The 230686-nt window shown below is 48.7% G+C and carries 207 protein-coding genes (1 of these 207 running past the window's edge); 146 read left to right on the plus strand and 61 right to left on the minus strand.

Going from position 1 to position 230686, the window contains the following annotated elements:
• The 4 genes in view from AC0L4K_RS06360 to AC0L4K_RS06375 are tightly spaced (at most 25 nt apart) and all read left to right on the plus strand, a layout consistent with a single transcriptional unit that may run on beyond the window.
• Window positions 1-439 carry the 3' portion of a 2Fe-2S iron-sulfur cluster-binding protein gene (locus tag AC0L4K_RS06360; protein ID WP_417227233.1) on the plus strand. 263 nt of this gene lie to the left of the window's left edge, so only the last 439 of its 702 coding nucleotides appear in the window; its start codon lies off the left edge, out of view; the stop codon is at window positions 437-439.
• Window positions 439-1068 carry an NADH-quinone oxidoreductase subunit B family protein gene (locus tag AC0L4K_RS06365; protein WP_417227235.1) on the plus strand — a complete coding sequence of 210 codons (630 nt, stop codon included), beginning with the start codon at window positions 439-441 and terminating at the stop codon, window positions 1066-1068. The genes AC0L4K_RS06360 and AC0L4K_RS06365 overlap by 1 nt, the downstream gene beginning before the upstream one ends.
• 25 nt (window positions 1069-1093) lie before the next feature.
• On the plus strand, window positions 1094-2560 hold the full coding sequence (locus AC0L4K_RS06370) for a Ni/Fe hydrogenase subunit alpha (RefSeq protein WP_473268629.1): 1467 nt from the start codon (window positions 1094-1096) through the stop codon (window positions 2558-2560).
• Complete coding sequence (locus AC0L4K_RS06375; protein ID WP_473268631.1) at window positions 2544-3029, plus strand: hydrogenase maturation protease; 486 nt, start codon at window positions 2544-2546, stop codon at window positions 3027-3029. Before AC0L4K_RS06370 ends, AC0L4K_RS06375 begins: the two co-directional genes overlap by 17 nt.
• A 29-nt stretch (window positions 3030-3058) precedes the next feature.
• On the opposite strand, the gene AC0L4K_RS06380 is transcribed toward AC0L4K_RS06375, so the two are convergent.
• Window positions 3059-5578, minus strand: coding sequence for an EAL domain-containing protein (locus tag AC0L4K_RS06380; protein ID WP_417227241.1), 2520 nt, complete (start codon window positions 5576-5578; stop codon window positions 3059-3061).
• Window positions 5579-5811: 233 nt separating this feature from the next.
• Here AC0L4K_RS06380 and AC0L4K_RS06385 point away from each other — a divergent pair, with 233 nt between their 5' ends.
• The 5 genes from AC0L4K_RS06385 (at window position 5812) to AC0L4K_RS06405 (ending at window position 8892) form a co-directional block, all read left to right on the plus strand.
• The gene (locus tag AC0L4K_RS06385; RefSeq protein WP_473268633.1) at window positions 5812-6330 is read left to right on the plus strand and encodes a DUF2878 domain-containing protein; all 519 of its coding nucleotides are present in this window, start codon (window positions 5812-5814) and stop codon (window positions 6328-6330) included.
• Window positions 6320-6826: a chalcone isomerase family protein gene (locus AC0L4K_RS06390; protein ID WP_473268635.1), complete on the plus strand. Its 507-nt coding sequence runs from the start codon at window positions 6320-6322 to the stop codon at window positions 6824-6826. The genes AC0L4K_RS06385 and AC0L4K_RS06390 overlap by 11 nt, the downstream gene beginning before the upstream one ends.
• 28 nt (window positions 6827-6854) lie before the next feature.
• On the plus strand, window positions 6855-7454 hold the full coding sequence (locus tag AC0L4K_RS06395; RefSeq protein ID WP_417227247.1) for a DUF3833 domain-containing protein: 600 nt from the start codon (window positions 6855-6857) through the stop codon (window positions 7452-7454).
• A gap of 96 nt (window positions 7455-7550) precedes the next feature.
• Entirely contained in the window at window positions 7551-8390 is an 840-nt protein-coding gene (locus tag AC0L4K_RS06400) for an SDR family NAD(P)-dependent oxidoreductase (protein WP_473268637.1), read from the plus strand.
• Between the two features lie 4 nt (window positions 8391-8394).
• Entirely contained in the window at window positions 8395-8892 is a 498-nt protein-coding gene (locus AC0L4K_RS06405) for a nuclear transport factor 2 family protein (protein WP_473268639.1), read from the plus strand.
• A gap of 181 nt (window positions 8893-9073) precedes the next feature.
• Here AC0L4K_RS06405 and AC0L4K_RS06410 read toward each other — a convergent pair whose 3' ends face one another.
• Genes AC0L4K_RS06410 through AC0L4K_RS06420 form a run of 3 tightly spaced genes read right to left on the minus strand, consistent with a single transcriptional unit; the run spans window position 9074 to window position 12549 of the window.
• Window positions 9074-10387: a class I SAM-dependent methyltransferase gene (locus tag AC0L4K_RS06410; RefSeq protein WP_473268641.1), complete on the minus strand. Its 1314-nt coding sequence runs from the start codon at window positions 10385-10387 to the stop codon at window positions 9074-9076.
• A complete protein-coding gene (locus AC0L4K_RS06415) occupies window positions 10368-11180 on the minus strand; it encodes a DUF1365 domain-containing protein (protein ID WP_473268643.1) in 813 nt (270 codons plus the stop codon). The genes AC0L4K_RS06410 and AC0L4K_RS06415 overlap by 20 nt, the downstream gene beginning before the upstream one ends.
• Window positions 11173-12549: an NAD(P)/FAD-dependent oxidoreductase gene (locus tag AC0L4K_RS06420; RefSeq protein ID WP_473268645.1), complete on the minus strand. Its 1377-nt coding sequence runs from the start codon at window positions 12547-12549 to the stop codon at window positions 11173-11175. Before AC0L4K_RS06420 ends, AC0L4K_RS06415 begins: the two co-directional genes overlap by 8 nt.
• A gap of 150 nt (window positions 12550-12699) precedes the next feature.
• On the opposite strand from AC0L4K_RS06420, the gene AC0L4K_RS06425 reads away from it, so the two are divergent.
• From AC0L4K_RS06425 to AC0L4K_RS06440, 4 genes are all read left to right on the plus strand, one after another.
• The gene (locus AC0L4K_RS06425; RefSeq protein WP_473268647.1) at window positions 12700-13305 is read left to right on the plus strand and encodes a sigma-70 family RNA polymerase sigma factor; all 606 of its coding nucleotides are present in this window, start codon (window positions 12700-12702) and stop codon (window positions 13303-13305) included.
• Complete coding sequence (locus AC0L4K_RS06430) at window positions 13295-13951, plus strand: ChrR family anti-sigma-E factor (protein WP_473268650.1); 657 nt, start codon at window positions 13295-13297, stop codon at window positions 13949-13951. Before AC0L4K_RS06425 ends, AC0L4K_RS06430 begins: the two co-directional genes overlap by 11 nt.
• A 1-nt stretch (window position 13952) precedes the next feature.
• A complete protein-coding gene (locus AC0L4K_RS06435) occupies window positions 13953-14168 on the plus strand; it encodes a TIGR02450 family Trp-rich protein (RefSeq protein WP_417227261.1) in 216 nt (71 codons plus the stop codon).
• A 386-nt stretch (window positions 14169-14554) separates the two neighbouring features.
• Complete coding sequence (locus AC0L4K_RS06440) at window positions 14555-15934, plus strand: short-chain fatty acid transporter (RefSeq protein WP_473268652.1); 1380 nt, start codon at window positions 14555-14557, stop codon at window positions 15932-15934.
• Between the two features lie 110 nt (window positions 15935-16044).
• On the opposite strand, the gene AC0L4K_RS06445 is transcribed toward AC0L4K_RS06440, so the two are convergent.
• The 3 genes from AC0L4K_RS06445 to pta all read right to left on the minus strand — a co-directional run bounded on the left by AC0L4K_RS06445 (window position 16045) and on the right by pta (window position 21031).
• Window positions 16045-17547 (minus strand): cryptochrome/photolyase family protein, encoded by a 1503-nt coding sequence (locus AC0L4K_RS06445; RefSeq protein WP_473268654.1) that lies wholly within the window; start codon window positions 17545-17547, stop codon window positions 16045-16047.
• 11 nt (window positions 17548-17558) lie between these two features.
• Window positions 17559-18536, minus strand: coding sequence for a YbgA family protein (locus tag AC0L4K_RS06450; RefSeq protein ID WP_473268656.1), 978 nt, complete (start codon window positions 18534-18536; stop codon window positions 17559-17561).
• A gap of 353 nt (window positions 18537-18889) precedes the next feature.
• Complete coding sequence (pta, locus tag AC0L4K_RS06455) at window positions 18890-21031, minus strand: phosphate acetyltransferase (RefSeq protein WP_473268658.1); 2142 nt, start codon at window positions 21029-21031, stop codon at window positions 18890-18892.
• A 727-nt stretch (window positions 21032-21758) separates the two neighbouring features.
• Here pta and dctP point away from each other — a divergent pair.
• The 3 genes from dctP (at window position 21759) to AC0L4K_RS06470 (ending at window position 24722) form a co-directional block, all read left to right on the plus strand.
• A complete protein-coding gene (dctP, locus tag AC0L4K_RS06460) occupies window positions 21759-22775 on the plus strand; it encodes a TRAP transporter substrate-binding protein DctP (RefSeq protein ID WP_473268660.1) in 1017 nt (338 codons plus the stop codon).
• Window positions 22775-23296, plus strand: a complete 522-nt coding sequence (locus AC0L4K_RS06465) for a TRAP transporter small permease subunit (RefSeq protein WP_417227273.1) — start codon at window positions 22775-22777, stop codon at window positions 23294-23296. Before dctP ends, AC0L4K_RS06465 begins: the two co-directional genes overlap by 1 nt.
• A gap of 100 nt (window positions 23297-23396) precedes the next feature.
• Entirely contained in the window at window positions 23397-24722 is a 1326-nt protein-coding gene (locus AC0L4K_RS06470; RefSeq protein WP_417227275.1) for a TRAP transporter large permease, read from the plus strand.
• Window positions 24723-24782: 60 nt separating this feature from the next.
• Here AC0L4K_RS06470 and AC0L4K_RS06475 read toward each other — a convergent pair whose 3' ends face one another.
• Both AC0L4K_RS06475 and AC0L4K_RS06480 read right to left on the minus strand, forming a co-directional pair.
• Window positions 24783-25178 (minus strand): hypothetical protein, encoded by a 396-nt coding sequence (locus AC0L4K_RS06475; protein WP_473268662.1) that lies wholly within the window; start codon window positions 25176-25178, stop codon window positions 24783-24785.
• A 353-nt stretch (window positions 25179-25531) separates the two neighbouring features.
• Entirely contained in the window at window positions 25532-26392 is an 861-nt protein-coding gene (locus tag AC0L4K_RS06480) for a response regulator transcription factor (RefSeq protein ID WP_417227279.1), read from the minus strand.
• Between the two features lie 356 nt (window positions 26393-26748).
• Here AC0L4K_RS06480 and AC0L4K_RS06485 point away from each other — a divergent pair, with 356 nt between their 5' ends.
• Complete coding sequence (locus AC0L4K_RS06485) at window positions 26749-27081, plus strand: DMT family transporter (protein WP_417227312.1); 333 nt, start codon at window positions 26749-26751, stop codon at window positions 27079-27081.
• A gap of 28 nt (window positions 27082-27109) precedes the next feature.
• Here the strand turns inward: AC0L4K_RS06485 and AC0L4K_RS06490 are convergent, their stop codons facing one another.
• Together AC0L4K_RS06490 and AC0L4K_RS06495 are read right to left on the minus strand one after the other, a co-directional pair.
• Window positions 27110-27775: a LysR substrate-binding domain-containing protein gene (locus tag AC0L4K_RS06490; RefSeq protein ID WP_473268664.1), complete on the minus strand. Its 666-nt coding sequence runs from the start codon at window positions 27773-27775 to the stop codon at window positions 27110-27112.
• Window positions 27772-28011: a helix-turn-helix domain-containing protein gene (locus tag AC0L4K_RS06495; protein WP_473268666.1), complete on the minus strand. Its 240-nt coding sequence runs from the start codon at window positions 28009-28011 to the stop codon at window positions 27772-27774. Before AC0L4K_RS06495 ends, AC0L4K_RS06490 begins: the two co-directional genes overlap by 4 nt.
• Window positions 28012-28130: 119 nt before the next feature.
• Here AC0L4K_RS06495 and speB point away from each other — a divergent pair, with 119 nt between their 5' ends.
• On the plus strand, window positions 28131-29072 hold the full coding sequence (speB, locus tag AC0L4K_RS06500) for an agmatinase (RefSeq protein ID WP_417227283.1): 942 nt from the start codon (window positions 28131-28133) through the stop codon (window positions 29070-29072).
• Between the two features lie 137 nt (window positions 29073-29209).
• The gene (locus AC0L4K_RS06505) at window positions 29210-30226 is read left to right on the plus strand and encodes an IS110 family RNA-guided transposase (protein ID WP_473268184.1); all 1017 of its coding nucleotides are present in this window, start codon (window positions 29210-29212) and stop codon (window positions 30224-30226) included.
• 239 nt (window positions 30227-30465) lie between these two features.
• Here AC0L4K_RS06505 and pdxR read toward each other — a convergent pair whose 3' ends face one another.
• Complete coding sequence (gene pdxR, locus AC0L4K_RS06510) at window positions 30466-31953, minus strand: MocR-like pyridoxine biosynthesis transcription factor PdxR (protein WP_473268667.1); 1488 nt, start codon at window positions 31951-31953, stop codon at window positions 30466-30468.
• A gap of 99 nt (window positions 31954-32052) precedes the next feature.
• On the opposite strand from pdxR, the gene AC0L4K_RS06515 reads away from it, so the two are divergent.
• The gene (locus AC0L4K_RS06515) at window positions 32053-32649 is read left to right on the plus strand and encodes a pyridoxamine 5'-phosphate oxidase family protein (protein ID WP_473268668.1); all 597 of its coding nucleotides are present in this window, start codon (window positions 32053-32055) and stop codon (window positions 32647-32649) included.
• Between the two features lie 75 nt (window positions 32650-32724).
• On the opposite strand, the gene AC0L4K_RS06520 is transcribed toward AC0L4K_RS06515, so the two are convergent.
• Complete coding sequence (locus AC0L4K_RS06520) at window positions 32725-33330, minus strand: HD-GYP domain-containing protein (protein ID WP_473268669.1); 606 nt, start codon at window positions 33328-33330, stop codon at window positions 32725-32727.
• A 163-nt stretch (window positions 33331-33493) separates the two neighbouring features.
• Between AC0L4K_RS06520 and AC0L4K_RS06525 the strand changes: the two genes are divergently transcribed.
• Window positions 33494-33934: a hypothetical protein gene (locus AC0L4K_RS06525; RefSeq protein WP_473268670.1), complete on the plus strand. Its 441-nt coding sequence runs from the start codon at window positions 33494-33496 to the stop codon at window positions 33932-33934.
• A gap of 58 nt (window positions 33935-33992) precedes the next feature.
• On the opposite strand, the gene AC0L4K_RS06530 is transcribed toward AC0L4K_RS06525, so the two are convergent.
• Window positions 33993-34613 (minus strand): LysE family translocator, encoded by a 621-nt coding sequence (locus AC0L4K_RS06530; protein WP_473268671.1) that lies wholly within the window; start codon window positions 34611-34613, stop codon window positions 33993-33995.
• A 148-nt stretch (window positions 34614-34761) separates the two neighbouring features.
• Complete coding sequence (locus AC0L4K_RS06535) at window positions 34762-35427, minus strand: TorF family putative porin (protein WP_473268673.1); 666 nt, start codon at window positions 35425-35427, stop codon at window positions 34762-34764.
• A 447-nt stretch (window positions 35428-35874) separates the two neighbouring features.
• On the opposite strand from AC0L4K_RS06535, the gene AC0L4K_RS06540 reads away from it, so the two are divergent.
• The 7 genes from AC0L4K_RS06540 (at window position 35875) to AC0L4K_RS06570 (ending at window position 44661) form a co-directional block, all read left to right on the plus strand.
• On the plus strand, window positions 35875-37359 hold the full coding sequence (locus AC0L4K_RS06540) for an aldehyde dehydrogenase (protein ID WP_473268674.1): 1485 nt from the start codon (window positions 35875-35877) through the stop codon (window positions 37357-37359).
• Window positions 37360-37804: 445 nt separating this feature from the next.
• Window positions 37805-39193: a sigma-54 interaction domain-containing protein gene (locus AC0L4K_RS06545; protein WP_417227298.1), complete on the plus strand. Its 1389-nt coding sequence runs from the start codon at window positions 37805-37807 to the stop codon at window positions 39191-39193.
• Window positions 39194-39749: 556 nt separating this feature from the next.
• Window positions 39750-40790 (plus strand): TRAP transporter substrate-binding protein, encoded by a 1041-nt coding sequence (locus AC0L4K_RS06550; protein WP_417227300.1) that lies wholly within the window; start codon window positions 39750-39752, stop codon window positions 40788-40790.
• A complete protein-coding gene (locus AC0L4K_RS06555) occupies window positions 40790-41401 on the plus strand; it encodes a TRAP transporter small permease subunit (protein ID WP_417227302.1) in 612 nt (203 codons plus the stop codon). The genes AC0L4K_RS06550 and AC0L4K_RS06555 overlap by 1 nt, the downstream gene beginning before the upstream one ends.
• Complete coding sequence (locus tag AC0L4K_RS06560) at window positions 41391-42731, plus strand: TRAP transporter large permease (RefSeq protein WP_417227304.1); 1341 nt, start codon at window positions 41391-41393, stop codon at window positions 42729-42731. Before AC0L4K_RS06555 ends, AC0L4K_RS06560 begins: the two co-directional genes overlap by 11 nt.
• A gap of 36 nt (window positions 42732-42767) precedes the next feature.
• Window positions 42768-43541 carry a 3-hydroxybutyrate dehydrogenase gene (locus tag AC0L4K_RS06565; protein WP_473268676.1) on the plus strand — a complete coding sequence of 258 codons (774 nt, stop codon included), beginning with the start codon at window positions 42768-42770 and terminating at the stop codon, window positions 43539-43541.
• A gap of 460 nt (window positions 43542-44001) precedes the next feature.
• A complete protein-coding gene (locus AC0L4K_RS06570; RefSeq protein ID WP_473268677.1) occupies window positions 44002-44661 on the plus strand; it encodes an NADPH-dependent FMN reductase in 660 nt (219 codons plus the stop codon).
• 498 nt (window positions 44662-45159) lie between these two features.
• Here the strand turns inward: AC0L4K_RS06570 and AC0L4K_RS06575 are convergent, their stop codons facing one another.
• A complete protein-coding gene (locus tag AC0L4K_RS06575) occupies window positions 45160-46140 on the minus strand; it encodes a transposase (RefSeq protein WP_473268678.1) in 981 nt (326 codons plus the stop codon).
• 184 nt (window positions 46141-46324) lie between these two features.
• Window positions 46325-47092: an SDR family NAD(P)-dependent oxidoreductase gene (locus AC0L4K_RS06580; RefSeq protein ID WP_417228543.1), complete on the minus strand. Its 768-nt coding sequence runs from the start codon at window positions 47090-47092 to the stop codon at window positions 46325-46327.
• A 108-nt stretch (window positions 47093-47200) separates the two neighbouring features.
• Between AC0L4K_RS06580 and AC0L4K_RS06585 the strand changes: the two genes are divergently transcribed.
• Both AC0L4K_RS06585 and AC0L4K_RS06590 read left to right on the plus strand, forming a co-directional pair.
• The gene (locus AC0L4K_RS06585) at window positions 47201-47536 is read left to right on the plus strand and encodes a winged helix-turn-helix transcriptional regulator (RefSeq protein WP_417228541.1); all 336 of its coding nucleotides are present in this window, start codon (window positions 47201-47203) and stop codon (window positions 47534-47536) included.
• A gap of 108 nt (window positions 47537-47644) precedes the next feature.
• A complete protein-coding gene (locus AC0L4K_RS06590) occupies window positions 47645-47980 on the plus strand; it encodes a 5-carboxymethyl-2-hydroxymuconate Delta-isomerase (RefSeq protein ID WP_473268679.1) in 336 nt (111 codons plus the stop codon).
• 148 nt (window positions 47981-48128) lie between these two features.
• Here AC0L4K_RS06590 and AC0L4K_RS06595 read toward each other — a convergent pair whose 3' ends face one another.
• From AC0L4K_RS06595 to AC0L4K_RS06605, 3 genes are all read right to left on the minus strand, one after another.
• The gene (locus tag AC0L4K_RS06595) at window positions 48129-48950 is read right to left on the minus strand and encodes a response regulator transcription factor (RefSeq protein WP_417228537.1); all 822 of its coding nucleotides are present in this window, start codon (window positions 48948-48950) and stop codon (window positions 48129-48131) included.
• Between the two features lie 192 nt (window positions 48951-49142).
• Entirely contained in the window at window positions 49143-50522 is a 1380-nt protein-coding gene (locus AC0L4K_RS06600; RefSeq protein WP_473268680.1) for an aspartate aminotransferase family protein, read from the minus strand.
• Between the two features lie 233 nt (window positions 50523-50755).
• A complete protein-coding gene (locus AC0L4K_RS06605) occupies window positions 50756-51466 on the minus strand; it encodes a GntR family transcriptional regulator (protein WP_473268682.1) in 711 nt (236 codons plus the stop codon).
• Between the two features lie 296 nt (window positions 51467-51762).
• Here AC0L4K_RS06605 and AC0L4K_RS06610 point away from each other — a divergent pair, with 296 nt between their 5' ends.
• From AC0L4K_RS06610 to AC0L4K_RS06645, 8 genes are all read left to right on the plus strand, one after another.
• A complete protein-coding gene (locus AC0L4K_RS06610; RefSeq protein WP_417228531.1) occupies window positions 51763-53103 on the plus strand; it encodes a glutamine synthetase family protein in 1341 nt (446 codons plus the stop codon).
• A gap of 271 nt (window positions 53104-53374) precedes the next feature.
• Window positions 53375-54466, plus strand: a complete 1092-nt coding sequence (locus AC0L4K_RS06615; protein WP_417228529.1) for a polyamine ABC transporter substrate-binding protein — start codon at window positions 53375-53377, stop codon at window positions 54464-54466.
• A 182-nt stretch (window positions 54467-54648) separates the two neighbouring features.
• On the plus strand, window positions 54649-55815 hold the full coding sequence (locus AC0L4K_RS06620; protein WP_473269213.1) for an ABC transporter ATP-binding protein: 1167 nt from the start codon (window positions 54649-54651) through the stop codon (window positions 55813-55815).
• Window positions 55812-56768 (plus strand): ABC transporter permease subunit, encoded by a 957-nt coding sequence (locus AC0L4K_RS06625; protein ID WP_473268683.1) that lies wholly within the window; start codon window positions 55812-55814, stop codon window positions 56766-56768. Before AC0L4K_RS06620 ends, AC0L4K_RS06625 begins: the two co-directional genes overlap by 4 nt.
• Entirely contained in the window at window positions 56768-57583 is an 816-nt protein-coding gene (locus AC0L4K_RS06630; RefSeq protein WP_417228525.1) for an ABC transporter permease subunit, read from the plus strand. Before AC0L4K_RS06625 ends, AC0L4K_RS06630 begins: the two co-directional genes overlap by 1 nt.
• A gap of 85 nt (window positions 57584-57668) precedes the next feature.
• Window positions 57669-58385, plus strand: coding sequence for a glutamine amidotransferase-related protein (locus tag AC0L4K_RS06635; protein ID WP_473268684.1), 717 nt, complete (start codon window positions 57669-57671; stop codon window positions 58383-58385).
• A 111-nt stretch (window positions 58386-58496) separates the two neighbouring features.
• Window positions 58497-59513, plus strand: coding sequence for an IS110 family RNA-guided transposase (locus AC0L4K_RS06640; RefSeq protein WP_473268685.1), 1017 nt, complete (start codon window positions 58497-58499; stop codon window positions 59511-59513).
• Between the two features lie 248 nt (window positions 59514-59761).
• Window positions 59762-60460, plus strand: a complete 699-nt coding sequence (locus tag AC0L4K_RS06645) for a type 1 glutamine amidotransferase (protein WP_473268686.1) — start codon at window positions 59762-59764, stop codon at window positions 60458-60460.
• Window positions 60461-60788: 328 nt separating this feature from the next.
• On the opposite strand, the gene cspE is transcribed toward AC0L4K_RS06645, so the two are convergent.
• The 4 genes from cspE to AC0L4K_RS06665 all read right to left on the minus strand — a co-directional run bounded on the left by cspE (window position 60789) and on the right by AC0L4K_RS06665 (window position 65437).
• Window positions 60789-60995, minus strand: a complete 207-nt coding sequence (gene cspE / locus AC0L4K_RS06650; protein WP_091353016.1) for a transcription antiterminator/RNA stability regulator CspE — start codon at window positions 60993-60995, stop codon at window positions 60789-60791.
• 215 nt (window positions 60996-61210) lie between these two features.
• Window positions 61211-62674 carry a sensor domain-containing diguanylate cyclase gene (locus AC0L4K_RS06655; RefSeq protein ID WP_417228494.1) on the minus strand — a complete coding sequence of 488 codons (1464 nt, stop codon included), beginning with the start codon at window positions 62672-62674 and terminating at the stop codon, window positions 61211-61213.
• A 202-nt stretch (window positions 62675-62876) separates the two neighbouring features.
• Window positions 62877-63998, minus strand: a complete 1122-nt coding sequence (locus AC0L4K_RS06660) for a polyamine ABC transporter substrate-binding protein (protein ID WP_473268688.1) — start codon at window positions 63996-63998, stop codon at window positions 62877-62879.
• 92 nt (window positions 63999-64090) lie between these two features.
• The gene (locus AC0L4K_RS06665; RefSeq protein WP_473268689.1) at window positions 64091-65437 is read right to left on the minus strand and encodes a glutamine synthetase family protein; all 1347 of its coding nucleotides are present in this window, start codon (window positions 65435-65437) and stop codon (window positions 64091-64093) included.
• 363 nt (window positions 65438-65800) lie between these two features.
• On the opposite strand from AC0L4K_RS06665, the gene AC0L4K_RS06670 reads away from it, so the two are divergent.
• The 3 genes from AC0L4K_RS06670 (at window position 65801) to AC0L4K_RS06680 (ending at window position 68331) form a co-directional block, all read left to right on the plus strand.
• Window positions 65801-67084: an NAD(P)/FAD-dependent oxidoreductase gene (locus tag AC0L4K_RS06670; RefSeq protein WP_473268690.1), complete on the plus strand. Its 1284-nt coding sequence runs from the start codon at window positions 65801-65803 to the stop codon at window positions 67082-67084.
• A gap of 114 nt (window positions 67085-67198) precedes the next feature.
• The gene (locus tag AC0L4K_RS06675) at window positions 67199-67849 is read left to right on the plus strand and encodes a TetR/AcrR family transcriptional regulator (protein ID WP_473268691.1); all 651 of its coding nucleotides are present in this window, start codon (window positions 67199-67201) and stop codon (window positions 67847-67849) included.
• 173 nt (window positions 67850-68022) lie between these two features.
• On the plus strand, window positions 68023-68331 hold the full coding sequence (locus AC0L4K_RS06680) for a YciI family protein (protein ID WP_417228484.1): 309 nt from the start codon (window positions 68023-68025) through the stop codon (window positions 68329-68331).
• 173 nt (window positions 68332-68504) lie between these two features.
• Here AC0L4K_RS06680 and AC0L4K_RS06685 read toward each other — a convergent pair whose 3' ends face one another.
• Together AC0L4K_RS06685 and AC0L4K_RS06690 are read right to left on the minus strand one after the other, a co-directional pair.
• Window positions 68505-68978 (minus strand): NYN domain-containing protein, encoded by a 474-nt coding sequence (locus tag AC0L4K_RS06685; RefSeq protein WP_473268692.1) that lies wholly within the window; start codon window positions 68976-68978, stop codon window positions 68505-68507.
• A gap of 25 nt (window positions 68979-69003) precedes the next feature.
• On the minus strand, window positions 69004-69936 hold the full coding sequence (locus AC0L4K_RS06690; protein WP_473268693.1) for a LysR family transcriptional regulator: 933 nt from the start codon (window positions 69934-69936) through the stop codon (window positions 69004-69006).
• A gap of 105 nt (window positions 69937-70041) precedes the next feature.
• On the opposite strand from AC0L4K_RS06690, the gene aptA reads away from it, so the two are divergent.
• From aptA to tnpC, 7 genes are all read left to right on the plus strand, one after another.
• On the plus strand, window positions 70042-71379 hold the full coding sequence (gene aptA, locus AC0L4K_RS06695) for an omega-aminotransferase AptA (protein WP_473268694.1): 1338 nt from the start codon (window positions 70042-70044) through the stop codon (window positions 71377-71379).
• Window positions 71380-71446: 67 nt separating this feature from the next.
• Window positions 71447-72937 (plus strand): CoA-acylating methylmalonate-semialdehyde dehydrogenase, encoded by a 1491-nt coding sequence (locus AC0L4K_RS06700; protein WP_473268696.1) that lies wholly within the window; start codon window positions 71447-71449, stop codon window positions 72935-72937.
• 540 nt (window positions 72938-73477) lie between these two features.
• The gene (locus tag AC0L4K_RS06705) at window positions 73478-74452 is read left to right on the plus strand and encodes a DUF1852 domain-containing protein (protein WP_473268697.1); all 975 of its coding nucleotides are present in this window, start codon (window positions 73478-73480) and stop codon (window positions 74450-74452) included.
• A 44-nt stretch (window positions 74453-74496) separates the two neighbouring features.
• Window positions 74497-75525 carry a methionine synthase gene (locus AC0L4K_RS06710; protein WP_473268698.1) on the plus strand — a complete coding sequence of 343 codons (1029 nt, stop codon included), beginning with the start codon at window positions 74497-74499 and terminating at the stop codon, window positions 75523-75525.
• Window positions 75526-75867: 342 nt separating this feature from the next.
• Window positions 75868-76254, plus strand: a complete 387-nt coding sequence (gene tnpA / locus AC0L4K_RS06715) for an IS66-like element accessory protein TnpA (RefSeq protein ID WP_473266831.1) — start codon at window positions 75868-75870, stop codon at window positions 76252-76254.
• Window positions 76251-76598 (plus strand): IS66 family insertion sequence element accessory protein TnpB, encoded by a 348-nt coding sequence (gene tnpB, locus AC0L4K_RS06720; protein WP_473266830.1) that lies wholly within the window; start codon window positions 76251-76253, stop codon window positions 76596-76598. Before tnpA ends, tnpB begins: the two co-directional genes overlap by 4 nt.
• Before the next feature lie 51 nt (window positions 76599-76649).
• The gene (gene tnpC, locus AC0L4K_RS06725) at window positions 76650-78182 is read left to right on the plus strand and encodes an IS66 family transposase (protein WP_473266828.1); all 1533 of its coding nucleotides are present in this window, start codon (window positions 76650-76652) and stop codon (window positions 78180-78182) included.
• Window positions 78183-78342: 160 nt separating this feature from the next.
• Here tnpC and AC0L4K_RS06730 read toward each other — a convergent pair whose 3' ends face one another.
• Window positions 78343-80157, minus strand: coding sequence for an NAD(P)-binding domain-containing protein (locus AC0L4K_RS06730; protein ID WP_417225305.1), 1815 nt, complete (start codon window positions 80155-80157; stop codon window positions 78343-78345).
• Between the two features lie 418 nt (window positions 80158-80575).
• On the opposite strand from AC0L4K_RS06730, the gene AC0L4K_RS06735 reads away from it, so the two are divergent.
• The 4 genes from AC0L4K_RS06735 to AC0L4K_RS06750 all read left to right on the plus strand — a co-directional run bounded on the left by AC0L4K_RS06735 (window position 80576) and on the right by AC0L4K_RS06750 (window position 85035).
• Entirely contained in the window at window positions 80576-82579 is a 2004-nt protein-coding gene (locus AC0L4K_RS06735) for a sigma-54-dependent Fis family transcriptional regulator (protein ID WP_473268699.1), read from the plus strand.
• A gap of 183 nt (window positions 82580-82762) precedes the next feature.
• Window positions 82763-83623: a DNA ligase gene (locus tag AC0L4K_RS06740; RefSeq protein WP_473268700.1), complete on the plus strand. Its 861-nt coding sequence runs from the start codon at window positions 82763-82765 to the stop codon at window positions 83621-83623.
• A 187-nt stretch (window positions 83624-83810) separates the two neighbouring features.
• Entirely contained in the window at window positions 83811-84320 is a 510-nt protein-coding gene (locus AC0L4K_RS06745) for a Crp/Fnr family transcriptional regulator (protein WP_473268701.1), read from the plus strand.
• Between the two features lie 256 nt (window positions 84321-84576).
• A complete protein-coding gene (locus AC0L4K_RS06750; protein WP_473268702.1) occupies window positions 84577-85035 on the plus strand; it encodes an SLATT domain-containing protein in 459 nt (152 codons plus the stop codon).
• A 38-nt stretch (window positions 85036-85073) separates the two neighbouring features.
• Here AC0L4K_RS06750 and AC0L4K_RS06755 read toward each other — a convergent pair whose 3' ends face one another.
• From AC0L4K_RS06755 to AC0L4K_RS06775, 5 genes are all read right to left on the minus strand, one after another.
• The gene (locus tag AC0L4K_RS06755; RefSeq protein ID WP_473268703.1) at window positions 85074-85400 is read right to left on the minus strand and encodes an EamA family transporter; all 327 of its coding nucleotides are present in this window, start codon (window positions 85398-85400) and stop codon (window positions 85074-85076) included.
• On the minus strand, window positions 85397-86038 hold the full coding sequence (locus AC0L4K_RS06760) for a DMT family transporter (RefSeq protein ID WP_473268704.1): 642 nt from the start codon (window positions 86036-86038) through the stop codon (window positions 85397-85399). The genes AC0L4K_RS06755 and AC0L4K_RS06760 overlap by 4 nt, the downstream gene beginning before the upstream one ends.
• 127 nt (window positions 86039-86165) lie before the next feature.
• Window positions 86166-87593 (minus strand): Na+/H+ antiporter NhaC family protein, encoded by a 1428-nt coding sequence (locus AC0L4K_RS06765; RefSeq protein WP_473268705.1) that lies wholly within the window; start codon window positions 87591-87593, stop codon window positions 86166-86168.
• 285 nt (window positions 87594-87878) lie between these two features.
• Window positions 87879-89162 carry an NAD(P)/FAD-dependent oxidoreductase gene (locus AC0L4K_RS06770; protein WP_417225316.1) on the minus strand — a complete coding sequence of 428 codons (1284 nt, stop codon included), beginning with the start codon at window positions 89160-89162 and terminating at the stop codon, window positions 87879-87881.
• A 145-nt stretch (window positions 89163-89307) separates the two neighbouring features.
• Entirely contained in the window at window positions 89308-90246 is a 939-nt protein-coding gene (locus AC0L4K_RS06775) for a LysR family transcriptional regulator (protein WP_417225318.1), read from the minus strand.
• A gap of 199 nt (window positions 90247-90445) precedes the next feature.
• On the opposite strand from AC0L4K_RS06775, the gene AC0L4K_RS06780 reads away from it, so the two are divergent.
• The 4 genes from AC0L4K_RS06780 to AC0L4K_RS06795 are packed head-to-tail and all read left to right on the plus strand — an operon-like array spanning window position 90446 to window position 93849.
• Window positions 90446-91462, plus strand: coding sequence for a TRAP transporter substrate-binding protein (locus AC0L4K_RS06780; RefSeq protein ID WP_417225320.1), 1017 nt, complete (start codon window positions 90446-90448; stop codon window positions 91460-91462).
• Window positions 91463-91522: 60 nt separating this feature from the next.
• Window positions 91523-92062 (plus strand): TRAP transporter small permease subunit, encoded by a 540-nt coding sequence (locus tag AC0L4K_RS06785; protein ID WP_473268707.1) that lies wholly within the window; start codon window positions 91523-91525, stop codon window positions 92060-92062.
• A complete protein-coding gene (locus AC0L4K_RS06790; RefSeq protein ID WP_417225323.1) occupies window positions 92052-93374 on the plus strand; it encodes a TRAP transporter large permease in 1323 nt (440 codons plus the stop codon). The genes AC0L4K_RS06785 and AC0L4K_RS06790 overlap by 11 nt, the downstream gene beginning before the upstream one ends.
• A 10-nt stretch (window positions 93375-93384) precedes the next feature.
• Window positions 93385-93849, plus strand: coding sequence for a universal stress protein (locus AC0L4K_RS06795; RefSeq protein WP_473268708.1), 465 nt, complete (start codon window positions 93385-93387; stop codon window positions 93847-93849).
• Here AC0L4K_RS06795 and AC0L4K_RS06800 read toward each other — a convergent pair.
• Window positions 93814-94737, minus strand: a complete 924-nt coding sequence (locus AC0L4K_RS06800) for a LysR family transcriptional regulator (RefSeq protein ID WP_473268709.1) — start codon at window positions 94735-94737, stop codon at window positions 93814-93816. The genes AC0L4K_RS06795 and AC0L4K_RS06800 overlap by 36 nt on opposite strands.
• A 148-nt stretch (window positions 94738-94885) precedes the next feature.
• On the opposite strand from AC0L4K_RS06800, the gene AC0L4K_RS06805 reads away from it, so the two are divergent.
• From AC0L4K_RS06805 to AC0L4K_RS06815, 3 genes are all read left to right on the plus strand, one after another.
• Window positions 94886-96349 carry an NAD-dependent succinate-semialdehyde dehydrogenase gene (locus AC0L4K_RS06805; RefSeq protein WP_473268710.1) on the plus strand — a complete coding sequence of 488 codons (1464 nt, stop codon included), beginning with the start codon at window positions 94886-94888 and terminating at the stop codon, window positions 96347-96349.
• A 23-nt stretch (window positions 96350-96372) separates the two neighbouring features.
• Window positions 96373-97725 (plus strand): aminotransferase, encoded by a 1353-nt coding sequence (locus tag AC0L4K_RS06810; protein ID WP_473268711.1) that lies wholly within the window; start codon window positions 96373-96375, stop codon window positions 97723-97725.
• Window positions 97726-98234: 509 nt separating this feature from the next.
• Window positions 98235-100163: a RecQ family ATP-dependent DNA helicase gene (locus AC0L4K_RS06815; protein WP_417225332.1), complete on the plus strand. Its 1929-nt coding sequence runs from the start codon at window positions 98235-98237 to the stop codon at window positions 100161-100163.
• Here AC0L4K_RS06815 and AC0L4K_RS06820 read toward each other — a convergent pair.
• Complete coding sequence (locus tag AC0L4K_RS06820) at window positions 100152-100388, minus strand: DUF1289 domain-containing protein (RefSeq protein WP_473268712.1); 237 nt, start codon at window positions 100386-100388, stop codon at window positions 100152-100154. The genes AC0L4K_RS06815 and AC0L4K_RS06820 overlap by 12 nt on opposite strands.
• Window positions 100389-100659: 271 nt before the next feature.
• Here AC0L4K_RS06820 and AC0L4K_RS06825 point away from each other — a divergent pair, with 271 nt between their 5' ends.
• Both AC0L4K_RS06825 and AC0L4K_RS06830 read left to right on the plus strand, forming a co-directional pair.
• On the plus strand, window positions 100660-101964 hold the full coding sequence (locus AC0L4K_RS06825) for a surface lipoprotein assembly modifier (RefSeq protein ID WP_473268713.1): 1305 nt from the start codon (window positions 100660-100662) through the stop codon (window positions 101962-101964).
• Window positions 101965-101972: 8 nt separating this feature from the next.
• A complete protein-coding gene (locus AC0L4K_RS06830) occupies window positions 101973-103598 on the plus strand; it encodes a FecR family protein (RefSeq protein WP_473268714.1) in 1626 nt (541 codons plus the stop codon).
• 84 nt (window positions 103599-103682) lie between these two features.
• Here AC0L4K_RS06830 and AC0L4K_RS06835 read toward each other — a convergent pair whose 3' ends face one another.
• Window positions 103683-104444: an MBL fold metallo-hydrolase gene (locus AC0L4K_RS06835; RefSeq protein WP_417225340.1), complete on the minus strand. Its 762-nt coding sequence runs from the start codon at window positions 104442-104444 to the stop codon at window positions 103683-103685.
• A 234-nt stretch (window positions 104445-104678) separates the two neighbouring features.
• Between AC0L4K_RS06835 and AC0L4K_RS06840 the strand changes: the two genes are divergently transcribed.
• Window positions 104679-106874: a CHASE2 domain-containing protein gene (locus tag AC0L4K_RS06840; RefSeq protein WP_473268715.1), complete on the plus strand. Its 2196-nt coding sequence runs from the start codon at window positions 104679-104681 to the stop codon at window positions 106872-106874.
• Between the two features lie 29 nt (window positions 106875-106903).
• Here the strand turns inward: AC0L4K_RS06840 and AC0L4K_RS06845 are convergent, their stop codons facing one another.
• Entirely contained in the window at window positions 106904-108499 is a 1596-nt protein-coding gene (locus AC0L4K_RS06845) for an HD domain-containing phosphohydrolase (protein ID WP_473268717.1), read from the minus strand.
• Window positions 108500-108756: 257 nt separating this feature from the next.
• Here AC0L4K_RS06845 and AC0L4K_RS06850 point away from each other — a divergent pair, with 257 nt between their 5' ends.
• The gene (locus AC0L4K_RS06850; RefSeq protein ID WP_417225345.1) at window positions 108757-109398 is read left to right on the plus strand and encodes a cupin domain-containing protein; all 642 of its coding nucleotides are present in this window, start codon (window positions 108757-108759) and stop codon (window positions 109396-109398) included.
• Here AC0L4K_RS06850 and AC0L4K_RS06855 read toward each other — a convergent pair.
• Window positions 109395-110207, minus strand: coding sequence for an AraC family transcriptional regulator (locus AC0L4K_RS06855; protein ID WP_473268719.1), 813 nt, complete (start codon window positions 110205-110207; stop codon window positions 109395-109397). The genes AC0L4K_RS06850 and AC0L4K_RS06855 overlap by 4 nt on opposite strands.
• 126 nt (window positions 110208-110333) lie before the next feature.
• Here AC0L4K_RS06855 and lhpI point away from each other — a divergent pair, with 126 nt between their 5' ends.
• The 17 genes from lhpI to AC0L4K_RS06940 all read left to right on the plus strand — a co-directional run bounded on the left by lhpI (window position 110334) and on the right by AC0L4K_RS06940 (window position 124019).
• Window positions 110334-111296 (plus strand): bifunctional Delta(1)-pyrroline-2-carboxylate/Delta(1)-piperideine-2-carboxylate reductase, encoded by a 963-nt coding sequence (lhpI, locus tag AC0L4K_RS06860; RefSeq protein WP_473268721.1) that lies wholly within the window; start codon window positions 110334-110336, stop codon window positions 111294-111296.
• A gap of 160 nt (window positions 111297-111456) precedes the next feature.
• On the plus strand, window positions 111457-112695 hold the full coding sequence (locus AC0L4K_RS06865) for an NAD(P)/FAD-dependent oxidoreductase (protein WP_473268722.1): 1239 nt from the start codon (window positions 111457-111459) through the stop codon (window positions 112693-112695).
• Window positions 112696-112759: 64 nt separating this feature from the next.
• Window positions 112760-113221, plus strand: a complete 462-nt coding sequence (locus AC0L4K_RS06870; RefSeq protein ID WP_417225352.1) for a flavodoxin family protein — start codon at window positions 112760-112762, stop codon at window positions 113219-113221.
• 105 nt (window positions 113222-113326) lie between these two features.
• Entirely contained in the window at window positions 113327-113563 is a 237-nt protein-coding gene (locus tag AC0L4K_RS06875) for a hypothetical protein (protein ID WP_417225354.1), read from the plus strand.
• Between the two features lie 266 nt (window positions 113564-113829).
• Window positions 113830-114957 carry a hypothetical protein gene (locus AC0L4K_RS06880; RefSeq protein WP_473268723.1) on the plus strand — a complete coding sequence of 376 codons (1128 nt, stop codon included), beginning with the start codon at window positions 113830-113832 and terminating at the stop codon, window positions 114955-114957.
• On the plus strand, window positions 114950-115480 hold the full coding sequence (locus tag AC0L4K_RS06885; RefSeq protein ID WP_417225358.1) for a hypothetical protein: 531 nt from the start codon (window positions 114950-114952) through the stop codon (window positions 115478-115480). The genes AC0L4K_RS06880 and AC0L4K_RS06885 overlap by 8 nt, the downstream gene beginning before the upstream one ends.
• An 18-nt stretch (window positions 115481-115498) precedes the next feature.
• On the plus strand, window positions 115499-116158 hold the full coding sequence (locus AC0L4K_RS06890; RefSeq protein ID WP_473268724.1) for a hypothetical protein: 660 nt from the start codon (window positions 115499-115501) through the stop codon (window positions 116156-116158).
• Window positions 116159-116172: 14 nt separating this feature from the next.
• Entirely contained in the window at window positions 116173-116661 is a 489-nt protein-coding gene (locus AC0L4K_RS06895) for a hypothetical protein (protein ID WP_417225362.1), read from the plus strand.
• A gap of 42 nt (window positions 116662-116703) precedes the next feature.
• Entirely contained in the window at window positions 116704-117264 is a 561-nt protein-coding gene (locus tag AC0L4K_RS06900; RefSeq protein WP_417225364.1) for a hypothetical protein, read from the plus strand.
• 25 nt (window positions 117265-117289) lie between these two features.
• Complete coding sequence (locus AC0L4K_RS06905) at window positions 117290-117847, plus strand: hypothetical protein (RefSeq protein WP_417225366.1); 558 nt, start codon at window positions 117290-117292, stop codon at window positions 117845-117847.
• 49 nt (window positions 117848-117896) lie between these two features.
• Window positions 117897-118820 carry a hypothetical protein gene (locus tag AC0L4K_RS06910; protein WP_473268726.1) on the plus strand — a complete coding sequence of 308 codons (924 nt, stop codon included), beginning with the start codon at window positions 117897-117899 and terminating at the stop codon, window positions 118818-118820.
• A gap of 25 nt (window positions 118821-118845) precedes the next feature.
• Window positions 118846-119511: a hypothetical protein gene (locus AC0L4K_RS06915; protein WP_473268727.1), complete on the plus strand. Its 666-nt coding sequence runs from the start codon at window positions 118846-118848 to the stop codon at window positions 119509-119511.
• A 3-nt stretch (window positions 119512-119514) separates the two neighbouring features.
• On the plus strand, window positions 119515-120447 hold the full coding sequence (locus AC0L4K_RS06920) for a hypothetical protein (protein WP_473268728.1): 933 nt from the start codon (window positions 119515-119517) through the stop codon (window positions 120445-120447).
• Window positions 120448-120479: 32 nt separating this feature from the next.
• On the plus strand, window positions 120480-120797 hold the full coding sequence (locus tag AC0L4K_RS06925) for a PASTA domain-containing protein (protein ID WP_473268729.1): 318 nt from the start codon (window positions 120480-120482) through the stop codon (window positions 120795-120797).
• A gap of 17 nt (window positions 120798-120814) precedes the next feature.
• Window positions 120815-121390 (plus strand): PASTA domain-containing protein, encoded by a 576-nt coding sequence (locus AC0L4K_RS06930; protein ID WP_473268730.1) that lies wholly within the window; start codon window positions 120815-120817, stop codon window positions 121388-121390.
• 18 nt (window positions 121391-121408) lie between these two features.
• Window positions 121409-121759 (plus strand): hypothetical protein, encoded by a 351-nt coding sequence (locus AC0L4K_RS06935; RefSeq protein WP_417225376.1) that lies wholly within the window; start codon window positions 121409-121411, stop codon window positions 121757-121759.
• A gap of 97 nt (window positions 121760-121856) precedes the next feature.
• A complete protein-coding gene (locus tag AC0L4K_RS06940; RefSeq protein ID WP_473268731.1) occupies window positions 121857-124019 on the plus strand; it encodes a hypothetical protein in 2163 nt (720 codons plus the stop codon).
• Here the strand turns inward: AC0L4K_RS06940 and AC0L4K_RS06945 are convergent.
• Both AC0L4K_RS06945 and AC0L4K_RS06950 read right to left on the minus strand, forming a co-directional pair.
• On the minus strand, window positions 124016-124903 hold the full coding sequence (locus AC0L4K_RS06945) for a DMT family transporter (protein WP_473268732.1): 888 nt from the start codon (window positions 124901-124903) through the stop codon (window positions 124016-124018). The two genes, AC0L4K_RS06940 and AC0L4K_RS06945, sit on opposite strands and share 4 nt — an antisense overlap.
• A gap of 107 nt (window positions 124904-125010) precedes the next feature.
• Complete coding sequence (locus AC0L4K_RS06950) at window positions 125011-125472, minus strand: Lrp/AsnC family transcriptional regulator (protein ID WP_417225382.1); 462 nt, start codon at window positions 125470-125472, stop codon at window positions 125011-125013.
• Between the two features lie 285 nt (window positions 125473-125757).
• Between AC0L4K_RS06950 and AC0L4K_RS06955 the strand changes: the two genes are divergently transcribed.
• From AC0L4K_RS06955 to AC0L4K_RS06970, 4 genes are all read left to right on the plus strand, one after another.
• Window positions 125758-130551, plus strand: a complete 4794-nt coding sequence (locus tag AC0L4K_RS06955; protein ID WP_473268734.1) for an NAD-glutamate dehydrogenase — start codon at window positions 125758-125760, stop codon at window positions 130549-130551.
• 419 nt (window positions 130552-130970) lie between these two features.
• Window positions 130971-132440 (plus strand): sodium/proline symporter PutP, encoded by a 1470-nt coding sequence (putP, locus tag AC0L4K_RS06960; protein WP_417225386.1) that lies wholly within the window; start codon window positions 130971-130973, stop codon window positions 132438-132440.
• Between the two features lie 325 nt (window positions 132441-132765).
• On the plus strand, window positions 132766-136389 hold the full coding sequence (gene putA / locus AC0L4K_RS06965; RefSeq protein ID WP_473268735.1) for a bifunctional proline dehydrogenase/L-glutamate gamma-semialdehyde dehydrogenase PutA: 3624 nt from the start codon (window positions 132766-132768) through the stop codon (window positions 136387-136389).
• Between the two features lie 386 nt (window positions 136390-136775).
• Entirely contained in the window at window positions 136776-138416 is a 1641-nt protein-coding gene (locus AC0L4K_RS06970; RefSeq protein WP_417225390.1) for a putative bifunctional diguanylate cyclase/phosphodiesterase, read from the plus strand.
• Between the two features lie 21 nt (window positions 138417-138437).
• Here the strand turns inward: AC0L4K_RS06970 and AC0L4K_RS06975 are convergent, their stop codons facing one another.
• Window positions 138438-139199, minus strand: a complete 762-nt coding sequence (locus AC0L4K_RS06975) for a TatD family nuclease-associated radical SAM protein (RefSeq protein ID WP_473268736.1) — start codon at window positions 139197-139199, stop codon at window positions 138438-138440.
• 168 nt (window positions 139200-139367) lie between these two features.
• Here AC0L4K_RS06975 and AC0L4K_RS06980 point away from each other — a divergent pair, with 168 nt between their 5' ends.
• The 5 genes from AC0L4K_RS06980 (at window position 139368) to arsJ (ending at window position 143283) form a co-directional block, all read left to right on the plus strand.
• Window positions 139368-139712 (plus strand): metalloregulator ArsR/SmtB family transcription factor, encoded by a 345-nt coding sequence (locus AC0L4K_RS06980; protein WP_417225394.1) that lies wholly within the window; start codon window positions 139368-139370, stop codon window positions 139710-139712.
• Window positions 139713-139728: 16 nt separating this feature from the next.
• Window positions 139729-140718: a permease gene (locus AC0L4K_RS06985; RefSeq protein WP_417225396.1), complete on the plus strand. Its 990-nt coding sequence runs from the start codon at window positions 139729-139731 to the stop codon at window positions 140716-140718.
• A gap of 15 nt (window positions 140719-140733) precedes the next feature.
• Entirely contained in the window at window positions 140734-140970 is a 237-nt protein-coding gene (locus AC0L4K_RS06990; protein WP_473268738.1) for a thioredoxin family protein, read from the plus strand.
• A 77-nt stretch (window positions 140971-141047) separates the two neighbouring features.
• Window positions 141048-142061, plus strand: a complete 1014-nt coding sequence (locus AC0L4K_RS06995) for an ArsJ-associated glyceraldehyde-3-phosphate dehydrogenase (protein WP_417225400.1) — start codon at window positions 141048-141050, stop codon at window positions 142059-142061.
• Between the two features lie 7 nt (window positions 142062-142068).
• On the plus strand, window positions 142069-143283 hold the full coding sequence (arsJ, locus tag AC0L4K_RS07000; protein WP_417225402.1) for an organoarsenical effux MFS transporter ArsJ: 1215 nt from the start codon (window positions 142069-142071) through the stop codon (window positions 143281-143283).
• An 18-nt stretch (window positions 143284-143301) separates the two neighbouring features.
• On the opposite strand, the gene AC0L4K_RS07005 is transcribed toward arsJ, so the two are convergent.
• Entirely contained in the window at window positions 143302-144246 is a 945-nt protein-coding gene (locus AC0L4K_RS07005) for a cupin-like domain-containing protein (protein WP_473268739.1), read from the minus strand.
• Window positions 144247-144510: 264 nt separating this feature from the next.
• On the opposite strand from AC0L4K_RS07005, the gene AC0L4K_RS07010 reads away from it, so the two are divergent.
• The 4 genes from AC0L4K_RS07010 (at window position 144511) to AC0L4K_RS07025 (ending at window position 147450) form a co-directional block, all read left to right on the plus strand.
• A complete protein-coding gene (locus tag AC0L4K_RS07010) occupies window positions 144511-145032 on the plus strand; it encodes a dimethylamine monooxygenase subunit DmmA family protein (RefSeq protein ID WP_473268740.1) in 522 nt (173 codons plus the stop codon).
• Window positions 145032-145982, plus strand: a complete 951-nt coding sequence (locus AC0L4K_RS07015; RefSeq protein ID WP_473268741.1) for a PDR/VanB family oxidoreductase — start codon at window positions 145032-145034, stop codon at window positions 145980-145982. Before AC0L4K_RS07010 ends, AC0L4K_RS07015 begins: the two co-directional genes overlap by 1 nt.
• 12 nt (window positions 145983-145994) lie before the next feature.
• Window positions 145995-147014, plus strand: coding sequence for a heme-dependent oxidative N-demethylase family protein (locus AC0L4K_RS07020; protein WP_473268742.1), 1020 nt, complete (start codon window positions 145995-145997; stop codon window positions 147012-147014).
• Window positions 147015-147135: 121 nt separating this feature from the next.
• Window positions 147136-147450, plus strand: a complete 315-nt coding sequence (locus tag AC0L4K_RS07025; protein ID WP_473268745.1) for a DMT family transporter — start codon at window positions 147136-147138, stop codon at window positions 147448-147450.
• A gap of 89 nt (window positions 147451-147539) precedes the next feature.
• On the opposite strand, the gene AC0L4K_RS07030 is transcribed toward AC0L4K_RS07025, so the two are convergent.
• From AC0L4K_RS07030 to AC0L4K_RS07065, 8 genes are all read right to left on the minus strand, one after another.
• A complete protein-coding gene (locus AC0L4K_RS07030; protein WP_417225414.1) occupies window positions 147540-148025 on the minus strand; it encodes an FAD synthase family protein in 486 nt (161 codons plus the stop codon).
• 59 nt (window positions 148026-148084) lie between these two features.
• Entirely contained in the window at window positions 148085-148729 is a 645-nt protein-coding gene (locus tag AC0L4K_RS07035; protein ID WP_473268747.1) for a CDP-alcohol phosphatidyltransferase family protein, read from the minus strand.
• A 455-nt stretch (window positions 148730-149184) separates the two neighbouring features.
• Window positions 149185-149727: a DUF6515 family protein gene (locus AC0L4K_RS07040; protein WP_473268749.1), complete on the minus strand. Its 543-nt coding sequence runs from the start codon at window positions 149725-149727 to the stop codon at window positions 149185-149187.
• Window positions 149728-150180: 453 nt separating this feature from the next.
• Window positions 150181-150531: a cupin domain-containing protein gene (locus AC0L4K_RS07045; protein WP_417225419.1), complete on the minus strand. Its 351-nt coding sequence runs from the start codon at window positions 150529-150531 to the stop codon at window positions 150181-150183.
• 72 nt (window positions 150532-150603) lie between these two features.
• On the minus strand, window positions 150604-151971 hold the full coding sequence (locus AC0L4K_RS07050; RefSeq protein WP_473268750.1) for a flavin-containing monooxygenase: 1368 nt from the start codon (window positions 151969-151971) through the stop codon (window positions 150604-150606).
• A gap of 102 nt (window positions 151972-152073) precedes the next feature.
• The gene (locus AC0L4K_RS07055; protein ID WP_473268751.1) at window positions 152074-152868 is read right to left on the minus strand and encodes a PAS domain-containing protein; all 795 of its coding nucleotides are present in this window, start codon (window positions 152866-152868) and stop codon (window positions 152074-152076) included.
• The gene (locus AC0L4K_RS07060) at window positions 152865-153542 is read right to left on the minus strand and encodes a response regulator (RefSeq protein ID WP_473268752.1); all 678 of its coding nucleotides are present in this window, start codon (window positions 153540-153542) and stop codon (window positions 152865-152867) included. Before AC0L4K_RS07060 ends, AC0L4K_RS07055 begins: the two co-directional genes overlap by 4 nt.
• 70 nt (window positions 153543-153612) lie before the next feature.
• Window positions 153613-154773: a sensor histidine kinase gene (locus tag AC0L4K_RS07065; protein WP_473268753.1), complete on the minus strand. Its 1161-nt coding sequence runs from the start codon at window positions 154771-154773 to the stop codon at window positions 153613-153615.
• A 309-nt stretch (window positions 154774-155082) separates the two neighbouring features.
• On the opposite strand from AC0L4K_RS07065, the gene AC0L4K_RS07070 reads away from it, so the two are divergent.
• The 13 genes from AC0L4K_RS07070 (at window position 155083) to AC0L4K_RS07130 (ending at window position 171089) form a co-directional block, all read left to right on the plus strand.
• Window positions 155083-157389, plus strand: a complete 2307-nt coding sequence (locus AC0L4K_RS07070) for a DUF1989 domain-containing protein (RefSeq protein WP_473268754.1) — start codon at window positions 155083-155085, stop codon at window positions 157387-157389.
• 483 nt (window positions 157390-157872) lie between these two features.
• Window positions 157873-159225, plus strand: a complete 1353-nt coding sequence (locus AC0L4K_RS07075; protein WP_417225431.1) for an ammonium transporter — start codon at window positions 157873-157875, stop codon at window positions 159223-159225.
• Window positions 159226-159236: 11 nt separating this feature from the next.
• Window positions 159237-159404: a hypothetical protein gene (locus tag AC0L4K_RS07080; protein WP_417225433.1), complete on the plus strand. Its 168-nt coding sequence runs from the start codon at window positions 159237-159239 to the stop codon at window positions 159402-159404.
• A 131-nt stretch (window positions 159405-159535) separates the two neighbouring features.
• On the plus strand, window positions 159536-160918 hold the full coding sequence (locus tag AC0L4K_RS07085) for an ethanolamine ammonia-lyase subunit EutB (protein ID WP_473268756.1): 1383 nt from the start codon (window positions 159536-159538) through the stop codon (window positions 160916-160918).
• A 72-nt stretch (window positions 160919-160990) separates the two neighbouring features.
• On the plus strand, window positions 160991-161818 hold the full coding sequence (gene eutC, locus AC0L4K_RS07090; RefSeq protein WP_473268757.1) for an ethanolamine ammonia-lyase subunit EutC: 828 nt from the start codon (window positions 160991-160993) through the stop codon (window positions 161816-161818).
• A 292-nt stretch (window positions 161819-162110) separates the two neighbouring features.
• Window positions 162111-162449 (plus strand): P-II family nitrogen regulator, encoded by a 339-nt coding sequence (locus AC0L4K_RS07095; protein WP_417225439.1) that lies wholly within the window; start codon window positions 162111-162113, stop codon window positions 162447-162449.
• A gap of 9 nt (window positions 162450-162458) precedes the next feature.
• On the plus strand, window positions 162459-163712 hold the full coding sequence (locus tag AC0L4K_RS07100; protein WP_417225440.1) for an ammonium transporter: 1254 nt from the start codon (window positions 162459-162461) through the stop codon (window positions 163710-163712).
• A gap of 510 nt (window positions 163713-164222) precedes the next feature.
• Window positions 164223-165299 carry a TRAP transporter substrate-binding protein gene (locus tag AC0L4K_RS07105; protein ID WP_417225442.1) on the plus strand — a complete coding sequence of 359 codons (1077 nt, stop codon included), beginning with the start codon at window positions 164223-164225 and terminating at the stop codon, window positions 165297-165299.
• 139 nt (window positions 165300-165438) lie between these two features.
• Window positions 165439-166044 (plus strand): TRAP transporter small permease subunit, encoded by a 606-nt coding sequence (locus AC0L4K_RS07110; RefSeq protein WP_473268759.1) that lies wholly within the window; start codon window positions 165439-165441, stop codon window positions 166042-166044.
• A gap of 9 nt (window positions 166045-166053) precedes the next feature.
• Window positions 166054-167406, plus strand: a complete 1353-nt coding sequence (locus AC0L4K_RS07115; RefSeq protein WP_473268760.1) for a TRAP transporter large permease — start codon at window positions 166054-166056, stop codon at window positions 167404-167406.
• 81 nt (window positions 167407-167487) lie between these two features.
• Window positions 167488-168645, plus strand: coding sequence for an iron-containing alcohol dehydrogenase (locus AC0L4K_RS07120; protein ID WP_473268761.1), 1158 nt, complete (start codon window positions 167488-167490; stop codon window positions 168643-168645).
• Window positions 168646-168707: 62 nt separating this feature from the next.
• A complete protein-coding gene (locus tag AC0L4K_RS07125) occupies window positions 168708-170198 on the plus strand; it encodes a CoA-acylating methylmalonate-semialdehyde dehydrogenase (protein ID WP_417225449.1) in 1491 nt (496 codons plus the stop codon).
• A gap of 123 nt (window positions 170199-170321) precedes the next feature.
• On the plus strand, window positions 170322-171089 hold the full coding sequence (locus AC0L4K_RS07130) for an IclR family transcriptional regulator (protein ID WP_417225451.1): 768 nt from the start codon (window positions 170322-170324) through the stop codon (window positions 171087-171089).
• Between the two features lie 168 nt (window positions 171090-171257).
• Here the strand turns inward: AC0L4K_RS07130 and AC0L4K_RS07135 are convergent, their stop codons facing one another.
• Entirely contained in the window at window positions 171258-171854 is a 597-nt protein-coding gene (locus tag AC0L4K_RS07135) for a helix-turn-helix domain-containing protein (protein WP_473268762.1), read from the minus strand.
• Window positions 171855-172125: 271 nt separating this feature from the next.
• Here AC0L4K_RS07135 and glnT point away from each other — a divergent pair, with 271 nt between their 5' ends.
• The 17 genes from glnT (at window position 172126) to AC0L4K_RS07220 (ending at window position 188613) form a co-directional block, all read left to right on the plus strand.
• Complete coding sequence (gene glnT / locus AC0L4K_RS07140; protein WP_417225455.1) at window positions 172126-173457, plus strand: type III glutamate--ammonia ligase; 1332 nt, start codon at window positions 172126-172128, stop codon at window positions 173455-173457.
• A 40-nt stretch (window positions 173458-173497) separates the two neighbouring features.
• Window positions 173498-174415, plus strand: coding sequence for a class II glutamine amidotransferase (locus AC0L4K_RS07145; RefSeq protein ID WP_473268763.1), 918 nt, complete (start codon window positions 173498-173500; stop codon window positions 174413-174415).
• Window positions 174412-175098 carry a GltB/FmdC/FwdC-like GXGXG domain-containing protein gene (locus tag AC0L4K_RS07150; RefSeq protein ID WP_473268764.1) on the plus strand — a complete coding sequence of 229 codons (687 nt, stop codon included), beginning with the start codon at window positions 174412-174414 and terminating at the stop codon, window positions 175096-175098. The genes AC0L4K_RS07145 and AC0L4K_RS07150 overlap by 4 nt, the downstream gene beginning before the upstream one ends.
• A gap of 22 nt (window positions 175099-175120) precedes the next feature.
• Window positions 175121-176449: an FMN-binding glutamate synthase family protein gene (locus AC0L4K_RS07155; RefSeq protein WP_417225461.1), complete on the plus strand. Its 1329-nt coding sequence runs from the start codon at window positions 175121-175123 to the stop codon at window positions 176447-176449.
• 111 nt (window positions 176450-176560) lie between these two features.
• Complete coding sequence (purU, locus tag AC0L4K_RS07160; RefSeq protein ID WP_417225463.1) at window positions 176561-177430, plus strand: formyltetrahydrofolate deformylase; 870 nt, start codon at window positions 176561-176563, stop codon at window positions 177428-177430.
• Between the two features lie 9 nt (window positions 177431-177439).
• A complete protein-coding gene (gene folD / locus AC0L4K_RS07165) occupies window positions 177440-178303 on the plus strand; it encodes a bifunctional methylenetetrahydrofolate dehydrogenase/methenyltetrahydrofolate cyclohydrolase FolD (protein WP_473268765.1) in 864 nt (287 codons plus the stop codon).
• A gap of 59 nt (window positions 178304-178362) precedes the next feature.
• Entirely contained in the window at window positions 178363-179607 is a 1245-nt protein-coding gene (locus tag AC0L4K_RS07170; protein ID WP_473268766.1) for an FAD-dependent oxidoreductase, read from the plus strand.
• Between the two features lie 10 nt (window positions 179608-179617).
• A complete protein-coding gene (locus AC0L4K_RS07175; protein ID WP_473268767.1) occupies window positions 179618-179935 on the plus strand; it encodes a sarcosine oxidase subunit delta in 318 nt (105 codons plus the stop codon).
• Window positions 179932-182832 (plus strand): 2Fe-2S iron-sulfur cluster-binding protein, encoded by a 2901-nt coding sequence (locus AC0L4K_RS07180; RefSeq protein WP_473268768.1) that lies wholly within the window; start codon window positions 179932-179934, stop codon window positions 182830-182832. The genes AC0L4K_RS07175 and AC0L4K_RS07180 overlap by 4 nt, the downstream gene beginning before the upstream one ends.
• A gap of 2 nt (window positions 182833-182834) precedes the next feature.
• Window positions 182835-183527, plus strand: coding sequence for a sarcosine oxidase subunit gamma (locus tag AC0L4K_RS07185; RefSeq protein WP_473268769.1), 693 nt, complete (start codon window positions 182835-182837; stop codon window positions 183525-183527).
• A 197-nt stretch (window positions 183528-183724) separates the two neighbouring features.
• The gene (locus AC0L4K_RS07190; protein ID WP_473268770.1) at window positions 183725-184516 is read left to right on the plus strand and encodes a 2-keto-4-pentenoate hydratase; all 792 of its coding nucleotides are present in this window, start codon (window positions 183725-183727) and stop codon (window positions 184514-184516) included.
• 102 nt (window positions 184517-184618) lie between these two features.
• The gene (locus AC0L4K_RS07195) at window positions 184619-184864 is read left to right on the plus strand and encodes a GlsB/YeaQ/YmgE family stress response membrane protein (RefSeq protein WP_417225477.1); all 246 of its coding nucleotides are present in this window, start codon (window positions 184619-184621) and stop codon (window positions 184862-184864) included.
• Window positions 184865-184896: 32 nt separating this feature from the next.
• Entirely contained in the window at window positions 184897-185841 is a 945-nt protein-coding gene (locus tag AC0L4K_RS07200; protein WP_473268771.1) for a 2-hydroxyacid dehydrogenase, read from the plus strand.
• 169 nt (window positions 185842-186010) lie between these two features.
• Entirely contained in the window at window positions 186011-186727 is a 717-nt protein-coding gene (locus AC0L4K_RS07205) for a DUF1456 family protein (RefSeq protein WP_417225481.1), read from the plus strand.
• 6 nt (window positions 186728-186733) lie between these two features.
• The gene (locus AC0L4K_RS07210) at window positions 186734-187366 is read left to right on the plus strand and encodes a 3'-5' exonuclease (RefSeq protein WP_473268772.1); all 633 of its coding nucleotides are present in this window, start codon (window positions 186734-186736) and stop codon (window positions 187364-187366) included.
• 55 nt (window positions 187367-187421) lie between these two features.
• On the plus strand, window positions 187422-187838 hold the full coding sequence (locus AC0L4K_RS07215) for a hypothetical protein (RefSeq protein WP_473268773.1): 417 nt from the start codon (window positions 187422-187424) through the stop codon (window positions 187836-187838).
• Between the two features lie 532 nt (window positions 187839-188370).
• Window positions 188371-188613 (plus strand): hypothetical protein, encoded by a 243-nt coding sequence (locus AC0L4K_RS07220; protein ID WP_417225486.1) that lies wholly within the window; start codon window positions 188371-188373, stop codon window positions 188611-188613.
• Window positions 188614-188704: 91 nt separating this feature from the next.
• Here the strand turns inward: AC0L4K_RS07220 and AC0L4K_RS07225 are convergent, their stop codons facing one another.
• A complete protein-coding gene (locus tag AC0L4K_RS07225; RefSeq protein WP_473268775.1) occupies window positions 188705-189538 on the minus strand; it encodes an AraC family transcriptional regulator in 834 nt (277 codons plus the stop codon).
• A gap of 111 nt (window positions 189539-189649) precedes the next feature.
• Between AC0L4K_RS07225 and AC0L4K_RS07230 the strand changes: the two genes are divergently transcribed.
• The 9 genes from AC0L4K_RS07230 to AC0L4K_RS07270 all read left to right on the plus strand — a co-directional run bounded on the left by AC0L4K_RS07230 (window position 189650) and on the right by AC0L4K_RS07270 (window position 199502).
• Complete coding sequence (locus AC0L4K_RS07230; RefSeq protein ID WP_417225490.1) at window positions 189650-190837, plus strand: MFS transporter; 1188 nt, start codon at window positions 189650-189652, stop codon at window positions 190835-190837.
• 533 nt (window positions 190838-191370) lie between these two features.
• A complete protein-coding gene (locus AC0L4K_RS07235) occupies window positions 191371-192117 on the plus strand; it encodes a FadR/GntR family transcriptional regulator (RefSeq protein WP_473268776.1) in 747 nt (248 codons plus the stop codon).
• A 115-nt stretch (window positions 192118-192232) separates the two neighbouring features.
• Window positions 192233-193423: an ABC transporter substrate-binding protein gene (locus tag AC0L4K_RS07240; RefSeq protein WP_473268777.1), complete on the plus strand. Its 1191-nt coding sequence runs from the start codon at window positions 192233-192235 to the stop codon at window positions 193421-193423.
• 63 nt (window positions 193424-193486) lie between these two features.
• The gene (locus AC0L4K_RS07245; RefSeq protein WP_215951921.1) at window positions 193487-194344 is read left to right on the plus strand and encodes a branched-chain amino acid ABC transporter permease; all 858 of its coding nucleotides are present in this window, start codon (window positions 193487-193489) and stop codon (window positions 194342-194344) included.
• Window positions 194301-195353, plus strand: a complete 1053-nt coding sequence (locus AC0L4K_RS07250) for a branched-chain amino acid ABC transporter permease (RefSeq protein ID WP_473268778.1) — start codon at window positions 194301-194303, stop codon at window positions 195351-195353. Before AC0L4K_RS07245 ends, AC0L4K_RS07250 begins: the two co-directional genes overlap by 44 nt.
• On the plus strand, window positions 195353-196108 hold the full coding sequence (locus AC0L4K_RS07255; RefSeq protein ID WP_252734934.1) for an ABC transporter ATP-binding protein: 756 nt from the start codon (window positions 195353-195355) through the stop codon (window positions 196106-196108). Before AC0L4K_RS07250 ends, AC0L4K_RS07255 begins: the two co-directional genes overlap by 1 nt.
• Window positions 196105-196797, plus strand: coding sequence for an ABC transporter ATP-binding protein (locus tag AC0L4K_RS07260; protein ID WP_473268779.1), 693 nt, complete (start codon window positions 196105-196107; stop codon window positions 196795-196797). The genes AC0L4K_RS07255 and AC0L4K_RS07260 overlap by 4 nt, the downstream gene beginning before the upstream one ends.
• Before the next feature lie 22 nt (window positions 196798-196819).
• Window positions 196820-198091: a Zn-dependent hydrolase gene (locus tag AC0L4K_RS07265; protein WP_417225499.1), complete on the plus strand. Its 1272-nt coding sequence runs from the start codon at window positions 196820-196822 to the stop codon at window positions 198089-198091.
• Entirely contained in the window at window positions 198057-199502 is a 1446-nt protein-coding gene (locus AC0L4K_RS07270) for an amidase (protein ID WP_473268780.1), read from the plus strand. Before AC0L4K_RS07265 ends, AC0L4K_RS07270 begins: the two co-directional genes overlap by 35 nt.
• Before the next feature lie 121 nt (window positions 199503-199623).
• Here AC0L4K_RS07270 and AC0L4K_RS07275 read toward each other — a convergent pair whose 3' ends face one another.
• From AC0L4K_RS07275 to AC0L4K_RS07285, 3 genes are all read right to left on the minus strand, one after another.
• Complete coding sequence (locus AC0L4K_RS07275) at window positions 199624-200955, minus strand: Na+/H+ antiporter NhaC family protein (RefSeq protein ID WP_473268781.1); 1332 nt, start codon at window positions 200953-200955, stop codon at window positions 199624-199626.
• 374 nt (window positions 200956-201329) lie between these two features.
• Window positions 201330-203159 carry a cache domain-containing protein gene (locus AC0L4K_RS07280; protein WP_473268782.1) on the minus strand — a complete coding sequence of 610 codons (1830 nt, stop codon included), beginning with the start codon at window positions 203157-203159 and terminating at the stop codon, window positions 201330-201332.
• A 418-nt stretch (window positions 203160-203577) separates the two neighbouring features.
• Window positions 203578-205476 carry a PhoX family protein gene (locus AC0L4K_RS07285; RefSeq protein WP_417225507.1) on the minus strand — a complete coding sequence of 633 codons (1899 nt, stop codon included), beginning with the start codon at window positions 205474-205476 and terminating at the stop codon, window positions 203578-203580.
• Between the two features lie 258 nt (window positions 205477-205734).
• Between AC0L4K_RS07285 and AC0L4K_RS07290 the strand changes: the two genes are divergently transcribed.
• Window positions 205735-206304 carry an NnrU family protein gene (locus tag AC0L4K_RS07290; protein WP_473268784.1) on the plus strand — a complete coding sequence of 190 codons (570 nt, stop codon included), beginning with the start codon at window positions 205735-205737 and terminating at the stop codon, window positions 206302-206304.
• Between the two features lie 22 nt (window positions 206305-206326).
• Here AC0L4K_RS07290 and csiR read toward each other — a convergent pair whose 3' ends face one another.
• Complete coding sequence (gene csiR / locus AC0L4K_RS07295; RefSeq protein ID WP_417225511.1) at window positions 206327-207028, minus strand: DNA-binding transcriptional regulator CsiR; 702 nt, start codon at window positions 207026-207028, stop codon at window positions 206327-206329.
• Between the two features lie 344 nt (window positions 207029-207372).
• On the opposite strand from csiR, the gene glaH reads away from it, so the two are divergent.
• From glaH to AC0L4K_RS07320, 5 genes are all read left to right on the plus strand, one after another.
• Complete coding sequence (glaH, locus tag AC0L4K_RS07300) at window positions 207373-208323, plus strand: glutarate dioxygenase GlaH (RefSeq protein ID WP_417225513.1); 951 nt, start codon at window positions 207373-207375, stop codon at window positions 208321-208323.
• A 113-nt stretch (window positions 208324-208436) separates the two neighbouring features.
• The gene (gene lhgO / locus AC0L4K_RS07305) at window positions 208437-209645 is read left to right on the plus strand and encodes an L-2-hydroxyglutarate oxidase (RefSeq protein WP_417225514.1); all 1209 of its coding nucleotides are present in this window, start codon (window positions 208437-208439) and stop codon (window positions 209643-209645) included.
• 178 nt (window positions 209646-209823) lie between these two features.
• Complete coding sequence (locus AC0L4K_RS07310; protein ID WP_417225516.1) at window positions 209824-210471, plus strand: class I SAM-dependent methyltransferase; 648 nt, start codon at window positions 209824-209826, stop codon at window positions 210469-210471.
• Window positions 210472-210783: 312 nt separating this feature from the next.
• The gene (locus AC0L4K_RS07315) at window positions 210784-212241 is read left to right on the plus strand and encodes a diguanylate cyclase (protein WP_473268786.1); all 1458 of its coding nucleotides are present in this window, start codon (window positions 210784-210786) and stop codon (window positions 212239-212241) included.
• A gap of 260 nt (window positions 212242-212501) precedes the next feature.
• Window positions 212502-213074, plus strand: a complete 573-nt coding sequence (locus tag AC0L4K_RS07320) for a hypothetical protein (protein ID WP_473268787.1) — start codon at window positions 212502-212504, stop codon at window positions 213072-213074.
• Window positions 213075-213164: 90 nt separating this feature from the next.
• On the opposite strand, the gene AC0L4K_RS07325 is transcribed toward AC0L4K_RS07320, so the two are convergent.
• A complete protein-coding gene (locus AC0L4K_RS07325) occupies window positions 213165-215081 on the minus strand; it encodes a putative bifunctional diguanylate cyclase/phosphodiesterase (RefSeq protein ID WP_473268789.1) in 1917 nt (638 codons plus the stop codon).
• 355 nt (window positions 215082-215436) lie between these two features.
• Window positions 215437-216282, minus strand: coding sequence for a DUF547 domain-containing protein (locus AC0L4K_RS07330; protein ID WP_473268790.1), 846 nt, complete (start codon window positions 216280-216282; stop codon window positions 215437-215439).
• A gap of 379 nt (window positions 216283-216661) precedes the next feature.
• On the opposite strand from AC0L4K_RS07330, the gene AC0L4K_RS07335 reads away from it, so the two are divergent.
• A complete protein-coding gene (locus tag AC0L4K_RS07335; RefSeq protein ID WP_417225525.1) occupies window positions 216662-216790 on the plus strand; it encodes a hypothetical protein in 129 nt (42 codons plus the stop codon).
• 101 nt (window positions 216791-216891) lie between these two features.
• Here the strand turns inward: AC0L4K_RS07335 and AC0L4K_RS07340 are convergent, their stop codons facing one another.
• From AC0L4K_RS07340 to AC0L4K_RS07350, 3 genes are all read right to left on the minus strand, one after another.
• Entirely contained in the window at window positions 216892-217209 is a 318-nt protein-coding gene (locus AC0L4K_RS07340; protein ID WP_417225527.1) for a hypothetical protein, read from the minus strand.
• A gap of 97 nt (window positions 217210-217306) precedes the next feature.
• The gene (locus AC0L4K_RS07345) at window positions 217307-220036 is read right to left on the minus strand and encodes a cation-transporting P-type ATPase (RefSeq protein WP_473268791.1); all 2730 of its coding nucleotides are present in this window, start codon (window positions 220034-220036) and stop codon (window positions 217307-217309) included.
• 222 nt (window positions 220037-220258) lie between these two features.
• On the minus strand, window positions 220259-220624 hold the full coding sequence (locus AC0L4K_RS07350) for a SpoIIAA family protein (RefSeq protein WP_473268792.1): 366 nt from the start codon (window positions 220622-220624) through the stop codon (window positions 220259-220261).
• 108 nt (window positions 220625-220732) lie between these two features.
• Here AC0L4K_RS07350 and AC0L4K_RS07355 point away from each other — a divergent pair, with 108 nt between their 5' ends.
• The 4 genes from AC0L4K_RS07355 (at window position 220733) to AC0L4K_RS07370 (ending at window position 223666) form a co-directional block, all read left to right on the plus strand.
• The gene (locus AC0L4K_RS07355) at window positions 220733-221236 is read left to right on the plus strand and encodes an NlpC/P60 family protein (RefSeq protein WP_473268793.1); all 504 of its coding nucleotides are present in this window, start codon (window positions 220733-220735) and stop codon (window positions 221234-221236) included.
• A 129-nt stretch (window positions 221237-221365) separates the two neighbouring features.
• Window positions 221366-221839 carry a DUF2947 domain-containing protein gene (locus AC0L4K_RS07360; RefSeq protein ID WP_417225535.1) on the plus strand — a complete coding sequence of 158 codons (474 nt, stop codon included), beginning with the start codon at window positions 221366-221368 and terminating at the stop codon, window positions 221837-221839.
• 103 nt (window positions 221840-221942) lie between these two features.
• Window positions 221943-222740 (plus strand): endonuclease, encoded by a 798-nt coding sequence (locus tag AC0L4K_RS07365; RefSeq protein WP_473268794.1) that lies wholly within the window; start codon window positions 221943-221945, stop codon window positions 222738-222740.
• A gap of 113 nt (window positions 222741-222853) precedes the next feature.
• Complete coding sequence (locus tag AC0L4K_RS07370) at window positions 222854-223666, plus strand: HD-GYP domain-containing protein (protein ID WP_417225538.1); 813 nt, start codon at window positions 222854-222856, stop codon at window positions 223664-223666.
• Between the two features lie 22 nt (window positions 223667-223688).
• Here the strand turns inward: AC0L4K_RS07370 and AC0L4K_RS07375 are convergent, their stop codons facing one another.
• Window positions 223689-226835: a bifunctional diguanylate cyclase/phosphodiesterase gene (locus AC0L4K_RS07375; protein ID WP_473268795.1), complete on the minus strand. Its 3147-nt coding sequence runs from the start codon at window positions 226833-226835 to the stop codon at window positions 223689-223691.
• Between the two features lie 314 nt (window positions 226836-227149).
• On the opposite strand from AC0L4K_RS07375, the gene AC0L4K_RS07380 reads away from it, so the two are divergent.
• The 3 genes from AC0L4K_RS07380 to AC0L4K_RS07390 are packed head-to-tail and all read left to right on the plus strand — an operon-like array spanning window position 227150 to window position 230664.
• Entirely contained in the window at window positions 227150-228964 is a 1815-nt protein-coding gene (locus AC0L4K_RS07380) for an ABC transporter ATP-binding protein (RefSeq protein WP_473268797.1), read from the plus strand.
• A gap of 60 nt (window positions 228965-229024) precedes the next feature.
• Entirely contained in the window at window positions 229025-229774 is a 750-nt protein-coding gene (locus AC0L4K_RS07385) for an ABC transporter permease (RefSeq protein WP_473268798.1), read from the plus strand.
• 2 nt (window positions 229775-229776) lie between these two features.
• Complete coding sequence (locus tag AC0L4K_RS07390) at window positions 229777-230664, plus strand: DMT family transporter (protein WP_473268799.1); 888 nt, start codon at window positions 229777-229779, stop codon at window positions 230662-230664.
• Window positions 230665-230686: the final 22 nt, after the last annotated feature.

Raw genomic sequence — 230686 nt, forward strand, 5'->3', positions numbered from 1 at the left:
GCTATTCGTCGAGGGCAACCATAACTGTCCGAGTTGTGAAAAAAGCGGCCGCTGTGATCTACAAGCGACCGCTTATGAGATGGAGATGGTGGTGTCCCGTTTTCCATACCGCTTTACCCCGCATCAGCGAGAGGTCGGTGCCGAGCATATCTGGCTCGAACGTGACCGGTGTATCTTCTGTCAGCGTTGCGTTGAGTTTATTCGTGATCGTGATAGCGGCGAGAAGATCTTTAGTATTAGCGGACGAGGCAGTCATGCGCGGATTGAAATCGATATCGAATTGGCCAATGTTATGACCGTGGAACAGGTCCGTGCGGCGGCGGATATCTGTCCGGTCGGCTGTATTATTGATAAAGGTATCGGCTTTAATGAGCCTATCGGTCAGCGTAAATATGAGTGTCGATCGCTGCGGGACCGAGCGCTGGGAGATAACGACTAATGGCTAACTCAAGCAAACCTGAGATCTGCTCCCATGATCTGCCAGCGACGCCAATGGATCCGACGCTTCAGGCCACCCGTGATGCCAAAATTAAAGTTGCGATGATTGGTCTATGCGGTTGTTGGGGTTGTAGTCTATCGTTGTTGGATATGGATGAAGCGCTGTTAGGCTTACTCGATAAAATAACTATTCTGCGTTCATCGTTCACCGATATTAAGCGCATTCGTGAGCGTTGTGCCATCGGTTTTATCGAAGGCGGTGTGGCCAACGAGGAGAATATCGAAACCCTACAATCGTTTCGCGAGAACTGCGATATCTTGATCTCCGTTGGTGCCTGTGCCATCTGGGGCGGCGTACCGGCGATGCGTAATGAGGTGTCACTGACCGACTGCCTGAAAGAGGCCTATATTGATTCGGTGACGGCGGTGCCCAATGCGATTCCAACGATGCCCTATGATGACGATATTCCCCGGATAACGACTCAGGTTTATCCCTGTCATGAAGTGGTCAAGATGGATTACTTTATCCCCGGTTGCCCTCCGGATGGGGGAACGATTCTTAAAGTGTTGGATGATCTGATTAATGGGCGTCCCTTTGATCTGCCCGCATCGATTAACCGTTACGATTAACCATCAGAATGTTTAGGATATTAATATGAGTCGAAAGCTGGTGATTGATCCGATAACGCGGATTGAAGGGCACGGTAAAGTGACCATTCAACTGGATGATGATAACCGGGTCACCGACGCGAAGCTTCATGTGGTTGAGTTTCGCGGTTTTGAAAAACTGGTGCAGGGGCATCCCTATTGGGAAGCGCCGATGTTGTTGCAGCGTATCTGTGGTATCTGTTTCGTTAGTCATCACCTATGCGGTGCCAAGGCGCTGGATGATATGGTTGGGGTCGGCTTAGGTAGCGGTATTCAAATGTTGCCGGCGGCTGAAAAAATGCGCCGTTTGGGGCACTATGCACAACAGTTACAATCTCATGTGACGGCCTATTTTTATCTCATTTTACCGGAAATGTTGTTTGGTATGGATGCTCCGCCTGAGCAACGCAATGTCTTGGGGCTGGTGGAGCAAGACCCGGCTTTGATTAAGCGTGTGGTGGCGCTACGAAAGTGGGGGCAAGAACTGATAAAAGCGGTACTGGGCAAGCGGATGCATGGCATCAGTTCAGTACCGGGTGGGGTGAACCAGAACCTCAGTGTGACTGAGCGTGATCGATTTCTACATGGCGAAGAGGGGCTATTATCGATCGATGAGGTTATCACCTATGCCCAAGAAGGCTTGGCGCTATTTAAGACCTTTCATGAACAGCATCGTGACGAGATCGATCATTTCGCCGTGGTGCCCGCCTTGGATATGTGTTTGGTCGATGATGATGGCAATGTCGATTACTACCATGGCCGGATACGTATTATGGATGAACATAAAGCTATCGTGGCTGAATTTGATTATCACGACTATCTGGAACACTTTTCTGAAGCAACGGAAGCTTGGAGTTATATGAAGTTTCCCTTTCTTAAAGCGCTGGGGCGGGAGAAAGGTTCTATTAGGGTAGGCCCTTTGGCACGTATGAATGTGACTAAAAGCTTGTCGACGCCGCTAGCACAGAGCGCGTTAGAGGAATTTCACGACTACACCGCAGGCCAATCCAACCATATGACACTGCATACCAACTGGGCGCGTGCCATTGAAATTATTCATTCCGCCGAGTTGATCAAAGCGTTACTCAATGATCCTGAGTTACAGGGGAAGTCGTTGGTTATGACACCCGCCGAGAACGGTTGGACCGGTGAGGGCATTGGTGTGGTGGAAGCCCCTCGGGGCACCTTAATCCATCATTATCGCGCCAATCAAAGTGGCGAGATAACCTTTGCTAACTTGATTGTCTCTACGACTCAAAATAATCAGGTCATCAACCGAACGGTGCAGTCAGTCGCAGAGGATTATATTGCTGGTCAGGTAAATATCACCGAGGGGATGATGAATGCCATCGAAGTCGGTATTCGTGCTTACGATCCCTGTCTCAGTTGCGCCACCCATGCGTTGGGTCAGATGCCGCTGGAAGTGTCTCTTTATGATGCGAAAGGTGATTTAGTCGATGAGCGACGTCGTTAAATCGCTGCCACTGTCACTGGCCGATTTTAATTATCCCGATTGTCTGATCTACGGTATTGGTAATGTCGCTCGCCAGGATGATGGTTTGGCTTGGGCGTTAATCGATTGGCTTGAGCGTGAGGGGCTTTGTCCTGATGCCGAGAAGGTGCGCAACTATCAGTTGTTTTTAGAAGATGCCGATCTGATCAGTACGAAACGACGGGTCCTGTTCATCGATGCGACTCGGGATGTGGCCGTGGTGGATTATTCACTTACCGCCTTGACAGAAGCCAACGCTAAATTAGATTTCAGCTTTACCTCCCATGCCATCTCAATACCGTCCATTATGGCCACCTGCCAGTTGTGTTTTGAGGTGCAGCCGGAAGTGTATGTATTGGCCATTAGAGGTTATGAGTGGGCGCTAGAGGAGGGCTTAACCGGCCCGGCAAAAGCGAACTTAGCGCAACTGAAGCTTGCTTTAACCCGTTAGGGGGAGTTAATCGATGTTAGAGCTGACCGTTAACTCGTCACCTGCTGCCGATACCAGCTTCTAAAGTCGTCTGGTGGCATGGGTCTGGCCAGCAGAAACCCTTGTAGCTGATCACAGTGCATCCCTTTGAGGATATTCAACTGTGGTTGTGTTTCGATGCCCTCAGCAACCACCTTTAACCCGAGTACATGGCTCATCTCAATGATGGATGAGACGATGGCACGGTCGACTTCTGATTCTTCTAGGTCAATCAGAAAGCTACGGTCAATTTTGAGAATATCCAGCGACATATTACGCACATAGCTGAGGCTCGAATAGCCAGTACCAAAGTCATCGATGGCCACCTGTATACCGTGACTACGAAGCTCATTGATGGCGCTTTTGGTCTCTTCTGGGCAGTGTAGAAAGCTGGTTTCAGTCAGCTCTACAGAGAGTTGATGCGGCGGCACCTGATGCTGACTTAGCACGTCGAGAATTTGCTCGGCAACACCACCTTGTTGAAATTGTTTGGCGGAAACATTGATGGCCACATTGACGTTATCACCCTGTTGGCTCCAAGCGGCAATCTGCCGGCATGCTTCTTCGATCACGAAGTGACCGATGCGGTTGATCAGGTCAAGGTCTTCCGCCAAGGGGATAAACTCGGCCGGTGAGATAAAGCCCAGCTGTGGATGAAGCCAGCGTAACAGCGCCTCGCAGCTGGTGGGTTTACCTGTTTTTAGACAGACTTTAGGCTGGTAATAGAGCTGGAACTCTTGGTTATCGATAGCCGTTTGTAGATCACTGCCCATCTGATAGCGGCTTTGGATCATGCGGTGCTGTTCCGAGGAAAAGAAGCGGAAGCTATTGCGGCCAAAGTCTTTCGCTAAGTGAACCGCTGAATCAGCACATTTTAGCAATAGCTCGGCATTATCGGCATCGGTAGGGTAGAAGCTCACACCGATACTGACAGTTGTTTTAAGCTCTCTATCATCGATCAAGATTGGCTGACTCACGGAGTTCAGTATGCGGTTAAGAAACTCACTGATCTGCGGGCTATCATCGACATCCACATCGGTCAGAATAAGGTTGAATTCATCGCCGCCAAAACGGGCCACGGTATCGCCATCGTCGAGTTGCTGATCAATCCGTCGGCCAACCTCTTTCAGCACTCGGTCACCGACTTCATGCCCATGTAGATCATTAATTTGTTGGAAGAAATCCACATCAACGTAGGCCACCGCAACTCGGTGACCATGTTCTTTGGCATAACTGAGGGAAAGTTGTAGGCGATCATTAAACAACTTGCGGTTGGGCAATCGTGTTAGCTCATCGAAATAGGCTAAGCGGTTGAGACGGGCTTCCGATTTTTTAACATCGGTTAAATCCGTGAAAATAGCGGCATATTGGGATATCTCGCCGTCTTCTTCTCTGATAGCGGTGATACTCAGCCATTCAGGAAAGATCGAACCATCTTTATGGCGGTTCCAAATCTCACCTTGCCAGAAGCCTAGCTCAGTGAGCTTTAGCCACATGCTTTTATAAAATTCCGGCTGATGTCGGCCGGAACTGAGCAGGTTAGGGTTCTTCCCCAGTACTTCCGCACTGGTGTAGCCGGTGATCTCGGTAAACGAAGGGTTGACCCGTAAAATGCGCGCATTCCGATCGCAAATAACAATCGCCTCCATCGAGGCCTCAATCACTTTGTCGGCTAATTTAAGGTTGTGCTGAGACCGTTCTAAAGCACGGTCGCGCTCACTTAAACGTTCACGTAGCCGACCAATATGGTCATTTTCAACCGTTTGCAGAATATCGGAATAGGAGATAAGTCCAGTGATTTCACCTTCATGATCGGTAATGGCGAGGTGCTGAAAACGATGCTGATGAAACACCTGACGGGCATTATATAAACTTAAATCTTGCTCAATGGTGATTAACGAATGGCTGCAGAGGTCGTCTAGTGTTTCATTCTGCCGTTTTTGAGCGAGTAGTCGGATGGCATCCCGTTCGGTAAAAATACCTCTGATCTCATTGTTTTGGCTGATTAATAAGGCAGAGTCATTGGATTCTTTTAACTTATTGAGTGCCGCTAAAATAGTTATCCCGCTATCAACCGCAATAGGGGAATGATTGGCAATTTCATCGACCGAGCGCATAAACAGGTCATGCTCAATGGTATGGCTATTGACCACATCGGTTTCTGAGATAATTCCGCAGGCTTCACCGGAAGTTTTGGTGACCACTAAGTGGCGTATTTCATGGGCAATAAACTGCTTACCCGCATCATCCACTGAATCCCATTCTGAGATAGTAATGATGGGGGTCGACATAAAGTGCCGCGCCGGGATAGTGGCGGTTGTGTCTTGTTCAAGCCAGCGCTTGATCAGGTCTTGGCGTGTCACCATACCGATCGGTTGGCGTTGTTCGCAGACCACGATACAGCCAATTTTTTTCTCGTCCATGATGCGCACCAACTGATCTGCCTTGGCATCTGGCGAGCAGGTGATCAGGTTAGGCTGCGCAATATGCCTGACGAGTAATCGGTTATTAACCTGGGGAGGCCTAGACATCAAAAAAGAACCCTTTCACCAGTAGCTTAGATAGAAAAAGGGGGCCATCTTAGCGGGTGTTCTTAAACGGGTATAGATAAGGGATACTCAAAATGGTTGTTTATCGCGTTTAGTTTTCAACAAAATAAGGATTCCTTGATATATGTCGTGTTTAACCATTATCGACTGTGAAATAAAACCACTGATCTCTCTGTTGCTGATTTACGTAAGCAGTGTCAGAAGAGGTAAAGATAATGAACAAAACAGTCTCAGAACATACATGGGTTAACCTGCTCGGTTTTCAGCTGGCTTGGTGGTGTGCCATTTTATACACAACTGATAGTGTGCCTGTGTTGATCGTGTTGTTAACACTGCATCTGCTGTTTCATTCTCAGCCTTTACGGGAGTTTTACGTATTACTACTATGTGGCCTGATCGGTTTCGCGGTGGATATGTTGCTCACCACCCTGGGTATCTTTCGCTTTGAATCACCGGGCTTGCCCCTGTGGTTGCTGTTCTTATGGTTTTGCTTCGCGGCCACGCTGCGCCAGAGCTTAGCTTTCTTTGCATCTAATCTGTCGCTGGCCTCACTCTGTGGCGGACTGTTTGGCAGTCTGACCTACTTAGCGGCCGTTAATTTTGAGGCGGTCGCACTAGGTTGGCCGTTGCTGCAGAGTGGTTTGCTATTGATGCTCATCTGGATGGCACTATTTCCTCTGTTAATAGGCTTGAGTAACGGTCGTTTTAGAGGGGAGCTAAGTGATGCGGCTTAACCTGTTAGTGATTTCCTTGATTCTGTTTTTTACCGGTATTACCCATGCCTTAGCAAAACCCTTACCCGAGAATCTGCAGGTAATCGGCCAGGCAGAGCTGAAGGTGCTGTGGTTCAAGGTCTACAGTGCCCGGCTTGAAAGTTTAGCAGGACGTTATGATGCGGCAATATCACCCTTAGTGCTGCATCTGGATTATCAGCGAGATATCAGTCGCCAACAATTACTCGACGAAACCGCCTCTCAATGGCAAAGGGCGAAGGTCAACCCGGCCGATCAAGCCCGTTGGTTAGCATCATTAGCGCAGATTTGGCCGGATATCCGCCAGCAGGATTCTTTGAGTTTTTATCAAGCTAGTGATGGCGGTCATTTCTATCACAATCAACGTTATATCGGTTCGATCAAAGATGCCGGCTTTAGCCAAACCTTTTTGTCTATCTGGTTAGCGGATAACAGTGATTTTCCCCAGTTAACCCGGGCATTAACCGGTAAACAATAATCGTATAAGAGCAGCAGGATTATCAGACATGACACCTACCAGTCTTACATTAATGGCACTGTCCTTACCGCTTTTACTTATGTTGCCGGGGTGTGCCCGCAGCGTGGATGAGTACCGTGACGAGCAGCCCTCGTTGGCGCTGGATCGTTTCTTTAACGGTCAACTGGTGGCCTATGGCATGGTGCAGAATTTCTCGGGCAAAGTGACCCGTCGATTTCGCGCAGACATCACCGCTCATTGGCAAGGTGAACAGGGCATATTAGATGAGCGCTTCGTGTTCAATGATGGTGAGCAGCAACAGCGCTGCTGGCGCTTAACCAAACAGGGTAATCACTATCGTGGCACGGCCGAGGATATTGTCGGTGAAGCCCGTGGTGAAGTGCAGGGTAATGCCCTTAACTGGCGCTACACACTGCAGGTGCCGGTGAATGGCAAAGTGTGGGATATCGCCTTGGATGATTGGTTATATCTGATCGATGAGAATAATTTGATCAATCGAACCAAGATGAAAAAATGGGGCTTACCAGTAGGGGAATTAACCCTGCATATCCGCAAACTGAGTGATGCAGAAAGCGCCGCTACTGCTGTGTCGGCTACGCCGAGTTGTGTGATTGAGCCAGCGGTTTGAATATTGAGATGGGCTTTGCGTTTGTCTTAGAGTGTTGAGCGTAAAGATGAGCCATAGTGATGATGTATTGCAGAACCGAAGCCTGAGGGGTTATCGATGAAAACGAATATCGGGAATACAACCCTGCCTTGGAAAAGTGCTTGGATAACGGGTGCAGGAAGAGGTATTGGCGCGGAATTAAGCCGTCTATTATGTGCTCATGGCGTAATCGTCTACGGTTCAGCCCGCAGTACAGAACAATTAGCACAGTTACAACAGGAGCTAGCTTCCTCTGCCGGTGTCTTTATCCCCGTGCCGGTTGATATTGGCGATCTCGATAGTTTACAGCAGCAGTTTAAACTGTGGGATCAGCGGGGTCTTATGCCTGAGTTAGTGGTCTTAAATGCTGGTACCCATGATGCCTTCTCTGCATCTGATTTTTCGGCACAGCGTTGTAAGGCATTGCTGGATATTAATTTACAGGGAACGATTAATTGCCTCGACCCTGTTTTATACCGTTATCTACATGTCGTTGATCAGAACCGCATCGTTGAACCGTTAACAGAAGGGCAGGTGCCTTCCTGCAGCAGAGGACATATTGCCGTGGTGGCGTCGGTGGCGGGTTATCGAGGCTTGCCAACTGCGGCGGCCTATGGAGCCGGCAAGGCGGCGTTGATAAATTTATGCGAAGCGCTGCGGTTGGATCTGCAGGGCAGCGGGGTTAAGTTACAGCTGATTAATCCCGGCTTTGTGCGGACTCCGTTAACCGAGCAGAATGATTTCCCGATGCCTGCGTTAATGGAGGCGGATGAAGCCGCCCGGCGAATCGTAAAAGGCTTGTTAAGCCAACGGTTCGAAATTGTATTTCCCCGTCGCTTTGTTTATCTGCTAAAACTCTTCAGACTGTTACCCTATGGTTGTTATTTTAGTTTGATTAAGCGGATAACGGGAGGATAAAACGATGACAGAAACGACCACTGATACGGCAAGTACAGATCGACCGAATCCTGAATTGCCCATTGCAACGGTATCTTATACCGAGTGCTTAAATCGCTATGCTTTGCGGTTGTCTCAATTGAAAGCGACCAATGTTGTCGCACTCGATCCGTTAGTCAGCGAAACCATCTATTTCACCGATCCCTTTAATCGGTTGAAGGGCAAGGCAAACTTTATTGGCTTGATGAGCGAGATGTTTGCGCAGCTAAATGATGTGAGTTTTGAGGTGTTTGAAGCGCAAGTACAGGGACAAACCGGCTATCTCTACTGGCGTTTTTCTGCATCATCTTCGTTAACCGGGGCTTTTTCGACCGAAGGCACCAGTCGGGTCTGTTTTAATAATCAGGGCTTAGTGATCAGTCATCAGGATTTCTGGGATGCCAGTAGCTTGATCGAACAGTTTCCACTGCTTGGTCGACTTATTCGCTATATTCGTCAGCGTGGTGCTTATCAGGCGAAATAACATTCTGGCTTAAAGATATATCCTTGTTGCCAGTTTCGATCCGGACCGCTTTTATCGGGAAATCTCTATAGAGCCTGTTACGACAACGGCAGGATTTGATCTGCCTAACCATGTACGCAATCGACGGTCTCTTTGCCTATCGAAGCAACATGAGATTGGTCCCTCATGCTGCTTGTCGAGTTTAAGGGTTGTTGTTAACTAGCTGATACAGCCCTACATCGATAGAACCCTCTTCAAATCCTCCCTCGCAATAGCACAGATAGTAATGCCATAACCGTCTAAACTGCTCATCATAACCGAGCTTTTCTAAAGCCTCTGTTTGCTGTTCAAAACTGGCTCGCCATTGGCGCAGGGTGCGGGCGTAATCCTTACCAAATAGCTGTTTATGCTGCAGACTGAAGCCATGTTCGGCGAACTTCTGTTCGAGTCGCTCGATACTTGGCAGCATTCCTCCAGGGAAGATATAGCGTTGAATAAAGTCCGCTTGCTTACGATAGCTGTCAAACCGCTGCTCTTCTATGCTGATCACCTGCAGTACGGCGACTCCACCGGGTTTGAGGCTGTTTTTCAAGGTGCTAAAGTAGGTATCCCAATACTGTTCTCCTACGGCTTCAAACATCTCAATGGAAACGACGCCATCGTATTGCTTCAGTAAGTCTCGGTAATCGGTCAGGCTGATATCGGCTTGCTCAGCGAGTCCTTTGTCTCTTAGTTGTTCACGACTCCATTGACGCTGCTCTTTAGACAGGGTGATACCGTGCAAGCGGGTATTATGATTTTCTAATAATTCGCTAGCAAAACCACCCCAACCACAGCCAATTTCGAGAATATGGTCGTTTTTAGCAGGTTTTAGGAGATTTAATATACGCTGATATTTCGCCCGTTGTGCCTCTTCGAGGGACTGACTGTCAGATTCAAACAGTGCGGCAGAATAGGACATGGTGGGGTCCAGCCAGAGCTGGTAAAAGTCATTGCCTAAATCATAGTGGGCGGCGATATTACGACGGCTACCGCTGGGGCTGTTGTTATTGCGCCAATGATGGATATTATCAAAGAGTTGTTTGATAAAGCTGGCTTTTGATAAGCCTTCCAGTGTGGCTTCGTTTTGCAATGCCCAGCGTACCAACCCGGTAACATCCGGACTATCCCACTCACCGGCGATATAACCCTCAGACCAGCCGGTGATACCACCGCTAACGAGGCGTAACAGGCAGCGCAGAGAATTCAGTGTGACACTCACCTGTATCGCGTTATTTGGCTCAGATTCAGTTGCCGTTTTTGCTTCCGTTAAAGGCGTTAAGTGTCCAAAACTTTGTTGATAACCGCTGGGCATGGTCAAGTGCAAACGGCCACGGGTTTTACTCAGTGGTCCCTGAAGGCGTTTAAGTAGCTGTTGCTCCAGCCAGCGGGGTTTACGGGATCTGTACTGGTGTTGGGCAACCGATTTAATCTGTGCTTGGCCCGAGGTCGCGGTTTTATAGTGACAGGTTTTCATAGTGATGTTCTCCGTTGCGATCTGACCAGCTAATGCTGTAACTTTTGGTGGTATGACGCGGTTGTAGCTTCAGGCCTTTCAGCCACAGCCTGAGTGCTTCCCAATGTATCGCCCCGATGACTTTGAGGGTCATGAGAGGGTGGCTGAAAAACAGCATTATTAGGTCGCGGTCGGTGAGTTTTTGTCGTTGACCGCTAAAGGTTGCATTGAGTATTGGGGTGGCTTCTGTCGTTTGGCTACATTGTAAAATGGCGACGGTAACTCGTTCACCGGGCGGGCGAATGTTGAATTGGTAGGCGGTATCCATCGGCATAAAAGGGCTGACATACATCTGCTTTTGGCAGCCCTGGGTGACGGTTTTATGGTCGCGGTTTTCATTACTCAGTAAATAGCTGTGGCGCTGTCCAAAGGTGTTGCTGACTTCATAGATAATCACCTCAACCTCATTGTGCTGGTTGTAACAGAAGTAAACGCTCAGGGGGTTAAAGGTATACCCCATAATGCGGGGATAGCAGAGCAGTTCAATTCTGGCGCTTGCACTGCTGTAACCCCGTGCTGACAGCAGTTCGGTGATCTCACTGCGCAGTTGGCCATCGCCACGGCCATGATCTTTTTCATGAAAGGAAAATAAACCGAAGCGGTTAATGCCCATGAATTTTAATCGCTGTAATTGCGGTAGTTCATCAAGATCGAGACACAGGGAGAACACACGGTAGGCAAAGCGATGCTGTTTGGGCGTGAACCGTTGGTGCACCACCGTGCCGGTGTAAATTGCTGATGCATACTCAGCCATTAGCGCTCTCCCTAACATCCGCTGTTGGATGATCACTTGATGCGGGTGTCGTGGCAAAAATGCGACTGTTCGGCTCGTCTAAATGCCAAGGTCGGGGGACGCCACCTAATTGTTCGGCAACGGCTAAACCGGATTGTAAGCCATCTTCATGAAAACCATAGCCGAACCAGGCGCCACAGAACCAGGTGTTTTGCTGCCCCTGTAGGCTCCAGAGTTTTTGTTGATTGGCGAGCGAGTGGCGATCAAAGGCCGGATGATCATAGAAAAAGGTGCGGATCATCTTATCGGCGGCCGGCTCTTTGAGTGGGTTGAGCGACACGATCACCGGTTGTTCGGTTGCCAATGGTTGTAGGCAGTTCATCCAATAACTGATAGACACCTGACGGTCATCAGGGCCGCTACCGGTGGCCATGTAGTTCCAGCTCGACCAGACCTTGGGGTCACAGGGGAGCAAACTTTGGTCTAGGTGGAGATAAGCTTTGTTGCGTTGATAAGGGAAGCTGCTTAACAGTTGCTGCTCTGCTTCGCTCGGATTATCCAGCAAGGCGAGTGCTTGATCTGCATGGCAGGCTAACACCACATCATCATAGTGTTCTTGCGCGCCGTGTAGGTCTTCGATAATGACGCCATCAGGCTGGCGGATAACCTTATGAATACGGCTGTTGAGCTTTATGTTGCCCGCTAATGCGGCGGCGAGCTTGTTGACATAGCCAATACTGCCACCGGGAATGGTGCGCCATTGAGGGCGATCTTTGACCTGCAATAAGCCATGGTTTTTGCAGAATCGTAGGAAGCTGAGAGCGGGGTAGTCGAGCATCTGCTTGACCGGCGTCGACCAGATCGCCGCGCCCATGGGTAATAGATGGTCGTAAATAAAACGGTCGCCGTAGCCGTGCTGGGTTAATAACTCCCCCAAACTGATATTCGCTAACGAGGGGTCTTGCATCATGGTGTCGGTGTTGCGATAAAAACGCATTAAATCTTTGATCATGGACCAGAAAGAGGGACTGATGATATTGCGGGTCTGGGCAAAGAGGCCTGTTAAGCCGGAACCACTGTACTCGAGTTGGCCATCATCAATTGATACCGCAAAGGACATATCGGTTGCACAGGTGGAGACATCGATATGTTCAAAAAACTTAACCAAATTAGGGTAGTTCACCGGATTAAAGACAATAAAGCCGGTATCTACATCCACTCGGGTGCCGTTAAGATCAAAGTTAACGGTATTGGAATGTCCTCCTAAGCGATCATCTTTTTCATACAGGGTTACCTGATGGGCTCTATTTAATAGCCATGCGCAACTGAGGCCAGAGATGCCTGAGCCAATAACGGCAATTTTTTTCGGGCGGATGGCGGTAATATTCATGTGAGCAGTCCATACTGTAATCTGTTTGCAGCACTTTACGTGTGGCAGCAGAAATAGGATCACCGTTGTTTTTATTGATATATCAACACGAGTCGATTGTTTTTAGCATTCGATTGATCCGCTTAACTCGGCAAGACGTATAGGAGGTATATGAATAAAAAACCACCGGGAGACGATGTGGATAACATCATACAACTGAAGCAAGCGGAGATGGCCAGCGCTGACTGGAGTAATCTGCTGGGTCACCTAGCGGTTAAGCCTGATAAGCGTTTATATGCACGCCTGTTTAGCCATTTTGCCCCTAAAGTGAAGGCCTATATTGTTCGTTTGGGGGTGGCGCTGGCAACAGCCGAAGAGTTAACCCAAGAAGTGATGTTGTCAGTGTGGCGCAAAGCGCACATGTATCACCCGGAAAAGGCGGCCGCGAGCACTTGGATCTTCACCCTCGCACGCAATCAAAGCATCGATTGGATGCGTAAACAGAAATACCCCCAATACAGTCTGGATGAGTGGAGCGAAACGGCTTCTGAGCCGGGTCAGGGCGAACAGAAAGTCCTGTCGGATCGTATCGCGGCCGCTATTAAGTTACTTCCTGAAAAACAGGCGCAGGTTATCTATATGTCTTATTTCGAAGGGCGGTCACATGGTGACATCGCCGGTCGTCTCGATATTCCCCTTGGCAGCGTCAAATCTAGAATCCGTTTGGCGTCAGAAAAACTTAAACAGATCTGGGGAGGTGATCAGTATGAACATTAATCACCATCTGGATGATGCAACCCTGATGAGCTATTCCGCTGGAAGCTTATCTCAGGGGATGGCGTTGGTGGTGGCATCTCATCTGGCGTTTTGTACTGCGTGTCGTGAACGTGCGGAGCTAAATGATGCGGTGGGTGGGGCGTTACTCGAATCCCTTGATGCAGAAACCATCGAGGATGATATGTTAGCTGCGATACTGGCGCAGATCGATGAGCTTGAGCCTAGCGTTAATGAGCCGCAACAGGAGGTGCCACGCGTCTGTGATCCTGAAATTCCCATGCCGTTAAACGAATATGTTAGCGGCCCTCTGGATGAGTTGCAGTGGAAAAGAATTGTTCCCGGTGTGGCGTATTACGATATGCCTTGGCAGGGACGAGGCGTGTCACGGTTATTGCGGATAGCACCGGGTAAGTCGATGTTAACTCATACCCACAACGGTAATGAGCTGACACTGGTCTTGCGCGGCTCGTTTTCAGATGAGGTAGGGCGTTTTTGTCGCGGTGACATTGCCGATTTGGATGACCAAATAGAACATCAACCGCTGGTGGACAGTGATGTGGATTGTATCTGTTTAATAGCGACCGATGCGCCGTTACGGTTCACTACCTTGTTTGGCAAGCTTGTGCAGCCGATGACCGGTTTTTAGGATGGTACAACTCAACCCTAATAAGCTTAATCTCAGCAAGTGGACCGCGATTAAGCCACAGCAGCGAGAAAAACATTTTTTGGTGACTGCGCTAATCAGGGATGATGACGGCGTGGTACAGCAATGTGTGTTAGAAGCGGTGCTAACCCATCGTGAGCAACGCATTCCCTGGCAGCAACTCCGCGACAGCGAACATTGGGCCCAAGGTTGGCGTTAAGTTATCCTAGCCTTTAAACAACTCTTTAGTTAAAACGCTGTTGTTACCCTTCAATATCATCGCTCGTATCGTCCTCCTTTTTAAGTGAGGGTGATGCGGGCGATCTCGATTCCCCCTCTAAAAATCAGCGGTTGTTTCATCGGCGCAGCCTTGTGTTGCTTCAAACAGGCTTATTCCTTAGCAGAAAGGGCAGATAAAAAAGCTCTGACTAGATCGTCTATTGGCGGTGATATCCGTGTTGCTATATGATTGCGCGCCCGTTAGCGGGTAATATTAGCTATTCCGATGAGGGCCACATGCCGTTATCGGGATCAACGCCAAAAGCGTAAATATATAAATGGTCTCTTATCGAGACCGTTTGACTTAATATAATAATAGGAACAAGTATGAATACTAGTGCTGTGCAACTAACCCTATTGCAACGTTTAAGTAAGTTTTTTGTCACCCTGTTACAGCGTTACCTCCCCGATCCTTTTATCTTTGCCATCGTGTTAACCCTATTGGTGTTTGTGTTGGTTATGCCAGCGACAAACCAAGGGCCGATGCAGGTTGTTGATGCTTGGGCGGGTGGTTTTTGGAAATTATTAACCTTTGCCATGCAGATGGCGATGGTGGTTGTTACCGGTCACGCAATGGCCAGTGCACCTGCGTTTAAAAGTAAATTAGCCATGTTGGCTGGCATTGCTAAAACGCCAGGCCAAGCCATTATTTTGGTCACCATGATTAGTGCTGCCGCCTGTTGGGTGAACTGGGGCTTTGGTCTTGTCGTGGGTGCTATTTTTGCTCGTGAGATCGCCGCGCGAGTTCAAGGTGTCGATTATCGTTTGTTAATCGCGTCTGCTTATAGCGGCTTTCTATTTTGGCATGCTGGTTTGTCAGGCTCTATTCCTTTGGCTATTGCCAGTGGTACGAAGATTGAAACCGTCACCAATGGTGCGGTAACTGCGGCTATTCCAACCTCTGAAACCCTGTTCTCGACGATGAACCTAGTGATCTTAGCGGTAATGTTTATTACCATTCCGTTATTGAATCGTCTGATGCATCCTGCGCCACAGGATACGATGGTGATCGATCCAGCATTGCTGGCAGAGACCGCGGCGCCAGAAGCATTGCCAAACAAAGCGGATATGTCTCCAGCAGAACGTCTGGAAAACAGCCGTATCCTGTCTCTGTTATTGGGTGCGATGGGCTTTGCATACATTATTTATTATTTTATCAATAATGGTTTTGCGCTAAACCTAAATATCGTTAACTTCACCTTCTTGTTCTCGGCTATTTTGTTACATGGAACACCTAAGAGCCTGTTGAATTCAGTCTCTCAAGGCGCGAAAAACTGTGCCGGTATCCTGCTACAGTTTCCGTTCTATGCGGGTATTATGGGCATGATGACCGCCACCGGTGATTCTGGTGCCTCTTTGGCCGGTATTATTTCGGAAGCCTTTGTGTCTATCTCAAACGAAACGACTTTCCCGCTGTTCACGTTCCTGAGTGCCGGTATTGTTAACTTCTTCGTTCCTTCCGGTGGCGGCCAATGGGCTGTTCAGGCGCCAATTATGATGCCTGCCGGTGCGGCACTGGGTGTTGATGCGGCCAAAACGGCTATGGCGATTGCATGGGGTGATGCTTGGACTAACATGATTCAGCCTTTCTGGGCGTTGCCTGCCTTGGCGATTGCTGGTTTGGGGGCTAAAGATGTAATGGGTTATTGCATTATGGCTTTGCTAGGATCTGGTGTAATTATCTCGCTTGGTTTGCTGATTTTCTAAGCACAGGCATTTGATCGTTACAGACAAAAAAAACCAGCGCTTTGCTGGTTTTTTCTTTCGGCAGGGCGTTAAAGCCAATGACTATCAGCTTTAACGCCGTTGCCCATCGTCTATGTTGCCAGCGGTAACTCGTTTGTATTGGCTTGCTCCTTTAAACTGGCAAACGCCGTTAATGCGGCCTGCCGTGATTGCTTTAGATCGAGTATCGGGTGGGGATAGGTGCTACCCAGTACTATGCCTGCATCCTTAAGTACCTGCTCGGGGGCTTCCCAAGGGGTATGAATGTATCGACTGGGAAGTGTTTTTAATTCGGGGATATAGTGCCGGATATAGTCACCCTGGGCATCAAATTTCTGCCCCTGTAATACCGGATTAAAAATACGGAAGTAGGGGGCTGCATCGGTACCGCTCCCCGCGACCCATTGCCAGCTGGCACTGTTAGACGCTAAGTCGGCATCCACTAATGTATCCCAGAACCAGGTCGCACCAAGATGCCAATGCTGGCGTTGATTTTTGACTAAGAACGATGCGACCAGCATGCGTACCCGGTTGTGCATATAGCCGGTTTGCCACAGCTCTCGCATACCTGCATCGATAATGGGAAAGCCTGTTAGCCCTTGTTGCCAATCACGACACTGCTGGGGCTGGTTTTTCCAAGGAAAGCGATCGAAGCGTTGATTCAGATTTTCCTCGGTCATCTTTGGGTTGTGATACAGCTGGTAATAGGAAAATTCTCGCCAAGCAAGTTCTTTCATAAAGGTATCGAGGGCGTCCTCTAAACCGGGCTGATTGCCCTGTTGTTGGCTGTAATACCATATTTGACGGGGAGAGATCTGACCCCATTGTAAGTAGGGCGAAAGGGTTGAGGTCGCTTCTAATGAGGGAAAATCTCGACCTCTTTGATAGTCCTGTAAGCGCTCGTCGGTAAATCGTTGCAGCCGTTGCCACGCCCCCTCTTCACTGATATTCCAGTGCTCGGTGAGTTTATTGGCCCAGTAGTGGGTTGGTTGTAACCCCAATTCATTCAGGGATAAGGGGGTCAGCTCAGTTACGGTATCAGGCGCTTGTTTGCTGGCGGACAACGAGTCACAAAATAGCGTGTCAGAAAACAGCTGAAGTTCTGGGCGGGGCAGTGGCTCAGAGGGTGGCACGGCACTAAGACAGCCTTTACGGTAATACGGAGTAAATACCTTGTAAGGGTTGCCATCCGCTTTGCTAATGGTCCAAGGTTCCCACAGCAGTGAACCGTTGTAGCTGTGTACCTCGACGCCGGTGCTTTTAAGCGCCTGCTTGATACGACTATCGCGAGGAATTGCATGGGGTGTGTAGCAGCGGTTCCAGTGAACCGCTTGAGCACCGGTTTGCTGAACCAAATGTAATAAGATGGCTAATGGGTCGCCTTTGAAAAAACGCAGCTGGTTACTAAGTGCGTCATTAAGATGCGCAAGGCTATGGTGCAGCCAGCAACGGCTTGCCGCCCCGGGACACCATTCTGTTTGGGTTGTATCCTCAATAAATACCGGGATAACCGTGCCCTGCTGAGCGGCATAATACAGCGCGGGATTATCCGCTAATCTAAGATCGTGGCGCAGCCAAACGATAACGGTGTTCAAGCGGTCGCTCCTTATACTTGATTACGTAGACCGAGATGGGCCGGATAGGGTTCGAGATAACGTTGGGCGCGAATATAGTCGCTGCCGTTCTGGTTGATATAATGTGATAACAGGGTCATCGGCGTGATCAGGTTGACCTCTCCGAGTCGGTACTGCTCGAAGACTGTTAAAATCGCCTGTCGGGCGGTGCTATCAACGCTCTGCTTGAGATAACCCATTATATGTTGCATCACATTGCAGTGAGATCCACGGGAGGCAGGTTTGTTAATCGCCGCCATAAATTGATCGAAATAGCGGCTAATCAATGGCGCTAATGGCTCATTGTGAGCGACGGCGAGCATTTTGCCGAGTTCACGATAGGCGACTTGGTCGTGTGCCATCAGAAGGTATTTGTAACTGCTGTGAAACTGCAATAAATGGTGAAAGCTGGGTTGCTCGAGAACTTCTTTACGAAAATGGTGATGGGCAAATACTCGCATTACGAAGTTTTCCCGCAGCTGAGCATCGTTCAGCCGACCATCTTCTTCAATCGGAAGGTTTGGATATTGATCCATGAGCGCGCGGGCAAACAGGCCGGCGCTACGGTCCGTGTGCGGATGTCCCGATGCTTGATAAACCTTTACCCGTTCCATACCACAGCTGGGTGAGTCCTTTTTAAGGATAAAGCCATCGAGATCGTGACACCGTTGTAGCATTGGCTGGCAGGCGGCGGTGAGTTGTTCGGTAAGATCTTTGACGGGTGCATCATCGGCGGTCTTAGAGAAGATCAAGGTCGGCTTGGCTGGGTCGCCGATGAGTCGCATCGTTGGTCGAGGGATGCCGAAACCGGCGGCGACTTCAGGGCAAAATGTTTGATATTTAAAATGGCTGGCGAGTTGGTTACGACAGAGTCGTGACTGGCTATGGCCGCCATTAAAGCGTACTTCTTCACCCATAACACAGGCGCTAATGCCGACGGGGATTTCAGTGGTTTCGGAAATTGGGTTCATGCTCACTCCTTGGCTGTCAGCGTATTAGTATCTATACGTGATTAGCTTAGTTGTGGATCATTATTGAGGCGAAGCATTTTGTTGCTTAGGGTGGTCAAAAAATAGGCAATATAATTCTTGACTGGATTAGGCGGGGAGATATAATTACCTGAGTAATTGACTCGGGTATATAAGGCTTCTGTATTGCGTATCTGCTCTCTCTCTCACTCAGATTTCGCGTCCACCTTTATATACCTGACGATGTTCAACTGCTGTGGTCAATTTCTTCATCCGGCAAGACTGGGTTTTAATTGTCCTCTTTCAGGCCGCTGTATTAACAGCGGCCTTTTTTTGCTTTTTAAACGCCTGCTTACTTAGTTCTTCTCTAGCGCTTTAGCCTGAATGGCCGTCAGTGCGATGGTGAATACGATATCATCGACCAATGCACCACGTGATAGATCATTAACGGGTTTGCGCATCCCTTGTAGCATCGGTCCAATACTGATGACGTTGGCGCTTCTTTGTACCGCTTTATAGGTGGTATTACCGGTGTTTAGATCGGGGAAGATAAACACCGTCGCATGGCCAGCCACCGAGCTATCCGGCGCTTTCGATTTGGCAACACTTTCCATCACCGCGGCATCATATTGCAGTGGCCCATCAATCAGTAAGTCCGGGCGTTTCTCCCGGGCAATACGGGTTGCTTCCCTAACTTTATCGACATCGGCGCCTTTACCGGAAATCCCGGTGGAATAACTAATCATCGCGACCCGGGGAGGAATACCGAAGGCGATAGCGGAATCTGCTGATTGGATGGCAATATCGGCCAGCTGCTCGGCGTTGGGGTCGGGGTTGATTGCACAGTCACCGTAAATCAGCACTTGCTCGGGCAGACACATAAAGAAGATCGACGAGACTAGGTTGCTGCCGGGATCTGTTTTGATCAACTGCATCGGTGGGCGAAGCGTATTGGCGGTGGTATGTTCCGCGCCACTGACGAGCCCATCGACATGACCCATCTCTAGCATGAGGGTGCCGAGCACCACATTATCCTGCAACAGTTGTTTGGCTATAAAGTCAGACACCCCCCGTTTGCCCCTTAGCTCGACGAGTCGTTTAATATAGTCATTACGAATTAATTGCGGATCCATTATGGTGATTTTATCGTTCAGGATGACCCCCTGATTTTTGGCGATCTGAGCAATCTCTTTGGTATTACCAAGTAGTACGCAGCGGGCGATGCCCCGTTCGGCACAGATAGCTGCAGCTTTAACCGTGCGTGGCTCATTACCTTCCGGCAGGACAATTAATTTATCGGCTTGACGTGCTCGGTTGATCAATTGATAGCGGAACGCCGGTGGCGACAGGCGTCGTTGATAGTTGTCATCCACCATCGTGTTGAGCCAGTTGCGATCGATATAGGCGGCGGTGGCTTCTTTTATATCGCGGATGCGCTGATGATCATCGATTTGAGTGCGCTGGTTCATCTGTGTCATGGCCAGGGCAGTTTGCCAGCTATTCAGTTGAGTGCTGAGTATCGGCAAGCCGGTTTTACAGGCCCCCGCACAGAGTTTGAGCACCGGGGCCGAGGGGGTGAAGCCATCGGTCAGGACCACGGCGGCTAACTCGATGCCATTCATGGCGGCCATGCAGGCGGCTATCACCATGTCATCCCGGTCGCCGGGGGTAAAGACCAGTGAGCCTGGCTTAAACTCATCCACTGAATTAGTCACACTGCGGGCGCATAACGCAATACGTGCTGCCCGGCGGGAGGCTATATCGCCGGTATTGATTATCGTTGCGTTCAGGTATTGGGCGATATCTTTGATTCTCGGAGTGATCAGCTCCGGGTTCCAAGGGATACAGCCAAGCAGGCGAAATTGATCATTGAAAATGGTCGCATGCTCGCGGATCACCTCTTCGGTTAGGCTGTGAATGATGGTTTGGCCGGCATCGAGAAACGGCTGCATATGTCCATCACGATCAACGGGGGCACCCAGTTTGCTGAGCATGCAACCGACCAGTTGTTTGTTGTTAATGCCGCCATAAGCGCGGGCGGTAATATCGATATGATCCTGCAGGGCTTGAATACTGTCGCTGCCCGGTGTCGCCACTAAAATAACCTGAGCATCCAGCGCTTTGGCGATCTCTTGGTTGATGCGGGTGGCATAGGGCTGACTTTCGGTATGCACCATACCCTCGATAATCACCACTTCATTATCAACCGGTAGGTTTTGCTCATAACGGGCGACTAACTGCTCTAACAGTTGGTTGCCTTTATCTTGGCTAACTAATTGTTCGACATCGCGAATGGCGACCGGTTCTGCAATTGGCGCGCTACAGTCGCCTTGAAGCATGGCGATGGTGGAGTCGACTTTGTCACTGTCTTCTTGGCCGATGGGTTTGAAAAAGTGGACCTTTATGCCCTTTCGGTTCATCGCTTGAAACAGGCCCAGTACCGCGGTGGTGAGGCCTGCGCCTACCCCAGTAGGGGCTATTAGTAATGCTTGAGACATCAGCGTTCCTTAAGGTCGATAGCGATCTTGTAATCGTTCCCGGTGCTTTCACGGGAGTTGAATTGGATTGTAAAAAAGGAACCAGACTTAGAAGCGTTGTTTTTGACTGGTGTGGACAGAGATTCTACGGCGTTGTTAGCTCAATTTATAGGTTTTCATCACCGCTAAAGCCGGGCTAGATCAATATTATCTCGCTACTATTGTCGCGCATTGGTGGCAATTGCGGCTATCGATAGATAGCAATATAAGGTCTGTTGGAACAGATTGAGTAGCGTTAAATGTTGTGCGTAATTTGATAATTAATAGTGGTTATCTATTAACGCTATAATATTTATTGCTGTTCTGAATACGAAACGGGTAATATCCCCTGAAAGGGGTAGGTGTATAAAATTGGTGATGATTGGACATTGTTTGAGTCTTATTGTTAGCCGTTAAATTGATGATTTATGTCATTAAAACAATAGATTAGAGTTTTTTTTCTTGGTTTTCGATAGACTTAAAATCCGCTCTCATAGTTCAGGCTATTCCCTGAAGTAACGCTTGTCTGTGTTAATTGCAGAACAGTGGCTCTTTCTATTTTCAAAAATGGGTGTTAAAAATAACGAACATCTATCCGCTAAGAGATAGATTCGTTATTCAGGCGTTGCGGCAAAATTAAGCAACCGGTTGTCCGTCAACAGGCGCCTGCCTGAGTTATAAGAATTTATAAAAAAATAGGAAGACGATAGTGAAAAGAAGAGACTTGCTTAAAGCAGCAGCAACCGGTATTGCTGCAGCCCCCTTAGCCCTTTCCTCAACCTCTGCCAATGCTGGGAATAATGTCCGACTGCGGATGCAGACATTGTATGGCACCGAGACGGATGATCTTTATAAAGAGTTCACTAACGATGTAAAAGCGGTGTCGAATAAGAGTGTGCGTATTCAACGCTTCCGTGGATCAGAGTTGGTACCGAATGATCAGATGTTGGATGCGGTTGCCAAAGGCACGCTGGATATGTGTCAGGGATATGCCGGTTATTGGGCGGGTCAGCTAGATATTGGTAAGATCGAATCCGGTATTCCCGGCGCTTGGGCAAGCTATGATGAAGCGATCTATTTGCATCAAGCGAAGGGACTGACAGCGTTACTGGAAGAGGCCTATGCCGAGAAAGGCGTTAAGTACTTAGGGGCTGTCTTTGGTGGGCCTTATGATTTGCTGACGACTAAGCCGGTGAATAGCCTTGAAGACCTGAAAAAACTGAAAATCCGCGCGACTGCAACGGTTGCTGGTATTCTGGAAAAATTTGATATTCCTACCGTTTACCTGCCAAGCCAAGAACTTTACGTTGCGCTGTCGACCGGCGCTATTGATGGTGTTATTTACGGTGGCTCGTTGGAATATAAAGCACTGAAGTTGCACGAATCCGCTAAATATTACACCTATCTTAATATGATCAATCCCGGTTATGCCGATGGCATGTTGATCAATATGAAGAAATGGGACTCCCTCTCTGAAGATCAGCAAAAAGCACTGGAATTAGCGACCGCTAAACATGCGGTCAATATGCATGCTTGGAACGTGAACGGTTGCTTGGATGTTAATGGCGAAGGGATCTTTGAATTTTCCTCATTACCTGAAGCTGATTCTAAAGCACTGACAACGGCTGCGATGGATGTGTGGAAAGAGGAAGCGACTAAGTCTCCACGTAACGCCAAGGCTATTGACGCGATCACGGCAACAGCTAAGGCAACAGGGAGAATCTGATGTCAAAGCTTTCTCAATATCTTGCGTTTCAAGACAGGGTATCTGAGTGGGTTGGTCGGACCTTCTGTTGGTTGTGTCTGGCCATGATTGCAGGACTTTGCTACGAGGTAGGGGCGCGTTATTTATTTAACAGCCCGACCTCGTGGGCACACGAGTCGACCACCATGCTGTACGGCACATTCTGCATTCTGGCCGGTGTTTATACCCATAAACACCATGGCCATGTGCGCAGTGAAGTGATCTACAACCTGTTCCCCGAGCGGGGCCGGGCGGCACTGGATGTGATTACCGGGGTGATCGGTTTGGTGGTGTTTGCGGTATTTTTCTACATTAGCTTTAACTTCGCTGCAGATTCTTGGGCGATTAGAGAAGTGTCATCGAAGAGTACCTGGGGGCCTATCGTGTACCCGTTCAAGTCCGTGCTGCCACTGGCGGTTGGCCTGATGATGTTGCAGAGCATTGCGGCGCTGATTCGTAGCGTCATGGTCGTTATCGGGATACAACCTGAACCACAAGTCTGATGTTGGAGTTGTCTGAGACGGCGCTGTAACTCTCTCTATCTGGCCCAGTCAACAATCGTTTTGCTGGCGCGCAGATCTTCAATAGAACAAAGGTGTATGTGTGTTAGATCTAGATCCCTTAGTGGTTACATTCGGCATGTTCTTTTCGATGCTGATCCTACTGGCGATAGGCGCTCCGCTAACTTGGGCGCTACTGACCGTGGGTGTGGGTTCGGCTTATTTTCTCTGGGGCCCAGCCGGGCTTGAATTGTTGGCCACCAGTGCGTTTTCGGCGATGGATAACTTCCTGCTGGTGGCACTACCGATGTTTATTTTCATGGGCTTGATGCTGCAACGCTCCGGCATCACCGATGATCTGTTCGACATGATCAATAAGCTGATGGGTGGTATACCCGGCGGCTTGGGCATGGGCACCGTCATCATCTGTGCCATTATTGCCGCCATGGCAGGAGTCTCCGGTGCGGCGACGGTGAGTCTGGGGATTATTGCGTTGCCATCGATGCTGAGTCGTGGCTACGATAAGAAACTGGTCACCGGCACGATTATGGCTGGCGGTGCATTGGGCTTTCTGATTCCTCCGAGTGTGCTGATGATTGTTTATGCTTTCTTGGCACGGGAATCGGTCGGTAAGCTATTTGCCGCCGGGATGATGCCAGGGTTGATGTTAGCCGTTATTTATATGGTGTATATCTTCCTATTTGCGGTCAAGAATCCCGATAAAGCACCACCGATTGCACTGTCTGAACGCTTAGGCGCCGTGGATAAAATCAAGGCACTCAAAGCACTGGTTCTGCCTGGGGCACTGATCACGACCGTCTTGGGCTTTATTATCGGCGGTGTTACCTCTCCATCGGAAGCCTCTGCGGTGGGCGCTGCAGGTTCGTTAGTTTGTGCTGCGATTTATCGCACACTGAACTTGAAGATGCTCAAAGAAGTATTGATGAGCACGACTCAGCTGATGGGTATGCTGCTCTGGATTACTATTGCGGCGGTCTTCTTTAGTAAGATCTATATCGGCCTAGGTGCGGGTATGTTGATTACTGAGTTGGTGCAAGATTCCAACCTTTCGCCTTATATGGTTATTGTGGCGATGTTGGCAACTTACTTTATTCTGGGTATGTTTCTGGATGACTTTGCCATCGTCTTTATCACTGTGCCGTTGTTTGTGCCGATTGTGCAGGAGCTTGGGTTTGATACAGTCTGGTTTGCCGTGCTATTCATTATCAGTATGCAGACCGCTTATCTAACGCCACCGTTTGGCTATAACCTGTTTTATATGCGCTCGGTGGCGCCACCGTCGATTACCATCTATGACCTGTATAAAGCGGTTATTCCGTTTATCATTTTGCAGGTGATTGGTTTGGCATTGGTGGTGATCTTTCCGCAGATTGCATTGTGGTTACCTAACCAGATCTTTGGTTCATAACCGCTGTCTAAACTGATAAAAGCCGCTCAATGAGCGGCTTTTTTGGTTAACGATCGGGGCTTAATGGCGAGCGGTTGAATGCATCGCTTTTAACCATGCGGCACCATCATCTTCGGTCAGAAAGGTACGGAAATTGATGCCGTGAATCATGGCTGATTTCTCAACGATAATGTTGGTTTTGATATTGGCGGGGTTTGTATCAACATAGGCGATAACAAGCTCAGGCCAGATCCACTCTTGTACACCGGCAACGATATTAAAGGTATCGGTGAGTGAGCGGGTACCCTCGAGGTGGAAGATCGCTAAGATAAGGTTTAAATGCTTGCTCTGACAGTGCTTGGCAACAGCTTCCCACATAGACAGAGATTCTTGTGCTACGTTGGTTTCGGCCCGAGTTCCTGTGACCTCAATACGAAGGTAGTTATCGCATTCTGATATAGCATACTGATACGACATCGATAACCTCTTTTTATTCAAATGATTGAAACATCAGTTTACGACAGTCGTTATGAAAGTTGGCTATCGTCAGTTGATGACATCAGGGTATTCAATATGCAACGAGTTTTAGCATTACCTAACGTACTCGAAACCACTGATTTACTTGATGAATCGCTTTTGCTTTGGGCGATTTAATCTATACCTTGGCAGTCCTTTTCTTACTAAGGATCAGTATAGCAGCGTAATCGCGGCTCTGTTATCAGCAATGCTATTTCTTCTATAGGCTTTGCTTGTTAGGGCCGCTATCGAGGTGGCGAACGGAACATCGACCTCTTTTATCCCTGAAGAGGCGATGTTTTAGATGACCGGTATCATCGAACGACGGGGGGTTTAAGATAGTTGGTTAAGGGATCGGGGGGCGAGTCCGGTGTGACCATGCGCAGTGAATCAATAAACAGGTGGAACATCTCGGCCTGCGAATTGATATCCAATTTTGCGTAGATATTTTTACGATGGTGTTTAATGGTTTCTGGACTGATTTCTAACTTCTGGGCGATATATTTAACCGCGTAGCCCCGCAGTACCAACTGTAAAATTTGTGTTTCCCGTTGGGTTAGCACCGAACTGCCAAAGTTGCTTAAAGCGCACTCTAAATGGGATTCCAGAAAGGTTTCTTTCTGTTCCTGTTCTGAGCGGTTCCACCATTTCAATAGAATGGCTTTTACGGTGGAAAATACCCGTTCAATCAAAGCTTGTTGCGCTGGACTGAATTTGGGTTTGTTATCCTGGCGGCTAATGGACACCTGAATACTGGCGTTTTCTGTTGGAATAATCAGGCAGATCTCGTCACCGAAATTGACCAGTCGATAATAGACCCGGTAAAACTCACTCTGCTTGAAACCATCGGGTGCAACTTCTGCCAGGCTATGCACGCCTTCGGCAGGCCCATCGACTGCTAAACGATAAAAGGGGTCCAGTAGGTAGGCGCTTTCAAGATACTGATCAATATGAATGCGGGGATCTTCACCACGGCGTCGTTTGCGTGACGGGCAATAGGGTTGGCTGCCGTCAGGGTAGACAATCAGAGTGCTGCCATCCGCATCGACGATCCGGCGAAGTGAGTCCATCAGATTATCAACGGCGTCATCATTGACCCCGTGGGTAATAATACCGGCAATGGCATCATGCCAGAGCATCAAGGGTTGTTTTGCTACACGATGAAACTTCGACAAATCAGAAACCTTAACCAGCGATGTTGTAGAGGGCTAATTAAAGCCTGCTTTCTGTGTGGAGACAATAGTTTATATGCCTGATTGACTAACAGTAGTGGGTTTTTCTGAGTTCAGGTGTGAATAAAGTTTTTTCTGTTGGATGATTGTTGTTGACGCGGCTGTCCGCTGGGGGGTATTTGTTAGGGTTTAGGTCGCGCGTTGAGATTTCGGCTCGAAGGTATCAGGCTGAGAGTGAGAAGGTTTGTTTGATGATGGTTTATCAATAAGCCCTCAACGTCGGTTTCGCTGGTGAGCTGTTATTGAAGTCTGTATCTTCAGGCATTAATGTTGGCGTTGATTCGTTATGGAGGAAGTCGTTGATGGGTTACTGGTTTTTGGCGATTGCGATCGCTGCTGAAGTGATGGGGACGTTGGCGTTAAAAGCATCACAGGAGTTTAGTCGACCGGTTGCCAGCACCCTCTGTGTGGTTGGCTACCTAACGGCATTTTACTTTTTGTCCTTAGTGCTTAAAACAGTGCCGGTTGGTGTGGCATATGCTATCTGGGCAGGAATGGGGATTGTCTTGATTGCGTCGCTGAGTGCGGTTATGTACAAAGAAATACCCGATATTCCGGCCATCATCGGCATGGGGTTTATTATTACGGGTGTGGTGATTATGAATATCTTCTCTAAAACCGCGGCGCATTAGCGGCGGTCAGTCTGCTTAGATTTAAGTGTTATTGATGCAGCTTCTGTAGCAGCCATTGCAGCCCTGGATCGTTGGCGTACAGCGGATGGTGTAGGGTGATCATCTCAATTTGAGGCATACCCTTGGGTGGCGAGATCAGCCTTACCGGTAACATCTGGGCAAACAGCAGTGCCATTTGCCGTGGCAGTGTCATGATAGCATCGGTGAATGCCACGACACGGGCGCCGGCCATATAGTTGACGGTGCGGGCTATCGGGTTTCGTTGATGTTGTTGTGCTACTAGCCAATGGTCTATCTGGTCGGAGGTAACGCCGGCCAAGTCAGAGAACAACACATGCTTTAGCTGACAGTATTGTTGTAATGAGAGTTGCTGGCCAACTAAAGTATTTTGCTCTGCAACCAGACAAGCGTAGGGTTCGTTGTGCCATTGTCTACGGATGAGCTGCGGATCAATTTGTTGCCGATTATCCAGTCCGGCGATGAGATCTATTTGTCGGTTTTCCAACTGTTTAAGGTTGCCATCTTGAGCGATGACGTCAATCTGAATACGAATGCCGGGGGCGGACTGCTGTAGTTCCTGCATCAGTGGGGGCAGGGTGATAGCCTCAAAATAGTCGGTGCTGGCAATGGTAAAACAGCGCTCTGAACGGGCGGGGTCAAAGGGCTCCGGTGGGTTCAAGCTGTGCTCAATCATACGAATTGCTTGACGAATATCCGGTAGCATTGATTTGGCACGGGGGTGAGCTTTAGGCCATTGCCGGCGCGCACGAGTAAAGGGTCATCAAGTTGTTGCCTGAGTCGGTTGAGGGCGTGGCTCATGGCTGATTGACTCAGACACATCCGTTGCGCTGCACGGCTAACATGACACTCGGTTAGCAGCGCTTCGAGTAACAGTAGTAGGTTTAGATCGAACTGACGCAAGGGCTTCATAGAGTCTCTGTTATTAATAGTGTGCATGAGGTTATTATAACTATGCATTTCAATAATTACACTCAGCAAGGTAGGCTGCTCTTAATGAGTGACAATTCAATTGTATTTAGAGGTGAGTGATGTCTGATATACCTAATACGGTGGCGAATGCCGAGCTGCCTATTTATGGCTCGCTAGGTATGACGTTTATGGAGTTTCCGGTCGTCAGTGATCTGCCAAACAGTGATGCGGAGGTGATTGTCGCCGGTGTGCCGTTTGATATGGCGACATCGGGTCGTCCGGGCGCCCGGTTTGGGCCGAGTGGCGTGCGTCAGGCATCGGCGCAACTAATCTGGGAAGGGGCGCGTTGGCCTTGGTCATTTGCCTTAGATGATCATCTTAAGGTGGCGGATTCCGGTAATGTGCTGTTCAAGCATGGTGAGCCTCAGACCATGGTGGATAATCTGCAGCAGCATATCGGTGCCATTTTGGCGGCCGGTAAATCTTCACTGACGTTTGGTGGGGATCACTTTATTACCCTGCCGGTTTTACGCGCCTATGCTAAACAGCATGGCCCATTGGCATTGATTCATTTTGATGCCCACACCGATACCTATTCCGGCGGTACTCAGTATGACCACGGCACGCTGTTTCACCATGCGGTGGAAGAGGGGTTGGTGGATACGGAGCACTCGATTCAGATCGGTATTCGCACCACTTATGATCCCGACGATCATCCATTTGAAGTATTGGATGCTGCCTGGGTTGGCGATCATGGGCCGCATGCCATTCTAGAACGGATTCATGCCCGTGTGGGTGACAAGAAAACGTATGTCAGTTTTGATATCGATGGGCTTGATCCCGCCTATGCGCCAGGCACAGGCACACCGGTATCCGGCGGCATGACAATGGATTGCGCACTGAAAGTGATTCGTGGCCTTCAAGGGCTTAATCTGGTGGGCATGGATGTGGTGGAAGTGGCGCCGGCATATGACCATGCGGAAATTACCTCGCTGGCTGGGGCGACCTTAGCACTCGAATATTTGTATGTCTTGGCGAGTAATAAACAAGCGGCGGGATAAAACTGTCTGCTAAGTAAGGATGCTCGGTTAGTCTTGGGGTTGCTATCAATTAAGATAGCAGCCTTAATGAGATGGTTCCCCTCGCTTTTAACCAGCTATGCTGGAAAGGTGACGAAACCAACAAGGAGAACCATCTCATGTATATCAAAGTCCTTGGAATCGATTTAGGCAAGTCTTCTTTTCATTTAATGGGTCGTGACGCCCAAGATCAGCAAGTTTGCAAAAAGAAACTCTCTCGTCAAAAACTCATTACGTTTATCGCTCAACTCCCACCATGTCTCATTGCATTTGAGGCCTGCGGCGGTGCTCATTGGTTAGGTCGCCTCTGCTTGGATCATGGCCATGACGTTCGATTAATCCCACCTCAATACGTTAAACCTTTCGTTAAAGGCAACAAAAATGACTTTATCGATGCATTGGCGATTACTGAAGCGGCCCGTCGTCCTGACATGCGTTTTGTCGCCGTTAAGTCGATTGAGTCACAAAGTCAGCTCATCGTACACCGAGTGCGTGAAGGCTTTGTCGCCGATCGTACCGCCTGTATGTCGCGTATAGGTGCGTTATTACTAGAGTTTGGATTATCTTTCCCGCGTGGGCACTCGGCCATGAAAAGACTGTTTTCATGGTTAAGTATGCAAAAAGTAACACTATGCCCAGCCATCATTGGTGAGCTTCAGGTGCTGCATGAGCACTACTGTTATTTAAATGAAAAAATCGCCGCTCAGGACGCAAAAATCGTTAAACAGGTTAAGGAAAGTAGTCGTTGTCAGCTATTAAAAACGGTTCCAGGCATTGGTGACATGACAGCAAGCCAGTTAGCGGCAGAAGTAGGCAATGCGCATCAGTTTAAAAACGGTCGGGAAATGGCTGCCTGGTTAGGGTTGGTGCCACGGCAATATTCAACAGGAGGAAAACCGACATTATTAGGTATTAGTAAACGAGGTAATAAGCGCCTCAGGTGTTTACTGGTACAGGGTGCGAGAGCGATCTTATCGCGATTAGACAGTTATCGAGGCGTAATGTACGACTGGCTAAGAAAGCTACGCGCAAAAAAATCATTTAATACAGTGTGCATTGCCTTAGCGAATAAGCTATCGAGAATAGCCTATGCCATTTTAAGTAAGAATGAGCCTTATCAGGTGCAACAAGTTTAATCGGGTTTGCAATAATAGAGCGTGATGATGAAAACGGTTGACCGTCTGGGTAGTAAACCTGTCACAAAAAACAGCTGTTATAAGCTGTCGGCTTTTTTAAGGGCTATCTGGCGCGGATGCTCATCGTGGAGCGGGAATAAAAGCTTCCCAACTTAAGACTCCGAATACATTAGCGCAAAACCACCTCACGATCACAAATCTATGTTGCAATCATGAGGGGAACCATACATTTTTGTGGGCTAAATTTGGGCACTTAGGGGGAGTTGTTGCTCAATGATTGACTTGAGTCGAGCCAACGCCTGCTCAATTTGAGTCTCACTGTCACCGGCAAAGCCGATCACGAGCCCTGAGCGAGGGGGTTGTTGATCATAATAATAAGACAGTGGACGTATCCCCAACCCCGCTTGCATCGCTTGTGCAACGATAGCTTTATCATCACTGCCCGCGGGGAGCAGGAACACGCTATGCATCCCGCCATCACTGGGTTCCCATCTAAGCTGGCCTGCAAATAATGGGTCGACCCGCTGTCGCAGGTAGTCTCGACGCGCTTTATACAGTTTACGCATCCGTCGCAGGTGACTAGCGAATAACCCTCGGGACATGAAATCGGCCAGTGCTAACTGAGGTAGGGAAGATAAGCCGCCGTCAAGGAAGCCCCGCATCCGGTTAAAAGGCTCGACAAGCGCCGGTGGTAGCACCAGATAGGCGAGCCGGATGGCGGGGTGGAGAATACGACTGAAGGTGCCGGAGTAGATCACTGAATGTTCTCCATCCAGCCCCTGCAGCGCGGTGAGCGGCGGGCCATCAAAGCGGAATTCACTATCGTAGTCATCCTCAATAATGCAGCAGCCTTGCTGTTTAGCCCACTGGAGTAGCTGTAAGCGTCGCTCGATGCTGAGGGTATATCCCAGAGGGAAGTTTCGTGAAGGGGTGATAAAGGCCAATCGAGCATCCTGCTGTGGCGTTAGGGCCAGATCGCTTCTGAAGCCCTGTCGATCGATCGGCACTGATACTTTTATTCCGCCAGCGTTGCTAATTGCGCCATCGATACCGGGAAAGCCCGGGTCTTCAACTAATACTTTATCGCCGGGGTTCAATAGCATGGAAAAGGCTAACTGCATACCCTGTTGTGAGCCGGAACAGATCATTACCTGGGCCATGGTGCAATGCATCCCCCGGGTGGCATTGAGGTAGTTGGCGATCTCATTGCGTAGGGCCGGTTCGCCCATATAGTCTTGGTCGCGGCTAAATTTCATCTGTCGCCCGGCATGCCCAACCGAGCGTTGCCAAGCCGGCCAAGGGAATTGGTCCAGAGCGGGAATGCCAGGCAATAATCGTTGCTCTCTATCTTGATGATACAGCGGGCGTATCTGCTCTAGCTGAGTGCTCTTAGTGGAAAGCCGGATCGGCTGGTAGGCAGGCTGTCGACGGGCCTGTTGTGTGCGACGGTTTGGTGCTAATTGAGCCGAGATATAACTGCCATTGCCCTGACGCGTTTCGATATATCCTTCGGATTGCAGCATCTCATACACCTGCTTTACCGTGTTGCGGGAAAGGCTCAGCAGGTCTGCGAGTTCACGGGTGGAGGGGAGTCGGCTATTGGATGGAAGTTGGCCGCTGAGAATGCGTTGCTGAATATAGTTAAACAGGGCGCGATAACGAGGGTGTTGTAGGGTTTCGAGCTGCAGAAAAGGGATAAACAGTTCTGAATGGGATGATTTATTCACAGTGGGCCCTAAAAGTTATCAATAATTGGGTCTTATTTGGATCCACTATAGCGACTAATCTTGTCCTTTAACAAACTTAAATGATGTGAAGGATTTACCATGAGTGACGTTGCTGTAACCGAACGAACCCGGGTCAGGCGTGGCCGCAAAATAGCAAACTATGATCGGGATATGATTAATAACATCCTCGATGAGGCTTGGGTCTGCAATATTGGGGTGAGTGTGGCTGACGAGGCGATGGTGCAGCCAAGCTCCCACTGGCGGGTTGGTGATGAGTTATTTCTGCATGGCTCGGTCAAAAATGGTTTGTTTCAGCAGGTAATGAAAGGGCAAACCGCCTGTATAACGCTGTGTTTGTTAGACGGTCTGGTGTTTGCGCGTTCGGCGTATCATCACTCGGTTAATTTCCGTTCTGTGGTGCTCTATGGCAAGGGCCGTTTGGTTGATGATCCCGAAGAGAAGCGGACGGTCTTGGATGCGATGCTGGATAAATATAGCCCTGGGCGTTCGTCAGAAGCGCGGCCACCGAATGCCATCGAAATGAAAGCGACGGCTGTCTTTGCTTTTCCCATTGAAGAGGTGTCGGCAAAAGTCAGCACTGGTGGGCCGAATGATGACCCTGAGGATATGGCGTTAGATATTTGGGCGGGGGTAAAACCTGTGAGCTCTGTGGTCGGAGAGTTGATACCCGATTAGTGGGCGGGCTGTAAATTCGCCAGAGTGTTATTACATGGTGCTGTGATGCATTTCATGGCACTTTTGGAATACGAGCTATGGAATACGGTTAGGGCTGGTTTCAATGATCTGGCAAAAATGCTTGAGCAGATAAGGGTCATGTTTGACGCCTGTTTCTTGGGTGATCAGGGTGATAATTTCGGTATGGCTACGACCGCGGTGATAGGGGCGGGTAAACGCCATAGCATCATAGCTATCAACAATGCTGATAATGCGTGCACCTATGGGAATATCTTCTCCCGCAATGTTATCTGGATAGCCACTGCCATCAAAATGCTCATGGTGATGACGGATAATATGGGCGGTTTGTTGCGCGCCATCGAGTTCGGTAGAGCAGACGATTTTTTCGCCAATCTCCGGATGACGCTGCATCACTTCCCAGTCGTCTCTATCGAGCTTGTCGGGCTTCATCAGAATACGGTCGGGAATGCCTATCTTGCCAATATCGTGGAATTTAGAACTGATGCGCAGAGCGCTCAGTTGACCCTCACTTAGGCCGACAGCCATGCCCAATTCAGCGGCTAGAATTTGCACTCGATCGGAGTGTTCAAGGGTAGAGTAGTCGCGGAATCCTAGCGCGATTGATAGGGCTTTAGTGCGGTCTTCTAAGGCTTGGTAGGTACGTTTTTCAGCCGGGCTCATGCTGGCTCCTTGGTCTGATAATACTCTCTTTAGAGTGGTTCTATGGTTAGGATAGAATCAGTGACGTTGTTTTATCAGACGGTATGTCCATATAGTTCTAAGCGGGTTACCCTTGAAAGTAAAGCGTTATTCGGTGCAAATAGCAATAAGGGACGTGCTACAGATGAAGAAATATTACCTTGTCGGTATCTGTTCACTGTTGTTGAGTGGCTGTGTCATCAGCGATGGAAAGTTTGCATCACAGAACTACATTGTCGACCTTAAACAGCAGCGTTATTGTATTGAAGATGGGTTTGAGTGTTATGCTTTTTCGTTGATTCAGCCCTCTTTTCGGGAGGGCTGGATTGCTGCAGCCTTTAGTATGCCGAAACAGTATTACAGTTGGCGTGGCGAAGAGCTAGCGGCATTGGTATTGAATCCACTGGATGATCGCTATCAGGCCGAGCAAGTGGGTGATCAGCTATATCGGGTACCGCCGACCTATGCCACACATGTGGTTTGGGATGTCTTAGCGATGGAGTATTACACCCTGTATCGCGACGATGAGGACATGTTATTACAACAGCGATGGCCTCAGCCACGCCGGTTTGCGACACCGAACTAACTAGCCTAAACAGTCTTAGTTTAAAAGGCTCAGTTGAAAGGCCTTTGCTGAACAGGTGTTAGCCAACGGCCAGCCAGATACCTACTGCGATCATCAGTGATCCGGCGATGCGATTCATCAATTTAACATTACTGCGGTTGAGCAGTAGGTGACGCATGGCCTTACCACCACTGGCATAGATAAGCAGACAGCTGAACTCTAATGTCAGAATCACCGCGATCAGCAAAGCCAGTTGTGGCGCCAAAGGTTGGCTCTGATCTAAAAATGGTGGCAGCAAAGTGACGAAAAAGGCCCAGCCTTTGGGGTTGGCGATCGCGGTAATAAAACCATTGAACGCTAACTGTAAGTTACCTTGATGCCTTACCTCCGCACCGGGCTCTTGCATCACCAGCTTGCCCTTTGATTGCCACATCTGCAATCCCAGCCAGCCAAGATAGGCGCCACCGCCAAGTTTTAAAAAGATAAAGGCTTCTGGAAACTGCAGCATCAATGCCGCCACACCGGCCGCGGCAGCAGCGGCAACTAAGCCCACACCGATCAACTCGCCCCACATCATATGCAGGCTGCGGCGGACACCAATTGACATGCCGAGACTTAGCGCTAGGGTCATGCACATGCCAGGCGTGATCGAGACAAAGAAAAAGGTGGGAACAAACAGAGAGAGAAGAGTAACCGACATCCGTGCCTCAGCATGACAAAATTAAAACGGCATATTACGCGCAGTTCTCACAATAAAAAAGGCCACATAGAATATTCTATGTGGCCTTCATCAGACAGGCGAAGGGGGTACGTGCCTGATGGGTCGCTTAGTTTGACTTAAGTTTGACTTAGAAGGTGCGTGAGACACTGAAAACGACGGTGTCGTCATCAAAGTCATCAGTTTTAGCCCCTTCGATGTCGTTCGTCAGGTAAGCCACGGAGAGGTCCACTCCGGCAGCGCTGCCAGACAGTCCAATGGAGTAATCTTCATAATCCTCGGCATAAGCATCGCCAAAGGAGTGTCCGGCATGCAGGTCTAGGGCAATAGCGTCGTTGATAGGGTAGCTGTAATCTACGCCTAGGTAGTGAGATTCTTCCCCTGAGTTGCCGTAATCATCAGCATACGCATAGCTAAAGCTGAAATCACTGTAATAGAGGCTCGTGATCAGTTCTAGATAGTCATAGTCTTCGCCGCTATAACCGGAATAGGTGTAGTAAGCGACCATCACATCATAAGACAGCGCATCGTTGATATCGTTGCCGTAACCGACATAGTAATCGATCTCTAAGTTGGCATCGTCACCAAAATCAACATTACTACCCCAGATACCCGCATAAACGCCGTTATCAAAACCAACATCCAAGCTGCCTTGTACCGCAGGATCACCCATTGTTTGTGACAGACCATGGAAACGGTAGTCATTGGTAAATGAGATAGTGCCGGAAACATCGGCCGCGTGGACGGTCGTACTAAGGGCCATTGCCGCGGCTAGGCCGGTAAGAATCTTCTTCATCGAGAATACCTATGATTTTTGTTGAGTCATGATTATCTGGAAATGACGGGTTGAAAGGATATACCCAAGGAGGGATACCTATTTGTGGGTAGTCAGTCGTTGCTAGCAGCAGTGATCTAACGAGTCCGTTGTCACCGGTATTTATCACTATTGATCAGCGGCGTTGTTACAGCTACCCCCTAGGATATATAGCCGCCGTAGGCAATCGCTGCCTATACTGGCGTTCATTAAATCTAGGCCCATAAACCCAAGCCACTAGAACTAGCCTTGTGATCAGTCGAAGGGCAGGGTTATCACATTATTGAATACTGTTTAACCCCTGTTTCGGGATTGAAGAGAGCATGGGTTTGAATTGCTAACGGCCTGATAAATTAGTCAAAGCGCTGAGTGACGCGGGAGTACCCCGCTGCGGGTCGCTATACCTACTGATTGTGGAGAACAGAACCAATGAAAAGTTATTCTGAATGGCAAGCCCAAAGTAAAACCCTGAACTTCCATGATCGGGCTTTTATCAATGGTGAGTTTCAACCTGCGGCGAGCGGTGAGACATTCCCCTGTATTAATCCGGCGACTGAGCAGTTATTGGCTAATGTCGCTAGCTGCGATGAAGCGGATGTAAATGCCGCGGTTACGGCGGCCCGTGAGGTATTTCGACTTGGCAGTTGGTCTGAGCTGCACCCACGGGATCGGAAAAAGATTATGCTCCGCTGGGCGGATCTGATTGAGCTGCATCAGGATGAATTTGCCTTGTTAGATACCCTCGATATGGGTAAGTCAATTTCGGAAATGGTGAATATCGATGTGCCCGATGCGATTGACTGCATTCGTTGGACCGCCGAGAGTATCGATAAGGTTTATGGCGAAATCGCCCCGACAGGACATGACACCTTGGCGATGATTCATCATCAACCGGTGGGGGTGGTGGGAGCGATTACTCCGTGGAACTATCCTTTATTAATGGTGAGTTGGAAGATCGCTCCAGCGTTGGCGGCGGGTAACTCCGTGGTGCTTAAGCCGTCAGAAAAGTCGCCTTTAAGTGCTCTACGGTTGGCCGAACTCGCAGTACAAGCAGGTATTCCTGCCGGCGTGTTGAATGTGTTGCCGGGCTTTGGTCATACCGCAGGTAAAGCGTTGGCGTTGCATATGGATGTTAATGTGCTGGCCTTCACAGGTTCAACCCGAGTGGCGGGCATGTTGATGGGCTATGCTGGCCAGTCCAATATGAAGCGGGTGTGGTTGGAAGCGGGCGGTAAATCACCGAATCTGGTGTTTGCTGATGCGGAGATTAAAGCGGCAGCGGCGGCCTCGGCGGCGGCGATCTTTTGCAATCAGGGGGAGGTATGTATCGCCTGTTCTCGATTGTATGTGGAGAAAAGCATCAAAGAAGAGTTTGTCGCGGCCTTGGTTGAAGCGGCCGCACAGTTTCAGCCAGGTGATCCTCTGGACCCTGCCACCACAATGGGGCCGATGGTCGATGGCACTCAGTTGGCAACGGTCGAACGGTATATTCGCTCGGCTCAGGAAGAGGGTGGTCATGTGATTATGGGTGGGGTGCCAGAATATCAACAAGGTAAAGGCTTCTTCGCTAAGCCGACCATTGTTGATAATGCCCATAATGGAATGACCTTTGTGAAGGAGGAGATCTTTGGGCCGGTGCTCGCCGTTTGTGAGTTTGAGACCGAAGAGGAGGCGATCGCGCTGGCCAATGATTCTGCCTATGGTCTAGGGGCGGCGGTTTGGACCCAGAATCTTTCCCGCGCTCACCGGGTTAGCCGCAAAGTTGAAAGCGGCATGGTTTGGGTCAATACTTGGGGTGAAGGTGATTCTACGGTGCCTTTTGGTGGAGTGAAAGCTTCGGGTAATGGTCGTGATAAGTCTCTGCATGCGTTGGAAAAATATACCGATATAAAAAATGTACTGATCCGCTTATAAGGCATTGCTCAAATAGCCGGAACGCTCGGTATCGTACAAGAAAACAGATAAAGGCCGATGTTAACGCATCGGCCTTTTTTATGACTGATACAGACAGATAAGGGGAACTCTAAGGGCCTTGGGTCAATCGGTGGCTTGTGGGTCTCGATGCCACAGGAAAGATTTGCTGAACAGCGATCGAGTTAATCAGCGAGGTATTCTTTTTTCCAGTAGGTTAGAATTATCGTTTGATTTGACGGGCGTAGTTCGCGGCTAACGATATAGCGACTTTGCTCTTAGCGCCTTTGTGCTCGACGGGTTTTTCAACAGCACTATGCTGGAAAACGGCTGGAGAGAGTGCAACAGAGGTACCATCGAACGCGGCTGTTAGATTAAGATACAGACCACTTTGTTAACGACGTCAAACCCTTAACTACCTTTATGCTACTGAGTCAAAATGATAGATATGCAGTTAAACAGAGATCTTGATAGTTTAAATCTAGCATTCGATGCTTTGGATGAATGGGTTGTTGTGGTTGATCATAGCGCTAAAATTCAATTTCTAAACCAGCCCTATGCGCAGTTTCTTGGTATTAAGCGTGAAGAGTCCTATGGCTGTCATGTGGTTGATGTGATTGAAAATACGCAGATGCATTCTGTGCTTGAAAGCGGACAAAAAGAGCTGTCTAGATTACAGAAGATACGTGGGCGGCATATGATCGCCAACCGCTATCCTATTCGCCAAGCGGGTAAAATTATTGGTGCGATTGGTTTTGTGCTTTATCACGACACCCATCAATGGCAGCAAATCAACACCCAAATTAAGGCCTTGGTATCCGATTTAGATTATTACCGCCGGGCCCTCGATAAAGAGCAAACCGGAGCTCATTATCATCTTAATGACTTGATTGGGCGTAGTCCGGCCATTCAAAACGTAAATGAAAGAATCAAAAAAGTGGCCGGTGGTGATGCTTCTGTCCTCATTCGTGGTGAGTCAGGTACAGGTAAAGAACTATACGCCCACGCGCTGCACTTATTATCGGAGCGTTCTAAAGGGCCGTTCATTAAGATCAACTGCGCTGCTATTCCTGAGCACTTGCTGGAGTCAGAACTTTTTGGATATGCGGAAGGAGCCTTTACCGGCGCTAAACGCGGTGGTAAACAGGGTAAGTTTCAATTAGCCAATAAAGGTACACTTTTCCTCGATGAAATCGGTGATATGCCGTTGAGTATGCAAGCCAAGCTACTACGGGTATTGCAAGATCGTGAGGTCGAGGCGGTGGGCTCCAATCAGTTAGTGAAAATTGATGTGCGCCTCGTGACGGCAACACATCAACCGCTGGAAAAACTGGTCGAATCTAATGAGTTCCGTGAAGACCTCTATTATCGTATTAATGTAGTGTCTGTCGCGCTGCCTCCGCTGAGGGATCGACGCGAAGATATCCCTGCACTGGCTGAGCATTTTCTAACCCGCCTAGCGAACCGAACTGGACGCCGAGCGCCTAAGTTAACGGTCGACGCGTTAACGCGGATGCTGGAGTATGGCTGGCCAGGTAATGTGCGGGAAATGGAAAACGCGATTGAATCGGCTTTCTATCTTAGCCAAGGTTATAAGATCTCGTTACAGGCTTTACCTGCGGCCTTAACGGAGGGGATTGAGATTATTGATCATCGCCTTGAGCAAGGTACCTTAAAAGAGCGCTTGGCGTTGGCTGAAAAAGAGATACTCGAACAAACGCTGATTGCTTGCAAGGGGAATCGCCAGCATGCGGCAAAAGTGCTGGGCATCGGAAAAACAACGATTTATGACAAATTAGTTCGCTATCAGTTAGCCAGCGAATCCTTCAATAATTAACCTCTATCGTTATTCTGTTGCTAGTTTAGTCAACATTTGATAGCCGCCATCTACATAATCACAAGTCCTCTTGCGCTTATTGCACTGGGTTATTTATCGAGTGCAATAAGCCCATAACAGAGTAACCCTTTGATGGGGTGTCCCTCATACTTAATTCGGTAATCCCTCTGTTTCGATAGCTGGCGTTCGGCACTGAATAAGTGACTAAGCAAACGTCATGTTTACCATTATTGGTTGAATAATGACCTGAAATCACTGCATCTATGAGAGGAATAAGGCATAACCCTTATTTATTCCTGTTTTTCGGAATCATTCCGGATATTCGGATGCCTGCAGCTGGGGGATTTGCAGCCTTTTGAGCCCGTAAATTCCGGAAAGTAGGAATTTATGAGGCTTATTTAGCGCGCTAAAAATAGAAAAAGTGACGATGTATTTTTTAATTTGCTGATTTTAAAGGGTTTTTTGTTATCTGGCTTAAGTGTTGCTCTAAGTAATAGGCTGCCACGCAAAGTGGTTAGTAGTTCCTAAAATAATCATAAGAATTAGGGTTGATATCATGATTAAAAAACCTTTCGTTGCTGCAATAGCGGCTGCGACGATCGCTCTATCGACAACCTCCCTTGCTGATGGTCCAAAAAGTATTGATGTGGCGAGTACGTTTGCGACTAATAACTTTCTCGGTGCTGGTGCCCAGTATATGGGGAAGCAGATCAATGTCGCTTCTGATGGCAAAATTAACTTTCGCGTACATGAGCCGGGTGATCTAGTCCCTGCTTTTGAAGTATTCAATGCGGTCTCAACCGGTGCCATTGATGCTGGCTGGGATTGGATGGGCTATTGGGCCGGTACGATTCCTCTACTGAACCTGTATGGCGCACTGCCGTTTGGTCCAACGCCTGAAGCCTTTGCTTCATGGATGTGGGCGGGTGACGGAACTAAGTACATTCAGGCAGCTTATGATGACTACAACATTAAGGTCCTGCCTTGTTTTGTCTCACCCCAAGAAACCGGTGGTTTTTATAACAAAGAGATTAAATCGGCGAGTGATTTTGATGGCTTACGGTTCCGTATCTCTGGTTTAGGTGCGCGAGTGCTTAACAAGTTTGGTGCTTCGACTCAGCTAGTGCCCGGTGGTGAAATATTCCTAGCACTGGAACGTGGTCGTATCGACGGTGCAGAGTTCTCCGTTCCTCAGGTAGATGAAGTGATGGGCTTTAATGACATTACTAAATACTACTACTTCCCGGGTTGGCATCAGTCTGCAAGCTGGTTCTCTCTGATCATCAACAAAGATGTTTGGGCTAAGTATAGTGAGAAGCAACAGCAGCAATTCCAAACGGCTTGTCAGTCTACCCTAGCTTGGTCTATGACCTCATCACCACCAGAGCAGATGCGTGCGATTGCACGGATGGAAAAGAAAGAAGGCTTTGAGGTTCGACGTTTCAATGATGCAACATTAGCTGAACTTGAAGGTGCTTGGAATGAAGTCCTCGCTGAAGAGATGACCAATAACCCAAGCTTCAAAGAAGCTTATGAGTCATTGATGGCGCATGCCAAATTGATTGATGGTTGGTACGAACTACAGGAGCTAAAATAATGAAAGACGCCGTTCACTTACAAGTGGCGGCGGCCCTGCATCAAATCTCCCGACCCCTCATTGGGGTGGGAGTTTGGGTGGGACGGTTGACGAGCTGGATCGTTCTGGCAGTCATCGCCGCGGTCATGACAACGATCATCATGAATGTGTTGGGTATGAATGAGCTGTTGCGTTGGGATAGTGACGTGTTTCTTTTTAAAAACGCCTTCACCATCAATTCAGCGACAGAGCTGCAGTGGTACCTCTATGGTTTTCTAGTACTTTTTTCATCAACCTATGCGTTGCATACCAACTCTCATGTTCGGGTCGATCTGCTATATCATCGCTTTTCTCCACGTGGTCAACACCTCGTTGATGTGATTGGACATCTGTTTCTGTTAATTCCTTTTTGTCTGATGGTTGCTTATCTTTATTGGCCACAAGTGGTCATGAGTTTTAACTCAGGAGAACAGTCAAATTTTGGGGGGCTGACGGACCGCTACATCATTAAGGGCGCGTTATCTGTTGCATTAGTTTTTATGGCATTAAATGCTTTAGGCCGAGTTTGCTATAGCCTTTCTATTGTTTTGGATCCTTCACGAGCAACTAAGGAGCCTTTCCATGTTCATTGAATACATGCTGCCTATATTGATGGTGGTCTGTTTGTTGATCGGTATTTTCACAGGTTATCCTGTTGCGTTTGTCTTGGGTGGCCTGAGTATTATGTTTTCTCTGGTCGCTGATGTTCCTCTGCCTTATCTGGGGATGATGGGATCACGTATTTTCGGCGGCGTAGTTGAAAACTGGCTTTATATCGCCATTCCGCTGTTCGTTTTTATGGGGTTGATGTTAGAAAAGTCCGGTGTTGCCAGTCGTCTCTTACTGACGTTGCAAAGACTCTTTGGCCAAGTGCGCGGTGGCCTAGCGATATCGGTGGCACTCCTTGGTGTGGTGATGGCTGCCAGTACGGGGATTGTCGGTGCCTCCGTGGTGATGCTCGGAATGCTAGCGCTGCCAGTGATGCTCAAACAAAATTACAAGGAAGAGATGGCCCTCGGTGTTGTCGCCGCTTCCGGTACCTTAGGAATTCTTATCCCGCCTTCCATTATGTTGGTGCTGATGGGGTCCATTATGCAGGTATCGGTCGGCGACCTTTTTAAGGCAGCGCTGATACCTGGTTTGATGCTAGGTGTGCTGTATATCGCCTTTATACTGATCACCGGCTGGCTTAAGCCCGAGTGGATGCCTTTAGCGGATCCTGATGATTTAGATGCGGATACCACACCGTTACCGCTCGCTTTGCTAAGAGACCTTGTTGGGCCTGTGTTCCTGATGGTGGCGGTGCTAGGCTCTATTATGAGTGGTATTGCGACACCGACAGAAGCGGCAGCCATCGGCGCTTTAGGGGCTATTTTCTTAGCCATCTTCGCCAGTAAGCTGGACTACGTCACCTTAAGAGACGTTTGTTATGACACTGCTAAAAGTACGGCGATGATCGTTTTCATTGTCGTTGCGGCAACCGCTTTTAGTCTGATTTTCAAAAAGCTTGGCGGTGACTATCTGATTATGGATATTGTCGACTCGATAGGCTTAGGCCCTTATGGTTTGCTTATATCCATCATGCTAATGATTTTCGTACTCGGCTTTTTCCTCGAGTGGATTGAAATTAGCTATGTGGTTTTACCGTTGTTATTGCCGGTGATTAGCTTGCTCGATTTTGGTATGTCATCCCAGGCGACATTGGTTTGGTTTGCGATTTTGATGGCCATAAACTTGCAAACGAGCTTTTTAACACCGCCTTTTGGCTACGCTCTTTTTTACTTAAAAGGGGTTACGGATAGCAGTGTTAAGATAACGACTATATACAGATCGATTGTTCCTTATGTACTGTTACAGATGACAGGCCTCATACTCTGTATTGTTTTTCCAGCCATTATCCTTTGGCTACCGGGTCTGCTGTGAGTGTAAATAAACTGTATTAATGAAAAGGTGAAGAACATGGCTGGAAAACGAGTACTCATTACCGGTGGCGCTAAAGGCATCGGCTTCGAGGTGGCAAGCGCGTTTGTCGAGGAGGGCGATCGTATTGCCATTCTAGACCTCGATCAAAACGCATTGGCTGAGGCACTAGAGCAGCTTGGTGGTGCTGGATCTGATCGTATTGGAGTTGCATGTGATGTGACGGATGAAGCGGCTCTGCTTGCGGCCGTCGATCAGGTGGTTGAGCAGTTTGAGGGCTTGGATGTGCTCATCAATAATGCCGGTATACAGCATGTGGCACCGATAGAAGACTTCCCATCTGACAGTTATCGTAAGTTGTTAGATATTATGCTGGTGGCTCCTTTTCTAATCATTAAGCAGGTTTTCCCTGTGATGAAGCGTCAAAACAGTGGACGCATCATTAACCTAGCTTCCATTAACGGGTTAGTCGGTTTTGCCGGGAAAGCGGGTTATAACTCCGCTAAGCATGGGGTGATAGGCTTAACTAAAGTGGCGGCGCTGGAAGGTGCTGAGCATGGTATTACGGTTAACGCTTTGTGCCCAGGTTATGTGAATACTGAACTGGTGCGTGGGCAGCTGAATGATCTGGCTAAAACACGGAATGTGCCCATCGAAAAAGTGTTAGAGGAGGTTATCTATCCTTTGGTGCCGCAAAAACGTTTACTCGAGTCGCGAGAAATTGCAGATTACTGCCTATTTTTAGCCAGTGCGAGTGGCCGAGGCATTACTGGGCAAGCCGTTGTGATTGACGGTGGTTATACCGCGCAGTAAAGCGAGTGCCTTTGTCCGTATCGAGTATTTTCGTGCGGATATGATCGCTTTCAGAGCTGAGGTATAGAGCGAATGTCAGGTTGTTAAATTTGGCATTCGTCGCTCTTGTTAGTGCCTGCTTGCTTAAATCGGTTTTCTCTTATCCATATTTACTGAAGCCACTGCCTACACAACTAATGATGTGCAATCGTTGTGATTTTTTTCCTGCTAGGCCGTTCGCGCCGGTGTGTGATTATTGAACCCATTTCGTCATATTGATGGGCGTTGCTCGCAGGGCACTCGTTGCGGTATAACGGATGGTGAGCAAAGCTTTTCTCTGCAGATGATTTAATGGCATCTATCTCTTGAATCAAACCGCCTACTCTATTGATTGGAGTTCCTCTGTTTCCGGTTTTGACCGAGCTTTTGGGTCGTATGTAAGGAGTGTCTGCTCAGTTATATCATTGAAGGAGCGCGATAAATGAAGTTTCTAATATTTTTGGGTACCGTCCGTGATAGTACGCCCCCGAGTCCGGCTCGTCTTGGTTTGCGGGTTGCTAAAGCGTGCCTTGAATTTTTTGCCGGGCGTTATGGTGAACACGAGGTGGAGCTGGTGGATGCCTTAGATTATCCATTGGAGCCGGTGTTTAAACCGCATTTTGCTTATGCAAAGAATAGAGCGCCGGCGGCGTTAAATGATCTGGCGGAGAAAATAGAATCCGCGGATGGCTTTATCATGATTAGCCCTGAATACAATCATTCAATGAGTCCTGCGCTGGCGAATCTGTTAAATCATTTCGGTAGCTCACTGTTTTCCTATAAGCCGAGTGCCATCCTGACCTATTCGGCCGGTCAGTGGGGTGGCATGCGAGCGGCGGTAGGTATGCGGACATTCCTTTCAGAGCTCGGCTGCTTGCCGGTTTCGGCGATGATCCATGTACCTAAAGCGCAAGAGATCTTTCTAGATGATGGATCCATGCAAACCGGAGAGGATCAAAATACTTGGTTTGATTATTTCAACCGAACTTTGACGCAGTTAATGTGGTGGGCGCAAGCGGCGCAGAACCATCGCGCTGAGGTTGACCCTCACGGAGTGCTTATGGATTTTAAAACGAGCCCCGCGGAACGAAATGCCCCGTGATGAGCTTTATCTGATGGCTAATGTGATGCACAGTCTATGAGTCGAGCGAAGCTAACCTTAGCTGGGACTAACCTTAGCTGGGACAGGCATTTAATAAACTGGGCGTTGATTGTATTGTTGAACCTTTGCTGGGACAGGCGCGAATTCAACTCCGAAGTGCGACACAACTATGCAGTCTGATAACCTTAGCTGGGACAGGCATTTAATTAGAATAGGTACTACTTAGAATATTAAAACAGGACAGGCGTTGATTGTGAGTCGGCGTTGATTGTGAGTCCTTTAGTTTCTTTTAAGTTAGAACTTAGACTGGGACAGGCGTTAATTGTAAGGTCTTTAATTCCTTTTAAGTTAGGGCAGGCACTATTTGTGATTTTAAGCTTTGCTAGCGTTACTTTCTGGAAGAAAAATTGGATGTTGGGCGCTGAGCACGGTATTTCAGAATACTGAAAGTCTCAGATCGGTAGCTGATAATTGGTGAGTGAGAGGCTAGTGTTTAGTTCAGGCGATTCGTTCGGACCGTCGTTTAGATCGCTTTTTGGCTGCAAATTTCTTCGGATAGAGTTGTTCAAATTCAGTAGCGTTGCTCAGCCAACGTTGTGGGTCAATTCTCAGACGTTCGAGGATAGGAGGGTGATGCAGTGGGATAGCACCTCGTTTGTTATTTCTAACCACACGGCCGGTGCTGTCGACTAGTTCTAGGTAGTCTTTTAAACAGCATGAAATGCCCATCTGTTCATCATTCTTGATGCACTCTTCAAACACTGTAAGGGGCTTTATTGGATGTTTAAAGCGTTGCAGAGACTTCTGTTCTTGTTGTGATGTAATCGCGTCATGCTGATTAAATTTTGATTTGATTCGTTCTTTAATACTGGTATGTGCTGAATCTTCCGGCGTTTCTGCTATTCCGGATCGTATCGGATTTAGATCCACATAGGCCATGCAGGATAGCAGTGCTTCTTCACTTAATAAGGCCTGGGATTTGAAACGTGATTCCCAGAAATGGCCGGTGCATTGGTCTTCCTGATTGGCTTGTCGGGCAATGGGTTCATTTAAGCATTTCATAAACCAACTAAGGCTGCTCAACCGCTTACGATAAACCGAGATGATACGACTAACGGTTTCTGCTTCTGAAGCGCTTAAAGGCTCACCAGACATCCACTTACGTACCAGTAGTGGGCCTTTGAATAAACTAGTCCAACGGCTTGCAACATCAGTATCCGTCCAAGACTCGGCTTGATCAGGGCATATTTTCACGACCAGGTGATGGTGGTTAGACATCACCGCATAGGCACAAACATCAATCGCAAAAAGAGAGGATAGAATCCGGATACGATCTTCGATCCATTGACGCCGGTGTTGATAATCTTTACCGGAAATAGGATCAACACCGCATAGATATGAACGGCGCACGCAGCGGGAGACGACATGATAATAGGGTGTGTCTTGAAGAGATACGAGTTCCTGTCGAGGTCGAGTCATCGGTAAAGTCCTTTTAACGATGTATAAATCAATGCTGATTTTGAGCTTAGGATTGGAATATCGAGTTGTCAATTTTATAGAATTTTACAGCGCCTGTCCCTGTTAGGGAGTCTTTGGGTATTTTAAGCAGTGCCTGTCCTTGTTTGAGAGGTAACCAATAGGGTTATTGGTTACCTTGTGGGTTTTAGTTGCGGCCGGCGAGTACGCCGCCATCGACGTCCCATATCGCGCCGGTTACCCAGCTGGTGTCATCACTTAACAGCAGGCTAGCTACTTTCGCGACATCTTCCGGTTGACCGATGCGGCCTATGGGGTGAAAACCATTAAAGGTGGCAAGTGTCTCGTCCATGACCGTGGGGTCTATAAATGATTCAAAAATAGTTGATTTGACCAATGCGGGAGCGATCGCATTAACGCGAATATGGTGGTCGGCTAGCTCCATGGACATATGCTGTGTGAGGGCGTGTAAGCCGGCTTTAGCCATCGAATAAGCGGAAGAGGGGGTTGCTTTGATGGCCTGTTTTGCCCACATCGAGCCAATATTGACGATCGAGCCGCCGCTATGCGCGACCATGTTTTTGGCTACCGCTTGTGAAATGAAGAATAGGGCACGGTTGAGCTCATGATAGATATCGTAGTCGCTGTTGTTATGATCCATAAAGGGGGTGGGTTTAAAGTAGCCCGCCGCATTGAGTAAATATTTGATATGCAGATGATGATCGTTGGCAAACTCAATGATGCCCTGGATATCATCCGGTTGGTATAGGTCTGCTTGTATTGTACTAATATCACCTAACGCAGAAAGCTCGTCATAGGCTTTATTTAGCTTTGCTTGGTTGCGACCAACAATAACTGTCTTTATATTACGCTGCAATAATAGCTTAGCGGTTGCTAGCCCCATGCCGCTCGATCCACCGATAATAAGCGCAATAGGTTGGTGTGTTGTGTTCATCTGATAATCCTCATTGATAGCTGTAATGTGGTATGAAGATTACGAGTAATGGCTGTTTTCAAATAGTAGGTACAATTCGGTAAGGTAGGCACTAATGGGTACATCTTTATGATTAATAAAGAAAAAATATATTTGAGAAATTCAGCCCCTGAGCGAAGTGCGCGGATGGTCGAGGCTGTTTTTCGCTGTAAATGGTCGTTGACGGTATATCAGTTGTTGGCTGACGACATTAATCGGCCGGGGGAAATGGTACGCAGTGTGGAGGGGTTAACCACTAAAGTGCTGAATGAGTGTCTGCGTAAAAATGTAGAGTTTGGCATTATTAAGCGCATTGAGTACAACGAGGTTCCGCCGAAAGTGGAGTATGTTGCTACACCTTTTGGTAAAAAATTTATCCGTATTCTCGATGAGCTTAAAGAACTGCAAAATGAGATGAGTGTTTAATCTCAGGTGCAATTGAAGTTGAAACTTATCTCGCCCTAATTTCTATCTGCTTCGATGTATTTATAACGGGCTATCCGCCACTGTCGGAACCGGACAACAGGAATATTTATGCCACATTGTATTATCGAGCACTCATCATCATTGAAAGGGGAGGAGTTGTTGTCACCGGTTTTTCAGGGGGTCTTGGGTTCAGCGTTGTTTACCGCCGATGGCAGTGATATCAAGGTGAGAGCGCTGCCCTACAGTGTTTATCAAACCGGCAACACTGGCGCCGATTTTGTGCATGTCACCGTGAGAATTCTTGCCGGCCGTACGGAGGTGGAAAAACAGAAGCTATCGGCAGGTGTTTTAGCGGCTATCGATTCACTAAAACTGGCCAATTGCTCGGTAACTATTGAGATAGTCGATATTGATCGGCAGAGTTATTCAAAGTCAGTCAGCTGAAGTGGCGAAAGGCGTTAAAGCGGACCTCAACGAGCTAGGGCTTTGAAATTATTCAATACGATTCTTAGGGCGCTGTTATCTAAGTAGGGGCCTTCGGGTGAGCGACTAAGCTGCACCCTTAAATCTTATCTAATGGCCAACACTAACCTTAAATACTCGCCGTTGGGTCTAGCTCTTTGAGGTGGGCAAGAAACAAGGTGAAAATGTCAGATTGGGTTGAGGTGTTCAGCCGGGTATGTATGTTTTTACGGTGTACTTTCACGGTGCCTAGGCTGATGCAGAGTAGATTGGCGATTGCTTTGGATGAGTGGCCTTGCAGTATTAGGCCGGCAATCTGTTGCTCGCGAGGCGTTAAAACTCCGCTACCAAAGGTGCTGATCGCTTGATTCATAGCCCCCTCTGATTTCTCATATTGAACAAATTCCTGCGATTGTGATAACCAAAACTGCCGTATGATCGATTTTATCACTGGATAGATATCGTTCAGGCGAGTTAACTCTGCCCGTGTGATAGTACCGCGGCTGGTTCTGCGTCCGAGTGAGATAGCACAGCTAACTTTGGGCGCGAGTTCGATCACCATATTGATCTCATCAATTAGATCAAATTCTTTATAACAGCTCTGATAATATTTAGTGGTTTCAAAACTGTCCGGTGCGATGTCGATCAGTCGGCTGACGCCTTCACCGAGATTACCGCTCTGGATAGCATTAAATAGCGGGTCGAGAATATAGGCGCGGTTGAGGTAATTGTGCAGGGTTAGGCTTTGTTCTGCGGGATTGGTGGGGTGGATAATGATCGGTTTGAGAGACTTCTTAAAAGTGACGACTAACATGGTGTCGAAATGACACTGGCTGGCGAGAAAGTTCTCCAGCATACCGCTAAAACTGGGCAGGCGTGTTGTATCGATAAGCGCAGCAAGATCCTTTTGCCAGTTGTCTGCAGCGCTATGCTGCGCACGGTTGCTTTGCATGGCATGCCTCATGGTCTGATTGCATCGGGTAAAAAGATCTGACGACAAAGCATATATTGTTTCATTAATATAGCGACCTATACCGGTTATATGAGTCGCGTTGCCATCAGATAAAGGAAGTTGAGTTGCCCATGCTGTTGGATGGGGTCCCGGTACACGACACTGAGGCCGCTTACCGGGCGTTTTATCTACTTAACTAACGGATTTTAGTGTGAGATCGAAGCACAGACGTACTTTTTCGCACAGTTCGTCGACTTCAGCATGGCTGATAACCAGTGGTGGTGAGAGTACCATCCGACTGCCCACGGCGCGCATAATCAAGCCGTTGCTGAAGCAGTGATCACGGCAGATCATGCCGATATCGAGATCACCGTTATAAAGCTCTTTGGTGGCTTTGTCTTTCACCAACGCGATACCTGCCACTAAGCCGATCCCTTCGATATGCCCAACCAGCGGATGCTCACCAATGGCTTCACGTAGCTTCTGCTGGAAGTAAGGACCGATATCCTTGGCAACATAATTGATGATGTTGTCTTTTTTCATCAGTTGGATATTCGCAATCGCCACCGCTGCAGCAACAGGGTGACCGGAGTAGGTGAAACCGTGGTTAAAGTCATCATCGTGTTCGATAAAGGCATTAGCAATTCGATCACCAACAGCAACAGCGGCAATCGGTAGGTATCCGGATGACAGGCCTTTAGCCATCGACATAATATCGGGCATGAAACCGAGGGTTTCACAGCCAAACCAACTACCGGTGCGGCCAAAACCACAGATCACTTCATCCGCGACCAACAGAATATCGTACTTAGTACAGATCTTCTGAATTTCTGTCCAGTAATTCGCTGGTGGTACGATGACACCGCCAGCGCCTTGGATTGGTTCACCCACAAAGGCCGCAACATTATCAGGGCCGACTTCGAGAATCTTCTCTTCGAGTGCTTGGGCACAAACGATGCCGAACTCTTCTTCGGTCATATCACCGGCTTCACCGTACCAATAGGGCTGACGAATCCGGGATATATTTGGCACTAATGGGCCGCCTTGATTGTGCATGCCGCCCATACCACCGAGGCTGGTGCCGCCGATGGTGCTGCCGTGGTAGGCATTCTCACGGGCAATGATGATGTTGCGGTAAGGTTTTCCTTGGATGGACCAGTATTGGCGTACCATCCGCATTATGGTATCGATCGCTTCAGAGCCTGAATTGGCAAAGAAGATGTGATTCAGGTCACCGGGGGTCACGCTGGCGATCTCTTTTGCTAGTTGGGCGACCGGGGCGTGGGTGGTCTGGAAGAAGGTGTTGTAGTAGGGCAGTTGTTTCATCTGCTCGTTGGCCGCTTCAATCAGTTCGGTGCGACCATAGCCCATATTCACGCACCATAGCCCTGCCATGCCGTCGAGAATCTTATTGCCTTCGCTATCCCACAGGTAAACCCCGTCTGCATGGGTGATTACTCGTGCGCCTTTTTTATTCAGAGCGCCGGTGTTGGTAAATGGGTGCATGTGATGGCTAGCATCGAGGGCCTGTACATCTGCAGTGATGGATGGATTGCTGTTATTGTCGAGCATCGATTCTCTCCCTACCAGTCACCGGTTTTTATGAACGGTGTTGCCGGTGAATAAATACGTTTATACGATTCGAAACTTTATTAGCTGAATCAATTTTGTGATCACTATTTTGTGATCACAAAATGACAAAGTCAACAAAAAACTATCAGCAGGTTAAAGTTAGCCCTGCTGGGAGTAGTATTTATGGTTAGAAAGAGTGTTTTAAGGCTGATGCAGTGTGCTGGCGAGCCGCATTAGCGGCGGGCTGCATTTTCGATAAAGCTATGTAGCATCTCAGGAGTGCCTGCAAAAGCGATACCCTCTCGGATATCCGCAGCAATGGCAACCTGCAGGGCAAAGGCGTCTTTTTTCTCAATCGCGGCCATCGCTTCATTATGTCTATCGACCAGATAGTGCTCATCTAGCGCATCGGTGGCGAGGCGCATAAAAGGGCCTAATTGCAGCCAGAGACTTTCTATCAATGGCAGGGTGACTTGATGAGGGTTAGCGGTGTAGAGTGCGCGGTGAAAATTCTGATTGAGCAGGCTAATCTGTTCTAGGTTGTCCTCTTCTTGGGCTTGGTCAATCAGGTTGTCGAGTGAACGGAGCTGTTCGAGCCGCTCGCTGTCGATATAAGGTAGCGCGCGGGCTGCCGCATGCGACTCAATGGCGATCCGCGCTTCACACAGTTCATTGAATTTCATGGCGGTCATTTTTGGCACCATGACCCGCCGGTTGCCCTGAATTTCTAAGGCGTTTTCGGCGGCTAGTTGTCGCAGGGCCTCACGGACAGGCATTGGACTGACCTCCATAATGCCGGCTAGTTCGCGGATGGTCAGCGCTCGGCCAGGGAGGATCTCACCGTACATGACGGCATTGCGCAATGTCTGGTATACCCACTGAGTGATAGTTACAGCGTCGTTGCGCTCGGTTAAGGTAATCTTAATCGGAGATTTCTTGTCCATAATCAAAGTGGGTTCTGGCCTTATTTCTGTTGGGAACCTCGAAACAGGTTCTCTTGTTGTAATGCGATCACTAAATAGGTTACATGACTTATTTAGTCGATGTCGATATTGACCGATACAAAAAAATGTGATCACATTGAGTTATTGTTTGTGATCACAAAAGTAAGTACGTAACACTAACAAGATTGCAACGGTGTGTTGTGACTCTGTTCAGAGCATCGGCCCATGGCGTTTTAGTGGGGCTATTGATGCTTTCGCTGGGGCAGAGATAAAAGATTTCGAGTGAGAATCTTAAAATGTTAAATAAAGAAAAAGATAAAGAGTTTGATCTATTTATAGCCGACCTTAACGGTAACTTGCGCGGTAAGCGGTTGCCAGCGAATGCTGCGACTAAGGTGTTCGAGGAAGGCGTGAAGTTGCCCCGTTCTGTTTTAGGCTTTGATTTCTGGGGTGATGACGTTCTCGATAACGGTCTGGTATTTGAAACCGGTGATATGGATGGTATCTGTATGCCAGTAGGCGACGCCGCTATTCCAGTGCCTTGGGCTGAGGAACCGCGTGATCAGATTCTCGCCACGATGTTTAACCCCGATGGCACTCCGTTTGGCTGTGATCCTCGTCAGGTGTTGGCGGGTGTCGTTAAACGCTTTAAAGCGATGGGCTTGACGCCGGTGATGGCCACCGAACTGGAATTTTATCTGATGGATGGTCAGTCTGAAGAGACTCAACGTCCGCAGCCACCGATTTTGTCTGAAGGGCATGGTCGTCGTTTGAGTGAAACCGACTGTTACTCCATTGATGAGATGGATGGTCTGTCAGCCTTTTTTGCCGAAGTACGTGAAGTCTGTGAGATTCAGGGTGTACCGGCGGATACGATTATTTCTGAACTCGGCCCTGGTCAGTTCGAGATCAACCTGCTGCATGTTAATGATCCGCTGTTAGCCGGCGATCAGGCGATTATGTTTAAGCGTTTGATTAAGGGTATCTCTCGTAAACATGGTTATTCGTCTACCTTTATGGCTAAGCCTTATACCGATAAGAGTGGTAATGGCTTCCATGTGCATTTCAGCTTGCTGGATGAAGCGGGTAACAACATCTTTGATAACGGCGGTGAAGAGGGTACCGATATTCTGAAAAATGCGGTTGCGGGCCTGATGCATACGATGTCCGACAGCATGCTGATCTTTGCACCTCATCTGAACTCTTATCGTCGTTTCATGGCGGGTGCACATGCGCCCACCTTTGCGAGTTGGGGATACGAAAACCGTACGGTTGCCATTCGTGTACCTGAAAGCCCTTGCCAGGCGCGTCGTATTGAACACCGTGTATCCGGCGCTGATGCGAACCCTTATCTTGTGTTAGCCGCCGTGTTGGCGGGTGCTCTGTACGGTATCGAGAATAAGTTGATGCCACCGGCACCGATAGAAGGGGATGCTTATGTCGAGGGCGATCAAGAGCTAGTGCTACCGAATAAGTGGGATGTTGCAACGGAGTTATTTGCTCACAGCAACGTGCTTGAATCCTATCTAGGTGAAGAGTTTATTCGGGTGTTCTCCGCAGCGAAGCGGCAGGAACAGCGAAAAATTAATGAACAGATCTCCGATATTGAATATGAATCATATCTTGGCCTGTTGTAACTAATTGATATTTAAAAGGTAGTTTTTGATACCCAATGAGGGGTATATAGCTAACACGGAGGTTGACGTACATTTTGACTAGTTGCGGAAGATACTGCGACAGTTTGAGAAGCTTGAGTGCTGCTTCCTTGATCAGAGGGGCAGCCATGACAATAACAACAATAAAGTGTGGCTCTGATGAGCGTCGCAATGCGGCATCTAAAGAGTTAATGCTTAGATTATGTAACAGTTAACACTGTGAAATCTAAAGCACCAGAAATGGAGTGACAAAATGAACCCTAAAAAACTTGGTCTTGCGGCTGCGTTGGCAATAACGGTATCGACTACGGCACTTGCTGAAGAGCAGGTAGTGAATTTTTATAACTGGTCCGATTACATTAGCCCAGAGATTTTGGAAAACTTTTCTAAAGAGACCGGCATCAAAGTTAATTATGATGTTTATGATTCCAATGAGGCACTTGAAGCTAAGTTGATGTCTGGTGGTGCGGGCTACGATGTTGTTGTACCCACCGGTTCATTTCTAGAGCGGCAGGTACAGGCGGGTATTTACGCTGAGATTGATCACGCCAAACTGAGCAATTATGGCAACCTTGATGCGGTAATGATCGAGAAAATTGCCCGTCATGACCCAGACAATAAGCACAACGTTCCTTATGCGTGGGGTACTATTGGTTTAGGTTATAACGTTGATATGATTAAGGCGCGACTTGGCGATATGCCGGTTGATTCGCTGGACTTGATCTTTAAGCCTGAGCTGGCTGCTAAGTTGCAAGATTGTGGTATCACGGTACTGGATTCGCCGGCAGAAGTAGTCTCCATTGCACTCAACTATTTAGGTTTAGATCCAAACTCCGAAAGTAAAGCGGATCTAGCCAAAGCCAAGACATTGCTCAGTTCTGTGCGCGATAGCTATCGTAAGTTCTCCTCTTCCTCTTATATCTCTGATCTTGCCAACGGTGATGTTTGTGTTTCTCTCGGTTATAACGGTGATGTATTGCAGGCTCAGGGGCGTGCAGAAGAAGCCGGGCAGGGTATAAAAATTGATTATGCCATTCCTAAAGAGGGTACGATTGTTTGGTTTGATCTGTTAGCGATTCCTGTTGATGCGCCCCATAAAGAGGCTGCTTATCAACTGATCGATTACATTCTGCGTGGCGAAAATGCCGCTTCAATCTCTAACTATGCTTACTACGCGGTGGCTAATAAAGCGGCTGAACCGATGCTGCTAGAAGAGGTGTTGAATAACCCGGGTATCTATCCATCAGACGAGGTGAAGGCTAATCTGTTCACTCAAAATGCCCATGCGGCTAAGTTTGATCGGTTACTGACTCGTGCTTGGACGGGTATTAAAACCGGTCGCTAAGTTAGCCACTGGCGGAAGTCTACCTTCCGCTAGGGTGAGTTATTCAGTAAGCCTTCAACTTTAGGATGATCGAGTTATAAGTTGATTGAAATCAGCTGAAGGCTGCATTAATAATTCGCTGAGTTCACTTCAGGGCTCAGTCTTAGAATCAGCATGTAGGGTGTAGTATGAGTTTAACAACAATGATTGAGACGCCGAGTGATAACGGGTTGGTGACATCGCCGGAGATCGCTGAGTTGCCACTGTGGAAGCAACAAGGCGCAACGCCATTTTTACGAATTGAGAACATCACTAAAAAGTTTGGCGACTTTACCGCGGTCGATAATATCTCACTGGATATCTATAAAAATGAACTGTTCTGTCTGCTGGGCGGATCGGGATCCGGTAAGAGTACCTTGCTGCGCATGTTAGCGGGATTTGAATCGCCTACTAGCGGTCGAATCATTATCGATGGCGTTGATATGTCGGGCATTCAGCCTTGGAAGCGTCCGGTCAATATGATGTTTCAGTCCTATGCGCTGTTTCCACATCTGTCGGTTGAAGAAAATGTTGCCTTCGGTTTGAAGCGGGAAGGGTTGGGCCGGTCGGAAGTTAAGCAGCGGGTGGCTAAGATGCTCGATATGGTTCAGTTGGATCATTTGGGCAAACGTAAACCTCATCAGCTGTCCGGTGGGCAGCGGCAACGGGTCGCGCTGGCGCGTTCACTGGTAAAGCGTCCTAAGCTATTGTTATTAGATGAGCCGCTAGGTGCGCTCGACAAGAAGCTGCGGGAAGAAACCCAGTTCGAGCTGATCAATATTCAGGAAGAGTTAGGTGTGACCTTTGTCGTGGTAACCCATGATCAGGAAGAAGCGATGACTCTCGCGACTCGGATTGGGGTAATGAATCATGGTGTGATTGTCCAAACCGCCGAACCCCATGATGTTTATGAATATCCCAACAGTCGCTTTGTGGCTGAATTTGTCGGTTCTGTGAACCTATTTGAAGGCTTGGTGATCGAGGATCAGCCGGATTCGGTGCGGATTCAGTCGAAAGAAGCCGATGCTGTACTTTATGTTAGCCATGGTATTAGCTGCGCTCCCAACCAAAAAGTTCATGTAGCGGTACGGCCTGAGAAAATGCGCATTAGCCGAGCGGCCCCGGATCAGCAAGAAAACTGTGTCTGTGGTGTGGTCGAAGAATATGCCTATATGGGCGGGTTGACGGTCTATCGTGTGCGTTTAGCCAGCGGTAAAGAGGTGCGAGTCACCCAGCCTAATATCTCTCGGGCCAGCAGTGAGCGATTGACCTGGAAAGATGAGGTCTATCTGTATTGGGATCTAGACAGCAGCGTGGTATTAACAGCATGAGTAGACCAACCGGCTCTGCCTGGGTGGATGGCTCTGGTTCACGCCTGGCAAAATACAACGTCTTTAAACGAGTAAACTGGGGACGGGCTTCGGTGTTTTCCGTACCGACCCTCTGGTTAGCTATCTTCTTCTTTATCCCCTTTTTGGTGGTGTTTAAGATCTCTCTTTCAGAGACCGCCATTGCCGTACCGCCTTATACAGCGTTACTCGATTGGAATGCGGAAGACGCCTATATCAATCTCAAGCTGAACCTAGGTAATTACCTCTTTCTGTTTGAAGACTCGTTTTATATCGATGCTTACCTGAGTTCTATTAAGATCGCTGCGGTATCGACATTTTTTACACTGTTGATCGCTTTCCCTATCGCCTATCTGATGGCGCGTAGTAAGCCCTCAACCCGTGCATTATTGCTCTCGCTGGTAATTCTGCCTTTTTGGACCTCCTTTCTGTTACGGGTTTATGCCTGGATGGGGTTTCTGAAAAAGAACGGTCTGGTGAATGAGTTTTTGATGAGTACCGGCATCATTGATCAGCCGCTAATCATGTTACAAACCGACTTCGCGGTCTATATCGGTATCGTCTATACCTACTTGCCATTTATGGTGCTACCGCTCTATAGCGCCCTAGAAAAAATGGATATGACGCTATTGGAAGCGGCGGAAGATCTCGGTGCTCGGCCGGCGACAAGCTTCTTCTTAATCACTGTGCCGTTGGCGGTGCCCGGTATTATTGCCGGCTGTGTGCTGGTGTTTATACCGGCGGTGGGTGAGTTCGTTATTCCGTCATTGTTGGGTGGTTCCGATACCCTCATGATTGGACGGGTATTATGGGATGAGTTCTTCCTCAATCGTGACTGGCCAATGGCCTCTGCGGTTGCCATTGTGATGCTGATCGTACTGGTGTTGCCGATCATGCTGATACGCAACAGTCAGGGTAAAGAGGAGACGGTGTAATGAAACGTAGATCATTGTTTTTAAATACCACTGCTACCATGGGATTTATTTTTCTGTATGCGCCGATGATTGCGTTGGTGGTGTACAGTTTTAATAAATCAAAGCTGGTGACGGTTTGGGGTGGTTGGTCGTTAAAGTGGTATGGCGAGCTGTTTCGAAATGATCAGATTATTGATGCGGCTTTGCTGAGCTTTAAAATAGCCTTTATCAGCGCCAGTGTGGCGGTGGTGTTGGGCACCATGGCCGGCTTTGTGCTGAGTCGTTTTGGTCGGTCGCGGGGTAAGATGTTGCTATCCGGCTGGATCAGCGCACCGCTGGTGATGCCGGAGGTAATTACCGGGCTATCATTGTTGCTATTGTTTGTGGCCATGGAAAGCGCCTTCGGTTGGCCGGCGGGTCGCGGGACGATGACCATTATCATTGCTCATGTGACCTTCTGTATGGCTTATGTGGCGGTAATCGTGCAGTCCCGTTTGTCGCAGATGGATGAAACCTTGGAAGAGGCGGCAATGGATCTGGGGGCTAAACCCTCATCACTGTTTTTCTTGGTGACTCTGCCGTTAATCATGCCGGCGGTGATCTCCGGTTGGTTGCTCTCTTTTACCTTGTCGTTAGATGATCTGGTTATTGCGAGTTTCGTTTCGGGACCGGGTAACAGTACTCTGCCGATGGTGATCTTCTCTAAAGTGCGCTTGGGGGTTTCGCCTGAGGTCAATGCACTGGCAACACTTATGATTCTGGTGGTTGCGATTGGTGTGATTGCGGCGATGTGGCAGATGCGACGTCAGGCCAAGTTGCTGGAAAAACAGGAATAAATGGGTTCTGGTTGGCGCTCTCCGGTTGGGGGCGCTAAGCGACACATTTGAGGCTCGAATGGTCGGTAGTAAAGGTGAGAAACAAGTGAAAAAGATAGGTATTTTGGCAACCGGTATTACACCTGATGAGTTGCTGGGTCAGTATGGCTCTTATGCCGATATGTTTAAGCAGTTGTTTGCGTTGATTGATGCCGATTTTGAGTATCAGGTGTTTGATGTCCGTGACGGGGTTTTTCCAGAAAATGCTCAGCAGTGCGATGGCTGGGTGATTACTGGCTCAAAATATAATGTCGATGAACAGCGTGATTGGATGACAGCGCTTAAAAAGCTGATTTTGGAAATTGATGCCTGTCATCTTCCATTGCTCGGTATCTGCTTTGGTCATCAAATTATTGCTGAAGCTTTTGGCGGTAAGGTTGAGGCTTATGAAGGTGGTTGGGGTGTTGGCCTGCATCGCTATCAATTAGTGGGTGAACCTGCTTTTGTGACCGATGGTGCTGATTCTTTTGCCATCAGTGCGATGCATCGTTATCAGGTGATCGAAAAGCCTGATAATGCACGTGTTTTTGCTAAGTCTGAATTCTGCCAGTATGCGGGTTTAGTGTATGGCGATAATATTTTCACCGTGCAGGCGCATCCAGAATTTAATCTCAGTTATGAAACCGAGCTGGTGAAGCTGCGTAGAGGTGAGATAATTCCTGACCCTGTGGCGGAGGTCGGTTTGGCGGAGCTTCAGGCTGAAGGTGCGGCAACTGATTCGCAGAAAGTGGCACGATGGATGGCGGGCTTTTTGCAACGTTAATAATGAATGATTGGCTAAAGCCGCTGTTATCAGCGGCTTAATGAGATGGTTCCCCTCGCTTTTAACCAGCTATGCTGGAAAGGTGACGAAACCAACAAGGAGAACCATCTCATGTATATCAAAGTCCTTGGAATCGATTTAGGCAAGTCTTCTTTTCATTTAATGGGTCGTGACGCCCAAGATCAGCAAGTTTGCAAAAAGAAACTCTCTCGTCAAAAACTCATTACGTTTATCGCTCAACTCCCACCATGTCTCATTGCATTTGAGGCCTGCGGCGGTGCTCATTGGTTAGGTCGCCTCTGCTTGGATCATGGCCATGACGTTCGATTAATCCCACCTCAATACGTTAAACCTTTCGTTAAAGGTAACAAAAATGACTTTATCGATGCATTGGCGATTACTGAAGCGGCCCGTCGTCCTGACATGCGTTTTGTCGCCGTTAAGTCGATTGAGTCACAAAGTCAGCTCATCGTACACCGAGTGCGTGAAGGCTTTGTCGCCGATCGTACCGCCTGTATGTCGCGTATAGGTGCGTTATTACTAGAGTTTGGATTATCTTTCCCGCGTGGGCACTCGGCCATGAAAAGACTGTTTTCATGGTTAAGTATGCAAAAAGTAACACTATGCCCAGCCATCATTGGTGAGCTTCAGGTGCTGCATGAGCACTACTGTTATTTAAATGAAAAAATCGCCGCTCAGGACGCAAAAATCGTTAAACAGGTTAAGGAAAGTAGTCGTTGTCAGCTATTAAAAACGGTTCCAGGCATTGGTGACATGACAGCAAGCCAGTTAGCGGCAGAAGTAGGCAATGCGCATCAGTTTAAAAACGGTCGGGAAATGGCTGCCTGGTTAGAGTTGGTGCCACGGCAATATTCAACAGGAGGAAAACCGACATTATTAGGTATTAGTAAACGAGGTAATAAGCGCCTCAGGTGTTTACTGGTACAGGGTGCGAGAGCGATCTTATCGCGATTAGACAGTTATCGAGGCGTCATGTACGACTGGCTAAGAAAGCTACGCGCAAAAAAATCATTTAATACAGTGTGCATTGCCTTAGCGAATAAGCTATCGAGAATAGCCTATGCCATTTTAAGTAAGAATGAGCCTTATCAGGTGCAACAAGTTTAATCGGGTTTGCAATAATAGAGCGTGATGATGAAAACGGTTGACCGTCTGGGTAGTAAACCTGTCATAAAAAACAGCTGTTATAGGCTGTCGGCTTTTTAAGGGCTATCTGGCGCGGATGCTCATCGTGGAGCGGGAATAAAAGCTTCCCAACTTAAGACTCCGAATACATTAGCGCAAAACCACCTCACGATCACAAATCTATGTTGCAATCATGAGGGGAACCATACATTTTTATGTCTGGAGATAGGATGAATATTGGTATTCTTGCCGCTGGAAATAACGAAGCAGCGTTATTAGAGGTGTTTGGTTCCTTTGCGCAAATGACAGAACAGATGCTCAGTCACACGGGGTTTCAGTTTCAAGCCTGGAATGTTTACTTAGGAGAGTTGCCAGATTCTGTTGAGCAGTGTGATGGTTGGATTATCACGGGTTCAGCGGCCAGTGTTTATGAACCACTGCCATGGATTAAGCCATTAGAGCAGTTTATCCGGGATATAGATCGGTTTAAGCGGCCATTGGTGGGTATCTGTTTTGGTCATCAGATTATTGCCCAAGCATTGGGTGGCACTGTTGAGAAGGCTGCGGTCGGCTGGGGGTTAGGGGTCGGCCACTATCAACTCGCTGGTGTTACTGAGGCGCCATTAGGTGATGAAGATCTCTATTTGCATATCATCCATCAGGATCAAGTGATTAGCTTGCCTGAAGGCGCTGAGGTGTTGGCAGGATCGGCTTTCTGCCCTAATGCGGTGCTCAGGTATGGGGATTCGATTTTTACAGTGCAAGCGCATCCAGAGTTTAGTGTGGACTATATGCATGCTTTGCTAGCGGCGATTACTCCGCAATATATAACTCAGGCAGAAGCTGAGCAAGCGGTCGCGTCGCTATCTGAGCAGCAGGCGAACGCTAAGGCGGTGGTGGGTAGCATCGTGTCAGTGCTGAGTGCTTGAGTTAAGCGCTTTGAGTTCTAAGTTCAGGGTTTTAAGGTGGCAAAGGCTTGATGCGGGTCGGGTCTTTGTTAAGGCTGCTTTGTTGGGCTTATTGTGGCTGGCTTTTGTTATTAGCGTTTTGTTAGCAGTGCAGTTGTTGGTAGGGTTTTTATCGGGAGAGATTTTGTTGGTAGGTTTAGGTCAAGCTAGTAGATGTTTATTTAATGTTCGTTGGGGAGGAGCGTGAGGGTGCTTAGATGTGAAGGAATAACAGATACAAAAAAGACCTGATATAAATCAGGCCTTTCTCTGGTAGCAACAGATCAGAGATCTGTTAGCTTACGCGGTCTTAGATGGCAACGATGTTTTCTGCCTGTGGACCACGTTGACCTTGAGTTACAGAGAACTGTACCTGCTGGCCTTCTTCAAGAGTTTTGAAGCCATTGCTCTGGATTGCACTGAAGTGTGCGAATACGTCAGGGCCATTTTCTTGCTCAATAAAACCGAAGCCTTTGTCAGCGTTAAACCATTTAACAGTACCGGTTACAGTAGCCATGTTAGTTGTCCTATTTTATAAATAATGTTTTGCTATCAGAGATAGCGGTGACGCAGGAATTTTTACTATACATTATGGAAACAGGACGAGAAGCTGAAACAGGATCTTCGAAATGATGCATAAAAATATGGTGAATCTTCAAGCTGGGTATAATATATACACTTTGGTTTTTTATATCAACCCTTTATTTGATTAATTATCGAGGGCCACGCTCTTTAGGTATTTGTTGTCGGAGCTTGAGGAGCCCGTTCAACCTGGTTGCGGGCCTTAGATTTAGCGCGATAGAGGGCTAAATCTGTCCGATTGAATAGATTAGCCGCTGTTTCGTTCCCGATATATTCAGCGACGCCAAAGCTGGCGGTGACGTTAAGCGTCATTGCATCGATGGTTTTTAATGTCTCTTCAATTTCTCGGCGCATCTTTTCTGCCACCTGTAACGCGTTGTCTTGCGGGCAGTTTGGCATAACGATAAAGAATTCGTCGCCGCCCCAGCGACATAGAGTGTCGGCTTGGCGCAGGTTTTGTGTGAGGATCTTGGCGACTCTCTCGAGGATGGTGTCGCCGAGTAAGTGGCCGTAACTATCGTTGAATGTTTTGAAGTGATCAATATCGACCAAAATTGTCGAAACGGGATGTTTGTGACGATCGGCAAAACTGAGTATCTGCTTAAATAGCATTTCAAATGCATGGCGGCTGGTAGCTCCCGTTAGTGGGTCGGTATTCGCCATATATTCTAAACGGCGTTGATAGCCACCGAGAACAAAGTGTTGTAACAGCAGCACCACCGCGATAACCACAAAACTAATTGCCAGATTGATCCACAGCGTAGCGGTCACCTGAGATTCGCTCTGCTCGGTATGCTCTACAATCAGGTACCAACTGAGTTCGGGGATATAACGGGTTTTGATAAGGTATTCTTTGTTGCCATTATGGTAGTTATAGGACCCCTCCGACTTGGTTAAAATAAGGGGCGCGAGCTCTTTGAGTCCGGCAACTTGGTGGATATTGCTGGCATCGTGGTATTGGCTGCCCTGTAGGGTTACTTGACCCTCTGGGTTGATGAAATAGACCCGTCGGCCATAGCGGTTTTGATATATTTCGATCAGTTCTTTAATTTTTTGGGATGCTAAGCCAACACCGATAATCCCCAGTAGCTGTCCCTGCTGATCTCTCACTTTATGATTTACAAATAGGGTCGTGGTTGAGGCATCTGCGGTATCGACGTCGAGATTAATATCAAACTCATTAGGTGTTTGGCGGCTGGTGTAATACCAGCGGTCGGCGGGTTCGGTATTCGATACTTGCTTAATAATGCCGCTGATGTGGTAATAGTTTTGTGTGTATTCAGAGACAAAAAAAGCGGTAAAGGCATTGTAGCGCTGCTGGATCGATGTCAGATAGCGTTGCATGGATGCCGGGTTGTGCTCACCCTTTTCAATCCAGTCGTGGACAAAGGTATCCTGAGCCATCAGGGAGGATACTAAAACCGGCTGGAGAAGATCTCGTTGCACTTCTGAATAGATTGTATCGCTAGTGAGGGGCAGGGTGTTGGTTTGGATATGCTGATTAAGGGATTGATTGGCGACGTAGTAACTGATCAAACTGATGGCGGTGAAGGCGATAGTGAGCAATAGGCCACTAATCAGAATGAACGAAGGTTTACGCAGGGGCAGGTTCATAGCATATCATCTGTCGATTTTAGGGTGTCGACAACCGAAGTGCCTTGGTTTGTCGAGGCGGCATTTTATCAGAAATAGTGAATATGCTCACCTTTAAAAGGTGTGAAGCCATTAAAACGCTAATTGTTATTTATTGAGGGTGTTGGGTTTCGCTAGGCAAAAAAAACCGCCCAGAGAGGGCGGTGGATTGCACTGTTGTGCTTTATTTTCCGGTCTTGATGTTCGACCAAGTTCGACTGCGAACCCGGGCTACATTGGCCGGTAGGGTGGCCGGCATATACAGTCGGTCACGGGTTTCGGCATCTGGATAGATGGCGGGGTCAGCGGTAATCTCCGGATCAACCAGCGCGGTTGATGCCGTATTAGGGTTGGCGTACCAGACATAGTTGGTGATATCGGCGATGATATCGGGGCGAAGCAGGAAGTTAATAAATTTATGTGCATTATCGGCATGCTTCGCATCTGAAGGGATCAGCAGCATATCAAACCAGATTTCGGTACCTTCTTTGGGGATGCTGTAGGCAATTTCGTTGCCATTGTTTGCCTCTTCAGCCCGGGCTTGCGACTGAAAAATATCACCGGAATAACCGACCGCAACGCAGATATCGCCATTGGCTAGGTCGTTGACATATTGGGATGAGTTAAATTGGCGCAAGTAAGGGCGCACGGCCTTGAGAGCGTTAGCTGCAGGGCTATCACTTTTATGCGCCGCTTTGCTGGTATCGATAGATGAATAGCCGGTGTAGAGCAACGCCAGTGGATACATCTCATCGGGTGAATCAAGGAAGGTGACGCCGCATTCTGCCAACTTCTTCATGTTATCGGGGTTAAAAATGAGATCCCAGCTATCGACTGGGGCATCATCACCTAATATCGCTTTAACTTGTTGCACGTTATAACCGATACCGGTGGTTCCCCAAAGATAGGGAACGCCATATTGATTGCCCGCATCTTTGCGATCCAGTAGCTTCATTAAGCTAGAGTCTAAATTGCTCAGGTTCGAGAGCTTATCTTTCTGTAGTGGCTGAAAGATACCCGCTTTGATCTGTTGCTCCATAAAGTGGGAGCTAGGCACGACTAAATCATAACCGGAATGACCTGCTAGCAACTTGGCTTCGAGGGTTTCATTGCTGTCATATACGTCATAAATCACCTTTATGCCGGTTTCCGCTTCAAATTTAGCCAAGGTGTCTTCAGCGATATAATCCGACCAGTTGTAGAAGTTCAGCACTTCCTCTGCTTGCGCCAATGGCACAGAGGCTGCTAAGCCAAGTGTGGAAAGCTGTAACGCTTTTCTGATCAGGTAAGGTACAGTCTTTATCATTATGTTGTGCCTCGTATTGACGTGGTTAGTTATTAAGTTGCAGTATTTAAAAAACCTCAGCCGGTCGTGCCGGCGAGGGTTAATGTGACTGATTAAACAGTTAATAGCAGGTATTCACGTTCCCAAGAGCTGATAACCTCATGGAAGGTTTCAAACTCTGCTCGTTTAACACCTAGATAAGCCTGGACAAACTCCGACCCCATAATTTCACATAATTCAGGGCTTTCTTCTAATAGTGATAAGCCTTCACCGAGTGAACGGGCAACTTCAACGACATCATCTTCGTCCGCCCCGAGTGTAGTGACCGGTTTGGTGGCGTTGAGTTTTTGCTTCATCCCCAGATAACCGCAGGCCAGACTGGCCGCGATGGCTAGGTATGGATTGCAATCAGAACCGGGGAAGCGGTTCTCAATTCGGGTTGCCGCTAACGGGGCAATAGGCACTCGCAAGCCGGTCGTGCGGTTATCGATGCCCCATTTAAAGTTTATCGGCGCAGCGATATCGGGTGCGAAACGACGATATGAGTTCACATTTGGTGCATAGAAAGAGATCGCTTGTGGCGTGTATTTTTGCAGCCCCCCCAGATAGTGATAGAAGCGTTCAGAGAACTGATTCTCGGCATCGCCAGCAAAAATATTCTCACCGGTTTCAATATCGATCATGCTCTGATGGATATGCATGGCGCTGCCGGGCTCATGTTGCATCGGCTTGGCCATAAAGGTGGCATACATATCATGCTTCATGGCGGTTTCACGTAGGGTTCGCTTGAAGACAAACACCTGATCGGCCAGATCAAGAGCATCCCCGTGGAGAAAGTTGATCTCCATCTGAGCCGCGCCAGACTCATGGATCAGGGTGTCCACATCGAGGCCCTGAACTTCGCAATAGTTGTACAGTGTGTCGATCACCGGATTGAATTCATTGACCGCATCAATGCCGTAGGATTGGCGCGCGGTTTCCCGGCGTCCAGAGCGTCCAGTGGCGGGTTTGAGTTCATAATCGGGATCGGTGTTTTTCTGAATAAGATAAAACTCGACCTCGGGAGCAATCACCGGACGTAGACCTTCATCTTCATACAGCTTGAGTATGCGACGCAGAACGGAACGACTAGAAAGCGGGTGCAATTGACCATCACTGGTGTAGCAATCGTTGATTACCTGAGCCGTGGGCTCATCGGTCCAAGGAACCAGTCGCAGGGTGTTTGAATCGGGAACCAAGACCATATCCCGATCCGCAGGATCGACAATATCGTAGTGATTATCGGCCCATTCGCCGGTGACGGTTTGTACCAGCAAGGTCTCAGGGATCTTGCCTCCTTTCTCAGCCAGATACTTTTTAGTGGGGTAAAATTTACCCCGGGCATTGCCAGTCATGTCTGGCAGGGTCGATTCGACCTCAGTTATCCCGTTCTCTTTGAGAAACCTTTCCACGGCTTCCATAAATCACCTACTTTGTCGTGTTAGTCTGATGGTTGCTATTTACTATAGCGGTAATACTTCTTTGTGCTGAGCTTAGTTGAAAACTCAGCAAAACGTGTCGTGATATCGCTACTGCGTGTGGTGGCAGGCGGTCACTCTTTAGTGGCTCAATTCGTATTAGTTGAGGCACATGGTTTTTCTTTTACTCGAATCATTATTCGGGTTTTAGGTTATTCTATGATTTTTACAAAATCAACATTAATTTAATTTTAAATACCGTTTTATGGGCTTGTTGTTGAATTAAATTAGAATTATTATTCGGTTTATCGCTTTTGTGTCACCCTTTTTTGTTTGATGAATGTATGTTTTATGGAACCCATGTTTATGAATGCTAACAACTGCCGACCATCATATTATGTTGATTCAGCCAACCCTCGGCTTGACTATTCTCCCTTAGTGGGTGAGCAGCAGGCGGATGTTTGTATTATTGGCGCGGGCTATACCGGGTTGTCGGCAGCGTTGCATCTGGCTGAAAAGGGCTATTCGGTCCGTCTGTTAGAGGGTGAAACTGTCGGTTGGGGAGCTTCGGGTCGCAACGGTGGCCAGGTGTGTCAGGGGCATAATATGGGGCATGCTGAGCTGACAAAAAAGATGGGGCGGGCGGCGGCCGATGCGCTGTGGCAGAGCTCATTAGAATCGGTCGAGCTGGTTAAAACGTTAATCGCCGAGCATCAGATCAACTGTGATTTAAAACAGGGGGTGATGCATGTGGCGGCAAAGCCCGGACATGTAGCCGAGATACGCGAGAGCGTGGCCTATAAACATAAAGTGCTGGGTTACGATAAGATCCGTTTTGTCGAAGATGATGAGGTGCAAGCGATGCTCGGCACCGAACGCTACTATGGCGGTGAATATTGGCAAGATGCGCTTCATCTGCATCCGCAGAACTATGCCTTAGGGCTTGCTGCAGCGGCAACCAAAGCTGGCGTGGTGATCCATGAACATAGTCGAGTAACAGGCTATACCGCCGGTAAACAAGCGGAAGTTCGCACCGATCAAGGTGTTGTTAAAGCGAAATATATTCTGTTGGCATGTAATGGTTATTTGGATAAGTTAGAGCCGCGTGTTGCCGCTAAAATTATGCCAATCAATAACTTTATCATTGCGACAGAACCGCTCAGTGATGAGCTGTGTCAGCGTATTAACCGTGATGATGTCGCGGTAGCCGATTCTCGTTTTGTGATTAACTATTTCAAATTATCAGGTGATAACCGGCTGCTTTGGGGCGGCGGTGAAAACTACAGTCGTCATTTTCCTAAAGATATACCGAACTTTGTGCGTCCCTATATGCTGCAGTTCTATCCTGAATTGGCAGATGTAAAGATCGATTATGGTTGGGGCGGTACGTTGGCAATTACCCTCAATCGGATGCCTCATTTTGATCGATTAGAAGAAAATCTGTTTGTGGCGCAAGGGTATTCCGGTCATGGCGTGGCCTTGGCGACATTGGGCGGCAAGCTGATGGCCGAGGCGATCAGTGGCTCAGCAGAAAAGTTTGATCTGTTTACGCGAGTGCCGACGCCATCCTTTCCCGGTGGCACGTTGTTACGCTGGCCGGGACTGGTAGCGGGGATGCTGTATTATTCAATGCGCGACCGCTTTTTCTAGTCCTCATCTGTGAATGAAATAGCAGGAGAGGACCGGGTGTTTTCAGAACCTTGATGATTCAGTCTATAATGCCGTCCTGCAAGGGTTGTTGAATCAGAAGCGTTGGAAGCAAAATTGACAGATAAACGTCGGGTAAAAACAGCACAAGAGTTAGCGCCACGTAATGCGCCGGTGCAGGGGCGCTCTAAAATGCGCTCAAAACAGATTATCGATGTTACCGGTGAGCTGCTGGAGCGGGTCGGACTCGATGATCTGAATACCATTTTGATCGCTAAAGAGGTCGGCATTTCTGTCGGCTCTCTCTATCATTACTTCCCCAATAAACATGCGATTCTCTATGCGATGGGTTCACGCTGGCTCGAAACAGTCGAAGCGGCACTGGATGAGATCGATCGCTGGCCGGTTGAAACGTTACCGATGGCGACGCTGGTGGAGCGGATGCTGGCGCTAAAACTAAAAACCTATCAGCAGCAAAAGGCGATTTTAACGCTAGTGCAGGCGATGTTTTCTGTTCCCGAACTGCGGGAGTTGGATGAGCAACACGATGAGTTGGAAATCACACGGATGGCGGCGGTGTTTAAACGCATGGGTATCAATCGCCATCTGAAAGAGCGGCAACGGTTGGGGCGTCTCTATCTTGAGGTCACTCACAGTGTCATGTTGGTGGTCGTCAACCAAAAGGGCGAACGGGCTAAGCGTACGCTGGCCGACCTAAATATGATTATTTGTAACCTATTAAAGCAATACTCAGAAGTCGGTGATTAAAGGTCGGCATCACGACGTCATCGGCGTTGCTTAAGACCACTTAGGCCTAATATGGTGATGCAGATCTTGTTATCGGTGAATCTTTCAGCAGCGAAAAGTGTGCAGTGGGGCTAAACTGAAATAACCGACATCGTTGTTATGACGACAACGACTTGGATTTTCGGGAGTCTCACATGTCACAGTATATGATTACCTATATCGGCGGTGATAAGCCTGCTACTGTAGAAGAAGGACAACAGCATTACGCGCGTTATAAAGAGTGGCTGCTCTCGCTTGGCAACTGCGTGGTAAACCCCGCAACACCGTTTAAAATGACCCAAACAGTACATCCCGATGGCCGCGTTAGCGTCGGCAGTGCGTCATTAATGTCGGGCTATACGGTCATTGAGATGGATTCTATGGCACTCGCACTGGCGGCAGTAAAAGACTGTCCCTTTCTAGAGATCAACGGCACATTGGAAGTGTCTGAGCTGATTAACTAGGCTTATCTGTTTGAGATGGGCTAAACAGCGCCAAGTTCACCGATTTGGGTTTAATGAATAAGAGTTTTGTCCGATACGTTTGAATGATGTATCTATGCAGGGTTGTGCATCGTCGATTGCATGACAGTGCTTAAGGCTCTCGTTAGAACTTTAGGCTCCCGTCATCGGTTCGCTTAGAGCAGTAGGGCATCTTCGATTGGCACAAAGGTGGTAGCCGAATTGACCAGCGAGTTCGCGGTTAATGCTGGCACGCCATAAACCACGGCGTTGACGCCATATTTGAGTTTTACCCTTTCTAGCAATAGATCAAAATCCCCATCCCCCGATAGTAAAACCACAGTATCTACCTCGGGTGCGGTATCCATCACGTCGATGGCGATTCCTACATCCCAGTCGCCTTTGGCCGAGCCATCACTGCGTTGGATATAGGGTTTGAGTTTGATATCGAAGCCAATATGTTTCAGGGCGTTTTGAAATTTGAGTTGGTTGTCATCACCACGATGAATCGCATAGGCGGTAGCTGCAACAATCTCACCCTGTTGGCTGATCTTTTGCCATAGTTTGCGGTAGTTAAACTGTCGCCCATAGGCCTGCCGCGTGGTGTAGTAAATGTTTTGCACATCAGCAAAAATCGCGATTCGGTTCACAGCCTGTCCTTTTGGTGGTCGATGTTTAAATGGTGCTCAATGATTGCTTTTCTAACTCTTCAATAAAGGCATCACGGATCAGGTTGTTGCGGACGCCTTTGCGGGTGATGACCGAGTAGTGGGTGGTAAAGCTGCGTTGCTGGGGCTGAATCGCTTTAAGGCGGTTTTCTCTGATCCACTGTTGGGCATAGTGAGTCGGTAAAAAACCAATATAGCTACCACTGAGGATCAGAAAGGCAATACCTTCACGGTCGGTTGAGCTAGCGCTGGCTTTGAGTATCGCTTGCTGCTGTTTGATGTCCGCCGATTGTGGATAGGCGGGCAGTACCGCATCATATTGGGCAAGCTGTTCATCTGTCAGCGAGTCGTTGTCTTGGGTAAACAGTGAGTGTTTATCGCTGCAGTACAACAGAGACTGTTCATCATAGAGTGGCAGGTAATTCAGGCCCGGCAGGGAGCGCTGTTCGGATACCACACCGACCAATAACTGACCATCGAGTACGCCTGATTCAATATCTTTAGGCGGGATCATCCGAATATTGATAATCACGTCTGGGCCTCGCGCTTTGAGCGCCGCCAGTGCGCGGGTGATGCGCATTTGTGGCACGGTGACCATATTGTCGGTGATACCTATATTGAGTTCGCCCTTGAGTTCGGTATTGATCGCGTTGATCCGAGCGCGAAAATTTTCCAAGTCACCAAACAACTGGAGCGTGGCGTCATAGGCTTCTTCGCCCTGTTCGGTAAGGGCAAATCCGGCTCGGCCTCGATTACACAGGCGCATATTCAAGAGACTCTCGAGTTCTGATATCGCCAGACTGATGGCGGGGCGGCTGATATTTAATTCGACTTCGGCGGCAGAAAAACCACCGCTTTCAACCACGGCCTTGTAGATACGCAGCAGACGAATATGGGCATCACCGAGTTGGCGGGGTAACAGATTTTCTGAACGGCTCATTTTTAGGTAATCTTATAGTTAACTTTGAATAAATATTTGTAGATTTAATAAACTTAATCCTTGGCGATAATAGAGTCAACAAGTGAATAACCTGAGATGAATATTATGACTGATAATCAGTATCGTTGTGGGCTTTCCCAAGAGCAGCTTGATGCCCATTGGATGCCTTTTACGGCTAACCGAAGCTTCAAACAAGACCCTCGACTGATTGTCGCTGCCGAGGGGAATTACTACACCGCTGCAGACGGTCGTAAGATTTTCGATGGACTGTCCGGTTTGTGGAACTGTGGTGCTGGCCATAGCCGTCCAGAGATTAGTGAAGCAGTGAGCAAGCAAGTTAAAGAGTTGGATTACTCTCCAGCCTTTCAGTTTGGTCATCCTAAATCCTTTGAACTGGCCCATCGTATTACTGAGTTGATGCCTGATGGGCTTAACCGGGTGTTCTTTACCGGGTCGGGTTCTGAGTCAGTTGAAACGGCACTGAAAATCGCTCGGGCATACTGGCGCAAGAAAGGCCTAGCGAGCAAAACGCGCTTGGTCGGTCGGGCACGGGGATACCACGGTGTTAACTTCGGTGGTATCAGCGTCGGCGGTATCGGACCAAACCGCGCTATCTATGGTCAGGGTATCGATGCAGTACATATCCCGCATACCCTGCTGAAAGAAAATGTATTTACCCGTGGCATGCCTGAAACCGGCGCCCACCTGGCGGATGAGTTAGAACAGCAGATCGCGATCCATGATGCGTCCAATATTGCCGCGGTGATTGTTGAGCCGATGGCAGGTTCTACCGGTGTTATTCCACCACCGGTTGGCTACCTGAAACGACTGCGTGAGATCTGTGATAAACACAACATCTTACTGATTTTTGATGAAGTCATTACCGCGTTTGGCCGTATGGGCGCCAACACCGGTGCGGAAGCCTTTGGTGTAACCCCAGATCTGATGACCGTTGCTAAACAGCTGACTAATGGCGTTATTCCGATGGGGGCGGTGATTGCGAAGCAGGGTATTTACGATACCTTTATGGCCGATGCAGGCCCTGAGTATATGTTGGAACTGCCACACGGCTATACCTATTCGGCCCATCCGGTCGCGTGTGCGGCGGGTTTAGCCTCGTTGGATATTCTGGCCAATGACAAACTGATTGAGCGTTCTAAATCGATTGCGCCACAGTTTGAAGAGATGGTACATAGTCTCAAAGGCACACAGTATATCGCTGATATTCGCAACTGTGGCCTAGCCGCAGGATTGACCATCGAAGCGGCACCGGGTGAACCTGCTCTGCGTCCGCATCAGATCGCCATGAAGTGTTGGGAAAAAGGCTACTATGTCCGTCACGGTGGCGATACCATCCAATTGGGTCTGCCATTTACCGCCGAAGCCGAAGAGATCGACGGGTTGATCAACGCATTGGGCGAGTCGATTCAAGAATTAAGTTAACGCCATTTATAACTAAATTTAGCTGCACCTTAGGTGCAGCGTTTAAAAAGAATAAAGAGATAAAATTATGACTGTTGTAGGCCATTTGATTAATGGCGAGATGCGCACAGACGCGGCTCGCACACAGGCAATATTTAACCCATCAACGGGTGAAGAGAGCAAGCAGGTTGCACTGGCATCTGTAGCCACCGTTGAAGAGGCGATTGCCGCTGCGGAGCAAGCGTTCCCCGCTTGGCGTAATACGCCACCGGCGAAACGTGCCCAAGTAATGTTTCGTTTTAAAACATTGCTAGAAGAAAATTCCGCTAAGATCTGCGAAATGATCGGCGAAGAACACGGCAAGATTTCCCATGATGCCGCCGGTGAATTGCAACGCGGTATAGAGAACGTCGAGTATGCTTGTGGTGCGCCAGAACTGTTAAAAGGCGAGCACAGCCGCAATGTTGGCCCCGGTATCGATTCTTGGAGTGAATTTCAGCCACTAGGTGTGGTGGCGGGTATTACGCCGTTTAACTTCCCCGCGATGGTGCCACTGTGGATGTATCCCATGGCGATTGTTTGCGGTAACACCTTTATCCTCAAACCGTCTGAACGTGATCCATCATCCACGCTTTTTATCGCTCAGTTGCTGCAAGAAGCGGGTCTGCCTAAAGGCGTGATCAACGTGGTTAACGGTGATAAAGAAGCGGTGGATGTACTGTTGACCGATAGTCGTGTTAAAGCCGTGAGCTTTGTCGGTTCTACGCCGATTGCGGAATATATCTACAGCACGGCCAATGCCAACGGTAAGCGTTGTCAGGCACTGGGTGGCGCGAAAAACCATGCCATCGTTATGCCCGATGCGGATATGGATAACGCCGTTAACCAGCTGTTAGGCGCGGCCTTTGGTTCTTCGGGTGAGCGTTGCATGGCGCTGTCTGTTGCGGTTGCTGTTGGTGATGCGGCGGCAGATACCCTGGTCGCGAAAATGAAAGCGGCAATGGAGCCACTCAAAGTGGGTGCCTACAGCAACAGCGAAAACGACTTTGGCCCGGTTATTACCCGTGCTCATCAGTTAAAGGTGAACGGTTTTATCGATAGCGCCGAAGCGGATGGTGCGACGGTTGTGGTCGATGGTCGTAACCCGGTCGTTGATGGTTTCGACAATGGTTTCTTTGTTGGCGCGACGTTGATTGATAATGTAACCCCGAGCATGTCCAGCTATGAAGCGGAGATCTTCGGCCCAGTATTGCAGGTGGTCCGTGCGAATACCATGGAAGAGGCGATGCAGCTGATCAATGACCATGAATATGGCAATGGCACCTGTATCTTCACCCGTGACGGTGAAGCGGCGCGTTACTTCTCAGACAATATTCAAGTAGGTATGGTTGGTATTAACGTACCGTTACCAGTACCGGTGGCGTACCACAGCTTTGGTGGTTGGAAGCGTTCATTGTTTGGTGATCTACACGCTTATGGTCCAGATGCCGTACGTTTCTACACTAAACGTAAAACTATCACCCAGCGCTGGCCTTCCAGTGGTGTACGTGAAGGTGTTTCGTTCGCCTTCCCAAGCTAAGGCGGTAGTGAGTCAGTAGGGCAATCCTGCTGATTCACCTGTCAAAGAGGCGCTTTAATCAGCGCCCCTTGATGGTCTTCGATTAACCGGTAGCCGTTCACGCGACTACCGGTTTTTTGTGTCTGATGGTTTTGTAAGGCCTTTTTCTAGAGCTTGTCTGCGAGGGCTTAAGGATAGTGTCAGGCAATGTCTTTAGATATAGATGTCCTTCTGCGAGCGTTACTGAAGCCTGATGATAAGTTTCAATGCCTTGTAACGAACAGCGTAAATCACTCTCATAAATGCCCGCCAATATTGTTGAATATATCAACTATGAATTAAATTCACCCAAAGTTAAAAATAAAGCATTTTCATTCATGTTTGAGTGCGGGTATAAATACTCCTAACTATTAAGCCTAGACAATGTTGTCGTTGATTCTTAGTGAGCCGCACAAATCAAACATGGTGAAGGCGGCTCACTGAAGGAACTGGAAGATCAATTGAGACTGTCTAGCAAGGAACAAGCTCAGGCTTTATCTCAGACATTAGGGTGCTATTACAATGAACACAGACTTTACCTTTACGATTAAGAGCATAGGCTTTGATGAGAACTATCGTCCATTAGAGAATACGCGTATCACGACCAATTTCGCGAATTTGGCGAGAGGCGAAAGCCGTCAAGAGAACCTGTGCAATACCCTAAGAATGATTGATAACCGTTTTAATGCCTTAGCGCATTGGGATAACCCTAACGGCGATCGTTATTCTGTCGAACTCGATATCATCTCTGTTGATATGGATATTGAAGGCAATGGCCAGAGTTTCCCTGCCATTGAAGTACTGAAAACGAATATTGTTGATCATAAAACCGGTGAACGTATCGAGGGTATTGTTGGCAATAACTTCTCCTCCTATGTGCGTGACTATGATTTTAGCGTGTTGCTGATGGATCATAATAAGAATCAGCCCCAATTTACTGTGCCAGAGAACTTTGGCGAGCTACACGGGAAACTCTTTAAATATTTCGTTAACTCGAAGGCTTATCAGCAGCACTTTAAAAAGCCACCGGTTATTTGCCTCAGTGTTTCTAACAACAAAACCTACTATCGGAAAGAGAATCAGCATCCTGTTTTAGGGTTTGAGTATCAGCCTAATGAGTCATCGTTGACTGAGCAATACTTTAAAAAAATGGGCTTAGATGTTCGCTATTTTATGCCTTCAAATAGTGTTGCACCGTTGGCCTTTTACTTCGTTGGCGATTTACTCAACGATTACACGAACCTTGAACTGATCAGTACGATCAGCACGATGGAGACCTTTCAGAAAATATACCGACCTGAAATTTATAATGCCAACGCGGTCGCAGGCCAACGCTATCAACCTAAATTAGAAAACCAGGATCACTCAGTCACCCAAATTATTTATGACCGAGAAGAGCGAAGCCAATTAGCCAATCAACAGGGGAAATTTGCTGAAGAGTACTTCATCAAACCTTACCAAACCGTACTGGAACAATGGTCAGCAAATTACGCTTAATCGTTACGTTCAATCATTTACTTACATAGACGACATCATTGATTATGAAAACATTATTACCGACTTCAACCGCAGGTAGCCTGCCTAAACCGACTTGGCTTGCAGAGCCTGAGACACTTTGGTCTCCGTGGAAACTGCAAGGTGAGGAATTAATCGACGGCAAACATGACGCTTTACGGGTGTCATTACAAGAGCAACAACATGCGGGTATTGATATTGTCAGTGATGGCGAGCAAACACGTCAACACTTTGTCACGACCTTTATTGAGCACCTCAACGGTGTTGATTTTGAGCAACGTAAAACGGTTAAAATTCGTGATCGCTATGATGCGAGTGTCCCCACGGTTGTTGGCCCTGTTTCTCGCCAAAAATCCGTCTTTGTAGAAGATGCTAAGTTTTTGCGTCAGCAAACCAAGCAGCCTATTAAGTGGGCTCTACCTGGCCCTATGACGATGATTGATACGCTTTATGATGACCATTATAAAAGTCGTGAAAAACTCGCGTGGGAATTTGCCATCATTCTCAATCAAGAAGCTAAAGAATTAGAAGCGGCTGGCGTTGATATTATCCAATTTGATGAACCGGCATTTAATGTGTTTTTTGATGAGGTCAACGAGTGGGGTATAGCAACGTTAGAAAGAGCCATTGAAGGGCTTAAATGTGAAACGGCTGTACATATTTGCTACGGCTACGGTATTAAAGCCAATACCGATTGGAAAAAAACACTGGGCTCTGAATGGCGACAATATGAAGAGGCGTTCCCTAAACTGCAAAAATCGAACATCGATATTATCTCGCTAGAATGTCATAACTCCCATGTTCCAATGGAATTACTTGAACTTATTCGTGGTAAAAAAGTGATGGTAGGGGCTATTGATGTGGCAACCGATACCATTGAAACACCAGAGGAAGTCGCCGGTACCCTGAGAAAAGCACTTAAGTTTGTCGATGCCGACAAGCTCTACCCGTGCACCAACTGTGGTATGGCGCCTTTGTCTCGTCGAGTCGCAGCAGCGAAACTCGATGCTTTGAGGGCCGGCACAGAGATTGTTCGCCGCGAACTCTTGGCCTAAAAAGTGACGGGGTCAGGTGTTGCTTGTTGCCTCTTGACCCGCTTTGTTTCTTATCAGATTAAACGTGCTTGTTGGTGATGCGTACAAAAGCGTGTGCATAATCTCTAAACCGTTCAGACGGGCCATCGTTATGTTGGTGGTGCGTTATTCAAAGCCTCTTCGGTATAGAGACGACGGGTGATGGCCGCGCCGATACCGTTAGCGGCGCCGGTAACAAGTGCGATTTTACCTTGGATACCTTTCATTGTTTTGCTCCTAAGGTCGTAAGCGTCGACTGCTCACACGTTGCTTGAAAATAAGTGAGATGCGAAGTTCCCATTTAAAAATAGATGGGAACGTAACATGCATAAATCCACACTACCGCCACGACGTCGATATCCCCCCGAACTGAAACTCAAGATAGTTCATGAAGCGATTACAGGCCCTGAGTCTAAGGCGGCGATTGCGCGTGAATATGACATCAACGCAAATATGTTGTCGAACTGGATTAGAGAGTTTCGGAACGAGGCTCGCTGGGTTAAGAAAGCAAACTCGCCCATGATACCTATGATTGTTGTTGATGATTCAACTGATCAGCACGCGCCAAATCACCAACCATGTGCGCAGACACCAGAGTCGACACGGCCCTCTATGTCAGTTATGAGTATCCGGTTTAACTCAGGCCATCAGCTCAATTTGAGTAATCCGACGGATACCCAGCTCGGTCAGATCTTGAGGGCACTGGTATGATGGGGTTACCTTCAGGTACACGTGTTTGGCTGATCGCCGGTCATACGGATATGCGCAAAGGCTTTGATGGTCTTGCTGGTGTTGTCCAATATCAGATTGATAAAAATCCCTTTTCAGGGCAGCTCTTTGTGTTCCGAGGAAGGCGTGGTGACCGGATCAAAGTGCTCTGGTGGGACGGTCAAGGACTCTGCCTGTTTTATAAGCGTCTTGAACAGGGCCGATTCGTTTGGCCTCAGGCGAAAAATGGCGTTATTCATCTATCGACTGCGCAGCTCTCTATGCTGCTCGAAGGGATAGACTGGAGAGCTCCCAAACGTACTAATCGACCACATTTGTCTGCTTGAAAACCTAATAAATACGGGGATTTCAGAGGGTGTTCTGATAAAATATACCTCATGAAAATGACCGCTGATTCCCTGCCCAATGATCCTGAACTGCTCAAGCAGATAGTGCTTTCTATGCAGCAGAATCTGACGGTGGAGCGGACCCGAAATGAGCATCTTGAGCTACGTCTTGCTGCGCTGCTTCGGAACCGTTTTGGCCGTTCCAGTGAACGCACAGATAGTACTGATCAGCTTGATCTTCTGATCGAAGATACCGAAACAGCGATCGCTCAGATATCTCCAAACTCCACAGTGTCTGCGCGGTCATCTTCCACCTCGCGCGGCCGTAAACGCTTTAGCGAATCACTCCCGCGTGAAGAGCACCGCCATGAACCCGCAAGCTGTCACTGTCCTGACTGTGGAGGGAAGATGAAACTAATCGGGGAAGACCTCTCTGAGATGCTGCACGTGGTGCCGGAACAGTATGTGGTTCTGCAACAGGTTCGCCCTAAGTATGGCTGTAGTGCTTGCGATCAGATCGCTCAAGCACCTGCGCAAGAACGCGTCATTGATAAAGGGATCGCCTCGGCTGCACTGATCGCTCAGGTCATCGTTGATAAATACGCAGATCACTTGCCACTCTATCGTCAGGAAGGACGCTTCAAGCGTTCAGATATCGAACTGGATCGTTCGACGTTAGCGGGTTGGGTTGGCCGTGCCGGTGCGCTGTTAGAGCCCTTGGTGCAGGCCATCCGCACGCATGTGATGTCAGCACACAAACTCCATGCGGATGATACAACGGCACCAACGCTCAAGCCCGGAAATAACAAAACCCTAACGGGGCGCTACTGGAACTACGTACGAGATGATCGTCCCTGGGGAGGCGATGCAGCGCCTGCTGTTTGGTTCCAGTACAGTACCACCCGGTCAGGAAAAGAACCTGCCGCTCACTTGAAGGGTTATCGCGGGATCATCCAGACTGATGCTTATGCGGGTTATAACCTTGCCGTTCAGTCCGGCATCACGCGAGCGGGTTGCTGGGCTCATGTCCGCAGAAAGTTCTTCGAGCTTGCTGAATCGACAAAAAGCCCTGTTGCGCTGGAAGCCGTTGAACGAATAAACGCGTTGTATCAGGTTGAAAAACAGATCAAGGGTAAGCCGCCGGATGAACGGCAATATGATAGGCAGAAAAATGCCAAACCTTTGATGGATGATCTGTATACCTGGTTAGATCAGACCCTTCGACAATGCTCTAAAGGCTCGGCTTTGGGACGAGCGATCAACTATGCTCGCAAACAATGGGATAGCCTGACGCGGTACCTTGATGATGGCCGTATAGAAATAGACAACAACGCCGCTGAGCGGGCTATCCGCCCACTAGCGCTGGGGCGGAAGAATCACCTATTCGCCGGTTCTGAGGATGGAGGGCATTATGGTGCTGCGCTTTATAGCATCATGGGCACAGCGAAGCTCAACGGTATCGACCCAAAGGCCTACCTGACAGCCGTGCTAAAACGGATCAACAATACCAAGACCACAGATATTGAAAGTCTGCTGCCTTGGAATATCAATCTCAATGACTCTCAGGTAACCGAAGCGATTTAAGGTGTGAGCAGTCTACGCTTACCTAAGGTCTGAGACTTTTTAACATTAAAAAAGCACATCAGCAAAAGCCCGTGGGATGCGGTATGGGCCTCAGTGCGACGTTGATGTGCTAGGCGTTCGTAAAAAAGGCAGCGATTACCGCTGCCAACGTGTCATAGAGCTAGCTTAGATGATGGACCTCTTGCAGTCCGTAAACCGGCGTGTCGATACCCTCCATGCGGGCTTTAATTTGCAGCGATAGGTACTGTGAGTAGTGGCGGGACTGGTGTAGATTGCCGCCATGGAACCACAATGCTTCTTGCTGAGTTGGCTTCCACATGTTGCGTAATTCACCCTCCCATGGGCCTGGATCTTTCGCGGTATCGGAGCCTAAGCCCCAACATTTACCCACTTTGTCGGCGACTTCTTGGGAGATGATTTTAGCGGCCCAGCCGTTCATCGAACCAAAACCGGTAGCGTACACAATCAAATCTGCTTCTAGCTCTGTACCATCGGTAAGAACAACCGATTTCGGTTTTACTTTGGCAATTGATACCCCGGATTTGAGTTTAATTTCACCGTCGGCAACGAGATCGGATGCACCGACATCGATGTAATAACCCGATCCACGACGTAGGTATTTCATGAATAGCCCTGAACCGTCTTCACCAAAGTCGAGTAAGAATCCCGCATCGGTTAGGCGTTGGTAAAATTCGGCATCGCGCTCTGCAACGGCTTCATAGGCAGGAATATGAAATTGCGGCATGATCTTGAACGGAACCGAGCCAAAGGTGAGGTCGGCTTTATAGGTCGTCATACCATTTTCAACCGCTTCTTCAGAGTACAAACCGCCTAGCACTAGCTCCATTAACGAATCTGATTTGATGATGTGTGTCGAAGAGCGTTGAATCATGGTCACATCGGCATCGTTTTCCCAGAGGGCACAGCAAATATCATGGGCTGAGTTGTTACCGCCCAGCACGATGCATTTTTTACCTTTATAGGCTTCGCCACCGGGGTGCTGGCTCGAGTGATGTTGCTCGCCTTCAAAGGTATCCATGCCCGGAATATCGGGCATGTTGGGAATGCCGGACATACCGGTTGCCAGTATCAACTGTTTAGGGTGTAGCGTTAGCTTTTCGCCATCGCGATCGACTTCTACCGTCCACTCTTGCTTATCCTCATCATATTTTGCGCGTGTGCAGCGGGTTGATCCCCAGTAATTTAGTTCCATGACCTTGGTGTACATTTCGAGCCAATCCCCCACCTTGTCTTTAGGGGTAAATACTGGCCAGTTTTCAGGGAAAGGTATGTAAGGCATATGGTCATACCAAATAGGGTCGTGCAGCGAAAGCGACTTATAACGATTACGCCATGTATCACCCGGCTTAGGTAACGCATCAATCACGATGGTGGGTACTTCTAATTGTCGAAGGCGTGCGCCTAACCCGATCCCGCCTTGTCCGCCACCAATAATTAAGCAGTAGGGCTGTTCGGTGTAGCCTAAGTTAGCTTCTTCATGCTGACGTTTTTCGAGCCACGTTTGGCGGTTTTTGTTCGCGCCGTGTTCAGCACCTTTGGGACGTAATTTGTTACGCTTTTCGGGAAAATCTTTTAGCTCCGTCATGGTGGTAAGGAAGGTCCATGCGAGTCCATCGCGTAACCGCACATAGGCACGACCTTTCGCTATGTTCGTTTCGAAGGTAATCCAAGCATCGACTACGCCATCGGTTTCAGTGGCGTCTTCTTCAACTTGCCAGTTGCTCGGTGCAGCATCGGTCATGGTGGCGGTGAGCATGTCGCTGATAGCGTCACGGCCTTCCATGGTTTTAATGTTCCATGTAAAGGCGACTAGGTCGCGCCAGTATCCATCTTCTTCAAATAAAGAGACGGCGTCGGCGGGTGATGTAGAGCTGAGTGTAGCGGCTAACTTTTCCACCCATGCGACAGCGTCAAGTGTGGGTTTATGAGTAGCGGTTAGTGCGGTATGGGTCATATTTATCTCCAGTGCAGTTTGTTTTTTTTGTGCTGCGTTGACCTAGGAGATAAAGCAGCAAACGTGCCAGTATCAGCAGTTTTAATTTTTATAAAATATAAGTATTTGAATTATATGGTAAGTTTTTGGTTATTTGCTCTGTGTTGAGTGAGATAAGTTAAATTTGAGATTCTCGCTGAGTGTTACAGCTGTAATGCGAACACATAACAGCTGTAACGCTGGATGGTCGTGAACGTTACAGGTGTAACGCTTTTCAGTTAACGATTTTATGCGGCTTGCAGCTACACCATTGATCGAATTTGACGACCGAAGGTGAGGTTAGATACATGCCTGAAAGAAGTATAGAAAACGCCTCTTGTCAGCGGTAGACTCGATGGGATCGTGAAATAAAAATAACAGTCACGGGCTAGGAATAGGCATGAATAACGCAAGCCAACGTCGTCATATCGATACCATACTCAGCTATGGCGGGCATGAGTCAACCAATAAACGTTACTCGCCCACCCATGAGTTGATTGGGCGTTCGTGGCAACGCTGTTTATCAGAATATGGTTTAGATCCGAGCCAGCCAAGGCCGGCGCGCATCGTCACCCATCAAACATTACGTGAGCATCAAGATTCGGTGGATGAGTTTTTGAACGTCGCGCGTGCCGGTGTCGAACAGCTGTACACACAAATTTCTGGCCTTGGATACGTACTGTTATTAAGTGACCATCGGGGGATTACCGTTCAGTTTTTAGGTAATAAGCATGATGATGACCGCTTGCATAAAGCAGGGCTTTACTTGGGGGCTGATTGGAGTGAGCAATATGCTGGCACATCGGCAGTAGGCACCTGTATTCAAGAGCAGCAAGCACTGACTTGTCATCGTGTAGATCACTTCGATAGCTCCCATATCAGCCTAACCTGCACGGCGGCACCGATTAAAGATCCATCCGGGCAGTTGTTGGCGGTATTGGATATCTCTGCATTAGACTCATCCCGTACCCCTGAAAGCCAAAACTTTGCCTTACACCTAACGCAACTGTATGCCCGTCTGATTGAAGATGCTTATTTCTTACGGCGCTATCGCCATAGTTTGATTTTTAAGTGTGATCAATCCCGTGAGCTGGTTCAGGTCAATGGCCAGTTATTGTTTGCCTTAGATGAGCAAGGCAATATCCTTGCGGCTAATACCGCGGGTCGCGCTTTGCTGGCGCAATATCAGCCCTTCGCAACCGATTCGACTTCATTACCGGACTTATTGGAGTGCCAGTGGCGGGATATTTTATCTATCACTTACGAAAGCAAAGATGGCGTCCGTGCGTTTCGGGTAGCAGGCTCTCAGCAAATGTTATACGGCATTTTGATTGAGCCAAGGACGAATACCTCTAGCCAGTTGAACGTATCAGAAGTGTTAGCCTCACAAGAGGAGTCAGTCCCACCGTTAGATAAGCTGTGTGCTGATGATCCTGCTATGCGGCAAACGATTAGCTTAGCTAAGCGGTTACGCCATCGTGATGTTAGCCTGCTTATTTTAGGTGAAACGGGCACAGGTAAAGAGGTGCTGGCTAAAGCCATTCATGCAACCAGCCATCGGTCGGATCAGCCTTTTATGGCTGTTAACTGCGCCGCTATCCCTGAATCATTAATCGAAAGTGAGCTGTTTGGTTATGCGCCGGGTACTTTTACCGGAGGCCGAGTAAAAGGTGCAAAGGGCCTGATTCAAGAAGCCAATGGCGGCACACTCTTTTTAGATGAAATTGGCGATATGCCGTTACAGCTACAAAGTCGTTTATTACGGGTATTAGCCGAAGGGCAGGTGTTACCCCTTGGGTCATCACAGCCAGTTAATATTGATGTCCGTGTTCTTGCGGCCACGCACTGTAATCTGACGCAGCTGATTGCTGACGGACTGTTTAGAGAAGACCTTTACTATAGGCTAAACGGCGCAACATTAAAGCTATCCGCTTTAAAAGCGCGGGTCGATAAGCAGTACCTAATCAAGTTGCTGTTAAAGCGTATCAACCCCGCTGCTCGACTCCGCGCCGATGCGATGAGTGCGTTACTGGCCTACTCATGGCCAGGTAATATTAGGCAGTTAGTTAACACGCTTACGTTTGCCGAAGCTGTCTGCAAAGAGGGAGAGATTACCGTCCACCATTTACCGGAAGAGTGCATTGCCGGGCGACTGGATAAACCGACTCTTGCTTTATCAGTGCAATCACCAACCCCTCATTACGCATCAACAGTGTCGCCAGAACCCTGGTTGGATCCTTTGTTAGATAAGGTTGATGCCATCTCCGAGCAGCAAACACTAATTGATAGGCTCCATCAGCAGCGCTGGAACATTTCTGCTGTTGCTAAAGAGTTAGGCGTATCACGGCCGACGATTTATAGACGAATAAAAAAGCTTGGGATTAGTTTGCCTAGAGATGTTTAACTAATCTCTAACTCAATATTTGCATCGATTTTTGCTTTATGAAAAACTGCTTAAAAACACAGTACAAGGATGTACAGTATGAACTTTCCTCTTATTGGCAAGCGATGCCAAGCTATTACTTTCCCTCTCAATTGTAAGCGCAACGCATGGCCCTCGGGCCGCATGTTAAACCGCAATTGCCTTATGTCTTTTCATGGTCTGGTGCTGCTCATCACTCTATTGGTGACTGCTCTTGGTTTGGCTGATAAAAGCTTTGCCGATAAACCTAAACTACAGCTTGCGACCGTCTATCATAAGGGGCTCGATGTATCCGCTTATTGGGTGAGTGAAAAGCTGGACGGGGTGCGGGGGTATTGGAATGGTCAGCAGCTTTTAACACGACAAGGCTACCGGATAGATGCGCCGGATTGGTTCACCGAGGTTTTACCCGAACAACCCCTGGATGGTGAGCTGTGGATCGGGCGAGGGCAGTTTGCTGCGGTGTCCGCGTTGATCCGACGTAGCCATATTGACGGGTCGCAGGATGCCTTGAATGGCTGGCGGCAGGTCAAGTTTATGTTATTCGATCTGCCCCGATTTCCCGGCACCTTTAGTCAGCGTTTAAAGCAATTACATCAGCTCGTGGACAGGGTCGACCGGGACTGGATTCAGTTGATCGAACAGCGGCGAGTGTCAAGTGATAGCGAGCTAATGGCGTGGTTAGAACGGGTGGTTGCTGAAGGCGGCGAAGGCTTGATGCTGCACCATCAGAATGCGCGGTATCAAGCGGGGCGTAGCGATCACCTGTTAAAGCTGAAACGATGGCAGGATGCGGAAGCGAAAGTGATTGGGCACCAGCCGGGGAAGGGGAAGTATGTGGGTATGCTCGGTGCATTGTTAGTTGAAACGCCGACGGGTATCCGTTTTAAACTGGGCAGTGGCTTTACCGACCAACAACGGCAGAACCCACCGGCCATTGGTAGTATCGTTACCTATAAATATACCGGAGTGAGTGCAAAGGGTGTGCCTCGGTTTGCCAGCTTTATGCGGGTTCGTCAGCCGTGAGTGTTTATTGGCTTGTTATTCTGTGATGCCTAAGGGCGAGTTGGCATAGTCGCGTTGCTTCTACGGATTGCCTGCCCTTGGGCTTGCCTTGGTGATCATCTATCTATTTTTAGGTATCTGATATTGTCTATTTCTATTCTATAATGATGCGGTTATTGCCGAGCGTAACAGTTGTTACGGGGCACCTATGTCGGATTATTACGGACGCTATCTTATGAAGGCTGTTTCACTTGCTGAGCTTGAGCAACAGTATCCGCAAGGCTTCTGTCAGTCTCTTTCTATGTTCGGTGCTTTGTCTAATGAAAGTTTGCAGTTTTTACTGCAGCAAGGGGAGCTGTTAGCGGTGCAGCCGGGTGATCGCCTATTCAGTATTGGCGATGTCTCTGAGCAGTTTTATGTCATTATCAAAGGTGGAGTGCGGTTTTATCAGCATCGCCCTGAAGATGACGTGAGTGTGCCTATGCGTCTCTATGCCGAGGGCGAGCAGATCGGTTTTGTTGGGATGATTGGCTTGCATGCCCGTCGGGGTGATGCCGTTGTCGAAAACGAGGGGTATCTGCTTAAAATCAGTACCGAACTGTTTCACCGGCTGTGTGAGCAGTATCCTGAGATGTTTATGATCTTCCTGATCAATATCACTCGCGAGATGAGCCGTGAAATCAGTCATCTTGATCAAATGTATGCCGATAAAAACTGACGATGGTTATTTCTTTTACGACCTCTCTCTTTGCTGAATAAGTGACGATGAAACTCACTCGATGAGTTCCGTTGATTGTTGAGTTAAAAGGCCGATTATTCAACTCTGGACTATTATCAAACTATTGTTCGATTTTTGATCAGCTTAGGTTCAAAAGCCTAAGCTGTTTTAAAAACGGATGACTATCTATCTGATCATTGTTTCACTGAGGTTCAATAAGCCCGTTTCTATCAACCAGCCCTAGGGGGTAAGCGTCATGGAACAGCAACAGTTTTTAGTGGATGAACTGGATAAAAAAATTGAGATGTTTCGCGACAACTCTCAGTCCCATAAAGCCTTACATCGACGCTTGCGCTACGGCTCCTTTGGCCTCACCGCGATGTTGTCGCTGCTGTCCGGGTTAGCGCTTTATCTGCCAGCGTATGCCACCCATCTGAATGTCGCTATTCTAGTTTTCTCTGGTACTGCCGGTATTCTCGCGTCCCTCGAGGGGCTGCGTAAGGCGGATGAACTGTGGATTCATGAGCGGACCACTTATTACACCCTGTGTGATTTAAGGCGTGAGCTGATGTTTCAGATTAAAAGCCAAACCTTGAAGGCCGCAGAGCTTGAGGTGTTTTTTGATCGACTGCAAAAAGTATTGAATAACTCGGCCGAAAAGTGGAGTTCTGGCATTGTGCAGGGGCGACAAGGGGATATCGTTCCGGCGGAATAGGGTCGTAAGCGCCGGACTATGGATAAAGCTGCTTGTTGTTATGGCTTTGGTGATACCGAGGTACTCTGATCGAGCGGCTCTAGCGTCACGCGTCCTCGGCGGCCTCCGAGTTCAGAGATCAACATGGCAGCGATAATCATACCTGCACCCACTAACCCCAATGTGCCGAGTTGTTCGTTTAGGAACAACCAAGCGGAGAGGCAAGCAAACACGGGTTCGGTGGCAAAGATCAGTGCCACCTGATGCGAGGCGAGTATCTGCTGACAGGCCGATTGTGCCCAGTAGGCATAGGCCGTGCCCAGTAGGCCGGTAATCAACACCGCACTGATAATCAGAGGGTTAGTGGCGAGGTCCTGCCAACTCAAGGGGGTGAATCCGAGTGATAAAATGCGGGTTCAGGGCTAATCCAAGCAGCAATACTGCTATACAAAGCCACGGCCAGTAGCTGGAGGATGCTCAAGGGCATCACCGGGAGTGAATCGACGAAGCGGCCGGTCAGCAAAATATGAATGGCAAAGCCAAATGCACAGACCAATATGAGAGTGTCACCCCGGTTGAATTCCAGCTTATCACCCACGGTTAACAGATAGAGCCCTACCGTGGCGATCACCATGCCGATCCACACCGCCGTGGCGGCCTTGATACGAAATAGCAGAAAGCCTAGCAACGGCACTAACGGCACGTTTAAACCGGTAATAAAGCCAGCATTAGACACCGAGGTGTAATGCATGCCCTCTGTCTGAGTGTAGAAACTGACAAACAGCAAAAAACCGAGCAGGGCGCTGGCGCCACAAAGCGGTAACCAGCGAATGTTGACCAGTTGCTGTCGGTTAAACCAAAGCAGGGGGATCAGTGATAAGCCTGCTAATAAGAAACGGATGGCATTAAAGGTGTGTGTAGGTATCTCTTCAATAGCTAGATCGATCAACACAAACTCCGCGCCCCAGATAAAACAGACGAGCAGGAGTAGCAGTTGTGCTGTGCGTGATGATCGGATAAGCATGGGAAGTCCTTGTCGATAAAGCTAGTTAGTCAGTTTTGCCTGCATCGTTAAGCGGGTTAAACCGTGAGACCCTATGGGTTTAAACAATGGAGACCGAAGTCTCCATGAAACGATGCTACATTCTACGTTAGGCCAGCATAAATCCCAGTGTTACCAGACAGGTAAAAGCGATAACGGCGCCAATTAAGGCGTAGGGGATCTGGGTCAGCGCATGTTGCATCGGGGTACAGCCTGACCCTTGGGATGACAGTACTGTCGAGTCACTGAAGAAACAGGCGTGACTACCAAAAGCTGAGGCGGATAGCAGTGCGCCTACGGTGAGCGGCATCGACATATCCATGCTAATGGCCATAGGGATAACGATGGGTAGGGAGACGACAAATACACCCCAGCTAGAACCCGTCGCAAATACCACCATCGCCATCGAAGCAAACACGAGTGCGGGTAACATCTCTTTCGATAGGAAGGGGGTCAATGAGTCGATGATATAAGGGGTTAGGCCGAGTTGATCGTTGATCTCTTTGACCATAAAGCCCGCACAGACGACCGCAATGGGGTGTAGCATTACCTTAAAACCATCCAACATCGCATCCACGAGCTGAGCAAAAGAAAGCAGTCGCTGCCAGAAGTAGAGCACCATGGTAAATATCGAGGCAACCAGTGCGCCTAGCAGTAAGTCGATATCGTAATAGACGCTGGCGGCGACTAACACGGCCATCGGCAACAGGAAGTTTAATAGGCCAATGATCGGTGCGGTTTTCTTTAGCTTAGAGGTATCGAAACCATCTTGCTGAATCCCATCGGGGATGGGCTGACTTGCTTGGGCGCGCTGTTCGGCTTGTTTCATTTCGCCAAAATCACCGAGTATCCCTAAGGCCACTAAAAACACCACCAACAGTGCCGCCCAGCCATACACCATATAAGGAATGGCTTCGATATAGAGAGACATACCTTTGCCTTCGGCTGCGGCGCCGTTTTCTTCCAGCAAGGCGGCAAAGTAAACCGCCCAGGTTGAGACTGGTACCAGAATACACACCGGTGCAGCGGTAGAGTCGACTAAAAAGGCCAGTTTTTCTCGGGAGATCTTATAGCGGTCGGTGAGGCTTTTCATCGACGCAGAGACTGCCAGCGAGTTCAGGTAGTCATCGATAAATACCATAATACCGAGGCTACAGGTGGTGAGCATGGTGCCGCGCTTGGTTTTAATCCGTTTGGCCAGAAGCTCGCCAAAGCTGAGTACGCTGCCACCCCGTTCTAGCATATTGATCAGGCCGCCCATCATGCCGCATACCAGCACGATCCAGGCGATGGTTTCATCCATGACCACCGACATTGAGAGGTCGCCCAGTCCACTGACAACATTACTGGGGTCGAGCAACAGCAAGCCTGCAATAATACCGGCGAAGATAGATTCCAGTGGTTTCTTGGTGATTACCGCCACACATAGAATGAGCATGGCGGGCAGTAGACTGTAAAAGCCATAGGGTTCGCCGTCGACATGCTGGGTCGAAAGGTAGGCAAAAAAGGCCATAATCGCGCTAAAAAAATCAGCCATTTTTGTGGGCTGCCTTGGCGATTAACGGGCGTATCTGGGGTGTTGTTTGGCTTGATAGCCATGGTGTCGAGGCTGACAGCCGGGCCGATCTCAGTACTCATATGGCACCTTTTTTTATCGTTATAAATTGATGGTGTAAAGCCTGAGTCCCCAATATCTCACGGTATTGAGGACCCATAAAAGGGTGAATGCTGTGCTAGTCGCAGGGCGTGATTGAATGACAGCACGATGTTGGCGCGGGGCTTCAAGCATTTATATGCATCAAAGACCGCGTGCAGAGGCTGATTAGATACCCAGTTTGTCACGCAGGGTGTAATACCATGCGCCCATGGCGGTATAGGGGATACGCAGCGCCCGTCCACCGGGGAAGGGGTATTGCGGTAAACCGGCAAAAATATCGAAGCGTTCTGCCTGACCTTTTATCGCGTCACAAAGTACTTTTCCGGCGAGGTGGGAGCTGGTCACACCGTGGCCGCTGTAGCCCTGAGCGTAGTAAATATTCTTGCCGATACGACCAAACTGTGGCAGACGCATCAGTGTCAGGAGGAAGTTACCGGTCCAGGCATAATCCACCTTAACGCCTTTCAATTGAGGAAAGGTTTTCAGCATGTTCGGCACAATCAATGATTCGATCTTATCCGGTTCTCGTGCGCCATAGGTAACACCGCCGCCATAGATCAGCCGGCCATCACCGGAGAGACGGAAGTAATCGAGTAGATAGTTACAGTCCTCAACACAGTTGTCCTGTGGCAAGAGTTCGCGCTGTTGCGCTGCACTCAGGGGCTCAGTGGTAATCACCTGAGTGCCACAAGGCATCGCTTTTTGTTCCAGCTTGGGAATTAAACCGCCCAGATAAGCGTTACCGGCGACAATCACAAAGTCGGCGGTAACGGAGCCTTTAGCGGTATGTAACACCGCTTTATCGCCTTCATCGACACGGGTAACCGCCGAATCTTCATAGATCACACCTCCGAGGCTCTCTAGTGCTGCAGCTTCACCGAGTACCAAATTGAGCGGGTGAAAATGGCCGCCGCTCTTATCCAACAAACCGCCTTTATAACGGCTGGAACCTACGTGATCGCGGATGCTATCGGCGGTGAGCATTTCTAATTGCTGATGACCATGAGCTTCCCAGAGCGCCTTCTTCTGTTCCATCTCATGTAGCTGTCGGTTATTACAGGCGGCGAAGATACCGCCTTCCTTCAAGTCGCAATCAATTTGATACTGCTTAACGAGGCGACGGATGATCTGCCCGCCTTCGAAGGCCATTTTACCCATTTCTCGGCCGGTTTCGTGGCCGTAATGTTTTTCAATAAAATCGATATCACGGCTATAGCTGTGAACGATTTGGCCACCGTTGCGGCCTGATGCGCCAAAGCCGATGCGGCTGGCCTCTAATACCACCACCTTAAAGCCCTGTTCGGCAAGGTGTAATGCGGATGACATACCGGTGAAGCCAGCGCCGATAATGCAGATGTCAGCGCTTATATGTTGGTCCAACGGTGCCCGAAGCGCTTTGTCGTTAGCGGAAGCGGCATAGTATGACGTAGTGTGAGATGGAGCTGCCATATAAAAAACCTGTATTACGGACCCCGTAGGGTGTTGCTGATATTAACCGGGCGCTCTACCGCCCAGCCTTTTAGTGAGGCTATACGATAATATTTAGTTGGCTCGGGAGGCTATACCTACCAGGGGATAGATCAGTATTGTGCAGTTAATAGGGCGGGGCGTTTTCGGCGTTTTTATGGATGATTCTGATTGAATGGAGAAACATATCCCGTGCTCTATTCGGCTGGGCTGACTTTTTGGTAATGACGGCAACCCCTAGACGGAAATGTTTGACCTGTTGCGCCACTGCCTTTAAGAGCCCTTTTTTGATGTAGGGCTGGGCGACTTTTTCCGGCAGAAAGCTGATATAGCAGCCAGATAACAGCATCGCGATACGGGATTCGTAGTGATAGGACGTACTCGCAAGGTTCATCTGAGCCAGTTGATGATAGATCTCTTCGTGGGGCTTAAGGCCAGCATGTACCAGTTTATAGCTGTTGATCACCGATTCAGTTATCTGCTCTTCGGGTAGGTTGAAGAGGTGGTGGTCTTTACCGCAATAAACATAGTTCTCATCGGTGAAAAGATGGATATAATTCAGCCCCTCAAATTTACGATGGTAGGGGATCATCGCGATATCGAGCTGATTATTGAGCACCATCTTTTCCATCATTTTCATATGATCGACTTCAACCTGCAGTTCTACATCCGGTGCTTGTTGGTAAAAATGGCGAAAGATTTCCGGTAGTTTGAAGCGTGGATCGGTACTGAAAGTGTCGCTCAGCGCAATTCTGAGCTTGCCGGCGGGGTGTTCGCCGAGATTATTAATGGTGCTGCGAAAGCGTTCGAGGTTATGTAGCAGGTGGGAGGTTTGATCGAATACCACTTTACCTTCTGGGGTGAGGCTAAAGCCCGCGCGGCCCCGTTTACAGAGAGTGATATTGAGGCGTTTCTCCAGCGCGGCAATATGATTGCTGATCGTCGGGCGGCTGATATTGAGTTCGGCCTCTGCTGCCGAAAAACCGCCGCACTCCACCACTGATTTAAAGATCTTGAGTTGCTTGATTTCAATATCGCCCAACTGGCCAAGTGCAAACTTCGTCATATCCGAAACCCTCAGTTAATCAGTGGTGCGATGAATGATTCATTCGTTCGGTTTTTTATACCTAATAATGAGTGATACGTAAAGAAAGTTAAACGTTAAGGTGGATTCTTTATGATTTATCGTTTCAATATAATTTGTAAGGATAAGACTACAGACAGTTTAATCCGCGACATAAATATTAAAAAACACTGGGTGAAGTATGATTAAAAACCTTAAGAAAAAACTATCGACCTCCGCTTTGGCCGTTACATTAGGCCTTACAACGTTAGCAGCTGACGTTTCCGCTGCTGATTATAACTGGCGTTTCAGTAACCTTTATGGCCGTGGTACTGCCTTTGGTGATGTATACGAAAGTTTAGCGAAGAACATCGAAACTGAGTCCGGTGGCCGTATTAAGGTTCAGGTACTGTATTCTGGCGAAGGTGTTGGCACCAGCGGTCTGTTGGGCGCGGTTAAATCCGGCCTGATCACCATGGGTGCTCCGTTCCAGTCTATGCATGCGGGTGAGCTACCTGCCGGTGTGGTTGAGATCGGTCTGCCAGGCGGCACAGATGATCCTGCTGAACTGCAATCCCTGTTCCACGACAAAGGTTGGGATAAAGTACTGACCAAAGCCTACGGTTCGCAAGGACTGGTATGGCTTGAGCCTTACATTCAGCCACCGGTTTATGTCTTGACTAAAGAGCAGATCAACTCGGTTGAAGACTTTAAGGGCTTGAAAATCCGTGCGCCAGGTGCTTACGGTAAGTTCCTGCGTAACTTGGGTGCATCACCTGTATCACTCTCTTGGAGCGAAATCTATACGTCACTGGCTACCGGCGTTATCGATGGATCTATCGGTAGTAACATGATCGATCACCGTGATGGTAACCACGTTGAAGTGGCTAAGTACATGTACAAACTGCCGTTGGCGGGTGCACAGGTATTGCCAATCGTTGTTAACCGTTCTGCTTGGAAGAAACTGCCAGAAGACCTGCAAGCTGTTGTGCGTAAAGCAACAGAACAACATGCGGCTGACCAACTGCGTCTGTCTAAAAAATGGGAATCTGAAGCGGTTACTGAAATGGAAGCTAAGGGCCTGAAATGGAGCCCAGAGCCAAGCGAAGCCGACAAAAAAGCATGGGCTGACGCCGGTGCAGGTTTGTGGGATGAGTATGCGGCACAGGATAAGTACAGCAAGGAGCTGATCGATATTCTGCGCGCAACCAGCAAGTAAGCATTTTGAATAAGTTAAAAGGGGTGCGATCGTGCCCCTTTTTTGTTGCAGGTACTTTTCATGCTTAAAATAATACTGATAAATTTTTGTCTTTCTATTGATTGGGTGGTGCGCCAGGCTGGCCGAGCCGCTTCTTTTATTATGCCGGTGTTGGCATTAGTCGTCGCATTTGAGGTTTTCTCACGCTATGTGTTGGGTAAACCAACCGTTTGGGCGTTTGACCTCTCTCTCTTTATGTTTGGTTATCTTGCCGCGTTGGGTGGTGCTTATGCACAACAAAAACGTGCGCATATCAATGTGGATATTCTCTACCTCAAGGTGTCTCGTCGCACCCGTAGCGTTTTCAATCTGATCTCTTTCTCGCTAGCTATCTTCTTTCTGGTCATCATTGTGATGGTGAGTATCGGCAAGTATGAAGAAGCGATCGAATTTGATTATCGTCGCCAAAGTGAGTGGGCTCCGCCAATGTTTCACTTCTGGATCATGATGGTGATTGCCTGTGGTCTGTTTATTGCCCAGTTGGCAAGAGATATGTTGGCAGAGCTGTATTTTCTACTGACCGGCCATGCGCTTATTGAGGAGAGTTGTGATGGGAATTGAACTGTTAACGATCGTTCTTCTGCTGTGTATCCTGGTGTTTTTTGCCCTAGGTGCTCAGGTCGGTTTGGCACTGGGTGGTATTGCGATGGTCGTGGGTTATATGACCTGGGGCGATGGCATCTTTAACGTTATACCGACAACCCTAGAATCCACTTATTTTAGTTTTATCCTGTTGGCGATTCCCCTCTATATCTACATGGGGCAGTTACTGACGAAATCGGGCATCGGTGATGCGATGTTCAATTTCAGCCAGATGCTGATTGGCCGCGTGCGTGGCTCTCTAGCGATCAGTGTTATCGGCGTTTGCTCCATGATCGGTGCGATGGTGGGTATTATCGGCGCCGGTATTATGACCTCCGGCAGTATCGCGCTGCGGCCTATGCTTGAGCGTGGTTATGATAAACGCTTAGCGCTAGGCGTTATTATGGCGGGTGGTGGTCTGGGTATCCTGATTCCACCGAGTATCCCGATGATCATGTTTGCGGCATCGACACAAAACTCCGTCGGACGGATGTTCTTAGGAGCGATGATGCCTGCGCTGCTGACCGTGGTGATGATGGTGCTGTATGTTGGTATTAGCTGTTGGTTGTTCCCTGAGCGGGCACCACGGGATATGGACAACAAAGATATCGTCAAACTGGAAGGCAAAGAGAAGTTCCGTATTGCCCGTGATGGTCTGTTTTCAATGCTGCTGATTGTGGCGGTGCTGGGCAGTATTATTACCGGTATAGCGACGCCAACCGAATCCGGTGCAATCGGGGTTGTTGGGGCACTGTTACTGGCGATGCTGTTTAAGCGTTTCAAAGTGGATATGTTCCTGCAATCAGGTTTCCAGACCGCGGCGTTAGTCAGTGTGGCGATGTGGATCATCTTTGGTGCATCGGTATTCAGTAACTTCCATCTCTTGATGGGTGTGCAGAGCATGGTGGCTGACTTTACCGGTCAACTGGATCTGCCGCCGATTATGATCATCATCATGTTCCAGCTGATTATGTTGCTACTGGGCTTCATTATTGATGAGTTCATTATCGTCTTGATGTGTGCGCCGTTGTTTACGCCTATTGCGGTGTCATTAGGCTATGACCCTATCTGGTTTGGTGTACTGATGATTTTGAATATTCTGATTGCGGTGCAGACCCCTCCTTACGGTTTCGCGCTCTTCTATCTGAAGGGTATTGCCCCGGCGGGTATTGGCATGTCTGAAATCTATAAATCAGTGACGCCGTTTATCATGCTTAACCTAACGGTTTTGATTCTCTGCATGCTGTTTCCAGAGATCGTGCTCTGGTTGCCGAATTTAGTGATGGGTTAAGGAGTTCGTTATGTACAGTAATATTCTTATACCTCTGGATCTGTCCCATAAAGAGCAGGTGCTTGAACTAGCGCAGATCGCCACCGCACTGGCGGCGGGTACACCCGCTAAGATCAACCTGCTGTATGTTGATCAGAGCTTTGTTCATCGTGCGGGTGATCCGCAGTTTGATGGCAATCTTCATGAGGGGCATCGTAAGGAAGCCCTGCAAGAGATGGAAGATCTGCTCTGCGATCTACCGGATAACATCAAGGTGAAGACGCTTTACCGTGATGGTACGGCCCATGACCAGATTCTGGAAACTGCTGAGCGGTTGAACAGTGATGTGATTGTTATGATGGCGCGTAAGCCGGGCATTAGTAGTTACTTTATCGGCTCTAACGCTGAGCGGGTGGTGCGTCATGCCCCCTGCTCAGTGTTTATTGTCCGGGGTGATGAATCAGACAGTCGTCTCGGCCAGACAGTCAGTAAATAACTGAATGATCAACTGATTGTGTTGTCGTTTACGCCATAGCGCTTTAACGGTGTTGGTGTAGCCATATTGGTCGTTAAACAGGGGGCGGAGATCTTTCTCTAGCCTCCAGTTTCGTACTAGGTGACGGGGCAAAAATCCTAGATAGTGGCCACTCAAAATTAGCGTGGCCCTCGCTTCCTGATGATGGGCTCTGGCCTGTTTATTCCAAAGTTTCATATCAGGATGTATCTCTCGACCGGTCATTAATCGAGGCGACTCAACAAAGCGGTATTGGCGTAACTCGGCTGTTTGGATCTCATCGGTGCGATTGAACAAGGGATGGTCTTGTGCGCAGTAGAGCAACATCTCCTCTTCGAACAACTTCATGGTGGTCAGTTCGGGGTAGGGTTGGCTGGTGACGGTGATACCGATATCCACCTGTTGGTTGAGTAAGGCGGCGATCACATCGTCAGAACTCATGGTGCTGATGCGGATTTTGACTTCCGGTGCTTTAATTGAGAACAGATGCAGCACTTTCAAAATCGAAGAGTTATGGGCGCCCAGCATATGCTCAGCAAAACCAAGATGAAGATCACCCAGAATACGGTTATGGCTCTGGTTAATGGTGTTTTTAAACTGATCGATGGCGCTAAGTAGTTCTAAGGTGGCGTTATAGACGGTTTGGCCCTGCTCGGTGAGCGAAAAACCGGCCCGACCCCGTTCACACAATCGCATGTCGAGTCGTTTTTCTAAATCGGCGATGTAATTGGAGATGGTTGAGTTGGCAAGGTTAAGTTGAAGCTCTGCGGGCGTAAAGCCACCGCACTCAACCACAGCTTTAAATACTTTTAGCAGACGAAGGTCCATATCGGCCAGTTGCCCGGTGAGTGCTGCTTTTTTACGTCCCATAGGGGCCCTTTGTTCGTGTTAGTGAGGTTGTTACATTTGTTTATGCAAATGTAAATATTTATAAATAATTATATAAGCAAAAGTCTTGTCGATCTATAAATATAGCTATTACGCAGTTGGCTGAGCTACTGCCTGCCGGAGAGAAAGAATGACAATAAAACTTAAAGATTCATCGTTACTTAAAACTCAGGCCTTTATCGATGGCGTGTGGGTCGATGGCGATAACGGTGAAACCTTTGCTGTAACTGATCCTGCCACCGGTCAGCATCTTGCTGATGTTGCCAGTGTTGGGGCTGCAGAAACCCGTCGCGCGATTGCCGCGGCTGATCGCGCTATGGCTGAATGGAAAGCATTACCGGCGAAGAGCCGTAGTGATGTGCTAGAAGCGTGGCATCAACTGATTCTTGATAATACCGACGATTTAGCGGTCATTATGACGGCTGAGCAGGGTAAGACTCTGGCTGAATCCCGTGGTGAAGTGGCCTACGGTGCATCCTTTGTTAAGTGGTTTGCTGAAGAGGGCAAGCGGGTCTACGGTGATATTATTCCAACCCCGTCGGATCGTCGAGGTGTGGTTGTTAAGCAGCCCGTCGGTGTCGTGGCGGCCATTACCCCTTGGAACTTTCCCAATGCCATGATCACCCGCAAGGTGGGCCCAGCTCTCGCGGTTGGTTGCGCTATTGTCTTGAAACCGGCGGCGGAAACGCCACTGTCTGCCTTGGCGCTGGTGGAACTGGCCAACCGTGCTGGATTGCCCGCAGGGCTTTTCAGTGTTTTGCCGGGTATGGATGCGCCGGCGATTGGCGGTGAGATGACCTCTAACCCAACGGTTAAGAAAGTTACCTTTACCGGTTCAACGCCGGTGGGCAAGCTACTAATGAAACAGTGTGCCGATACGGTTAAGCGTACCTCGATGGAACTGGGCGGTAATGCGCCGGTTATTATTTTTGATGATGCTGATCTCGATATCGCGGTGGCTGGTGCCCTAACCGCGAAATACCGTAACTCAGGTCAGACCTGTATCTGCGCTAACCGTCTATTAGTGCAAGAAGGTATCTATGATGCGTTTGTTGCAAAATTCAGCGCTGCGGTCAGTGAGTTCCGTATCGGTAATGGTTTTGATGCCGACACAACCCATGGTCCGGTGATCACTGAGAAAGCCGCACAAGAGATACATTCTAAAGTACAGAACGCCGTTGAAGAGGGTGCCACGGTAGTGATCGGTGGTCAGCCGGGTGAGCAGGGTGGTTGCTTCTATCAGCCAACGGTACTCACGAACGTTACCGATTCAATGCGTGTCTTCCGCGAAGAGATTTTTGGTCCGGTTGCACCGGTGTTTAAGTTTAGTACTGAAGCGGATGCAGTGCGGATGGCGAATGATACCCAGTTTGGTTTGGCCGCCTATGTCTATACCGAGAGTATGGGCCGTAGCTGGCGGGTATCGGAAGCGATCGATTATGGCATGGTGGGCGTGAATGAAACCGCCATTAGCTCTGAAGTAATACCGTTTGGTGGTGTTAAAGAATCAGGTCAGGGCCGTGAAGGTTCTAAATATGGTCTGGATGATTATCTAGAAACTAAGTACATCTGTTTTGGCGCATTGCAGCGTTAAGCTGCGCATAGTGGAGACGCGTTATGAGTAATATGATCTACCCAACAACTAATTTTAAAGCCACTGAAACGCTGACGATGGAGCGCGGTGACGGGGTTTATGTTTATGATAACCAAGGTAATCAGTACCTCGAAGGCCTTGCTGGCCTGTGGTGTACTTCCCTTGGTTATAATAACCGTGAGCTGATCGACACGGCGGCTGAGCAGATGGGGCAACTGTCCTATTCACATATGTTTGGTGGTAAAACCCATCAGGTGGGTATCGATCTGGCGGACAAACTGACCGCCATGCTGCCGATTGAGAATGCTAAAGTTTTCTTCGGTAACTCCGGTAGTGATGCCAATGACAGTCAGGTGAAGATGTTGCGTTATTACTTTAACGCAATCGGTAAGCCTGAAAAGTTCAAGATCATCGCCCGTGAACGTTCTTATCATGGTGTGACCGTAGCTTCTGCTTGCCTGACAGGTTTGCATGCTAACCATACCTATTTTGATTTACCGTTTGATGCACTTGGTATTTTGCGTACCGATGCGCCGCATTATTACCGTGGTGCCCTGCCGGGTGAATCCGAAGAACAGTTTGTTGACCGTATTGTTAACAACTTAGAGCAACTGATTCTGGAAGAGGGTGCCGATACGATTGCCGCCTTTATCGCAGAGCCGATTACTGGTGCAAGCGGTGTGATCGTGCCACCGGTCGGTTACTATCAAAAAGTACAGGCGGTGCTGAATAAGTACGACATTCTGTTCTGGGCCGACGAAGTGATCACCGGCTTTGGTCGTACCGGTAATGATTTTGGTTGCACCACCATGGGAATCGAAAAGCCAGCCATGATGACTATGGCGAAACAGCTTTCGTCTGCCTATATGCCGATCAGTGCCGCCGCTATTCGCGGCGATATGTATGAGGCAATGATTCAACCGACTGCAGACGTGGGTGTGTTTGGTCACGGCTTTACCTATTCAGGTCATCCGGTTGCTTCAGCGGTAGCCCTTAAAACGCTGGAAATTTACGAGCGGGATAATATTTTCGGTCATGCGGCGACGATGGGCGAATACATGCAGAAACGTCTGGCTGAGTTCCGCGATCATCCGCTAGTGGGTGAAGTTCGTGGTGCGGGTATGATTGGTGCACTGGAAATGGTGGCAGATAAAACTACCGGGGCGGCCTTCGAAAGTGGAGAAGTCGGTGCGTTCGCTGTGCAGTCATGTCAGAACCACGGCATGATTATCCGCGCCGTAGCGGGTAATTCACTGGCGTTCTGTCCGCCGTTGATTATGACTGAGGCACAGATCGATGAAATGGTCGATAAGTTGGCTATTGCGCTGGATGAAACCTTAGACTTTGTGACCCGCAAAGGACTGATCGCCGCTTAGTACGGGCTGAGTTTTGACTGTTTTGCACTATCGGGCTGGTTGAGAACTGGTTGGCCCGATCGATTCACCGGTGGGCTTTGGCCCACTGGCTCAGTTCTATTAGGCAGGTTTCTCTAAGCCGGTCTCGTCTTTAAGCACAGGTCCTTTGGGATCACCTTTTTGGGAGGGCATATGCGTATGTCCTCCCTTTTTTATATCTCCTCTTTAGATTCACTTTCGGCTGCTGCCATGCAGTGATAGGCCCGCCTAATCACTGAATCCTTTCTTCGCTTTTTTTCATCCAAGCTTTGACCCCTCTAATTTTGTCGAATCCGGTCATGCTGTCTATAGTTTGCAATATGAGTTAACGACGTTCGAAGGGGCGTTCGGAACAACAGGCCCACTTGAGCAGAGGTAACGGGGTCGTCGTAAGCGTTCATCAGGTATTTCTGTCGGACAAAGGGATGGAACGTGATAATCAAGGGTATACTCAGGGATTTTCTTGAGAGCCCGAACAGGGAGAGGCGATTATGTCGGTAACGCTGCACGATACTTTACAGCAATGGTTTGGTTTTGATCAGTTTCGACCTGGACAGGAACAGACGATTCGACAACTGTTGCAGGGGGAATCGTCGCTGGCTATTTTTCCGACGGGCTCCGGTAAGTCACTGTGCTATCAACTCACCGCAACCTGCTTACCGCACTTAACCTTAGTGGTGTCACCGTTACTGGCTTTGATGAAAGATCAATTGGCGTTTTTGGCACACAAAGGGATTGCGGCTGCCAGTATCGATTCAACCCTGAGCGCAGATCAAAGCCGGCAGGTGATGAGTGATGTACGCAGCGGTAAGACTAAAATTCTGATGGTATCGGTCGAGCGATTTAAGAATGAACGCTTTCGCCAGTTTATTCAATCGATCCCGGTGTCGATGTTGGTGGTGGACGAGGCCCACTGTATCTCTGAGTGGGGGCACAACTTTCGTCCCGACTATCTGAAGCTGCCGGCTTATCGACGGGCGCTCAATATTCCACTGGTATTATTGTTAACCGCGACGGCCACGAAGCAGGTGAAGCTGGATATGGCCCGCAAGTTTGCTATTGCTGAGGATCATATTGTGCAAACGGGCTTTTATCGGCCCAATCTCGATTTAACGGTTCTTTCTGTGACTAGCCGAGAGAAAAATACTCGCCTAGTCCAACTGATAAAACAACAGCAGGGCGCGGGTATTGTTTATGTGACCTTGCAGCACAGTGCCGAGCAAGTGGCTGAGTGGCTCGTTAAGCAGGGTATTAATGCCGCCGCCTATCATGCGGGATTTGATGATCCTAAGCGGCAACAGATTCAAACGGACTTTATGTCGGGGAACATCGATGTGGTGGTAGCGACCATCGCTTTTGGCATGGGCATCGATAAAAGTAATATCCGCTTTGTTATCCATTATGATCTGCCTAAGTCGATTGAAAATTACAGTCAAGAGATCGGCCGGGCAGGGCGGGATGGGTTGCCCTCCAACTGTATCACATTGGCTAATCTCGACGGCCTGAATACCGTTGAAAACTTTGTCTATGGCGATACTCCAGAGCAGAGCGGTATCGAATTTGTACTCGAGAATATTCGCCATGAGTGTCATAACGGCCAATGGGAATTACAACTGCATGCGTTATCAACAGCCAGTAATATTCGTCAGTTACCGATGAAAACCCTGTTGGTGCAGTTAGAATTAATCGGCGTACTGCAACCGTTATATGCGTATTTTGCTGATTTCAAATATAAGCTATTGCAGCCCCAAGCGCAGATTCTAGAGGGTTTTAAGGGGGAACGGCGGGACTTTTTAGCGGCGGTGTTTGCTAATACTCAATTTAAGCGGGTGTGGGGTACATTAGCTTTCGATGCGTTATTTGCAGGATATCAATGTGATCGTAAGCGGGTGGTTGCCGCATTAGACTATCTGCAAGAGCAAGGCTTGATCGAGCTGGAAACTAAAAAAGTGACTGATGTCTATCAGGTCGATGAAGCGGCGTTGGCGGATGCCACACTTGGACAGCAGTTATACGATTATTTTGTCGCGAAAGAGCATAAAGAGATCGCCCGAATTGCGGCCTTGGTGAAGTTTTTTGAACTAGAGCGCTGCTTGAGTCGCAGCTTAGCGCTCTATTTTGATGACCATAACAGTGCTGAACAGTGTGGCCATTGCTCCTCTTGCCGAGGGCAGTCGGTAACCCTTGAGTATTCAGCCCCGCCACATTGGCCCGCCGACCAACAGTTGGTGAATGACCTTGCTGGGTTAAGACAGCATCTATCCACTAATCTTACGCTGGATACGCAGTGTCGCTTTCTGGCGGGTATCAGTGTGCCGCTGTTCGCTCGGCATAAAGTGCGTCAGTTGAGTGGTTTTGGTTGCTGCGAAGCGTTTCGCTATGCCGATATACGTCGCAAAGTAGAGCAGTTAACCCTTTAACTTAGAGGCTGGTTCGGCCGTTTTGCTGATGCATTGTTGTTGACGGTGGCGACAACGCTCCAGCGTTGCTTGTTTTTCTGCCTCGCTGGCGGCCCGCCAGGTTAAAATTTCGTTTAAGGATCTAAAGCAGCCGAGGCATATATCCTGTTCATCTAAACAGCAATTGCGTACGCAGGGGGTCATCGATTTTCCTGCTATGGCTGGCAAGGGCTGTTCCGTTTTCATTTAATTGTTCCATACCGTTTTGTCGTTGAAGGTCAGTTAAGCATCTATTCGATCGCTATTAGAGCCGTTGTTGGCTATTGGGTCTATCCTTTAGTCTAGTCGGCAACTGAGCTTCTGAGAGAAATAATCGAAAACTGCATAAACTTGGTTAATTTGTTTGATTTTTTCTTTATAGTGAATTCACAGACAGTGGATATCGCGTGGTTGTTTGCTGTTTTTTTTGTGCATGAATAATGCGCGCAAGAGTGTTTGAATCATCGGAGAGGCTATTTTGATCAAACTGACTGGAATTGCGTTGTTGACGCTTCTGGCTTGTAGCCCTAGTTTTGCTTCAGATAGAGAGGCTGAGCAGGTTAAAGCGTTATTGGATGCGGGGCGCTTTGATGAAGCGTATGACCTTGCATTGATATATATAGACGATTTAGAAGGCGATCCCGTGTTTGATTTTCAATACGGTGTCGCGGCCATTGATAGTGGCAATATCAGTGAAGGGATCTTCGCGCTAGAGCGGGTGGCCTTTCTCGAACCCGACAACCCTCTCGTCTCACTGGAGCTTGCCCGAGCCTATTATCTGCTAGCGCAGTTTGATAAATCTAAACAGATGTTTGAAGCTGTGTTGCTACGTAATCCACCGAATAACGCGCGTATCCGGATTGTTAAATACCTTAATCTGATAGACCAGCAAGACCAATATCCCACCACTGAAGTGAAGGGGTATGTCGAATTGTGGCGCGGTTATGATGGCAATATCAATGCCGGTCCTGAATCTCAGACAAATATCGTCACCCTGAGTAATGATGCCCTAGGTCGAGGTGATCTATTTAGTCGCGTCAATCTCGGGAGTAGCCTCGAACATCATTATGCTGCGGGCCGTATGCTGGATATCAGCTTGAGGGGGAACTTTCGTGGCTACGATGATGAAACCGAACAGAATTACAGCACGTTATCGGCAGGGGCCGGGCACAGTTGGACGAATCAGCAAAATCGTTATCGAATAGGCGCCGATCTGCAGCATTTTCGCCGTGATGGTGAGCGTTATCGAGATCTCTTTGGTATTAACGCAAGCTGGACGCATATGTTGAATAAACAATCTCAGCTGCGTTTATACAGTGGTGTGAGCCGGCTCGAGTTCGCCGATACGAGCTGGAAGGACGGCATTCAGTATTATCTAGGCGCGAACTACCTGTTATCGGGTAGCGGTCGTTGGCGGCCGTTGTGGTTTGCTGGTATGTATATGGGGCAGGAAACTCCCGATACTGCGGGCATACTGGCAGATGCTCAAGTCGATCGTTTTTTTTGGGGTGCCAATTTCGGGGTACAGCTCGCGCTGACGGAGGCTGTTACATTGACACCGGCCGTCACCTATCAGTCGAGCGATTATAAGGGTGATGATTGGCTCTATGGTGTTCAACGGCAGGATGATTTTATCCTTTTCAACCTTAATCTTGAGTGGGCCGTTGAGAAAAATTGGACGGTGTTGGCTGGTTATAGTGTGACCGATGCCGATTCCAATATTGAGCTATATGAGTATGACCGCCAGCAGACAATGCTCGGTCTGCGCTTTAGCTTCGAGTGAGGTAGATTATGAGATCTCTATTTTTTACCGTTGTGTTGTGTGTTTGTTCGGGGTTTGCCAGCGCCGCCGATGTTGTGGGTAGCGTGATTCTGAGTTTTGGTGACAATATTGCGAAGGCGGCGGATGGCAGTGAGCGGGTGTTAAAACGACATTCTGATGTTTATGCCAGTGATGTGCTAACAACCGGAGATAAGGGGCGGTTGCAGTTACGCTTTAGTGATCATTCTCGATTGGCGCTGAAGCCTGCTTCGGTTTTTCGTATCGATGAATACCAGTTTGATCAGCAGCAACCGGAACAAGGTAAAGCCATTTTCAAGTTGTTGCAGGGAGGAATGCGAACCATTTCTGGCAAAATTGGTAAATCGAAACCGGATAACTATCGTCTCGAAACGACCGTGGCAACCATCGGTATTCGTGGTACCCACTATGGCGTCCAATATACCGAAGAGGGGGTTTATTGCGAAACGGTTGATGGTGCGATTGATGTTATGACTGATATCGGGCAGATGCGAGTGAATGCCGGTGAAGGGGCCAGTGTTAGTGCTAATGGCGCAATAGAGAAAAGCGCGGCGACGGGACAAACCGGTGATTATCGGATGCGCAAGAGTACTCAGGAGGATAGCCATACAGCGCCAACCGAAAACACCCAGATAGAGGCGACCATTGAGCAACTGACGGAGGCGGTAGAAGAGACCACTGAATCGGTCAGTAGCCGTGCACCACAGGGCGCGTTAGTGGCGGTTGCGTTTACCCGGGATAGTAAGAAAGGCTTGTCGGCAGGCAATGGTTCCGTCATGGCTGATGCTATTTCACGTAAGCCTTCGTCTATTCGTATCGATAGTCGTACCGAACAAGGTGACCTTGTGCGAGGTTTTACACATCTAGCGTCTCGTCCCAATATTACCAACCATGCCTGTTCACCCTGTGTTTTGAGTGCGACAGGGGATCTTGACGCACTATCAGAGTCGGGAACGCTTGAGTTGGGCGGTGCTAATGTGACTTGGGGGCGTTGGAATGCTGATTTTAGTCTGCGTGAAAACCGTAAAGAGCAAGATTTGGATGGCGATTTTCACTTCATGTACAGCGATAGTTTGATGACTCAAGCACAGTTGGATTCATTGGCGCTGGTGCGCAGCGGCGCTTATATCTACAGCCATACGAGTGGATCAAGCATGCTCACCGCGCCTCAAATCGACACTGGTGCGACGGGCTCATTAAACGGATTTGACTCCAGCGTTGTACCAGCAGGGCGCTATGCGTCGGGTACCTATGTGGTGATTGACTGGGATACGCAGCAGGTCGAGCAGGTAAGCATTAGTGCTGGGATTGACGATGGTGACGGTATGCGCCACGTTAGCTTGACCGAGGAGGCCGGTGTAAGAACCGATTTGAATGATATTCTTAAAGGTGGTGAACTCGCGCTAACCGGTAGTTGCAATGGTGGGCAGTGTACGGTGAATGGTAATGATACAGCGATGGCGGGGCAGTTAACCTTTGACTTAGTCGGCAGGCAGGCTGAGGGGGCGGTCACTAGTTATGCCGCTTCAGGGGATAATCCTGTAAAACAAAACATTACCGTGGTGGGAACGGTGTTACTTAAAGATACAGGGCCGGTGCCGACGGCAGCGCATTAAATGATTTTTTTTAGTCGTGTTGAGAGCTGTTACTCAATGCGGCGAGTTGCTGAATGTGTTGGTCGTTGGGATGGTTTAGCCGCGTTAACACAGGGTGATTACTTCACCCTGTTGTAGCCGGTCTAGCTGCTGGTTGGGTAATAGTCGATGGCATTGCTGCATAACGACTGCTTCAACGCCGGGTTTTAGATGGGTGATAGCGACTCGAGGACTGTATTCGAGCGGCTTGAGTTGTTGTGCCAACATCGAGGGGGTGAGGTGACCGCTTAATTTAGCTAAGGGGGTCGATTCATCCGTAAAGGACACATCGATAATCAATAGATCCGGTTGGTGTTGGTTTAATAGCGGGGCGAGTTGCTCATTGAGACCGCTGTCGCCGGTAAATAGAAAACTATGGCTGGCATCAGCGATAAGGTAGCCCGCCGTTGGGGTTGGATGCTCTGCCGGGATAACTTCAATGGTTTTGTCCTGCAGTGAGAAAGTATTGCCAACATGAATGGGGTGCAGTCGGATAATCGGTTTGTCTTCTGGCAACACAGTGTAATCTGGCCAGATCGTCCAGTTGAAAATATGCGCTTGAAGAGCAGCAAGCACATCCGGTAACGCGTAAACATTGATGGGTGCTCGATGCTGGTCAAAGATGGTCGCCAGCATTAGGGGCAGGCCGATAATATGATCGAGATGACCATGGGTAATCACCACATCGCGAATGTTGAGTTGGCGCTCCATGGACAGTAATTCAACCCCGGTGCCCGCATCGAGCAGCAAGGTATCATCGATTAAAAAGGTCGTGGTTTTCAGTCCCTGACCAATACCGCCGCTACATCCAAGAATTTCAATTTTCACGCATATCTCCGGCTACCCTGAAGCACATGTCTAACTTTATAAGAGTCGTTGTACGTTTATAGCACAGGCAAGCGCGATCCTTATAGTTGTTCGGCATATTCAAACCAATAAATACCGACCTTTGCTACAACCTGATGCTATTTGCAGGATATGATAAAGGTTATAACCAAGTATCACTAAGACTGGCAATTATCCGTCAGGTTCCTGCTTTATACGTTTATAACGGGAAGGCTTATGAAACAACGCAGAATCCGAACATTACTCGGCATCTTGCTGACGCTGTTGATGTTGTATCCGGTGATTCAAAATAACCGGCCGGCGTTATTACAACAACTCGAGTATGACCTCTATGATCTGCGTTTGAGACACTTCGCTAAAGGTGACCAAGACCCACGTATCGTGATCATCGATGTGGATGAGAAAAGTTTAGCGGAGCAGGGGCGCTGGCCTTGGAACCGGGCTAAATTAGCGTTGCTGTTAGACCAGTTGTTCGAGCGCTATGGTGTGGCTATCGTGGGTTTTGATATGGTGTTTTCGGAAGCCGATAGCAGTATCGACCTGAAGCAATTGAGCGATTTGCTACAGGATGCAACTGCCCTGCCAGATGTTGGCGCTTTCTTACAACAGCTTAATCCTGATCAACGCCTCGCAGAGGCAATGCATAACCGTCCGGTGGTGCTCGGTTACGCCTTTGACCGAAGTGACCGTGAGTTGCGGGTAGGGGATCCCGGGAAAGCGGTGATTGACGCGGATGCCTTGCTTGATCAACAGTCAATACCCGAGGCTAAAGGGGTGATTGCCAGTGTTGATGCGCTACATAGTCAGCAATCCTACAGTGGTTTTTTTGATAACCCGATGGTCGACAGTGATGGGGTGTACCGCTGGGTGCCGATGTTGCAGCGTTATGAAGGGCGTTACTACCCTTCGCTTTCGCTGGCGATGTGGCTGGCATTGTTTGAAGAGCATCAAGTGATACCTGAGTTTGAGTCCGATATTTTAGATGAACATCAGGCGTTAGTGGCGCTTACCGCAGCCGGGCAAACTATACCGGTTGATAGCGCTGGAGCACTGCTGGTGCCCTATAGAGGCGGGCAGGGCAGCTTCCCCTATATCTCCGCGACGGATGTGATGAATGGGCGGGTGGAGCCTGAGCAGCTTGGAGGCACCATTGTACTGATTGGCACCAGTGCCGCGGGTTTGCTTGATCTACGGGTGACCCCGGTGAGCAGTCGTTATCCAGGGGTGGAGGTGCACGCTAATATTATTTCGGGACTGTTAGATGACCGGATCAATAGCAAGCCGGATTATACTCTCGCCGTCGAGATTATTCAGATACTACTGAGTGGTGTTCTGTTGTCGTTATTGATTCCTAGCAGTTCGGTTATGTTTTCAACCCTGTTTACGCTGGTCTGGAGCAGTTGCTTGATCGGCTTTAATCTGTACGCATGGGAGAGCCTGTTTTGGGTCATTCCGTTGGGTTACACGCTCTTCTTAGTGCTTATTCTTTATCTATTTCAACAAACCACCGGCTACTTTTTTGAAACCCGGAATATGAAATTATTGGCCGGCCAGTTTGGCCATTATATTCCCCCTGAGGTCGTGCGGGAGTTAGGGCGCAAGAATGAAGCGATACACCTGAGTGGTGAAACCCGAGATATGACGGTGTTTTTCTCCGATATTCGCGGCTTTACGCAAATATCCGAGCAGCTAACACCCCAGCAGTTAACTCGGATGATGAATATCTACCTTACCGGCATGACGCGCATTATCCACCAGCAACGGGGCACCGTTGATAAATATATTGGCGATGCAGTGATGGCTTTTTGGGGTGCGCCGCTACGGGATGAAGACCATGCTCGACATGGCCTCGATACCGCTTTGCAGATGTTGTCTCAGCTACCCGAGTTGAATCACTCATTAGTCGCAGCGGGGTTGCCTCCTGTCAGCATTGGTATCGGGCTACATTGTGGGGCTATGAGTGTTGGCAACATGGGTTCCGAGTTTAGGATGGCTTATACGGTGATGGGGGATGCGGTCAATTTGGCTTCTCGACTCGAATCATTAACCAAATTTTATGGGTGCCCTCTGTTAGTCAGTGGTGACCTAGCCTCCCGGCTACCCGGTTATATCTATCGACGTATCGACCGAGTACGGGTTAAGGGGCGTTATGAACCGGTAGAACTGTTTCAACCGATGGGAGAGAAAGCATTGACCGCTTCGGGGCTTGCTGTTCAGGTTGAGGGATTTAACCGAGCGATTGATTGTTATCGTCAGCGTCAGTGGGCTGAATCCAGGTCCTTGCTGCAGGCGTGGCGAGCCGTTTACACCCAGGACAGTGTTACTCAGCTCTATCTCGACCGGCTTGACGCCTTAGAAAATAATCCACCCGGTAATGATTGGGATATTATCTATAACCATCAACAAAAATAGTGTTTGTCTTAACTATGAGTTATTCGGGGTTACACGAGCCCTGGCAGTGTAGCTACGTCGACGTGATCGATCTGTCGTGGGGACATGTGTCGGTTGGCATAATCAATATAAGCACCGCTCTTAACAAAGACGGTAAATAGATTCGCATCGAGATGATTGTCCTCAACCATCGTGCCAATAATATTCATCGCCTGTGAGAGTAGCATGCCTTTTTTGTAGGGGCGGTCGGGTGATGTCAGTGCTTCGAAAATGTCGGCAATGCACATGATTCTGGCACGCAGTGATATTTGTTCAGCTTTCAGCCCCCTGGGATAACCGCTGCCATCTAAACGCTCATGATGATTGCAGGCTATTTCAGGTACTTGGGCCAGATGCTTTGGGTAGGGTAGGGACTCCAGCATCTCGATGGTGACCTTAATATGATCCCGCATCACCTGAATTTCGCTTTGTAATAGCGTGCCTTTGCGAATACAAAGGTTTTCGGTTTCGTCTTCCGTGAGTAAAGAGTGGTCATGACCCTGATCATCAGTCCAGTGGATCGTAGCAATCTGTTTGATGCGTGCGACATCATCATCCGCCATAAACTCGGAACCGGTATTACTCTGGCGAAGAAAGGCAATATCTTCATCCAGTTGTTGGCAGTGCTGCTGTAACTGTTGTTCTGCAACTTGGCTATCCGCCGGTGATAACTCTGGCAGGCTTCTCAAATGGTTGAGTTGCAGTTGCAGTTTGTATTCACGAAAGCGCGATTCAACTAATTCGATGCGGTCAAACATCGTATGCAACTTAGTCGCCTTATCGATGATGTATTCCGGCGTGGTTATTTTGCCACAATCATGTAGCCATGCGGCAATGCCGAGTTCATACATCTCATGGTCATTAAACTGAATCGCTGAATAACCGTTGTCATCGCTGTTATTGACCGCTTCGGCTAACAACATGGCGATCTCAGGCACCTGTTCGCAGTGCTTGCCGGTCACCGGTGACTTATGGTCAATGGCCCGACCCATCAGTTTGATAAAAGACTCAAACAGCTCTTTTTGGGCATTAATCAAGCGACGCTTGGTTAATACCGTTGCAGCTAGGGCCGCCAATGATTCCACCAGATGTTGTTGATCTGCCGGGAAGGTGATGACTTGGCCCTTGTTATCGAGGGCATTGATAAGCTGTAGAACACCGATAATTTCACCTTCGTGATCCATCAGAGGTACACAGAGAAATGATTTCGAGCGATAGTTGAGCTGTTTATCGAATTTGCGAGTACCTGAAAAATCATATTCTTCAGAGCGGTAGACATCTTCAATATTGATGGTTTTTTGTTGTACAAAGGTTTGCGCCGCGACCAAGTTGGAAGCCTGTTGTTGAGCGTTATAGATCTCAACGGTGGGCATATCGCGAGGCTTGCTGTGTATGCCTAACGAACGGTTATGCAGCACCGTGAAGTGCAGTTCGTTATCGTTTTCTTCATCAACGGTATAAAGCGTGCCGCCATCGGCATTAGTCAGAAACATACAGCCAAGGATAATCCGATCCAGCAGTTGGATATGGTCTTTTTCCGTGGTCAACGCACCTGTCAGATCAGCAAGCTGCCTGATAATTTCGTGTGTATCGAGATGAAGCATCATGTTAGCCAGTGATCGCCTGTTAATTAACTTAAATGTGACCCTGTGGCGTGCAACTGTCAAGTTGAACGCCAATGAATGTAATCAATCTGTGTAGGATAATGTTTCTAAGCTAAATGTTGCTATGGATAATCCCCATCGCTGCTGAAACCTTGGGCTAGCGTTTAATGACTGATGTTAATAGACCCTAAGCCTTTGATCTTAGCGCGAGACGTTATACAGTCGGTTTTATCCTTGAATGACAGCCTGTCGGAGCCATTATGCTGAACATGGATTTTACCCAATCAGTGACCATTGATACCCAACAGCAGCCTTGGATTGCCAGTCCTAAAGCTGGCGTGTGGCGCAAGCCCTTGGCCCGTGAAGAAGCCGAGCAGGGGCACGCCACCAGTATTGTGCGTTATGATCCGGGGGCGTCTTTTTCATCCCACGGCCACCCTAAGGGTGAGGAGATTCTGGTATTGCAGGGGGTCTTCTCGGATCAGACGGGGGATTATCCTGCGGGCACCTATTTTCGTAACCCGAAGGGATTTAGCCATGCACCTTTTAGCCAAGAGGGTTGCATCATTCTAGTGAAGTTGTATCAATTTCAGGCGGATGATACCGAGCATCGGGTGGTTCAAACAGCGGGAGCGCAGTGGTTGCTGCACAACGCTTCACTCGAACAACTGATGCTGCATCAACACCGTGGTGAGCAGGTCTTTATGTACCGTAGTCAAGCCGAAGTCGGAGTTGACTTAAGGGCGGCACAGCAGGGGTTGGAAATCTATATTATCCGGGGTGAGTTGACTGAGAATGGTCAGCACTTTGCGGCGGGGTATTGGTTACGTCGTGGGGATGGCAGCCGGACTTATCAGTTGAGTGCTGATGCGCTGATCTGGGTAAAGATTAATCATTTTTAATGGTGGCTCTCGCGAAGCGATTTTCGGGCTTGCCCGGGGCTGATATTAAAGCAGCGTTTAAAGGCACGCGAAAAGCTGGAAGCGTCAGAAAAACCCAGTTCATTGGCCAGCATGGTGAGGGATATATCGCTGTTGTGTAAGAGAAAACGGGCCCGATGCATACGCCGTGACAGCATATACTGCTGCGGTGTCTGGCCAAAGGCTTGCTGGCAAAGGCAGTAAAAATGACTTTCGCTAAGGTTCATCGCTTGGGCAAGAGTACGGTTATCCGGTGGCGTTGCTAGGTGTTGATCGATGTACTGATTGAGCTGTTGCTGGTTTAATCGAGGGTGTTGACTAGATGTTGTACTGCTCGAATATTGTTGGCATAGCTGGGTCATAAACAGGGTGATCAGCTGACAGTTGATCTGATATCTGCTTTGTTGATTCATCGGTTGTTCGCTTTTAGTTAACTGCAGGGCCGCAAACTCCAGCATCGGCAACATCTCGGGTGCTAGGCTGATAAACGCCGGAGCATTTAAAATGGTGGCTTTAAATGACAGGTTACAGCTTTGCTCAAGAGCCTGAATATAAGGGTCTGCCGGCGCAAGGTCGATCACCAATAGTTCACTATGATCATTTAATCCACTGAATAGATGCATCTCACTTTGCGGTGCAATCGCCAGCTTACCGGATGATACTTGACCGCTAGTTTGGCTAAACACACAGTCTGTTTTACCTTTTAAACCAATCAGTATCTGGGCAAAGTCATGTAGATGTTCTCCCTGTTGGCGAGCAATATGATTACGGCGAGCAAGACTTTGTTTCATGCCATTGTGTTCCGAGTTAATGCGTTGAGGGGCAGAGCTTGAGTCAAAAAAAGGGTAGTTTGGGTCAAGTTTTTCCTGTTGATTGCGGTTAACATAACTTAAAACCCGGTGAGAAGAGAAGCTGATATGCAATTGAATGCAACTGACATCCGTAAAGCATTACCTTGGGATCGCTTAATCGAAGCACTTAACGATATTTTTACCAAAGCGGTGTGTGCACCGGTGCGTCATCATCACAGTATCAACGTACCCAATGATCCTCAGGCAACCTTGCTGCTGATGCCGGCATGGTTAGAGGGTGAATATCTAGGGGTTAAGTTAGTCAACGTCTTTCCGGGCAATAATCTTCGGGGGCTGCCCGGGTTAAATAGTCACTATATGCTGTCTTCAGGTAAAACCGGACAGCCGTTAGCGCAGTTAGATGCCAATGAGTTAACCGCTTTACGTACTGCTGGCGCATCCGCAATGGCTTCGGGCTTTCTGTCCCGTGAAGATGCCTCGAGTCTACTGATGGTTGGTGCCGGCAGAATGGCGAGGTACCTGATATCGGCACATATGAGTGTTCGGCCGATTCGTACCGTGCGTGTTTGGAATCGCAATGAAGCCGCTGCCAAGGCGCTGGTGGACGAGTTACTCGCAGAGGGGGTAAATGCACAGCTATGTCCCGTAGCGCAACTGGAAATCGCTGTGGGACAGGCAGATATTGTCAGCTGTGCCACCATGTCAACGGCACCCTTGGTGCAGGGGGCGTGGCTAAAGTCCGGCGCGCACCTAGATCTGGTGGGGAGTTTTACGCCGACCATGCGGGAAACGGATAATACCGCGATGCAGCGCTGTCAGGTATTTGTCGATGTCCGAGCCGGCGCCTTAAGTGAAACCGGTGATCTGATTATACCGATCCGGGAAGGGGCGATTACCGAAACCGCTATTCAGGCTGAGTTTAGCGAACTGTGTCGTGGTGATCATCTAGGCCGAGCCGCGCTGGATGATCCTCTGAACGCCATTACCCTGTTTAAGTCAGTAGGGGATTCGCGGGAAGATCTGGCTGCCGCCGTGTTGGCTTACCAACAGGCCGGTGGTACTGAATAAATACTAAACAGTGGCCTTCGGCGCAGAAAATACGTTGTCGATGGCTGTGTGATGGGCTATTTAGCTTAGTGATGCACCTAGGGTGTTGTTTGCTTTTGGTTTACACGATGTAAAGAGGTCTTGAATGGTGTTGTCTGTAGCGATTCGGAAAGATAAGCCCATGACAGGTTCTATGGCGGTGGTTGGGGCTGGTGTGGTGGGTTTGAGCTGTGCCCTTGAGGCGCAGCGGCAAGGCCTGCGGGTCACCTTGTTTGATCGTGATGCCCCCGGTTTAGGGGCCTCGTTCGGCAATGCTGGCTATCTAGCAACCGAATTGATCGAGCCGCTTTCCAACCCCGCGACCTTGCGCTCAGCACTGTCATTGTGGCTTAACCCTAAAGGGCCACTCGCCTTACCGTTACGATATTTGCACCGTATAGCCCCTTGGTTGCTGCGCTTTGTTATGGCCGCCCGGCCTCAATCATTGCAGCGCAGTCGTGCCGCCTTATTGCAACTTAATCGGGAATCGATTGCTGCTTGGCAACGTAGCCTTGAGGATATCGGAGCCCCTGAGCTGCTGGTTAAATCCGGTTATCTGTTGGTTTGGGAGTCGGCGGATACCCAGGCGGCCGAACAACACCAGAGATGGTTGAATGACCATGGTATTCAGACCGAGTTGGTGCAGGGGGCGCGATTATTAGAACTTGAACCCGCGTTGGCTAAACAGTTGCATCATGGGCTGTACTTTCCGGATGCCTATCGGGTGAGCGATCCCTATGATCTCTGTCAGCAGTTATTTGCCACGTTTATGGCACGCGGTGGCGAATTTATTCAACAGGCGGTAACCGAGTTAACACCCACCTCTGATGATGTCGCCGTGACGAGCGAGAACGTGGATTACCATTATGATCATGGTTTAGTCTGTGCCGGTGTTTGGAGCCGTAAACTGCTGAGTCAGGTTGGTCTTGAGGTGCCTTTAGAAGCTGAACGGGGCTATCATCTGACGATTCCTTCAGCGGCTTCATTATTGAATCATCATATCGGCTCTGCGGAACGTAAGTTTGTGATGGGGCCCCTCGATAGCGGCTTACGCATCGTTGGGATGACCGAATTGGGAGGGGTTGAATTACCATCGATTAAGCGTCGCTTTGAGGTCTTGCGGCATCATAGTCGGCAACTGTTACCGGATTTAAATGCTACCTCGTTGACCGAGAGTGAGTGGATGGGGCATCGCCCGACTCTGCCGGATTCATTACCGGTGATTGATCAGCATCCGGATTATGCGCGCTTATGTTTTGCCTTTGGTAATCAGCATTTAGGGGTTACTCAAGCGGCAATCACCGCAGAGCTTATGTTGCAGTTAATACAGCAGCAAGAGAGCGTAATCGATAGGACGGCGTTTAAGGTAACGCGTTTCTGATCTTATCGGCAGGGTTTAGGCGGCTGACGTATAGTCTAAGACCGTTGTTATAAAAGGTATCGCTATGAAACAGTTATTGTTGGTGGCTAACGGGCCATCAGAAAATACCCGCCGAATGGCCGAGGCAGTGCTACGTGGAGCCAATCATGACGATATTGATGCGGTGCAGTGTCGTTGGTTGGAGCCTCTAAACGCCACGCCGGCTGATCTTTTAGCCTGTGACGGCGTTATTCTTGGCACCACCGAAAACTTGGCTTATATGAGCGGTGCGCTGAAAGACTTTTTTGATCGTTGCTACTATCCCTGTTTGGAGCAAAAGCAGGGGTTGCCTTGTGCCCTCTATGTGCGGGCAGGCCATGATGGCACGGGAACTTGCCGTGCCGTGGAAACCATCTGTACTGGATTGCGTTGGCACTGGATTCAACCACCCTTAGTGTGTCGAGGTGATTGGGATGAGGCATTTTTACCGCAGTGTGAAGCGTTAGGCATGACGATGGCGGCGGGTCTCGATATGGGTATTTATTGATCTGTATGCGTGTGTTTGATCAGAAAATATGCAAATCTTATTGTGCGCTGCACAATGGATGCATTATACTTAGGTCTGTATATTGATCCGTCAGGAGACTCGCAAATGAAACAATCGGTGTTTACCGGAATAGAGTGTGATGATCGTCGTATCGCCAGTGAACTACAAGCGATGGGTTATTACGATGAGTGTGGCAGCGACCAGAAGTCGACCATTGGTACGTTGTTTGAAGCGCTGAGTAGTTTTGTCACCTGGATGCGCTGGAAAGGCGAAGTCGGTGTTTATGGTTGCCGCGTTGGGGCTGATTATGCCCGTTATATGGAAGCAAAAGTTAACGCTTAAGCGCGTTGTTTTGCTACGATTAAAACCGCTTTTTTGAGCGGTTTTTTTTCGTCTGTTATATTTTTTCTACTTATTATCCACGTTATTTTATTTTCAAACTTATGTTTGACTCCTCCGTTTTTTATCCTAAGCTGCCTTTACCTGTTACGAACAGGCGTTTAAAAAAGTACCGTTATAGCCGTCCTGGATTATAAGAATTTAATTAGTATCTTTTATGGGAATTTCCATTATGGCTGAAATATCACGTCGTTTTGAGTGGGTATATCATGCATCAGGAAAGTTATCAGGTAAGGGTATTGGGCATCGGCAATGCCGACGTGCTGTCGATCGGGCGGTTTCATCAGCGTCTTGGCTTAAGCCGGCAGGATTGCATTCGTCGCATTTTGACCGCCCCCTCTATTTTGCAAACCGAACTGGATATCGATAGCGCCGCCGAGATGGTGAGTGTGCTTAAAAGCGCTGATCTTCCCTGTGATCTTTTACCTCAAAGTGAATCCTGTTTATCCCCACCTGAACGTTTTGAACTCGCCGTTTATATTTCTGATTTTACCCATATCACCGCATTTATTACCGACCTCGCGCTTTTTACCGGACAAAGCAGTGAAGCACTATTAGGTTGCCTCAGTAAAACGCCGGCCATTATTTTAGGCAGCCTGTCTGAAGCGGTTGCGAGTGAATTAATCACCCGCTTTAGTAAGCCGGGTATTGAGTTGATGAAGTCATGCAGTAATACGGCAAAGTATACTGTGGTTGCTTATGCCCCCGGTGGTGATCAGAGCCTAATTGCTTATTATCGAGATTTTGGCTTGCTGCCGGCGGGCGGGCAACCGCAGCAGACTCAATGTTGGCAATTGACCGATCTCAGTTTGCAGCAAGCGCAAGGGTTATGGCAAAAAGCCAATGAGTTGCACCTGCCTTTGGTGATTCATAATCAGGATTATTATCGTTTTGATCTGCTATTACGTTCGGTGCCTGCGGATGCTCAACAGCAACAGAGCATATCCGCAACTTTATGCTCACAACTGAATATTCCTCTTCATCTGCATCCTCGTTTGTTTACTAATCTTCCTATTATCTTAAAACGCTCCGCTGCAATGGCGGATGCTGAGCCGGTAATGAATGCGCTGGTGGCGCAGGGCTGCTCAGTGACCGCTGAGTGGATCGGTGGCATTCGTTTTAATTTGCTGTTTGACAATATCAGTGACGCACCGGTGCAACGGGCTCGGCTAGAAAAGCTCTGCACCGCCATTATGGGTCGCTCAGTGTCTTTTAGGGAAACGACGGATGGCTGGTCCGTGAAGGCGGATGCCAATCTTCATCAAGGGTTGTGGATTCAATATGAAGCTGGTCAGTCTGGCATTCATTGTCGCTTAATGAGGAACGACCATGAGTAATACATCGATTCCCAAAATAAAGCTGGAGGTTGTGCTCCAGGAGGTTGGTAAGAAATTACGACGGCAACAATATGATGCCGCGCTGCTGACTTTGCAAAAACTATTGCAAGCGGGGATGGCGCAGCAGTTCCCATTGATGCTGCAGCGCTATATCTCAGAGCTAGTGTTCGAATGCTTAGAGCAAGCCGGTGAAGATGAAGCTGCACTGGATTATTGCCAGCGTGCCATTGCCGAATATGAAGGCCAAGCGGAAGTAACCGCGATGTCCGAGGCGGTGCAAAATGATCTGGCGGTGTTGAAGTTTCGTCGGATCTGTTTATTGGTCAAGTTGGATCAGCATCAGCAGGCCCGAGATGAGGTTGCCGAGTATCAGCAGTTGAGCGCTGTGGCGGACACGACGCGTTATAGCAAAGCATTTACACGCATTCTGAAGTATTCCAAAGCAACCAAAAATCAGTTGTTAAAAGAGCAGAAGCGGATGGGTTCGTTTCAGCTATCACAACAGTTAATTGTGTCAGGTTAATTCAGAGAGGTCAGGGAGATGAATTTTGATAATCAGGTAGCTGGGATGACGCCGGGACAGGCGTTGATGGATGTACCTATCCCTAAGTTAATTGAAAATACAGCGAAGGCGATAGCCGCCGCGCAATATGAACTCGATTCGACTTCGGTTCGGGCGGCCACCATGCTGAGCGAAACCAGGGTGAGCTTCAACGATGTTGATGGTACGTCTCGGGAGCGTAGCCTGCTGGAGCTGGGCTTTATTCCGCAGTTCTATCATTTTAAAGAAACGGAGATGGAGTTTAAGGTGACGATCTCGGTACGGGTGGAAGCCGGTATCGACTTTGGTGTTGAAGCCGGGCTCGGCAGCACCGAAAGCGCCGGATTACCGGTGGCCTTTGCCGGCACTATCTCCTTCGATCTACACCATAAATATGAGTTTGATATGGAAGCGGTATCGCGGATTAAAACCACCATGAAGTCGATTCCGCCACCGCAAGCATTTTTGGACGCTATTCGTAACCACGCGGCTTCTGGCGGCGGCACGATTTCCGCTCCAGATGGCCCGGCACCCATGCCGGATCCGGTTGATCCTGAACCAGCTAATCCGGATCCCGCTCCAGTGGATCCCGTTGATCCCGTTGATCCAGTAGATCCAGTAGATCCAGTAGATCCAGTAGATCCAGTAGATCCAGGCTAACAGAGGATAGTGCGATGTCGAACAGCAAAGTGATGGCTTCATTAGAGAAATCACCGTTGCCGGGGCTCTTAACGCAGCTAGGTACTGCGATCGCATCGGCTCAGCGAGCGATGGATAGCAACTCTATTCAGATGGCGATGCAATTGGGTGATGCAGAAGAACATGGTGTCGATATTGGTGATGGTGAAAAGGTGTCACTCATCTCGCTGGGCTTTGCGCCGGTGTTCTATCACTTCAATGAGGCGACGATCGATATTCGTGTGTCATTATCGACATCGACCACCACGGAAAGCAAATTTGGCACTTCTGCAACTGTCGGTGGCGCGGTCTATTTCGTGATGTTTGCCGCTACTGTGAGTGCCGAATTTAGTAATAAATACAGTTTTTCATCCGAGGCCAGTAGTTCGATTACGGCACGGATCTCATCGATTCCACCGCCTAATGCATTTCAAAACTGGATTGCTAGCAGGCAGCAGGCAAACCCGCCTATAGAAACGGAATAACGCTTACTTAACAACAGCTACAGGGCTAGCAAGGAGTTAACTATGTCGATCGGTCAGGACTTACTTAATGTCCCCATGGGGGAGATGATCAGGGAGATGGCATTTGCCATTGCCGATGCGCAGTACGAACTGGATGAAGCCAGTATCCGTGTGGCGCAGATGATGGGAGGACGTGTACCTATTCTCGATGAAGCGGGCACGGTTACCGGTACGGAGGATTCACGCGTTTATTTTGGCACCGATGCTGATGGTAAGGCGCAGAAGGTGAGTATGTTGGAACTGGGTTTTTCACCGACTTTCTATCAATTCACCAATAATATTATTGAAGTCAAAATCGCCATCAAAATAACCCGGGAAAGCTCTTATACCCGGAACACGAAAACGACCGGTACTAAACGCAGCAAACCTGCATTTGGTGGCTTTTTCGGCGGTAGCTCAAAACTTCGCACCACCACCGTAGATGCAACCTATGCCAGCAAATATAGCTATAGTGCCGAGGGCGCGAGTTTACTGCGGTGTAATCTAGTGCCGATTCCACCGCCTGCTATTTTTGAAGAACGGGTGAGAGAGCTGTTCGATACTGAGGATGAGGCAGAAGCGTAAGACTGCAACCTAAAGGAGAATAACGATGGCCAGACCAAGTATTGGACGCGAACTGAGTGATGTTCCCTTTGGGGAGATGATTACCAGTATGGGACTTGCAATTGCAGAGGCCCAATATGCGATGGATGAAACTAGCCTTAGACTTGCCCAGATGATGGGCGGTGAATATGAGGTGCCAGAAGTCGATCCCGTGACCGGTGAAGTCACCACGGTCACGAAAAAATCGCTGGTTAAATTTGATGGTGAAGAGATGTCGCTGCTAGAGCTGGGATTTACGCCCACTTTCTATCAGTTCACCGAATCACTGATCGAAATAAAAGTCTCGATTAGCTTCACGCAAAGTTCGGAGTTTGAGCGTAAATCATCGACCAAAACCATCAGTGCGATGGCAGGTGGCTTCTTGGGAATGGGCATGGCACGGGCGAGAACCACCTCGGTTAGTGCTCGCTATGCGAACAAATTTAACTACAGCGCAGAGGGATCGAGTTTGATGCGGACGAAGATTCTACCGACGCCGGCACCGGCGGTGCTTGAAGAGCGTATCCGCGCCATCGTGGAGAGAAATAAAGCGGCAGATGGTTAATCGGGCACTGGACTTATGGACTTAGTCGTCAACATGATGAGGTTATCGAATGTCGAGCGAATACCTTGATTGGACAGCCTTAGCATCGGCTTCGGAGTCTTCGGCCGACTCGCTTGAAGGCGTGCTTGAGGTTAGTCCACCGGCAGGAGCCTCCATCGCTGAATCGTTGCCGGAGGCTGAGCAGCGTTCACTGACTGATTTGTTAGCGATGGAGAGTGTTCCGGATGAGTTAAAGCAGCTAGTTAATCGACAGCAAGCACTGGAACAGCAGTTGAATGAGCTCACCGGGCATACGGTGGCTCCTGATTGGAATGAACAGCGTTTTTCAATGCCCCAGCATACCGCTGAATCACGCTTAGCAGATAAGCAAAAGGCGCAACGGCATGAGTCATACCGCAGTCGAGTGAGGCGGCAGATTTCGCAAAAGGCGTTATCGCGTTTACAGCTAGATCGGGGGATGCAGGAGGCTGAGTTAGCACGGCAGGAGAAGTTAAAACAGAAAAAGCGTCAGGCGTTACAGTGGCAGCATCGCTTATCGCAGCTTGAGCAGGATAAACGTCGAGTTCAACGAGCCAACGCACAGATGCGTGTGACAGAACGTGAACGGCAGCGAGCGCAAAATGATCTGCGTCAGCAGTTGATCTTGAAACAGGCTTTGCAACGGCGCCAAGCGTTGATTAAAGCTGCGCTGCTTGAAAGTCATAAACGACAGCGTTTAGAACAAGCGTGTTTAGCTGAACGGCAAGCATTGCAACGCTGGCAAGTGCAGCGGGATCGGCAACTGCAAGCTCAGGCGCAATCGCTCTTAGAGGCGCGGGCAGCGGCGAAGCGCCAGAACGATATGTTAATGGAACAACAGGCAAGGGCTGAGGCGAAGCGTGAACAGCGCCTAGCAGTGCTGGCACAGGAACGGCAAGTTGAACGACTAGAAGCGCGCAGACGCCTAGCGCAGCAGGAAAAAAGCTTTTTTTAGTTGATCAGTACCAGGAGATATTTGAATGGATGACGTAGCTAAAGGGCAAAACCTGGATGACTTTCTGATCAATCTGGCGGAGGGTCTGAGTAAGGCGCAAAGTCGGTTGAATCAGTCCCCGGTGATGAATGCTATGGGTCAGCAAAGTATGGTTTATCACATCCCGCGTATGGAGTTTGAGCTGAAGTTGCAGATGACCACGGCGAATAGCACACCGGTGGGCTCTGGACGCACGTCCTCCCGTCTGGCAAAAGCTAAATTGCAATTTCTGCCGGTCAAAGGGTCACAACAGCAGAGCAGCAGTTCTGCTACCAGCATTATTAAAGGGGTGATGGTTGCTGCGCCGCTCGACTCAACAGTGCCGCAAATCCAATTAAGCCTCAGTGTCGAGAGATTATCGGCGCGTAAGGCTGAGGTTAAGGTGTTTGCATTAACAACCGCAGATGCTTCGCTTAAGGGGGCCGTGGTTGAATTGAATATTGATCGAGAGCTGTCGGCAAAAATGGGTAAAAGCGCCCTTAAACCCTCGACTCGATTGGAGCGCGCCGCACTTGTGTTAGATGAGGAGGGTTATGCCAGCGCGGGCTTGGTGATTTCAAACCAAGAGGCTGAAGGGCAAATTATAGCGCTGATAGCGGACCTCTTTGGACAGTCTCAAACGTTATTGTATCGCTTTGAACAAGGACGATAATTTATGGCTACCAAAATTAAAGCCGTGTTACGAGATAGCAACAACAAGCCATTGGTCAATACGGATGCTCAGCTGTTTTTTTATACCATGAACGGTGGAGTAACGGCCGTTGCCTCCGGTAAAAGTGCAGCTAATGGTGTGTTGAATATGGTTTGCGGTAGCCGCTTTAGTGGCTTTCTGCCGCGGGTGTTGCTCAAAGTGAAGCTGAATAGCCAATGGGTGAACGCCAGCAATACACCTAAAACCTATAGTCAGCAAACCATCGATTTCGGCATAATAAAATTAAGCCATGAGCCAGTGATCACTTTAGCATCGACGGTTCTCTATAGTATTCCTACGGGCACTATTAATAAGGCGTCGAGTATTAGCGCGGCTGAGACGAAAAAACTCAAGTCATTGGAAACCCAAAATCTCAAGCTGGATGAAGAAACGAAAAGCCTAGCCCTACAGTTGCGGCGTCAGGAGCAGAGCCGTAAAACCCTCGAACGAGAATTGGAGACGCGGCCAACACTACAGATGCTCAATGCTGAGAAAACCCAGGTGACACAGTTAAAGTCACAACTGAAACAACGGGATGATCAGATCAAACAGTTGGAGCGGGGTAGTGGTCAGCTGAGTGAACTATCCCGACAACTTGAATTAAAAGAGGAGCAGCGTAAAAAGCTTGAGATAGAACTGCAAAAAAGGCCTAGCGTCGATGGTTTAATCGTTGAGCGACGGCGGGTTGCTGAACTTCAGAGCCAACTGCAACAAAAAGATAACCGAATCGGCGAGTTGGAAGGCTTGGTTCAGCGCGGTGGCGAGGTTGTGCCGATTAAAGCGAAAACAGTTAAAAGCGAAGACCTTATTTTTTCTGCCTCGGAGGCGATCTCCCGCGCTAGCAATAAACTGGCGAAGCAGGGGGGTATCGTATCAGTAAAGCGAGTGTTGATCTGAAAGTCGTTGCGGCGGCCAACCAGACCGATCTGATGCTGTTTGAAACCGCCGATGATCTTGCCCGTATCCCCTCAAATTGCTTTGGTAATGTACGCTTTGATCTCAATTTGGATGATGCGGATAGTCGCGCGGATCAGGCGGAAAGTGACTTTAAAATGCCGGATGTGAGTGGTTATACCCGGCAGTTGGCAGAACGAAAATTGGACGGCTTGCAGGATCAGTTGTTCTGGTATGAGCAGCAGCTCTCTGAAAAAGATTCCTTTTCGGCGGGGCAAATCATTAGTCAGCATCCTAAAGCAAACACCTCATTGCAACCTGATACTCAGATTATCCTGATTGTCGGTATTTGAGTCTCAAGGAGACGGTTATGGCAGAGAATCCTTTTACCAAAGTACTGGCGACGCCGCTGGGCGATATGATCGCGGAGATGGGTATCGGTGTCGCGCAGGCTCAGTATGCGATCGATGTGAAAACCATCGAAAATCTAAAGCAGATCTATAGCCTCGACGATGAGCTACTCAAGGAGATGCGGCGGATTGGTTATCGTCCTACTTGGTATGTAATTCCCGAAGCGGAAGCGGAAATCAGTATGGCGTTGACGGTGCAGCAGTCGATCGGCAGTGACCGAAAGGTTAAAACCGAGATAAAAGGCACAACCGTCGATGCCAGCTATCAGAATCAATATGATTTTAAAATCGAAGGTGCGAGTAAGTTAAAACTAACCTTTAGGCCTGTACCCGCGCCGCTTGAGATCGACAATATGCAGGTGGTGCCATTGCTTTCGGGTATTCCTTTAGGGGAGGCAAAAGTGCTGCTTGAGAAAATAGGCATCGAGTTTAAAGTTGCACCCGCCAATGCCAAAGATTCAGCTATTGTGTCTTCGACAAAGCCGGTGGCGGGAGCCTTTATTGATGCGGGTAATGTGGTCACGGTAGGCGTTTAAGCGTCGTAGGAGTCTAATATGAGTAACGGTGGTCAGCAAATTGAATCGCTACTAAGGCGGGTGTCTCAGCAGCAGAATGCCCCTGCAGGTGAGGCATTTGACCTACAAAATCCCATTGCAGGAGGGCTAGGGCGAGTTGGCTCTGTCAGCCTGAGTAATAATAGCCAGCAAAATCAACAGGGCTTCAGTAGCTTAATTGCGAGTCTACGGATGCTGCGTGATATGCCGGGGCTTAATGGGCAACAGATACAGCAAAACTTACAGCAGCAGGGGGCTTGGCCCGATCCTGAAACGGTACCTATGCCGCCGATCGATGAGCGCTTTAATATCCAGCCTGAACCATCGGATGACGATGATGCGCCAGATTAAACCACTTACGGATAAACGCATTCATTCGGTGTAAGTCTGTCTGGAAAAAGATTAAGTGTCGGTGGTGGGTATCTGCCAGTGGCAAGGGAGCAAACATATGTGTAATGACGTCTGTGAAGTGACCAGTCCCGGCACTGATATAAGCGAAGAGTTTGCCTGTGTCAGTGATGCGGTCAATTATTCTGAAATTTATAATCAGCAGATAGAGGATGTGCGTCATGCTGACCGAAATGAACGCACCCGGATTGCCGGCGTCTTTCTTTATCGGATCGCTAACTTTAATTATCCTCTGGTGCGGGTTGAGTTGAGTTCCTATAGCGAAGCCCATGGGCGACCGACGATCGGCGCTTTAGCGGAGATGCTCAAATTGGATCGAAGGACATTGTTTAGCCATATTTTAAATTGGCACAATGGACCTAATGGCTTTATCAGAGCGAACCTTTATCGTCGTTATGTGGGTGGCGATGCGGTTTCCGTTGAGGAACAAACGGCGGCCTTAAGGGCCGTTATGAATGGCGATGCAGCGGCAGGAACGCCCCGCTATCATCGCTGGAGCTTGCCTGTTGGTGGCAATTATCGACTGATTCTGCCACGCACTGAAGCGCTAGAGCAGGAAGTGGCGCTGAATCGCACGGCACTGGTGTCGGCAGACATTCAGCAACTCAGCTCGTTATTGTTGGCTGAAATGGATAATGCAATGGCAAAAGCTGAACGGGTAGCGACAAATCAGCAGGCGCTTGGACGTATTCTTCAGCCCTATAAGCAGGAGTTGGGTGGACTTGAACTGCTCATGGAGTTTATTAATCTAGCCGAGGCTAATCCGGAGTCGGCCTATTCTGCGTCCGAACAGAGCAAAATAGATACCTTACAAACGAAACTCACGACGCTTAAAACATACGCAGAAGAGACTCTAGGCAGGGAGCCGACTCAGAGAGCCCGTTTACTGCAACAGGCTATCCGCGGAGATACCGACAGTTTATATGCGATGTTAGAGGGGAGTAGTCGTCTCAATGATTTGCTGGCTCAGGCATGTAATAGCGACACGATGATTAGCAGTCGTTTCATGCATGATATCTACCGTAAATTGGGTGCCTGTTATCGTGTTATTGCTACCAGTAATCATGCAGAAACGATGATTACTGATCGCTTACAACCCGCTCTGGAGATGATTGTTAGCGGTGAATGGCGTAGCTTTGCTAACCCTTCATGTCTAGCAACGGTGGCCGCTAAGATTAGTGTTGTACCTACCATTGCAGGTAATCTGCCGGGGCCTCCTTCGCTATTGATGGTGGTCATGGAAGCATCGATGCCAAAGATGATTCAGATGGCTTCTTTAGCGCCCAGTGCTGGGCGTATTTTGCGTGACCTTATCGTTGAGGTGACCGCTGAGTTAATTGGCATGGTGGGATCGAATAAAGGTGAATTGATTCGACGTCTAAGCTCATCTGACCCGGAAGAACTTTTGCAGGTGAAAGCGTGGAGTCGAGGTGTCGTCAACTCTGAAGTGATGAGTAGCCCTGGCTGGGGCGTGTTTATGTCGATGATCACCGGCATACTATTTCTTAACGCCTTCGTTAGCGCGGCTACCACGACGACCGATAGTATGATTACCCGAATCCGTTTATGGGGCGATACGATTGCTCAGTTTTCTGGTTTTGCTAACTCCCTAATTCAGGCGCTACAGCGTTTTAAATATGTTCAACAGAGTGTTATCGGCAGTGGTTCAGCGGGTGCGGCTGCCACGGCACGCGTTTTAGGTGTTATCGGTTCATTGGCCGCCATTGCATCCAGTAGTGCGATGATGGCAGAGGAGCATAGAACCCGAGATTATGCAGGCATGACGGTAGCAGGCTTTGGTTTAGCGAGCGGTATTCTGAGTCTGGCTGGATTTATGTTATGGATGTCAGCAGGCACTATTGAAGTTCCACCGTTGGCTGCGGTGTTGTTTGTGGCTGCTCTCATTGCAGGTCTGGTGGGCGCGATTATTGGCTTCTTTACTTCGGATAGCAATAGCGAGGCTTTAGTCGAAGGGTTGGTTGAGCATCTTGGCGGCGCAGCACAGTTTTCTCATCGACTAGGCAGTGATGGTCGTTTAAATACCTATTTTGAGGATGTGAGACGCTATCATCATACGGCTACGATTAAAGACTTGCGCAGTAGTGCTCGCACCGCTTTAAACTATCTCTTCGGTCTTGATCAGTTAACGGATGCGGACAAACGTGAACAAACCGAAGAGTTGATAGAAGCATTAATCGCTTAGTTGGAAGGGCGATGTTTGCGCTTGAGTTGCTGAAACAATACACCACTGATAATGAGTATCAACCCCACCACGGTAGAGATCATCACGGGCTCGTCGGCGAGGGTCGATAATAATATCAGCGACAGAGGTGGCGACAGGTAAACGAGGTTGCTCAGTTGGGCGGTGTTGTCGGTCATTCTCATGGCTTGCATCCAGAGGAGGAAGGCAAAGCCCATCTCAAAGGTGCCGATATAGATACCGCCAGCCACCGCTTGCCAAGGCAGAGCGGTGACCTGGCCCTGAATCAGCATTAACACACTTAGCACCGGTAAGCTCAGGCCAAAACAGAGTAGCAGTGAAACGACCGCATCACGTGGGTTGCGGGTGTTGAGAATCCAATAGCTGGCAAAGAACAGCGAGCTGCCGACGCCAAGGATAACGCCGAGTGGATTTTTGAAATCCAATGATAGCAGGTTGCCTTGGGTGGCGATTACGATCACACCGCTGTAGGCCAAAATAATGCTGATCATTTTTTTGAGGGTGAACGTTTGCCCTAGGAAAGGCACGGCCATGATGCTCAAAACGACCGCCCAGGTGTAATTTAATGCTTGTGCCTGCTGGGCCGGAAGTAGGTCATAGGCGGCAAATAGAATGAGGTAATAGAGGGTCGGGTTGAGTAGTGCCAGCAGCATAAAATAACCGGCCGATTGTTTCAGATACTGCCTCGCTAATGGCAGTTTTTGTTGCCAGATTGTCGCGCATAGGAGAATAACAAAGGACGTTGCCACGGCAATCCAAAGCATCTGTAAGGGGCTGATCAACGCCAGTGTTAGTTTAAAGGCGGTGGCAACGGTCGACCACATAAGCACCACTGCAAGTGCCAAAATAAGAGACGTTCGGTTCACTGTCGCTACTCTGTATTAGATCGTTGGAGAGGTATATTGAGCGCTACATTGATAGCCTTAGGGCCGCATCATTAGCGCTACGCTACGGGGTGCTATAAACGTCTATTTTAGAGCAACTTAGCTTCAATATCTTTGATGTCTTCCATGACCACAAAGGTGCTGGTTTGAGTCACATAGGGTAGCGAAGAAATCTTCTCTCCAAGAACTTCCCGATAGGATTCCATGCCGGTGGTACGTACCTTAAGCAGGTAGTCAAAATTAGCCGCGACCATATGGCACTGTTCGATCTCTGGAATCTCTCTTACGGCTTCATTAAAGGCCTGCAATGCTTTGGTTTTGGTATCACTGAGTTTTACCTGAACAAAGGCGACATGCTTGGTGCCTAATTTCTTTTGATCAACCAGCGCGATATAGCCAAGAATATAGTCTTGTTCTTCCAGTCGCTTCATACGGATTTGGCAAGGGGTCTTAGACAGGCCAACACGGGATGCTAGTTCGGTGACGGTAATACGGGCATTCTTCTGCAGCTCGCGCAGAATAGCCATATCAAGTTTATCCAGTTTATCCATAATATTTTATTGTTCTGGTTGTTCGTTTGTGTAAAACATCGTTATGAGAAGGATACGGCTATAAAAAACAAAAATACAGTGAAAAAGACTTCTATTCTTTTCCTATACTTTGTCATTAACTGATATCAATCGAATTTTGTGCCTATCCTGTTATTGTCGGGATAACGTTATCGTGGGTATCTGCACAACCGTGCGGTCGTTTGGCCGTTGTTTGAGCCGATACAGGGAATAATAACAATCCGGTACCTGCCGGACGTAGCGAAAGCTACCTGGAGTCTATACAACATGCATGATTTAGTGGGTCTGACCAAGTCACAGATTATTGATCTACTCAGCGAAAAGCTTTGCGCTCAAGTGAGCAAGAGCTTGCAACCGTCGATGCAACTATTTACCGAAAAGTTTTTTAGTGTTGCCGCACCGGAAGAGTTACAGAGTCGCTCACTGGAGTATCTTTACTCGACGGCGTTGTCTTATTGGCAACTAATGCAAGACTACAAAGCCCCTGCACCGGATGTTCGTGTGTTTAACCCAGACTATGAACAGCACGGTTGGCATTCTAACCATACGGTCATTCAAGTACATAATGTCGATGTGCCGTTCTTGGTAGACTCGGTTAGGATGGAACTTAACCGTCGCGAGCTGGGCATTTTGACGATTAATAACTGTGTGCTGGCCTGCGAGCGTACTAAGACCCACAAGTTAAAAAGCCTTAAGCGCGCCCGTGAACGGGATGAAAAATCTCAGGTTGAGTCGCTGATCTATCTCGAAATCGAACGTCATTCATCTCAAGAAACTTTGGACGAATTACGTGACGGCCTGCTGAAAGTGTTGGCCGATGTTAAAGCGGTGGTTGATGATTTCACCCCCATCAAGGAGAAAACCCTCGAGCTTAAAGAGGAGTTACGTCTTCGTGATGCTAATAGCCCCGAAATCAAAGAGACACGTAAACTGCTGGACTGGTTACTGGATGAGAACTTTATCTTCCAGGGCTATGAAGAAGCGGTGATTCGTCAGCAAGAGGGCAAAGTCTTTGTTGATATGGTTGAAGGCTCACAACTAGGTACTCAGCGTCATTCGCTTAAAAGCCAAGAGTTGAGTCAGTTAGAGCAGCAGTTTGTCTTGGCCGATAACTTGGTCATGTTCAGCAAAGATGTGGTGCGTTCAACCGTGCATCGCTCGGTGTATCGTGATCTGATCATTATTAAACGCTTCGATGATCAAGGTCAGGTGTGTGGTGAATGCCGCATTTATGGTTTGTATACTTCGACCGTCTTCCTGACCAACCCGTTACGGATTCCGGTTGTACGGCTAAAACTGATCAGCATCCTCACCGAATGTGGTTTCGAGCCGGGCGGACATAGCCATAAGGCTTTGGTACAAATCCTCACGGATATGCCTCGTGAAGAGTTGATCCTAGCGAAAACCAGTGATCTGAAACAAACCAGCATCGGTATCTTTAACATGCAGGAACGGCGGCGGGCGTGCTTATTTGTGCGCCAAGATGCCAGTAAGCGTTTCTACTCCTGCTTGTATTATATTCCCCGTGATTTATACACCACTAAACTGCGTAATTCGGTACTTAGCTTGCTGTACAAAGGCTTGCATGGGCGGGATTATGAAGCCAACTCTCAGATATCCGATTCGGTGCTGTCGCGAACCCATTTTGTTATTTATGGCGACCCCGATCAGCAGGAAAAGGTAGATCTCGATACAATCGAGGCCAAAATCCTAGAGATCTCCCGTTCTTGGGATGATGATCTGAATATCAGCCTGATCGAAACCTATGGTGAAGAGAAGGGTAGTCGGTTTGTTAACCGCTTTAAAGGTGGTTTCAGTTCGGCTTATAAAGAAAATTTCTCTACTGGGAACGGTGTTTACGATCTACAGCACATCTCATATTTGCAAGCGCAAGATGACATTGCGATGAGCTTCTATCGCTCGTTTGAAGAGTCTGATGGGATACTCAAGTTTAAGCTGTTCAGTGTTGATCATCCGCTGGTGCTGTCTGATGTGATTCCATTGCTGGAAAACCTCGGTTTGAAAGTCATGAGTGAGCACCCCTATGTAGTTACCGACCGGGATGCCAAACAGTTCTGGATCAGTGATTTCCGTGTTAGCTATGACCGCCAGACGGTGGTCGAGTTGGATAAAGTTAAAACCATTTTGCAAGAAGCTTTTGCCAAGGTCTGGGATGGTCAGGCGGATAGTGATGAATTCAACCGACTGGTTATTGCTGCGGGTATTAATTGGCGAGAAGTCGCCATGCTGCGGGCCTACGGTCGTTACATCAAACAACTGCGTTTCGGTTTCTCTCAGCCTTTCCTTGCGGATGTGTTGGTGCGTAATGTTGATATTAGCCGCCAGTTGGTTGAGCTGTTTCGTTGCCGCTTTCAGCCGGGTAAGCAGGATGCGGCTAAAGAAGAAGCTATCGAGCAAAGCATTCTGAATGCCTTGGAAAGTGTTAGCAGTCTGGATGATGATAAAATTTTACGCCGCTTTATGGTGATGATTAAAGCCACTTTGCGAACCAACTTTTATCAGCAGGTTGAGGGTGCCGATAAAGCTTATTTCTCATTCAAAATTGATTCCCAGTCGATTCCGGATATCCCACAACCTAAACCTAAGTTTGAAGTGTTTATCTATTCTCCGCGGGTTGAGGGTGTTCATCTTAGGGTCGGAAAGGTTGCCCGGGGTGGTCTACGTTGGTCCGACCGAATGGAGGATTATCGTACCGAAGTGTTGGGTCTGGTGAAGGCGCAGCAGGTGAAAAACTCGGTGATCGTGCCGATGGGGGCTAAAGGTTGCTTTATTTGCAAGCGGATGCCTGATACCAATGATCGTGAAGTGATTCAAGCCGAAGGTATCCAGTGCTACAAAACCTATATTCGTGGGCTTTTGGATATTACCGATAACCTCGTCGCCGGTGAAGTTGTTCATCCTAAAGATGTAGTGCGCCACGACGAAGACGATCCTTATCTGGTGGTTGCTGCCGATAAAGGGACGGCGACCTTCTCTGATATCGCCAACTCCATTTCCGAAGAGTATGGTTTCTGGTTAGGTGATGCGTTTGCCTCTGGTGGTAGCCAAGGCTATGACCATAAAGGTATGGGTATCACCGCTCGGGGCGCATGGGAGTCGGTTAAACGTCACTTCCGTGAACAGGGCATTAATACCCAAGAGGAAGCGTTCACCGTTATCGGTATCGGTGATATGGCCGGGGATGTGTTTGGTAATGGTATGTTGCTCTCTGAAAAGATCAGTTTGGTGGCAGCATTTAACCATATGCATATCTTTATCGATCCAGAACCTGATCTGGCGAGTGCGTTTGCAGAACGTAAGCGGATGTTCGCATTGCCGCGCTCCAGTTGGGCCGACTATAACAGTCAGTTAATTAGTCAGGGGGGCGGTTTATTTTCCCGTTCGGCTAAATGGATTGAGATTACACCGCAGATGAAGGCGCGGTTTGCGATTACTGAAAACCGTTTGGCACCGAACGATCTGATCAATGCCTTGCTAAAAGCACCGGTGGATATGCTGTGGAATGGCGGCATTGGCACCTATGTGAAAGCCACGCAAGAGAGCCATGCGGATGTGGGCGATAAAGCGAACGATAACCTGCGAGTGAATGGTTGTGAGCTGAGATGTAAGGTGCTGGGTGAGGGCGGCAACCTTGGCTTTACCCAGTTAGGGCGGATTGAGTTTGCGCTGAATGGTGGTTCATCCAATACCGACTTTATCGATAATGCCGGAGGGGTTGATTGTTCCGACCATGAAGTGAACATCAAAATTCTGCTAAACGAGCTAGTTAGTCAGGGCGATATGACCATGAAGCAGCGTAATCAGCTGTTACGGGACATGACCGATGATGTGTCTGAGCTGGTGCTTAAGAATAACTATCGTCAGGCCCAAGCGCTGAATATTGCCGAAACGGTCGCGCAGGAATCATTGGATGATTACATTCGCTTAATTAAGAGCTTGGAGCGTGAGGGCAAGCTCAATCCTGAACTCGAGTTTCTGCCAACAGAGAAACAGCTGCAGCAGCGACGGGAACATGGCAAGGGGTTAACCCGTCCTGAACTGTCAGTACTGATCTGCTATGCACGAATCGAACTGAAACAGGCACTGATTAACTCTTGGCTGACCGAGAATCAGGGTTTTGCTAAAGAGATGGAAACCGCTTTTCCCGCTCGTTTGCTGAAGGAGTTTCCAGAGGCGCTGCATAATCATCGTCTGCATCGCGAGATTACCGCCACTCAGATCGCTAATGATCTGATCAACCGGATGGGAATTACTTTCGTTAACAATCTTAGCTCTGCTATTGGTGCTAGCTATGCCAATATCGCCGCGGCCTATATGGTGGCCCGTGAGATATTTAATATCGAAGCGCAGTGGCAGCAGATTGAATCATTGGATAATCAGGTACCTGCGGAGTTGCAGGTGGCGATGATGAAGGACCTGGTTCAACTGCTCGCCCGAGGCACCCAATGGTTGTTGCGACATCACCGTGATGGTTTGGATATGCAAAACTGTCTTGACGTGTATAAACCAGCTATCGATCAGGTGGTCATTTCTGACGAACAGATCCATAAAGTGATTCCGGCTGATCGACTGCAAGAGAAGTATGACCGGTATACGGACGTTGGTGTTCCGGGGAAACTTGCTGCATTCTGCGCCGCCAGTGAAAACATCTACTGGTTGTTGGATGTGATCGATGTCGCGCGGGAAACCAATGAAGATGTTGAGCAGGTTGCAATTACTTACTTCGGTGTAGGCACCAGCTTGAATCTAATTTGGTTGGATAAGCAAATCCGTCAGTTCAGTGCTATCAACCATTGGCAGGCGTTGGCGAAAAATAGTTATCGGATCGAGCTGGATAATCAGCACCGAGCGTTAACGCTTAAAGTGCTGCAGTCAGGTGATACGGGCAGCAGTGTGGAGCAGCGATTGGCGCGTTGGGAAGAAGACCGAGCCGCACAGATAGCGCGTTGGCACTATACCCTTAAGGATATTCAGAACACCAAGGTAATTGATTCTTCAATTTTCTCAGTGGCACTGAGTGTGTTGTTGGAATTGAGTTAAGCGATTCAATGCTCTGAAACGCCTAGCAGATAAGGGCGCTGTATTCGGGGTAATGTGGCATAAGGCAAAACATGAAAGCGATTCAGAGATATTTTCTGAATCGCTTTTTTTTATGGTTTATAAAGTCATATCTACCTAGAAAACGGAATATAAGTACGTATTTGTAATAGCTGTTGCTGAATATAGACATAATCTTTCTTAATGCTGCGTAAAAAAGGTAAAAAGTCTAGCGGTTGTTCTGTAAGCTTGCCCGTTCATTTGGCCATGCTTCGATCCGCTTCTTTGTGTCTGTTTTTCGGTGAAAACAAGGCGACTCAAAGGGGTTTATAACTTCAGGGTTAATGCTGTAAGTGTGGTCAGCTATAAAAAAAGACCAGCGGGAAATCGCGGTACAATATAATAACGATGAGGTTTACTGAATGGTAATTACGATTACTTTTATCATCTATCTGATACTGATGTTAGCGATTGGTGTAGTGGCTTATCGCCGAACTCAGGATCTGTCTGATTATGTTCTGGGTGGGCGTAACCTAGGGCCTATTCCAAGTGCTCTGAGTGCCGGAGCATCTGATATGAGTGGCTGGTTGCTGATGGGTTTACCCGGCTATGCGATGGCGGCAGGGTATGGCTCTTTTTGGTTGGCGGGTGGCCTGCTGGCCGGTACATGGTTGAACTGGTTGCTGGTGGCGCAACGTCTGCGGGTTTATTCTCAGCAGGCCGGTGATGCGCTGACACTGCCGGCTTATTTTGAAAAACGTTTTCACGATACCAGTCATACCCTACGCGTCGTATCGGCATTTTTTGTGTTGGTCTTTTTCCTGTTTTACACCAGTTCGGGTTTAGTGGCCGGCGGTAAGCTATTTGAAACTGTGTTTGGTTTTGATTACAGCATTGCTGTTATTGTCGGTGCAGTTGCGGTTATCTCTTACACCATGTTTGGTGGCTTCTTGGCGGTTTCGTGGACCGATGTAGTGCAAGGCCTACTGATGGTTGGTGCGCTGGTGATGGTGCCACTGGTGGCGATTGGTGAACTCGGTGGTATTGACGCCACGCTTGCTGCGGTTGAGTCGAAAAACCCAGAGTTGTTGGATATGTTTACCAATAAAGATGGTAGTGCTATTACGTTGATCGGCACACTGTCGCTATTGGGCTGGGGGCTGGGTTATTTCGGTCAACCCCATATTCTGGCGCGCTTTAAAGGTATTAAGAGTAAAGACTCTGTGCCTGCTGCGCGTCGTATCGCGGTTGTTTGGAGTGGCATCTCAATGTCCGGTGCTTGCCTCATCGGTTTGGCTGCGATTGGTTACCTGCCGGAAGGTTTGGGCGATCATGAAACCGTATTTATGGTCATGGTGAATACACTGTTCCATCCTGCGGTAGCGGGTATTCTGCTGGCGGCTATTCTGGCGGCAGTGATGAGTACAGCGGATTCTCAGTTGCTGGTGTCCTCTTCTGCATTAGCAGAAGACTTCTATAAAGCACTGTTTAATAAAGAAGCGACCCAAGAACAGTTGGTACAAGTAGGGCGTATTGCTGTGATTGTTATCGCCTTGATCGCCACGTTCCTCGCTCTAGATAAAGATTCCAAAGTATTGAGTCTGGTATCTTACGCTTGGGCTGGTTTTGGGGCCGCCTTTGGTCCTGCGCTGATCATGTCACTGTACTGGAAGCGGATGAACAAGGCCGGTGCGCTCGCAGGTATTATTGTCGGTGGCGTTACCGTGGTCGTTTGGAAGCAACTAACCGGTGGTTGGTTTGATGTCTATGAGATCATTCCCGGTGTCGTTTTTGCTTTCATTGCGGTTATTGGTGTGTCTTTGTTTACTGCACCGCCTATTCGAGCCATTGAAGAGCGATTTGAGAAGGTATTAGTCGAGCTGAAAAGCTAAGCAAGCTGTCTGCCTCCCGGTGTTAATTTATTAATACCACACGATAGTTCGTCGTTTGACGGGATATCGACCTATACTCATTATGATGAAGCCTCGCTATGCGGGGCTTTTTCATGTCCTAAAAATAAATTTTACTATGGTCTTATTGGGTTGGTTTTTTGTCAGGTGTATGTCATAAGTTTTTATATTTTCTTGAAATAAAGAAAATACGTCTAATAAATTATATAAAATAGTGAAACTGACTTTTGATGTGTAGCTACAATAGATAAAACAAATGCCGTTTAGATACGTTGTTAAAGCGGTGATAACGATTGAAGGTGAGATTATGACAAACACAACTGACCCGTTCCGGACTAAAATTCGAGAGCACTATCTGGCTAATGAGAGCCAGGTCATCCGTGAGCTGATGAACAATGCCCGTATGACGGTTGAAGATCGTCAACAGATCTCCACTAATGCGGCACAGCTGGTTACTCGTGTTCGTAATGATAGTTCACCTTCAATGATGGAAAAGTTTCTCGGTGAATATGGTCTGACCACCAAAGAAGGTGTCGCCTTGATGTGTCTAGCCGAAGCTCTATTGCGGGTGCCTGATGCCTTGACCATCGATGCTTTGATTGAAGATAAAGTCGCATCGGGTAACTGGGGTGAGCACCTCGGTAAATCTAAGTCGTCATTGGTTAACTCCTCGACTTGGGCACTGCTACTGACCGGTAAGCTGATTGCACCGAGTGAAGATAAAGGTGTGACTCAGACTCTGCGGGGTATGGTTAAGCGTCTGGGTGAACCCTTGGTTCGCACCGCGGTAGGTCAGGCTATGAAAGAGCTGGGGCGTCAGTTTGTCCTAGGGCGTACCATTGAAGAAGCCACAAACCGGGCGCGTAAGCTTGAAAAGCAGGGGTATTCTTACTCTTACGATATGCTCGGTGAAGCGGCGCGTACCGATGCCGATGCATTACGTTATCATCAAGCTTACAGTGCTGCGATCGGTAAGCTGACCCCCGCTTGTATCCATACGGATATTCGTATGAATCCGGGTATCTCGGTTAAATTGTCGGCGTTGCATGCCCGTTATGAATTTGCCCAGCAAGACCGGGTGATGACCGAATTGGTGGAACGCACAAAATCCCTAGCGTTACAGGCTAAACAAGCGAATATGGGCTTCAACATCGATGCCGAAGAGCAGGATCGTTTAGATCTCTCACTGGATGTTATTGAAGCGGTATTGAGTGATGAAGCACTGGCCGGTTGGGATGGTTTTGGTATCGTGGTGCAGGCGTTTGGCCCACGGGCTTCGTTTGTACTGGATTGGTTATATCAACTGGCGAACCGCCTCGATCGTAAAATCATGGTGCGGCTAGTAAAAGGCGCATATTGGGATGCCGAAATTAAGCGTGCTCAGGAGATGGGGCTTGATGGCTTCCCGGTGTATACCCGTAAGGTGAATTCCGATGTGTCTTACCTGTGCTGTGCCGAAAAGTTATTGGCGATGACCGATCGTATCTATCCGCAGTTTGCTACCCACAACGCCCATTCGGTGTCGGGTATATTGCACCTAGCGCGTGATCTAGATAACAAAACATTTGAGTTTCAGCGTTTGCACGGTATGGGTGAATCATTACACGATAGCGTTTTGCAGGGGCAGGGAACTCGCTGTCGTATTTATGCGCCGGTTGGTGCTCACCGTGACCTGCTGGCCTATCTGGTACGCCGTTTATTAGAAAATGGTGCGAATAGCTCGTTCGTTAATCAGATTGTCGATACGCGTATCAAACCGGAAGATATTGCTCGAGATCCGTTTGCCGCTATTGAAGCGATGGGTGAAAACATCAGCAGTGCGGCCATTGTTCGTCCGGCGGCATTGTTTGGTGAAAAACGTCAAAACGCTCGCGGTTGGGATATTACCGACCCCGTTCAAATTGCCGAATTAGCAGCACAGCAGGCGGACTTTAAGACTGCTCAGTGGCAGGCGGCGCCGATGATTGCAGGTCAATCAGTGAGCCAAAAAGCCCTTGCTATTCATAACCCGGCGATCCCAGATGACACAGTAGGTCAAGTGATTGAAAGCTGTCCAGAGGATATTGAAAGCGCGATTGTTGCCGCCCAAGGGGGTTATCGTCGTTGGTCACAAACCCGCGCGGCGGAGCGAGCGGCTTGTCTGCGTAAGGTCGCCGACTTACTAGAGCAAAATGCGCCAGAACTCTTCTCTCTTGTGACCCGTGAAGCAGGTAAAACTCTTCTCGATGCTGTCGGGGAGTTACGCGAAGCCGTCGACTTTGCCCGTTTTTATGCCAATGAAGCCGAGCGTAATGAGGCTGAGGGCGATGCACGGGGTGTGATTACTTGTATCTCTCCTTGGAACTTCCCGATGGCGATCTTCTCGGGTCAGGTGCTCGCAGCACTGGCGGCGGGTAATGCGGTATTGGCTAAGCCTGCGGATCAAACTCCATTGGTGGCAGCCCGCACAGTTGAACTGATGCATCAGGCGGGTATCCCGACGGATGTCATTCAATTATTGCCTGGTAGCGGTGTGGCTGTTGGTACGCCGTTGACATCAGACAGCCGGATTGCCGGGGTTTGCTTTACGGGCTCTACCGGCACCGCGCAACGGATTAACCGGGTAATGGCAGAGAACATGGCAGCGGATGCGCCGTTAGTGGCTGAAACCGGCGGTATGAATGCGATGATCGTCGATTCAACGGCGTTGCCCGAACAAGTCGTGCGTGATGTGCTGGCGTCTTCGTTCCAAAGTGCGGGACAGCGTTGTTCGGCATTGCGAGTGTTGTATGTACAGAAAGATATCGCCGATAACTTATTAGAAATGCTGTTTGGCGCGATGGATGAGTTGCGTTTGGGTAATCCATGGTTGCTGAGCACCGATATTGGTCCGGTGATTGATGCGACAGCGAAAGCGAAGATCGAAGCCCATTGTGCAAAATATGCTGCTAAGGGGCGCGTACTGAAATCTTTGACTATTCCTGATCAAGGGTTGTTTGTTGCGCCAACAGTGATTCAGATTGACAGCATTGCCGAACTTGAAGAAGAGATTTTTGGTCCGGTGCTACATGTGGTCACTTTTGAAGCCAGTCACCTGAATAAAGTGGTTGATAGCATCAATGCGACCGGTTATGGCCTCACCTTTGGTTTGCATACGCGGGTTGATAATCGTGTCGCACAGATCTGTAATCGCATTAAAGTGGGTAATATCTATGTCAATCGCAACCAAATCGGCGCGATTGTCGGTTCTCAGCCGTTTGGCGGAGAAGGCTTATCCGGTACGGGGCCCAAAGCGGGTGGTCCACAGTATGTGAAACGCTTTATGCGGGTTGAGGCGGTGCCTCCGATGACGACAGAGTTGAGTGCCGAGGTGGGTACCGCAACACTGCAGCAGACCATTGATCGCTTGGATAATAGTCAATGGGCAATGGATAACGCACGTATCGAAAAGCTTCAGTCACTATTTAGTCATCAAGATATCGACTTCTCATCACTGCAACATGATGCTGAGCCGATGCCTGGGCCTACCGGTGAATTGAATCTATTATCAACCCATGCACGGGGCACGGTACTCTGTTTGGGGCCGGACCTGGCCGCCACGATGGCACATGCCATACAGGCCTTGTCGCAGGGCAACGCCGTAGTGGTGGTCGCGCCGGGTGCGGCGGCTGAGTGTCAGGCGGCTGCAGATAGTGGTGTACCGATTAAAGGAATTGATGGTCTGTTGAATCCGGAAGCACTGGCCGGCGCAACCGGTTTTGCGGCGATTGCGAGTGGTGCCGATCATGAGGTATTGCAAGCTTATCGGCGAGTATTAGCGTCTCGTAACGGCGTTATTATTCCTCTGATTACTGAACGTAATGCGGCCGATCGTTTCTCTCTGGAACGACATCTTTGTGTCGATACTACGGCAGCAGGTGGCAACGCGAGCTTGATTGCAGCATCTGAATAAGGTGCTGCGGGTTATCGCTGAACTGTTGTTACCAAGCCAGGCTGTGGCTTAGTGGCACATTTTAAGCCCTCTCTACATAGGGGGGAGTAGCGTTGGACAGTATCGTCTGAGTTACAACTTTTTCGGCCCCTCGTTTAGAGGGGCTTTTTTTATGCGCGTATACAACTAAAATACGTAAAAATAACTTAAAGCGACCGCCAGATTAGGATAGAGTGGTAGTAGCTCAACTGTATGGCTGTTTTTATGCAGCTTTCAGGTAATTTAATACAGGGCAAGGAGGCTTGGCAGTTTCAATCAGTGCACTGATGTTTATCAGGCATAGCTTTGCTGTTCACTGTATATTGCTGATATCGGGGGCATGAATGACGACAACAAGGAGTTCAGTTGTGAGTGTAAGAAGTAGTACCACCAGTGATTTTCTGCATAACAATGTTAAAGTTTTACGCTCTCGTGTTTCTAAAACCGCCTGGCAGGGCATCACAATCGCCATTGTGGCTTTGATTGTTGCTACCTTGACCGTATCCCACCTTGAATTTGGCAATATCCATATTTCCAGTTTAATTAAAGTGCAAAAGACTAACTTTGCACTCTGGATTCTAGATGTTATCCCGTTTGTATTTGCCTTCTGGGGGCAGTATTCAAGCACCGTGCTGGCCTATGAAGCGAGCGCTATGGTAATGGATCAAACCAAAGAGCTACGTGATAAGGCGGATACCTTTGAAAAACAGGCTCGTCACAGCATTACCCACGACCTACTCACTGATATGCCCAATAAAGAGTTGTTTTATGATCGGGTCGAGCAGCAAATTGTCTCACCACGGGGTAAGGCTGCTTTTTCGGTGTTATTGGTTGAAGTGTCCAACTATAAAGAGATTAGCGATACATTAGGCCGCAATAGTAGCGATAGCCTGATTAAACAGATTGCGGTACGTTTAGAAAGTGCCTTTCCGTCCCCGCTGACCATCGCGCGCTTAGAAAGTAACGTTTTTAGTATATTGATTAGCGAGCTGCTGTCTGAAAAAAAGGTATTGGAGCTGGCGGACAGTGTCCACCGGGTATTACATGATGCTTTTTATATCGAGAAGGTGAAGCTCTCTGCTCAGGCGAATATTGGTATTGTTCACTTTCCGCAGCACGGGACCGATGTTGATACCCTAGTGCAACGGGCGGGGATTGCGTTATATATGGCGCAGAACTCCAATAAGGGTAGTGCGATCTATGATCCATCCTTTGACGCCCACAGTCCAAAACAGTTGACCCTGATGAGCGAGCTTCATCAGGCGATAGAAAATCAAGAATTGGAATTGTTTTATCAACCCAAAATTCGAGTGGAGGATGACCTGTTAACCGGTGCCGAAGCGTTGGTGCGCTGGAATCATCCGAAACATGGGTTATTGTCACCGGACCTCTTTATCCCGTTGATGGAACGCTCAAGACTGATTCAAGGGTTAACCTGTTGGGTGATACAGGATAGCTTTGCGCAGTGTGCCAAGTGGCATAAACAGGGGTTAGATATTGTTGTGTCCATCAACCTGTCGGCTAAAGATCTTAATAATCCAGAGCTGCCTGACCTTATTTCCGGTATCAAAGGGGCCACGGGGATCGACCCTCGCTGGATTACCCTAGAGATCACCGAAAGCTCACTGATGACCGACCCTGATGCCGCGATGGCGGTGATTAATCGCATACATGGGATGGGGTTTCAGTTCTCTATTGATGATTATGGTACCGGTTATTCCTCATTGTCCTACTTGAAACAGCTACCGTTGAAAGAGCTTAAAATAGACCGCTCCTTTGTGTCTGACATTCTTCAAAATGAGAGTGATGCGGTGATTGTTAATGCCACTATTAACTTAGCTCATAACCTCGGCCTAGAAGTTACCGCAGAAGGCGTTGAAGACCTTGAGACACTGTCATTATTGAAGGCTGAAGGCTGTGACCTTGTGCAGGGCTATTATCTGGGACGCCCAATGCCGAAAGATGCCTTTGCTCAATGGGGCCTCGCGAGAGGTGATCGTAGGGCTTAAATGGCAGAGTCCACTTAAGCCCTATTCGATAAGCGCTGTTATATCGGTTTGTTGGCCGTGGTTGCGGGACGCGTTTTTATCCCACCACATCCAGTTCCCGCTGTTTAAATTTAACCCCCGAGATTCTGCCAACTGCCGACAGGCATCAATATCGACCCCCTCGAGTCCATTGATCGCACTGGCGCTGACATCCTTTATATAATTTGGGGCTTGTGCCACAAAGGCTAACATGGCTGCATATGAGCCGGGCAGGGCTGGCTGGCAATGGCGGATATACACGGCTTCATTTTGCGCATTGAGTGAGATCGATAACGCATCAATGCACTGGCTGAGTTCAGGCAAAATATTATGCTTATGAACGAGGTTACCCAGTCCGTCGGTATTTAGACGGGTTATCCCACCTTGCTGCTTGACCCAATGGGCTATTTCCAGCAGTGGTTTGAGTCGCAATGTTGGCTCACCATATCCACAAAAAACGATACAATCGTAACGGTTAGGGTCACCGATCAGTTGAATGATCTGTTGCGCCGCCGGACGTATGTCGAGGCTAAGATCATAACCTTTTACCTCGGTGCAGCCATTATGCTTGGGGCAAAATTGGCAGGCAAGGGTGCAGCGGTCAGTTAGATTGATATACAAGTTATTATCAATCTGATAAACCAGTGTTTCATCATCGGCAATCGCATTGAGCCGTGGCGCGGGTTGACTCTGATTAGGGCGCGCGGTTGTGTGATGGCGATCGTCGTCAGCATTGTGCTCTGAGGTGTGTGTAAGGGAATGCATGAATTGATCCATTATGACGTTAGAGCCGCAGAGTAGCAGCATCCTATTGGTTGGGAGATGATAGTGATCAATATTCGCTGCACAAGAGTGTATTTAATTAAATATTCACTTTTATATTCACAATAATGCATATATGATTTTCCATATATAAAGAAGCGGTAGTGTTTTATGAATCCAGTTGATCTATTTAAGAGTCTCGCCGACGAGACACGACTTAAATCGGTGTTACTTATTCAACAGCATAAAGAGTTGTGCGTCTGTGAACTGATGGTGGCGCTCGAACTAAGTCAACCCAAAATTTCTCGTCATCTAGCGCAGTTAAAAAAAACGGGCGTATTGATGGATCGTCGTCAGGGTCAATGGGTGTTTTACCGTATTCATCCGGATCTACCGAGTTGGTATCGTGATGTGCTTTTGCAAACAACCACGGGTAATGAAGGCTATATGGAAACTGAGTCGCAGCGTTTACAGCAGATGGGTGCTCGACCAGGTCGCAGTGATCAATGCTGCTAACTAAAAGGACGTCGTTATGTTTGAAGTATTTACTCAATTGGCGGACTGGCTAATCTATGATTTAGCCGGACTATCAGCCAACGAAAGAATCGGCCAAGCACTGCATTTCTTTATTGAAGATACCAGTAAAATTTTTGTCTTGCTGGTGGTGATGATCTATCTCATCGCTCTGATTCGTGCCTCGTTGAATGTCGAACGGGTGAGGGATTTTCTTGCCGGAAAGCACCGTGGTGCGGGTTACTTGATGGGGGCCGGGTTTGGTGCAGTGACACCGTTTTGTTCCTGTTCTAGTATTCCTATTTTTCTTGGTTTTACCTCTGCCGGTATTCCGGTGGGTATTACCATGGCGTTTCTGCTCACATCGCCACTGATCAACGAAGTTGCCGTGCTGTTGCTGCTGAGTTTGTTGGGCTGGAAATTTACTGTGGTCTATATTCTCGTCGGGATGGGAGTGGGTATTGTCGGTGGTTTTTTCCTCGATGCCATTAAGGCCGAGCGCTGGCTGCAGTCATTCGCGGCTAAAGCATTGCAGCAGGGGCAGCAGAATGCATCGGCGGGCGCGGCGAAGGTTGAGTCTTTGTCTATGGCTGCTCGGCATCAGTTTGCTAAAGAGGAAACCTTAGAGATCTTTGGTCGAGTATGGAAGTGGGTCATTATCGGTGTCGGTTTGGGAGCGGCGCTGCATGGTTTCGTTCCTGATGGTTGGATTGAAGCGCACCTCGGTGATGGCCAATGGTGGACAGTACCCGCGGCGGTGATGGTCGGTATTCCACTTTATTCCAATGCCACCGGCGTTATTCCCGTGATGGAAAGTCTGATTAATAATGGCTTGCCGATCGGTACGACATTGGCTTTTTGTATGAGTACCGTGGCGGCTAGCTTCCCTGAATTTATATTATTGAAGCAGGTTATGCAGTGGCGGTTATTGGCGATTCTGTTTGCCATGCTGTTATTTGCATTCACATTGATTGGTTGGATATTTAACATTTTATTTCCGGTTCTTTAACCGCAGGAGAGCGTTATGAAAAATATTAAAGTGTTAGGCAGTGGCTGTGCTAAATGCACTAAAACCGCAGAGTTGATTGAGCAACGGGCGGCCGAATTGGGCGTTGCGGTTAGTGTTACCAAAGAAACCGATGCTCAGGTAATTATGGCCTACGGTGTGATGCGTACACCGGCCGTGGTGATCGATGAGCAACTGGTTCATAGCGGTAGTATTCCAACGGCGAATGATGTCGCTGGATGGTTGCAAGGTTAACAATCAACGCTATATGCCAGCGGTTTAGGTTGGCATTAGGGTATAACGGCGGCTGACGAATAAATCAGGAGGTGGATGTGGCGATTAAAGTGGGGATTAACGGGTTTGGCCGGATGGGACGGCTAGCATTACGTGCGGCGTGGGATTGGCCCGAACTCGAATTTGTGCAAATCAATGATCCGGCCGGCGATGCGGCGACATTGGCGCATTTACTGATGTTTGATTCGGTGCATGGTCTTTGGGCGCATGAAGCACTTGCTGGCAGTGGCGCCCAAGCGAATCAGATATTGGTCGGTGGTAAGTCGATACGCTGTACTCAAAACCGGGCAATAGACGACACGGACTGGTCCGCTTGCGATGTGGTAATCGAAGCCTCAGGGGTGATGAAAAGCAGTGCGAAGTTACAGCCTTACTTGGATCAAGGGGTTAAGCGTATCGTCGTAACGGCGCCGGTGAAAGAAGAGAGCGTGCTAAATATCGTGATGGGGGTTAACCATCATCTCTATGACAAAGATCGCTACCCTATTGTTACCGCCGCTTCATGCACGACCAACTGTTTGGCCCCGGTGGTCAAAGTGATTCATGAGCAGTTAGGCATAAAACATGGCTCGATGACCACAATTCACGATATTACCAATACCCAGACGATTCTTGATGCCCCCCATAAAGACCTGCGTCGGGCACGGGCTTGTGGCAGCAGTTTAATTCCAACCACGACGGGATCGGCAACCGCTATTACGCATATCTTTCCTGAGTTAAAAGGTAAGTTGAACGGTCATGCAGTGCGGGTGCCATTGGCCAATGCGTCTATTACCGATTGCGTTTTTGAGTTGCAACGGGAGACAACCGCTGACGAGGTTAACCAGCTCTTGAAGCAGGCCGCAGACGGAGAATTGCAAGGTATTCTTGGCTATGAAGAGCGTCCTCTGGTCTCGGTGGATTATAAGACCGACCCTCGTTCCTGTATTGTCGATGCGTTATCGACCATGGTGGTCAATGATACTCAGCTAAAACTCTACCTCTGGTATGACAATGAGTGGGGTTATGCGAATCGAACCGTTGAATTAGTGCGCATGGTAGGGCAGGAGTAGTCATATCATGTTAGCCACTGTGCAACGCTTGTCACCCGAGGTGCGGCAATACCTGATCGTTACCGGTAACTACTGGTCATTTACACTGACCGATGGCGCTTTGCGGATGTTGGTGGTGCTACATTTTCATCAGCTCGGTTATAGTCCGCTGGATATTGCGCTGTTGTTTCTGTTTTATGAGTTCTTCGGTGTGGTGACCAATCTGTTAGGGGGATGGCTTGGTGCCCGTATTGGTTTAAACCGAACGATGAATATCGGTTTGGGGATGCAGGTCGTGGCGTTAGCCATGCTATTACTGCCTAGTAGCATGTTGACAGTCGCTTGGGTGATGTTAGCTCAGGCATTATCGGGAATTGCCAAAGACCTCAATAAAATGAGTGCCAAAAGTGCTGTAAAACAGTTGCTGCCGGCGAATGCTGAAGGAGCTCTATATCAATGGGTTGCACTGTTAACGGGTTCAAAGAACGCCTTAAAAGGAGTGGGCTTTTTTCTTGGTGGAGTGTTGCTGACCCTGTTGGGATTTCAGGGGGCGGTGCTGGCGATGGCGCTGCTGTTGAGCCTTGTTTGGTTGTTGAGTTTGGTGTTGCTGAAGCAAGATCTTGGCAAAGCCAAGAACAAACCTAAGTTCAGCCATATATTCTCCACTAATGCGGCGATTAATTATCTGTCAGCGGCCCGGATGTTTCTGTTTGGTGCGCGGGATGTTTGGTTTGTAGTGGCGCTGCCGGTTTATCTGGTGAATACCTTAGGCTGGGATCATTGGTCCGTAGGAGGGTTTCTGGCGCTGTGGGTGATCGGCTATGGCATTATTCAGTCGTTGGCCCCCTATGTCACAGGCAAACGGTCAGGTCGGGTTCCGGGTGGTAGTCAGGCGGTTGGCTGGGCATTGGCGTTGTTGCTGTTGCCGGTGTTGATTGCATTAGCCTTAAACAATGATTTCTATCCTCAAACCGCACTGCTCGCGGGTTTGCTTCTGTTTGGCGGCGTCTTTGCGATAAACTCTTCACTGCATAGCTATTTGATTGTTAGCTATGCTCGAGAAGACGGTGCTTCGATGGATGTCGGGTTTTATTATATGGCCAATGCGATGGGGCGACTGATCGGCACAGTCTTGTCCGGTTATCTGTTTCAACTCGCGGGCTTAGCAGCCTGTCTTTGGGTATCCGGGCTGTTTCTGGCGTTGGCAGCACTGCTTTCACTGTTTTTGCCTCGCAGGGCCTGATATGGATAACGCTAATTGTTAAATTTTCGTTATCTTTCGAGGTTTGGAAAGCGTCTTGGTATAGGGTTTTATTTTATTCAGGTGAATTAAGGTTTTACCTAACATTAACGCTTCTTTGGCAACTCGCTTAAATAAGTCAATACGGGTGGTGTTGTACGATGTTTTAATCAATTGATCATAGCGCCAGCTAATTTTGACATATGCTGGTGTATATTTATTAAACAGTTTAAGTAGCATTCGAACGAGTTTGAAGCGGTGATGAAGGAGATAATCGTTGATGGTATAACGTTCGACTTCGCGTTTAAGCGTCGCCGAGGTTGCTGACGTTTCTTTTTTAGTAAATAACCAGTTTAAGTTGATATTCTCATCATCACATGAGGTCACTTTATGAAACCAGGCCGGTGGTATGTAAACCATATCTCCTTCATTGAGTGTAAAGCGGGTGTAGGTTTTATCTTTTAGAATACGATCTCCTTTACCATCAATAATCGCGTAGGTGGTATAGGGGTAGCAATCGAGAGGAGTATCCGGCGAAACCAGTATCCACTCTTTGATTCCCTTGACCTGAATATTAAATACATTAACTAAGCCCCCATCATAATGCCAACTGGATACATTTCCCTTTTTGTTTATCCATAAGCGTAAGTGTTGAGTTCGCGGAAAAGCTATGGGGGAGTCAATAACCTGGTTTATAAACGTTGGTGTAGTGTAATCTTCAACTAATGCGTCGCGGTCCATCCAGTACCATAAGGATGCGGTCGTTGCTGATGGTTCTTTGGATAGCTTTTCATGAAGATACTTTTCATTCCAACGCTGTCTTGCTGGCCAGTCCTTGCCAATTCCTTCGATAACAACAGGAATTTCTGGTGTTAAGTAGTTGTCTGAAAATTCTTCAAAGGATATATCAGATGATGCACGTGCAATGTCAAATAAACCGCTATTTTGATATTGCGAAGAGTTCATGAAATATTCCTTGTCTAAGTTGAAGAGTTTGCCCGCTAATATGCCTTATTAATAAGTGTAAATCCATAGGGTTAAGAGGGCTTTTCGGGATTATCCTTGGTTGTCTTGATGTTACTGCTCAATAGTTCTTTTTAAATATTGCTTACCTACTTGGTTATACCTCTTCATGACAATTGAGGCTGGCGTCAGGCTCTCATAATATTCTTAGTAGGAAATTTATTTGCACATCGTGATGCTAACCGAACCTTAATTAGGAGGGCTCAGATGCAAACAGAGCAATTGAACGGGGTTGCCAGCAAGCCGGTCTATGCACCGGTTGAGTTGAACCCAAAATCGAACTTTCATCTTTTTGTTGCCGAACAGGATGTTCCGGTAGATCTTCAATCACTTTATGACAGTTGCTCTGCAGATAAAGCGGTAGCGGCCTATGCTTCAGCCAGTGACTCGCTACTGCTTGAGTCACTGCAACGTTTTCCGTTGACCGGCACACTTTACCTCGCTGGGGCTGAGCCTTTTCTCTGGCGCGTGAAGAGCCATGCTCGTGAGGCAGGGCTTTGTTCAGATCAGGTTCGTTTGTTGGCTCCGATGAGTCGGGAGCGCCATCTGTTTTGTTGTCACTGCCATACGATAACCAAAGAGGTGACGTATTCGCCTTATGCCTGCAATGGCTGTGGTGCGATGTTGGAAGTGACGGATCATTTTTCCCGTCTACATGGCGCTTATTTTGCTTTTCAGGCGAACGCTGAAGATCGCGCCGATATGCCCGAGAAAAGGGAGGTGAACTGATGAGTACGGTTGATCAGATTGTCGTTGAAGTCACCGCGATTCAACAAGTCGCACCGATGATAAAAGCCTTTACCTTAAAGCCCTTGAAGGGAGAGTTAACGCCTTTCTCAGCCGGTGCCCATGTTGTGGTTGAGATGGGTGAAGAACAGAAGCATCGTAACGCTTATTCCCTGATGAGTGATCCAAATGATAGTCGTGAATATCAGATTGCTGTGCGTTTACAAGAGGCCTCACGAGGTGGATCTCTCTTTATGCATGAACAGGTTGCGGTGGGAGATCAGCTGAAGATATCGCCTCCCGCGAACTTGTTTGCGCCTGCTTGGCGGGCCAAAAAACATGTCTTGTTCGCCGGAGGTGTCGGCATTACGCCCTTTCTGTCCTATGTGCCGGTGATGCAACAGCGTCAGGCTGAGTTTGAACTGCACTATCTATATCGAAGCCAGCAAACCGGTGCTTATCGTACTGAGTTAATGGAGGAGCTCGGTGAGCGTTGTCACTGTTACGATGCCGATGAAGGTAAACGCTGTGATATTGCAACCGTAATGGCGGATCAGCCGTTGGGGACGCACTTCTATATTTGTGGCCCAGCATCATTGATTGAGACGGTGCAGGCAACCGCTGATCAGTTGGGTATACCAGCGAGTGCGATTCACTGGGAAGAGTTTGCGGGAGCAAAGCCCGGTCAGCCCTTTAAGGTTGAGTTAAGTCGCACAGGGGTTGAGCTTGTTGTAGCGGCGGATAGTAGCTTGCTTGAAGTGCTAGAAGAGGCCGATATTGAGATCCCTAACCTCTGTCGGGCGGGGGTTTGCGGCCAATGTGTGTGTGACGTCACCGAGGGAGACGTTGAGCACCGTGATAATTATCTCAGTGACGCTGAAAAACAGTCTGGCAAGCAGATGATGCCCTGTGTGTCCAGAGCGGCAGGCGGACGACTGGTTTTAGATATTTAGGAGAGCAGAATAATGCGTGTAGCACCGAAAGAGATTCAGAGTTTTCGTGACGATTTTACCTATACAAACAGCGCGGCAGCGATTGAGCGTTTTCCGTTTCCATTTCCTGAAGATGAGTATCGTTACTCGGTGAATATTGAAGCACATCAGCCCAAAGGTGGAGAAGGCTCAGCATTTGAGCATTACATTGATATTGATGAGCATTATTTGTCCGAGATGGCCGAGCGTGAGCTGGTCTTGAAAGAGATGCCTAGTCGCTGCTTGGCGATGGAGCATATGGACCTAGCCTGTTGGGAAATGCTGGAGCGATACATGGTGTCTTTAGCAGAAGATTACCCTGAGCATTTCAAACTCACCCGAGACGGTAACTATTGGCACTGGGAGAACAAGCTACTTAATATTGATGATCACTTTACCTTTGGTGATGGTGCCACGCTACCGCGTCCACCCTTGGATTATATTGGCCGTCAGGTGCAGGGTGATTTTGCGTTGATGGATCAGCGTGAAGGCAATCTATTTATGGATGCCGGCATGGTGACTTGCCCTGCGGATTGGTCGCTGGCATTTGATGCAGGCATGAGTTTTGATGAATGGCATGGGCCGGTGCCGATGGTGCATAGTGAAGGGATAATTGAGCGGGCGAGAAAATACCTCCTGGCGCTTCCCGTTGGCAAGCCGGTGCGTCGGCTCAACTGGACACTGACCGTCAATGCGCGCATGGATACCTCGTCTGAGACATATAATGAGTGGGGGCATGAGCGAACGTCTATTACGCCAGAGAATGTCGCCGAGAAAGTTTATCTGCGGGTCGAAGTACAGGTGTTGGATAGAATGCCGCGTAGTAATGCGGTCACCATTAGTATTCGTACTTATTTGCTTAGCCTTGAGGATTTGGTCACCAATAAAGCGTGGGCTGTGCGTATGCACCGAGCCTTAAAAACGCTACCGGAGGCGTTAGTTAACTATAAAGGATTAACCCGCTTTCACGGGACAGTGGTGGACTATTTAGCTCAGTTTGATCCCGCCAATTGAAACCAGCAACACTGGCCGGGCTTGCCTGTTTAGCCCGGCGCGCGGCGATTGTGCATATTTGAGGTGTGAATCTATCACCGTAAACGAGATGAATGGTTGATCAAAAACGCAGGAGGTCGTGATGGGGTGGATCTATATAGCTATTGCCGGTGTGTTGGAATGTCTGTGGGCGGTAGGGCTGAAATACAGTGACGGATTTACTCGGTTCTGGCCGACAGCGATCAGTATCGTCTTAATTGTTGTGAGCCTTGGTTTATTGTCCTTAGCGATGCGCACGATTCCAGTGGGCACCGCTTATGCGGTCTGGACCGGTATTGGGGCGTCGATATTGGCAACCTATGGTATTTTGTTTTTGGATGAATCGGGCAGTCTGTTGCGGATTCTTTGCATCGCCATGATTGTTGCAGGGGTTGGTGGTTTAAAGCTGTTTGCCTAAACCGATACAAGGCTCAAGGGCGAGCGATCATCAGCAGCGGGTAAGCGCTCACCGGTGATCGCTATCGATGGTTTACGCCCGCAGCTTCATCACACTGACCCGAGGGTGAAGGCTGACAGATTTTGCGGTCGTGGGCTGTTTAGGGCCACCGCGATGGCGTGACTTCGATGGGATTGGTCGAGCACATTCTGCTTGATTTGTGTCGATGAGGTGCGCGGGTTGTAGTGCACCTGAATTATCTTCTTTCCCTGTGCCTTTAAATACCGCTCTACGGCCAGATTGTGTGGTTTGTCTCCCCAATCTTCGCCGATCACAAAGATGTCGACGTCGAGCGCTTTACAGGCACTTACGTATTCGAGCTCATAATAGGGCTGCACAAGATCGACACAGCTTAATGCCTCTAACATTTCTTTGCGTTGATCCAGAGGAATAACCGGAACATTGGGTTTATAGGAATTAACGACTTTATCTGAAGCCACACCGACAACAACGTTGCCTAATGTTTTGCAATATTCTAGCAAGGCTAGGTGACCTACATGTAATAGATCGAACGTGCCAACGGTGTATATGTTCATTTTTTAACTCACTGATAGTATTGGATTTTCTCTTTTAGTTTTTGGCTAAAAAATTTAACCTAGAAGAACGTAACGCCGTAAAAAAAGCTAACGACTAGGGTATACAGGGCAAGGATACGGACATTGTTCGGGTTGCCGGATAACTTGGGGGTTTTAATTTGTGCGACATTTAATGCCGCCAGCAGCAGTCCGCCGAGTGACAGGATGATGGCAAACGTTGCTTGACTAAATAGCGGTTCAAAAGCGAATAAGAACACCAGCATTAAGCTGTTATTGTCCAGCGCCAGCCCCGTGTATTTTGCGCCACTCGCCAGGCCAAAAGTGCTGAAATAGCTCAATCGGATGGCGGCAGCGGCGAGCATTACAAAGGCAACCACAAGGAAAATGGGTTCAAATTTACCATAACTCATTATCAGAATAGCGGGTGCCACACCATAGCTGACGATGTCGATTAAAACGTCTAGTTGGCCACCAAAGGCGCTATCTGTGCCCGTTCTGCCTTTCATTTTTCGGGCAATGAGGCCATCGGCCCAATCGAAGGCAACCGCCCAAACCATGCCGATCATGGCGCCATGAAAAACACCTAAAATACTGCAATAGATGGCCAATAATGTGCAGGCTAAGCCGGCAAGGGAACACAGGTTGGGTAGATCTTTGACATAGGAGAGAATGGTCGGTTGAGATTGTTCAGTAATCGTCGTCATAGTGGCCCTAAAGGTGGAGCAGGAATCGATCTCGCAAACCGATGGGATTATCAAGGCCACATAGGGGGCATTACCATGCACTTTCAGTGCAAGCAATGACAGACGTTAAAAATGTCTTGCAAGGTCTGAATATAAACTCGATTGAGCGTTCGAGATGAATAGCTAGAAACAGGCGTGGGAGTAACTGAATGTCGCTGTTGAAACAGCTTATGCAAAGCCAAAGGCTTAGAAATAAGATCGCAAGACGTTGGTACTCTCTGTACTTGGCGAATGAACGATAGTAACACAAATTGCGTTGACTGAGTGATATGAGTGAGCTAAATGTTCATGATGCTTATAAATGTTGGATTTAATATCCAGTTATACCCGTTTAACCCGTTATGCTCGGGCCACCCTGAGATTTGATGCTGCCTCGTAATGCTCAGAGACTCTGTGTGTTACGAGGCTGGTTAGTGTTAATCAATATCGACCACTACATAGACCTGTTTACCATTGCGTTCGGTCGGTAGAAAGTAATTACCGGCATGACGGAAATACTGCACGCCGTTAATAAGGATAGCGTTACTGCCATTGGGCAGCGTTGTTAGCACGGAACCGGCTGCATAGTGAGATACCTGCTGTGTCTCGGGCTCAACTATCGTTGGTTCAACCACATAGATCTTTCTTTCAGGCACCCAGCGGTAGTAGGCACCATGATAGCGGTAGTATTCACGTCCATGATGTCGGACAGGGACGGCGCTGGAGGGCAGACGTTCATAATATGCACCTTTAGGCGGCTCTACAACGACATATCCCTTATCGGCTTTGCGGTAAAAGAGGGAGTCCATCACCCAATAAGTGACACCGGCGATGACCATTAACGCGGCTGCGCCAGGTAGGTGATCGACGCGATGGCCTTTGCCATGTGATGAAGGGCTGTGGCTAGAACCTGCATACAGTGGCGTGACGGTGCCTAGAGTTAGGGTGGTCAATAACAGATAGGTGGTTAATTTTTTCATTGATATATCCCCTCCTGTTGAGGCGATTTTGTTGGCAGGGCTGCGAGTTCGATGTGCATCTGATCGTGGCTGACTGTGGATAAATGCCACGACGTACAGATGTTGAAAAAGGTTGCTGAGGTGGCCAATGGTGCAACCGAGAAGGTGTATCGGGTCACTATAGGCTGCGATGTTGCGGTGAAGCTTTTCAGCCGAGATAGGTTGTTAATAACGGTGCTGGAATACATAGGAAAGCGCATGGCTGTTCTCCGTGTGAATATGTATTCATTTTGACAACAGCGAATGTTAAGTTGAGTTAAGCGGTTGTAAAGCTAGGTAAATAAACTCAAGTTGATCAAGATAAGAGAACAGTGTCGTTGCGGTGAGATAGAAGCAATAGGAAAAAAGGCGCTAAGTCGCGCCTTGCTGGTGTTGATGGCGGCTGTATGCCGTCGTAAGCCTGAGCAGCAATTGCTACTTCAGCTTAATGGCGAAGTGCTTAAAGACGGGTTTGATAATTTCCCAGGTACCGGTAAAGCCAGCCTCAACCATAAAGGCGTCACCGGGACATAGCGTTACGGGATCTTCACCGTCTTGTGTCACGATCACTTCACCTTCAATTAGGTGGATGAATTCCCAGCTGGCATAGGTGGCGCGATAGGTGCCGGGTGTTGCTGCCCAGCAGCCCGTAATCATACTGCCATCCGGGCTAGTATATTCAATCCAGGTGGTCATCGATGGGGTGCCGGCGACCTTTTCCCAACCTTCTAGATCATCGGTGATGGGGGTGACTGTTTTATCGATTATTTTACTGACCATATTCATACTGTATTCCTTAGTCTGTTCTTGGAGAGACGGTGAGAGTAAAAGGCTGATCGATGATCAGCCTAAATCGGCTTAAACAGCTTGTTTCATGTCGTCTCCGATCGAGAGGTAGGTTTCCAATGAATCATCGAGTGCGTCGATCCAAGGGGTATGGTGGGTAGGAGACATTGTGCCGGTCATCAGTGAACGATAGGCGTGATCCCTAAACGTCATGATGTCTTCCTGTTTGTGGTGTTTCCATTCGAGGAAGGTTTGTCGAACGCCTTCGATATCGAAGGTTGGGTAGTCGGTGGCTTCAATCAACTCAAGGATGTAATCGCCTTGGAAGGTAAACATCTCTTCAGCGGTGGTCAGTGTGAGTTCTCGGGCTTGCCATTCCTTGCTATTGGCAGTCATCTCTTCTTTGGTGGCGGGCAGTTCAATACGACCGAGAATAATATCCCGTGTATACCAGGCTTGGGCATCAAACATATTGAAGGTGTACCACTGATCTTGCATACCCAGATAGAACATCTGCGGATTATCTTCCCAAACAACACCTTTATAGAGGTCCATGGTCCAGAGACGGTTGTCGGTCTTGAGTCGCAGAGACTCATCGATGAAGGGGAAGTGGTGCAAATAGCCGGTGCAGAGAATGATCGCATCGATTTTACGGCTAGTACCATCGGCAAAGTAGGCGGTATCGGTATCAACCCGTTGGAGTAATGGTTTTTCTTCCCAGTTGTCTGGCCATTTGAAGCCCATAGGCGCGGAGCGGTAACAGCTGATTAGGCTGCGGGCGCCATATTTATAGCACTGTGAACCCACGTCTTCTGCGGAATAGCTGCTGCCAACTAAGAGAATATCTTTATCTTTAAATTCCAGTGCATCGCGGAAGTCATGGGCATGTAGAATGCGACCGCCGAAATGGCTGAAACCTTCAAATTCAGGTACGCGTGGTGTGGAAAAGTGGCCAGAGGCGCAAATAACATAGTCGAAGGTTTCGGAATACACCGTATCGCTGTCGTGGTCGTGTACGGTCACCGTGAAGAGTTTGGTGCTGTCATCAAAGGTAATGGTACGCACGGGGGTATTAAAACGGATATAGTCACGCACACCGGCTTTTTCGACTCGGCCTTTAATATAGTCCCAAAGCACTTCGCGGGGAGGGTATGAGGGGATCGCTTTACCGAAGTGTTCTTCAAAGCTGTAATCGGCAAATTCTAGACACTCTTTAGGTCCATTCGACCAGAGGTAACGATACATACTGCCGTGAACGGGTTCGCCGTGCTCGTCTAAGCCGGTACGCCAGCTGTAATTCCATAAGCCGCCCCAGTCGCTTTGTTTTTCAAAACAGACTATTTCAGGGATCTCAGCGCCTTTCTGTTGAGCTGATTGGAAAGCTCTGAGCTGAGCTAGACCGCTTGGACCTGCACCAATTATCGCTACTCGCTTCGTCATGTGTGATCTCCTAATGATTAATATTCACTTGCCATCAGGTTATGCAGTAAACGACGTGGGATAAATTCCTCTGAGTGGATAAGTCAAAAGGGGTAAGAGGGGTTACTCCGTGGGGCTGATATTCAAAATAACACCTTCGATACCCAGCACAGCACCGGTCGATGAGTAGATACCCTGACCTTTTTCATAAACTTGACGATATTGGCCATCGGCATGGAGCAACTGATAGTACAGTTCAAAACACTGTTGCTGTTGAAGGGCGCGTTGAACCGTTTCCCACACCCGACTGGCATCGTTGGGATGGATCAGCGCACCAATCGATAACTGTGTTTGATTGAGCAGTTGATCGCGACTATATCCGGTTAACCCTAGGCAACCTTCACTGACATACTCCATGGTCCAGCGGGTGTCGTTTCGACCGCGATAGAGCATGCCGGATAATCGATTTACCAGCCCTGCTAAGCTGCGATGGGTTGCTTTTCTGATCTCATCACTGCGTACCTGTGGGGTAATATCGCAGAGGGTCGCCGTTAAAAGGGAGGATTGATCGGCATGCAGCGGTTGTAAGCGAATTTCACACCAGCGAACTTCACCGTCTTTACGGATTAGGCGAAACCAGAGACACTGACTGAGATGCTCCCGATGAACCTGTTGGGTAAAGGCGATCCAGTTGTGTTGATCTTCAGGGTGGATATAGTCACTAAAGCAGGTATCGATGGCGTCTTTTAGAGGGTATCCAGTGAGGGTTTTCCAACAGGCGTTTACATAACGGATTTCCAATTGCGGTGTGAACACCAGCACTGCATCACTTAGACTATCGAGTACCTCTGCTAGTACCGGTAACGCTTTTGATCGCTCTTTTTTTGGGCGACGAAATAACGAGAGTACCGCCATCATCCGCGCTCGGTTTCAGGTAACGGTTGATTGGCATGGGCCCAGGCGGCCAGTTCAAGGCGTGAATTAACGTTTAATTTGCGTAGCAGGTTTTTAACATAGACTTTAACCGTACCATCACTAATGCCTAGTTCCCGTGCAATGAGCTTATTGCTCATACCCCGGGTGATTAGCTCTAGGGTTTGCAGTTCTCGCTCGGTAAGGTCTGCATGCTGAGGCGGTGTTTCTAAAGGTGATGGATCGCCCTTACTCAGGTGATGGGCCAGCATGGTAACCCCAGTATTATCCATGGCGATATTGCCGAGCATCGCATCCTTTAAACCGTTGATAATCTGTTCAGGGGAGGAGTCTTTTAATAGATAGCCATTGGCGCCTGCCGAAATCGCGGCAAACAGTTCACTGCTGTCATCTGATGCGGTGAGGAAGATAACCTTTTGTTCAACACCTTGTTGTTTGAGTTGTTGCAGCAACTGAAGCCCTGAAAGTTCTGGCATATGCATATCTAACAGCAGCAGTTCTGGTGCGAGTTCAGGGAGGGCATCGAGCAGTTGCTGACCACCATCAAAATCAGCGAGAACGTTGAATTCACCGCTGTCATTGAGTAGTTCGACAACCCCGCGTCGAAATAATGGATGATCATCAACGATGACCACATCTGTAACTTTATTTGTATTCATAAGTGCTTCATTTATAAGCATTGTGTTTGTCGGCGATGATGAATAAAAAACCATCGATCGGCGGTATCTATTATTTGGCTGCTGGAATAATTAGGTCTATCCGTGTGCCACCCGCTGCCCGAGGCAGTATGAACAGATTGGCATGGATGCGTTCTGCTCTTTCCTGCATGATCTTCATACCAAAACTATCTTGGCGAGCTTGATCGGCACAGATCCCTTTACCGTTATCCTCAATACGAATGCGCACCGAACCGTCATTCTGGCGTAGCAGCTGTACTCGCGCATGGCTTGCATGGGCGTGTCGCACGATGTTGCTGAGGGCCTCACGGATAATAAAAATCGCCTGAGAATCATCTTCGGTGAACAACTGCGCGCCTACCCGATTATCCAGTTCAAATACCATCGCACAGCGTTGTTCAAACTCGCCAATGGCTTGGCTGATGGCATCAACCAGGTGGCCTTGCTCAATAGAAAGTCGGGAGCAGGCGATTAGTTCGCGGGTTTGTCGATAGGCGCACTGCGCCTGATGGGATAGGTCTTCGCTAATTTTCGCGAGCTCAGGTTCTGAGGTGTTTTTACATTGCTGGGCGAGACGAGAGGCTTTGATCCGCATATATCCGAGAATCTGTGCCATTGAGTCATGCAGTTCGGCGGCATGGGCTGCTTTTTCAGAACTGATGGCCGCGTTGATGCGCGATTGTTGTCGGCACCACCCCTTCAAACCACTGCCGAGGGCTTCAGCGACAGGCGTTAATAGACGGTTTATCGGGGTGCTATCCGGCAGATGATCCTTGAAACACAACACTACCCAACCGGCACTGTCGGCATCGTCTAAGGTTAGCTTTAAGGCGTGTATGGAAAGGGCGCTGCCGGGCAGTTTATAGCGTAATTCGTCGGCATCTTGGATGCTGTGTTCGGTTAATTGATAGCGTAGTTGTGCCGCCAATCCCATGGGCGGCGCGATATCCGTTGGGTGCAATAATCTGTTTCGATCTGGTATTGGCATACCGATGAGGTAGATATCCGCTTCAAAGTGCAGGCCGACATAGCGTTGCAGTTGGTCGAGGCTCTGTTTCAAACTTTGGCTAATGTTGTCACTGCAGGCCAGATCAATGACCAGTTGGCTCAGGGCCGGAGCGTAGGTGCTCTCTTTTCGTGTCACCTGCTGTTGACGTTGTTCACGTAACAGTCGGGGAAAGTTGAGCAACCACAGGGGCATGGATACAGCCATTTTAACCTCCTTCACAGTGCGTTCGCCGGGTAGGGAAACGTCTCTCATGGTATGAACTAAGCAGTTTCTGTGCCATCGAGAGATGAATACTCACAATGGCTTACTCCTTCCTGAGAATTGTTACTTAAATCACTATGAGTAAATATTTTTAACCAGCAAGAAATAAGTTTTGCGGGTTAATGGGTGGCTGAATCTGCACCATATTGGCTCCGAATGCCCAAAAAGCGCACTTATATAGCGCTGCAAGAGATCGGTCTCAGGGTGGAATTGAGTGACAAGTTTTGTCGACAAGTTTAACGGGATAACGCTATGACGATTCATCAACAACAGGCTCAGGTATCAAATGAGGTATTACCCGTTCAGCCTCGGTTATATCGGGTTGAAGGGCAGGATGCATTACGGTTAGCGCTACATGCTGGCGATAAGGTCTGTATTACGTCGGCGGATTTTCAGCAGGGCTGTGAACTACTTTTTATGGATGCACAGGGCGATGTTACGGAGTCTCCGTTGCCCCATTACCCACTCAGTGAAGCGGTGAATACCGGAGCGCAATTGGCACAGCTCAGTGAGTCAGCGTTGCGATTAAGCGAGTTGCTGCAAGTGTGGGGGATTAATGAACAAGCCTTACAACAGGCTCATTGTTGTTCTGCCGACGGATTGCCAACGTTTGAGGTGAGTGAGTCGCTGACAATGGTTGTGCTGTGTTGCGGCAAGGATATGCAGGTCGTTGAGCAGACCCCTGTAACGGCGTTGCAGGTGGCGCACTTCACCACGGCCGATGCTGATTTACCGGCACCTCTAGCGACGCCTCGTAGCGAGTTTCGTGTCCCCCGTGGCAGTGCGGTCAGCTATGAGGTCAAAGCGGGTGAGTGGATTCAAATTATTGATGTTGAAGGTAAGCAGTGCAGCGATTTTATTGCCTTTGATGCGGCCGCGCTAGCGCAAGGACATGAGGTGGCCTTGGATGCCGTTGCGACGCGAACATTGAACGGATTAACACTGCCTCAGCCTGGCTTGCATTCAAAGCTGGTCGATACGCGGCAACAAACCATGCTTGAGGTGGTGCAGGATACAGTCGGGCGACACGATAGTTTTCTGTTTGCCTGTAACAGTAAGTTTTACGAAGACAGCGGTTACTTTGGCCACCTAAACTGTACCGATAATTTCAATCGCAGTTTGAGTCGTTATGGCATTACCGCTAGGGATGGCTGGCCGGCGATCAATTTCTTTTTTAATACCAGCGCCGGTGATTGCGGCACGATTGCATTTGAAGAGCCTTGGTCGCGCGCAGGTGATTATGTCTTATTGCAAGCCAACAGAGATTTGATCTGTGCATCGTCTGCTTGCCCCGATGATATTGATCCTGCCAATGGCTGGAACCCCACCGATATCCATGTCCGTATCTATCCGGCACGTTGTGAATTTCCACGTTCTGTGGGTTACCGAATTACACCAGAGGAACAGCCCCGTATGACTAAGCCGACCGGTTTCCATGGCCGCACATCCGCCCTGACAAAACAGTTTACTGAATATCGAGGCTACTGGGTGGCGTCAGAATATCAGAATTATGGTGCTCGGGCTGAATATTTAGCCTGTCGTGAGCGTGTCGCCATGATTGATTTAACGCCACTGAGAAAATTTGAAGTGGTCGGCCCTGATGCTGAAATCCTACTGCAATATGCGTTAACGCGAAATGTCTCACGGATGTCTATTGGCGAAGTGGTCTATTCGGCGGTGTGCCACAGCACGGGGGGGATGATCGATGATGGGACGTTATTTCGTTTAGGGCAGCATGCGTTTCGTTGGATCTGTGGTGATTCATACTGCGGTATTTGGTTACGTCAATTAGCCGCTGAGAAAGGTTTGCAGGTACAGGTACGGGAATCCACGGATCAGATTCATAACGTTGCAGTACAGGGGCCGCAAAGTCGCAACCTGCTGCAACAGATTATTTGGAACGCCGAGTCTTGCACTCCGGTTGCTGAGCTAGGCTGGTTCCGCTTTATGACCGGTCGCATCGGTGGCCCGGATGGGATGCCGGTGATGGTTTCTCGGACGGGTTATACCGGTGAGCTTGGCTTTGAAGTTTGGTGTCATCCGGATCAGGGCGAGCAGCTATGGGATACGATTTGGCAGGCCGGTGAGCCATTCGGTATTGCGCCGTTAGGCTTTGATGCCTTGGATACATTGCGCATAGAAGCGGGGCTTATTTTTGCCGAACATGAGTTCTGTGCCGAAACCAATCCATTTGAAGCGGGCATTGGCTTTACCGTGCCGTTGAAAACCAAGACCGATGACTTTGTTGGACGCGACGCGATTGCAGCTCAAAATCCATTGAGTCGAAAAAAACTGGTTGGACTGATGATCGATAGTCAAGAAACCGTTAGCCACGGTGATTCAATCTTTAATGGTCGTTTCCCGGTGGGCGTGGTGACCAGTGCGACCTATTCGCCGAGCCTGAAAAGCCAAATCGCTTTGTGTCGTGTTGAGCCTCAGTTTGCGGAGCCTGGCACTGTACTGGAAGTTGGACAGCTGGATGGCCAGCGCAAACGGATTCCGGTGCGTACAACCACATTACCGTTCTACGATCCAGAAAGAACTCGCGTCAGAAGTTAATAAAAGCAAAACCTATATCAGCGTGGGGCGGTTAGAACGCTTGATATAACGTGATGGATGAGAGTGATTAACAAGGTTTGGACGCTCATCATCCGCGGATGATGGGTGTTAATTCAAAGGGGGATGCCTGTAATCGAAGAGGGTCGGTGATGAGTTATCCGTTTTTAGCGTAGGCAATGATGGTCATTATGATTTACGCCATCAAGGTTAGCCCTATTACCTATGTAAGGGTGACGACTGATTTAGACTCTTTTTGGTGCGGTGCATCATTTAAGGTCAATAAAAAGATGAGGAAGAGAGAGTAATTAGTGGTTTTTATTATTTAACTCACTGATATTAAATAATAAATATTGCTGGTGGTATAAAAAATGCATTTCCTGAAGGGAAATAAAGTTTACCAACGATAAATAAAATTTAACGGCTTAAATCGCAGTTCTAAACGATTGTGCAATAGAAAATTTAACAGATGAGAGGTTTCCCAAAATGGAGCAGACAGCCCCTACATTAGCAGAGTTACAAACTCTGATAGAGATGACGGGCACCATCAATATGGAAGTATTCTATTGGTGGTGTACCGGTTTAATGATAATTATCCATGCAGGCTTTTTGGCGTATGAGATGGGTGCTTCACGCCTGAAAAATGCCCTGGCATCTGGTGTGAAAAACATTCTGGCATTCGCCTTTATTATTCCGACCTTCTTCTTTTTCGGCTGGTGGATCTATCTAGCCATGTACAACGGTTTCACGCCCGATTATGAAGCGGGTGCAGCAGGTCTGCCTTGGTCTTTGAATATGGGGCCGAACCTAGCCGATAATGCGAGTGGTATCTTCTGGGGTGCTTTTGTCCTCTTTGCGGCAACCACCGCATCAATTTTCTCCGGTGCGGTGATTGAGCGGATTCGCATGAGCTCTTTCCTGATTCTGGCGATCATTCTCGGTTCAGTTGTTTGGATTCTGGGCGCGGCCTGGGGCTGGCATCCAACTGGTTGGTTGACCGTTGAGTGGGGCTTCCATGACTTTGGCGCAGCAGGTTGCGTACATATGGTTGCTGGCTTCTTTGCGCTGGGTGTCACCATTAACCTTGGGCCACGTATCGGTCGCTTCCTTGCGGATGGTACGCCGGTTGATATTAAAGGTCATAGTATGCCGATGACCATTATCGGTCTGATGCTGATCATTGTTGGTTTCTTCGGTTTCCTCGGCGGCTGTATCATCTATGCCGGTAGCGCTCAATGGACGACTATCTTCGGTACGCCTGTTACCTTGTCAGCAGTTAGCTTCAATACACTGATGGCTTTCTCCGGCGGTATTATTGGTGCTTACTTTGTTACTCGTCAGCCTTTCTGGATGATGTCCGGTGCACTGGCGGGTATCTTCTCTGCGGCGCCAGGTCTGGATCTTTATTACCCACCACTAGCGTTCCTGCTAGGTATTACCGGCGGTGTTGTTGCGCCATTAGCGGACAAGTTCATCACCAATAAGTTTAAGGTTGATGATGCAGTAGGTGCATTTGCGGTTCACGGTGTGGGCGGTCTGATCGGTATTATCGGTCTAGGTATCTTCGCCAGCGGTTTCCCGAATGTTATCGAAGGTGCGCCTGACGTTTCATTCACAGGTCAGCTAATGAGTGCCGGTGTCATGGCTCTACTCGGCTTCGTGCCAGGCTATGGTCTGTCTTGGGTAATGGCGAAAGTGAACTTCCTACGTGTACCACCTAAAGCGGAAGAGATGGGTCTGGATATTGTTGAAGTACCTCTGGAAGCTTATCCAGAATCAGTGCCAGCATATTCATCTGAAATACCGGCTACTAAAGTAACAGCCACTGCAACGGCTTAAGGAGAACGACTATGAATTCAAGTCCTATTACTAGTTGGGAAGGCGCAGAAGCGTACTTTACCTTTGCGGATAGCCCAACCGCTATGATGCTTATTCTGGGTTTGGCTGTTCTTGCTACGGCAGGTGCAGTGTTGGCCAGCGTGCTGCACGAAAATCACACCTATATCGATTATAAGTAGTGATTAGTCCTGTCGTGTTACGATAGGACGAAACCTGTTCCGGAGTGGTACTCACTGCTCCGGAACTTATTTTTTATAACATGCGTTGTTCATTGTTTATTTAAAACGACCTTTGTGGAGTTCGTCGTATTATGACCGTTTATTCCGCCACAGCAGGCCAGCAGCGCTGGCAGTTTGAAGATCTTAAAACACTGTTGGCTAAGGCGACACCGTTACGTTCCGGTGATTGTCTAGCGGGGCTGGCGGCAGGGTCGGCACGAGAGCGAGTGGCGGCACAGATCGCTTTGGCGGATCTACCCCTGAAGGTCTTTTTAAATGAGCAGGTGATTCCACCTGAGATCGACGAAATCAGTCGGTTAATCGTTGATAGTCATGATCCGGTTGCATTTGCCCCGGTTTCCCATTTGACGGTAGGGGATTTTCGTAACTGGTTACTATCGGATCAGGCGAGCAGCGATAGCTTGAAACAGTTATCGCCGGGTTTAACGCCTGAAATGGTGGCGGCGGTGTCGAAATTGATGCGGGTCCAGGATCTGATTCTAGTCGCCTCTAAGTGTCGAAACGAAACCGCTTTTCGTAATTCGCTCGGTGGTAAGGGGGTGCTATCGACTCGCTTACAGCCCAATCATCCGGTGGATGATCCGGCTGGGGTGGCCGCCAGTATTCTCGATGGCTTAATGTATGGCAGTGGTGATGCGGTGATCGGTATTAATCCGGCGACCGATAACTATGCGGCGGTCACTGAACTACTGAAAATGTTGGACGATATTATCCAGCATTATGAGATCCCTACGCAGTCCTGTGTGTTGACTCATGTAACGAATCAAATTGAGGCGATCAACCGAGGCGTGCCGATCGATCTGGTGTTTCAGTCGATTGCCGGCACCCAAGCGGCCAACGAGAGTTTTGGTATTAATCTGGCATTGTTAACCGAAGCCAATCAAGCGGCCCGGGAGCTTAATCGCGGCAGTGTCGGCAATAACGTGATGTATTTTGAAACCGGCCAAGGCAGTGCGTTGTCGGCCAACGCCCATCATGGAGTCGATCAGCAGACCTGTGAGGTGCGAGCTTACGGTGTGGCCCGCCACTTTGATCCTTTGTTGGTGAATACGGTGGTGGGCTTTATCGGCCCAGAATACCTTTATGACGGTAAGCAGATTATCCGTGCTGGATTGGAAGATCATTTTTGCGGCAAATTGTTAGGCCTGCCGATGGGTTGTGATATCTGTTACACCAATCACGCCCAAGCGGATCAGGATGATATGGATATGTTGCTGACGCAGATGGCGGTGGCCGGTATTAATTTCATCATGGGCATACCGGGAGGCGATGACATTATGCTGAATTATCAGACCACTTCGTTTCATGATGCACTCTATATTCGTGAGGTGATGGGGCTGCGGCCTGCACCGGAATTCGAACACTGGTTACAACAGGTGGGGATTACTCAGCCATCGGGTAAGTTAGCGGTGCGCATGCCCGATCGATTTAGCGGGCTGTTGACGTCGTTATAACGTTGCTGATCAGTAAGACTCCCGAGTATGATGCCCGTCCATGATCAGTGTCACTTAACAAAGAGTTTAATCATGAGTGAAAAGAGCCAACCCCGCGCAATGAATGCAGAGACAAATAACTCGGTTATCGCTAATCCCTGGCAGTCATTACGGCGCTATACCGACGCCCGTATCGCGCAAGGGCGCAGCGGTGTGAGTCTGCCGACTGAGGCTCTTCTAGCATTTCAGATGGATCATGCTAGCGCGCGGGATGCGGTGCATGTTGCCTTGCAAACCGAGCGGCTGACGGAGCAGTTGCAGGCAGTGGGCTATGATACGTTATTACTTCACAGCCAAGCGGCTGATCGCAGCGAATACCTACAACGGCCTGATTTAGGGCGACGTTTAGACCAAGCCGCCATCAAACGACTCCAGCAATACCGACAACAGCAGGGCCGTGTAAAGGTGTCACTGGTGATCGCTGATGGCCTGTCATCGATGGCCGTGCAACATCATGGGGCCGCCATGGCCGAGGCGGTGCTAAACCGCCTTACAAGCCGCGGATTCAGTATTGCCCCGGTATCCATCGTGATGCAGGGACGAGTGGCGGTGGGTGATGAGGTTGGTGAATCCTTGGGGGCTGAGTTGTTGATTGTGTTGATCGGCGAGCGGCCAGGCTTAAGTTCCCCCGACAGTTTAGGGATCTATTATACCTATCAACCTCAGGCTGGCTTGACCGACGCCCGGCGCAACTGTATTTCCAACGTGCGTCCCGCAGGCATGAGTATTGACGCCGCCTGCGATAAGTTGATCTGGTTAATTGATCAATCCATGTGTTTAGGCACCTCCGGCGTGGCACTGAAAGACCAGTCGGTATCCACCTCGAATCTGAATCAGCATAAGAACTTTTTACTGCCCTGAAGCGATATCACGGCGGCGTGATTCAGCCATCTATTCCCCCAAAAACCAGTGGCATCTCCTCCGATGTCGCTGGTTTTTTTTACCTTTTTAATGTTGTTGATGATGTGTGCCCGATAGGGTGGTGTTTATCGGTGCATAGCAAGCACTGTGCTTCATTAGAGTGCGCGCTTAGCGGCGTAAATGCTCGATTATTGTTTTAACTATATGAATTATATAGATAAAAATATGTTGGCACGAATCTTACATATTCCTATTAAGAATATTTTATTCTCGTCATGGGTTTGGAGGTCAAATGAAACTATTAGCAGCCATGATCAGGCCGCATATTCTGGAAGAGGTGAGGCAGTCCTTGCAGTCTATCGGTGTGAACGGTCTTACGGTCACTGAAGTGATGGGTTATGGACATCAACAGCGACGCACAGAGCTGTATCGAGGCACGGCGTCTCATATTGATTTTGCCTCCAAGATAAAGCTGGAAGTGGCAGTTGATGATGCGCTGATAGAACAGGCGATTGATGCGGTGTCGGTTATCGCTAAGACCGGACGTTATGGCGACGGTAAGTTGTTTATTTCAGAGTTGGAACAAGTTTTTAGAATTCGCACCGGTGAATCCGGTGTTTTTGCATTGTAGGAGAAACAGATGAGTAATCTACCGATTGAACTTTCATACGCACTCGACACATTTTATTTTTTAATGTGTACGGTGCTGGTTATGTGGATGGCGGCAGGTTTCGCCATGCTCGAAGCAGGGCTTGTGCGTAGTAAGAACACCGTTGAAATATTGAATAAAAACGCACTGTTATATGGCATCGCCTGTGTTGCTTATCTCGTTGTAGGCTACAACGTTATGTATCCTGCTAATCCGGTGAATTCGTTTATTCCAGGTTTAGATTTCTTACTGGGCGGGGATAATACGACTGAGTCAGTGGTTGCCGGTGGTGATGATGCGCCGTACTACTCCAGTATGGCTGACTTTATCTTCCAAGCGGTGTTTGCCGCGGCGACCATGTCGATTGTCTCGGGTGCGGTGGCTGAGCGGATGCGCCTTTGGCCATTTCTGATTTTTGCGGTGGTGATGGTGTCTGTCATCTACCCAGTTGAGGGTTACTGGAAGTGGGGCGGTGGTTTCCTTGACGAGCTTGGCTTCCAAGATTTTGCAGGCTCTGTTGTGGTACATATGGCCGGTGCAGCTGCGGCACTGGCGGCGGTTATCTTAGTGGGGCCACGTAAAGGACGTTATGGTCCGAACGGTGAAGTACGTGCAATTCCCGGTGCTAACCTGCCGATGGCAACCTTGGGTATGTTTATCCTGTGGATGGGTTGGTTTGGTTTTAATGGCGGTTCTGAACTTAAAATCGCCAATGTTGAAGAAGCTAATGCGGTGGCGAAAATCTTTGTTAACACCAATGCGGCAGCGGCTGCCGGTATGGTTGTCGCAGCGCTGTTTGCTCGCTTCTTATTTGGTAAAACCGATTTAACCATGACGATTAATGGTGCGCTGGCCGGTTTGGTGGCTATTACGGCGGAGCCTTTGGCGCCCGATGCTGGCACCGCTTCGCTTATCGGCGGTGTTGGTGGTTTAGTGGTGGTGCTCTCGGTATTGGGATTGGATAAATTGAAACTAGATGACCCTGTTGGTGCAATCTCTGTGCATGGGGCTGCTGGTATCTGGGGTATCTTCGCGGTACTGATTAGCAACTCGGATGCAACCTTTATGGGACAGTTAACCGGTACCGTCGTTACCTTTGCATGGATGTTTATAGCATCCTTCATTGTCTTGTTGATCATTAAGGCGACGATCGGTCTACGAGCCAGCGAAGAGGAAGAGATGGAAGGTATGGATGTGTACGAATGTGGTATGGAGGCCTATCCTGAATTTACCTCGGGTAAGTGATAACACCTGGAGGGTTATCCCGATAATCAAGGGATAAGTATTCACTCTTTAAAAACCATCGGTCTTACATCAAGGTCGGTGGTTTTTTTATGGACTATCGGCGGGTTCTGGCGCCAGCAAAGAGGGGCTGGTTTATCGATTTTAACGCTCTTTTCTTTCCATCATGATGTATCAGCCTCATTGTTTAAGCGCTTTTCAGTTAGTGGTTTGTCTATCCATTGTGTTTCCTGCTCAGTCTTTATTCCTCTCATAAGCACTAATGGCTATAAAAATCACAGGCTCATAAAAAATTATTTTTTGCTGGCGGTCAGGGCTGAAAGTCGCGCCAATCGGGCTTTTTAGCCGACATTTTTATTTATATTGATACGATACGTATCAATTAAGTTAATTTAACGTTGACTAAATTTAATCCTCGTATAATGATACATATCGTATCGATATGACAATTCGCTTAAAAATAACAACAATTATTCGGACACAAAGTCTGAAAGACCTGAAGAGGAATTACTGATGCAACGTTTCGCAAAGTCGCTTAAGAACGGCCTGATCACGACCGCCGCCGCTTCCCTGTTGATGACGGCAACAACCTCCACAAGCTTCGCTGCCGATGACAAGATTCGCTGGAAAGTCCAAGCGGTATTTGGCACTCATTTGCCTGCCCTAGGTGATCCTATTACTCAGGTTGCTGAGCAGATCAAGGCTGCCAGTGGTGGTGATATCCAGTTCAAAGTCTATGAGCCGGGTAAGCTCGTACCGCCGTTTGGTATTACCGAGGCGATCAAAAATAAACAGCTGAATGCCGGTTACACCTGGCTTGGCTACGATCAAGGTAAGATCCCGGCGGCAGCGCTGCTGGCGGCAGTGCCTTTCGGCATGGCGCCCTGGGAGTATGCGACCTGGTGGTATGAGGGTGAGGGTAAGCAGCTGGCGGAAAACCTGTATGCCAAGCATAACGTTCATCCTGTACTTTGCAGTGTGATTGGACCGGAGACTGCGGGCTGGTTCCGAAAAGAAATTAACTCTATGGAAGACCTGAAAGGTCTGAAAATCCGCTTTGCCGGTATTGGTGGCAAGGTGCTCCAACGTGCCGGTGCTTCTGTGACGGTTATTCCCGGAGGTGAGATCTTCCCCGCGCTTGAGAAGGGGGCGATCGATGCCTCTGAATTTTCTATGCCGGCGATTGATCAGTTGATGGGCTTCGATAAAGTGGCTAAGAACAACTACTTTCCGGGCTGGCATCAAACATTTACCGCGTCTCATCTGGTCATCAATAAAGATACTTGGAACGGTTTGAGCGATGCCAATAAAGCAACTATCGATATGGCCTGTACCGCAGGCACCTTCCGTGCGCTGACACGGGGTGAAGCGTTACAAGGTAAAGTGCTGGCGACCTATCCGGAAAAGGGTGTTACCGCGAGAAGCATCAATACCGATATGCTGAAAGATCTGAAAAAACTCACCGGCGAAGTAATGGCTGAAATCTCAGCTAACGATGCTGACTTCAAAACCATTTATGAATCACAACAAGCCTTTGTTGATGAATACAAAGCGTGGAAAAAACTGGCTTACCTGCCAAGTGATTTATAAGCGATTTAACCTTCTTAGTGAGTCTCTTACTGCGTAACTGATCTGGCAACAGATCATCTCTCCTCCCGCGCCCTTAGGGCGTGGGTTAGGGAGCGTTTGCCTAAAAACAATAACAATAAAATAGATCTCAGAGGGCATCATGGAATCTGAATCAAATAATGTGCCAATGGATCACCTTGGGTTGGACCAATTGACGCACCATACCGAACTACCGAAAACCTCTCTCTCTTGTGCAATTGATCGTCTGATTAAAGGGATTGGTCACCTGTTCTCTTGGACGTGGTTGGTATTAATGGCGGTGATTATTCTCAATGTGCTGATGCGTTATGTACTCAGCGAAGGCCGAATCGAGTTTGAAGAGCTGCAATGGCATCTCTATGCGGTGGGCTGGCTAGTCGGTTTGTCCTACTGCTATGTCGCTGATGACCATGTTCGTGTCGATCTGTTTCATGACCGGATGTCGCTTAAAAAACAGGCTTGGGTTGAGTTCTTCGGCATCCTCTTTCTGCTGACACCGTTTCTGGTGGTTGTGCTCTGGTATGTCATTCCCTTTATCAGCTATTCGTGGGAGCTAGGCGAAGTCTCTGCCGCCCCCGGTGGTCTGCCGTATCGCTGGGCGATTAAAGCGGTACTGTTAATTGGCTTTGTGCTGTTAGCGCTAGCGGTCGTAGCGCGCTTCTCGCGGGTCGTGGCCCTGTTGTTTATGTCCGGGCCGGCGGCTACGGCAACTCAGAATAAGGTTTAGGAGAGCGTTATGGAAATTAATGAAATTCTTGCCATGACCATGTTCGGTTGTTTTATCGCCTTTCTGTTCAGCGGTTTCCCTGTCGCTTGGGTCTTGGGCGGTGTCGCTATTATCTTTGCCGCGTTAGCAATGTTGATGGATCTCTGGTTCGACGCCTTTATCGGGGTGGACTGGAACTATGTCTCTATCGTGGTTCCGCGGATGTGGGCCGTTATGACCAACTGGGTGCTAGTGGCCCTGCCGATGTTTGTCTTTATGGGATTGATGCTGGATCGCTCCGGTGTGGCTGAAGACCTGATGAGTAATCTGGCTCGCTTGTTTGGCAAAGTCCGGGGTGGTCTGGCGGTCACCGTGACCTTTGTGGGTCTCTTATTGGCGGCGTCCACGGGCATTATCGGTGCTTCGGTGGTATTGCTGGCTGTTTTAGGTGTGCCATTAATGCTTCGCGAAGGCTATAGCAAGGAGCTGGCATGCGGCACGGTGTGTTCGACCGGCACCCTAGGCATTCTGATCCCGCCGAGCATTATGTTGGTGATGATGGGGGACCGTATTGGCCTGTCGGTTGGCGATCTATTTCTTGGGGCGTTATTCCCAGGGTTACTGCTGGCCGGGCTCTATGTCAGCTATATCATGATTTATGCCTTTCTACGGCCACAAGCGGCACCGGTACCGAAGGGGACTGAATCACTATCGATGCGGGTTGTATTTAATGTGTTGTGGGCGGTGTTGCCGACTGCTGGGCTGATTATGGCGGTCTTAGGATCGATCTTTTTCGGTATAGCAACACCGACAGAAGCGTCTGGCGTAGGTGCCTTGGGTGCCACTCTGTTGGCGTTGAGTAAAAAACGCCTGAGTCTGAAAGTGCTACGGGATGTGGGGCGGGAAACCACCAAGACTACCTCATTTATTTTTGCGCTGTTACTCGGAGCAACGGCGTTTTCACTGGTGTTCCGAGGACTGGGTGGTGATGAGCTGATCGAGAGTGCATTAACCGGCTTACCATTCGGCCCCACCGGCATCGTGATTTGTATTCTGCTGGTGACTTTTATTCTTGGATTCTTCCTCGATTGGATCGAACTCACCTTGATTATTTTGCCATTGGTTGCGCCTGTGGTAGCGGGGTTAGGTTTTGATCTGGTGTGGTTCACCATACTGTTTGCTGTTTGTTTACAAACCTCTTTCCTCACGCCGCCGGTGGGTTTTGCACTGTTCTATCTCAAAGGTGTGGCACCGGAAGGTATTAATCTGGGCCATATCTACCGGGGTGTAGTGCCCTTTATCTTAATTCAGTTGCTAGGTTTAGCCATCGTCTTTTACTGGCAGGGCATCGTTACCTGGCTACCTGCTGTCGCGTACTCGTAATAACACTTGGGGAAATCAGTGATGGGATTTTTAAATCTCGAGTCTTTGTTTTCTCTCATAATCGGAAAAATAGGAGCTGCAATGTCTACTCAAGTTATTCTGCCTCGGATCATGCAGGTTGGCGCTGATGCCAGCCTTGAAATACCTAATGTATTGGCCAGCTTAGGTTGTAAGAAACCGTTGATTGTTACCGATAAGGTGATGGTTGGCTTAGGTTATGTTAGCACTATCGAAACGCTGTTGTTTAACCATATGATCTACTGTGATGTGTTCGATGACACCGTGCCTGAACCAACGGTACAGTCAATTATGGCTGGGGTCAGTCAGGTCCGCGAAGGGGATTATGATGCCATTATCGCCATCGGTGGTGGCAGTCCGATCGATAGCGCTAAGGCGATCGCCATTTTGGGCAAGCAGGGTGGGACGATGCGGGATTATAAGTTCCCCCGTATCGTTAATGATCCTGGCTTGCCGATTATCGCCATTCCAACGACGGCCGGTACAGGATCAGAAGTAACTAAGTTCACCATTATTACCGATGAAACTTGCGATGAAAAAATGCTCTGTGTGGGGATCGGTTTTATGCCGGTTGCTGCCCTTGTGGACTTTAATCTCACCCTGAGTTTGCCACAACGCAGTACCGCGGATACCGGTATCGATGCCCTGACTCATGCGATTGAAGCTTATGTGAGTCAGAAAGCGAATCATTATAGCGATTCTCAAGCGCTCGCCGCGATGCGCCTCATCGGCCCTCATCTGCGTCGGGCTTATCACAATGGCCAAGATAAAGAGGCGCGTGAAGCGATGATGCTGGGGTCAACTCTCGCGGGCATTGCTTTCTCTAATGCCTCGGTGGCGCTGGTTCACGGTATGAGTCGTCCGATTGGTGCATTCTTTCATGTGCCGCACGGGCTATCCAATGCCATGTTATTACCGGCAGTGACCGCATTTTCAATGCCTTCAGCCCCTGAGCGTTATGCCGACTGTGCCCGCGCGATGAGTATCGCTGAAGCGTTGGATAGCACGGAAGTGGCGAATGGCAAGTTGCTCGATGAGCTGCACGCACTGAACAACGAGTTGGCGGTGCCAACCCCAGAGCAGTTTGGTATTGAGCGAAGCCATTTCTTTGATCAGTTGCCGGTCATGGCTGAGCAGGCACTGGCCTCCGGTTCGCCAAACAACAATCCAAGAGTCCCCGATGCCAACGAGATTATCGAACTGTATAAGCAGCTCTGGTAGCCGGGCTGTCGGACGGATTAAAACTGAAATAACGATAAGTATTAAAGTATGAGGAAGCAGTGATGACGACTATCGGACACCTAATTAATGGTGAAGTAATAATTGAAGGCAACCGTTGCCAAGATGTCTTTAACCCGGCTACGGGGATGGCCGAAAAAACGGTCGATTTGGCATCTAAAAACCTTGTTGAGCAAGCGATTGCGAGTGCGGCTGCGGCGTTCCCTGCATGGCGTAATACGCCGGCGATTAAGCGGGCTCGCGTGATGTTTAAGTTTAAAGAACTGCTGGAAGCCAATGCTGAAAAAATCTGTCAACTGATCGGTGAAGAGCATGGCAAGATCAGCCATGATGCGATGGGTGAGCTACAGCGAGGCATTGAGAATGTTGAGTATGCGTGTGGTGTGCCCGAGTTACTTAAAGGGGAGCATAGCCGTAATGTTGGCCCGGGCATCGACTCCTGGAGCGAGTTTCAACCCTTAGGTGTTGTCGCCGGCATTACCCCGTTCAACTTTCCGGCGATGGTGCCATTATGGATGTTCCCTATGGCGATTGCCTGCGGCAACACCTTTGTCTTAAAACCTTCTGAGCGGGACCCATCATCAACGCTGTATATTGCCCAGCTGTTAAAAGAGGCCGGCTTGCCAGATGGCGTGATGAACGTGGTTAACGGCGATAAAGTGGCCGTTGATACATTGCTACAGGCTCCACAGGTTAAGGCGGTCAGCTTTGTGGGTTCAACGCCCATTGCTGAGTATATCTATAGCACCGCGAATGCCAACGGTAAGCGTTGTCAAGCACTGGGCGGGGCTAAAAACCACGCGATTATCATGCCGGATGCGGATATGGATAACGCCGTTAACCAGCTACTTGGGGCTGCTTTTGGCTCATCCGGTGAGCGTTGTATGGCGTTATCGGTGGCAGTTGCCGTGGGTGATGCCGCTGCAGATGCTTTGATCAGCCGGATGCGTGAGGCGATGCAGTCGTTGAAAGTGGGCGCCTTCAGTAACAGTGATAACGATTTCGGACCGGTTATTACCCGTCAACATCAGCAAAAAGTCACCGGTTATATCGATAGCGCTGAACAGGATGGTGCATCAATTGTTGTCGATGGGCGCGATCCACAGGTGGCCGGCTATGAGCAGGGCTTCTTTGTTGGCGCTACATTGATTGATGGTGTGACACCGCAGATGCAAAGTTACAAGGAAGAGATTTTCGGGCCGGTGTTACAAGTGGTGCGCGTTAATAGCATGGATGAGGCGATGCAGCTGATTAACGACCATGAATATGGTAACGGCACCTGTATCTTTACCCGAGATGGTGAAGCGGCGCGTTATTTCTCGGATAACATTCAGGTCGGTATGGTGGGTATCAATGTACCTCTACCGGTTCCCGTGGCTTATCACAGCTTTGGTGGTTGGAAGCGTTCCCTGTTTGGTGATCTGCATGCTTACGGCCCAGATGCGGTGCGTTTCTATACCAAGCGTAAAACCATAACCCAGCGTTGGCCTTCTGCTGGTGTTCGTGAGGGCGTGCTGTTTTCTATGCCAACATGATCTGAGTTTGCACTGCCAGCGTTGCCATTGCGTTGGCTTTTTGGTTGCGTCGCTACTGTCGGTAGAGGCGCAGCCCGTTTTATTCCCTTATAATGTAACTTCATTTACAAAAGAGGATTAACGATGACGACTCAGCGCCGGGAGAAAGGATCATCCATTGCTCGTGTTCTGGATATTATTGAAGCGGTATCTTGCGCCGAGAGGCCATTGAGTCCAGCGGATTTAGCTTTTCAACTCGATATTCCTAAGCCGAGTGTGCATCGTTTCCTACAGCAATTAGAAGCGGGTGGTTTCTTACAAACCAATATGCGAGGACAGTTATTGCCCGCCGACCGTTTACATAGTATGGCGTTAGGTATTCTATATTCCAGCCGTTTTAAAGCACCGCGCAAAGCGATCCTTAAAGATTTAGCTGATCAAATAGGCGAAACCTGCGGTATTTCGATTCCCGATGGCATTGATATGATCTACTACGACCGGATTCAAACTAACTGGCCGTTACAGATAAACTTGCCGATCGGTAGCCGTACCCCTATTTGGTGCACCGCCAGTGGTAAGCTTTATCTCAGCTCTTTAGCGGCAGATAAGCGTCAGCGTATTCTGAAAAAACTACCGTTAGAAAAGCGTGCTCGTAATACTCAGATCGACCCTTTGCAACTGGAAGCCGAGTTGGCCGAAACCGCTAAATTCGAGCGTGGCATCGATAACGAAGAGTTTGTCGACGGCATGGTGGCCTTGGCGGTACCGATTAAGGACAAGAAGGGGCGTTTGTTTGCCTGTTTGTTTACCCACGCTCCAATACTTCGAAAGAGCCTTGATGAGTTACTGCAATATGAAACATTGCTGCGTGATGCGGCAAACGAGTTAGGTGATTTGATCGGCGACAATTGAGCGATCAGAAAGCAACGGCGTTATTTGGCCTGTCAGTATTTATTTGATTAAGCGATCTTCATAGCGGTACCCATCAGCGCTATATACACCCCCTCAAAAAACGCCATCGATGATTGATCGATGGCGGTTGTCGTTTTAGGCACCTATCGCGTTTAACCCTTAGCGGTGCTACGACTTATCTTCATAGTGAATAATAGATAGCAGCTTAATTGGCACTTCTAACAGGGTTTCCGGGCCGTGGGGAATCTCCGCATCAAAGGTAAGGCTATCGCCGGGCTCCATCTCATACAGATGATTACCGTGGCGATAGACGATCTTGCCACTGAGTAAATGAAGAAACTCTTCACCGGGGTGTGAAAAGGTGGGGAACACCTCGGATAGATCATCCATGGTCACTAGAAATGGCTCAAAGGATTTTTTACCGCCACGTTGATAGGTTAGCAACTGATAGGTGTGACCCTTCTCAGTACCTCTTCGTACCACTTCCAAGCCGGTATTCGCTTTGGTGAACTGTGCACCGCCTTCTGGGCGATCGAAATCGTTAAACAGCTTGGAAATGGGTAACCCTAAGGTGGAGCAGAGACGGCTGAGAGTTTCTAGGCTGGTGGACACCTGGGCGTTTTCAATCTTACTGACCATGCCTTGGCTGATACCGGATATCCGTGCCACATCGGTAATTTTAAGTCCCTCATCAAGGCGAGCTTTTTTGACCTTCATGCCGATGTAGTGATCGAGCTCGAACTTCTGTCCTTTGTTTTCTGTCATTTATCTGCCCTTATTTGGGGCGTCGTGAACCAGCGTTGTGCGCCTGTCCATGCGGCCTGTAGCGAATGTTGATGGCTTATATATTCCCACAAAGAAATTTTTTTTACTAGTTTCTTTAAAATCAATAAGTTATCCTATGAGGAAAATAATATTCCTAAAAAGAACTTTTCTGGCACAGGCGTTGCTTTCTTAATAATCATAAATAATTACTGTTAAGAAAATATGGATCTGCTCTCTCGGAGCAGAACTCAGCATCAAACGGAGGGCTACCATGCCACAGGATTCAGAGAAGTTTATTGCGGATAACGACATTAAATATGTGTTGGCTCAGTTTGTTGATATCCACGGGGTGGCAAAGACAAAATCGGTGCCGGCAAACTGTTTGATGGATGTGGTTGAGAAGGGCGCTGGATTTGCGGGCTTCGCGGTGAGCGGTATGGGTATGGAGCCACACGGTCCTGACTTTATGGCACGCGGTGATCTTAGCACCCTGTCGACGGTGCCTTGGCAGCCTGGCTATGCTCGTCTTGTCTGTGAAGGTTATGTGAATGGTGAACCTCATCCTTACGATAGCCGGGTGGTGCTGAAGCGTCAGTTAAAACTACTCGATGATAAAGGCTGGACCTTGAATACCGGGCTTGAGCCTGAGTTTTATCTGTTTGAACGCGATAGTAACGGTGGTTTGGTCACCGTTGATGAAACCGATGTATTGGATAAGCCTTGCTATGACTATAAAGGCCTGTCCCGTTCACGGGCATTTTTAGAAACACTGGTTGAGTCGCTACAAGCCGTCGATTTCGATGTTTATCAGATCGATCACGAAGATGCTAACGGTCAGTTTGAGATCAATTACACCTACGGTGATGCATTGCAGTCTGCCGATCGCTTCACCTTTGTCCGTATGGCCGCCGGTGAAATTGCCAATGATATGGGCATGGTCTGCTCCTTTATGCCAAAGCCTGCATCCGACCGCACCGGCAACGGTATGCATTTCCACCTGTCGATTACCGATGAAGAGGGACGTAACCTGTTCGGTGATGATAGCGATGTGAATGGCATGGGCTTATCTAAAATGGCGTATCACTTCACCGCCGGCCTGCTGCATCACGCTAAAGCATTGTGTGCCTTTGCTGCGCCGACTGTGAACTCCTATAAACGTCTAGTCGTGGGTGGTTCTGCATCCGGTGCGACTTGGGCGCCTGCTTATATCGCTTACGGTGATAACAACCGTACAGCGATGATTCGTGTGCCTTATGGTCGCCTTGAGTTCCGTCTGCCGGATTCTGGTTGTAATCCTTACTTGGTACATGCCGCCATTATCGCCGCAGGCTTAGATGGTATTGAACGCGAACTTGATCCCGGCACTCCTGAGAACATCAACCTGTACACCATGACTGAACAGGAACGTCTGGATAAAGGTATCGAAATTTTACCCCAGAGCCTGAATGAAGCGATCAACGAACTTGAGGCGGATACGGTGCTGGCGGAGCGGATAGGCAACGAGGTTGTTGCTGAATTTATTAAAACAAAACGCGAAGAATGGATTGATTACAGCCGGCATGTTTCTGACTGGGAAATCAAACGTTACGCGGAATTCTTCTAAGCCTAGAAAGCTTACATTGTCGATTTAAGAGGACATAACTATGTGTGGAATTGTTGGCCTTTATTTGAAGAACAAGGCTTTGGAAAGTCAACTAGGTGAGTTGTTCGAACCTATGTTGATTGCGATGACAGATCGTGGCCCTGACAGTGCCGGTTTTGCAATCTACGGTGATGAAGTGCCTGAAGGCAGCATCAAGTTAACGTTGCGTCATGCGAATGAAGATTATGACTGGGCTGGTTTGGCCGGCAAGCTGAAAACGGAACTGAATGTCGGTGTTGAGTGGTTTAATAATAGCAAGGTCGCCATCTTTAAAATTAATACTAGTGACGGTATCGCCGAAGCCTTTATTACTGAAAATGCACCGGATGTTCTGATTTTGAGTGCTGGTCAATCAATTGAAATCCTGAAAGAGGTTGGCCTGCCAGAAAATATCGCTAAAACCTTCAACCTGAAAGGGATGAAGGGCAGCCACATCATCGGTCATACCCGCATGGCGACCGAGTCTGCCGTCACCATGGAAGGTAGCCATCCGTTCTCAACCGGTATGGACCTTTGCTTGGTACACAACGGTTCACTGTCAAACCACAACCGTTTGCGTCAAGAACTGCAACGTGAAGGCATTGTGTTCGAGACCGAAAACGATTCTGAAGTCGCAGCTGGCTATCTCACCTGGCGTCTACAGCAGGGCGACACGCTAAACGAAGCTCTGACCAATTCTTTGAAAGATCTGGATGGCTTTTTCACCTTTACCGTGGGGACTCGGGACGGTTTTGCTGTGATGCGTGATCCTATTGCCTGCAAACCGGCGGTAATGGCAGAAACCGATGATTATGTGGCGATGGCCTCTGAATACCAAGCATTAACCACCTTACCGGGTATTGAAAACGCCAAGATTTGGGAACCCGAGCCAGCGACTATCTATGTCTGGGAACGCAGCAGCGAAACAGGAGTGAAATGATGAAAACAATTAATTTAACTGAATGCACTGTTCGCGACCTGAATCAGGCGCTGCATGATCAGACTATTGAATGCACCGAGCGGGAATGGGAAGTGTTAGAGCCGAAAGGTCAGCACAACATCGCTTGCGGCCTCGATCAGAATATCTCCGTCGATATTAAAGGTCCTACCGGTTATTTCTGTGCCGGTATGAATAAAAAAGCCCACATCACTATTCACGGTAATGCCGGTCAGGGTGTGGCGGAAAACATGATGTCAGGCTCTGTGCGGGTTAAAGGCAATGCCTCTCAAGCCGCCGGTGCGACCGCTCATGGTGGTTTGCTGGTAATCGAGGGGGATGCGGGCGCGCGTTGTGGTATCTCGATGAAAGGCGTGGATATTGTGGTTAAGGGTAGCGTTGGTCACATGAGTTGCTTCATGGGGCAGGCGGGTTCATTGGTAGTCTGCGGTGATGCGGGTGATGCCTTAGGTGATTCTCTGTATGAAACCCATATCTATATAAAAGGCGAAGTGAAATCTCTAGGGGCTGACTGTATCGCCAAAGAGATGCGTGACGAACATATCGAAGAGCTAACGGAGCTGCTGAATCGCGCCGGTGTTGATGAAGACCCGACTGCATTTAAACGTTATGGCACAGCCCGCCAGTTGTACAACTTTAAAGTAGATAACACCTCTGCTTACTAAGGCCGATTTCGAGGATAAAACGATGAGTGAAGATATTAAAGTAAAACCAGGTCTGCGCGAGTCTGCAACGTTTGACCGTAATACGATGACCGAAATCCGCCGTGCTGCTGAAACCGGTATCTATGACATCCGTGGTTTTGGTGCTAAGCGCAAGCTGCCCCATTTTGATGATCTGTTGTTCCTAGGCGCGAGTATGTCCCGTTACCCATTGGAGGGTTACCGTGAAAAATGTAATACCTCGGTAACGCTGGGAACACGTTATGCCAAAAAACCGATCGTGCTGGATATTCCAGTCACGATTGCCGGTATGAGTTTTGGTGCGCTGTCGGCGAATGCTAAAGAAGCGTTGGGTCGTGGTGCATCCTTGATGGGGACTTCGACCACCACTGGTGATGGTGGTATGACACCGGAAGAACGTGGCCAATCTACCAAGTTGGTCTATCAGTATTTGCCATCCCGTTACGGTATGAACCCAGATGATCTGCGTAAAGCCGATGCCATTGAAGTGGTACTCGGTCAGGGCGCTAAACCTGGCGGCGGCGGTATGTTGTTAGGTCAGAAGATTACCGATCGAGTGGCTAAGATGCGTACCTTACCGATGGGCGTGGATCAGCGTTCGGCTTGTCGTCACCCCGACTGGACCGGGCCTGATGACTTGGCAATTAAAATTCAGGAGCTGCGTGAAATTACCGATTGGCAGGTGCCGATTTACATCAAAGTGGGCGCTACCCGTACTTACTATGACGTGAAGTTAGCGGTTAAAGCGGGCGCTGATGTGATCGTGGTCGATGGTATGCAAGGGGGAACGGCAGCAACTCAAGAAGTGTTTATCGAGCATGTCGGTATTCCAACGCTGGCGGCCATTCCACAAGCGGTCCGTGCTCTGCAAGAGATGGGTATGCACCGCAAGGTTCAGTTGATTGTTTCCGGTGGTATCCGTAACGGTGCGGATGTCGCTAAGTGTATGGCTCTTGGTGCTGATGCGGTAGCCATTGGTACGGCTGCTCTGGTTGCGCTGGGTTGTAACCACCCGATGTATGAAGAAGAGTTTAATAAGATCGGCTCGGCTGCCGGTTTTTATGATGATTATCACGAGGGTAAAGACCCTGCCGGTATCTCGACGCAAGATCCTGAGTTGATGAAGCGCTTAGACCCTGTCGATGCCGGTCGTCGTTTGGCGAACTACCTCAACGTATTAACGCTGGAAGCTCAGACGCTGGCCCGTGCCTGTGGCAAGAACGACCTGCGCAACCTAGAGCCTGAAGATTTGGTGGCGCTGACCGTTGAATCTGCGGCGATGGCCAATGTGCCGTTAGCCGGTACTAGCTGGATTCCTGGTAAGGGGTTCTAAGGTCGAAATAACTCACTAAATACGAGTGGAGGCCTCACGGGGTGCGAGCGTATCCCGTGATCGGCAGCCAGTAACCTGAATAAAGTAAACGGAGACTATGGAGTCGCCATCATGAGTAAACACGAAGCAGATAATGAGATTGTATTAAAAGCCAGCTGTGTCGCCGGAAGTGGCATTGTTGCTAAAGTCACCACCTTTCTGGCGGAACGTGGCTGTTATATCAGTGAACTGGCACAGTTTGATGATGAAGGCAGTGGCAACTTTTTTATGCGGGCCCGTTTTCATGTTGAGAGTGGCGGCTATTTGATCAGTGATTTGCAGCAGGAGTTTCCCGAAGTGGCCGAGAGCTTCGGCATGACTTGGGAGATGGTGTCGGTTAAAGCGCCGATGAAAACTCTGATTATGGTCAGTAAGTTTGATCACTGTCTTGATGATCTGTTGTATCGCCTGCACAAGGGGGAGATCAACATGGAGATCACTGCCATTGTGTCTAATCACAAAGATTTGCGGCCGATGGCTGAACGTGAAGGTATCCGCTTTGTTTACCTGCCGGTGACCAAAGAGAACAAGCTAGAGCAAGAAGCCGCACTCATGGATATTGTCGATGAAACCGGTTCTGAATTGATCGTGTTGGCGCGTTACATGCAGATTCTCAGCGATGGGCTGTGTAAGCAACTGAGTGGTCGTGCGATCAATATTCACCACTCATTTTTGCCCGGCTTCAAAGGGGCAAAACCTTACCATCAGGCTCATGCCCGTGGCGTTAAGCTGATCGGTGCGACAGCCCACTATGTCACCTCCGATCTGGATGAAGGTCCTATCATCGAGCAGTCTGTACAGCCGGTTGATCACACCTTTAAGGCGGATGCGCTGGTGGCCATGGGTCGTGATACTGAAACGGTGGCACTGGCTCGGGCAGTCAAGCTTCACACCGAACATCGTGTTTTCCAAGATGGTAACCGAACTGTTGTATTCAAATAGGTATTGATCATGAACCGTTTAATCGATGGCAAGAAAATTTCAGCCGCAGTGGTTGAACAGTTAGCACTCGATACCCGTGAATTTATTGCCACATCGGGTGTGACGCCCGGTTTGGCAGTAGTACTGGTAGGGGAAGACCCGGCCAGTCAGGTATATGTGCGTAATAAAGTTAAACAGGCAACAGCGGCGGGCTTTAACTCCACCGAACATCGTTTGTCGGCAGATACCACTCAGGCAGATCTGAACGCACTGGTTGAGCAACTGAATAACGACGCGTCTGTGCATGGCATTCTCGTTCAACTGCCATTACCCGCACAACTGAGTGAACCTGAGATCATCCGTTTAATCGCCCCACACAAAGATGTTGATGGCTTTCATCCGCTGAATGTCGGCGCGCTCGCGTCGGGTGGTGCGGATCTGATTCCCTGCACTCCGATGGGCTGCATGATCATGCTTGAGCAAACTTTGGGTGATCTGAGCGGTAAACATGCGGTGGTGGTGGGGCGGTCAAATATTGTCGGTAAGCCGATGGCAGCACTGCTGTTACAGGCGAACTGTACCGTCACCATTGTGCATTCCAGAACACAAAATATCGAAGCGCTCTGTCGTGAGGCGGATATCTTAGTGGCAGCGGTTGGCCGGCCTGAGATGATCAAGGGTAGTTGGGTTAAGCCGGGTGCAACTGTGATCGATGTGGGCATCAATGCGGTTGAGAAAGAGGGTAAACGGCGACTCGTTGGTGATGTCGACTTTAGTGAAGCGGTGGATGTGGCGGGAGCCATCTCTCCAGTACCGGGTGGTGTTGGGCCGATGACGATTGCTTGCCTGATGAAGAATACCCTGACGGCTGCGCGCCAACAGATGTCTGTCTAATCCCTAGGACTCGTCTTAGGGTAATACAGAACATGTGACATTGAATGGAGGAGAGGTTAATGCCTTTCTCATTACTGAAATACGGTCTTAATAAAGACTACCCGTTTGAACAGAATGCGGATCTGCCATCGCCTTCGGCGCTGAAGCCTCACTACGATGTAGTGATTATCGGTGGTGGTGGTCACGGTGTAGCGACCGCGTATTATCTGGCGAAATACCACGGTATTACCAATGTCGCGGTGCTGGAAAAAGGTTATCTCGGAGGGGGTAACACGGCGCGGAACACCGCAGTTATCCGCTCTAACTATCTCACCTCTGAAGGGGTTAAGTTTTACAGCGAATCGGTAAAACTGTTTCAGGGTTTATCCAACGAATTTGATTTCAATATTATGTATTCCAGCCGGGGTCAGTTGACCTTGGCACATACCGACGCGGCGATTCGAGGCTTTCGCCAGCGTACCGAAGTGAATAAGCATTTTGGTGGTAAAACTGAACTGATCGACCCGCAACAGATTCGTGAGTTGGTACCGAGTCTGAATATGAACCCTGCGGATCAGCCTGTATTGGCAGGACTGTGGCATATCGATGGGGCAACCGCACGACATGATGCGGTCGCCTGGGGCTATGCGAAAGGCGCGACTCAACGCGGCGTTGAACTGCATCAACTGACTGAAGTGACTGGCGTTGATGTCGATAAAGGCAAAGTGACCGGGGTGCAAACCAACCGTGGCAAGATTCGTTGTGGTTGTGTGGTACAGGCGGTGGCTGGCCATAGCTCTATCGTCGGGGCGATGGCGGGCATTCGTATGCCGATCACGACTTATCCCCTACAGGCGATGGTGACGCAGCCGGTTAAACCCTTTCTTAACCCCTTGGTGAGTTCACCGGCACTGCACTGTTATGTCCAACAAACGGGCCGTGGCGAACTGGTATTCGGTGGTGGCTCGGATCCTTACCCCTTGTATAACACCCGTTCGACGATGGAATTAAAGGAGAGTCTGTTAGCCCATGCGGTAGAACTGTTTCCCTTTATGGCGAATATGCGCCTGATGCGTCAGTGGGCAGGGCTAACCGATATGACTACCGATTATAGTCCTGTCATGGGCCTTAGCCCCGTTGAAAATTACTATCTTGATGCTGGCTGGGGAACTTGGGGTTTTAAAGCGACACCGATCTGCGGCAAAACGATGGCTGAACTCGTGGCAACCGGTAAGGTGCCGGAACTCATCAAACCGTTCTCTATGGCGCGTTTCGATACCTTCCGCCAGGTTAATGAGATGGGCGCTACGGCGGCCAGTCACTGAGGAATCTGCAATGAAGATTATTAATTGTCCTCTGAATGGACCCCGAAATAGTAGTGAGTTTGTCCACGGTGGCGAGGTTCGGCAGATGCCGGACCCTAATAACTGTACTGATAAAGAGTGGGCAGACTATGTTTTTTATAGTGATAACCAGATCGGCGTGATAACCGAATGGTGGTTGCATGCACCTTCTGGCTATTGGTTTATCGCTGAGCGGCATACCGGCAGTGATGAGATTTTACGCACCTATGATCCTGCTGAAATATATACCAGTCGGGTCGAGTTCAAGGCAAAAGAAGAGCCGAGTGCGTCTGAGGAGATAACCGCATGAACAGCGAGAAGCGTCTTAGTGCCCCGGCAGGGTTGCTGATCGACCGAGAAAAACCTCTCTCGTTCAGTTTCGAAGGGCAGCAGTATAGTGGGTTTGAAGGCGATAGCATTGCCAGTGCTTTGCTGTCTAACCAACAATGGCTAATGTCCCGTTCATTTAAATATCACCGTCCTCGTGCGCCATTAACCATGGCCGGTCAGGATGCCAATACCTTAGTGCAGCTCGGTGGTGAGCCCAATGTTTTGGCCGACCGACAGGTGGCCGCTGAAGGTATGCAGATCGAAGGGCAAAACTATAAAGGTACACTGGAAGGCGATAAAGATGCTTATCTGGGTAACTTTGGTCGCTTTATGCCGGTAGGCTTCTATTACCGTAGTTTCTTTAAGCCGATGGGGGTGTGGGATAAATGGGAAGGCTATATCCGTAAGAAAGCCGGATTAGGCAAGATCGATCTGGATTTTAAACCGGAATATTACGATAAAAAATATCTGTTTACCGATGTGGTTGTGATCGGTTCGGGCCCTGCGGGGCTGAGTGCTGCGCTAAAAGCGGCCGATGCCGGGGCTCAGGTTTTGTTGGTTGAAGAGATGCCTCTGTTAGGTGGCGCGCTCACCTATAACCGTTTCGATATTGAAGGCTTGCAGGCTGATAACCTACGCCACGAACTGATTGAAAAAGTCACCACTCATGCCAATATCGAAGTGATGACGGATACTGTTTGTAATGCTTGGTTTACCGATAATTACCTGCCGCTGATTAAAGGTAAGCGGCTGTATAAACTGCGGGCGAAGGAGTGCATCGTCGCTTCCGGTGCCTATGAGCAGCATGTGGTATTCCGCAACAATGATCTACCCGGCATCATGCTATGCAGTGCCGTCACCCGTTTGATGAAGTTATATGCGGTTAAGCCGGGCAGCAAAGCCGTGGTCTTGACCGGTAATGACGATGGTTATCTAACCGCATTGGAACTACTGGATAATGGTGTCGAAGTCTCAGCCATCGTTGACCTACGTCCACAGCACCCTTGGCCTGAGCTGCTGGGAATGGTGAAACAGAAGGGTGTTAAGGTCATACAGAACAGCACTGTTTATGAGGCGATCCCGAGTAAGGGTAATAAGCACATTACGGCGGTTGATATTCGCACCATCATCGCTGAAGGCGAAGTGAGTGCTATGGGTAGCACTCTTGAGTGTGATCTGCTCTGTATGTCGGCCGGTTATATGCCCGCTTATCAGCTACTTTGTCAGGCTGGTGCGCAGCTGAGCTATAAAGATGAACTGGCTGAGTTTCAACTGTCCGGGATACCGCAAGGCGTTCATATCGCCGGTTCCGTGAATGGTCTGCATACACTGGATGCAGTGGTAATTGATGGTGCTAATGCGGCGCTTCGAGCACTCCATAATTTAGAACTCAGTGATGAGGCGGAACAACCGGTTAGCTGTCAGGCGAAACCCAACTTTAGTTGGCCGATCTTTAGTCATCCGAAAGGTAAAGACTTTGTCGATTATGATGAAGATCTACAGGCGAAAGATATTGTTAACGCCACCCGATTGGGCTATCGCGATGTGCAGTTGGTTAAACGCTTTTCAACCGTTGGCATGGGACCATCCCAGGGGCGCCATTCTGCCTTGCCTACCGCGCGTTTGGTGGCTAAGTCGACTGATCGCACCGTGACGCAAACCGGCGTGACCACTGCTCGACCACCGTTTGCACCGGAAAAACTCGCCCATGTGGCTGGTCGGATCTTTGATCCTCGTCGTCAAACGGCGATGCATCACCGTCACCTAGAACTCGGAGCAAAAATGATTGCCGCCGGCAACTGGCGCCGTCCTGCCTATTATGGTGATGCGGCCCAGCGAGATCGCTGGATTCGTGAAGAAGCCGAGCATGTTCGCTCTAAAGTGGGCCTGATCGACGTGAGTACCCTCGGTGGTATCGAATTGCGTGGGCCCGATGCCGCAGAGTTTATGAACCGCATCTATACCTTTGCGTTCCTTAAACAGCCGGTGGGTCGTACCCGTTACGCGGTGCTGACGAACGAGCATGGGGTGGTGATCGATGACGGTGTGGCTTGCCGGATCACGGAAGATCACTTCTATGTGACCGCGACGACCAGTGGTGTCGATCGTGTCTACCGTGAGATGACTAAGTGGAATGCGCAGTGGCGTTTAGACGTTGATATCTTACATGTAACTTCCGCCTTTGCGGCGGTGAACTTAGCAGGCCCAGATTCCCGTAAAGTGCTTGAACAGTTGGTGAGTGATGTTGATCTTAGCCCTGAAGGCTTTCCGTACCTCGCGTATCGAGAAGGCAAGGTGGCTGATATTCCCGCACGCTTATTACGGGTTGGTTTTGTCGGTGAACTGGGTTATGAGATACATGTGCCTGCTCGCTATGGTGAAGCCCTTTGGGATGCGTTAATGGCGGCCGGCAAGGCGTTTGATATTAAGCCGTTCGGGGTTGAAACGCAGCGTCTGTTACGACTTGAAAAAGGCCATGTGATTGTCAGTCAGGATACCGATGGGATGAGCCATCCGGGTGAACTGGATATGGGTTGGGCGGTGAATCGCAAAAAGCCCTTCTTTATCGGCTGCCGTTCGGTGGATATTGTGATGGCGCAACCACAAACCCGTAAACTGGTGGGCTTTACCTTACCGACGGGTAGTACCAAGCCTGAAGAGGGGCATCTGGTTTTAAAAGGGGATCGGATTGCTGGCAATGTGACCTCCTGTGAATATTCGTCTGCCCGTCAAGCGATTATCGGTTTGGCCTATGCGGATATTGCCGATAGTGAGCCCGGTTCGAAGATTAGCATTCGTGTAGACGGTGAAGAGATTAAGGCTGATGTAGTGGCACTGCCTTTCTATGATCCTGATAACTTAAGACAGGAGATGTGACCATGAGCCTAATAATCCCTGAACAGTTTGATAGCCGTAGTTTTATCTATCGCAAACACCAGCAGGCTGAGTATATCGAAGTTGCCGGTGCCGCACAGGTGCTGAGTTATGAAGGGCAGAGTACTCAAGGAGAGGGTACTCAAGGGCAGAACGATCCTGACATAGGGCTGACCGATCTTTCAGTCTTGCCGCGATTTGGCTTGCGAGGCCCCGCGGCTGGTGATGCGCTGGTTGCGGCGGGGCTGCTGCAGCCTGAAAAACCCAATACACTGACCCTGTCGGATGAGGGACTGATGGTGCTGCGTTTGGGTTATAACGAGTACTGGCTGCTTGCAGTGCCCGATGCAACGGTTGATCTGTCGGCGTTAGAACAGCAGTTGACCGGCCCCGGTATTTATCCGGTGTACTGCCATGACAGCTATGCTTGGTTGGTGATGTCCGGTGATCATCTGGCCGATGTGATGGCGAAAGTCTGCGCGGTCGATCTGCGGGAGAAAAATTTTGCCTTAGGTGATTTAGTGATGACATCACTGGCGCGTGTCAGTGGGGTTATCTGTCACCATCAGATGGCGGGCAAACCGGTGTTTTCTATTTTCAGTGATAGTGCTTCAGCGGGCTATCTTTGGGATGCACTATTGGATGCGATGGGTGAGTTTAATGGCACTCCAGTCGGGCAAAATAGTCTGATTAAATAACCAGTTCCATCACCTCAAAAACCGGCTGGCATCTCCTCCGATGCCGCTGGTTTTTCTTTATCTATCACCTAGTTTGAGCATGGTTCGGCTCGGGTCGTCTTTTTTCTGTTTGAAATAGTTCCTCTTGTCCAACTTTAAGGTACAGTGGGCGTTTTGATCAGCGTATCAAAACCCTTAACTGACTCTTAGGACACGCTATGCAGCAGGCAGATATTCATGCGGCCGCTCAGACATTACTCTCTCGGCGGTTGAATAACCGCATGACCGGACCTCTCAAGGCTGAATGTCGTCCTAACTCGGTGTCTGATGGCTTGGCGATTCAACACCGCTTGCTTGAACTGATGACGCAGCAGGGGAATCCCGTCGGCGGTTGGAAATGTGCTTTGCCGATTGCGGTCGATGGTTTAACCGATGTGCCGGTGGTCGCGCCAATTTTTAGTGACAGCATCTATACCACTTCACCCTGTCCCATCATCGCGGACGAAGGGTGGTGTAAAATTGAACCCGAGATTGCTTTTTGTTTCGCTCAAGATCTGCCTCACCGGCCAACACCCTATACCGAGCAGGAGATTGTGGCGGCGCTGTCCGGCGCGCATCTAGCGCTGGAGTTTATTCTCAGCCGCTACCTGCAACCGGATTCGGTGAGCTTTATTGAGCATCTGGCCGACTGCTTATTTAATCAGGGCTTGTTTATAGGGCCTGAAATCTCGTTGGAACAGGCTTTTCAGGCCTCAACGATCGAACTAACGCTGACAACCGCATCGACGCCAGAGGTAAAGCATTTTGCGGGTAAACACCCCTGCGCTGAACCTCTGTTGCCGTTGTTTTGGTTGGTTAACTTTTTGCGTCAACAGGGTATCGATATTAAAGCGGGTCAGCAGGTGATTACTAGTTCATATGCGGGTGTGATCGAGATCGCGCCGGGTGACTATTTCACCTTAAGCTATGAAGACCTGGGTGAAATATCATTAGCCTTTACACAGGATTGAAGTGTGACGTTTAAGCCCCGGGTGACGATTGGCCGAAGCTGTATACAGCGGTTTACAACGTGTATCTAATTTAGACATATAAAAACGATAAGAGGTAAGACGATGGGCATTATATCTTGGATTATTTTAGGGCTGATTGCGGGTATGCTGGCGAAATGGATTATGCCGGGTAAAGATGGCGGTGGTTTTATTATCACTACATTGCTGGGTATTGCGGGTGCCTTTGTTGGCGGTTTCCTCGGCAGCTTGATCGGCTTCGGTAGTTTAGACGGTTTGAGCTTAGGTAGCATCGTGACCGCTACAGTGGGGGCGTTTATTCTGCTGTTTGCCTATAGAAAACTGAAGTAAGCAGACTATCTCAGCTATCTAAGGAGCGCAGCATGCGACCACTTATCCCGTTTGTACATCAACTCGATAACGCTGAGGCGGATCAGTGGTGTGCAACCCTCCGCGAACTGTTGCCCAGCTGTGATATCCGGCTGTTTTCTCAGTTGAGTGATGAAGCAAAAGCGCAGGTGAGCGTGGCGGTAGTGGCGAACCCAGACCCAGATGAGGTGGCTCAACTGAGTAATCTGATTTGGTTGCATTCCGTGTGGGCTGGGGTCGAAGGGATGATGGCCAATTTAGCGCACTTGCCATTTGATATTGTGCGTTTAACCGATCCTCACCTAGCCCAGGCGATGTCCGAAGCGGTGCTGGCATGGAGCCTCTATCTGCATCGTGATATGCCCCGTTATCGGCAGCAACAGTCACTTAACGTCTGGCGACCTCAGCCTTATATTGATGCTTGCGATCGCCATATTGTGATTCTTGGGCTGGGAGTACTGGGGCAAAAGAGTGCTTTGCGACTCGTGGATAACGGCTTTCGGGTGTCAGGTTGGAGTCGGACGCTAAAGCGCATTGATTCGCTGGCCTGCTATACGGGTGAACAATCTCTATGTGAGTTGGTGGCGCAGGCGGACATTATTGTTAATTTACTCCCTCTGACTCCGGCGACCAAAGGGTTGATGGGGCGTGATTTTTTTAATCGGGTAAAAATTGGTGCCGCACTGATTAACTTTGGGCGAGGTCCTACGGTGATTGATGACGACTTACTGCAGGCCTTAGACGAGGGGCAGGTCAGTCATGCGGTGTTAGATGTTTTTGCTCAAGAACCGTTACCTACACAATCACCGCTATGGGGCCACCCCGCAGTTACTCTATTACCGCATATTTCAGCGCCAACCAGTGTGGCAACTGCCAGTCGGATCGTTGCTGCTAATATCAGTACTTATCTGACGCAGGGGACGATACCGCCGAGCGTTGATAAAACCCAAGGATATTAACGGCATAAACCGTTTCGCCATGAACGTTTATGGTGAGGCTTGGGTTAATGCGAGGTAGGTCTATTTGTTGAACGATCGATGTTCAAGCTAATCCCTAAACAATGGGGGATGAAAGCCGCCTATCTGTGTTAAAGTGCCATCCTTATTCTTTACTGTCCGGACTTTTTTTGTGACCAATAACGATATTCTGCGCCGTCTGCGCTATACCTTTGATTTCAGTGATACCAAAATGATAGGTGTCTTTCGTCATGCCAATCTGGCGGTTACCCGGGTGCAACTCGGTGGTTGGCTGAAAAAAGAGGAAGACCCTGAGTATGTGCGCATTACCGATCAGGAGATGGCGACCTTTCTCAATGGTTTGATTATCGAAAAACGCGGCCGCAAAGAGGGTGATCAGCCCGAGCCTGAACGGCACCTCAATAACAATATCATCTTCCGTAAGTTGAAGATCGCTCTGAATCTTACGGCCGATGATATTCTGCAGTTGTTGAAGTTAGCGGGTGTGAGTCTCAGTAAACATGAACTGAGTGCGTTGTTTCGTAAACAAGGCCATCAGAACTACCGTGAATGTAAAGATCAGGTGTTGCGTAACTTTTTAACGGGTTTGCAACACCAGTGGCGCGATAAGGCACCGGCAATCGATAGTGATAAACCCCAGCGTGTGACTGCCACGGCGACTGCAACGGCAGATAAGCCGGTACGTAAACCGTCTGAGAAACGTGCCAGCAAAGAGGTTAAGTTTGTTGTTGATAAGCCCGCGACCGCTAAACCTGTAATAGATAAGCCTGAGACAGATAAGCCGGCGCCGACAAAACCAACTCCTAAAACCGCAGACAGTGATTCCGTGTGGGCCAAAGCGCTGGCGAAAAGCAGTAAAAAAAGCTGATAAACAATGAAAGAGAAGCTGCTGCCACCGACACGGGAAGAGATTGCTCTGTTTCCTCTGTTTCAGGGACTGACACTGGAGCATATCTGCTTACCTGTCGGCCCAGAGGCTCTTGAGGCCGCGTTGCAGGATCTGTTAAGCAGTCCGTTTGTCGGCTTCGATACCGAATCAAAACCCGTGTTTCGTAAAGATCAGCCCTCTAAGGGGCCTCATGTAGTGCAGTTATGTACCGCCAGCACCGGCTATATTTTTCAACTACATGATCAAGTAGCCTATCCGGTTATTTGTCAGGTATTGCAGGCTAAGCAGGTGGTCAAAGTGGGCTTTGGCTTACAATCGGATCGTAGTCATATCCGCCGTAAGTTTGGTGTTGAGATTACCGCTATACTGGATCTCGATGCGGTTTATCGTAAGCTCGGATATCGGCGTCAGTTAGGTGTCAAAGCGGCGATAGCGGTGCAGTTTGGGCAAAAATTTAATAAATCGAAACGGGTTTCCACTTCTAACTGGGCGCTACCAACGCTCAGCGATGCTCAGTTACTCTATGCCGCTAATGATGCTTATGCTGCGTTAAAAATCTTACAGGGGCTGCAGCAAGCGGGTCATGGAAAGATTATTAAAGAGCAGATATTGATGTAACGTTTTTTGAAGCTGACGTTAGAGTTAGCTTCACAGTTGACAGGATATTAATCAGATGATTTTAAAACGTTTTTCAGAACTGCCGCCGCTGGAAACCGAGCCGGGTACGGATTGTTCTTTTATTAGCCATAACCCCCAAGGTGAACCACTACTGACCGTTGTCTATGCCACTAAACGGGATTTTTTGTCGGTGCCTAAAACCTATACGGCCGTACAGTTTAAAGGTAGTGATGCGGTTCCTTTGGAGTTTCATTCGGTTTCCCGTAAAGATTATCTAGAACAGATGGAGATGGCGACGAGCTGGTTTAAATCTGGTGTCTATGAAATCGAGCAAACCAAAGACTATTCCATTGTGATGTTGCTGACCAATGACCGGGCGCTGGAAATTATTTTTACCGGTTTTGAATTGTTAGAAGATGGTTATCATTCTGTCGATTCCCAAGCGGCGTTAATTGCTCGTATTAGTGGTTAACCGCTGTTGATCTTGAACCTTTTTTAACCCGATAGGGTGCTGGAACCGAGCGTTAAAATTCATTTTGTTTTAATACTCGGTGGTTTTTGCTGCATTTGTGGACTCTTCGTTAGTGGTAATTTATGCAGAGTTAACTTACTGTCAAAAACTGTGACACGTAAAAAAATTTGTAACTCACCGTTTTTTTTGTCAATATACACCTAAATGGATACACGTTAGCCGCTGATGTATACGTTCAGCGTAACGGATCAATAGATTGGCACATTTTCAGAGGATGAAAATGAAGTGGCTATCTTGGCACCTCTTTTAGCTCCTTTCTGAATTAAATCATTGCTCTAAAAGTGTATTCCTTATCTGTGAATCATTAGATTGATGGGTAAGTTATAACCTAGTTTGTCGTGATTAGATGTTTTAATCAGATAACTGATAGGTATCAGGAAGACGGAAGGAATCAGAAATAGAGTAGGGATTGATTAGTGTTTTATTAGATCAGGCCTATTGATAATACTGCTAATTCTTATAAGGAAATAAGATGAAATCATTAGTCATTATTTTAGCGAGTCTTTGGGTTTCATGCCGCTACACCGATCTATATTCAGGTGATGTGTTGTATAACTTGGCCGCACCGGTAGGTTTAATTGTCGGGGTTATTTCGTTAACGCTTTGGCTGGTTATGCATGTTGATCTCGTGCTTCATAGTCACCACTCTGATGGCTATCAAAGCGATAACGCTGACTTTAGCCACGATTCTCTAAGCAGTCACCGTGGTGATTAAGCGTACTTAACCTGCTGCTCTTTTCAATATCACCATGCCAGATATGACTCACTGGTTCGATAACGGGTGAGTCATGACGCTGCTATCACCGTTACTCTTGTTCAAAATAACGCCCCGGCGTTTTTCCTAACGCTTTTCTAAACATGGTGATAAAAGCGCTCTGGCTGTTGTAACCGAGATCTTGGGCAATATTAGCGATGGCATCTCCCTGTGCAATACGGGTGAGCGCGGCTAATAATCTCGCCTGCTGTCGCCACTGACCAAAGGTCATCCCCGTTTCTTGCCGAAAATGGCGTGCTAAAGAACGGGCGCTGGTACCGAGTTCGGCTCCCCAATCATCCATTGAACGAGCATCCGCAGGGTTATCCCTCAACTGATGGGCTATCTCTATCAGTGGCTTGCTCTTCGGATGTGGCAGATGCAAGGGGGCTTCCGGTGTTGCTTTGAGTTGATCGAGAAACACCTCGACTAAGCGTCCTTCAGCTCCCGTTTCATCATACAGGGTATCGAAATTTACCATCGCTAATATCAGTTCTCGCAACAGTGGGGTGACATGGATTACCTGACAGTGATTCGGTAGATGTTTAGACGCGTCCGGAGCGATATAGACGTTGCGCATCTGCACTGGATGAATGGTGCGGGTATCATGCTCGATATAGGCGGGAATCCAGACCGCTCGTTGAGGCGGTACGACCCAGTAGCCAATGTTTTTGGCTGACACCTGAATCAGACCATCGGCGATAAATAAAAGCTGTCCCCAGCCATGACTGTGAAAAGGGGTATAAAAACCTGCCGTATGGTCTACTTGGCGAATAACCAGTTGGCGCGGTACCTGTTCGAGCCGGTTAAAGGGTTGTCCATCAGGGTTAAGCCAGTGGTTCTGGGTTTCAGGGTGTTCTGTCTGTTTTTCGATATAAGTTGGCATGGTTTATTATATACGACAGGTGAGATGTTTTTTAAAGTAGAACATTAAACTTAACTGAGTAACAGAGTCGGGTATTGGCATTTGGTTGTGCCCTGATTCGCTGGAGTCACTGTGTTGAATTTTATCCGTCGTCCGGAAATGTTTCTGTTTTTACTCGCCGCGGCAATGCCGTTATCGATGGGCGTGTGGATGGCATTACTGAATAACTTTGCCATCGAACAAGCCGCCTTTACCGGGGTCGAGATCGGTATTTTGCAATCATTACGGGAGATCCCTGGGTTTCTCTCATTTGGTGCCGTGCTGTTGTTAGTGCTGCTGCGGGAACAAACCCTAGCACTGGTATCGATGTTATTACTGGGCTTGGGCACTGCGATGACCGGCTTTTTTCCAACGGAGTTAGGGCTTTACTGTACGACGGTACTGATGTCCTTGGGGTTTCACTATTACGAAACCATGAATCAATCCTTATCACTGCAACTGTTTAGTAAAGAGGAAGCGCCTCACCGTTTAGGGCAGATGGTGGCGATTGGTTCCTTTGCCAGCTTGGTGGCCTTTGGTTTGGTGTGGTTAGCACTGGACGTGTCTCGTTTATCGATGCAAACCGTTTATCTGTTGGGCGGGGGTGTAACCGTTGCCATTACGTTATTTTGCTGGCTATTCTTCCCGCATATGCCGGGTAAAGTCGAACAGCATAAAAAACTCCTGCTGCGTAAACGTTACTGGTTGTACTACGCATTGGTGTTTATGGGCGGTGCGCGGCGACAAATATTCATGGTGTTTGCTAGCTTTTTGATGGTTGAAAAGTTTGGCTTTTCTGCTGGCGAAATATCTATTATGTTTCTCGTCAATGGCGCTTTGAATATGGTTTTTGCCCCCAAAATTGGCAAACTCATTGGTTATTGGGGAGAGCGAAAAACCCTGTCGGTCGAATATATCGGCTTGATTGTTGTCTTCACCGCCTATGCCTTAGTGTCCGATCCTTGGATCGCCGTCGGCTTATATATCGCAGATCACCTGCTGTTTTCGATGGCTATCGCACAGAAAACTTACCTGCAAAAAATAGCAGACCCTAAAGATTTAGCGTCCACCGCCGGAGTCTCATTTACCATTAATCATATCGCGGCGGTTATCCTACCGGCGGCCTACGGATTGCTATGGATTATCTCCCCTGCGGCTGTGTTCTTGACTGGTGCAGCGATGGGCGCCGTTTCGTTGGTGTTGGCGCGTATGGTGCCGATCAACCCCGCTCCAGGCGTTGAGGTCAGCTGGAAAAAAACTAACCAAGGTACGCCGCTTTAAAACGGTTTCATTAGCTGATTTATTACGCGTTCAGGCTTGATCCTGAACTCATTTTGGGCCTGTTCGTTTGAGAGAAGAGGGTTTATACACCCTTTCCCCCGCTTTTTTAATCGTCGTATGGCGGCGAGAGGTTTGTTTTTTTTCGCCGATACGGTCCGTCTGTATGAATTTATACTGCTTTTGCACTTTTTTTGCGTTCGTTTTGTTCTCTAATTAATATTTTCTTTTTTGTGTTTTGTTAGGTTTATCTTCTGTTATAAGTGGTCTTTATAAGATTAATCATCTTAATAAAGGTCGCTGAATATTTTGTTTGCGTAACTGAAATCATAACTATGGTTAATTTCATTGGCATTTAACTCACTGTAAGTAGTACTGTAGTTTTAAGTGGCAGTATGGATTTGTGCTTCATTACTATTCAAATCAGTCTGTACTCGTCGGTATCAGAAGCAGCTTTAGGGCTGATTTTTTTGAGCCAAAATAATTAATCATGATTATTTACATTAATTGTTAAAGTGGCTCTTTTCGGAGATGAAATGGCTGAAGTTCAGCGAAAGTACCGTAAACAAAAATTATCTGATCTCATTGTCGATGAAGTGAAGTCGATGATAGTGGCAAAAAAACTTCTACCGGGTGATCGCCTACCTAACGAGCGAGATTTAATTGAGCAGTTTGGTTGTTCTAAGGGAACGGTCAGGGAAGCGTTAAAGGCGTTAGAAGTTGAAGGGCTTGTTTATACTCGCCCGGGCCCCGGCGGCGGAGCCTATCTTTCTGAAGTGGGTACGGACCCAGCCAGTAAGATGTTACGAAATTATCTCTATTTTAATCACCTATCAGCCGAGCAAGTGTATGAGATGCGTAAGCTGATAGAGGTTGAACTTGCTGTTTCGGTGGTTGGCAAGTTAACACCCACTGATTTTGAACGGCTTGAAGAGTATACCAAAGCCTGCTCAACAGCGCCGGAATCAGATGACCAGCAGCGGCTTCAGCGGATTGCTGAACTTGAATTTCATAATGTACTCGCCGATGCCAGTCCGAACCCTTTGTTTAGTTTTATGGGTCGCTTTTTGAATGAAACTCTTCGAGATTTGGTGGTACTCAAAAAATCCTATCAAATCGATGCTTATCAATTTACCCATTCAAATGTTGTTTATCACCAGCGCTTACTTGAAGCCTACCGGGCTGAAGATGTATCCGCTGTGCGTCATTTAATGGGTGAGCATATGTGTGAGGCGGAAGAGCAGTTTGTTGCGCTGGATGGCCAGATATCTAAAAAAATGTAAAACCGGGTATTTAAGTACCTACCAAAAAGAGCTTGTTAAACAGGCCGAAAATAACTGAGAAGCTTCAAGATAAGGCAATAAATAAAATAGTAAAGAAACCTTAGAGGAAAGCACTATGAAAAAAATGATATTGAGAAATGTCTTACTCTCCGCTGTTTTGTCGGCGACGGCTACGCTCACGTTTGCTGCTGAGGGGGTTACTATTTATGGCGTTAAATCTGTATCAGGTGCGTTTGCTAGTTATGGTAAATATGCCGATATGGGTTCAAAACTGGCCGTTGAGGATTATGGCACTCTATTGGGGCAGCCGGTGAGCTATAAGACGCTCGATACTGAAGGAAATGCGGGTAAAGCTGTTCGTAAGGTTCAGGAAGCGATCAGCCAGGATAACGCTCGTTTTTTTGATGGTGCAACACTGTCTTCTACCGCGCTGGCGATAGGTAAAGAAGTGAATAAGGTCAATGGTGTTTTCATGACCCCCGCAGGTGCTGATGAGTTAACGGGTGTCGATTGCAATATGTCCACTTTTCGTTGGTCTGTGCCAACATATGGTGCTATCCGTCAAACTGTTAAGCCCTTGATCGATCAGTTTCCAGAGAAAAAACGTTGGTACACCATCACGCCTCAGTATGTCTTTGGTGAAGCGCTGCTAGAAAATGCGAAGCAGGTGTTTGAAGCCGAAGGTGTCGAGCATGTGGGTAACAGCTACCACTCGTTGAAAGAGCAAGAGTTCTCTGGTTACCTAACAAATGCGATGGCCGCTCAACCTGATGTTTTACTGCTCTTGAACTTTGGTTCTCAGTCATCCAATGCACTGCGTCAAGCGATCAACTTTGGCCTTAAAAACCAGATGACCATTCTGATGGCTTGGTCTTCAGGTCTTGATCAATTGCAAGAGCTCGGTCCCGACATTGCAGACGGTGTGTATTTTGGTGCTCAGTATTGGCATACCGTTGATACCCCAATGAACAATGCGCTGGTTAAACGGGTGAATGAAGCTTACGGCATGAACCCAAACTACCCATTAGCGGCTGACTATATTGGTACTACCGCAATCTTGAACGCCATCGCTAAGGCGGGTACGACTGACAGTGCTGTTGTCACTAAGGCATTGGAAGGTGTGACCTATGATGGTCCTACCGGTAGTGAATTTGTGCGTGCAGCCGATCACCAGGTACTTAAAGATTACTACCTGCTGAAAGGCAAGCCAGCGTCAGAAATGGCTGATGCAGATGATTATGTCGATATTATCAGCTCTGGAAAATCGTTTCCTGATGAAGCAACTCTAGCGTGCAAACGTAGTTAATTTGACCTCCGTATTCCGGTTATGCCGGGATACGGAATATATGACTTTTGCTGGAGTGAACCGATGAGTCTCTATCTTTTTCAGATACTGAATGGTGTCGGCTTAGGGATGATCTATTTTCTGATTTCGGTCGGACTGACGATTATCTTTGGTCTTTTGAATTTTGTTAACTTTGCCCATGGTGCCTTTTATCTTATAGGCTCCTATCTTTGTTTTACCATTGTTTCTTTGACGGGTAATTTTTGGCTGGCGCTCGCGATAGCGCCTCTTATTGTTGCTGCTTTGGCTTTTTTGACTGAAAGGACGTTGATTAAACGTGCCTATCACTTGCCGCATACTTATCACATCTTGATAACCCTCGGTATCGCTCTGATTATTCAGGAGTTGACCATCTCTATCTGGGGGCCTATCGGTAAATCTGTTTCCGTACCGGATGCCTTGCAGGGCGTATTCCAGATGGGACATTTCTATTATCCGAAGTATCGCTTATTTGTGATTATATTTGCTGCGGTTATCGCTTTTGCGCTTTGGTTGCTGCTAGAACGAACACGTTTTGGCGCGCTGGTGCGAGCCGGTAGTGAGGATACAGAAACCGTTTCGCTGTTAGGAACGCACATACATAAACTGTTCTCGATCACTTTTGCGCTAGGAGTGGGGCTTGCGGGTCTTGCTGGCGTGTTGGCAGCGCCTATTCGCGGTGTACATCCCTTTGTTGGCGTTGAAGTCCTCGGTATTGCCTTTGTGGTTGTTGTGATTGGCGGGATGGGATCATTCACCGGAGCGCTAGTAGGTGGGTTGATTGTCGGATTGGTGCAGAGCCTCATGACGACGATCTGGCCTCAAGGCTCAAGTCTGATGATTTATGGTGCGATGGCTTTTGTCATTCTGTTACGTCCTTACGGTTTATTCGGGAGAGGCTGATTATGATGAAGCAAAAAAATCATCATCACTGTTTGGCGGGGTGACATTGGCTGCGTTAGTCACGATTATCGTGATGCCACTGTTATTGCCTTCAGCAACTTTAGCGACTGAAATTCTTATTTTTGCGATGGCCGCGTTAGCTTGTAACCTGCTATTGGGTTATACCGGATTACTCTCTTTTGGTCAGGGGATTTTCTTTGGTGGTGGTGCTTATGTGGCGTCGATATGCATGATTCATTGGCAATTTGGACTACTCGAAGCACTGCTTATTGCAATGTTAACGGGCGCCTTACTCGCCGGATTGGTAGGCGCGCTGTCGATACGTCGAAAGGGGATCTATTTTGTCATGTTGACGTTGTCCTTTTCACAGATGGCGTACTTTATTGCTTATAGCCTGAGCGATTGGACTGGCGGTGATAATGGTTTGCTAGACATTCCTCGTCCGGCATTAATGTTGTTTGGCTTTGAGGTGAGTGACCTGGTCTCCAGTGAGGCGTTCTACGCTTTTGTTGGTGTGCTTTTCATGCTGATCTTTGTGTTTGCTCGTCGGGTGATTCATTCCCCTTTTGGCACCACACTGGTGGCGATTAGAGAGAACGAAAACCGCGCTTCAGCCGTTGGCTTTTCGACCAATCATTTTAAGTTGTTGGCCTTTGTTATTTCGGGCGGTATCACCGGTATTGCCGGCGCGCTTTACGCGATGTTACTCAACTTTGCGCCGCTTTCTAATATTGAGCTTCAGATGTCAGAAAGCATTTTGATCATGACGATCATTGGCGGTACCGGTTCTTTATTCGGCTCTATCCTCGGGGCGGGATCGATCGTGTTATTGGGCGATATATTGTCGTCCGTCTGGCCTCGCTGGATGATTTTATTAGGTATTGCTCTGATCGGCGTCGTGCTGTTTATGCCATCGGGTCTTTGGGGTGGTGTGGGTTCTGTTGCCGATCGCTGGCGTGAATACCGTCGTCGCAAAGCATCTGCGGCGAAGTCCTCGGAGGTTAACTGATGAACGATTATATACTCGAAACAGAAAACCTCGGTTTACGCTATGGCGCATTTGCGGCGCTAGGCAGCGTCGATTTGAAGATCAAACGAGGCTCTATACACACGGTGATTGGGCCCAATGGTGCCGGTAAAACAACTTTGTTTCACTGCCTGACGGGTGAACGTAAACCCTCCAGTGGAAGCATCCAGTTTGCGGGACATGATGTCACCCATCAGGCACCCCATAAGCGGGTAGCTGTGGGGATGTCCCGCTCATTTCAGATCACTAGTCTGTTTCAGAACCTGAGTGTGCGTGAAAATCTTCGCTTAGCTGCTCAAGGACGAGATGGGTTGGCGGCATTAGCGTTCTGGTATTCGGAGAACCATCGGCGGCAACATAGCGATAAAGCCGATGAAGTGATTGAACGGATCAAGTTGGGCGCGGTGGCTGATACCTATGCCGGAGAGCTGTCGCACGGTCAGCAACGGGTCCTTGAGGTCGGTATGGCACTGTGTAGTAGCCCGCAAATGTTACTGTTGGATGAGCCTACTTCTGGTATGGGCGTGGATGATATTCCGGTGATGACACAGCTGATATCTGAGCTGGGGCAAGATCATACGGTGATGTTGATTGAGCATAATATGAAACTGGTGATGTCAATTTCAGATCGAATTACCGTGATGCATCAGGGCAATATTCTGATTGAAGGTGAACCCGAAGTGGTCAGTGGGGATGAGCGTGTTAAGAAGGCCTATCTGGGGGAAAGTGGATCATGAAACTTGAGCTTAATAATGTTCATTCTTACTACGGTAAAAGCCATGTGTTGGAAGGGCTTTCTCTTGAGGTGGGTTCCGGTGAACTGGTGACATTGCTAGGGCGTAATGGCGCGGGTAAAACGACTACATTACGCAGCATCATGGGTATTGTGAAACCGAAACAGGGCTCCATCCGTTTTAATGACGTTGAGTTGGTGGGGAAAGAGACCTTTGAGATCGCCCGTTATGGCATTGCTTTAGTACCGGAACACCGCGGTATCTTCAGTCTGCTGAGTGTCGAAGAAAACTTAGCCATTGCTGTTCGAGCGGGAAGTCGCTGGGACATCGGTGATGTGTATGAAATGTTCCCGCGGCTTTATGAACGGCGTAAAAATGGTGGTAATGAACTGTCCGGCGGTGAGCAGCAGATGCTTGCGATGGCGAGGGCTTTGGTGAATAAGCCGGAGCTATTATTACTGGATGAGCCCACCGAAGGTTTAGCCCCAGTCATTGTTGATGAAATCGTCCGCATTCTTGAACGCATCCGAGTAGCGGGCGTGTCGGTGCTGCTGGTGGAGCAAAACCTAGCGGTATGTGAGCGCCTAGCAGACCGGCACTATGTGTTAGAGCAGGGCAATATTGTTTATAGCGGCACGGGCGAGGATTTCCGTCAGCAAGAATCGATTAAAGATCGCTATTTGGCAGTTTAGCCGACAGCTAAAAGGATAATGAATGATGAATAAAATGAGTAACGAGATGTTGGCTTCTAATGTATTAAGAGTCGATCAAGATCGGCTCTGGGCGAGTCTAATGGAGCAGGGCAAAATCGGGGAGACCGCTAAAGGCGGCTTGAACCGGTTGGCATTGACGGACCTTGACCGCCAGGTGCGAGAGCTTTTTATTCAATGGTGTACTGACGCGGGTTGTGACGTCAGCATTGATCAAATAGGTAATATTTTTGCGCGTAGAGCGGGACGCGATAATAGCTTGCCGCCCGTGATGACCGGAAGTCATATTGATACACAGCCAACCGGTGGTAAGTTTGATGGGTGTTTTGGGGTGATGTCCGGCCTTGAAGCGATTCGGCGTCTGAATGATCTGAATATTGAAACGATGGCACCGATCGAAGTGGTCGTTTGGACTAATGAAGAGGGCTCACGTTTTCCACCTTGTATGATGGGGTCTGGCGTTTTTACCGGTCAGTTTACGCTGGAAGATACGTTAGCGACCTGTGATAGCGATGGTGTTTCTGTCGACGAGGCACTCCAAAGCATCGGTTTTGCCGGAGAGCGGTCGGTTACCGGCCATCAGGCTGCGGCGTATTACGAAGCTCATATCGAACAGGGGCCAGTGCTAGAGGATGAAGATAAAACCGTTGGGGTTGTCATAGGTGCACTGGGACAAAAATGGTTTGATTTACGTATTACCGGGGTTGAAGCGCATGCGGGCCCTACGCCTATGAAATTGCGTCATGATGCCGGTTTGGCTGCGGCCCATGTGATGGTTTTTGTTAATCAATTGGCGTTGAAATATGAACCACACGGGCGCGGAACCGTTGGCTGCTTAGAGCTGTTTCCTGGATCAAGAAATGTTATTCCGGGGCAGGTTGACCTAACCGTTGATCTACGCCATCTCGAAGCTGATATTCTGGAAACGATGGTGCTGGAACTGAAGGCAGAAATTTTGCGGATAGAGCAGCAGTTTGGCGTGACAACAGTGCTCACACCGACCGCTGATTTTCCGCCGCTGGCGTTTGCGCCTGAGTGCGTTGATGCGGTTCGTCATGCGACTGAAGCGCTGGGTTATAGCCACCTAGATATTGTTAGCGGTGCAGGACACGATGCTATTTTTATGGCAGAAATTGCACCTGCTGGGATGATCTTTGTGCCTTGCGAAGGTGGCATCAGTCACAATGAGATGGAGCGTGCCGACGCTAAAGATTTAGCGGCGGGAGCCTCGGTATTATTAAATGCCTTATTGGCAAGTGCTGGGCGGGCCAATTGAGATGGATATAAACAAAGCGACGGATATTGCGGACCTTGATGCAACCACGCTTAGTCGGTTATATCGCAGTAAAGAGCTTTCACCTGTGGCGGCGACTGAGGCAGCACTGGCACGGATAGAGGCCTGTAATGAGCAGGTAAATGCTTATTGTTATGTGGATGCTGAAAGAGCGCTAAATGCTGCCAAAGCGTCAGAACAGCGGTGGATGGCGGGTAACCCGCAAAGCCCAATTGATGGCGTACCCTCATCAATTAAAGATTTGACCCGGGTAGCGGGCATGCCAAATCGTAGCGGATCATTGATCAGTTCAGCGGAACCGGTGACTGATAATGCGCCATTTACTGATCGGATGCTTGAAGCGGGTGCGGTTATTCTGGGTAAGACCTGTACCCCTGAATTTGGCTGGAAAGGCGTTACCGATAATCGTTTAACCGGTATCACCCGTAACCCTTGGAATACTGGGTTGACCGCAGGTGGTTCATCTGGCGGTGCTGCCGCTGCCGCCGCTCTGAATATGGGGGTATTGCACCAAGGAAGTGACGCGGGTGGCTCTATTCGTATCCCCGGCGGTTTTTGTGGTGTGTTTGGGATCAAGCCAACCTTTGGTTTTATCCCGCAATGGCCTGCTAGTGCAATGACCACGCTGTCTCATCTTGGTCCGATGACTCGTACGGTTGACGATAGTTTGTTGATGATGGATGCCGTTGCCCGCCCTGATGATCGTGATTGGTATTCTGATCGTATCTATAGTGGCCGCTGGAGTGAGTCGCCAAGTATTGATTTTAGCAAGCTTACAATCGCTTACAGCCCAACGCTCGGATACGTGGATGTTGATCCAGAAGTACAGCTGAAAGTTGATCAGGCCATCAAGTTGTTGGTTGATTTGGGCGCAAATGTTGAAGAGGTTGATCCCGGGTTTACGGATCCGGCGGAGATCTTTTCAACGCTCTGGTTTACCGGTGCCGGAAAAGTCGTTGAAAGTTTTAGTGAAGAGCAGCGGGAACTGCTTGATCCAGGCTTTCGCAATATAGGTGAGCAGGGTCGTAACATTGACATTGTTAGCTATATGAAAGCCGTCGATGCTCGAGCCGAGCTAGGAATGATGATGAACCAGTTTCATCGGCGCTATGATCTCTTGTTGACGCCAACGTTACCAATTACGGCTTTTGCTGCGGGACAAAATACAGTGGATGATAGCCAGACAGAGTGGATGGAATGGACGCCATTTTCTTATCCATTTAACTTGACCCAGCAGCCGGCTTCTACGGTTCCCTGCGGCTTTGTTAAAGGGTTACCGGTTGGTTTACAGCTGGTCGCCGCTCGAGGTGATGATGCACGTTTGCTCGCCGTCGCTAAGCAGTTTATGGAGGCGTGTAAAACTGACCGTCTGAGTGCGCCGATCGTGGCGTGATCTAAACGTAAAAAGGGGATCACATTATTAATGTGATCCCCTTTTTTTGTGCTTAAACCTAGCCGTTAAGCGATGGCGAGGCCATCGAGTCTTTTAGACCTGCTTTCATAGGGGCTGAGCGTTAGTATTCCGCTAGCTGTGCACGCGGCTTAGCGGCGTAGCTGCCAAAGATAATGGTTCCCAGTGCAATCACACCCAATAGCCAGGTGTATTGGATATTCGCAATGACAATCAGAGGTGATATCCCTGCAATCGAACCGGCCAATAGTACCTGGGCTCCATAGGGTAATAATCCTTGCACCGTACAGGAGAATATATCCATCAAGCAAGCACTGCGACGCGGGTCGACATGTTGACGCTCGGCGATGTCTCTTGCTAAACCGCCACAGATAATAATGGATACCGTGTTATTGGCGGTACAGACGTTTGTTAGTGCAACGGCGGCACTAATAGCGGCTTCGCCAGCCCGTGGACTGGCGGCTGCATTATCGCCTTTAGAGGTGAGCCGTTCTATTTGGCGGGCTAGAAATTCTAAACCTCCTTGGGCTTTCATTAACGCCCCTAAACCACCGATCAACATCGACAGAATCATGATCTCCTGCATGCCGGTATAGCCGGCATAGATATCCTTAGAAAACTGTGCAATCGAGTAGCTGTCCAGTCCGCTTAAGCCGATGGTGCCCGCCAGCAGAATGCCGCTAAACAAGACCAAGAAGACATTGAAGCCGGTAAGTGCCATGGTGAGTACAACCAGATAGGGTAATACTTTCAGCAACTGATAGTCGGTGTCCTGAGCGATATTGGCATCAGTGCCCTGTAAGTAGAGCCATACGAGGGTGATGAGTGCTGCGGGCAGGGCAATTTTAAAATTCATGCGGAATTTATCGCGCATGTTGCAGCCTTGTGAGCGGGTGGCGGCAATGGTGGTGTCTGAGATAATCGACAGGTTGTCACCAAACATCGCACCGCCAACAACGGCACCAATGCACAGCGGTACTGATAGATCGCTGACTTCTGTTAGACCGACGGCAATAGGCGCCATAGCGGCAATGGTGCCCATTGAGGTACCCATCGCGGTGGCAATAAAGGCGGTGATGATAAATAGACCGGGCAGCACAAATTGTGCTGGGATAAAACTCAGGCCAAAGTTGACCGTTGCATCGACACCACCTACCGCTTTAGCGACACTGGCAAAGGCGCCAGCGAGCAAGTAGATCAGGCACATGGTAATGATATTGCTGTCACCCACACCTTTAATAAAGGTATCGAGCCGTTGGTTCAGTTCGCCGCTTCCTAACAGTAATGCCAGCACAATAGCGGGCAGGATCGCTACGGGAGCTGAGATCTGATAGAAGGCATAATCTACATTAGCGGCTTGATAGTAAACGCCACTGCCAATAAACAGGGCGAGAAAGAGTAACAGAGGTAGTAGCGCGAGCGGGTTGGCTCTCATTTCAGGCTCCAGGGTAAAGAAACATATTTGCTACAACCGCAACAGAGCCATAGGGGAAGCGGTAGTCATCTACCGGTACACTAAGGTCACTGGATGTGGTTGTTGATTATATTCTGCAGATAAACAGAATTAGCAATAAAAAAACCTGCCACTCTTTTGGAATGCAGGTTGATAAATTGATAGTGAGCATTACGCTAGGTAACCTCACTAATTTAAGCCGGGATTATACCTATTCGCAGGCGCAGTTCTAATATTGATTTACTATATGGTCTTGATTTTGGTTATAAGAAGCATGCTATTGATAACCAATTGAAATAAATGAAGGTGGTCGAGGCTATCTGCAAACAGGCTAAGACCGGCGTGCTGCCCAGTGATTATGAGATGATTTCTAGCTCATCCGCATATTTGAAGCTATTGATTTTGCTGCGTTTAGCTTCATACATCGCTAAATCTGCTTCATGCAGGAGCGCTTCCAATGGTTGGCCTTTAAAGTGAATAGCGATACCAATACTGATGCCGACAGTGATTACTTGATCATTAAAGATGATGGGTTGGCCCATCGAGTCGATCACCCGTTGTGCGATGATTGATAGTTGTCGCCGGGTGCCGTGTGATGGCAGTATGGCGGCAAATTCATCTCCACCGAGGCGTGCAATGGTATCGGTTTCGCGGAGTATTTCACGCATCCGGCCAGCCACCTGCTGCAGAACATAATCACCCGCTTGATGACCATACTGGTCGTTGATGGGCTTGAAGTGGTCGAGGTCCATATAGATAAGTGCTAGAGGCGCTTTGGAGCGTCGGGCCTGTGCTAGTTGTAACTCTAATACTTCAAGAAACAGGTTACGGTTATACAGACCGGTTAGCTGATCGTAGTGGGCAAGGTGCTGAATCTCTTGTTGAGCAGTGAGGTGTTTTCGCTGTATACGGAAATATAGCAGGGTGCCAATACCGGTAATGGTGGAGGTAAGAATAAAGAACATCACCAACGGTGGGAGTAGGTTACGGTAGGAGGCGTAAAAGTCTTCGGAGCTGGCCAGTGAGATCAGCTTCCATTTAGGCCAATGGCTTACCTCCATTGGTTTACTATTAATGACTTTTGTTAGATCCGTGGAGATGGTGTCAAAGATAAAGTAGCCATAGTTCGAGGGGAAAAACCCCCGTTGATTGGCTTTAATACGCGACCAAACCCCAGGATAGTATTTATCAATGGTTCGGTCTTCATAGCGTGGAAACATAAAGGCCCAGGCTGCTTCACGTTCACGACCAAACAACCAGTAACCATTTTCGTTAAGCAGCATCAGCTCGCCGGCAATACTACTCGCTTCCCGTTTTAATTTAGTGAACAGGGCCGTGCTGTTCAAGTTAATGATGACAATGCCTTGCTTGTTACCTTGTTGATCAAATACCGGGGTAGCGATACGCACAATCGGTTTAAACGGCAGTTCAATGCGGCCATTTTCGATATTAAGATCCATTTTTGAAACGTAGACCTGACCGGCTGAAAGCTTAAATGAGTCGGCAAAATAATAGCGTTGATGCTTATCTTGCATTGCGTCTGGCGGGGTGACCACCGGGCCGAGGCTCGATTGATCTACCCGGATGACCTCAATGCCTTTAGCGTCAATATAACGGATCTGTTCATAAGCGGGCTTGATCGTGGCTAGGCTAAGATAATCTCGGGCTAACCGACTAGCGGCGTCGATCTCGCCCTTTAATAGGTATTGTAAATTATCCTGTAACGCCAGCATTCGCGTATCGGAGGCCGCTTTGGAAATATGTTCGTGGAGTCCATTTCTGATCAGCTTTAACTGTTGCTGCTCTTGCGCAATCGCCTCGGCGATATGGGTCTTATGCTCTTGCTGATAAATATTGAGCAACAACAAGAGAAACAGGCTCAGTGATGCGAGGTAAGTCAGTAGCAGAAATCCCCGTAAGGCGAGGACTTTCTCGATCAATGAACGATGGTTGAGTTGTCCGATTGTTCCACCTTTGAGTAATAGATAATGGATTAGCAAGGTGGTTAAAAGGGAAAAAGACAGGCCGCAGGCGATAAGCGTCGTTACACCTGATGAGGATAACTTTAGTAATGGCAGAACCAGTGCGAGTACGGTTGCCACTGTAAACGCGATAATGGCGGTGCGCAGCAGGAGTGATTCATTGCTGAGATCTTCCCGCGCGATAAAGCGTTTTGTTTTGAGCATGAAGCGCATGGTGAAGATGGTGATTAAGGCGGTTAGACTGGCATCGAGAAATATTTCCAGCCAAAAAAACTGAGCGGAATCTCCAGTGTTTGCATGGCCTTCATGGTCAGCATTTCTGCAGCCATTAGGATAACCATAAGAAAAAGGCGGGATAGCATGTGTATAGGTTGGCCTTATCTCTGCGTTAGCAAATGAATAGCTTAGCAAGTGACAGCCTAATGACTATTCAGGTGAATGAAGTCGTGGTGAACCTATTAAGTAGGTAGCTTCATTTTAACAGAGGTTCTGCAAGCCTGACAGTAGACCGGGTCGGTGAGAGGGACTTTAAATGTAAAAAGCCCCCCACTTTGGGAGGGCTTTAGGTAAAATTAGACTAATCACTAATAGGCTCTGTTATCAGAACCTGTTGGGCATCGGCTTAGGCGCCGATAATGCCGCCATCTTGACGCTGAATCGCCATAATGGTCGAACGAGGTTTGCTGTTACCGCCCGCAGGGAAATGGGACGGTTTATCCGCTTCTCCGGGGTGTTGAACGCCGACAAAGACCGTACGTTGATCAGGCGAGAAGGTCAGGCCGGTGATTTCGCAAGCGATTGGCCCGGTTGCAAAGCGGCGTACTTCACCGGTTTTTGGATCGGCACAGAGCATCTGATTGTTCCCCATGCCGGCAAAATCTCCCTCATTGGAGTATTTGCCATCGGTTAGGATCCAGAGACGACCGTCGTTATCAAAACCTAAGCCATCGGGGCTGTTGAACATGTTCTCATCGTTGATATTAGCGGAGCCGGCATAGAAATCTTTGTGTACCGTTGGATTACCTGCCACCAAGAATAGATCCCATTTGAAGCTTGTTGCGGCGTTGTTAGCGCCGGCTTCGTTCCAACGCACGATCTGACCATACTTGTTATTGGCACGTGGATTTGGGCCACCAATCGGCTGATTGTCTTTTTTGCCACGGTACTTATTGTTGGTCAGGGTACAGCATACGGTTTTGGTTTTATGGTTGACTGCTACCCACTCTGGGCGGTCCATGGTGGTCGCGCCGACAACAGTCGCCGCTTCACGGGCAAAGATAACCACCTCTGCTTGGCTGTTAAAGCCATTTTCAGCGGTTAGGCCGTTTTTGCCATGGGTTAATTCGATCCACTCGCCGCTACCACTGACTTCACCGGGTTGGGCGTTGAAACGGGACACGTAGAGAGTCCCTTCATCGAGTAAGTGGCGGTTAGCCGCTTTATCGGCTGGGTTATATTTGTTTTTAGTGACAAATTTGTACAGGTGTTCCCCCCGTTCATCATCACCCAGATAGATCACTACATGACCATTATCGGCGACGATAACGGCGGCATTTTCATGCTTAAAGCGACCTAGGGCAGTACGTTTGAGCGGAGTCGACGTCGGATCCATTGGGTCGATCTCAACCACCCAGCCGTGGCGGTTAGGTTCATTTGGCTCTTGGGTCATATCGAAACGGCTATCGAATTTAAACCACTGGTATTTACTGTCGTCTTTTAGGCCGTAACGTTTTTCATGGGTATTTAACTCACCGCCGGGTTTAGCAAAGAAGCCGTTAAAGTTTTCTTCACAGGTAAGGTAAGTGCCCCATGGGGTTTCGCCATTTGAACAGTTGTTAAAGGTGCCTAGTACCTTAGTGCCCGTGGTGTCGGCCTTGGTTTTGACTAACGCATGACCTGCCGCTGGGCCGGTTAAATGCATTTCAGTATTCGCAGTGATACGGCGGTTGTAAGTGGATGTTTTGCTGTATTCCCAACCTTTGGCGGTGCGCTGGATCTCAAATATAGAGATACCTACGGCGGCCTGGGCTTTTTTAACATCATCGGCGGTCATGGCATCGCCACGATGGTTAAACAGCAACTTGTAGTTAGTGTATTCATTGTTAACGGCCAGCAAGCCGCGATCTTCAGACAGCGGGAAGTAGCTCATGCCATCGGTGTTATCACCGAACTGGCCCGCCTGAGCGCTGGCAGGCTGCATGCCACCCTCGTCAAACGCGGGTGCGCCTTGAAGAATAGGGTCACCCCAAGAGATCAGTGGTTTGGCAACATAACCTTCAGGCACGATAAAGGTATCTGCAGTGCTGGTCGGTACTTTTTTAAAGCCCAGTAGCTTGCTTTCAGGCTGTGTGGTTGCCGCAACCGCTTGGCTCAGCGGGTTAGCCGCTAGAAAGAGACCCATTGCCGTTGCACCGCCCTGCATAAAGCGGCGGCGGCTCATACCGGCATCGATTATTTTACTGAAGTCGGAGTCTAGTTCGGTATGCAACGCTGAATCGGCCTGCAGAAGATCTTTTTTCATGCTCAATGTTCCTAAAAACTATCTTGATAACGAAGGTGAGTGGAGTCATTTATCGCACCAAGACTAGACTTGAAATATGAATATTAGATGACTAAAAAGTAACAAGTAGATGACATGCTGGACAGGTGATGGAGTGAATGCTGCGCTGCGGTAGTCATCGGCCATACTTTTGTGGTTAGCTACGGTATTAACGGTACGCATCGTTTATGCGTCTGTTTTAGAACTTATTTTTAAGGACTTAAGTGTAAGGAATAAACAATGCTGGTGTTAATCTTAGGTTTGATTCTATTTTTGGGGATTCATTCAATATCGATTGTCGCTGAGCCACTGCGAGATAGGGCGGTGGCTATCAGTGATATGGGTTGGAAGCTAGCTTATATAGCGATTTCTGTGTTGGGTTTGTGGTTGATTGTTAGCGGCTATGCCGCGGCCCGGTTAGACCCTCAACTGATTTATGTAAGCCCCGGCTGGATGCGCCATCTTGCGGCACTTTTGTTACTACCGGTGTTTGTCTTTGCGTTAGCGCCGTATTTTCCCGGACGCATACAGCGTGTCTTGGGTCATCCCCAGTTGGTGGCGGTCAAATTGTGGGCACTGTCACATCTATTGGTTAACGGCACCTTGGCAGATCTGATTTTGTTTGGCAGTTTCTTAGCATGGGCGGTGATTGATCGTATCTCACTGAAAAAACGTAAGGCTCGCTCATTACCCACGGTGCCGGAATCTTGGATCAATGATGTGGTTTTGGTGGTGGCAGGTTTGGCGCTTTATGGCGTTACTGTACTGTGGGCCCATAAATGGTTAATCGGTGTGGCTCCGTTCAGTTGAGCGCGCCATTAAACGATGGGAATTAACCCGAAAGGGCGTCGAGCCCTGGGGTTTTTTCCAGCGCGCGGCTTGGGCTGAGTAAGTGTTGTTTAATCAGGTCTCGAGCTGCATCTGCATTACCTTTTAACAAGGCATCGATCAGTTGTTGATGTTCTTTTTGGTTCGCATCAAAGACGAGACTATTGGCCATGTTTTTCTTCAGCCAGAGGTTGCGATAACGGGATGCCTTTTCATATAGCGCTCGGCGCACCTGCAGTAAGGTGGGTGAATTACACCCCTTAGCGATGGCGGTATGAAACGCTTGGTGACGCCGCTCCCACTCCTGAGGGTCTTTTTCGACCATATCACCAAACTTATGCATAGTATGAGCCGCCGCAAGGATACCGGCTTCCCATTCATCGTCACCTTTCTCTACGGCTAAGCCAATACAGAGGGCTTCAATTTCGGCCCGCGTCGCGTAGATATCTAACATCTCTTCGCGGGATACGGGGTGCACTTTAAAGCCTCGCTGATTTTCAACCACCACCAATTGTTCGATCAATAGCTGCGAAAGGGCTTCGCGCAGCGGACTCACGCCGACCTGATAGCGCTCTTTTAGACGGTTCATTTTGAGCTTTTCACCGGGTTGAAAATAGCCTGTGAGAATATCCTGTTTCAGATCACCTACCACTTTTAGGGCAGAGTTATCGCCCTTGTCAGTTGTTGCTGCGCTGCTGTTTATCATGATTGCTAGGGTCTTATTGTCTGTTTTTAAAAGGATTGTTGCTATCAGGGCCATATTTGTACCGGCTATTTTAAGTTAGCGACATTTAATAGTTAAGACAAACATTTAAAATTATTGTTGACGATATGTAAAAACATCGACATTATTGCATTGCGTCGATGTTGGCAGTGATGCAGATCAACACAAAGGTTAACTATCTGCCATGAAAACAAAAATATTTTAAAGAGCTCTTTGTGCGTGGGTTTGCCCGTTACCGAGTAATCATCGGTGCGACAGCTACACGAAGTGAAGAGGTCGGTAAAACACGTTCGATAACCAGAACGATTACAGTTTGGAGAGAAAAAATGACTGCTCTGTTGCGTGAAGTAGAAGTGACACAACCCAATGGTTTTTCTGTTGCCCCTTATGCTGCCAATAAGCGCTTGCAGGTTGTAACACTGACGGCAGAAACCGTCACTGCCTTTGATCAAGCGATCAGTGAGTGGCCTGTACAGGCGTTGGAATATAAGCCTTTCCTGCGTTATGCGGTGGCCGATAAATTGGATGCGTTGACTGACTACACGCTGGGTAAGTTTCTTAATGCGACCATGCAAGATCGCAACACCGGAGCATTTTTACTTCAATACGAAGGACAGCCCGCTGCCACCGAAGGTGAATTGCGCACAGAGTTTGATATTAAACTGTCGACCGCTGTGTCTCACCTAATCGGCTTGTCAAACCACGATGCAATGTATGGCAAATACTATGCGCGCTTTACCGTGTTGAATGATGATAATTCTGACAGCTACCTGCGTCAGGCACATCGTCGCATGGAGTTGCACAATGATGGCACCTATGTAAATGAGCGCACCGATTACGTGTTGATGCAAAAGTTGGGTGAAGCCCATATGGAAGGGGGTGATTCACTGTTACTGCACGTCGATGATTGGGCTGAGTTAGATAAGTTTTACCATCATCCACTGGCGAAACAGGACATTGTCTGGGGCGCACCTCGGTCTAAAAATGTAGAATCAAAGGTTGAGCATCCGGTGTTCTTTGAAGAAGACAAAAATGGTAAACCGCATATGCTGTTTATCGATCAGTTCGCTGAGCCACAGAATATGGCGGAAGGTCTCTACCTCTATGAGATGGGTGCGTCACTGGAAGCCGATGAAAACTTCTTCCGTGTGCGTTTACCGGTTGGTACTATGCTGGTCGCGCAAAACCATTGCTGGTTACACGGGCGAGACAAGTTTGTTGCTCATCCTCAGCTTAGCCGTGAACTGCTACGTCAGCGTGGCCATTTTACTAAGTAAAGTGGCAGCATAACTGCTATCGGCGGAGTCGTTTAAGCGTCTCCGCCGTTTGCTTTTGCTATTAACCACGTTTTTTTAAGCGTTCAAATGATTCAAGGTTTCGGGTGATAACCATGACATACGATTACATCATCATCGGCGGAGGCATCGTCGGTATGTCCACCGGTTGGCAGTTAAAGCAACGCTTTCCAGAGGCCAACATTTTGCTGCTGGAAAAAGAATCCGTGTATTCAAAGCACCAAACAGGGCATAACAGCGGCGTTATTCATGCCGGGGTTTATTATGCGCCGGGCAGCCTTAAAGCTCAGTTTTGTAAAGCGGGTGTGGCGGCTACGATGCAGTTTTGCGATGACAACGATGTACCCTATAACCAGTGCGGCAAATTACTGGTGGCCACCAATGCCCTAGAAGCTGAACGGATGCAGGCGCTGTATCAGCGTTGTCATGATAATGGCATCGATGTTGAGTTGCTTGATGCCGCGCAGTTGAAAGCCCGTGAGCCGAACATTGTTGGTGTTGGTGGTATGCTGGTGAAAGACACTGCCATCGTTAATTATCAGCAAGTGACCACTAAAATGGCCGAACGCTTTGTTGAGATGGGGGGCGATGCCCGCCTCAATCACCAGGTCATTGGTTTGCAGGAAACTGCTGATGAGGTGATGGTCGAAGCGTTGCATCAGGGAGAGAAGGTTCGCTTTAAAGGTAAATTTTTGATTACCTGTTCCGGCTTGATGGCCGATCGCACCACCAAAATGTTGGGTATTAAAACTGACTTTCAGATTATCCCGTTTCGCGGTGAATACTATAAGTTACCCAGCAAATATAACAGTATCGTTAACCATCTGATCTATCCGATCCCTGACCCCGAACTGCCGTTCCTTGGTGTACATCTGACTCGCATGATTGATGGCTCGGTTACCGTTGGCCCAAATGCGGTGCAAGGTTGGAAGCGAGAAGGCTATGGCAAAATCAATATTAGCTTGCGGGATATCTGGGATATGGTGACTTTTCCCGGTTTTTGGCGAGTGCTGAAGGCCAATATTGGCACCGGTATTGTTGAGACTAAAAATTCGTTGTGGAAGCCGGGCTATTTGAAGCTGGTGCAGAAGTACTGCCCGCAATTGAAAGTTGAAGATCTGCAGCCTTATCCGGCAGGGATTCGTGCGCAGGCAGTAATGAATGATGGTTCACTAGTGCATGACTTTTTGTTCGCTGAAAGTCCGCGTTCATTGCATGTGTGCAATGCACCATCGCCAGCGGCTACGTCAGCGATACCCATTGGTAACTATATCTGCGATAAGGTTGTTGAACAGACTAACTAATCGTTTAACGTCTTAATATTTCTCTATAAAACGCACCTTAGGGTGCGTTTTTTTGCTAGTGTCGCCATTCGCTATTTAGCTAGATCTACTGTAATCTGACCGTTCAAAGCATATTCCTTGTGACGTCACTGTTGTATTTCAAGCCATCTGCTATTTACCTAATTTAGCAGGAGTCTCTATGCCAGTACGCGTTCGTTACGAAACCCATGAGTTTGATAAAGTTGATATTCACCTGCGAAGTCTTCGCAGTAATCAGGAATTTGAAGATGATGCTGGCGAGGCTGAAGCCTTAGGCATCTCATCCGCCACTTGGCCTTTATTTGGTATTGTCTGGCCATCGGGTCAGGTGCTGGCCCATCATTTGTATCACACTGATTTTAAAGATAAGCGTATCCTCGAAGTCGGTTGTGGCATCGGCCTAACCAGTATTCTGTTGAATCATCTCCATGCGGATATCACCGCCACCGACTACCATCCCCGTGCCGAAGGTTTTATGCAGTGCAATACCGATCTCAATAATGACCCTCGGGTGCCGTTTGTCCGCACCGGCTGGGCTGATCCAGAGACTGATTTGGGGAAGTTTGATCTCATTATCGGTAGTGATCTTCTCTATGAAGATGAGCATGTGAAACAGTTGGCTGACTTCATCTGTCAGCACAGCAACCCTGAAGGTGAGGTGATACTGGTCGATCCAGGCCGTGGACGGCATGCCCGTTTTAGTAAAGCGATGGAAGAAGCCGGCTTCACACTATCAATCGACCGTCCCGCCCAGCCTGATTTTATGGAAAATCCGTTTAAGGGCGTTATTCTCAGCTATTCTCGCTGAAGTCGCCGCGTGTCGTTTTTGTGATCGCTGTTTGTAACGACATTGCCGTGCCGATAGATAAGCTTAGCTAATCGCAATCTGCTATCTATCGTCCAGTGTATTCTACTCCTGACTGCCCAGTTATCTGTGTGGCTTATGCTCAAAGGCTGTTTAGAATCGAGCATTAGATGAGGTGATGCCGTCGCGTCTAAGCTATTATGACATCAGGGACTCCATCCATGCTGATGAGGTCGCTAAACTCGCTATGGCGCACATACCAATTTTGAAATACAAGACAGAGGACAAGCCTTGTATATAAACATGAGCCAGAAAATGGCTGTTCTGAAGTTGTTTTTTATCCTACTGATCGGCTGTCTTCTCCTTGCCATCAATCCTGTCATTGCCCAGCCCGCCGTTGATATTGGGCTCACCCAAGCTGAACGAGACTATTTAAGTGCTAAAAAAGTATTAAGCGTCTGTGTTGATCCTGACCGACTGCCCTTTGATGGGGTCGCTGAGGATGGTCAGCACGCTGGGTTATCGAAAGATTACTTTGATATCTTCGCCAATATGTTGGGCGTCAAGATGGTGGTGCCCAAGGTACAAGATTGGAACGACTTAATCAGTAAGGCTAAGCGTCGCGAGTGTGATGTGGTGTCGCAGATCAATGCCAGCGATAAGCGCAGAACCTTTCTCGATTTCACGATGCCCTATTTTTATCTGCCGTTAGCGGTTGTCACCCGTTATGACCGTATTTTTGTCGAAGAAAGCCTTGAGGGGGCCGGCACCCAGTTTGCGGTGATCAAGGGGGATATTGCCATTGATAAACTCAAACAGCGTTACCCCAGTGTTGTCTTGGTTGAGGTGAAAAATAATATCGAAGCGATGGAATTGGTGTATCAAGGCGAAGTCTTTGGCTATATCGGCGCACAGGGCGCGGTAGCCTTCGCCATACAATCCCTTAACCTGAATAAACTGGCGGTGACCGGCAGTCTGCCATTGCGATATGAGCTATCGGTTGCTACTCGCAATGATGAACCGTTACTGGCCAGCGCATTTGAAAAAGCGGTGCTGCACATCGATCCAAAAGAGGGGCAGAGTATTCGTGATAAGTGGATAGCGATTACCATTGAGAAGGTCACTGATTACACCCTGTTATGGTTGACCTTGCTGGTGCTGGGAACAGTGCTCATCGTCTCGTTATATTGGAATCGTCATCTAGCCCAAGCGAACCGAAAGATTCGCGATACGCTCAATGAGCTGCATGATGCGCAGATTCAACTTGAAGATCAAAACAGGATGTTTAAACGGCAGTCCATTACCGATGCACTGACCGGCATCTATAATCGCCTGAAGTTGGATGAAGATCTTTCCTATGCCATTAAACGCTCTAAACGAACCCAACGTGAATTCTCGATTATCTTATTGGATATCGATAACTTTAAGCGGGTGAATGACCGTTTTGGTCACCTAGTTGGTGATGAGTTATTGAAGGAGTTTGCAGCACTGTTAACCGGCGCCATACGCCAGAGTGATATCGTTGGCCGTTGGGGCGGGGAAGAGTTTTTGGTTATCTGCCCCGACACGGATCGGCAGGGGGGTGAGACATTGGCCGAACAGTTAAGGCAACGGATTGCAGCGCATGAATTCCCTGAAAAAAGAGAGCTTAATGCCAGTCTCGGGGTTGCTGTTCATCAACCCGATGAATCTGCTGATACGCTTATCGCTCGAGTGGATAAAGCGCTTTATCGTGCCAAAGAGCAGGGGCGAAATCGTGTAGAGGTGGGTTAAAAGGCCACCATTAACGGGTGTTCATGAGGATTGTTTGCCCACTTAGTCGCTTGACCCTAGTTTATTATCGTCGGATAGTGGGCCATCAAACCTGCAATTAAGCAGCGAGTTCGCGGTTGTTGAACGTTACGGCGTTGGGTAGTAAAACGGAGCGCTGCAAGCTCAGCAAGAAAACCGGCAATAGCCGATTGAATCTGGGTCACAGTATAGGGCTCAAGGTTAACACTCACTACTCATGAATATAAAAGGCGTTGTTATCTATGGTTATATTCAATAAAAAAATCGCTTTAGGTATTGTGCCATTATTCTGCATGATGTTCGCCGGTTGTGATCGGTCTGTTACTGCCACGGCAGTTAGCAATAAGAGTGTTCAACTAGATAGCGAACATGTCTTGATGGTTGAAAAAATGGATCAGAACGAAGTCGAAAAAGGCGTTGTGACTGGCCATATCTATAAAGTATCCGATGTCTTTACATATGCCATTGAGTTGAAGCCTGAACAGGCTATTTGGTCGAAAAGAGGTGCGGAACCTAAGCACCTATTGCTATGTGATGAGCATCTTTATTTGCATTTTATGGAGAAAAGACGAAATGCTTTATATGATCAACGGCAATCTGAGCCAGAGGCTGATATCGCATCAGAAGAGCCGAAGTATATCGTAGGGCATCACTATTCACAGTTTGTTGATAAGCGTTATCTGTTTAACTGGTTCGGTGATGCTTACTGGGTCGATATTTCACAGGATCAATATGCATCGGCTGCCACCCAGTGTGAAGAATACTCAGTTCCGAATGATAATGAATTTATTATCACCACTGACGCTAAGGGTTAGCCCTTAGCGAGAAACTCGCTGGCTAGAGGACATTGAGTCCGTTGCTTAGGGGCGGACAACCGGGATGCTTGTCTCATTATAGAACTCGATTCAATCGAAGCGTTTAAAAATGTCGAACTCATCGGGTGGAACCGGTCTTTGAAATAAGTAACCCTGACCATATTGGCAGTTTAGGTTTTTAAGGTATTCATAACAGCCTCGGGTTTCGATGCCTTCGGCAATGACTTCCATATTCAACTCATGCCCCATAGCAATAATGGTGGATGCAATGGTGGTGTGTGCCGGCATAAAGCTTTTGTCGATTTTTAATACATCAAAGGGTAAATCTTTCAGATAACTTAAACAGGAATAACCGGTACCAAAATCATCCAGCAGTAACCGAGTACCCAACTCATCCAACTCGTGTAGGGTGGCAACACTGTATTGATCTTCGGAAATGACACTGTTTTCTGTGATTTCAATATGTATGCACTCAGCGGGTAAGGAGTAGCGGGTTAACAGGTCTGCGAGTCGCTTAGTAAACAGTGGGTCTTTCAACTGATGAGAAGAGACGTTAATAGCCATTGCATGGTTTGTGGCACCGGCGTCGTGCCAAATGCGACACTGCAGGCATGCTTGTTGCAAAACCCAGTTACCAATATCAATGATCTGACCTGAACTTTCCGCGATCGGAATAAACTCATCGGGCCCAATGATTTCATTATCAGCGTTAGTCCAGCGTAACAGCGCTTCGCTGCCAACGGTGCTACCATCTGCCAGCTTCACCACCGGTTGGTAGGCTAGGCTGAACTCGCCGTTGTTAATGGCTTGGTGAAGCTGGTTAACGATGCTGAGTTTACGGTTTTGCTTTGTTGCCATGTGCTGGTCATAGGCTTGATACTGATTTTTACCCGCATTTTTGGCTTGATACATAGCGGTATCGGCATGTTTTAACAGAGTGGTGGCATTTTCCCCATTCTGGGGGTAGCAGGCAATGCCGATACTGGCCGTAATATATGATTCAATCTTGGTTAATTTAACCGGTTTATTGATGGTATCGATAATTCTGTGGGCAATAAAATCGGTGGTTTCAAGTGATTCAAAACAATCTGTGACGGCGACAAACTCATCACCGCCAAAACGTATCACGGAGTCGTTTTCGCGCACAATATGGGCTATACGCTTACCCATTTCGATCAGTAGTTGGTCACCGACGGTATGGCCTAAGCTATCGTTGATATCTTTAAACTGGTCAAGATCTATAAACATGACCGCAAACTGTTGTTTGCTGCGAGTTGCCCGAGCAATCGCCGTATTGATGGTGTACTCCAGTGAATTTCGATTGGGTAAGCCGGTTAAGGTGTCGTTATAGGCCAGCTGTTTGTTACGCGCTTCGCTTGCTGCGAGGGCTTTCATTGCCGCTTCTCGATGGGTGAGTACGATTGAAACGGCACGGGATAACAAGATGGTACAAACCAAAACGACAATTGAAGCCAGAATGATGATCCCGATAGTCATGTTGGCGATAAAGTTGGCGGTTTTTTCAACCGGTGCTTCAAATTGAGTTGAATTCGCTTTGAACTCAGCTAATGCCTTTATTAACTGGCTTTGGAGTACCTGTTTGTTGATATCGCCATTTTCATAGCGTGTAAGTGTTTCTAAGGCTTCATCGGCGCTGTTGAGGTCGCGTTCACAAATAGAGATGACTGCGTTGGTACCAATTAAACGCATCAATAACTGATCAGTGCTATCGATGATCGATAAACATTCTGCCGGTTGATTGCGAATTTTGAGGATAGCGCTACGGATGTGGTTGATATCGACAGGCGTTGTTGTGAGTAGTTTTGTGGGTTCAGATATTAACCCCATTAACTCCGTTGTGTGTTTGATATGACGTATATTGAGTTGATGAAAGTAATTACTGTGATTGAGCGTCAGAAAACTCCATATCAATAACAACGAGAACAGAAAGAAGATAAGTGTCAGGAAGGGTAGTGCTTTTTTGATCTTACTGTTTTTCGATGTCATTTAGTCTTGGGCTCGATAAGATACTTGCACGAATAGGAGATAGGTTTTCGCTCTGATTAAAACTTACTTTCACAACCTATTATCGAACTTTTTAGGACGTTGAAACCTTTATAGCGAACTCATTATTATTTATAGCATACTCTCCCTTAAAAGCGAGGAGTGTCACAGGCTGATGCCTGATTGTGCCTGTATTAACCGAGGGCCGGGGCAACAGGTCAAAATGACAGGTATGAGAGCGTTAGGTGGGCGCGTTAAGTGGAGGATATGGGCGCCGGTGCAGTCTGGGTGACACCGGCTTCATTCTTTAAAGCCGTGTTGGGCCTCAGCGGTTATCCGCTAAGGCATACTTGAGTCGCTAGCGTACTTCATTCAACTGCCAATCGTATTGATCATCTGAGATCTTTTGAATAGCCCCGAGTTGCTGCTTCAGCGGAGCTTGGGCGTACTGCTTTAAGTGCTCGATAATCCGTGCATCACTGGTACCAAAGTCTTCTTTAAACCAGTTATAGATGCTCGATACGATTAACTTACCGTTGCTGACGTTAACTCCGCGTGGGTGGTTGATAAAGGCGTTTGCTGCCTGTTCTAGTTGTTGCTCCATATTTTCTGCGGTATAAGCTACGGTGCTTAGATTTGGGCAGCCAAGGGAGGCACAGTTAACGGCGTAATGGGTTCTAGGGTCGTTCCAGATAGGGCGCAGAATGCGGTGCTCTATATCATTAAGGCTGATAGGTTGTTGCTCTACCGTAATTAGTTTCTCTTCCCATGGGCCCCGGGTGAAGAAGCCGGAGAGTTTTATATCCATGATGGATTTAACCGGGTAGTGGTCGAGTACTACGTCGATGGTTAACGCATTGTAAAGATTGATCCAGTAAGCGCGTTGTTGATCACGGCTATAGTCACTAATGGGCAGGGCGGAGAGCTTGGCAATGTACGTTTTTAATATCTGCTTATCGCTGGGAGTCACTTTGGCGTAGTTGAAGGTATTAATTCCCTGTGTCAGGGGATTGCTGTCGTTATTTGTCACGATGTAGGTTGACAGAAAGTGGTCCCATTCACTGTGTGTAATGACAGTTTTACTCTGTGGATTTTGTTGTTGCCAGTGTTTCCACAGCTCTGATTTTGGCGCAGCATAGCTGTTGAGGGAAAGTGCCGCTGCCAAGCAGACAACGCAGAGTGCGAGGCGTTTGATTAAATTCATTTAGATTCGCTCTTATTTTAACGATCACATAAAAAACACATACTAGCTGAAGACAGCGCTGGGTTGATTAAATTCAATTTTTCTCAGTCACTGGCAACGTTGCCCCTGTATAGGTAAGTAGGTAGCACTGTTTCCTGTCGTTTTTTGTTAATGAGTCTTCTTTCTTGAGTGGGATAGGGGTTGTTGAATGTGTTTGTATAAACGATAGCTAAAGGATGTGAGATGCATACCCGGTGGTCATCCAGAAGGCGGGCCTCAAGGAGAACTTGGTGAAAACCCGTCATTGTCTGCAGCGTTGCTAATCGATCACCCAGACGTACTGGCGGGTTAATCATCGGGGTTTAGCTTATGACACTCAATATTTGAGACAGAGTATTCAATGCTTGAGGTCGGGCTTAATCTGAGCGGGAGTGACGGTTGCGCTTGGCTATGCAGCATGCAGTGTCAAAAGACCGTGCCGGCCAGCCTGATTGTTGATGTTGATGCCAATCAGGTACTGGGGCGTTAAGCCTGAGTGTGTCATCTGTTAAGTAAGCTGCTGTCGGTAAAGCGCAGCTTGTTAGATGCTACTCTGTTGGGGTGTTACATAGAGCGAGAGGTGAGGCGTTATTATTCGAACACGACGCGCAATGGCTCACCGAAATCATCATAGATGACTTTTTTGCGCTGGCGAGTGCTTTTTTGCACCACTGGTGTTCTCTGCGTGCGCTCCGCTTTGCGAGCATCGATTTGTGCAAGTACCCCATTAAGTGGTGTACGTTCTTGCCGCTGAGGATTCAGAATAAATCCGGCGTTACGATAGGAGCCATTGATCAGACCTGTCGCGCCGGTTTCAACTTCCGCTACTTCCCCGCCTTTTTTGAGAAAGGCTTGAGTTTGCAGCTGCAATTGTTTGCGCAGTTCGGATTTGGTTTGACGCTTGATCATGTTCAATTCCCCCTGATGTGTATAATAAACGATCAATTATGCCCTATGTGGTGTCGTAATAGCAAAAGAGAAACCCCAGTTTGGGTGGCTAAGTTGTTTATTGCGTGTTTGCTGATCGATGCAGTAGTTTTTTCTCCAGCTCAACCACGAGAAATAGTATTAAACCAACGATGAGGATTTTTCCCCAAGCGAGCAGGCCGATGGCGCTGGTATGGAAGAATAACTGCATGATAGGCAGGTAAGTAAATAGCAGTTGAAATAGCATGACAGCGGCTATGGCATAGAGGGCAAAGCGATTGCCCAGCAACCCCTCACGGCTGAGCACGGAGCGGGTGAGGTAGCGTGAATTGAGTAGATAGAATACCTCCATGACAACCAGCGTGTTCACTGCGATGGTGCGGGCGGTGTCGATATCGGTGCCACCGTTGCGCTCCAAAAGGAACAGACCGAAGGTGCCGGTAACCATCAACAGGGAAACAAATACGATACGCCAGATCATAAAGGGCGATAAGATCGGACTGCGGGTGTTCCGCGGTGGTCGCGCCATCACGCCGGGTTCGGTTGACTCGAAGGTCAAGGAGAGCGCCAGTGTTACCGCGGTGATCATATTGACCCAGAGAATCTGTGCCGGTGTCACCGGTAACATGGTACCGAGGGCGATAGCGGCCAATACAGTCAATGCTTCACCGCCATTGGTGGGCAGGATAAATAGAATCGACTTACTGATGTTATCGAAGACCGTACGACCCTCTTCAACCGCATGGGTGATGGAGGCGAAGTTATCATCGGCTAGCACCATCTCAGAGGCTTCCTTCGCCGCTTCAGTGCCTTTAATGCCCATCGCTGTACCGACATCGGCCCGTTTTAAGGCGGGAGCATCGTTGACACCATCACCGGTCATGGCGACGACATGTTGACGCGCTTGCAGAGCCTGGACGATACGCAGTTTATGTTCGGGGCTAGAGCGGGCAAACACATCGATCTGTTCTACCTGTGCCTCCAACTCACTATCACTCATCTGTTCAACTTCATTGCCGGTCATGGCCCGAGGGTTATCGGTAATCCCCATCTGTTGGGCGATGGCCGAGGCGGTGGCAACATGGTCGCCGGTGATCATTTTGACTTTGATGCCGGCACGATGACATTCGGCGACGGCCTGAATGGCCTCTTCGCGGGGAGGATCAATAATGCCAACCAAACCGAGCATGACGAGTCCTTGGCTAACATCATCAAAATGCAGGATACGATGGTTTTCATCGACCATTAACATGGCCAGTGCCAAGGTTCTTCTTCCCTGTTTGGCGACCTGTTCCTGTTGCAGGTTCCAGTAATGACTATCTACAGGTTCTTCTCGGCCATTGGTCATCTGCCATTGGCAGCGGGGTAGGATGGCCTCGATTGCGCCTTTGATATAGATAACACCGTTGCCGTTATGGTCATGGTGCAGGGTGGCCATAAAACGGTGCTGTGATTCAAAGGGAATAAGATCATCACGGGGCATTTCAAGATGCAACTCGGTAATGTCGAGACCGGATTTTGCCCCGAGCACTAATAATGCGCCTTCGGTAGGGTCGCCTTCGATAAACCAGTCATCCCCTTTCTGCCGTAGCTGGGCTTCATTGCAGAGAATGCTGGCGCGACACAGCTGCTGTAATTCGACGAGGTTACTGAGATTTAGGTCTTGATGGTTGCAGGTGAAGGTGCCGTGGGGGTTATAACCGCCGCCGCTGATGTCGGCGTTGCAGCAGGCCGATACCACGGTGGTCACGGTCATCTCATTGCGGGTTAGGGTGCCGGTTTTGTCGGAACAGATAACCGATACCGAACCGAGGGTCTCTACTGCCGGCAGACGACGAATAATGGCGCGGCGGTCGGCCATCCGCTGTACCCCGATAGCGAGGGCGATAGTGATGACTGCGGGCAAACCCTCGGGTATGGCGGCAACGGCGAGTCCTACGGCGGCGAGGAACATATCCTCCAGCGCATAACCGCGTACCCAAGAACCGAACAACATAGTGGCTAGCGCGATGAGCAATATAGCACCGGTTAGCCAGCGGGCGAAGCTGTCCAATTGGCGGGTAAGGGGGGTTGTCAGGGCAGACACATCGGCGAGCAGGGTGCTGATGCGGCCAATCTCGGTTTGCGCACCGGTAGCAACCACGGTGCCAGTCCCTTGGCCGTAGGTCACCAGCGTGCCGGAAAAAGCAATGTTAGTACGATCACCGAGAGCGGCATCGGCGGGCACCGGTTGCGGCTGCTTCAACACGGGGACGGATTCGCCGGTGAGCAGTGCTTCTTCTATATTGAGCTCTTTGAGTTTATGTAGGTGAAGATCAGCGGGCACCCGGTCGCCAGATTGTATAAAGACGATGTCACCGGGCACGAGCACCTCGGCAGGTACCTGCTGGCGATGCCCATCACGAATGACCACCGCCTGCTGAGAGAGCATATTACGCACCGCATCAATGGCTTTCTCGGCTTTGCCTTCTTGGATGAAACCGACCAGTGAGTTGATCAAGACAACGGCAATAATAACCCCGGAATCAATACTGTGGCCGAGTAGCGCGGTGACAACTGCCGCGATCAGCAAAACATAGATCAGGACATTGTGAAACTGTGCCAGTAAACGCATTAAGGCGCTGCGGCGTTTACCTGGGGGTAATTGATTGGCACCGTATTGGTTGTAGCGCTGGGCAGCCTCCTCCGAGGTGAGTCCTTGCGCAGAAGTATGCAGTTGATTGCTAACCTGTTGGTCATTGAAAGTGTGCCATTTGGGGGCATCATTGGGCTGGCTAGCAACGCTAAACGTCCTGTTTTTGCTACTCATGTTCATGATCGTCATCTACCGAAAATATGCATAACTTCAGCGTAGCAGAAATGCATCATTTACCCCGGTATCAGATCAAGGTTTAGCGCTGAAAATGGCCCTTCCAGCGTATTTTTATGGGGCGCCATCGCTTGCTGGGCTCAAGGGCGCTTGTCCCACGCCTGAGTGTCGGCCTGTAGCGGTCGGTTAAATGACTCATTAGCTTGCTTGGTTGTGGCTAGATTAACCGGCATCGATCCAGTGTAGGGCTTGTAAAAACTGACTTTCAGTAAAGTGTTGTGCTTCGCCGGTGATAAAATGCTCCCCCAGTTTTACCGCCCAATCAAGCCATTGTGCACCGCCGACAACCGCCAGACGAATAAAATCTTGGCGGTGGGTTAACCCTAGTTTGGTATCTTCCCATAGCGCACCCGCTTCCCAGCCGGTGAAGTTATGATCTAAATAGATCAGGCAGCGTACTGCACCATGGGCGGCGACTTTCTCTTCGAGCAACGGCACAAAGATATCCTGATAGTCGGTTGCGGTAAGCGTGTCCGTCGCCTGAATTACGATAATATCCCCCGCTGTTTCTGGCAAAATGTGCAGCATTGTTGTTTCCTTTGATGAACGAGAATAATAGGCTGTAGTGTATCGGCGCGACTTCTGGTGTCAAAAAAGAATCACGTATAGGGATGTACCAATCAATAGGTGGTCAAGATGAAAGGTGTGATTGCGTTGTTCTGTCTGCTGAGTTTGGTGCTAAGTGGCTGTGCTCGTCAGTCCCATTATGCGGATGAGATGAAGCAAGCGCCGCATGATGTCGGGGCTTCATCGTTAGGTCAGCAATCGGCGGCGACCGTGCGGCATCGGTTGTTGCAGCATTATCAGGTGTGGCAAGGGGTTCCCTATCGTCTAGGTGGCAACGATAAGCAAGGGATCGATTGTTCTAGTTTCACACAGCAGACATTTAGGCAGCAGTTTGGCATTGCCCTTCCGCGCACTACACAGGCGCAGGCTAGGGTAGGTGAGCGGCTTGAGCCGGCGTTGCTGAGTCCCGGTGATCTGCTATTTTATCGCTCCTTAGTGAAAGTACGTCATGTGGGAATCTACCTTGGCCAAGGTGAGTTTTTACATGCATCGACGAGCCAAGGAGTGATCATTTCAAGGGTGGATAATCCTTATTGGGCAGGGCACTTTTGGCAGGCTCGTCGGCTGCGCTGATCCGTTGCGGATGATAAGCTTACCCTGAGTGTGTGAATTTACCGGTTAAGGGGCTGTTGTGATTGTTGCTCGGTGTCATTCTGGTATAGTGTGCGCGCCTTTAATTGAATATGAAATCATCGAGTTATCATGAGTTATTTGCCGGTCGAGCAATATAAAAGAGCCTGGATCTTCAGGCATAAAGATCTACCCATCAGTGATGAGGATCTGGCCCAAATTAAACCGCTGACCGAAGCCCGTGCTGAACAGGTGTGGACGCAGCAGATCAGCACGCAGTGCAACCATCCAAGCCTCTTTGGTGCGGATGACTGGGCAAATAAATCGCACACTTGGCTAGAAACCGATCATTGGCAACAGCGCTGGGAATCTGACAACGAAGCCCTGCCTGAGTTGCTGGCGGAGCATTTGCAATGGGATGATGGCACGGTGGTATGGTTTTGTTATAGCAGTGAACATGTGATTGAAACCACCTGGGAAATTTATCGTCGCCATTGGAAAAACTTCCTGTTCTTCGATGATGGTCCTTTGTTGATCGGTCGTAAGCGTAAACAGGTGGTACAGTTTCACCAGACCGGTAATTATCGGATCGGCAACCGTAAGTAAGCTCGGCTTGTTTCATCTATATCTCATCTTTTTTTGTTTTTAACCCTCGCTAAGGATAGTGAGTTTCGGGGACGGATTTCTGTTGTATGTGTAAGGAATTCTTATGTCCCTGCGTGTTGCCGCTGCACTGTGCGTGTGGTTCCTGTCTGCCTGTGTGCTCGCTGATTCAGCGCCGTCTTTTAGTAAATCAAAACGCTTGTTAGCAAAGATGTATCAGGAAAACCCGGTGAGCTTTTATTGTGGTTGTGACTACAAGCTGGCGGGTAAAAAGCTGGTGCCTGATTGGGACAGCTGCGGCTATATTCCGCGAAAAAATGCTAACCGGGCGGCGCGGATTGAATGGGAGCATGTGGTGCCCGCATGGGCGTTTGGCCATCAGTTGCAGTGCTGGCAGACGGGCGGTCGCAAAGCCTGTAAGCGCGTCGATACTTTTAAACGTATGGAATCTGATCTGCACAACCTGGTGCCTGCCATTGGTGAAGTGAATGGTGATCGTTCTAATTACAGCTTCGCCCAGTTAGCAGGGGAGCCGCGGGTCTATGGCCGTTGTGATATGGAGGTCAATTTTAAGCAGCGCAAGGTCGAGCCACCGCTCAACCGTCAAGGTGATATCGCCCGTACCTATTTCTATATGCGTGATCAATATGGGTTAAACATCAGCTCAAAGCAGGAAAAACTGTTTGCCGCGTGGAGCAAGCTGGATCCTGTGGATCAGTGGGAATTTAAACGTAATGAGTTGATCACCGCACTGCAAGGCAATAGTAACCCTTATGTCACCTTGCCATTGGATGGTTCGCTAGGCCTTGCTCAGGATAGTGAAGCCGTGGAGGTAGCGCCTAAGGCTGCGCAGCAAGAAGATTCTCTGGTGAGACGAATCCTGTTAAAGCTTGGGCAGCTTTAACAGAAAATAGTCAACTGCGGATCAATTATGTCGATTTAATTTATTGACAGTCGCGCGGTATTAATCTTTTCTAAAAGACAGTAAACAGAGTGGTTTTTTGACCGAGGTATCTGATGATAAAACCTTACTACCGGACGGTGTTGATCTATCTGTTATTCGCTTCGCTGTGGATTTTCTTTTCAGATTCGCTGGTGGCGATATTATTCACCTCCGCCGACACCATTATTTTGGTACAGAGTCTAAAAGGCTTCACCTTTGTCGCGGCGACGTCAGTGTTACTGTTATTGTTGATGCGCGCGGACTTACAGCGGCTTGAAAAGGTCAACCTGCAGCTGCGCAAAAGCTATGATCAGACCCTACAGGGATGGGTGCAGGTGATGGATACCCGCCATAAAGAGACCGGTGTGCATAGTCTGCGGGTGACTCGGATGACGGTTAAGCTAGCCAGTCTGCAAGGTATTGAGGGGGATGCGCTCACGCATATCGCCCGTGGCGCCTTGATGCATGATACCGGTAAAGTGGGGATCCCCGACTCGGTATTGATTAAGCCCGGTCCGCTGGATAAGCATGAGTTGGCGCTGATGCGCACGCATCCGGTGATCGCCCGTGATTTGATGCGTGATATCGAGTTTCTTAAACCCTCTATTGATATTCCCTACTGCCATCACGAACGTTGGGATGGTAGTGGTTACCCTGAAGGCCTTAAGGGGGAAGCGATTCCGTTGGCGGCTCGGTTATTTGCGGTGGTTGATGTTTATGATGCACTGCTCGAAGAGCGGGTCTATAAAAAGGGGTGGGCTGAGGATAAAACTCTTGAATATATCGCCGCGCAAGCGGGCACTCTGTTTGACCCTCAAGTTGTAAAGCTCTTTCTAGCGCATTACCCAGAGATTAAAGACGCGGCCAACCATCCCTCGCTATTTTAAGTTTATGGCTTATCGTCAGGGTTTAGTTCGGCTGTGTTGGCTTGAAATCCCGATGCCATTGTTCAAACTCTTGCGGTGTCATCGCGCTGGCGTATAAAAATCCCTGACTATAATCACAATTGGCCTGTTGCATCAGTTGCTGTTGCTCGTCGGTTTCAATGCCTTCGGCGATGACCTTTAGGCCTAGCGTATGCGCCATAACAATAATGGCGTTGCACAGCGTGAGGTCTTCAGAGGCCGCGTGCAGGTTGCGCACAAAGGTACGGTCTATTTTCAGGTAGTCGATATCCATGCGGTTTAGATGGGTGAGTGATGAAAAGCTGGTGCCAAAGTTGTCTACTCCTACTTGGATGTTAACCGCGCGTAACTGTTCGATCTTTTGCTGGGTCTCGATGGAGGATTCCATCAACAGGCTTTCACTGATCTCGATATTGATGGTGGCCGGTTCCATGTTGCTATCTTGTGCCATTTGCACCCAACGGCTATGGGCACTACTGCCATTTTTGGTTTCGAAATGGGCGGCCGATGCATTAATACAGATCTGTAATGCCGGGTTTAACGTTAGACGCCACTGTTTGACCTGCTGGAGTGCCTGTTTGAAAATCCAATCGCCCATCGCTTGGATGATGCCGCATTGCTCAGCGATCTGAATAAATTGATGGGGGAACATGATGCCTTCAGTTGGATGGTGCCAACGGATTAAAGCCTCTGCTTTAATGACGGACATCGTTTGCAGTGAGATGATCGGCTGATAATAGAGTTGAAGTTCCTCATTTTGGATCGCTAAGCGCAGATCTCTGATCAGATTCGTGCGTTTCTGTGACTGCGTATGCATGCCAGGGGTGTAAAAATGTAGTCGACCACGGCCGGCCTCTTTTGCTGAATACATCGCTTGATCGGCCATTTTGATCAGTTGCTCAGCATCCTTACCATTTTGAGGGTAGAGCGAGGCGCCGATACTGGCCGATATATGGCGTAACTGTTGCTCCAGTTCAAAGGGTTGTTTCAGCGCGGTGAGGATCTTATCGCCCACCTGTTGCACCTGCTCGCGGTTGTTGATGTGTGGCAAAATAAGGGTAAATTCATCGCCACCCAGACGGCAGATAGTGTCACTACTGCGAACTAAGCGGGTAAACCGGGCCGCGACCTCGACCAGCAATTGATCGCCAACACTGTGTCCAAGGGTGTCATTAACCTTCTTAAAGTGGTCGAGATCTAAGAACAGCAGAGCTAGGGTCGTTTGTGAGCGGGCTGCTAAGCGTATCTCATGGCGCAGTCGATCCATAAACATTCTGCGGTTGGGCAAGTTCGTCAGAGGGTCGAAGTTGGCTTGATTCCAGATCAGCTCTTCGGTACGCTTTTTCTCGGTGATGTCAGCGAAGGTCGTGATGCGTTGATGCACCGAGTTATCTTCGTTGAACAGGGTATTGATGTGCATACTGGCGATATAAAGCGATCCCTCTTTATGACGGTGCCAGATTTCGCCTTTCCATTTACCGGATTGGTTCAGGCTGTCGCGGATCTCATCATAGAAAGGACTTTTATGTACCCCAGAGCGAAGCAGGGAGGGGGATTGGCCGATTGCTTCTTCAGCCGAGTAGCCGGTGATCTGGCTAAAGGCTTGGTTGACCTTGACGATCTTGTCCTGCGGATCAATGATCATGATGGCGTCATTGCCTTCAAATGCCGCCGCAGCTAGATGTAACTGTTCCGTTTGCCGTTGTTGTTCAAAATTCATCTGGGTACCGGCAATGATTAACGGATGGTTGCTGTCATCATATTTAATCGGTTTGCCTCGGCTCTTTAACCATAGCCAGTGTTTATCATTGGTGAGTAAGCGGAACTGTACTTCAGCCGTTTGGTTGTTCAGCAGTTGAGGTAGAAAGTTAACGTAGAACTGAACCTGATCTTCCGGGTGCATTAGCTTGCGGAACAGGGCTTTGTCTAATTGGAACGCCTGATCCTCATAGCCCAACATTTCGTAACACTGCTTGTCCCAGCGAATCGAATCTTCGACTAAGTTCCAGCTCCACAAACCCGTTTGGGTGGCTTCCATGGTTAGCCGATAACGCTCTTCCGATTCTAAGAGTGCTTGCTCATAGCGGCTTTGATTGCGGTTAAGTTGATTGAAGGCGCTTAAAAGCAGGCCTACTTCATCATGACTGGTGACCGTTAAGTCTTGTTTGGGTATCACACCCTGCGCCATTTTACGGATATCGTTAGCCGCGTTGGTCAGTGGTGTGAGTAGCTTTTTAAGCAGGTAGGCAATCACGACGGCCATCAGTAGACTGATCAATAAAATCACTAGGACAACGTTTTCCGTTAGATTATTAACGGTCTGCATCGCTTTCTGCAGCGGGTAGCTGCGGATGACAAGCCAGTCCATTTTAGCCAATTTAGCGGAGGTGAAGATAACCTGTTCATTAGCGCTATTGAGGGTTATTCCTGAACTAACCCCGGTTTTCAATTGCTCAATACAATCACAGTGTTTTTCATTTTGATAACTTTCCAAGGCTACCCCTTGGAGGGTGTCGGTGACATAGATCTCTAAGTGGGGATCTATGATCATCATCCGGCCTTCGTCGTGTAAGGTGGGCTGAGATAGATCTTTCAGCAGGTTATCTTGCGCTAACAGATTAACGCCGAAGATAAAGCCTAACACCTCGCCGGAAGCCGAGAGTATGGGGGTGTTGATGCTAAACAGAGGGCTTTTAAGCCCTTTGCCCAGCAGTGGCTCAGTAATCACGGTGGTTTTTAACCGTCGTGCTTTCTGTAGATGCTGCCTATCGGAGAAATCGATTCCGGTACGGTGCGGCACCATCGGGAAGTCAACCAAGGAGATACCCTGTCGGTTGAGGACTAAAATGCCACCGCTGAAAAGGCTTTGTAAATGTGTATCCGCTTTGAGCGCGGCTTGGATCCGTTGATTTGAATAAAGGGCATCTTTGGTGTGCAGGGTTTCTGCAAATATTTCTAGATAATCGATCTGAGCCTGCAGTGCAGAATCCATCTGTTTGACGACCATATCGACCATCACCTGCTGCTGTTCGACCAGTCGTTCGGTGGCGTCTTGTTGTAGCGCACGAAACACTATCAGGGTGACAGTGATGGTGGATAACAGAAAGCCAACGAGGGTGAGCGTTAAAACCCGGTTATGCAGCGATGTCATTATGAAACGGTTAAAAACCATTTATGCATATCCATAAAGGTAAGCAGTAGATTAACAGTGACGAAATACTCAGTAGTGACACAGAATATCTCGATAATGTGTCCAGCTTAGACCAAATAAATGATCTTTGAGCGTTTAAATAGTTAAAACGGTCAGCTATTTTATCGTCGCTGTGCGTTTCTGGGGGCTAAGGGTTTCAGGCTGCCATATCTTATAGATATGTTTAACCCCGCTTGCTTGAGGTATGCTTTGCATCCTATTTTTTGTCTGTCCGGCCTGTTGGATTTTATTGATGTTGCGATTTTTTTGAACGTTTGACCAACCCCTTTCCTGAACCTGAACCCGGCCAACCGCCGACGGGACTGTATGCTTTCTGCCGCTATTACATGCGTGGGATGGAGTGGCCGCTGTTATGGATGGCACTGTGTTCCGCCGCGATGGCGATTCTCGAAGTATCGTTATTCGGCTTCTTGGGGCAGTTGGTTGATTGGCTTAGCACGAAACAGCCGGAAACTTTTTGGCAAGAAGAGGGTGATACTCTGACGTTGATCGGGGTTATGCTGTTGATCGGTTTGCCGTTGCTGGTGGCGCTGCATTCGGTCATCGTGCATCAGGTGTTATTAGGAAACTTCCCGATGTCGATCCGTTGGTTGGCGCATCGCTATCTGTTACGCCAAAGTTTGTCGTTTTATCAGAATGATTTTGCCGGGCGTATTGCCACCAAGGTGATGCAAACCTCCTTAGCGGTGCGTGAAGCGGTGATGAAGCTACTCGATGTACTGGTGTATATCACGGTGTACTTCCTGTCGATGTTGGTTTTGGTGGCCCAAGCGGATATCCGTTTGATGCTGCCATTAGTCGGTTGGCTCGTGGGGTATTGTCTGTTGATGTGGTATTTCGTCCCGCGCTTGCGTGATGTGTCGGCGGTTCAGGCGGATGCTCGTTCCTCCATGACCGGACGGATCGTCGATAGCTACACTAATATTGCTACGGTAAAGCTGTTCTCCCATAGTCAGCGAGAGTCGGACTATGCCCGTGAGAGTATGGATGGCTTTCTAGATACAGTGTATCGACAGATGCGGCTGGCCACCGGATTGAATGTGTTAGTGCAATGTCTCAATTATCTGCTGGTATTTGTGATTACGGGGGTAGCGATCTATCTCTGGAGCTTTAGCTTGGTTAGCGTCGGCGCGATTGCCATTGCTATCAGTTTAGCGCTGCGGCTTAACGGTATGTCCCAGTGGATCATGTGGGAGGTAAGTGCGCTGTTTGAAAACATCGGCACGGTAAACGATGGCATGAATACCTTGGCGCAACCGCTGGACGTAACTGATCAGCCGGGGGCTAAACCGCTGCAGGTGACTAAAGGAGCCATAGACTATAGTGATGTATCGTTTCACTATGATAAGGCCGCCGGGGTGATTGAGCACCTTAACCTGTCGATACGACCGGGTGAAAAAGTCGGTTTAGTGGGGCGCTCTGGCGCCGGTAAGTCGACTTTGGTGAATCTACTCTTACGGTTTCATGATTTAGCGGGCGGGCGCTTATTGATCGATGGGCAGGACATCGGAGAGGTGCAGCAAGAAAGTTTGCGCCATCAGATCGGCATGGTCACCCAAGATACCTCATTGCTGCATCGTAGTGTGCGGGACAACATTCTTTATGGTCATCCTGATGCCTCCGATGAGCAGATGATTGCCGCAGCAAAGCGGGCCGAGGCGCATGACTTTATTCTTGGTTTAAGTGATCCTGAGGGGCGTACCGGCTATGATGCGCAGGTTGGTGAGCGAGGTGTTAAACTTTCCGAGGGACAGCGACAACGGATCGCCATTGCTCGGGTTATCCTTAAGGATGCCCCTATTCTGATTTTGGATGAAGCAACATCGGCGTTGGATTCAGAGGTGGAAGCGGATATTCAGCGGGGACTGTTGAACCTCATGCAGGGTAAAACGGTGATCGCCATTGCCCACCGTTTGTCGACCATAGCCGCGATGGATCGGTTGATCGTTTTGGATCAAGGACGGATCATCGAGCAGGGTAGCCATCACGAACTGGTACGAAAAGGTGGTGTCTATGCACAGTTGTGGGCCCATCAGTCCGGTGGCTTTATCGGTATCGAGACCGAGTAGTTCACCAGTAATACGTAAACCGTTGCCGGCAAGCGCTAGCGCGATGACAGGAGAGCCCTGATGCATGTGATTTCATGGTGGTCGCTGGCGTGGTGTGGGATACCGGTGGTGTTGATTGCTATCGTCTATGCCCGTTGGTCTGGCAGTGCGGCGGAAGTGTTATTATCCGCTGCCCGGATGACACTGCAATTAGTGGCGGTCGGCTATGTGCTGGTGGCGCTATTTGATAATCCATCCCCTTGGGTTACCTCACTGGTTTTAACGCTGATGGTCGCAATTGCTAGCTGGATCGCCTTGCGTCCGGTAGATCACCAGCGTCACTATTTCATACCGACATTGATCGCCTTAGGCTGCTCGGCCGGCTTGCACCTGTTTATCTCTTTAGTGTTGGTGATCGGTGTTGAGACTTGGTACGAACCCCGGGTGATTATTCCGTTGGCGGGGATGTATTTTGCCAATACGATGAATGCAATCAGTTTGGCCGCCGAACGTTATCACTCTGAGTTGAAAGAGGGTAAGCCGGAGCCTCAAGCACGACTGACAGCGTTTCAGGCGGCGATGATCCCGCAGATTAATAGCTTGCTGGCTGTTGGCTTAGTTTCATTGCCGGGAATGATGACCGGGCAGATTCTTTCCGGCGTGTCGCCGCTAATTGCAGTGCGTTACCAAATTATGATTATGACGATGGTACTCGGCAGTGGCGGCTGTGGTGCCGCCTTGATGCTCTGGCAACTCGGCCGGCAACACTGTCGTCAAAAGTCTGGGGGCCAGGGTAACGATCACCGTGATATCGATCAGACGGGAAAATAATAATGAAGTTTGGTTCACATGTATCAACCCTGATGTACACCGCATTTGCCCTGTTGGCCTTTGCTGGAAACTCGGTTTTATGCCGTTTAGCATTGGGTGAAGGGAGTATTGATGCGGGCAGCTTTACGCTGATTCGCTTACTTTCCGGTATCGGCGTGTTGTTGCTGTTGTGGTATCTGACCGGCCAGAGAGGTAAAGCGGCGACACAAGAGAATCGAGGTAGCTGGATGGCGGCGGTGATGCTGTTTATCTATGCGCTGGGGTTTTCCTATGCCTATATCAGTCTCGATACGGGCACTGGCGCGCTGATCCTGTTCGGTGCGGTGCAGATCACTATGATTCTGGTTAGCCTATTTCGTGGCACCCGATTATTGCCGGTGGAGTGGTTGGGATTACTCTTAGCCTTCAGTGGCTTTGTTTACCTGCTTAAACCGGTGCTCAATACCCCTTCGCTGTGGGGGTTTATCCTGATGACCGCCGCCGGTATCGCTTGGGGGGGTTACACCCTGATCGGCAGAGGCTCGGTTAATCCTCTAGCGGATACGCATTTTAATTTTCTCAAGACCTTACCCTTGGTTGTTATAGCGCTATTGGCACTTTTATTGTTGGGTGATATCTCCCTAACCCGTCAAGGTGTTTGGTTGGCAATGTTGTCCGGCGGAGTGGCATCGGGTATCGGATATGCGGTGTGGTATCGCGCCCTGCGAGGGCTGTCTGCGGTACAGGCGGCGGTGCTGCAATTATTGGTGCCGGTGATTGCTGCGGTAGGCGGTGTTCTGTTTACCGATGATGTGATCACTCTGCGGCTGACGGTTGCTGCTTTGCTCGTTTTAGGGGGCATTCTGATGGTGGTCGTGGGGCGTTATTACCTACTCAGTATTCGACGTTAATGATTGGTGGCGGGAATAATAC

The organism is Amphritea sp. GJ51-11 (assembly GCF_055808735.1).

Bases quoted from the DNA above. Each gene is read 5' to 3' on its own strand.
- AC0L4K_RS06365 (WP_417227235.1), top strand. From the start codon at position 439: ATGGCTAACTCAAGCAAACCTGAGATCTGCTCCCATGATCTGCCAGCG.
- AC0L4K_RS06370 (WP_473268629.1), top strand. From the start codon at position 1,094: ATGAGTCGAAAGCTGGTGATTGATCCGATAACGCGGATTGAAGGGCAC.
- AC0L4K_RS06375 (WP_473268631.1), top strand. From the start codon at position 2,544: ATGAGCGACGTCGTTAAATCGCTGCCACTGTCACTGGCCGATTTTAAT.
- AC0L4K_RS06380 (WP_417227241.1), bottom strand. From the start codon at position 5,578: ATGTCTAGGCCTCCCCAGGTTAATAACCGATTACTCGTCAGGCATATT.
- AC0L4K_RS06385 (WP_473268633.1), top strand. From the start codon at position 5,812: ATGAACAAAACAGTCTCAGAACATACATGGGTTAACCTGCTCGGTTTT.
- AC0L4K_RS06390 (WP_473268635.1), top strand. From the start codon at position 6,320: ATGCGGCTTAACCTGTTAGTGATTTCCTTGATTCTGTTTTTTACCGGT.
- AC0L4K_RS06395 (WP_417227247.1), top strand. From the start codon at position 6,855: ATGACACCTACCAGTCTTACATTAATGGCACTGTCCTTACCGCTTTTA.
- AC0L4K_RS06400 (WP_473268637.1), top strand. From the start codon at position 7,551: ATGAAAACGAATATCGGGAATACAACCCTGCCTTGGAAAAGTGCTTGG.
- AC0L4K_RS06405 (WP_473268639.1), top strand. From the start codon at position 8,395: ATGACAGAAACGACCACTGATACGGCAAGTACAGATCGACCGAATCCT.
- AC0L4K_RS06410 (WP_473268641.1), bottom strand. From the start codon at position 10,387: ATGAAAACCTGTCACTATAAAACCGCGACCTCGGGCCAAGCACAGATT.
- AC0L4K_RS06415 (WP_473268643.1), bottom strand. From the start codon at position 11,180: ATGGCTGAGTATGCATCAGCAATTTACACCGGCACGGTGGTGCACCAA.
- AC0L4K_RS06420 (WP_473268645.1), bottom strand. From the start codon at position 12,549: ATGAATATTACCGCCATCCGCCCGAAAAAAATTGCCGTTATTGGCTCA.
- AC0L4K_RS06425 (WP_473268647.1), top strand. From the start codon at position 12,700: ATGAATAAAAAACCACCGGGAGACGATGTGGATAACATCATACAACTG.
- AC0L4K_RS06430 (WP_473268650.1), top strand. From the start codon at position 13,295: ATGAACATTAATCACCATCTGGATGATGCAACCCTGATGAGCTATTCC.
- AC0L4K_RS06435 (WP_417227261.1), top strand. From the start codon at position 13,953: ATGGTACAACTCAACCCTAATAAGCTTAATCTCAGCAAGTGGACCGCG.
- AC0L4K_RS06440 (WP_473268652.1), top strand. From the start codon at position 14,555: ATGAATACTAGTGCTGTGCAACTAACCCTATTGCAACGTTTAAGTAAG.
- AC0L4K_RS06450 (WP_473268656.1), bottom strand. From the start codon at position 18,536: ATGAACCCAATTTCCGAAACCACTGAAATCCCCGTCGGCATTAGCGCC.
- pta (WP_473268658.1), bottom strand. From the start codon at position 21,031: ATGTCTCAAGCATTACTAATAGCCCCTACTGGGGTAGGCGCAGGCCTC.
- AC0L4K_RS06465 (WP_417227273.1), top strand. From the start codon at position 22,775: ATGTCAAAGCTTTCTCAATATCTTGCGTTTCAAGACAGGGTATCTGAG.
- AC0L4K_RS06475 (WP_473268662.1), bottom strand. From the start codon at position 25,178: ATGTCGTATCAGTATGCTATATCAGAATGCGATAACTACCTTCGTATT.
- AC0L4K_RS06490 (WP_473268664.1), bottom strand. From the start codon at position 27,775: ATGATTGAGCACAGCTTGAACCCACCGGAGCCCTTTGACCCCGCCCGT.
- AC0L4K_RS06495 (WP_473268666.1), bottom strand. From the start codon at position 28,011: ATGAAGCCCTTGCGTCAGTTCGATCTAAACCTACTACTGTTACTCGAA.
- speB (WP_417227283.1), top strand. From the start codon at position 28,131: ATGTCTGATATACCTAATACGGTGGCGAATGCCGAGCTGCCTATTTAT.
- AC0L4K_RS06505 (WP_473268184.1), top strand. From the start codon at position 29,210: ATGTATATCAAAGTCCTTGGAATCGATTTAGGCAAGTCTTCTTTTCAT.
- AC0L4K_RS06515 (WP_473268668.1), top strand. From the start codon at position 32,053: ATGAGTGACGTTGCTGTAACCGAACGAACCCGGGTCAGGCGTGGCCGC.
- AC0L4K_RS06520 (WP_473268669.1), bottom strand. From the start codon at position 33,330: ATGAGCCCGGCTGAAAAACGTACCTACCAAGCCTTAGAAGACCGCACT.
- AC0L4K_RS06525 (WP_473268670.1), top strand. From the start codon at position 33,494: ATGAAGAAATATTACCTTGTCGGTATCTGTTCACTGTTGTTGAGTGGC.
- AC0L4K_RS06530 (WP_473268671.1), bottom strand. From the start codon at position 34,613: ATGTCGGTTACTCTTCTCTCTCTGTTTGTTCCCACCTTTTTCTTTGTC.
- AC0L4K_RS06535 (WP_473268673.1), bottom strand. From the start codon at position 35,427: ATGAAGAAGATTCTTACCGGCCTAGCCGCGGCAATGGCCCTTAGTACG.
- AC0L4K_RS06540 (WP_473268674.1), top strand. From the start codon at position 35,875: ATGAAAAGTTATTCTGAATGGCAAGCCCAAAGTAAAACCCTGAACTTC.
- AC0L4K_RS06545 (WP_417227298.1), top strand. From the start codon at position 37,805: ATGCAGTTAAACAGAGATCTTGATAGTTTAAATCTAGCATTCGATGCT.
- AC0L4K_RS06550 (WP_417227300.1), top strand. From the start codon at position 39,750: ATGATTAAAAAACCTTTCGTTGCTGCAATAGCGGCTGCGACGATCGCT.
- AC0L4K_RS06555 (WP_417227302.1), top strand. From the start codon at position 40,790: ATGAAAGACGCCGTTCACTTACAAGTGGCGGCGGCCCTGCATCAAATC.
- AC0L4K_RS06560 (WP_417227304.1), top strand. From the start codon at position 41,391: ATGTTCATTGAATACATGCTGCCTATATTGATGGTGGTCTGTTTGTTG.
- AC0L4K_RS06565 (WP_473268676.1), top strand. From the start codon at position 42,768: ATGGCTGGAAAACGAGTACTCATTACCGGTGGCGCTAAAGGCATCGGC.
- AC0L4K_RS06570 (WP_473268677.1), top strand. From the start codon at position 44,002: ATGAAGTTTCTAATATTTTTGGGTACCGTCCGTGATAGTACGCCCCCG.
- AC0L4K_RS06575 (WP_473268678.1), bottom strand. From the start codon at position 46,140: ATGACTCGACCTCGACAGGAACTCGTATCTCTTCAAGACACACCCTAT.
- AC0L4K_RS06580 (WP_417228543.1), bottom strand. From the start codon at position 47,092: ATGAACACAACACACCAACCTATTGCGCTTATTATCGGTGGATCGAGC.
- AC0L4K_RS06585 (WP_417228541.1), top strand. From the start codon at position 47,201: ATGATTAATAAAGAAAAAATATATTTGAGAAATTCAGCCCCTGAGCGA.
- AC0L4K_RS06590 (WP_473268679.1), top strand. From the start codon at position 47,645: ATGCCACATTGTATTATCGAGCACTCATCATCATTGAAAGGGGAGGAG.
- AC0L4K_RS06595 (WP_417228537.1), bottom strand. From the start codon at position 48,950: ATGCAAAGCAACCGTGCGCAGCATAGCGCTGCAGACAACTGGCAAAAG.
- AC0L4K_RS06600 (WP_473268680.1), bottom strand. From the start codon at position 50,522: ATGCTCGACAATAACAGCAATCCATCCATCACTGCAGATGTACAGGCC.
- AC0L4K_RS06605 (WP_473268682.1), bottom strand. From the start codon at position 51,466: ATGGACAAGAAATCTCCGATTAAGATTACCTTAACCGAGCGCAACGAC.
- AC0L4K_RS06610 (WP_417228531.1), top strand. From the start codon at position 51,763: ATGTTAAATAAAGAAAAAGATAAAGAGTTTGATCTATTTATAGCCGAC.
- AC0L4K_RS06615 (WP_417228529.1), top strand. From the start codon at position 53,375: ATGAACCCTAAAAAACTTGGTCTTGCGGCTGCGTTGGCAATAACGGTA.
- AC0L4K_RS06620 (WP_473269213.1), top strand. From the start codon at position 54,649: ATGATTGAGACGCCGAGTGATAACGGGTTGGTGACATCGCCGGAGATC.
- AC0L4K_RS06625 (WP_473268683.1), top strand. From the start codon at position 55,812: ATGAGTAGACCAACCGGCTCTGCCTGGGTGGATGGCTCTGGTTCACGC.
- AC0L4K_RS06630 (WP_417228525.1), top strand. From the start codon at position 56,768: ATGAAACGTAGATCATTGTTTTTAAATACCACTGCTACCATGGGATTT.
- AC0L4K_RS06640 (WP_473268685.1), top strand. From the start codon at position 58,497: ATGTATATCAAAGTCCTTGGAATCGATTTAGGCAAGTCTTCTTTTCAT.
- AC0L4K_RS06645 (WP_473268686.1), top strand. From the start codon at position 59,762: ATGAATATTGGTATTCTTGCCGCTGGAAATAACGAAGCAGCGTTATTA.
- cspE (WP_091353016.1), bottom strand. From the start codon at position 60,995: ATGGCTACTGTAACCGGTACTGTTAAATGGTTTAACGCTGACAAAGGC.
- AC0L4K_RS06655 (WP_417228494.1), bottom strand. From the start codon at position 62,674: ATGAACCTGCCCCTGCGTAAACCTTCGTTCATTCTGATTAGTGGCCTA.
- AC0L4K_RS06660 (WP_473268688.1), bottom strand. From the start codon at position 63,998: ATGATAAAGACTGTACCTTACCTGATCAGAAAAGCGTTACAGCTTTCC.
- AC0L4K_RS06665 (WP_473268689.1), bottom strand. From the start codon at position 65,437: ATGGAAGCCGTGGAAAGGTTTCTCAAAGAGAACGGGATAACTGAGGTC.
- AC0L4K_RS06670 (WP_473268690.1), top strand. From the start codon at position 65,801: ATGAATGCTAACAACTGCCGACCATCATATTATGTTGATTCAGCCAAC.
- AC0L4K_RS06680 (WP_417228484.1), top strand. From the start codon at position 68,023: ATGTCACAGTATATGATTACCTATATCGGCGGTGATAAGCCTGCTACT.
- AC0L4K_RS06690 (WP_473268693.1), bottom strand. From the start codon at position 69,936: ATGAGCCGTTCAGAAAATCTGTTACCCCGCCAACTCGGTGATGCCCAT.
- aptA (WP_473268694.1), top strand. From the start codon at position 70,042: ATGACTGATAATCAGTATCGTTGTGGGCTTTCCCAAGAGCAGCTTGAT.
- AC0L4K_RS06700 (WP_473268696.1), top strand. From the start codon at position 71,447: ATGACTGTTGTAGGCCATTTGATTAATGGCGAGATGCGCACAGACGCG.
- AC0L4K_RS06705 (WP_473268697.1), top strand. From the start codon at position 73,478: ATGAACACAGACTTTACCTTTACGATTAAGAGCATAGGCTTTGATGAG.
- AC0L4K_RS06710 (WP_473268698.1), top strand. From the start codon at position 74,497: ATGAAAACATTATTACCGACTTCAACCGCAGGTAGCCTGCCTAAACCG.
- tnpA (WP_473266831.1), top strand. From the start codon at position 75,868: ATGCATAAATCCACACTACCGCCACGACGTCGATATCCCCCCGAACTG.
- tnpB (WP_473266830.1), top strand. From the start codon at position 76,251: ATGATGGGGTTACCTTCAGGTACACGTGTTTGGCTGATCGCCGGTCAT.
- tnpC (WP_473266828.1), top strand. From the start codon at position 76,650: ATGAAAATGACCGCTGATTCCCTGCCCAATGATCCTGAACTGCTCAAG.
- AC0L4K_RS06730 (WP_417225305.1), bottom strand. From the start codon at position 80,157: ATGACCCATACCGCACTAACCGCTACTCATAAACCCACACTTGACGCT.
- AC0L4K_RS06735 (WP_473268699.1), top strand. From the start codon at position 80,576: ATGAATAACGCAAGCCAACGTCGTCATATCGATACCATACTCAGCTAT.
- AC0L4K_RS06740 (WP_473268700.1), top strand. From the start codon at position 82,763: ATGTCTTTTCATGGTCTGGTGCTGCTCATCACTCTATTGGTGACTGCT.
- AC0L4K_RS06745 (WP_473268701.1), top strand. From the start codon at position 83,811: ATGTCGGATTATTACGGACGCTATCTTATGAAGGCTGTTTCACTTGCT.
- AC0L4K_RS06750 (WP_473268702.1), top strand. From the start codon at position 84,577: ATGGAACAGCAACAGTTTTTAGTGGATGAACTGGATAAAAAAATTGAG.
- AC0L4K_RS06760 (WP_473268704.1), bottom strand. From the start codon at position 86,038: ATGCTTATCCGATCATCACGCACAGCACAACTGCTACTCCTGCTCGTC.
- AC0L4K_RS06765 (WP_473268705.1), bottom strand. From the start codon at position 87,593: ATGGCTGATTTTTTTAGCGCGATTATGGCCTTTTTTGCCTACCTTTCG.
- AC0L4K_RS06770 (WP_417225316.1), bottom strand. From the start codon at position 89,162: ATGGCAGCTCCATCTCACACTACGTCATACTATGCCGCTTCCGCTAAC.
- AC0L4K_RS06775 (WP_417225318.1), bottom strand. From the start codon at position 90,246: ATGACGAAGTTTGCACTTGGCCAGTTGGGCGATATTGAAATCAAGCAA.
- AC0L4K_RS06780 (WP_417225320.1), top strand. From the start codon at position 90,446: ATGATTAAAAACCTTAAGAAAAAACTATCGACCTCCGCTTTGGCCGTT.
- AC0L4K_RS06785 (WP_473268707.1), top strand. From the start codon at position 91,523: ATGCTTAAAATAATACTGATAAATTTTTGTCTTTCTATTGATTGGGTG.
- AC0L4K_RS06790 (WP_417225323.1), top strand. From the start codon at position 92,052: ATGGGAATTGAACTGTTAACGATCGTTCTTCTGCTGTGTATCCTGGTG.
- AC0L4K_RS06795 (WP_473268708.1), top strand. From the start codon at position 93,385: ATGTACAGTAATATTCTTATACCTCTGGATCTGTCCCATAAAGAGCAG.
- AC0L4K_RS06800 (WP_473268709.1), bottom strand. From the start codon at position 94,737: ATGGGACGTAAAAAAGCAGCACTCACCGGGCAACTGGCCGATATGGAC.
- AC0L4K_RS06805 (WP_473268710.1), top strand. From the start codon at position 94,886: ATGACAATAAAACTTAAAGATTCATCGTTACTTAAAACTCAGGCCTTT.
- AC0L4K_RS06810 (WP_473268711.1), top strand. From the start codon at position 96,373: ATGAGTAATATGATCTACCCAACAACTAATTTTAAAGCCACTGAAACG.
- AC0L4K_RS06815 (WP_417225332.1), top strand. From the start codon at position 98,235: ATGTCGGTAACGCTGCACGATACTTTACAGCAATGGTTTGGTTTTGAT.
- AC0L4K_RS06820 (WP_473268712.1), bottom strand. From the start codon at position 100,388: ATGAAAACGGAACAGCCCTTGCCAGCCATAGCAGGAAAATCGATGACC.
- AC0L4K_RS06830 (WP_473268714.1), top strand. From the start codon at position 101,973: ATGAGATCTCTATTTTTTACCGTTGTGTTGTGTGTTTGTTCGGGGTTT.
- AC0L4K_RS06840 (WP_473268715.1), top strand. From the start codon at position 104,679: ATGAAACAACGCAGAATCCGAACATTACTCGGCATCTTGCTGACGCTG.
- AC0L4K_RS06845 (WP_473268717.1), bottom strand. From the start codon at position 108,499: ATGATGCTTCATCTCGATACACACGAAATTATCAGGCAGCTTGCTGAT.
- AC0L4K_RS06850 (WP_417225345.1), top strand. From the start codon at position 108,757: ATGCTGAACATGGATTTTACCCAATCAGTGACCATTGATACCCAACAG.
- AC0L4K_RS06855 (WP_473268719.1), bottom strand. From the start codon at position 110,207: ATGAAACAAAGTCTTGCTCGCCGTAATCATATTGCTCGCCAACAGGGA.
- lhpI (WP_473268721.1), top strand. From the start codon at position 110,334: ATGCAATTGAATGCAACTGACATCCGTAAAGCATTACCTTGGGATCGC.
- AC0L4K_RS06865 (WP_473268722.1), top strand. From the start codon at position 111,457: ATGACAGGTTCTATGGCGGTGGTTGGGGCTGGTGTGGTGGGTTTGAGC.
- AC0L4K_RS06870 (WP_417225352.1), top strand. From the start codon at position 112,760: ATGAAACAGTTATTGTTGGTGGCTAACGGGCCATCAGAAAATACCCGC.
- AC0L4K_RS06875 (WP_417225354.1), top strand. From the start codon at position 113,327: ATGAAACAATCGGTGTTTACCGGAATAGAGTGTGATGATCGTCGTATC.
- AC0L4K_RS06880 (WP_473268723.1), top strand. From the start codon at position 113,830: ATGCATCAGGAAAGTTATCAGGTAAGGGTATTGGGCATCGGCAATGCC.
- AC0L4K_RS06885 (WP_417225358.1), top strand. From the start codon at position 114,950: ATGAGTAATACATCGATTCCCAAAATAAAGCTGGAGGTTGTGCTCCAG.
- AC0L4K_RS06890 (WP_473268724.1), top strand. From the start codon at position 115,499: ATGAATTTTGATAATCAGGTAGCTGGGATGACGCCGGGACAGGCGTTG.
- AC0L4K_RS06895 (WP_417225362.1), top strand. From the start codon at position 116,173: ATGTCGAACAGCAAAGTGATGGCTTCATTAGAGAAATCACCGTTGCCG.
- AC0L4K_RS06900 (WP_417225364.1), top strand. From the start codon at position 116,704: ATGTCGATCGGTCAGGACTTACTTAATGTCCCCATGGGGGAGATGATC.
- AC0L4K_RS06905 (WP_417225366.1), top strand. From the start codon at position 117,290: ATGGCCAGACCAAGTATTGGACGCGAACTGAGTGATGTTCCCTTTGGG.
- AC0L4K_RS06910 (WP_473268726.1), top strand. From the start codon at position 117,897: ATGTCGAGCGAATACCTTGATTGGACAGCCTTAGCATCGGCTTCGGAG.
- AC0L4K_RS06915 (WP_473268727.1), top strand. From the start codon at position 118,846: ATGGATGACGTAGCTAAAGGGCAAAACCTGGATGACTTTCTGATCAAT.
- AC0L4K_RS06920 (WP_473268728.1), top strand. From the start codon at position 119,515: ATGGCTACCAAAATTAAAGCCGTGTTACGAGATAGCAACAACAAGCCA.
- AC0L4K_RS06925 (WP_473268729.1), top strand. From the start codon at position 120,480: ATGCTGTTTGAAACCGCCGATGATCTTGCCCGTATCCCCTCAAATTGC.
- AC0L4K_RS06930 (WP_473268730.1), top strand. From the start codon at position 120,815: ATGGCAGAGAATCCTTTTACCAAAGTACTGGCGACGCCGCTGGGCGAT.
- AC0L4K_RS06935 (WP_417225376.1), top strand. From the start codon at position 121,409: ATGAGTAACGGTGGTCAGCAAATTGAATCGCTACTAAGGCGGGTGTCT.
- AC0L4K_RS06940 (WP_473268731.1), top strand. From the start codon at position 121,857: ATGTGTAATGACGTCTGTGAAGTGACCAGTCCCGGCACTGATATAAGC.
- AC0L4K_RS06950 (WP_417225382.1), bottom strand. From the start codon at position 125,472: ATGGATAAACTGGATAAACTTGATATGGCTATTCTGCGCGAGCTGCAG.
- AC0L4K_RS06955 (WP_473268734.1), top strand. From the start codon at position 125,758: ATGCATGATTTAGTGGGTCTGACCAAGTCACAGATTATTGATCTACTC.
- putP (WP_417225386.1), top strand. From the start codon at position 130,971: ATGGTAATTACGATTACTTTTATCATCTATCTGATACTGATGTTAGCG.
- putA (WP_473268735.1), top strand. From the start codon at position 132,766: ATGACAAACACAACTGACCCGTTCCGGACTAAAATTCGAGAGCACTAT.
- AC0L4K_RS06975 (WP_473268736.1), bottom strand. From the start codon at position 139,199: ATGCATTCCCTTACACACACCTCAGAGCACAATGCTGACGACGATCGC.
- AC0L4K_RS06980 (WP_417225394.1), top strand. From the start codon at position 139,368: ATGAATCCAGTTGATCTATTTAAGAGTCTCGCCGACGAGACACGACTT.
- AC0L4K_RS06985 (WP_417225396.1), top strand. From the start codon at position 139,729: ATGTTTGAAGTATTTACTCAATTGGCGGACTGGCTAATCTATGATTTA.
- AC0L4K_RS06990 (WP_473268738.1), top strand. From the start codon at position 140,734: ATGAAAAATATTAAAGTGTTAGGCAGTGGCTGTGCTAAATGCACTAAA.
- arsJ (WP_417225402.1), top strand. From the start codon at position 142,069: ATGTTAGCCACTGTGCAACGCTTGTCACCCGAGGTGCGGCAATACCTG.
- AC0L4K_RS07005 (WP_473268739.1), bottom strand. From the start codon at position 144,246: ATGAACTCTTCGCAATATCAAAATAGCGGTTTATTTGACATTGCACGT.
- AC0L4K_RS07010 (WP_473268740.1), top strand. From the start codon at position 144,511: ATGCAAACAGAGCAATTGAACGGGGTTGCCAGCAAGCCGGTCTATGCA.
- AC0L4K_RS07015 (WP_473268741.1), top strand. From the start codon at position 145,032: ATGAGTACGGTTGATCAGATTGTCGTTGAAGTCACCGCGATTCAACAA.
- AC0L4K_RS07020 (WP_473268742.1), top strand. From the start codon at position 145,995: ATGCGTGTAGCACCGAAAGAGATTCAGAGTTTTCGTGACGATTTTACC.
- AC0L4K_RS07025 (WP_473268745.1), top strand. From the start codon at position 147,136: ATGGGGTGGATCTATATAGCTATTGCCGGTGTGTTGGAATGTCTGTGG.
- AC0L4K_RS07030 (WP_417225414.1), bottom strand. From the start codon at position 148,025: ATGAACATATACACCGTTGGCACGTTCGATCTATTACATGTAGGTCAC.
- AC0L4K_RS07035 (WP_473268747.1), bottom strand. From the start codon at position 148,729: ATGACGACGATTACTGAACAATCTCAACCGACCATTCTCTCCTATGTC.
- AC0L4K_RS07040 (WP_473268749.1), bottom strand. From the start codon at position 149,727: ATGAAAAAATTAACCACCTATCTGTTATTGACCACCCTAACTCTAGGC.
- AC0L4K_RS07045 (WP_417225419.1), bottom strand. From the start codon at position 150,531: ATGAATATGGTCAGTAAAATAATCGATAAAACAGTCACCCCCATCACC.
- AC0L4K_RS07050 (WP_473268750.1), bottom strand. From the start codon at position 151,971: ATGACGAAGCGAGTAGCGATAATTGGTGCAGGTCCAAGCGGTCTAGCT.
- AC0L4K_RS07055 (WP_473268751.1), bottom strand. From the start codon at position 152,868: ATGATGGCGGTACTCTCGTTATTTCGTCGCCCAAAAAAAGAGCGATCA.
- AC0L4K_RS07060 (WP_473268752.1), bottom strand. From the start codon at position 153,542: ATGAATACAAATAAAGTTACAGATGTGGTCATCGTTGATGATCATCCA.
- AC0L4K_RS07065 (WP_473268753.1), bottom strand. From the start codon at position 154,773: ATGGCTGTATCCATGCCCCTGTGGTTGCTCAACTTTCCCCGACTGTTA.
- AC0L4K_RS07070 (WP_473268754.1), top strand. From the start codon at position 155,083: ATGACGATTCATCAACAACAGGCTCAGGTATCAAATGAGGTATTACCC.
- AC0L4K_RS07075 (WP_417225431.1), top strand. From the start codon at position 157,873: ATGGAGCAGACAGCCCCTACATTAGCAGAGTTACAAACTCTGATAGAG.
- AC0L4K_RS07080 (WP_417225433.1), top strand. From the start codon at position 159,237: ATGAATTCAAGTCCTATTACTAGTTGGGAAGGCGCAGAAGCGTACTTT.
- AC0L4K_RS07085 (WP_473268756.1), top strand. From the start codon at position 159,536: ATGACCGTTTATTCCGCCACAGCAGGCCAGCAGCGCTGGCAGTTTGAA.
- eutC (WP_473268757.1), top strand. From the start codon at position 160,991: ATGAGTGAAAAGAGCCAACCCCGCGCAATGAATGCAGAGACAAATAAC.
- AC0L4K_RS07095 (WP_417225439.1), top strand. From the start codon at position 162,111: ATGAAACTATTAGCAGCCATGATCAGGCCGCATATTCTGGAAGAGGTG.
- AC0L4K_RS07100 (WP_417225440.1), top strand. From the start codon at position 162,459: ATGAGTAATCTACCGATTGAACTTTCATACGCACTCGACACATTTTAT.
- AC0L4K_RS07105 (WP_417225442.1), top strand. From the start codon at position 164,223: ATGCAACGTTTCGCAAAGTCGCTTAAGAACGGCCTGATCACGACCGCC.
- AC0L4K_RS07110 (WP_473268759.1), top strand. From the start codon at position 165,439: ATGGAATCTGAATCAAATAATGTGCCAATGGATCACCTTGGGTTGGAC.
- AC0L4K_RS07115 (WP_473268760.1), top strand. From the start codon at position 166,054: ATGGAAATTAATGAAATTCTTGCCATGACCATGTTCGGTTGTTTTATC.
- AC0L4K_RS07120 (WP_473268761.1), top strand. From the start codon at position 167,488: ATGTCTACTCAAGTTATTCTGCCTCGGATCATGCAGGTTGGCGCTGAT.
- AC0L4K_RS07125 (WP_417225449.1), top strand. From the start codon at position 168,708: ATGACGACTATCGGACACCTAATTAATGGTGAAGTAATAATTGAAGGC.
- AC0L4K_RS07130 (WP_417225451.1), top strand. From the start codon at position 170,322: ATGACGACTCAGCGCCGGGAGAAAGGATCATCCATTGCTCGTGTTCTG.
- AC0L4K_RS07135 (WP_473268762.1), bottom strand. From the start codon at position 171,854: ATGACAGAAAACAAAGGACAGAAGTTCGAGCTCGATCACTACATCGGC.
- glnT (WP_417225455.1), top strand. From the start codon at position 172,126: ATGCCACAGGATTCAGAGAAGTTTATTGCGGATAACGACATTAAATAT.
- AC0L4K_RS07145 (WP_473268763.1), top strand. From the start codon at position 173,498: ATGTGTGGAATTGTTGGCCTTTATTTGAAGAACAAGGCTTTGGAAAGT.
- AC0L4K_RS07150 (WP_473268764.1), top strand. From the start codon at position 174,412: ATGATGAAAACAATTAATTTAACTGAATGCACTGTTCGCGACCTGAAT.
- AC0L4K_RS07155 (WP_417225461.1), top strand. From the start codon at position 175,121: ATGAGTGAAGATATTAAAGTAAAACCAGGTCTGCGCGAGTCTGCAACG.
- purU (WP_417225463.1), top strand. From the start codon at position 176,561: ATGAGTAAACACGAAGCAGATAATGAGATTGTATTAAAAGCCAGCTGT.
- folD (WP_473268765.1), top strand. From the start codon at position 177,440: ATGAACCGTTTAATCGATGGCAAGAAAATTTCAGCCGCAGTGGTTGAA.
- AC0L4K_RS07170 (WP_473268766.1), top strand. From the start codon at position 178,363: ATGCCTTTCTCATTACTGAAATACGGTCTTAATAAAGACTACCCGTTT.
- AC0L4K_RS07175 (WP_473268767.1), top strand. From the start codon at position 179,618: ATGAAGATTATTAATTGTCCTCTGAATGGACCCCGAAATAGTAGTGAG.
- AC0L4K_RS07180 (WP_473268768.1), top strand. From the start codon at position 179,932: ATGAACAGCGAGAAGCGTCTTAGTGCCCCGGCAGGGTTGCTGATCGAC.
- AC0L4K_RS07185 (WP_473268769.1), top strand. From the start codon at position 182,835: ATGAGCCTAATAATCCCTGAACAGTTTGATAGCCGTAGTTTTATCTAT.
- AC0L4K_RS07190 (WP_473268770.1), top strand. From the start codon at position 183,725: ATGCAGCAGGCAGATATTCATGCGGCCGCTCAGACATTACTCTCTCGG.
- AC0L4K_RS07195 (WP_417225477.1), top strand. From the start codon at position 184,619: ATGGGCATTATATCTTGGATTATTTTAGGGCTGATTGCGGGTATGCTG.
- AC0L4K_RS07200 (WP_473268771.1), top strand. From the start codon at position 184,897: ATGCGACCACTTATCCCGTTTGTACATCAACTCGATAACGCTGAGGCG.
- AC0L4K_RS07210 (WP_473268772.1), top strand. From the start codon at position 186,734: ATGAAAGAGAAGCTGCTGCCACCGACACGGGAAGAGATTGCTCTGTTT.
- AC0L4K_RS07215 (WP_473268773.1), top strand. From the start codon at position 187,422: ATGATTTTAAAACGTTTTTCAGAACTGCCGCCGCTGGAAACCGAGCCG.
- AC0L4K_RS07220 (WP_417225486.1), top strand. From the start codon at position 188,371: ATGAAATCATTAGTCATTATTTTAGCGAGTCTTTGGGTTTCATGCCGC.
- AC0L4K_RS07225 (WP_473268775.1), bottom strand. From the start codon at position 189,538: ATGCCAACTTATATCGAAAAACAGACAGAACACCCTGAAACCCAGAAC.
- AC0L4K_RS07235 (WP_473268776.1), top strand. From the start codon at position 191,371: ATGGCTGAAGTTCAGCGAAAGTACCGTAAACAAAAATTATCTGATCTC.
- AC0L4K_RS07240 (WP_473268777.1), top strand. From the start codon at position 192,233: ATGAAAAAAATGATATTGAGAAATGTCTTACTCTCCGCTGTTTTGTCG.
- AC0L4K_RS07245 (WP_215951921.1), top strand. From the start codon at position 193,487: ATGAGTCTCTATCTTTTTCAGATACTGAATGGTGTCGGCTTAGGGATG.
- AC0L4K_RS07255 (WP_252734934.1), top strand. From the start codon at position 195,353: ATGAACGATTATATACTCGAAACAGAAAACCTCGGTTTACGCTATGGC.
- AC0L4K_RS07260 (WP_473268779.1), top strand. From the start codon at position 196,105: ATGAAACTTGAGCTTAATAATGTTCATTCTTACTACGGTAAAAGCCAT.
- AC0L4K_RS07265 (WP_417225499.1), top strand. From the start codon at position 196,820: ATGATGAATAAAATGAGTAACGAGATGTTGGCTTCTAATGTATTAAGA.
- AC0L4K_RS07270 (WP_473268780.1), top strand. From the start codon at position 198,057: ATGCCTTATTGGCAAGTGCTGGGCGGGCCAATTGAGATGGATATAAAC.
- AC0L4K_RS07275 (WP_473268781.1), bottom strand. From the start codon at position 200,955: ATGAGAGCCAACCCGCTCGCGCTACTACCTCTGTTACTCTTTCTCGCC.
- AC0L4K_RS07280 (WP_473268782.1), bottom strand. From the start codon at position 203,159: ATGCTCAAAACAAAACGCTTTATCGCGCGGGAAGATCTCAGCAATGAA.
- AC0L4K_RS07285 (WP_417225507.1), bottom strand. From the start codon at position 205,476: ATGAAAAAAGATCTTCTGCAGGCCGATTCAGCGTTGCATACCGAACTA.
- AC0L4K_RS07290 (WP_473268784.1), top strand. From the start codon at position 205,735: ATGCTGGTGTTAATCTTAGGTTTGATTCTATTTTTGGGGATTCATTCA.
- csiR (WP_417225511.1), bottom strand. From the start codon at position 207,028: ATGATAAACAGCAGCGCAGCAACAACTGACAAGGGCGATAACTCTGCC.
- glaH (WP_417225513.1), top strand. From the start codon at position 207,373: ATGACTGCTCTGTTGCGTGAAGTAGAAGTGACACAACCCAATGGTTTT.
- lhgO (WP_417225514.1), top strand. From the start codon at position 208,437: ATGACATACGATTACATCATCATCGGCGGAGGCATCGTCGGTATGTCC.
- AC0L4K_RS07310 (WP_417225516.1), top strand. From the start codon at position 209,824: ATGCCAGTACGCGTTCGTTACGAAACCCATGAGTTTGATAAAGTTGAT.
- AC0L4K_RS07315 (WP_473268786.1), top strand. From the start codon at position 210,784: ATGGCTGTTCTGAAGTTGTTTTTTATCCTACTGATCGGCTGTCTTCTC.
- AC0L4K_RS07320 (WP_473268787.1), top strand. From the start codon at position 212,502: ATGGTTATATTCAATAAAAAAATCGCTTTAGGTATTGTGCCATTATTC.
- AC0L4K_RS07325 (WP_473268789.1), bottom strand. From the start codon at position 215,081: ATGACATCGAAAAACAGTAAGATCAAAAAAGCACTACCCTTCCTGACA.
- AC0L4K_RS07330 (WP_473268790.1), bottom strand. From the start codon at position 216,282: ATGAATTTAATCAAACGCCTCGCACTCTGCGTTGTCTGCTTGGCAGCG.
- AC0L4K_RS07335 (WP_417225525.1), top strand. From the start codon at position 216,662: ATGCTTGAGGTCGGGCTTAATCTGAGCGGGAGTGACGGTTGCGCTTGG.
- AC0L4K_RS07340 (WP_417225527.1), bottom strand. From the start codon at position 217,209: ATGATCAAGCGTCAAACCAAATCCGAACTGCGCAAACAATTGCAGCTG.
- AC0L4K_RS07345 (WP_473268791.1), bottom strand. From the start codon at position 220,036: ATGAGTAGCAAAAACAGGACGTTTAGCGTTGCTAGCCAGCCCAATGAT.
- AC0L4K_RS07350 (WP_473268792.1), bottom strand. From the start codon at position 220,624: ATGCTGCACATTTTGCCAGAAACAGCGGGGGATATTATCGTAATTCAG.
- AC0L4K_RS07355 (WP_473268793.1), top strand. From the start codon at position 220,733: ATGAAAGGTGTGATTGCGTTGTTCTGTCTGCTGAGTTTGGTGCTAAGT.
- AC0L4K_RS07360 (WP_417225535.1), top strand. From the start codon at position 221,366: ATGAGTTATTTGCCGGTCGAGCAATATAAAAGAGCCTGGATCTTCAGG.
- AC0L4K_RS07365 (WP_473268794.1), top strand. From the start codon at position 221,943: ATGTCCCTGCGTGTTGCCGCTGCACTGTGCGTGTGGTTCCTGTCTGCC.
- AC0L4K_RS07370 (WP_417225538.1), top strand. From the start codon at position 222,854: ATGATAAAACCTTACTACCGGACGGTGTTGATCTATCTGTTATTCGCT.
- AC0L4K_RS07375 (WP_473268795.1), bottom strand. From the start codon at position 226,835: ATGACATCGCTGCATAACCGGGTTTTAACGCTCACCCTCGTTGGCTTT.
- AC0L4K_RS07385 (WP_473268798.1), top strand. From the start codon at position 229,025: ATGCATGTGATTTCATGGTGGTCGCTGGCGTGGTGTGGGATACCGGTG.
- AC0L4K_RS07390 (WP_473268799.1), top strand. From the start codon at position 229,777: ATGAAGTTTGGTTCACATGTATCAACCCTGATGTACACCGCATTTGCC.